Here is a 230,686-nt window from a genome sequence, read left to right on the forward strand (position 1 = left end):
TGTCCATCGGAGGAGAACCGAAAGACATTTTTTCTGGTGGCATGTGTGGTTATGTCCATCGGGGGAGAACCGAAAGACATTTTTTCTGGTGGCATGTGTGGTTTTGTCCATCGGGGGAGAACCGAAGGACGTTTCTCTATGGTCATGTGTGATTTTGTCCATTGGCACCTGTCCAAAAAGATGTATTACTTAGTTCCATATGAACTTCTCCTTTTAATGGTAAGTCATGTTGTAACCAGATTTTCTGATAAATTAATACTCTTATGAATGCAGATTTGTTATGATTTGGATATTAAGGTAAAAATCATATCATTTGAGGGGGGCGTCCGCTATGACAGGAACGATTGCAGTCATTATGGTATTTGGCATTCCGATTACAGCCATTATTACTACCCATTTTCAGAAACAGTCGAAAATCAAAGCAGGTATGCTGAAGGATGAACTCGAGCTCGAAAAACTCAAACACATAAATTATTTAGCCGAAACTGAAAAAATGAAACTAGAACTCGAGAAACTAAAGATCGGAAGCCCAAAAGACGAGATTAAGTTTTTGTAACTAAAAAAAGGGTGTCAGGCACCATGTGAAATTTTCACATGGTGCCTGACACCGAATTTTTATTGGTCGCTTTTTCTTACTCCGGCGATTCCAAGGTTGCTTTTGCTCATTTCTTCGATCATTACGTGGATGGCTTCTTTTGGTGCGCCTGTTGTTTCGCTGACTGCATCGGTTACTTTTGTAACGAGGGCACGCTTTTGATCGTCGGTACGTCCCTCAAGCATTTTTACTGTCACATATGGCATGTTTTTTTCCTCCTCCGTTATATGTATGTTTAGTCCTTAAGCCGCTAAACGATTGCTACAGCCTTTCTATGTTAGTGTTCCATAATTCGACGAAAAGTGCAATAATCGATGACACTTTTGATTTTCTTTTTCTAAACGGTTTCATGTATACTAAAAGGAATATAGATAGATAGAAAATGGAGTTTGCGCACGTAAGCGTGACATCCGTTTGAGATGGAAGGAGATATGGTGTTGGAAAATTTTAATTTTCTTGCCTATCCGTTAAGCATGATTCCCTATTTGGCAATTACCCTGATGATTGCCTTTACGTTTCATGAATTTGCCCATGCGTTTGTTGCCTATAAATTCGGTGACATGACCGCACAAAAACAAGGCCGATTGACGTTAAATCCGCTCAAACACCTTGATCCAATCGGCACGATTTTAATATTTATCGCCGGCTTCGGCTGGGCCCGTCCGGTACCGGTTAATCGCTTTTTCTTTAAAAAGCCTCGTTTAGCCGGAATTCTAGTTTCTGTTGCCGGGCCGCTCAGCAATCTGGTCTTAGCTTCACTCGGCTTTGTTGTCGCGTTCGGGTTAAACCGTTTCGGTGCAGCTCCGCCTGAAAGTATTTATGATTTTCTGGAAATCTTTATCCGACTTAATATTGTTCTCTTTATCTTTAATCTGCTGCCATTCCCGCCGCTCGATGGATACCGGATTATTGAAGACTTAGCGCCCAACCATGTGCGCGCAAAAATGACGCAGTATGAACAGTATGGCGGATTAATTTTTCTAATTTTAGTGTTCACCCCGCTCGATCGTTATACGATTGAACCCATTTTCGCGGTCATCATTCCGTGGGTATGGGATGGTTTAAGTCAATTCTTCAGTATGTTGTTTTTTTAGGAGGTTTTGAGTTTTAATGGAAGATAATAAAAAGAAACTTGGTTTTAATATCATCAAGAGTGATCCGACCGATGGTCATAAAGGTTATGGAAAAGGTGCTTTGAGCCTTGATAATGTGTCACCTGTCATCATTGATGTTGACGCTGGCGAAGCGGAGATTGATGTCGGCGCCATGCATGCCCGCAGCGTTGTGGAAAAGGGCATTAAATTTTTGAAAAATCAAGAAGAAGTTCCGAACGGAAAACCGTATTGGCTTGTGTGGGTAACGATTGACCGCAACCTAGAAGGCCCATACTACGCGGGTGTGACGGCCTGCTTCATGACCGTTGACCGCGAAATCCGCCGCGGCTACAAATCCTTGCCTGAGCACGTAAACCGCATGGATAAGTCGCTGAAGCGTCATATCATTGTCGACGATATGGATGCGAATTCGAAAAAGGTATTAGCGGAATTCTTACGTAATCATAATGAAGTTTTATGGAACAACTCAACGGATGAACTCAAACAGGGTTTATTGGCAGAATAGGAAATTAATGCTTGTAATTTTTTTGAAAATTATAGTATCATATTGAGTGTAAAAACAATGTAATACTAGGACAAGAAAAGCTCCGGAATTTTCCGGAGCTTTTCTATTTCAGTTAAGTCCACGGCATAATTCTCTTATACCAAGGAACTTTCTTCGTGCTCTTATGTTTCTCAGGCATTGGCTCATGGTTGTCTAGATGTTCGGTGCAATATTCCGTTGGTTCGGTGCCGCTAACGAAATAGGTGAAGCGGCGCACCGGGCAATCCTTGGTCGCCAATTTGCCATTCTCGGGGTTGACATAGACCCCTATGACACCTTCCTTCGGTGCCTTAAATGCCTTGACGGGCTTGCCTTTTAAGGCTTCTTCCATAAAATTAGCCCAAATATTTTTCGCATACGTCTTTTCAGCAACCAGCTCAATCGGTTTTCCCATATCATAGCCAGCCCAGACGGCCGTCACGAGCTGCGGAGAGTAGCCAATCATCCAGCTGTCGGTTTCAGTTGAGCCCGATTTTCCTGCATAAGGACGGGTAATATCATTGATGACCGTGCTGCCGGTGACCTTCGCATATCCGTTCAGCTTTGGATCGAAAATCCCCGTCAACATTTGCGTCATCACATACGCCTTAGCGGGGTCTAACACCTTTTCTGTTTCCTCTTCTTTTTCATAAATCACGTTGCCATTATAGTCTTCCACTCTCGTAATCAGGGTTGGATTAACCTTTTTTCCACCATTAGCAAACAAACTATAGGCATTCGCCATTTCGATGACGCGGACACCTGAAGTCCCCAATGCCAGGGACGGTACATGCGCCATTTTTGAAGAAAGGCCGAATTTTTTCGCCGTGTCGATTAAGGTCTCTTCTCCCAAAAATAAATGCGTTTTGACGGCAAAAATATTATCGGAGACAGCAAGCGCCTGGGCAAGGGTGATTTCCCCGTTAGCATATTTATTGTTAAAGTTGTGCGGTGTATAGTCAGGCTGGCCATCATCAAAATGGAAGGTCGTAAACTCACTGCGCATCGTCGAAGATGGCGTAAAGCCTTGCTCAAGGGCCGCGTAGTATAAAAGCGGTTTAATCGTTGAACCAGGTTGCCTGATGGCCTGAACGGCACGGTTAAAGGAACTTTTTTCATAGTCCCTGCCGCCGACCATCGCTTTGACATAGCCGTTTTTAGGATCCATTGCAACGAGACCGACTTGAATTTCTGATAGATTCGCTACATATTTATGAACTTGACTTTCCGCGGCTTCCTGCTGCTTGCGGTTAAGCGTGGTATAGACCTTTAACCCGCCCAGGGCGATCGTGCGGTCATCTAAATGCAATTGATTTTTCAAGGCATTTCTGACGGCATCCTGAAAATAAGGGGCGACTTTCACTTTTTGCGTATTGTGAGTACCCTCGATGGTCACAGGCTGCTTAGCCGCATTGATGGCATCCTTTTTATTGATGTAATGATTGGTCACCATGCTTTTTAAAATAATGGCTTGGCGGCTTTTCGCATGTTCCATCGAGGCCAGCGGAGAGTAGATGCCCGGGCCCTTTGGAATTCCCGCCAGCATACTTGCTTCGGCAAGCGTTAAGTCAGCTGCTTTTTTTCCAAAATAATATTGGCTGGCTGCCTCCACCCCATAGGCACCGTTGCCATAGTAAATCGTATTTAAATAGCCTTCAAGAATTTCTTTTTTGGAATAATTCATCTCGATGCGGATGGTATAAAAAGCCTCGTGCAGCTTCCGCGTCCATGTTTTGTCGTGTTCGAGAAATAGATTTCGCGCGTACTGCTGGGTGATCGTGCTTGCGCCCTGTACCTTTGCGAAGGCTTGCACATCGGCTAACACCGCACCTGCGATACGCTTAAAATCAAAGCCATGGTGCTCGTAGAAATTTTTATCTTCAATGGAGATGGTCGCATCAACCAAATCCGGTGAAATATCCTTTAAATTGGTCCAATACCGTTTTTGACCGCTGTTACTCTCGCCAATCAATGTCCCGTCATCTGCAAAGAGTAAGGTTGATTGCGGAACGGCGAGCGGTGGTGCCCCTAAAATTTTTGCATAGGCAAGAATCCCGAGGAAGAGAATAAGCATACAAACCATGCCTATCAAACTGATGATAATAACTGCGCGCAAATATTTAATTGTCTTTCGAAACCCTTGATCCGTCATGATTTCCATGATGTTCACCACCCCTTTTTAAAAAAATAGATAGTAATAGTATTGAAAAAATAGAGTCTTTTTAAACATTTATTGGTTTATTTATTTAAATTTTGCTAGACTTTTTCTTGTGTTTGTAATTCAATGGTTTGGGTACTATAAAATTGAATGATTACTTGGTATGTATAAAACTGAGATCCATTGAAAGGAAGCGGTAAGCATGTCAATTTGGTTTACAGAAAAGCAAACCGAACATTTTGGAATCACGATGAGAGTAAATAAAACCTTACATACAGAACAAACTGAGTTTCAAAAGCTGGATATGATTGAAACAGAAGAGTGGGGCAACATGCTTCTTTTAGATGATATGGTGATGACATCGGTCCGCGATGAGTTTGTATACCATGAAATGGTGGCGCACGTTCCGTTATTTACGCACCCGAATCCGGAGAATGTCCTGGTTGTCGGCGGCGGTGACGGCGGTGTCATTCGTGAAGTGTTAAAGCACCCAAGCGTGAAAAAAGCGACGCTTGTTGATATTGATGGCAAAGTCATTGAGTACTCAAAGAAATTTTTGCCGGAGATTGCCGGTATGCTCGATGACCCGCGTGTCGATGTCCAAGTGGACGACGGTTTTATGCACATTGCGAACAGCGATAATCAGTATGATGTGATTATGGTGGATTCTACCGAGCCAGTCGGTCCAGCTGTGAACCTATTTACTAAAGGTTTCTATGCAGGGATCTCGAAGGCGTTGAAGGAAGACGGTATCTTTGTGGCACAGTCGGATAATCCATGGTTCAAAGCGGATTTGATCCGTAACGTTCAACGCGATGTTCGCGAAATCTTCCCGATTACACGTTTGTATGTCGCAAATATCCCAACGTACCCAAGCGGCTTGTGGGCATTCACGATCGGTTCAAAGAAATATGATCCATTAGAAGTGGCTGAAGACCGCTTCCATGAGATCGAAACCAAGTACTATACCAAAGAACTGCACAAAGCCGCATTCGTGTTGCCGAAGTTTGTTGGGGATTTGGTGAAGTAATAGGTGGTCTTGACGACCGAACTTGAGAAAAAAGAGGCCCCCAGGTCACGTAGAGAGGTTCTACATGCCCGAAATCGATGAAAATAGGCTTCCCGGGTCACGTAGAGAGGTTCTACGTGCGCGAAGTCGATGGAAAAGAGGCCTTCAGGTCACGTAGAGAGGTTCTACGTGCCCGAAACTGATGAAAAAGAAAGCTTTCGGTCACATAGAAAGCCTTTCAATACCCAAAGAGTTGTTACATAGAGAGTGAGGGATACATAGATGCGTTTTGATGAGGCGTATTCAGGGAATGTGTTTATTAAGAGTCATCCGAATTTTGAGGAGAGTCAGGTTGTATTATACGGGATGCCGATGGATTGGACGGTTAGTTACCGCCCGGGTTCACGGTTTGGTCCGGCCCGCATCCGCGAGGTATCAATCGGTTTAGAGGAGTACAGTGCCTATCTTGACCGCGAGCTGGAAGAGGTAAAATACTATGATGCCGGCGATATTCCGCTTCCATTCGGAAACCCGCAAAAGAGCATTGACATGATTGAAGACTTTGTCGACCAAGTCCTTGCTGCCGGCAAGTTCCCGCTGGGCATGGGCGGTGAGCATCTTGTTTCATGGCCAGTGATGAAAGCTATGTATAAAAAGTATCCGGATTTAGCAATTATCCATTTTGATGCTCATACGGATCTGCGTGAGCACTATGAAGGCGAACCGTTATCGCACTCGACCCCAATCCGTAAGATTGCGGAACACATTGGACCGAGCAACGTCTATTCTTTTGGGATTCGTTCCGGGATGAAGGAAGAGTTCGTGTGGGCGAAGGAAAACGGGATGCATATTTCCAAGTTTGAAGTGCTCGAGCCGTTAAAAGAAATCCTGCCGACTCTTGCTGGCCGTCCGGTCTATGTGACAATCGATATCGATGTTCTTGATCCAGCGCATGCGCCAGGCACAGGTACGGTGGATTGCGGCGGCATCACTTCGAAAGAACTGCTTGCTTCTATTCATGCGATTGCCCGTTCCGAGGTGAACGTGGTCGGCGGTGACCTAGTCGAGGTGGCACCGATTTATGATCCATCAGAGCAAACAGCGAATACTGCAAGTAAGTTAATCCGTGAAATGCTGCTTGGCTGGGTGAAATAGGAAATTGGTGCCTGACACCATTTAAGAGGTGGTGCCTGTCCCGATAGAGGGGCGGGCATCTTTTTGATTTGTACGGTTACAATGTTTATAATAGAAAAAGTATGCATTAGAGCAGATACGTCAATTACTAGGACTAGAATCATTCCAAAGAATGAAACTGAGTTCCTTTTTAAGAAAAGCGCAAGCGCCCTGGTCAGCGGCGTATGGCCTGGAGCGCTCCAACCGAGATAAAGGAAACACGAAGAGCGATAGCGATTCGATGTTGACTTATCGTAGGGCGGAGAGCGAAGGACACTAGCCGCTAGGGCGCTGGAGCTAGACAGTAATCAAGTTCAAAAACTTATACTTTCTTATCAAAGAAAAAAGGGAAGTGCCATTAGGTTTGTCTACGATTGAAATTCCGATGAAAATTAATGTGAAAACGACGATTCATCAGCTTGGCGGCAAGGAAGTGTATGAGCTGGCGGTGTTTGGCCGCTATCTTGAAAAAGATGGTGCCTCGTTTCTTAAGTATGAAGAGGTGCAGGATGAGGGCACCGTTCGAACGATTGTCAAAGTGGCTGGTGAAGAGGCGCTGATTTTGCGCGGTGGTGCGGTGAAGATGCGCTTGCCGTTTCGGTTGCACAAGAAGCTGCGCGGCAGTTATGAAATGCCGTTTGGGTCCTTTGAGACGATTACTCTAGCCAAACGGATCGAGCATGCTGATGGTCTGATTGACATTCTTTATGATTTTTCGATGCAGGGTAAGCCTGCTGGTACATACCATTTGGAAATTACCTTTCAGGAGGATAACAATGAACATAGTTGAACAAGTGCAAAGTAAGTTGAAAGAAGAGATTCGGGCAGCAGTGCTGAAGGCGGAACTGGCGACGGAGGAACAGATTCCGGCTGTGATTCTGGAAACACCGAAGGAGAAGGCGCACGGCGACTATTCGACGAATATGGCGATGCAGCTGGCTCGCGTTGCGAAGAAGGCGCCGCGTGTGATTGCGGAGGCCCTGCTTGCGAACATCGACCGTTCGAAGGCTTCGATTGAAAAAATTGAGATTGCTGGTCCAGGATTTATTAATTTTTATATGAATAATAGTTATTTAACCGAGCTGATTCCGACGGTGCTGAATGCTGGGGAGAAGTACGGGGAGACCACAGTTGGCGGCGGCCAGAAGATTCAAGTCGAGTTTGTATCGGCGAATCCGACGGGTGACTTGCACCTTGGACATGCGCGCGGTGCGGCGGTGGGTGACTCGCTTTGTAACATTCTAGCGAAAGCAGGCTATGATGTTTCGCGTGAGTACTATATTAATGATGCGGGTAACCAGATTAATAATCTCGCTTTATCGGTGGAGGCACGTTATTTCCAGGCACTTGGTTTGGAAAAAGAAATGCCGGAGGGCGGCTACCATGGTGCTGATATTATTGGCATTGGTAAAAAGTTAGCTGAGGAGTTTGGCGACAAGTATGTACATATTTCTGAAGACGAGCGCCAAGAGTTTTTCCGTGAGTACGGTTTGAAGTATGAAATGGCGAAGCTGAAGCAGGATCTTGAGGATTTCCGTGTTGGATTTGATGTTTGGTATTCGGAGACTTCGCTTTATAAGAATGGAAAAATTGATGAGGCTTTGGCGGCGCTGCGTGCGAGCGGTTATGTGTATGAGGAAGACGGTGCGACGTGGCTGCGCTCAACGGACTTCGGTGATGATAAGAACCGGGTGCTGATTAAGCAGGATGGTTCGTATACGTATTTGACGCCGGATATTGCTTATCATAAGGACAAGTTCGGCCGCGGCTTTGAGAAGTTGATTAATATTTGGGGAGCGGACCACCACGGTTATATTCCGCGTATGAAGGCGGCGATGCAGGCACTTGGCTATGACCGCGAGGCGCTAGAGGTGGAGATTATTCAGTTGGTTCACCTTTATAAAAATGGCGAGAAGATGAAGATGAGTAAGCGGACCGGTAAAGCGGTGACAATGCGTGATTTGGTCGATGAGGTCGGCCTCGATGCGACGCGTTATTTCTTTGCGATGCGCAGTTCAGATACGCATATGGATTTTGATTTGGATTTAGCGGTGTCGGAATCAAATGAAAATCCGGTGTATTATGCTCACTATGCTCATGCGCGGATTTCTAGTATCCTTCGTTCTGGTGAGGAGCAGGGTGTTCAAGTGACGGCGGATGCGGATATTTCGTTGGTAACGTCGGAGAAGGAAATGGATCTATTGAAGAAGGTTGGAGAGTTCCCGGCAGCTGTAGGAGAGGCCGCAATAAAGCGCGTCCCACACCGGATTACGAATTATATCGTAGAATTGGCGTCGACGTTCCACAGTTTTTATAATGCAGAAAAGGTGCTTGACCTTGATAATATCGAGCGCACTAAGGCGCGCCTCGCGTTGGTGCGGGCGGTGCAAATTACACTCCGCAATGCGCTGGCGTTGATTGGGGTTTCAGCTCCGGAAAAAATGTAATGGTTGATGGCTCTCTTACTTCGGTAAGGGGGCTATTTTTTTATGGGATTGTCCATAAAAATGAATAGTAACTAATTGATGGCAAATACTAGTAGGGACATTAAAGCTAGGAGTGGATGAAACCAATGAATGTGGGACGAGCCAAGGAAATTGTCGAATCTGCCGATATGATTCATGTAACCTACGAGGGGACGCCAGTAATTATTCAACATGTGGATGAGGCGTCAAAAGTTGCGAGAATTTATTCAAGGAATGACCCGGACAATGAGCGTGACGTTCCTGTTTTGAACTTAATTGAGGAATAAAAAAGAGTCTTCGAGCGTGTTCGAAGACTCTTTCTATATAGCCTTTTTATTTGACCTCCACCGCACCGCCGCTTATCCGCTTAAACCCGCGTAGCTTGCTTAGATCTTCAATTAATTTCAGCGCCGCTTGATCCTTTGCTTTGGCCTCAATCATGAAATCAACATCAGCCCCAAATTCGCGCACCATTTTCAAAAAAGGCATGATAAATTCCGGATCCACGAAATCAGCATGGGAACGGAACTCCTTCTCGTTTTTTGGAGAGGAAATATGAACCTTCGGGATGCGATGCGGCCCATGCTCATGTTCCCAAGTTCGGAAAATCCGCGGCAGCAGTTCCTCGAGTGCAGTCTCGGACAAGTTGGCCATATGGTGGTGATAGTCAAACACAAACCGGATGGATTCCTTTTCACAGGCTGCTAACGTTTCATCGGCGTTGTACGTTTTATCGTCATTTTCTAATGTCATCACCTGTTTAATGGGCGCGGGCAGTGTCGTTAAATTTTGATGAAAGCGCGGTAGAGTTTTTTGTTTATCACCATAGGCACCACCAATATGGATATTAATCAGCCCGTCCTGCTCAAGGCCCATCGCTTCAAACATACGATAATGGTAACGCATATCGACCACCGCGTTTTCGGTAATCTTCGTTTGCGGTGAGGTGAACAAGGTGAACTGATTCGGATGGAAACTGACCCTTAATTTCTTTTTTTTAACCAGTTCGCCAATCTCTAGCCATTCTGTGCGAAAAGGAGTCACAAAGTCCCAGTTCACGTCCGGATGGGTCGCAAGCGGGACAATCGAACTAGACATCCTATACAGTTCAAGCTCATGAGCAAGATTGTAGTAGAGCATGCGCAGGGTATGATTCAAATTCTGCTTCGTCACCTCAAGCAGCTTTTCCATGCGCTCTTCAGGGCTTAACTGCTGATACCGAGTAAACGTCAGCGTCTTCGCTGGGGAAGCATCCCACAAACTAATCGCATGAGAAACATAACCAAACCGAATCTTCATAAAAATAACTCCTTTAATAAAAGGCTTTGTAAAAGTTAATTTCGGCACCATGTTGATGGTGCCTTTGACGGTGCATGACACCATTCGTGCACACTAGTCCGAATACGGTGGACAATGCTGGTTTATAAAAAATAGGAGATTGCAGCTGCGATGCCCGCGGAAAGCGAAGTGCCTGAAGCGGAAATCAACATGCATGTTTAAGCGATTTATAGAAAATAAGAAACGAGTGCTGCGATGCCTTCTTTGAAGGTACGGATTGGGTTCGGTTTGTTAAGGACAGCTAATGTCAGCGGCACAGAGTCCTCAATATCCATTTTTAAAATCTCCATCAAACGTTGAATAAAGGCCGGGTCATAAATATAACAATTGATTTCCTTGTTTAAATACATACTTCTTTTATCAAAATTAGCCGTGCCGATATCGCAAATTTTGTCATCTATCACGAGTGTCTTTGCATGGTAAAAACCTTTTTTATATTGAAAAACATCCGCACCTGCTCGAATCAGTTTACGCAAATAGCGGAACGAGCCCTCTTGGACCAGTGGATGGTCTGCTGCATAAGGGACGATCACCGAGAGATGAACCCCCCGTTTTAAGGCAGCTAGTAACGCCGCTAAGATTTTTTGACAGGGGATAAAATAGGGCGAACCAATAATGATGGAGTTGTCGGCTTGGTGAATGAGCGTAAGATAATTCTGTTCTAACTGCTGAGCCTCTGTCGGAACAAATCGGTGCCGGACCTGACCATCAGTCATGACTGGGAAATAGGCCGAATGACCCATGATATCCTCGCCGGCGTATTCATGCCAATCGATCAAAAACTCCGTTTGCAAAAAATTAACGCTCCGGCCGGTTATTTTCAAATGGTAATCACGCCAAATCCCCAAGGAAGGCTCTTCATCGATATATTCCTTGCCGATATTAAAGCCGCCAAGATAGCCAATTTTCCCGTCTATAATCGTAATCTTGCGGTGATTCCTTACCTGAGAAGAATAAAACAGAAAGGGAAGCTTAATATGATTGCTAAAAGCAAAGCGAACACCCGCCTCCCGGAGCGACTGAATCACCATTTTCTTCACCTTCCAGCTGCCGAGCCGGTCGATGAGCAGCCGAACTTCCACCCCGGCACGGGCTTTTTCTTTTAAAATAGAGAAAAATTCCTGACTGATCGCATCGTCTTTGACAATATAAAAGAGCACATGAATATGCTTTTTCGCGTTCCGTAGTTCATGAAAATAGTCTGCGAACAGCTTCTTTCCGTGTGTGAAAATATCCAAATCACCATGAATAATGGCTGTTTCCCTTCTACTGACAATGGAAAGATGCTTCTTTCTACCTAAATGAAAATCCAAAACGAGCCATATAATGATGAGAAAAAGGAGTACGCTCAACATGAGTGCCACATTCATCAGGGTTCTTTCCTCCAATCAGTTTTGTTAGTTTTTCCTTAAGTACCCTTAAATATAAGTAAACTCAACTTTTCAAAAATTCATTTGACTGAATGCTCATTCATAATATAATAGAGTTAAGTATAGATTCTGAAAATTGATTATTTTCGAAGTTGTTTTAGTGGATAACAAGGAAAGGGGCATAACTATGAATGGATTACTTTGGGTTAACTTGATTGCATTTCTTCTTGTAACCGCTTACGCAATCAGCCTATTCGTGTATGTGGTCAAGACCCGGATCGAATTTATTAAACTTGGGAAAAAGGTTGAGTTCGATGACAATGTCAAAGAGCGACTTCACAAAATTTGGGTCAATGTGTTCGGCCAAAAGAAATTGCTCAAGGACAAAAAAAGCGGGATCATGCACGTCATGTTCTTCTATGGCTTTATCCTCGTCCAATTTGGCGCCATCGATTTTATTATTAAAGGGATTAAACCGGGGGCACATCTTCCGCTTGGACCGCTTTATACAGGGTTTACTTTTTTCCAAGAGCTCGTCACACTGATGATTTTAGTGGCAGTCATCTGGGCTTTTTACCGCCGGTATGTCGAAAAATTAGTCCGCTTGAAGCGCAACTTTAAATCAGGTCTGGTTCTTATTTTCATCGGCGGCTTGATGCTTTCTGTGTTACTAGGCAATGGAATGAGCATCATCTGGCATGGTGAAGAGACCTCATGGACTGAACCTGTCGCTTCGCTGATTTCAGTTATTTTTTCAGGGATTGGTGAAACCGCCTCTATTGTGATTTTCTACATTGCCTGGTGGGCGCACTTATTATTCTTGTTAACCTTCTTAGTGTACGTACCGCAATCCAAGCATGCCCACTTAATTGCGGGACCTGCGAATGTGTACTTTAACCGTTTAGATAAACCAGGAAAATTGAAAAAGGTTGATTTTGAAGATGAAACCCAGGAGTCGTTTGGGGTTGGAAAATTAGAAGATTTCACGCAGCACCAAATGATTGATTTTTATGCCTGCGTGGAATGCGGACGCTGTACGAATATGTGTCCGGCTACGGGAACAGGGAAAATGCTGTCACCAATGGACTTGATCGTTAAACTGCGTGATCATTTAACCAATCATGGCGCCGTTGTTACCTCGAAACAGCCATGGGTGCCAACCTTTGCATTTGGGAATACGACGGGGAATCAGCTGGCCCTTGCGTCAGCAGGCCAAGGTGCACAAGAATCCGCGGCCACTGCAGTCTACAGTCCGAGCTTGATTGGCGATGTGATTACGGAAGAAGAAATTTGGGCTTGTACGACCTGCCGAAATTGTGAGGATCAATGCCCAGTCATGAACGAGCATGTTGATAAAATTATTGATTTGCGCCGTTATTTAGTGTTAACCGAAGGGAAACTAGACGCCGATGCGCAGCGTGCGATGACCAACATAGAGCGCCAAGGCAATCCGTGGGGCTTGAACAGAAAAGAACGTGAAACCTGGCGTGAAGCCCGTGAGGATGTTCATGTACCAACCGTGAAAGAAATGAAAAAAGCAGGCGAGGAATTTGAATACCTCTTCTGGGTAGGGGCGATGGGTTCTTATGATAACCGCAGCCAAAAGATTGCCTTATCATTTGCGAAACTGCTCAATGAAGCTGGCATTAAATTTGCCATCCTGGGAAATAAAGAAAAGAACTCTGGCGATACACCGCGCCGCCTCGGGAATGAATTCTTATTCCAAGAGCTGGCAACGAAAAATATCGAGGAATTTGAAAAAGCGGAAGTCAAGAAAATCGTCACGATTGACCCACATGCTTATAATATTTTCAAAAATGAATACCCTGATTTCGGCTTAACGGATGTCGAGGTGTTCCATCATACCGAGGTCCTTTATGAGCTGGTTCGTGATGGGAAGCTCGTACCGAAACATGCGGTAAATGAGACGATTACTTTCCATGATTCCTGTTATTTAGGGCGCTACAATGATGTCTATGATGCACCGCGCGAGATTCTAAAATCGATTCCAGGCGTGAAACTTCTTGAAATAGAGCGGAACAGAGAGAAAGCGATGTGCTGTGGTGCAGGCGGCGGCTTGATGTGGATGGAAGAAGAAACTGGACACCGCATTAACGTGGCTCGAACCGAGCAGGCACTTGCTGTGAATCCGTCGGTTATCAGTTCCGGCTGTCCGTACTGTTTAACAATGCTCTCGGACGGAACGAAGGCGAAAGAGGTCGAAGAAAAGGTATCAACATACGATGTAGCTGAACTGCTTGAAAAGGCGGTTTGTGGAGAAGTCGCTTAGATTTTGATGGAGTGTAGAAGTTGATTTGTTTATTTAATTCGTAAAATTTTTAAAATTTTGTGTAAAACATTTCAACTTCTACGCTTTTTTATGTAAAATATAATTATATATAAAACGCTTACATTATCATTTTAAAAAGCAGAAGACTGCGTTTCTTTTTTGGTTTGTGTCCGAGCGAGCGTTCAGTCACCGTATCTATTTTTTATGAAAGTTTATCTGAATATGTTGAATAGGAGAGTGTGTGCGAGATGGGAAAAACAGTTATTTTAAGCGGAGTTAGAACGCCTTTTGGAAAATTAGGAGGAGGTTTAAGCAGCTTTACTGCTTCACAGTTAGGCGGAATCGCGGTAAAAGAGGCATTAGTTCGTGCGGGCGTGAAGCCAGAAGAGGTAGAGGAAGTCATTCTTGGAACGGTATTACAGGGCGGACAGGGGCAGATTCCATCACGCCAGGCGGCGCAGCATGCGGGACTGCCATGGGAAGTGAAAACAGAAACGATTAATAAAGTATGTGCGTCAGGGATGCGGAGTGTCACGTTGGCTGATCAAATCATCCGCGCCGGCGATGAGGAAGTGATTGTTGCAGGCGGGATGGAATCGATGAGCAACGCACCATATGTACTTCCAAAAGCACGCTGGGGCTTCCGCATGGGAGACGCACAGGTGAAGGATTTAATGATTCATGACGGTTTAACTTGCAGTTTCACTGGCGTTCACATGGGGACTTACGGAAATGAAGCGGCTAGGGATATGGAAATCAGCCGCGAGGCACAGGATGAGTGGGCATTAAGGAGTCATGTGCGCGCGATTGAAGCGATTGAGAGCGGGAAGTTGGCGGAAGAAATTGTCGCGGTAGAGGTTCCACAGCGCAAAGGAGCTCCGGTCGTTGTGGCGACAGATGAAGCACCGCGAAAAGATACGTCGTTAGAGCGTTTGGCTAAGTTAGCACCAGTATTTAATTCAACAGGAACGATTACTGCTGGGAATGCACCAGGAGTTAATGACGGTGCGGCAGCCCTCGTGTTAATGAGTGAAGAACGTGCGGCTCGCGAAGGCCGTGTTGCTGAAGCAGTGATTGTTGGTCATGCAGCGGTTGCTGTAGAAGCAAAGGATTTCCCGAAAACTCCTGGAATTGTCATTAATGAGCTATTACGAAAAACTGGCAAAACGGTGGACGAAGTCGATTTATTTGAAATTAATGAAGCTTTTGCGGCAGTGGCATTAGTCAGCGGAAAAATCGCCGGCTTGGATCCAGAAAAGGTCAATGTCAATGGCGGTGCGGTCGCCTATGGTCACCCGATTGGGGCGAGCGGGGCACGGATTATTCTCACATTAATGCATGAATTAAAGCGCCGCGGCGGCGGAATTGGAATTGCCGCGATTTGCAGTGGAGGCGGCCAGGGCGATGCGGTGATGATTGAGGTTCCGCGCGGGTAGTAGTTTTATAGAAATGGATCTAATTTCCATATTTTGTCTAATTGTACAAAAGACGTTGATTTTTGCACAAAACCGGCTGAAAAATGAACAAAACCCATAGGAAAATGAACAAAACAGGGTAAATTTGCACAAAACAGCTTGGAAATTGCACAAAAGTTATTTTTACCCAAGAGTTTTTTAAAATAACAAATAAAAAAACTAGGTCGGACCAGTTCCGGCCTTCTTGGAGGGGATCGAATGAAGATTTCAAAGCTTATGGTCATTGGTGCAGGACAAATGGGCTCCGGGATTGCTCAAGTTTGCGCTCAGGCGGGGTACACGGTCGTACTTAATGATTTAAAACAGGAGTTTGTGGAACGCGGCCTAGCCGGAATCAATAAAATACTTACACGGAACGTTGACAAAGGACGCCTCACTGAAGAGCAAAAACAAGAAATTCTCGGCAACATTACCGTGTCCACCGATTTAAACGATGCCCGTGACGTCGACCTCGTCATCGAAGCCGCCGTTGAAAATATGAACATCAAAACCAACATCTTTGCCCAACTTGATGAAATTACCCCAGCACACGCAATCCTTGCGAGTAATACCTCATCCTTGCCTATCACGGAAATTGCTGCGGCTACCAAGCGTCCGGAAAAAGTGATCGGAATGCACTTCATGAACCCGGTTCCGGTCATGAAGCTCGTTGAAATCATTCGCGGCCTTGCAACATCCGATGAAGTCTACCAAGTGATTGAAGATATGACAAAGACCTTGAGCAAGGTGCCGGTTGAAGTGAACGACTTCCCAGGGTTTGTTTCCAATCGCATTCTGATGCCAATGATTAACGAAGCGATTTATACGCTTTATGAGGGTGTGGCTACAAAAGAAGCCATTGATGAAGTCATGAAACTTGGCATGAACCACCCGATGGGACCGTTAACCTTGGCTGATTTTATCGGCTTGGATACGTGCCTGTATATTATGGAAACGCTCCACCAAGGCTTTGGCGATGACAAATACCGTCCTTGTCCGCTCCTTCGCAAATATGTGAAAGCAGGCTGGCTTGGCAAGAAATCAGGGCGCGGTTTTTATACGTACGAATAAACACAGCATTTCTTCGAAAAAGGGGTCGTGATAATGATGAGTACCACGATAGTACATTCTTCCAAAGGGGAGACCACCATGAATCTTACATTCACCGAAGAACAAGAAATGATGCGAAAAATGGTACGTGATTTTGCGAACAGCGAAATTGTTCCATTTATTGAAAAGATGGAAAGAGGGGAATTTCCGCGCGAAATCCTCCGAAAAATGGGAGCCCTAGGCTTAATGGGGATTCCTGTCCCTGAGAAATACGGCGGTGCGGCGATGGACTTCACCTCCTATATCCTAGCAATCCATGAACTTTCCAAAGTAAGCGCTACCATTGGGGTGATTCTTTCTGTCCATACCTCGGTCTGCACAAACCCGATCCTTTATTTTGGAACGGAGCAACAGAAAGAGAAATACGTGCCGAAGCTGGCTTCAGGGGAGTACCTCGGTGCATTTTGCTTAACGGAGCCAAGTTCTGGTTCGGATGCCGCTAGCTTAAAGTCCCGTGCCGTCAAGAAGGGCGATCATTACGTCATCAACGGCTCGAAGGTGTTCATTACGAACGGCGGCGAGGCCGATGTTTATATCGTTTTTGCGAAAACAAATCCGGAACTAGGCAGCAAAGGGATTTCGGCGTTTATTGTTGAAAAAAATACTCCTGGCTTTATCGTCGGCAAAGATGAGAAGAAAATGGGATTGCATGGCTCGAGGACGGTCCAACTCACGTTCGAAGATATGCATGTTCCAGCTGAAAATCTGCTTGGTGCCGAGGGCGAAGGCTTTAAGATTGCGATGGCCAACCTGGATGTCGGCCGCATCGGGATTGCGACCCAGGCACTTGGGATTGCTGAGGCCGCACTGTCAGCCGCAACCACCTATGCTGGGGACCGCCACCAATTCGGCAAGCCGATTGCCGCTCAACAAGGGATTGGCTTTAAGTTAGCTGACATGGCGACCAGTGTGGAAGCAGCGAAACTATTAGTCTATCGCGCGGCGTATTTACGGACCCACGGCAAAAAATGTACGTTGGAAGCGTCAATGGCGAAATTGTTCGCGACCAAAACAGCAGTTGAAGTCACTACCGAGGCCATTCAAGTATTCGGCGGCTACGGCTACACCGAAGATTATCCGGTCGAGCGCTATTTCCGTGATGCAAAAATTACCGAAATCTATGAAGGCACGAGCGAAATACAACGAATTGTGATTAGTAAGCATCTGTAATTATGGCTCTTTATGTGAAAACAGCCTTAAACATATCCACTAGGAGGACTCGAAATGAACTTTAAACTCTCTGAAGAACATGAAATGATTCGGAAAATGGTTCGTGATTTTGCCCGGAATGAAGTGGCCCCGACGGCAGCGGAGCGCGATGAGGAAGAACGCTTTGACCGCGAGATTTTTGACAAAATGGCGGAGCTAGGTTTAACCGGGATTCCGTGGCCGGAAGAGTACGGCGGCATTGGCAGTGATTATCTGGCTTATTGTATTGCAGTGGAAGAGCTTTCCCGCGTTGACGCATCTACAGGCGTGATGCTCTCAGCCCATACTTCTTTAGCGGGCTGGCCGATTTATAAATTTGGCAGTGAGGAGCAAAAGCAAACCTACCTGCGCCCAATGGCAGAAGGGACGAAAATTGGCGCATACGGCTTAACAGAGCCTGGCAGCGGTTCAGATGCTGGCGGAATGAGAACGACTGCCCGTCGCGAAGGCGATCATTATGTCCTTAATGGCTCGAAGATTTTCATTACGAATGGCGGAGTAGCGGACATCTATGTCGTGTTTGCTTTAACCGATCCTTCGAATAAACAACGTGGAACAACCGCATTTATTATCGAGAGTGACTTCCCAGGCTTCTCGGTTGGGAAAAAAGAAAAGAAACTCGGGATTCGTTCCTCACCGACCACTGAAATTATTTTTGAAGATTGTATGGTACCGGTTGCTAACAGACTCGGAGAAGAAGGCGAAGGCTTTAAAATTGCCATGATGACTCTCGATGGCGGCCGCAACGGTATTGCCGCTCAAGCTGTGGGGATTGCTCAAGGTGCGCTTGATGCAGCAGCGGACTATGCCAAGGAACGTCATCAATTCGGTAAACCAATCGTCGCAAATCAAGGGATTGCCTTTAAACTTGCAGATATGGCCACAGGGATTGAGGCCTCTCGACTATTAACGTATCAAGCGGCATGGCTCGAGTCGCAAGGTCTGCCGTACGGCAAGGAGTCGGCGATGTCGAAGTTATTTGCTGGCGATACGGCGATGAAAGTTACAACTGAGGCTGTTCAGATTTTTGGCGGCTATGGCTATACAAAGGATTACCCAGTTGAGCGCTTCATGCGTGATGCGAAAATTACCCAAATCTATGAAGGCACACAAGAAATTCAACGACTTGTGATCTCGCGGATGATCACGAAGTAAGGCGGGTTAGAACATGATGAAAAAACGGGAAGTACTGGCTTCTGTAAAGGATGAACGTCTTGTTCAGAAACGGCGGGACCAAATGATTAAAGGGGCCGTCAGCCTTTTTAAGGAAAAGGGCTTTCACCGGACGACGACGAGGGAAATCGCCAAAGCTGCAGGATTCAGTATTGGGACCCTTTACGAATACATCCGCTCAAAGGAAGATGTCCTGTATCTCGTCTGTGACAGCATTTATGAACATGTGAGCGAGCGCCTCGAGCAGGACCTTGAGCAGAAAAAAGGCACCCTTTCAAGTCTGAAGCTAGGGGTTGGGCATTATTTCCGGGTTATGGATGAGATGCAGGATGAAGTGCTGGTCATGTATCAAGAAGCCAAATCGCTGACAAAGGATGCCCTTCCCTATGTGCTGAAAAAAGAAATTGAAATGGCGGCAATGTTTGAGAGCCTGATTGTCCGCTGTGTCGAAAACGGCGAACTGCAGTTATCGGAAAAACAGATTGAACTGATTTCCCATAACATTATTGTTGAGGGACAAATGTGGGCGTTCCGGCGCTGGGCGCTGCAAAAATTATATACACTAGATGAATATATTGAACTGCAAACGGAGCAATTATTTCATGGGATTCATTCGTCAACACAAGCTAGGACGTAATGCTGAACAGGTGGCGAGCCGTGAATGGAGTTCATTTTTACAAAAGGGTCTGAATACGAACAATGCATTAGGTTCATTTCTATAAAAAAAGGGGGAGAACGATGGGGAATTATCAGCCGAAGCATCATATTCGCTTTGTCACAGCTTCGAGTTTGTTTGACGGGCATGATGCTTCTATCAATATTATGAGGCGGATTCTGCAGGCGAGCGGGGCGGAGGTCATCCATCTCGGCCATAATCGCTCGGTTGAGGAGGTTGTGAACGCGGCGATTCAGGAGGATGTGCAGGGAATTGCGATTTCTTCGTATCAAGGCGGGCATGTCGAGTATTTCAAATATATGTACGATTTGTTGAAAGAAAAGGGTGCGCCGAATATTCGTATTTTTGGCGGCGGGGGCGGTGTGATTATCCCGCGCGAAATCGATGAGCTCCACGAGTACGGGATTTCGTGGATTTTCTCCCCTGAGGATGGCCGCAGGATGGGGCTGCAGGGCATGATTGACCGGATGATCGAGGAGTGCGATTTTGCGACGGTCCCGCAAGATGTAGCCAATCAAATCGAGAAGCTGCCAAGCGGAGATGTCAATGCGGTGGCAAAGCTGATCACGATTGCGGAGCTCCATGTGGATGGGACGAATGAAGCGGCGGCAACGGCTGAGCGAGTGCTCGATCAAGTGAAGTCACTCGAGAAAGAGATTCCGGTCGTTGGGATCACGGGGACGGGCGGTGCTGGAAAAAGTTCATTGACCGATGAATTGATTCGCCGCTTTATTAATGAACTGCCGGATAAAAAGGTAGCGATTCTGTCGGTTGACCCGACAAAGCAAAAGACGGGCGGTGCCTTGCTCGGGGACCGAATCCGCATGAATGCAATTTTTTCACCAAATGTGTATATGCGCTCGCTGGCCACAAGGAGTTCAAAAAGTGAACTTTCTCTGGCGATTAAGGATGCGGTTGCCGTTACGAAGGCTGCTGGCTTTGATCTCGTCATCGTTGAGACGAGCGGAATTGGCCAGGGAGATGCGGGAATCACGGAGATTTGCGATGTTTCTTTGTATGTGATGACGAGTGAGTTTGGGGCGCCGTCACAGCTCGAGAAGATTGATATGATTGATTTTGCTGACCTGATTGTCATTAATAAGTTTGAGCGCAAGGGCTCGGAGGATGCGAAGCGCCAGGTGCAAAAGCAGTACCAGCGCAGCCATATGCTTTTTGAAAAAGACATTGATGATATGCCGGTATATGGAACGATTGCGAGCCAGTTTAATGACCCAGGTACAAATGGATTGTTTGCGGCGTTGATTGAAAAAATGAACGACAAAATGGGCACAGGCTGGGTCACTTCTTTTACTAAAGATGCCCTGGTTGAAAAACAGAATGTGATTATCCCAACCGACCGCCGTTATTATTTACGGGAAATTTCCGAAACGGTGCGCGGTTATCACCGGAAAGCGGAAGAACAGGCTGGGATTGCCCGGAAGTTATTCCAGTTAGAAGGGGCGATGGAAGCGGTCAGCGATGCGGCAGTGATTGCAGCGTTAGAAGCGGTCAAGCAAGAGACGGAAGCGAAGCTGACACCTGAATCCCGGAAAATTCTTGAGGGCTGGGCAAAAACACGGGAAGCATATTCCGGCGACAAGTTTGTGACGAGAATCCGTGATAAAGAGATTATCACGGTGTTAAAATCGAAAAGCTTATCAGGGATCGATATTCCGAAAGTGGTACTGCCGAAGTATAAGGATTACGGGGAAATCCTGCGCTGGGTTTACCAGGAAAACGTTCCAGGTGCGTTCCCGTATACGGCTGGGGTATTTCCGTTCAAACGCGAAGGCGAGGATCCGAAACGCCAGTTTGCAGGGGAAGGGACGCCGGAACGCACGAACCGCCGCTTCCACTATTTATCGAAGGATGATGATGCGAAGCGTTTAAGTACGGCGTTTGACTCGGTGACGCTGTATGGTGAAGACCCGGATCACCGCCCGGATATTTTCGGGAAGGTCGGCGAAAGCGGCGTCAGTGTTTGTACATTAGATGATATGAAAAAGTTGTATAACGGCTTTGATTTATGTCATCCGTCAACATCGGTATCCATGACGATTAACGGTCCAGCTCCGATTATTCTAGCGATGTTTATGAATACAGCGGTTGATCAGCAGGTGCAGCGGAAGGAAGCAGAGCTTGGCAGGGTGTTAACGGTGGAGGAATTCGCGGAGGTTCGTGCCTATACACTGCGTACGGTGCGCGGTACGGTGCAGGCTGATATTTTAAAAGAAGACCAAGGTCAAAATACATGTATTTTTTCAACGGAGTTTGCGCTGCGGATGATGGGCGATATTCAGCAATATTTCATTGATCATCAAGTGCGCAACTACTATTCGGTCTCCATTTCGGGCTATCATATTGCCGAAGCAGGTGCCAATCCGATTTCGCAGTTAGCCTTTACCTTGTCGAATGGTTTTACCTATGTTGAGTATTATTTGAGCCGCGGCATGAAGATTGATGACTTTGCGCCGAACTTGTCCTTCTTCTTCTCGAATGGATTGGATCCGGAGTATACCGTGATTGGCCGTGTGGCCCGCCGCATTTGGTCGACGGTGATGCGTGATAAATATGGTGCCAACGAACGGAGCCAAAAATTGAAATACCATGTTCAGACGTCGGGTCGCTCGCTGCATGCGCAGGAAATTGACTTTAATGATATCCGGACGACACTGCAGGCGTTAATGGCCTTGCAGGATAACTGTAATTCCCTTCATACGAATGCTTATGATGAGGCGATTACGACGCCAACTGAGGAGTCGGTGCGCCGCGCGATGGCGATTCAGATGATTATTACGAAAGAGCATGGCTTATCCAAAAATGAAAATCCACTCCAAGGATCATTTATTGTGGAGGAGTTAACGGATCTAGTTGAGGAAGCGGTCTTGCAAGAGTTTGAACGCTTGAATGACCGCGGCGGTGTGCTTGGGTCGATGGAAACCCAGTACCAGCGTGGCAAAATTCAGGATGAATCGATGTATTATGAAATGAAAAAGCACACTGGTGAATTACCGATTATTGGTGTGAATACGTATTTGAATCCAAATCCTCCGTCAGAAGAAGACGTCAATAATATGGAATTAGCGCGGGCATCCTACGAAGAGAAAGAATTGCAGATTCAAAATCTGCGTGCCTTCCAGGAAAGCCATGCAGCGGTGGCGGGAGAAGCATTGCAACGTTTGAAAGAAGCTGCCGTCAAAAATGGCAACATCTTTGCCGAGTTGATGGAAACCGTCCAAGTCGCCAGCCTCGGCCAAATCACCCGAGCCCTCTACGAAGTAGGCGGGCAATATCGACGAAATATGTAAGAAATGCGCAAGTGCCCTGTTCAGCGGCGTATGGCCTGGAGCGCTCCAACCGAGATAAAGGAAACACGAAGAGCCGGAGGCGATTCGATGTTGACTTATCGTAGGGCGGAGAGCGAAGGACACTAGCCGCTAGGGCACTGGAGCTGGACATTTTCAAAGTTGTATCTTATAGGGTGTCAGGCACCATGTGAAGTATTCACATGGTGCCTGACACCAATTTTTGTAAAAAAACTTCATTTATGAGATATTATTATTTGCGGTTATCTTATATAATGATTTAGCGTACATACTTCGGAGGATTTGGGCAGGTGGAGCAAATGAGGTTTAGTTATATTTTTATCATTTTAGTTGTGTTTGCCTGGCCGCTAAATTATCTCTATCAACGTCAGTTGGGCGCAGTCTCGTTCTTTTTGCTAGCAATCTTCTTTCTAGTGATATCGCTGAAAGAGATGAAAAAGCAGAAGCAAGCAAAGAAAAATGATGGGAAAAAACCTCGTCCGTAAAAATTCAGGTGAAACAACTCACTAGCACTAGCATAAACCGGAAGAATTTGTTTATAATGAAGAATATGCTTATTTTGGGCAGAAGCTAGATTAGACAGTTCATATCAATTTATTGATAGTCCGTTATTCACTCATTTAAGAGTGTTAAATAGAGAAAGGAAGTGCCGATATTGAGTTTAGCACAATACTCAAAAGAGGAATTACAAGAATTTTCCCTTATGGAAATGGCTTATGAATACTTGAAAAATAGTAAACAGCCGATTGCCTTTAATGAACTAGTAGAAGAAATTAAACAAGCATCAGGGATTTCTGATGATGAAGTTCGTTCCCGACTTGCTCAATTTTACACCGACATCAACGTGGATGGCCGTTTCCTTTCATTAGGAAGTAACCGCTGGGGACTTCGTGTCTGGTATCCAGTCGATACAGCTGAAGAAGAAGTGGTTGCAGTCGTGAAACCGAAGAAGAAGAAGGCGAAGAAGGTTGTCGATGAAGACGATCTCGAAGATTTCGATGAAGTTGATGAGATTGAAGATGACTTTGATGACTTTGACGATGAAGATGATCTTCTTGATGATGAAGACGATCTTGATATTGATGAAGATGAGGATCTTGATCTTGACGATGATGACGATGCCATTGAAGATGATCTCGACATTGAATTGGATGAAGAAGACGAACTTGACGATGAACTTGAGGATGAAGAAGAAGAATTTGATGATGAGGAAGAAGTCGAAAAAGATTAATCCACTTGACTTTTTTTCCATGCCCTTGTATTATCTTTTTTGGGCTCCTTAAAAAGAGGACGATACATTAGTTACTTATAATACGCTCCCTACCACAAGTAGGCGAGCGTTTTTTATTGTTCAAAAAACTCATGTTTCACGGAGTTTTTTCATTTTTTTCGGGCGTAAGGAAAATATTTTTTTACAAAAACCCTTAAACAAACTGAATAATGTACAAACTGTATAAGAGGGGGAAATATTGATGACAAAATATATTTTTGTAACTGGTGGTGTAGTTTCATCACTAGGAAAAGGAATTACGGCAGCTTCATTAGGCCGTTTATTGAAAAATCGGGGCATAAGCGTGACCATTCAAAAGTTCGACCCATACATTAACGTCGACCCGGGAACGATGAGTCCTTACCAGCACGGTGAAGTGTTCGTAACAGGAGATGGCGCTGAAACGGATTTGGACTTAGGCCACTATGAGCGTTTTATCGACATCAACTTAAACAAGTATTCAAACGTAACAACCGGAAAAATTTATTCAACGGTTTTACGTAAAGAGCGCCGCGGTGATTATTTGGGGGCAACGGTTCAGGTTATTCCACATATCACTAATGAAATTAAGGAACGCTGCTTCCGTGCCGGGAAAGAAACAAATGCTGATGTCGTAATCACGGAAATCGGCGGAACGGTAGGGGACATTGAATCCCTCCCATTCCTTGAAGCGATTCGCCAAATCAAGAGCGATATCGGCTCCGAAAATGTGATGTACATTCACTGTACGTTAATTCCGTACATCAAGGCAGCGGGCGAAATGAAAACAAAGCCGACTCAGCACAGCGTCAAAGAACTGCGCAGTCTTGGTATTCAGCCAAATATTATTGTTGTACGTACGGAAATGCCGGTTTCACAGGACATGAAGGATAAAATTGCCTTGTTCTGTGACATTGACTCAAAAGCGGTTATTGAATGTATGGACGCAGATACACTTTATTCGATTCCACTTGCCCTTCAAGAGCAAAACATGGATCAAATCGTGTGTGACCATTTGAAATTATCGGCAAAAGAAGCGGATATGACCGAGTGGAAAGCACTCGTAGACCGCGTAACCCATCTTTCCAGCAAGACACGCATTGGTCTTGTCGGAAAATATGTGGAACTTCAAGATGCCTATATTTCTGTGGTTGAGGCAATGAAACATGCAGGCTATGCGTTTGATGCCGATGTGGAAATCAAATGGATTAATTCAGAAGATGTGACCCGTGAAAATGTAGCGGAACTTTTGGATGATGTGGATGGAGTTCTTGTTCCAGGCGGCTTTGGTGACCGCGGGATTGAAGGGAAAATTGAAGCGACTCGTTATGCTCGTGAGCAGAAGAAGCCGTTCCTTGGTATTTGTTTAGGAATGCAGCTGGCAACGATTGAGTTTGCCCGTAATGTGCTTGGATTGGAAGGGGCGCATTCCGCTGAGTTTGTACCGGAAACAGCGTATCCAATCATTGATTTACTCCCTGAGCAGAAGGATGTTGAGGATTTAGGCGGAACATTGCGTCTAGGTCTATATCCAGCTCGTATTGTTGAGGGTACGAAGGCGTTCGAAGCATATGAGGATGAAGTGGTTTATGAGCGTCATCGTCATCGCTATGAATTTAACAATCACTTCCGTAAAGACATGGAAGCAGCAGGCTTTGTTTTCTCAGGTACGAGCCCAGACGGCCGCTTAGTGGAAATTGTTGAGTTGAAGGACCATCCGTGGTTCGTGGCATCACAGTTCCATCCGGAGTTTGTCTCAAGACCAAATCGTCCACAGCCATTGTTCCGTGACTTTATTAAAGCATCTTTGCAAAAATAAGTTTTTCGATCAGGACCAGTATCTGGTCCTGATTTTTTTATTGGTGTCAGGCACTCGTATTTTCCATAAATTGTATAATTGTACTAAACCACTCGAAAAATGAACATAAGTATTTAATATTTGTACATAACCCTGCGAAAAATCCACAAAAGGGTCCCCGAGTGGCACAAAAATCCTTAAAAGTCAAACAAACCCAAGTTTACCCCCCGGGAAATAATCGAGGGCAATAAAAAAAACGGGTCCCAAACCCGCTTTTACTCCTCATATTCTGCCAAAATCTCTTCAATAGTAAATTTCAAGCCATAATAAACGAACAATGCTGCCATCGAAGAGGGATATCCATACCGGTTTCCTTCATCATCCGGGAGCAACGCTTTGGTCAGCCGCAAATCAATCAGGAGATCCGCTAATTCCTGCAAGTGTTCACCATCCGGAACAGCCGTTGCCACCGCGACAAATGGAATTCCTTTTTCGCGAAGCTGTTCGGCCACTTCAAGCGCCGCGCCATCATTGGAATAACGCGTGAACATCAACACACGATCGGAATCCGTTAATTCCTCAACGCTGTCAAAAATCTTGGCACTCTTAAACGGTTCTGCCCCATCTAAAGCCTCGAACTCGACCGCTTTCATTTCCTTCGTAGTAAAAATATATATAGACCCATCACCAACTGGTGCCTGGGCAAGCAAGCGTGCTCCGTCTTCAAACGAATATTCTTCTTTTTCCTCAAGCCGCTTAAACAAGCCGGTTAATTGGGTAGTAAACATTTTTAACATAAAAACCCTCCTTTTCACCCTTTTATTATAAGCGTTTTTTCGATATTGCAAAAATATTAACAAAATCCGAGAAAATTTGCAGGAGATTATTTTCCTAATAGAGAAATATAACAAGTGATAGGTAGTGGGATAATAAAAAAGCATCGAGTAAACAAGGAAGAGGTGGAGTTATGAAAGAGAAAATTTTAATCGTTGATGATCAGTTTGGCATTAGAATTTTACTAAATGAAGTGTTTCAAAAAGAGGGGTATCAAACATATCAGGCAGCCAATGGCATTCAGGCCCTTGAAATTGTGACCAAACATGACCCCGACCTTGTCCTATTGGATATGAAAATCCCTGGAATGGATGGAATTGAAATTCTAAAAAGAATGAAGGTAATTGACCCAGATATCCGCGTCATTATTATGACAGCTTATGGTGAACTGGATATGATTCAAGAAGCCAAGGATCTTGGTGCCATTACTCATTTTGCCAAGCCGTTTGATATTGATGATATTCGAGCTGCTGTCAGGAAACACATTCCCCAAAAAATGAATTAAATTTCGTTTTTTGGCTTTAAAATATAAAGAAAGTGCTTACAGTGAAAATGGGCGCGCTTTCATTATGACAGTTTAGAAAACTGCGTTTATTTAATGGCATTTCGACCCCTGGTTTGATATGATACATATGAACTTTTTACTGGTTGGTTATCTTTTTCAAGAATACATAATCCGTAAAATTGAGGGAAAACCTTAATATGGAAGACCAAACTTGAAAAGATATCTGCCTAATTTAAGGAGGAATAGAAATGCCATTAGTTTCCATGAAAGAAATGCTCATTAAAGCCAAAGCTGAAGGCTATGCGGTTGGGCAATTTAACTTAAATAACTTAGAATTTACACAAGCGATTCTTCAAGCAGCACAAGCGGAGAATTCACCTGTAATTCTTGGTGTTTCTGAAGGGGCAGCTCGTTATATGTCCGGCTTCAAAACAGTTGTAAAAATGGTTGAAGGCTTAATGGAAGATTTGAAAATTACCGTTCCTGTAGCAATTCACCTTGACCACGGTTCAAGCTTTGATAAGTGTAAAGAAGCGATTGATGCAGGTTTCACATCTGTTATGATCGATGCTTCCCACCACCCATTTGAAGAAAATATTGAAATTACTTCAAAAGTAGTTGATTATGCACATTCAAAAAATGTGTCTGTTGAAGCGGAATTAGGAACTGTTGGCGGCCAGGAAGACGACGTTGTTGCTGATGGCGTTATCTACGCAGATCCTAAAGAATGTGAAGAGTTAGTAAAACGCACAGGTATCGACTGTCTTGCACCTGCTTTAGGTTCTGTTCATGGTCCTTACAAAGGTGAACCAAACCTTGGTTTTGCTGAAATGGAAGAAATCGGCAACATTACAGGCCTTCCATTAGTCCTTCACGGCGGAACTGGTATCCCATTAAAGGATATCCAAAGATCTGTTTCCCTTGGAACAGCGAAAATCAACGTGAATACAGAAAACCAAATTGCTTCTGCTAAAGCGGTTCGTGAAACATTAGCTGCATTAACGGAAGAATACGATCCACGTAAATATTTAGGACCAGCACGCGAAGCGATCAAAACAACCGTTATTGGCAAAATTCGTGAATTTGGTTCTTCAGGTAAAGCTTAATCGAACAATGGCAAATGTCTAACCACATTTCATATTTGTTCTGAAATATGATAAAATGGAAACCGTCCTCGTACTTTTAGGACGGTTTTAGTCTGTAAAAAGAAATTTGAATATTTAGTCGAAAAAATGGAGGAGATTAATTATGAAATTTTTTATTGATACAGCAAATTTAGATGAAATCCGCGAAGCCCATGAACTTGGATTACTAGCAGGTGTAACTACTAATCCATCATTAGTTGCTAGAGAAAAAGGTGTTTCTTTTCACGACCGCTTAAGAGAAATTACTGCGCTTGTCCCTGGTTCTGTTAGTGCAGAAGTTATTGCTCTTGATGCAGAAGGCATGATTAGAGAAGGTAGAGAGCTTGCAGCGATCGCTCCAAATATTACCGTAAAAGTTCCGATGACTCCAGATGGGTTAAAAGCGACTCATGCTTTTGCGAAAGATGGAATCAAAACCAATGTAACCCTCATTTTTAGTGCGAACCAAGCCTTACTTGCGGCAAGAGCTGGCGCGACCTATGTTTCTCCATTCCTGGGCAGATTAGATGATATCGGTCAAAACGGTTTAGACCTAATTTCAACGATTTCAGACATCTTCAACGTGCATGGCATTGAATCAGAAATCATTGCAGCATCCATTCGTAATCCAATTCACGTCACAGAAGCAGCGTTACGAGGCGCTCATATTGCAACCATTCCATACAAAGTATTAATGGGATTATTCCATCATCCATTAACAGATAAAGGGATTGAAGGCTTCTTAAAAGATTGGAATTCCCGTACATAAGCATAAATATTCCCATTTTGTGTAAAAAATTTTAATTGCCATACATGAAAATAAAAATTTGGTGTAAACTAAAGGATAGACAAGTTGTCGGATTTTGACTTTTGATGATGGAAAAATATACCTAGAGCCTCATTTCGTAATAAGCGGATTGTACCGATTGACTTACAGGGCTTAGAAGGGAGTCGAATATGGAAAAACTTAAAATTGCGGGTGGCTATCCGTTAAAGGGAACGGTTCGAATCAGCGGGGCGAAAAATAGTGCCGTTGCGTTAATTCCTGCAACCATTTTAGCGGAATCACCAGTGACAATTGAGGGATTGCCGGACATTTCAGACGTTGAAATCTTGAAGGACCTCCTTGAAGAAATCGGCGGTAACGTTCAGCTTTCTGATAACGAGATGACGGTTGACCCATCGACCATGATTTCCATGCCCCTGCCAAACGGGAAAGTAAAAAAGCTCCGTGCTTCTTATTACTTAATGGGTGCTATGCTAGGCCGTTTTAAAAAGGCGGTCATTGGCCTTCCTGGCGGATGCTATTTAGGTCCAAGACCGATTGATCAGCATATAAAAGGCTTCGAAGCGCTTGGGGCACAAATTACCAATGAACAAGGTGCTATTTATTTACGGGCGGACGAGCTTCGAGGTGCCCGAATTTACCTTGATGTGGTCAGTGTGGGTGCAACGATTAATATCATGCTGGCAGCGGTTCGCGCTAAAGGGCGGACGGTCATTGAAAATGCGGCGAAAGAGCCGGAAATCATTGATGTAGCGACATTGTTAACGAGTATGGGTGCGAAGATTAAAGGGGCTGGAACGGATGTCATTCGGATCGATGGAGTGGAAGCGCTTCATGGCTGCCGCCACACGATTATTCCAGACCGGATTGAAGCTGGCACATATATGATCTTAGGTGCCGCTGTTGGCGAAGGCGTGTTAATCGACAACGTCATCCCGCAGCATTTAGAATCATTGATTGCTAAATTGCGTGAAATGGGTGTCCGTGTTGAATCTGGCGATGACCAAGTGTTTGTTGATGGGTCGTCAAAGTTGAAGGCCGTCGATATCAAGACGCTCGTCTATCCAGGATTTCCGACAGACCTCCAGCAGCCATTTACCACCCTTTTGACTAGAGCGACCGGCTCAAGTGTCGTAACAGACACGATTTACGGTGCCCGTTTTAAACATATTGATGAACTGCGAAGAATGAACGCCAACATTAAAGTCGAAGGTCGTTCCGCCATCATCAATGGTCCAGTGCAATTACAGGGGGCGAAAGTGAAGGCGAGTGACCTCAGGGCAGGAGCCGCACTCTTCATCGCCGGCCTGATGGCAGAAGGAATTACCGAAGTAACCGGGCTCGAGCACATTGACCGCGGCTACAGCGACCTCGTCGGAAAACTGAACGGACTCGGTGCCACGGTTTGGCGGGAAGCGTTAACGAAGGAAGAAGTCGAACAGATGAAAAATAATTGATTTTTATCATATAGATAAAGCTTTGGCGTTGACCATAAGCTACTGAAGTTGAAGAGACAGCTAAAGAGACTTAAGGGAGATGGAGACGATGGAAAGAAGTTTAACGATGGAGCTTGTCCGTGTCACAGAAGCCGCCGCACTTGCTTCAGCCCGCTGGATGGGCCGTGGGAAAAAAGATGAGGCAGACGGTGCAGCTACCTCGGCAATGCGTGACGTGTTTGACACCGTGCCAATGAAGGGAACTGTAGTAATCGGTGAAGGAGAAATGGATGAAGCACCGATGCTTTATATTGGCGAAAAACTGGGGACAGGCTATGGTCCGCGCGTTGACGTTGCGGTTGACCCTCTTGAAGGCACCAATATTTTAGCATCAGGCGGCTGGAATGCCTTAGCGGTTCTGGCGGTTGCCGACCATGGAAATCTTCTCCATGCTCCCGATATGTATATGGAAAAAATCGCAGTTGGCCCCGAAGCAGTCGGCCATATTGATATCAATGCGTCTGTTCTTGATAACTTAAAAGCTGTTGCCAAAGCGAAAAATAAAGATATCGAGGATGTTGTGGCGACGGTCCTAAATCGTCCACGTCACGAACATATTATTGCCCAGCTTCGTGAGGCTGGCGCACGGATCAAATTGATTAATGATGGTGACGTCGCAGGTGCGATTAATACCGCCTTTGACAATACCGGCGTCGATATTCTCTTTGGTTCTGGCGGTGCCCCTGAAGGCGTTCTTTCAGCGGTGGCGTTAAAATGCCTTGGCGGCGAAATCATCGGGAAATTGCTGCCGCAAAGTGATGCGGAACTAGAGCGCTGCATCAAAATGGGACTCGATGTTAATCGTGTTCTCCGGATGGAAGACCTGGTAAAAGGTGATGACGCCATTTTTGCAGCAACCGGGGTCACAGACGGCGAATTACTGCGCGGTGTTCAATTCAAAGGCTCATACGGCTCAACACACTCAATCGTCATGCGTGCCAAATCAGGCACCGTCCGCTTCGTCGAAGGCCGTCACAGCCTAAAGAAAAAACCAAACCTAGTGATTAAATAAACGGTGACGAATGAAGGGTGCCTGACACCAATTTGGTGTCAGGCACCCTTCATGGCATCATCTTTTAATTAAATGACTCCTATTACACTCCATTAGGGATTATCCTACAAGAAGAAATTCCCAATGAACGAAAATAGAAAAATAAGTTGATTAATTTTTTGCATAGAGGGTAAAATAGTAATTGTTTTATTATGCATTATATCTGCAATTCTATTCATTTCATTTCTACTTCTATCATTATTCCTCAACTCTCTTAATAACATCTGATTGAAAAAAATAAAAGTGTGGTGCACAAATGGAATTAACAATTTCAAGTTTAGAAAATATGAAGCTGAAGGAACTTTATGAGCTGGCACGCGAATATAAAGTGACCTACTACAGCAAATTAACGAAAAAAGAATTAATTTTTGCCATCCTGAAATCCCGAGCGGAACAGCAAGGATACTTTTTCATGGAAGGCGTCTTAGAAATTATCCAGTCAGAAGGATTTGGATTCCTACGACCAATCAATTACTCGCCAAGCTCAGAAGATATCTACATTTCTGCTTCGCAAATCCGCCGCTTCGACCTTCGTAATGGGGATAAAGTTTCCGGTAAGGTACGACCTCCTAAAGAAAATGAGCGTTATTATGGACTATTGCACGTAGAAGCGGTTAACGGGGAAGATCCGGAATCGGCGAAGGAACGGGTATATTTCCCAGGCCTGACACCGCTTTATCCTAACCGCCAGATGAAATTGGAGACCACTCCAAAATATCTTTCGACAAGGATTATGGATGTCATCGCACCGGTTGGTTTTGGGCAGCGTGGGTTGATTGTTGCCCCTCCTAAGGCTGGTAAAACGATGCTATTAAAAGAAATCGCCAACAGCATTACCACGAACCATCCGGAAGTGGAATTAATTATGCTGTTGATTGACGAACGTCCGGAGGAAGTAACCGACATTGAGCGTTCGGTTGCAGGTGACGTGGTTAGTTCGACGTTTGATGAAGTGCCGGAAAACCATATTAAAGTGGCAGAACTTGTGCTCGACCGCGCGATGCGTTTAGTCGAACATAAGCGTGATGTGGTTATTCTGATGGATAGTATTACGCGTCTTGCGCGTGCCTATAACTTAGTGATTCCGCCAAGCGGCCGGACACTTTCTGGGGGGATCGACCCCGCAGCTTTCCACCGTCCAAAGCGTTTCTTTGGGGCAGCTCGTAATATCGAAGAGGGCGGCAGCTTAACGATTCTGGCGACCGCGCTTGTTGATACTGGCTCACGGATGGATGACGTGATTTATGAGGAATTTAAAGGGACAGGTAATATGGAACTGCATCTCGATCGTTCGCTTGCAGAGCGCCGTATTTTCCCTGCGCTTGATATCCGTCGTTCAGGAACACGTAAGGAAGAATTATTGATTCCGAAGGATCATTTGGATAAATTATGGGCGATCCGAAAATCGATGTCCGATTCACCCGATTTTGCAGAGCGTTTCTTGAAAAAATTACGCCAGACCAAGTCGAATGAGGAGTTCTTTGCCCAATTAGGGGAAGAGCTGAAAACAAGACGGTCGTAGCCTACTTGAGGTAGAGCTGGAAACAAGCCGGACCTGGTTAAATTAGTACGGGACAAGCCTGGTAGAGGGGCTTGGATGGGTTCCTTTTTAAAAAAAGAACCAACAAATCCCAACTTGCAAAAATAGGTTGCCCTTGTTATAATGGGTGCAGTGTGTTTTTAGTATTTCAGTGCTTGTTTTTGGACAGGTGCTTTATATAACTCTGTTTCGAAAGATTCAGGGCGGAAGGAGATGAAAAGAATGAAAGCAGGAATTCATCCAAATTATAAAACAGTAACGGTGTCATGTGCATGTGGTAATACATTTGAAACTGGTTCTGTTAAAAATGAAATTCGTGTTGAAACATGTTCAGAATGTCATCCATTCTACACTGGTCGTCAAAAATTCGCTGAAGCTGGCGGACGTGTTGACCGTTTCAACAAGAAATATGGCATTAAAACTCAACAGCAACAATAATTGTAAAAAAGTACAGGCAAGAAGCAACACTTACTTGCCTGTTTTTTATTTAAATAAATTCACTTTTTGAAATAGATTTTATGGATTTGCTAGGAAGGAGACGCCGTTTTTATGTATTTAATGAAGCAAAGCGGATGGGTTGAGGTTATCTGTGGCAGTATGTTTTCTGGAAAATCAGAGGAATTGATTCGCCGTGTGAGACGGGCTCAGTTCGCTAAACAAAAGATTGCTGTGTTTAAGCCGAAAATTGATAATCGCTATCACGATCAACAGGTTGTGTCCCATAATGGTTCTTCTTTTCATGCGAAGCCGATTGCTCATTCGATGGAGATTCTCCACCATGTGGAAGCAGATATCGATATTATTGCGATTGATGAGGTTCAGTTTTTTGATGAAGGAATTGTTCGGATTGTGCAGCAGCTGGCTGACAGCGGCCATCGTGTGGTTTGTGCGGGTCTGGATATGGATTTCCGCGGCGAGCCGTTTGGTCAGATGCCAGCATTGATGGCGATTGCTGAATCGGTGACGAAGCTGCAGGCGGTCTGTTCGGTGTGCGGTTCACCATCAAGCCGGACGCAGCGCTTGATTGACGGCCATCCAGCCTCCTACCATGACCCAGTCATCTTAGTAGGTGCCTCCGAAGCGTACGAGCCACGCTGCCGCCACCACCACGAAGTCCCAAAAACTGTCGTCTCCCGGACAAGCATCGAGCAAGAAGCAACAAACTAATATCAAGGTGTCGTCAGTTTACATAATTAGTGCCTGACACCGTAAATGAGTTTAACACTATGATTAACTACAACTGTCTGAGAAGGGGATTCTCGGGCAGTTTTTTTGTTTGGTTGGAAAGATTTCACTCGCTCTGTTCTTGCAGACTCCGGGCATGATAGTAATGGGAGGTGTAAGATGCAAAAGTTTATGCTGTTTCTCTCATTATGTATGATGTTTTTAGTCAGCGGCTGTAATGGGAATGAAGGTGGGAATCATGGGAATGAACAGGCTTATGATCTTAAGAATGACCGTTCGGCACCGAATTATATGTCCAATCGCGGTGAAAATAAGCAGCGGATGGTTGAAGATGATATTACCAACCAAAATCCTAATTTTCTCAACCTGAGTAGGACGGGAAGCGGCTCTGAAACGGGCGGCGGAAAAGACACAGGCGAAGATATCAACAAGGCAAAACAAGTGATTGCTGATACAAATGAATTTACAGTCGATTCGGTCTGGATAAATGGTGACCGGATGTGGGTATCTGTTTATAAAAAAGGCATGCAGTCTGAGCAGGGCAAAGTTAAGGCGGAAGCCCGGCTTCACCGCAAACTAATTCAGGCTTTGCCGCGCTATAAAATGGAGGTACGCGTAAAAGAAGATCGTAGGTAGCATGCTCTGAATTTCAGGGCATGTTTTTTAGTGATATGACGCACTGTCACTTTTTTATTGACGTATGACACGGTGTCATATATAATTAATTTATGACAAGATGTCACATGTGGATAGGAGAGAAATAATGCCAAAACAAACCTATTTTCACTTACCAAAAGATAAGCAGGACAAATTAATTGAAGCTGCTAAAAGGGAATTTTCGAGAGTCCCATTACATGAAGCATCCATTGCAAATATTATTAAAAGTGCGGAAATTCCAAGGGGGAGCTTTTATCAATATTTTGAGGATAAAGAGGATATCTATTATTTCTTGTTAAATCAACTTGCGCAAAAAAATAATGAACGATTTATTGGTCTTCTTAAAGAAAAGAATGGGGATTTATTTGAGACATTTATTGAGTCATTTCAATATTTGATAACGTTCCACAGAAATCATGAGCACCAAAACTTTTTTAAACATGCTTTTTTAAATATGAATTATAAAGTAGAGAAAACATTCGCCAATCATGTTTATGAGCAAAATCAAAAAGCTCAGTTTTTAAATACGATTAGCCTCATAGATAGAGTAAATTTAAACATTCAAAGTGATCAAGAATTGCACCATATTTTAAAAATGATGGGTGCTGTAACCTTTCAGAATTTGATCCAAATGATTGTAAAGGATTGGACGGATGAGGAAGCGCTTATGAATTATAGAGTGCAAATCGACTTGCTAAAAAGAGGATTTTATAAAGAAGAATCTAAATAAAGGATAAGGGGATAGGATAGATGGATTCAACATTACAACAAAGAAAACCACCATATTTAATGATCGCGATTTTATTTATCGGGGCAATGGTTTCTTTTCTCAATAACTCGCTTTTAAATGTAGCGCTGCCATCGATTATGATTGACTTAAATATAAAAGATTATTCAACGGTTCAGTGGTTATCGACAGGCTATATGCTGGTCAGTGGGATATTAATTCCCGCATCAGCCTTTTTATTAACACGCTTTTCAAATCGACACTTATTTATTACATCGATGGCGATTTTTACCTTAGGGACTGCCGTTGCGGCCTTTGCTCCAAACTTTGGACTCTTACTCACAGGGCGAATGATTCAAGCAGCCGGTTCTTCGGTCATGGGTCCTTTATTAATGAATATTATGTTAGTAAGTTTTCCTCGTGAACAACGTGGGACGGCAATGGGTATTTTTGGATTAGTTATGATTACAGCCCCAGCAATTGGCCCTACATTATCAGGTTACATTGTAGAGTACTATGACTGGCGCGTACTTTTCGAAATGATTTTACCGTTAGCGGTTATTAGTTTATTATTAGCTGTTTGGAAACTTGAAAATGTAATGGAACAAAACAAAAGTGCAAAACTTGATTATTTTTCTGTTGTATTATCTAGTATTGGCTTTGGTGGATTGCTATACGGCTTTAGTTCGGCGAGTGCAGATGGATGGACAGATACAATCGTCTTAACAACATTAATCGTGGGTGGAATCGCGCTCATTGCCTTCATTGTTCGTCAATTAAAAATGAAAGAACCTTTATTGGACTTACGTGTTTACAAGTACCCAATGTTTGCGCTTGGATCAATTATTGCAATTGTGAATGCAGTTGCCATGTTCTCCGGTATGATTTTAACGCCAGCTTATGTTCAGAATGTACGGGGGATTTCACCACTTGATTCAGGGTTAATGATGCTGCCTGGTGCGATTGTGATGGGGATTATGATGCCGATTACCGGAAAATTATTTGATAAGTTTGGTCCTCGTATTCTAGCGGTGGTCGGACTTGTGGTTACAGCGATTTCAACTTACATGCTTGCAAACTTACAAATCGATTCTAGTTACACCTATATTGTTCTTGTTTACACATTAAGGATGTTTGGGATGTCAATGGTGATGATGCCAATCATGACAAACGGGCTAAATCAATTACCAACGCGCTTAAATCCACACGGTACAGCTATCAACAATACAGCGCAGCAAGTGTCTGGTTCGATTGGTACCGCTATTCTGATTACGATCATGAATTCTGTGACAAAAACAGAAGCTACAAGCCTAATGGCCGGGGTCGATCCGACAACGCTGACAGAAGCTTCTACTGCTCTATTAACCAAGCAAGCTTTATTAGCAGGTATTCAATATTCATTTTATGTTACACTTGCCATTAATATTGTCGCACTTGTATTAGCATTATTCGTTAAACGTGTGGATACAAGTGAAGTAGTGGTTAGACAGTTAGACCAGCAAGGAAACAAACAAATGAAGCCTGCAGCTATTCAATAAATATTGATTTTTTAGGCTGGCTTATCGTGATGACGGTAAGCCAGCCCTTTATGTTTAAAGTGAAAAATCAGTTACGAAAAAATATCCCCCTAGAATTTGGTTTTGACGGTTGTTTTCACCTATACTATAATTAGAATGTTATGGACAAAAAATTGAGGTGAATAGACTGTGTTTGATCGTCTTCAATCGGTGGAAGATCGCTATGATAAGTTGAATGAACTTTTGAGCGACCCAGAGATTATTAATGATACAAAAAAACTACGTGATTATTCAAAAGAACAATCTGATATACAAGAAACAGTACAAACGTATCGTGAGTATAAAGAGGCGCGCGCGCAGCTTCAGGATGCGAAAGTGATGTTAGATGAGAAACTGGATGCTGAGATGCGTGAAATGGTGAAGGAAGAAGTTAACGAACTGGAAGCGCAAATCGTGGAATTAGAAGCAAAGATGAAGATTCTCTTGATTCCGAAGGATCCGAACGATGATAAGAACGTTATCTTTGAAATCCGCGGGGCAGCGGGTGGAGATGAAGCGGCCTTGTTTGCGGGGAATCTGTACCGCATGTACAGCCGTTTTGCGGAAGCGCAAGGCTGGAAGATTGATGTTCTAGATGCGAGCCCGACTGGTCTTGGCGGGTACAAGGAAATCAGCTTTATGATTAACGGTCAGGGTGCTTATTCGAAATTGAAGTTTGAAAACGGAGCACACCGTGTGCAGCGTGTTCCGGAGACGGAATCAAGCGGCCGGATTCATACGTCGACGGCGACGGTTGTGTGTTTGCCGGAAGCAGAAGAATTAGACGTAGAAATCAACGATAAAGATATCCGTTTTGATGCGTTTGCATCCAGCGGCGCCGGCGGGCAGTCCGTTAATACGACGATGTCAGCGGTTCGTTTAACGCATATTCCCACGGGGATTGTCGTTTCGATTCAGGATGAGAAATCGCAGCATAAGAACAAAGATAAAGCGATGAAGGTATTGCGTGCCCGCATTTATGATAAGTACCAGCAGGAAGCACAGGCGGAGTATGATTCTGTACGAAAATCGGCGGTTGGTACCGGGGACCGTTCGGAACGGATTCGTACGTATAACTTCCCGCAAAACCGGGTGACGGACCACCGTATCGGCTTAACGATTCAAAAGCTTGATCAAATTTTGGAAGGCAAGCTCGATGATATCATCGATGCGCTGATTATGGATGATCAAGCGCGCAGGCTGGAAGATGCCTCAAATGAGTAAAAAAGTTTTCGAAGCTCTTCAATGGGCTTCTTCTTTTTTAGGTCCAGCCAATCGTGATGCCAATGCGGGTGAGCTTTTGCTGCGCCATTTTACCGGGATGAGCCGGGCGCAGTTGTTTGCGAATATGCGCGATGAGTTAGCTCCAGGTGTGTGGGAGGACTTTGAACAAGCAGTCTTTGACCATGTGAAGGGTGTACCTGTGCAGTATATTATTGGTTCGGAGGAGTTTTACGGGCGGCCGTTTCTCGTCAATGAAGAGGTGTTGATTCCGAGACCGGAAACGGAAGAACTCGTCTACGGCGCCCTCCAACGGATCAAGCGGCTATTTGGTGGCACGAAACAAGTCATCAAGCTGGCGGATATCGGAACCGGCAGCGGCGCCATCGCCATCACCATGAAGCTGGAAGAAGCGGAACTTAGGATGGTGTCAGGCACCAATTCTCCTATGAAGCCAGTGTTAATGGTGTCAGGCACCGATATTGCTGAGGCGTCTTTGGCTGTGGCGCGGGAGAATGCGGCGCGGCTTGAAGCTGAGGTGGAGTTTTTGCAGGGGGATTTGCTGGGACCGTTTTTGGAGAGCGGGGCTCGGTTTGATGTGATTCTCTCAAATCCGCCTTATATTCCACTCGGGGATATCACGACGATGTCGGAGGTTGTGACGGAGCATGAGCCGCACAGGGCGTTGTTTGCGGGTACAGACGGCTTGGATTTCTACCGCCGTTTTATGGTTGAGCTGCCGCAGGTGTTAGAGACGCGCGCGCTGGTTGGATTCGAGATTGGGGCTGGTCAGGGCGAAGCGGTAGCGGAGCTTTTGCGAAAGGCTTTTGAAGGCTCCAAAGTGGAGATTGTGAATGATATTAATGGCAGGGACCGGATGGTGTTTGCTGAAATCGGCTTCGGAGACTAGGTCCCGAGGCCTTTTTTTTTAGGTCACCATGTAAATTGCCGCCGTGAATATTGCCAACATGAATCTCTGAAATATATCAAAATTTAATAGTTTAAGATTCTGGCATTTTGTCCAAAATGAAGATATCGAAGGGACGGTGCTAGAATTGAAAAGTAAAATGATTGTTTGGGGATATCTTATCGTTTTATCATTAGGGACGATGTTGAATTTATATATGCCGAAGACGGAAGCAGCACAGAAGGAATCGATTGTGATTCCTGGGGAAGCGATACGGCTCAGGATTCTTGCCAATAGTGATTTTGAAAAGGATCAAGCGATTAAACGGAAGGTGCGCGATGCGGTTAATGCGCAGATTACACTGTGGGTCCAGGATTTAACGTCGATGGAAGAGGCAAGAAAGGTCATCAATGCGAAGCTTCCTGAGATTCAAGCAATTTCGGAAAAGGTGGTTCGTGATCAAGGGTCGACACAATCGGTAAAGGTCGAATTTGGCAAGGTTCAGTTTCCAACGAAATTATATGGTCAATTTTTATACCCAGCAGGAGAATATCAAGCGATTTTAATTACATTAGGTGAAGGTGAAGGCGCGAACTGGTGGTGTGTGCTTTATCCGCCATTATGCTTCCTTGATTTTTCAAATGGAGTGGCTGTAAGTGATGGGTTTGAAGAAAAGAAAGCGAAAGCAAAAACACTAAAAGCAAAAACAGTGAAAGCGGAAAAGCCGCAGGCAAAGGTGGAAAAGAAAAAAGAAGAGGCAAACGAGACGAGTGATGAAGAAAAAGAAGTCAAGGTTAAGGATGAGTCTGAGAGTAAAGTGGCAAGGGTGAACGAGGAAACCGTGGTGAAGGAAGAAAACGTGGCTGTGAAGCACGAACCCGTTGCAGCGAAGAAAGAAAGAGTTGTTGAGAAAAAAGATCGAGTCGTGAAAAAGCCGGAAAGGCTGATTGAAAAAGAGAAGCCTGTGTTCAATGAGATTATGATCGAGGACGAGGGAGTGTCAGTAGAAGTGGCTAAGAAGGAAGCGCCTGTGTATACTTCCGAAGATGAAAAGCCGGTAGAAGTGAAGTTTTTCGTGGTAGAGATGTGGGAGAAGATGTTTAACTAGACCAGTTCCAATCGAGGGGCTGGTTTTTTCGTGTAATGAATAATTTTACTAGATTCCTGAATCTAGCGGTTCTATTTGTCCTATTTCATCCATATTCATAGAGTAGAATCTGAAAAAGAGGTGGATGATAGGATGCAGGCATTGATTCGCAGGGCTAAAAAAGAGGACTTGGACAGTTTACGAGCGTTTTTATCGAGGGCGGGGCTGGGGACGGATGGATTAAATGAGGACTCGATTGACTATTTTTTGTTGTTAGAAAATGGAGACGGGACATTGAAGGGCTCGCTGGGGATGGAGGCGTTCACGAATTTTGGGCTATTACGTTCCCTCGTGGTTTCACCTGGACAAGCTGAGAAGGAAATCTTCGTCCTATTTGATCAAATGGTGCAATTGGCGAAAGAAAAAGGGATGAAAGGTTTGTTTTTGGCAACAAATAAGAGCGTGGCCTTACCGTTTTTTGAGTTAATGGGCTTTCAGAGAGTTGAACGGGAGGAATTACCCAGCGAATTTTATCACTCAGAACATATTCGACACGTTTTAAATGTGGATAACTCATTATTTTTAAAATTTTCATTATAATTGTGGATATATCCACAAAGTTATCCACTATTTCACGGAAGTTGTGCACAATTTGTGGATAAGACTTGTATTTATGCACACCTTCTTTTATACTTTCAAACGTATTAAGTGAAAAATATGAGTCTAGGTGACTAAATTCGCCAAATTTCGCTAGTAGACTCATTTGAGATAAAGGTGGATAACTATGAATACGAAAGTCTGGAAAGTGGATAAGTATGTGGATAAACTTGAAAATAATCCACAAGTTGTGGATGCAGCGAACTTATTACGGGATAACGAAGTGGTTGCCTTGCCGACGGAGACAGTTTATGGCCTGGGTGGGAATGCGAAAAGTGATGTGGCTGTGGAAAAAATCTTTGCCGCGAAAGGCAGGCCGAGTGATAATCCACTGATTATCCACATTGCGGAAAAAAATCAGTTGAATGCATTTGTGGCTGATGTTCCGGAGAAAGCGGAACGATTAATAGAAGCTTTTTGGCCGGGCCCGCTGACGATTATTTTTAAAAGGAAAGAAGGGGTTCTCTCAGAAACAGCAACAGCAGGCTTAGCGACGGTTGCGGTCAGGATGCCGGACCACCCTGTTGCGCTGGCGCTGTTGAAAAGTTGTGGATTGCCGATTGCGGCGCCGAGTGCGAACAGTTCGGGCAAACCGAGTCCAACGACTGCCAATCATGTCTTGGATGACTTAAATGGAAAAATTGCGGGTGTGATTGACGGCGGTGCGACAGGAATTGGCGTGGAATCAACGGTGGTTGATTGCACGGAGGCAATACCGGTGATTTTGCGGCCTGGCGGGGTAACGAAAGAACAGCTCGAATCCGTTGTGGGAGAGGTTCATATGGATTCCGCGTTAACTGATGAGGCGGCGCGGCCGAAAGCCCCGGGCATGAAATACCGCCACTACGCCCCGAATGCCCCGCTTTTTATGGTGTCAGGCACCACAAAATTTCTTCAAGGATTGGTAGAAGAGAAGCGGCGGGAAGGGTTGCGGGTCGGAGTGCTGACGACGGAAGAGAATGCCCAGTTGTTCGAGGCCGATGTGGTGCTTACGTGCGGGAAACGGGCAGAACTTGAGACGGTGGCAGCCGCGCTCTATGACACGTTACGAAGATTTAATCTGGAAATGGTCGATGTCATTTATAGTGAAGTCTTTCCGAATACAGGTGTCGGGCATGCCATCATGAACCGCCTTCAGAAGGCTGCGGGAAATAAATTAATTACTGAATAACACAGCCACCAGGTTCTCCCTTAAAAAAGAGGGGGGACTGGTGTTTTTTTGTGGTGTCAGGCACCAATAATCATACGGAGACGATGGAAAGGGTGTCAGGCACCAATGGTAAAGGCGCCTATAATAGATGTAACCGATGTAGATTCCGGTTCTCCAACATGACTTCTAAAATAGTTTGGACGTGCATATGCTTAGGTTAGTTAGTCCAAGGGGGCGGAGTCCGGATGTCTGAAATGATTAGTGAATTAATAACTTTGATGTTAATGGCGTTTGCGCTAGGGATGGATGCATTTTCAGTCGGGCTTGGCATGGGAATGTACAAACTTCGGCTTAAGAAAATATTCAATATCGGCATAACAATCGGCCTATTCCACGTCTGGATGCCGCTTTTGGGTTTGCTTGCAGGGAAATTTTTATCGGATAAGTTTGGTGCGTTTGCAACTTTTATCGGCGGTTTTCTGCTGATTTTGCTCGGTATACAAATGGTCTGGTCGACCCTTAAAAAAGGGGACGAGAAGGTTATTTCCCCGGTTGGATTTGGCTTGTTGATCTTTGCCTTGAGCGTAAGCCTGGATAGTTTTTCTGTTGGACTTACCTTAGGCATTTATGGTGCAAAAACAATCATGGTTATTTTCTGTTTTGGTTTCATGGCAACCGTGCAAACGTGGTTAGGATTACTGCTTGGCCGAAAGATGCAGGGCTGGGTAGGGGCGTATAGTGAAGCGCTTGGAGGCGCGATTCTCCTTGCGTTTGGGTTAAAGCTGCTCGCCCCGTTCTTGTAAGGAAGAAATCCTCGGCCTACCTATGGTAAAATCATTTACATAAGAATCTAGCAAAAAGGAGGCACACACATTGCAGCGCATTTTATTTGTATGCACAGGAAATACCTGCAGAAGTCCGATGGCTGAAGCAATTTTGAAAAATAAAGCGGTCGCTGAGACCGAAGTGAGGTCCGCAGGAATCTATGCAGCGAACGGTAGTGAGGCATCCACACATGCGAAAAAGGTGCTCGAGGACAATGGGATTGCGCATAATCACCGTTCCACCTTGTTAACCCGTGTCGAGGTCGATTGGGCCGACCTCATCCTCACCATGACGTCTTCACACAAGATGGCGATTCTCCAACAATACCCAGGAGCGGGTACTAAGGTCTTTACCTTAAAGGAATACAGCGGGGAAAGCTTCAATCCAGATGTAGTCGATCCTTATGGCGGCTCTCTGGCGATGTATGATCAAACCTTTCGTGAACTAGATGAATTAATTAACAAGGCGATTGGAAAACTAAAGTAATACTTGATGGAATGCTCTCTTTCTTTAGAAGGGGGCTTTTATTTTTGAACAGGAACTTTCTATTTCGGCGAGGGTATGTCAAAATAAATCAGGAGAGCGGATGTGTCCATTTGTTGTGGGCGCTGCGCTAGGGCATACATAGTAGCAAAATGAAAAACAGGAGGGATTTTATCATGAAAGTAGCTTTAGCATCAGATCATGGCGGGGTTAATCTTCGCAAAGAAATCGCCAACCTACTCGTAGAGCTTGGCATAGAATACCAAGATTTTGGCTGTGAGTGCGAAACCTCGGTCGATTATCCAGATTACGCACTGCCGGTCGCTGAAAAAGTGGCGAAGGGCGAATTTGACCGCGGCATTCTGATTTGTGGGACGGGCATTGGCATGAGCATTGCGGCCAACAAGGTGAAAGGGATCCGCTGTGCATTGGTTCATGATACATTTAGTGCCAAAGCAACGCGCGCCCATAATGATTCCAATATCTTAGCGATGGGCGAACGCGTCATTGGCCCTGGCTTGGCCCGTGATATTGCCCAGGTCTGGCTGACGGGTGAATTCGAAGGCGGCCGCCATGCAGGCCGGGTTGGTAAAATTGGCGAATACGAAGAAAAGCACCTTTAATTCATTAAGATCAAGAGTCGAACGCGAAATCTGTTAGGGGAGGGTAAGGCTTATGATTCAAGAAAGTGAAAAAGAGCTGGAAGCAATTTTAACAGAATTCAAAGAACAGGCCGATTTGAGACCGGGACAGCTGCTCGTGGTCGGCTGCAGCACCAGTGAAGTGATTGGGGAGCGAATCGGAACCTCTGGGACAGTCGAAGTAGCCGAAATGATTTTTCGCGGCTTAAAAAAACTTCAATCTGACACCGGTATTGATCTGGCGTTCCAATGCTGTGAGCATTTAAATCGAGCCTTGGTCATCGAACGTGCGGTGACAGATGAAAAGCGCTTCGACGAGGTTTCGGTTGTCCCTGTCCGAAAGGCAGGAGGGGCAATGGCAACCTATGCCTTTGGGGCGCTGGAGGATGCGGTCGTGGTGGAGTTCGTTAAGGCAGATGCCGGAATCGACATTGGAAATACCTTGATTGGCATGCACCTAAAACATGTTGCCGTCCCTGTCCGCGTGACCCAAAAAAAAATCGGACAAGCCCACGTAACGCTCGCCAAAGTACGTCCGAAACTGATTGGCGGGGCGCGGGCTGTCTATGAGCGGAATCAAGAAAACTCGAGCTGCTCTTAAAAGACATGGGTGTCAGGCACCATCATTAAAGTTTTATATAAGATGGTAAATTATGATAAAACAATTGATGTCTTGGTGAAAACACGAACATTATTGTTATTTTAAATATTTTCATTCGGAAAATAAAGTTAAGACACATGAAAACGCTCGCTTTAAGTGGAAAAAATAATTAAAATCCGAAAAATGTTTCTCTTTCAATTTAAGAGTGTTTCATGCTAAAATAAAAAAGAATTTTCGAAATTGTTAATAGTAGTCACTTATATACAAGGGGGATTTTTTGTCATGAAGCATTTGCCTCAAGCGGATGAACAGGTTTTTCAAGCGATTCAAAAAGAATTAGGTCGTCAGCGCTCTAAGATTGAATTAATTGCCTCAGAAAACTTTGTTAGCGAAGCAGTCATGGAAGCACAAGGTTCTGTTTTAACGAACAAATATGCAGAAGGTTATCCAAACCGACGCTATTATGGCGGCTGTGAATATGTTGATATCGTCGAAGACTTAGCCCGCAACCGCGCGAAGGAAATTTTCGGTGCGGAATATGTGAACGTGCAGCCGCATTCAGGTGCACAAGCCAATATGGCAGTATACTTCACGGTTCTTGAGCAAGGCGACACGGTGCTTGGGATGAACTTATCCCACGGCGGCCACTTAACACACGGCAGTCCGGTTAACTTCAGTGGTGTTCAATATAACTTTGTCGAGTATGGTGTAGACGAAACGACTCACCGCATCAACTATGACGATGTCCGTGCCAAAGCACTTGAGCACAAGCCAAAGATGATTGTTGCTGGGGCTAGTGCTTACCCACGTGCGATCGACTTTGCAAAGTTCCGCGAGATTGCTGATGAAGTCGGCGCGTACTTAATGGTTGATATGGCGCACATCGCCGGTCTTGTTGCGGCTGGTTTGCACCAAAACCCAGTTCCATATGCAGATTTCGTGACTACAACAACGCATAAAACATTGCGCGGCCCACGCGGCGGAATGATTCTTTGCAAAGAGGAATTTGGCAAGAAAATTGATAAATCTATCTTCCCTGGGATTCAAGGCGGTCCACTGATGCATGTTATCGCTGCTAAAGCTGTTGCTTTTGGCGAAGCATTGCAGGGCAGCTTTAAAGAATATGCAGGTCAAATCATAGCCAATGCCCAGCGCCTAGCTGATAGTCTTCAAAAGGAAGGCTTGCAGTTAGTATCCGGCGGTACGGACAACCACCTCTTGTTAGTGGATGTTACGACGCTTGGATTAACTGGCAAGGTTGCTGAAAAAGTCCTTGATGAAGTGGGAATCACAGTTAATAAAAACACGATTCCATTTGATCAACAAAGCCCGTTTGTGACAAGCGGTATCCGTATCGGTACAGCAGCTGTCACTAGCCGTGGTTTTGCTGAAGCAGATATGGACGAGATCGCTTCAATTATCGCATTTACTTTGAAAAATCATGAAGATGAAGCGAAGCTTGAGGAAGCGGCAGGACGTGTGGAAGCTTTAACAAGCAAATTTACCCTTTATCCAGAATATTAAACATCTAAGAATCGGCCTCTAGTAGGCCGATTTTTTTTGAAAAATCTAACTAATAATTCTAATTTGCTCATTGGATAGTTTTTCTGTAAAATGAGACGAAGTGTTTGTTTAATTTAAAAAAAGGGGCGATAATTGTGGCCAAGGTTTTCGTTTTCGACCATCCATTAATTCAGCATAAGCTAACTTACATACGTGATAAAAACACAGGAACAAAGGAATTCCGTGAACTTGTGGACGAAGTTGCCACGCTAATGGCATTTGAAATCACAAGAGATATGTCGCTTGAGGATATTGATATCGAAACACCTGTCTGTCCAGCGAAATCAAAGGTATTATCGGGTAAAAAAATGGGTATCGTGCCGATTTTACGTGCAGGAATCGGAATGGTTGATGGTATTTTAAAATTAATCCCAGCTGCAAAAGTGGGTCATATCGGTCTATACCGCGATCCAGAAACATTGATGCCGGTCGAATATTACATTAAGCTGCCAAGCGATGTGGAAGAGCGCGATTTCATCGTGGTCGATCCAATGCTGGCAACAGGCGGTTCAGCTGTTGAAGCAATTCGCTCCTTGAAAAAGCGCGGCGCAAAACATATTAAATTTATGTGTCTAATTGCGGCACCAGAAGGCGTAGAGGCAGTCAAGGAAGCCCACCCTGATGTGGATATTTATATCGCGGCATTAGATGAGAAATTAAACGACCACGGCTACATCGTCCCAGGTTTAGGTGACGCTGGAGATCGGTTGTTTGGTACGAAATAAGATTCTTCCTGAAAAAAGTCGAGAAATTACTCGGCTTTTTTTGTTGGGGTTTTATTATAAAAAGTAATTAAGAGGTTTTTGGAACCTGGTTTATTTTTCAAAAATTAGGTTGTTTTCTGGTAGAAAATGTCTAATTGTACATAATACCTTAAAAATTGCACTAAACCTCTTAAAATTTGTACCAAACTTTTGATATTTGTACAAAACCTATCCAAAATGGCACATAACCATTAGTTTTTTGCACAAAACTTTAACAAGAGCAAAAACATATTTAATAATGAACAATAAAACTCAAAATTCAAAATATGTTCTTATTTTTTAAGCAGGAAATCATAACAGTTAAGAGAAATTACCATTGAAACTAAAATTTGAGGTGAAATACATGGTCGTATTAGAGTTACAATTACCAATTCAAGCTTACCAATGTATGGCGCTGCTGCGCAGGATACAGAAAAATCATCCAATTAGGCCGACAATCGAACGCGATTTAAAATCTTGGCTGAAGGGATACTACGGCGAGAAGGAATGCAGCTACTATCTTTCGTTTCTGCCTGAAAATCAATATTACATTTTTCATGGCCTGCGGTTAATCGATAAGAAACCCTTCCAAATCGATTTAGTGATCCTTTCATCGCGGTTTATCTTTATGGGTGAAGTGAAAAATCTATCGAAGAAGTTAATTTTTCACAAGGAGTCCAATCATGTCATAAAAGAATTCAATAATGAAGAGGAGGGCATTTCGAATCCAATCCTTCAGGTCAAAAGGCAGCAAATTCAGTTCGTCAATTGGCTGAGAAAAATGCAGATGCTCGGGCTGCCAATCGAAAGAGTGGTCATTATCAGTAAGTCAACCACTAAAATCGAAACAACGCCAGACAATCAACAAATTTTTAATGAGTTAATTTACGCGGAATCACTCTTGGATAAAATCGAAGAAATGGAATGCAAGCACCAAAAACCTGCCTTTAGTAAAAGGAAACTCACGCAGTTAGTCCACCTCCTTTTAGCCCACCATCAAACTCCTATTACTGATATTCTCCAAACCTACAGATTATCCAAAGATGATATTATTACAGGGGTGTTATGCCCTAAGTGCCCAACAGGAACGATGGCATTTTACTCAGCAAAGTGGCATTGCCCCAATTGCGGCCATTCCTCTAAAACTGCCTTTTTTCAGACGGTCGATGATTATTTCCTCTTGTTAGGACCGACGATTACCAGGAAACAGTTCGCTGAATTTTTGCGGATTGACTCCCCCTTCAGTGCAGGGCATCAACTGCGGTCACTCAACCTCCCATCGTCCGGATCAAAAAGAGGGGCAAAATACACCCTTCCGAAAAATCAACTCTTGTGCCCGCTGGATGAAAAGGGAATCAATGAATATACGATTCCAACAAAATGACACGCATACTTTCCCCTCTCAATGAAAACGATATGGAGAAAGGGGAAATCTGCTGATGAAACTTCTACTTGCATTACTGCTAGCTTTTCAAACTCCTAAAATACTCATTCATCCTTCCATTACTAAAAGCACGCAGGAAACCACCGCGATTATTATTCTGGACAAACCGTACACCGACCAGGAAATCCAACAGCTCCTACAACCATACAAAGATATAAAGCTGCGCCGAATTTTCCGCGAGGCACTGGATGGTTTCTCTGTCCAAGGCAGCGCCGCCTCACTCACCAAACTCGCAGCGACCAGCCAGAAACAAATCACCAATGTCTCACCGGTCATTCAGTACCAGGCTGAAACCGAGGAGAGTGTGGAAATTATCGGCGGGGAGAAAGTCCGCAGCCTTTTCGATAAAAAAAATCAACGACTTACCGGTAAAGGGGTCACGGTTGGTGTGATTGATACCGGCGTTGACTATACGCATCCGGACCTCAAGCGCAACTATGCCGGTGGCCGTGATCTGGTCGACAATGACCGCGATCCGATGGAGACGCTTGCCCTCGGTAAGGCGACCATCCACGGAACCCATGTCGCAGGCATCATTGCGGCTAATGGAAAAATAAAAGGCGTCGCCCCGGAGGCAAAAATTGTGGCGTACCGGGCGCTCGGACCGGGCGGGGGCGGAACGACTGAACAGGTACTGGCCGCGATTGACCAGGCGATCAAGGATAAAGTTGACATTGTCAATCTTTCCCTAGGAAATGATATCAACGGGCCTGACCTGCCAATCAGCCTTGCTCTTAACCGTGCGGTCGACCGCGGCATCGTGGCGGTGGCGGCCTCCGGGAATTCCGGGCCAAATGTGTGGAGCGTCGGTTCACCAGGGACGGCCTCGAAAGCAATCTCGGTGGGGGCATCGACGCCTACCCTCGAGACTCCATATATATCTATAGTAGGAAGTCGGGAACAATTCCAAATTGAGCCGATGGAAGGCTCGGCCACGTGGAACCTCGACCGTTCCATAGACTTAGCAGATGGAGGTCTCGGCCGACCTAACGAACTGAAACAGGTCCAAGGGAAAATTGCCCTCATCCAACGGGGCATCCTAACTTTTACACAAAAAGCGGAAAATGCCCAAAAAGCGGGGGCAAAAGCGGTGCTGATCTACAATAATATCAGCGGGGGCCGCTTCAGGGGAAACCTGGACTCTCAGCTGACCATCCCTGTCGGAGCACTTGCGAAGGGTGACGGAGTTATTTTACAAAGAGCAATAAAAAAACAATTGACCGCTGCAAGAGTCGTGGTTAGCGAAGAACGGGATCAGCTCGCCGACTTCAGCTCGCGCGGCCCTGTGACAGGAACATGGGAAATCAAGCCGGATATTGTTGCGCCCGGGGTGGCAATTAATTCAACGATTCCGGGCGGATACCTGTCGTTGCAGGGGACGAGTATGGCCGCACCGCATGTCGCGGGGGCCTGTGCATTAATCAAGCAGGCCCACCCGGATTGGACCCCGGAGCAGATTAAAGCGGCTCTGATGAATACGGCGATACCACTGGCTAAATCGAGCACAGCAGCTAATCCCGGGCAGAGCTATTACCGCACCTTTGAACAGGGCGCCGGCCGTATTCAAGTGGATGAGGCAATCAAAGCGGGCACACTCGTATCGCCGAGCAGTATCCGCTTTGGAAAATTTACCGAGCAGAGTGATGCCCAGAAAGTCTACCTCTCTGTGGAAAATACGGGTTCACGCGCCCAGCGCTATTCCTTCGATATCCCGCCGCACGTCGATGGGCTCCACTGGCGGCTGCCGTTATCGTTTACGCTCGAACCGAAACAAACGAAAGACATCACCGTGGAGTTAACGGTTGACCCGAACGTGTTTAAAGGGAAAATTCATGACGGCTATCTCAAGCTCCGGGCAGGTGCGGCATCCGTTCGAATTCCTTATCTCTATGTGTTGGAGGAGCCGAACTACCCGCGCGTGATGGGCTTTGATTTTACGAATGGCGACAAACCAGGGCAGTACCGTTATGAGGTTTATTTGCCGGGTGGGGCAGAGGAATTTGGAATTGCGTTGTTTAATCCAGAGGATTACCGTTTTGTCGGCTTTTTAGATACGATTACCAATGTGAAAAAAGGACTAATTCGCAGGGATATTCCGAAGGAACAACTTCCACGGGACGGATCCTATCTAGTGAAGGTTTTTGCTAAAAAAGCGAATAAAGAAGATTTTCTCGAACGGATGATTACAATTGAGAAAATACAAGACTAACAGCCATGCCCTTTTTGGGCATGGTTCACTAAATTTATAAACCAGAATAAAAGTTCATAAAATTGTACCTTTAGTATAATTCTAAACGTTCACAAAATAGACACAAAATGGGCAAATTTCATTCACATTTTACAATACAATAGGGATGTTGGATAAAGTTCTGAAATGGAAAAAAATTCGGCGAATACATTGTGGTATAATTCACGTAAATTCATTGACATTGACAGGGCGCTATTGTATGCTAACAAAGGGTGTAAATGATAGGGTTTTCATGTAAAAATATCTATCTGAAGATAGTATTTGGCTATGAATTTTTACCATTGCCCGCTTGGCATTCTCTCAGAGTGAGGATGTGTTTATATGCGTAAAAACAACCGCAACCCATTACAAGCTATGGCTTTAATGTCCGCAATTGTCTCCCAATTAGTTGGTTCCATTCTAATAGGTATTTTCTCAGGCAGATGGCTGGATCGTCATTGGGGCACCGAGCCAATTTTCTTAATAATCGGACTGCTCATCGGTCTTGCAGCGGGCACCTATTCCATGCTTCTTTCAATCCGCCATTTCTATTCAGGAGAAAAATAACTATGCCAGATTTCAGAGTTATGTACAACAGGCAGCGCAAATGGATTTTTTACTTGTTGTCCATTTATGTTCTAGGCTGGGGCTTCACTTCTTTTCAAACCATATTTTTAGGACTGATTCTTGGGACTTGCTTCAGTTATCTGAACCTATGGATTTTGGTTAGAAAGACGGAGAGTTTTGATAAAAAAGTAACAGAGGGCAAAAAGCCTAAATCCTTAGGGTCGCTATCGAGAATGGCGATGGCTGGAATTGCCGCGTTAATCGCCTTAAGATATCCAGAGCAATTCAATATGATTTCCTTAGTGGTAGGATTGATGACATCCTATATTGTCATTATGATAGATTATTTTTACCATGCTTTGCATGTACATAAATGAAGCGGAAGCGAGGTGAGTTTACATGCATCATGAGGCTCCAGAATTTGAATTTATGGGTCTTTGGTTTAATGGCGCAAATATGCTGATGATTTCGGTTGCTAGTTTAATCGTTTTCCTAATAGCGGTCCTTTCAACACGGAAGTTGGCAATGAAACCTACAGGGATGCAAAACTTCTTTGAATGGGTGATGGACTTTGTGAAAGGGATCATCAACAGTACAATGGACTGGAAAGAAGGCGGAAGATTCCACATCCTTGGAATTACATTAATTATGTATATTTTTGTATCCAATATGTTAGGTCTTCCATTTGCAATCGTGATTGATGAAAAGCTTTGGTGGAAATCACCAACAGCCGACCCAATCATTACTTTAACACTTGCAGTTATGGTGTTGGGACTATCCCACTATTATGGCGTCAAGTTAAAAGGTGCAAAGGGATATGGAGAAGGATTCTTCGCTCCGATGAAATTCTTATTCCCTTTGAAAATTATTGAGGAATTTGCCAATACGCTGACTCTTGGTCTGCGTCTATATGGTAACATTTACGCTGGTGAGTTGCTTTTATCCCTATTAGCAGCAGGATTAGCACATCAAGGTATTGCCGGTACGATCGCAGCGATTCCGCTGACAATGGTATGGCAAGGGTTCTCTATTTTCGTTGGTACCATCCAAGCTTATATTTTCACCATGTTAACAATGGTTTACTTGGCTCATAAAGTGAGTCACGACCATTAATAATACACCGTTCATTTTTATGAACAATATAAAAAAATTATAGATGTTTCATACATTTAAGGAGGAAAAAAAGTAATGACAGGATCAATTGGTGTTTTAGCAGCAGCAATCGCAATCGGTTTAGCAGCAGTAGGAGCAGGTATTGGTAACGGTCTTATCGTAGGACGTACAGTAGAAGGTATCGCTCGTCAACCAGAACATCGTGGTTTACTACAAACAACAATGTTTATCGGGGTTGCGTTAGTAGAAGCATTACCGATTATCGGTGTAGTTATCGCGTTCATGGTATTAAACAAATAATTTTAGGCAATTCACATTGGCGATGATCAACAAATCCTCGCCATTCATTTATGTGTTTTTTCTATCGTTAAGCAACTCTTGAAAGGAGTGAACCCAGGGTGTTAACAAACAGTTTTGTTTTAGCGACTGCTGCTGAAGGCGGCGGCCACATTAATACTGGAGATATCTTCTTCCAGCTCATCGTTTTTATTGTTTTGTTAGCCTTGCTCAAGAAGTTTGCATGGGGTCCATTAATGGGCATCATGAAACAACGTGAAGAGCATATTGGTAATGAAATTAGCGCGGCAGAAAACAGCCGTTTAGAAGCACAAAAGATTTTACAAGAACAACGCGATCTTTTAAAAGAAGCGCGTAATGATGCTCAAAACCTAATTGAAGGTGCGAAAAAGCAAGGCGATATTCAGCGTGAAGAAATTATCGCAGCGGCTCGCACTGAAGCTGACCGCTTGAAAGAAAGTGCTAAGCTTGAAATTGAGCAGCAAAAAGAAAAAGCAGTTGCCGCGATTCGTGAGCAAGTTGCGTCCCTGTCTGTATTGATTGCTTCTAAAGTTATTGAGAAAGAAATCACTGCAGCAGATCAGGACCAACTGATTAACGAATATATTAAAGAGGCAGGAGAAGAGCGATGAGCAACTCTATGGTAGCTAAGCGCTACGCGTTGGCTCTTCTAAATATTGCAAAAGAGACGAATTCGCTCGGAGTTATTGAAGAAGAACTTCGTGTAGTGAAGGAAGTTGTACAATACAATCCTGAATTAAAAGCCATCTTAAATTCTTCTAAGCTTTCACTTGCAAAGAAAAAAGAGATTATTAAGACTGCTTTCGCATCAGTTAATGTAAATGTACTCAATACATTGTTGATCTTAATCGACCGCCACCGTGAAGACCAAATCATTGATTTGGCAAATGAATTTTTAGAGCTAGCAAACGAAGAGATGGGCGTTGCCGAAGCTGAAGTTTACAGCACACGTGCGTTAACGGATGCAGAACGCGAAGCCATTTCATCAGTTTTTGCTGCTAAAATTGGCAAAAAGTCACTAAAAATCGAAAATATCGTTGATTCCAACCTGCTTGGAGGCATCCGCCTTCGCATTGGAAATCGTATATATGACGGGTCATTAAGAGGTAAACTCGATCGTTTAGAACGTAAATTGTTAAGCTAGATTCGAAAGATTAGGGGTGAAACTCATGAGCATCAAAGCTGAAGAAATTAGTTCCCTGATAAAAAAGCAAATTGAAAATTATCAGGCGGAAATTCAAGTGACTGATGTTGGTACAGTTATCTCAATCGGTGACGGTATCGCACGTGTTCATGGTCTTGACAATGTCATGGCTGGAGAACTTGTTGAATTTTCAAACGGCGTTATGGGTATGGCACAAAACCTAGAAGCTAATAACGTTGGTATTATCATTCTCGGACCTTTCACTGAAATCAAAGAAGGTGACGAGGTTCGCCGTACAGGACGCATCATGGAGGTTCCGGTTGGTGAGGAACTTATTGGACGCGTTGTTAACTCCCTTGGACAACCAGTTGATGGTATGGGTCCAATCAACACTACAAAAACACGCCCAGTGGAAGCAGTAGCTCCAGGCGTTATGGCTCGTAAATCCGTTCATGAGCCATTACAAACAGGTATCAAAGCGATTGACGCTCTTGTGCCAATCGGACGTGGTCAACGTGAGTTAGTCATCGGTGACCGTCAAACAGGTAAAACATCTGTTGCTATCGATACAATCTTGAACCAAAAAGGTCAAAACATGATCTGTATCTATGTTGCGATCGGTCAGAAAGAATCTACAGTTCGTAACGCCGTTGAAACACTACGTAAATACGGCGCATTAGAATACTCAATCGTTGTTACTGCATCTGCATCACAACCTGCTCCATTGCTTTATTTAGCTCCATATACAGGAGTTTCAATGGCTGAAGAGTTTATGTATGCTGGCAAACACGTATTGATCGTATATGATGATCTTTCTAAACAAGCAGCTGCATACCGTGAGCTTTCCTTGCTGCTTCGTCGTCCTCCAGGTCGTGAAGCATATCCAGGGGATGTATTCTACTTGCACAGCCGCTTATTAGAGCGTGCTGCGAAAATTAACGATACACTTGGTGCTGGTTCAATCACTGCGCTTCCGTTCATTGAAACACAAGCGGGTGACGTTTCAGCTTATATCCCAACAAACGTTATTTCAATCACTGATGGACAAATTTTCTTACAATCTGACTTATTCTTCTCCGGTGTACGTCCGGCAATCAACGCTGGTTTATCCGTATCACGTGTAGGTGGATCTGCACAAATCAAGGCGATGAAAAAGGTATCTGGTACTTTACGTCTTGACCTTGCATCATACCGCGAATTAGAAGCATTTGCTCAGTTTGGATCAGACTTAGATAAAGCAACGCAAGCGAAATTGAATCGTGGGGCGCGTACGGTTGAAGTTCTTAAACAAGACCTGCACAAGCCGCTTTCAGTTGAAAAGCAAGTTGCAATCCTTTATGCATTAACACGCGGCTTCCTTGATGATATTCCATTAGAGGACGTACGTCGCTTTGAATCAGAATACCTTAATTGGTTAGACCACAACCGCAAAGAGTTGTTAGACCATATTACAAAAACGAAGGACCTTCCTTCTGATGACGATATGGCTTCTGCAATCAACGCCTTCAAAAAGACGTTTGCAGTTTCCGAACAATAGGGTCTGACATTTAGAACGGTGAGGTGAGCGGCACTGTGTGAAAACTTCACATGGTGCCTGACACACCATACCAGACATTCTTTGAAAAAGGGTGGTGAGAACCTATGGCTTCATTACGTGAGATAAAAACTCGTATTAATTCAACAAAAAAGACGAGTCAAATAACGAAAGCAATGGAAATGACCTCTGCTGCAAAGTGGAATCGTGCTGTCGTGAATGCAAAAGCATTTGTTCCTTATATGGAAAAAATCCAGGAAGTAACGGCATCGATTGCAATTGGCTCAGGCGGAGTAAATCATCCCATGCTTACATCTCGACCTGTTAAGAAAACCGGTTATGTTGTGATGACCTCCGACAGCGGACTTGCTGGTGCATTTAACAGCAACGTGTTGCGTCGCGTCAGTCAAACAATCAAAGACCGTCATAAATCGAATGATGAATTCGCGATCATTGCTATCGGACGTGTGGCACGTGACTTTTTTGTCAAGCGTGGCATGAATGTAGTCCTTGAAACGACCGGAATCCCAGCTCAGCCTAACTTTGCTGACATTCAAGACATTACGCGGGCAACCGTTGGAATGTTTGCCGATGGCACATTCGATGAACTATATATCTATTACAGCCATTATCTAAGTGCTATTTCACAGGAAGTCCTTGAGAAGAAGCTCCTTCCACTAACGGATTTAACGACTACTCAAAAGACGATTTCCTATACATTTGAGCCGTCTGCAGAAGAAATATTAGAAGTTCTCCTGCCTCAATATGCTGAGAGTTTGATTTTTGGCGCTCTACTAGACAGCAAAGCGAGTGAGCATGCCGCTCGGATGACTGCAATGAGAAATGCAACCGATAATGCGAAAGAACTAATCAATCACTATACACTAGTCTACAACCGTGCCCGTCAAGCATCGATTACCCAAGAAATCACAGAAATCGTCGGCGGTGCGGCCGCGTTAGAGTAGGAAAAGTGACTGCTTTAGAATGATTCTAATCTGGTGCCTGACACCAGTATAACCATTTAGATTCGAGCAGGGAACGATTATACCGTTCCCGACTCATTTTGTTCAGCATAGAACAATGCGCGAGGGCCACACTGAGTTCATTTTTTCGAAAATGCTTGTGGGTGGTTTTTCGCGAAAGAGTAAGTTAGGAGGGAAAACGATGAGCAAAGGACGCGTTCTTCAGATTATGGGTCCGGTAGTTGACGTTAAGTTCGAAAGCGGTCATCTGCCTGCGATTTATAATGCGTTGAGAATTTCAAGTAAAGCGAGTAATGCTTCCGAAGTTGATATCAACATTACCCTTGAAGTAGCTCTTCATTTAGGTGATGATACAGTTCGTACGATTGCGATGTCAACGACTGATGGTTTAACTCGTGGAATAGAAGTTGAAGATACTGGTGCACCAATTTCTGTACCAGTTGGTGATGTTACTCTTGGCCGTGTATTTAACGTATTAGGAGAAACAATTGACCTTGATGCTGCAATTCCAGCAAGTGAGCGCCGTGATTCCATTCACCGCGAAGCACCAACATTTGAAAACCTTTCTACTCAGGTAGAAATTCTTGAAACTGGTATTAAAGTAGTAGACTTACTTGCTCCTTATATTAAGGGTGGTAAGATCGGTCTATTCGGTGGTGCTGGTGTAGGTAAAACGGTATTAATCCAGGAATTAATCAACAACATCGCACAAGAGCACGGTGGTATTTCCGTATTCGCTGGTGTTGGTGAGCGTACACGTGAAGGTAATGACCTTTACCACGAAATGACGGATTCTGGCGTTATCAAGAAAACAGCGATGGTATTCGGACAAATGAATGAGCCGCCTGGCGCACGTATGCGTGTAGCTTTAACTGGTTTGACAATGTCTGAGTATTTCCGTGATGAGCAAGGACAAGACGTGTTGTTCTTCATGGATAACATCTTCCGTTTCACGCAAGCAGGTTCTGAGGTTTCCGCGCTACTTGGCCGTATGCCATCAGCGGTAGGTTACCAGCCAACTCTTGCAACTGAGATGGGTAAATTACAAGAACGTATTACGTCTACAAACTTAGGATCAGTTACATCGATCCAAGCGATTTATGTACCAGCCGATGACTATACGGATCCGGCTCCGGCTACAACATTCGCTCACTTAGATGCAACAACAAACCTTGAGCGTAAGCTTTCTGAGATGGGTATTTACCCAGCGGTGGATCCTTTGGCTTCAACATCTCGTGCCTTGTCACCTGATATTGTTGGCGAAGAGCACTACAATGTAGCTCGCCAAGTTCAATCAACATTACAACGTTATAAAGAGTTACAAGATATCATCGCGATCCTTGGTATGGATGAACTTAGTGATGATGATAAGTTAACGGTACAACGTGCGCGTCGTATCCAAGTATTCTTATCTCAAAACTTCCACGTTGCTGAGCAGTTTACTGGCCAGCCGGGTTCTTATGTACCTGTAAAAGAAACGGTTCGTGGTTTCAAAGAGATTCTTGAAGGTAAGTATGACCACCTTCCAGAAGATGCGTTCCGTTTGGTTGGACGTATTGAAGATGTGCTTGAGAATGCAAAACGCATGGGCGTTGAGGTCTAAACTGAGCCTGGAGGGTAAAAAATGAAGACGATTAAAGTCAGTATTGTTACTCCCGATGGCCCGGTGTATGAATCAGATGTAGAAATGGTAAGTACCAAGGCAACAAGTGGTGATTTAGGGATTTCCCCTGGTCACATGCCTTTGGTTGCCCCGCTGGAGATTACTTCTGTTCGTCTTAAAAAAGGCGGTAAAACGGATTATGTTGCGGTCAGTGGTGGATTTTTAGAGGTCCGTCCTGATCAAGTGACGATTTTAGCTCAATCAGCGGAACTTGCTTCTGAAATTGATGTGGAACGTGCCGTAAAAGCGAAGGAACGTGCAGAACAGCGTATGAGAGATCATCAGGCTGAGCATACCGATTTCAGACGTGCGGAGCTTGCTTTACAGCGTGCCATCAATCGCCTCGCCGTATCGGAAAGAAGATAAGATAATGAAAACCCGTGAGATATGCGTCTCGCGGGTTTTTTTAGTTTCAAAAAATATCTTAGTCCATGCCGAATGATACACTAAAAAAAGTATAATATTTCAACTATTAAGTTTATTGATTTTATGGTATTTTAACTGTTATATAAACTTTTGTAATATATCAAATTCTGAGTGGTGCAAATAAACAATAATTATTAGAAAATTCCCCTTATTTCGATATTGACTTCAAACGTTATATTATGTAGTATAATCTTATAATACAATATATCGTTAATGTATCGAGAGGGGGGAATTGTTCCAAGGTAGGTTCGATTAGGTTATTGAATTTGAAAGCGTTTTAATTTGGCTGTATTAGAAAAAAATATTTGGGGGTATGTATGTGAAACGTTGGTTTACTGTAGCACTCAGTATATTCATGGTGATCTCATTATTAATTGGATGTTCCTCAAAGAGCAGCACTACTTCTAAGTCCAAAGATGGAAAAACGACCATCACATTTTTCTACCGTTGGCCAAATGAGCCATATAAATCTTATTTTAATAGTGTTATAAAAGAGTTTGAAAAGCAAAATCCTAACGTGAAAGTGGAACAGGTTACAGCATTAAACGAAGATTACAAACAAAAGGCGAATGTCCTTCTTGGAAGCAAAAATCCACCAGATATTTTCTTCACTTGGGCTGGGGAATATGGTCAGAAGTTTATAAGAGATGGAGTGGCTTTGGACCTTAACAAGTATTATGAAGAAGACAGTGAGTGGTCTGGCCAGCTAATCGGTTCACAGGTGAAGTTTTTCCAAAAGGATGACAAAACCTATGGTGTTCCATTATTTACTGACAGTAAGTTGTTTTTCTACAACAAAGATTTGTTCGACAAATTGGGTTTAAAAGCTCCAACTACATGGGATGAGTTTATAACTGTTCTAAATGAGATTAAAAAGAGTGGAACAACTCCTATCATGCTAGGAAATAAAGCACCATGGGCAGCTGCTCACTATGTGACAGCGTTGAATCAGAGAATTGTGCCTGCTGATGTGTTGGCTAAAGATTTGAGCTTCAATGGAGCAGAGTTCACAGATCCTAGTTATGTGGAGGCATTGAAGAAGCTTGATGAATTAAGACCTTTCTTTAACGAAAATCCAAATGCGACTGCGCATGATGAAGGAAGAAACTTATTCCTTGGCGGAAAAGCAGCGATCATGTTCCTTGAAACAATGGAAACTACGTTTATGAAAGATGCTACATTCAAATGGGATACGTTCAAAGTACCGACTATTGATGGCGTTAAAGGGGACCAGGGCGGTCTAATCGGTGCTCCAGAAGGCTTCATGGTCCACAGCAAATCAGCTCACCCGAAAGAAGCAGTAGCGTTCTTGAAATTCTTGACTTCAAAAGCCAATGGAGAAAAGCTGATTAAAGATACTGGCATGCCAAGTACTGTTGATGGTGCGATGAATGCAAATACCGCGTCTGAGCAAGAAGTAAAGCAGATGGATTTAATTAAAGAGCAGCCAAGCATGCTGATTTGGACAGACAGTGCGTTAGACACGCGCATCTTCAAGCCTTATGGCGATGGAGTACAAGCTATGCTAGGCGGTAACAAAACACCTGAACAAATTATTAAGGATGTTCAAGAAGCAGCAAAACAAGTGAAAAAATAATGTAAGATGAAATCTATGAAAGTGCCGGTTTGTAGGAAATCAAGCAACCTATTAAACCGGCATTTTATAGATGGTGATGGGAGGGGTATAGATGCGTAGAACAAGAATAGTCCCGATTATGTACATGGCACCTGCCTTAATAATGCTAGCCCTATTCGTGTACTATCCTTTAGTACGGAATGTTATTAATGGATTTTATGAATGGAATCCGTTTACTATGGAAAAAAGCTTTGTATCGATTGAAAATTATACACGCCTATTTAAAGATCCTATATTCTTCACGGTACTGAAGAATAATCTCCTTTACGCCGTTATCTCCGTTATCCTCCAGGTTGGGCTTGGATTAGTGATTGCAGCGATTTTAGAAGATAAGATATTCAGGAGATTTTCCACTTTCTTCCGGACCACCTTTTTTATCCCTGTACTCATTTCCATGACTGTAGTTGGGATCCTCTTTAGTTTTATTTACAATCCAGAGGTAGGCTTATTAAATAGCTTTTTAAGACTAATCGGTTTGGAGGAATGGACAAGAGGCTGGCTGGGTGATCCTAATACCGCCATCTATGCAACCATTATGGTTTCCCAATGGCAAAGTATTGGTTATACCGTCATGCTATATGTGCTTGCTGTTCAAAAAGTACCTGGGGAATTATATGAGGCTGCTACGATCGATGGAGCAGGGAAAATCCGGACATTCTTCAGCATTACCGTTCCTCAGGTAAAAGAAATGACGTTTGTTCTATTAATCTATACGGTTACAGGTTCCTTCTTGGTGTTTAGCGAAGTTTACGTATTAACAGGCGGCGGTCCAAGCAACTCATCACAAGTCTTTAGTACGTACTTATACCAGAAGGCGTTTGTTGACAATGAACCAGGATTTGCCTCTTCGATTGCAAACGTAATTCTGGGCATAACGCTAATTTTTTATTTCTTGCAAAATAAGTTCTTAAAAACAGGGGAGGAGTAAAAATGAAGCCGATTGAATCACAGGGAGATTCAGGAATGGTGAGTCCGAACAAAAAAATCGCCAAGTCTTCAAAGATAGGTTTGAATTTCAGAAGTGAAAAGCCAGGCGTATCAATCACTGTTGGATTAATCTTTCTTTTCTTACTCCTTTACTTTGTTGCGATTGCCTATCCTTTGTTTTGGATGGTTGTCAATTCGTTTAAAAATACGGTACAAATTTTTAATGATAGCTGGGGACTTCCGAAAGAATGGCTGTTTTCCAACTACACAACAGCATGGGAGCAAGGGGTTTCAAGCTACTTCGTCAATAGCTTGATCATCACGGCGGGTACGTGTTTGTTGACGGTATTGATTAGTGCTTTATGTGCTTATGGTTTGACGCGCTTTCAGGTCAAAGGCGGAAAATTCCTGCTCCTGTTTGTCTCGGCGGGTCTGATGTTTTCCCCTCAAAGCAGTCTTATTCCACTTTATGAATTAGTCCAAAACATGGGACTTTTCGACACGTATTGGGCTCTGATTTTAACATTTACGGCTTACCGCATTCCATTGACTGTCCTGTTGATTCGCTCCTTCTTCTTATCCATTCCGAAAGAGCTGGAAGAATCGGCCTTTCTGGACGGGGCAACAAGCTTAGATGTATTTGGAAGAATATTCTTGCCGATGAGTAAACCCATTTTATTCACAGGTATCATTTTAACCGCTTATTATGCGTGGAATGAGTTTTTATTTTCCATCCTCTTCATTCAAACCGAAGAGTTAAAGCCGATTACTTCAGGTCTCTTAGTGTTTAAAGATGCGTTAAATACGAACTGGGGTGTGTTAATGGCCGGTTTGGTTATTTCTGCCCTTCCGCTTATTATCATCTTTATTTTCATGCAGAAATATTTTGTCCGAGGTCTGGCTGATGGAAGCGTAAAGGGGTAACCGTGTTGAATCAGTATTGGGGGAATTGTTCCCCCTTTTAGATTTCCTGTTATTGACGAATTAGGGATAAATATCCTATAATTAATATAACGTATTATAACATCTTATAATATATGAGATGAAAGAAAAGGGAGTGGAAGCGATGTTGAATTTTAGCAAGGAAAAGTATTTGCAGGTAACCGGCGGTGCTGTGGGGCTCAGAGAAGAAATCGAGAAGGTTGTCGATAAGGTTTATGAGAAAGGCTTCAAAAATATTTTCTTAATTGGTTCAGGCGGGGCAGTTGCAACTTTTTATCCATTCGAATATATGATCAATTCAACATCGACGATTCCTGCTTATGCGGAAATCGCAGCGGAGTTTGTGCTGCAGAATCATAAACAATTTACAGAAGAATCACTTGTGATTCTATCTTCTTTATCCGGTACAACAGAGGAGACAGTAGCTGCAGCTAAATACTGTAAAGATCGTGGAGCCACTCTGATTGGGCTCACAGGAGAGTACAATAAGCCGCTTGCCGAAACGGTAGATTTTCCTTTAGTTAACTTTGCGGAAAATGATTTCGCCAGTGATTCAAACCAGTTAATTCTCTATTTGTTGATTTTCAAACTAATGAATAAAAATGGAGATTTCCCTAACTATGAAGCCTTTGCGGCACAGTTGGAAGTTCTTCCTGAAAAGCTGATCGAGGTAAAAGAACAGTTTGAAGCAAAGGCAGAGGCGTTTGCGAATGCTTATAAGGATGAGAAATATCATATGGTGGTTGGTTCCGGAACTACTTGGGGCCGTGCCTACTCCTATGCAATGTGTGTATTGGAGGAAATGCAATGGATCAAAACAAAATCCATCCATGCCGCCGAATTCTTCCATGGCACATTGGAGCTGGTCGATGAAGATACAAGCATGATTCTTCTAACAGGTGAAGATGAAACACGCCCGCTGATGGAACGTGTTGAGCGTTTTGCGGAAAAATATACAAAGAAATTAACCATTCTTGATACAAAGGATTTCGAGTTAGACGGGATCAGTGAAGAGTTTAGAAAATATCTAACACCGATTGTGACGTCTACACAACTTCAAAGACTAAGTGTACATTTAGAAGACAAACGCAACCATTCCTTAGAAATCAGAAGATATTATCGTACAGTGACATATTAATAGAATTTATACGGTGTCTGATCTCACTTAGTGTGGGGTCAGACGCCTTTGCTTATATCAACTAGTGGGAGGCTTATATATGAGATTAATAGCAGTAGGAGATAATGTAGTAGACTTTTATGATGATCGCCAAGAAATGTTCCCAGGCGGAAATGCGGTGAATGTAGCGGTATTTTGGAAACGTTATGGGGCAGAAGAGGTTGCCTATATCGGAATTGTCGGGAATGATGAAGAAGGAGAGCATATCGTCCATTCGATAAAGGAGGAAAACATTGATGTCTCAAGGGTTCGCAAAGTATTTGGACCATCTGGTGAGGCAGTTGTCACTTTGGACGAACATGGGGACCGTAAGTTTGTAGGGTCGAACAAGGGTGGAGTTCAAAAGCAGGTGAAATTGAATTTTACCGAAGAAGAACTGGCGTATATCAGCTCATTTGAGTTGCTGCATACAAGTGTGTACAGTCATTTGGAAACAGAACTGCCTCTATTAAGCAAACACATTGATATTTCTTTCGATTTTTCAACAAAGTATGATGATGACTATTTAGAACTGGTTTGTCCTTATGTGAAATATGCGATTTTCTCGGGCGGAGACTTAACGGAAGCCGAATGTGAAGCGTTGATGGTGAAGGTCCATACGGCTGGAACACCGAATGTAATCGTAACCAGGGGTTCGGAAGGATCGTTATTCTCTGATTCACAGCAGGTTTATGAGCATGGAATCGTCGATACCGAGGTGGTTGATACACTGGGTGCAGGCGATACGTTCGTGGCTGTGTTCTTAAAGGAATATGTTCAGCATTCCAATGCCAGGGAAGCGATGGAGAAGGGTGCTGCGGCTGCAGCGGAAACCTGCCAGCGCTTCGGGGCATTCGGCCATGGCAAGAAGCGAGAGAAGAAGATTGTGATTGGGTAAGTCCTATATTCCTGAAGTAACCTGTTCTGTTAAAGAACAGGTTACTCTTTTGAAAAAGGCAGTGTTAAAGCATATTGTTGATTTTGGCACCCTGTTGATTGGAGTGGAAGGCGCGAAGACTCCTGCGGGAGGACGGGGCAGGGGAGACCCCGCAGGAGCGCAGCGACGAGGAGGCTCCCCGGACCGCCCGCGGAAAGCGAAGCGCCTGGAGCGGAAATCAACAGGCAAGTTTACAGAGCGTTGAAAAAAGGGCTAATTCGAGGGAAAATCTTCCTTGTAAGATTCCGGTAAAATAAAAACCCCTCGAGCCATTCTCGAGGAGCTTCTTAATATTAGTATTCCACTTGCCACATATAACGTCTTTTTGATAGTGGGTGGTTGCGGGCTTCTGCCAATTGTTCAGCATAGCGGCGAAGAACATGATTTAGGACAAGTGGTGCGATATATCCTTTAAGTTCTTCATCAATGCCAGTTAAATCTAGATCCTTAGCATCTAGAACAACTAATTTTTCTCCGTATTTCTTAGAGAAATCAAGTGCTCTTTCATCTAAAGGACGAGTCTCATCCAAGCCAAGCAAGATGATGAATGGTACATCTTTATCGATAATCTCGAATGGACCGTGGAAGTATTCACCTGAGTGAACAGCATTGGAGTGGATCCATTGCATTTCCATTAGGATACAAATCGCATAGGAATAAGCAATACCATAGTTGGCGCCGCTTGCCATTGTATAAATGACTTTTTCATCCTTGTATTGTTGGCCGAATTGTTGTGCTTGGCTCGTATATTGCTGAGCTGCTTTTTCAAACACAGCTTGAAGGTTGTTTAAGCTATTGATCATTTTGTCAAACTTATCATTTCCTTCAACTACGTTTAAAACACCAGCTGTTAACTGATAAAGAAGGCCTAAGTTCGTATTGAAAGCAATGGAATCAGTGCCCCACTCGTATTTCACGACAAATTCGCTTTCCTGTGCAAGAGGAGAAGTCGGCTCATTAGTAAAACCAACCGTTAAGGCACCTTTTTCGCGGGCAAATGTTGCTGCCTTCACTGTTTCAGGTGTTGTACCAGACATGGAGCATAGGACAACTAGAGAATTTTCTCCAAGTTTACGAGGGTTGCGGTGAATGAACTCATTAGAGCTGTAAACATCGGAAGTAAGATTGATAGCTTCACGGTCCATTATGTACTTATTTGGATACATAATAGCAGAAGAGCCTCCGCATGCAACAAAATAAACGTGATTGATGGTGCGGCCTTTCAGAGCATCTAATACATTTTGAACCTGTTGATCGACAACTACTTGTGAATTAACCATTTCTTGTTCCTCCTTAAAATCAGTTGTTTAAAAGATGATAATACATTATATAACATTATATTATCTTCCTTTCGTTGAATTGTCAATCTTTTTTGAACATTAAATTTATTAATTCCTTAATAGTTATATCACGTTGATTCATAACGTAATATAATGTTATAATTAAAAAAATACCTTAGTAAAACGAAACAAATTTGATAGCAAGAATGGAAATCTATATACTTAATAGTATCTATGAATAGAAGTTCAGCTATGAAATTCGGAAACCTATAATCCGTTAAAAAAGGCAGGTGAGTCAGATGTTAAAGCAGGATGACCAAATTCCTTTGTATATCCAATTAAAAGAGTCAATACGAAGTTCGATCACAAACGGTCATTTAAAATTCGGAGACAAGATACCGACTGAATTAGAGTTGAGTGAAGAATATAAAATTAGCAGAATCACAGTAAGAAAAGCCATCCTTGAATTGGTGGAAGAAGGCTACCTTGTTAAAAGGCAGGGGAAGGGCACGTTTGTCAACAAAAGGAAAATTGAAAGAAAAATTGTCCATTTTATAAGCTTTAGTGATGCCTGTAAGGCGAATGGCCTGACAGCGAGCAGTAAAGTGATTAAAAAGGAAATTATTCAGCCTACATCCGTGGATAAAAAGATGCTTCAGCTCGACGATGGGGATGCGCTGTTATACATTCAGAGAGTAAGATTTGCCGGTGATTCGCCGATTATGCTGGAGAACAACTATTTTTCCTATAAAGATTATCATTCTTTATTAAATGAAAATTTAGATGGGTCTCTCTATAAAATATTAGAGGAAAAACTGGGTGTGAAACCAGCTGGTTCAAGTGAGCTATCTTTGGAGATAGTCAGGGCCGGAGATGAAGAAATGCAGCTGCTTAATACCTCAAGCGGGGAACCTCTCTGGTACATGGAAACTACGGTCATTGATGAAAACGACCGGCCCGTGCATAGAGGAAAACAGTATATTCTAGGTGATAGTTATAAATTTATCTTGAAGAAATAGCTATTTAGAAAGAAACGATGAAAGCGTTTCGATAAAAAAGCCGAGGATTCTCTTAATGGGAACCTCGGCTTTTTAAATTAAAGATGTTTGATTGGAGCTGGACAGGCTCCCGGGCCGCCCGCGGAAAGCGAACGCCTGGATCGGAAATCAACAAGAAAGTCTATCCTTATACTTCTTCAATTTATAGATAATAGTAGGCTGGCTGATTCCTAAATATTCAGCCATATCGTACGTTGTTTTGCAATCCTTATATGCTCTTGATAATAGCTGGATCTCTACATCTTCCAGCACTTCTTTTAAATTTGTCTTCCTGATATTTTCCATCACAAGGCCCCACGAGGAATCCTTCCTATTTTTCTTTACTTCAAAAGGAAGATGCCCGGGCAAAATCATTTCATCCTCAATGGTCAAGATCAACCGTTCCAACAAATTTTCCATTTCCCGGACATTTCCCGGCCACTCATAGTCTATTAATAGATCATAGGTAGAGGCATGCAATTTTTTCGATTCATGGTATTTGGCATTCAGCAATTGCAGGTAATGCTTTAATAGGATCGTGATGTCATCTTTCCTTTCTTGTAAGGAAGGAATGTGAATCGGAATGACATTTAATCGATAATATAGGTCCAGCCTGAACTTTCCTTCATCCACCATTCGTTTCAAGTCTTGGTTCGTGGCGGTAATAAGCCTGAAATTGACATGACGCTCTTTTTTTCCACCTATTCGCATCAGCTTTCGTTCTTGAATGACCTTTAGCAATTTTACCTGCATGGACAGAGGGAGTTCGCCGATTTCGTCTAAAAATAGTGTCCCTTGGTCAGCTTGTTCAATTAATCCTTGTTTTCCGCTTTTTTGAGCCCCAGTAAACGCACCTGGCTCATATCCGAACATCTCGGATTCAAAAAGCGTTTCGGGTATCGTGCTGCAGTTTACCTCGATGAAAGGCTCCTTATGACGCTCGCTGTGATCATGAATAAATCGGGTAAGTGTACTTTTCCCCACACCGGATTCCCCTAAGAATAAAATCGTGGCATCGGTTGGCGCTACCCGTTGAAGCGTCTTAAAAATTTGCTGCATGCTTGTGCTTCTGAAGAGAATAGGGTGGTCGTTCGCCTCTTTTTCGCGCAGCTCCTCTACTTCTGTTTGGAACCCGGCAATTTTTGCCTGCAGCTGAGTGTATTGCTCCTGCAATTTCACTATCTCTGTTTGGTCCTGGCTGTAGCTGATAACACGGATCAACCGTCCTTCCCTATTAAAAACAGGATAACCGGTCGACATGACCACCTTTCCTGATTTGGTATGCTGCATAATGCGGACAATTTTTTTCTCTTTTATGACGAGCGCATTAATAGAAGGGGAGAGAACTCCTTCTTTTTCCAAATCAAAGACGGACCTTCCAATATACGTGCCGGGATCTAACCCATACATGACCCAATGATCTGGATTGGACCGCAAAATGATGCCATTTTCATCTGTGACAGTAATGTTGTTGTTTGAGGTTTCAATGATTTTATCAAGTTCAAGCAGGAACGTATCGTCCAATCAAAGCCCACCTTCCATCATTGTTGATTAAATTTTCAATTAAATTCGGAGATTAATCAAGAATTAAATTAAAAATGATTAAAAATTAAATTAAATCCACTGGAAAACGTTGATGCTTCTGGCTGAAAAAGTTGGCATGTTTTTTGCATTAATAATGGTAAAGAACGTATTTTTGAAAGGAAGTTAATAAAATGGAAAATTACATTCGCGAGCTAGAAGAATTAGATAAAAAGCATTTTCTACACCCGACTTCACCGATCCAGCAGCAACAGGCAGATGGGCCTGGCTTTATTTTTACAAAGGGTGAAGGAGTATTTTTGGAGGACATTAAAGGAAACCGGGTAATAGATGGAATGTCGTCTTTATGGAATGTGAACATCGGCCATGGCCGTGAGGAAATCGGAAAAGTGGCGATGGAACAAATGTCCCAATTAGCCTTTAATTCTTGTTTTTCCACTTATAGCAATGAACCGGCTATCCGTTTGGCGGCAAAACTCGCTGAAATTGCACCCGGGCATTTATCCGCTGTGTTTTTTACTTCCGGAGGTTCGGAGTCGAATGATACGGCATATAAGCTCGCAAGGCATTACTGGATATTGAAAGGAAAGCCAAGCAAGAAGAAAATCATCACAAGGACAAAATCCTACCATGGCGTGGCGATGGGGGCAACAAGCGCAACAGGATTAAAGCCGTTTCGTGATTTTACCAATTCTTTAGCTCCTGACTTTGACTACGTCGATCATTTTTCGTCATCCGCTTTACGGGAGTTAGTCGAAAAAGAAGGGGCTGAAAATATTGCCGCGTTTGTAGCCGAACCAGTCCAAGGGGCCGGCGGCGTCCATATCGCGCCTGAGAATTATTTCAAAGACATCCGGGAAATTTGCGACGAGCATCAAATTCTGTTTATTACCGATGAGGTCATTACAGGTTTTGGGCGCACAGGTACTTATTTTGGGATTGAGCATTATGGCGTTGTGCCTGATATGATGTGCTTTGCAAAAGGCGTGACAAGCGGGTATGCCCAGCTTGGCGGTGTCATGATATCGGAAAAAATGCATCAGGATTATAAAGAGCTGTCAACGGGAACCTTATTACATGGTTACACGTACAGCGGCCATGCGATGGCTTGCCGTGTCGCTTTGAAAAATCTTGAAATCATCGAGCGGGAAAATCTAATTGAAAATGCCAAACAAATGGGAGCGGAAATGTTAGGAGGGTTTAAACAGCTGCAAAGCAAACATGGGATCATCGGGGAAGTAAGAGCCCTTGGTCTGATGGGGGCGATTGAAGTGGTGAAGGATCAGAAGACGAATGAACGCTTCTCCACTCCATTGGCACCATTGATTGTTTCCGAAGCGGCGAAAAGAGGAGTGGTTGTCCGGGCCGTTGTTTTTGATGGACAGGATACAATCGTTTTTGCTCCGCCATTGATCATCAACCAAGAAGAAATAAGACAAATGATGAACATTTTGTCAGAGTCCTTTTCGGCGGTAGAAAACGCTCAAAATATAACGGTATAAAGTAGGGGATAAGGAAATGAAAAAGGATTTATATATTAATGGGAATTGGGTAGAAGCAAAAAAATATACGTCACTTCTGTCGCCCTATAGCGGCGAAGAAATTGCATGTGTGGCGGCAGCAGAGGAAGATGAGACCAATCTGGCCATCGAAGCAGCTTATCAAGCAAGAAGAACGATGGCGAAAATGCCGAGCCATCAGCGGGCTTTGATTTTAGAAAAGGCGGCCAGACTGCTGGATGAACGGGCTAAGGAAGCGGCAGAGTTGATTGCATTAGAAGCGGCTAAGCCGGTCACCATTGCGATGGGGGAAGTGCAGCGGACCGTTCAGACATATAAGTTTGCCGCTGAAGAAGCGAAACGGATTCATGGTGAGACGCTGCCGCTCGATGCCGCGCCAGGCGGGGAAGGCCGTGTGGCTTATACGGTCCAAGAGCCAATCGGTGTGATTGGAGCGATTACCCCGTTCAACTTTCCGATGAATCTGGTCGCACATAAAGTGGGACCTGCGCTTGCCGCCGGAAATACTGTTGTCCTGAAGCCGGCCAATCAAACGCCGCTGTCAGCCTTTTTTATCGCTCAAATTTTCACGGAAGCCGGATTGCCTGCAGGTGCTCTTAATGTGGTAACGGGCAGTGGTTCCTTGATCGGTGAAATGATTGTAAAAGATGACCGAGTCAGTAAAGTTTCTTTTACGGGAAGCCCGGCAGTAGGGATTGGCATTCGCAACAAAGCAGGGCTAAAGCGAGTTACATTAGAGTTAGGGTCTAACGCCGCAGTCATTATCGACAAAGGCGTGAATCTCGATAAAATTATTGCTCGATGTGTAATGGGCGCCTTTTCTTTCCAAGGGCAGGTGTGTATTTCCTTGCAACGTATTTATGTGGTCGAGGAGCTTTATGAAGCATTTGCGGAAAAATTTGTGGAAAGCACGAAGAGGTTGAAGATTGGCAGTCCGTTGGATCCTTCCACTGATATATCTGCCTTAATCAGCCCAAGGGATGTAGAACGAACCCTTTCCTGGATCGAAGAAGCCAAACAACATGGGGCGAAAATCGCGGTGGGGGGCACAGCCGAAGGCAATGTCTTGCTGCCTACTGTTCTATTAGAGGTTGATTCCTCGCAAAAGGTGTCTTGCCAGGAAGTATTTGCGCCAATTGTGCTGATTACTAAAGTGCAGGATGTGAATGAGGCCATCCAATTCGTCAATGATTCCCGCTATGGATTACAAGCAGGCATTTATACGGAGAGTATCCATACTGCTTTGGATGCGGCAGAAAACCTTCATGTTGGCGGCGTATTAATTAATGATATCCCGACCTTCCGTGTCGATAATATGCCGTATGGCGGCGTAAAAGAAAGCGGAATGGGCCGGGAAGGCGTGAAGTATGCCATTGAAGAAATGATGGAAAAGAAACTGGTTATTTTTAATCGGAATTAATAGACCTTTCTTATTGGTGTAAAAGATACTAATTTCAGCCAGGCACGAAGCCTGGCTTTTTGGCTGTTTTTGGGGTTGATTTTATAAAATGGAAAGTAATTAATTGAATGATTTTTGTGGCATCGCCTAGATGGATCTATTTAAATAATGGGAAAAACAATTACTTGGCCAGTCTTGCGACTGGCTTGTTAGCTGTTGTTTGCTTTGAATCTCGGAATTTTGCATGAATTATACTTATGTGAATATGATTGTAGAGGGACATGTTGAAATAATGTGATATAGGGCTAGGTGAATTACTTTTTTAGAAGAATATAAGGTTGATTTGAAAAATAGATATTTGATGAACTTTTAATGACAAAACTCACTGACATTGTTTACATTTTGTTGTTAAATAGGGGTTGTTGTCGAATTTATTGGGTGTTTGGCGGTTCTTGCGAACCTCATCTAGGGCACGTCATCTTCCGCTACGCTCCAGATCACGTGCATCAAAAGCCTCCCACATAATAGAGTTTGTCAGGTTCGCTCTTGCGTCATCTCTGATGTTATTCAAGGATACTTAATCAGTGAGATCACGCAAACGCTCAGGGGGTGGGACCCGTGTCGACAAGACGAGTTCGGGTGTAAATTGAAATTCTACCCGCCGGATGCTAACGCATCCTGCGCTTCAGCTTTCGCTGAAGCTGGCAAAATTCCCGGTTGAAAGTCTCTTCTGAGAGCGAGCTCTCAAGAGCCTTTCAACCGGGAATTTCGCGGCAGATAGAATTCCAATTTTTATGAAGTAGGCTTGTCGACATGGGTTTGTAACAATGCTATAATGAATTCGGTTACAATATTCATTAGTTTGAAAATTTACAACATTGGAGGGGATGGGCATGGAACTTCTAAATGTATATCAGAATAATTATCTGATTGTTTTTGCGTTTCTATGTCTTGGGGTGCTGCTGCCTGTGGTAGCGTTATTTTTAGGTAAGCTTCTGCGTCCGCATAAACCGAGTGAAGCGAAGTATACCACATACGAGAGCGGTATTGAGCCATTTCACGATTCCCGTGTACAGTTCAATGTACGCTATTATATTTTTGCCCTAATGTTTGTTATTTTTGATGTAGAAACTGTGTTTTTATATCCATGGGCGGTGGCCTATGATAAATTAGGGATTTTTGCGCTAATCGAGATGTTGATTTTTGTTATTATGTTATTAATTGGCCTTGTGTATGCCTGGAAAAAGAAGGTGCTACGATGGAATTAAAACTAGATGGCCTTTCACAACAAGAAATGGCAGAGTTACAGCGAAATGTATTTATGACTACGCTAGAGCAAATTAAAGCTTGGGCCCGAAGCAGTTCGATCTACCCAGTGACATTTGGTCTGGCTTGTTGTGCGATTGAAATGATGGGTGTGGGCGGAGCGAATTATGATTTGGACCGTTCGGGTTCGTTTTTCCGGACGTCGCCGCGTCAGTCGGACTGTATGATTGTGTCTGGAACCGTGACGAAGAAAATGGCACCAATTTTACGAAGATTATATGACCAGATGCCTGAGCCGAAATGGGTCATTGCGATGGGTTCTTGTGCGACAGCAGGTGGGCCGTATGTGAAATCTTATTCAGTCGTTAAGGGAGTCGATCAAATCGTTCCTGTCGATGTATACATACCTGGATGCCCTCCCAACCCAGCCGCTTTAATTTATGGAATCAATAAATTAAAGGAAAAGATTCGCTATGAAGCGAAGACTGGGAAGAAGGTGATCTAACCGATGAGTGGGGAAAAAGATCTTGAACAGTTAAAGAAGGAAGCGGTTGCGAAAGCAAAGGCTGCGGCGGCGGCGAAACGAGCGGCGAAGGCTGCAGGGGAAGCGGCACCAACTTCGATTCAGGAAGAAACGCCGGCCGAGCCAGTTAAAGCCGAAGCATCAGCACCTGCGCCAGCAAATGACGCAGATGATCTAGCGAAAAGAAAGGCCGAGGCAGTCGCGAAGGCAAAGGCGGCAGCCGCAGCGAAACGTAAAGCGATGGAACAAGGCGGCACATCAGTTCCAGCGGAAGATACCGCGCCTGAAGAACCGTCTGCCCCAGCAGACGACAGCGACGATCTCGCGAAGAAAAAGGCGGCGGCGGTGGCGAAAGCAAAAGCAGCAGCCGCAGCGAAGCGTAAAGCGATGGAGCTTGCGGGCGGAGAAGCCCCAGCCGAAGAAACGGCGTCAGCGGAACCAGCAGCAGACGTCGAAGACGATCTCGCGAAGAAAAAAGCAGCAGCGGTAGCGAAAGCGAAAGCCGCAGCAGCAGCAAAGAAGAAAGCAATGGAACTCGCAGGCGGAGAAGCCCCAGCGGAGGACGCTACAGCCGGGGACGATGCGAAGGCAAAAGCAGCTGCAGCGGCTAAGGCGAAGGCAGCGGCGGCAGCCAAAGCAAAGGCAGCAGCAGCGGCAAAAGCCAAAGCAGGCGGAGCCGGAGCAGATGCAGCGGTTGGCGATGACGAGAAAGCAAAAGCGATTGCGGCCGCAAAAGCGAAGGCGAAAGCAGCGGCAGCAGCCAAAGCAAAAGCCGCAGCAGCCGGAAAAGCAGATGACACGGCAGCACCAGCAGAAATGCCATCACCAAATCAGCCATACCTAGACAAATATGTGAAGGTCATAACCGAGCATCTAGGGGCAGATGTTTTAGAAGAATCTTATATTAATAAACTTTCTAAGGATGTTCCAACCCTTGTGGTGAAGCCTGATACATATTTCAAAGTAGCTCAATTTTTAAAATACAATGAGCTGTTAGGGTTTGATTATTTATCCGAACTTCATGGGACAGACTTTGTGACACATATGGAAGTATATGTTCACTTATACTCATACAAAAACCGTCAATCGGTTGCTTTTAAAGTGAAGATTGACCGCAGCGAACCAACAATCGAGTCCTTGCAACCGCTTTGGGCAGGGGCAGAATGGCCTGAGTGCGAAGCATATGATTTACTGGGAATCAAGTTTCCAGGACATCCGGACTTACGACGTATCCTGCTTGGCGAAGATTGGGTTGGCCATCCACTGCGCAAAGATTATGAGCCGTACGACGTGGAGGTGTAACCAATGATCAGAACAGAAGAAATGATATTAAACGTCGGTCCTCAGCATCCAAGTACGCACGGAGTGTTCCGTCTCGTCGTTAAAATTGATGGGGAAATAATTACCGAAGCAACGCCTGTCATCGGTTACTTACACCGTGGGACAGAAAAATTAGCCGAAGACCTGCAATATACGCAGATTATTCCATACACAGACCGGATGGACTATTTGTCCTCCATGACCAATAACTATGTCATTTGCCATGCCGTTGAAACGATGATGGGGATTGAAGTGCCTGAACGAGCTGATTTCTTACGCGTGATTGCGATGGAATTAAACCGGATTGCCAGCCACTTGGTCGCATGGGGTACCTATATCCTTGACCTTGGTGCAACCAGTCCGTTCATTTATGCCTTCCGTGACCGGGAAATGATTATCAATATGCTGAACGAATTATCAGGGGCACGCTTGACCTTCAATTATATGCGCGTTGGCGGTGTGAAGTGGGATGCACCTGAAGGCTGGATTGAAAAAGTAGGCAGCTTTGTTCCTTACTTGCGCGGCCAGCTGAAAGGCTATCACGATTTGGTTTCCGGAAATGAAATCTTCCTTGACCGGGTAAAAGGCATTGGGAAGTATACGAAAGAAGAGGCGATCCAGTATTCACTTAGCGGCCCGAATCTTCGTAGTACCGGCGTGAAATGGGATCTCCGTAAAGATGAACCATATTCTGTCTATAATCGTTTTGAATTTGATGTGCCAACTTCAGAAGAAGGCGATTGCTTGGCCCGCTACCATTTGCGCCTGGCTGAGATTGAACAATCCTTGAATATCCTTGAACAAGCCGTGGAACAATTCCCAGCCGAAGGCCCGATTTTAGCGAAAGTGCCGAAGATTATAAAGGCACCTAAGGGAGAGGCCTTTGTTCGAATTGAATCACCGCGCGGAGAGATTGGCTGCTATATTTATAGCGACGGCAAAAAAGAACCGTACCGCTTAAAGTTTAGAAGACCGTCCTTCTATAACCTGCAAATTCTCCCGAAACTTTTAAAGGGTGAAAATATTGCAAACATGATCGCTATTTTAGGGGCAGTGGATATTGTCCTTGGGGAGGTTGACGGCTAATGATAGAAGAATTGCTCCAGTCAAGTCCGAGTTGGGCTAACTTTGGAATTTTCTTTTTACTCGGCGCTGTCTTGCTTTTAATTGTATTAGGATTCGTTACCTACGGAATTTTAGCAGAGCGGAAAGTCTTAGGTTACATGCAGCTTCGTCATGGTCCAAACCAGGTCGGCGGTAAATGGGGACTATTGCAAACCGTCGCTGACGTTCTCAAGCTGTTACTAAAAGAGGACATCATTCCAAAAGCAGCTGATAAACCATTATTTATCATTGCACCAGTCATTGCCTTCGCACCGTCGTTTATGGTGTTGGCAACCATGCCGTTCACGGATGCCTTTCAGTTCGCTGATATCGGTGTTGGATTACTTTACTACATCGCGGTGAGCGGATTAACCACCTTCGGCATGCTGCTTGGCGGCTGGGCATCGAATAACAAGTACGCCCTCTTAGGAGGTATGCGTGCATCAGCCCAGATGATTTCCTACGAAATCCCGTTAGTTATGTCGGTACTAGGTGTCATTCTTTTAACAGGAAGCTTAAATCTAAATGATATGGTCGAAGCACAAAAGCATGGCTGGTTCATACTCTTACAGCCAATCGGCTTTATTATCTTTTTCATAGCATCGATTGCCGAATTAAACCGGACACCATTTGACTTGCCGGAATCGGAAAACGAGCTAGTTGCTGGATACCACGTTGAATATACTGGATTCCGCTGGGCCTTCTTTATGCTCGCAGAATATGTGTATTTATTCGCAATGTCCGCCCTAATAACCGTTGTTTTCCTTGGCGGATGGCTGGCACCAATCAGCTTCCTAAGCTTTATCCCAGGTGCGGTCTGGTTCGCGGTTAAATTTAGCGTTGTTGTCTTTGTTTATATCTGGCTGCGGGCAACCTTACCGCGTTTCCGCGCCGACAAACTCATGGAATTTGGTTGGAAAGTCCTCCTGCCAATCGCACTAGCGAACATATTCTTAACGGCATTAATTAAGTCACTATTCTTTTAATGGTGCCTTTAACGGTGCCTGACACCAAGCAAGGTGTAGACAGTAGAAATGGTGCCTGACACCAATAACAATCTTTAAAATGTAAAAGGGGTGAAAAACGTGCTTGGATTAGCAAAAGGCTTGAAATATACCCTTAAGAACTTGACTCGCGAAAAGGTTACTTATGATTATCCGAATAAGCCGCTCCCACTTCCAGACCGGTTCCGCGGGATTCAAAAGTTTTATCCAGAGAAGTGTATTGTATGTAATCAGTGCATGAACATCTGCCCGACGGATTGTATTAATTTAACGGGTAAAAAGCATCCGGACCCTGCGAAAAAAGGGAAAATCATTGATACCTATGATATCAACTTTGAAATTTGCATCCTTTGTGACCTATGTACGGAGGTATGCCCGACAGAAGCAATCATCATGACCAATAACTTCGAGCTCGCTGAATACAGCCGTGACATGTTATTTAAAAACCTAGAATGGTTAGATGAAAACGACGAAAACATACGGCAGGTGAATAAACCATGACCTTTTCGGGGGAATTCCTCGCATTTATGGGGCTCGCACTCGTCGCCATTATCGGCGGTGTGCTGCTTTTAAACCTTACCAAGGTTGTTCATATGGTCGTTTCACTGATCTTCACCTTTGTAGCAATCGCTGGTATTTACGTAGTGCTGTCCGCCGAATTTGTGGCCGCAGTGCAAATCTTAATTTATTCCGGTGCCATTACAATCATTATGCTATTTGGAATCATGTTAACGAAGCATAATGATGAACATGAACCGAAAACAGGCAAATGGCGAAAAATCCTTGTCTTCCTAGGAATTGTCGGCTTTGCATTTGCCGTGTATCTTGGGATTTACGATTTCAATATCGAACAGGTACCGACCACCTTGCATGAGAATAACACGATGCAAATTGGTAAAGCACTTTACTCAAAATACATCATTCCATTTGAGTTAACTTCTGTTTTACTATTAGTTGCCCTTGTTGGTTCGATTATCCTGGCGAAAAACGAGAAGAAGGAGGCGGATGATAAATGAGTTCCGTTCCCGCTTCAGCCTTCCTGGCACTTGCACTCATCTTGTTTTGCATCGGTTTATACGGTGCACTGACAAAAAGAAATACCGTAATCGTCCTGATCTCGATTGAATTGATGCTGAACGCCGTGAATATTAATCTCGTCACCTTCAGCAAATATGGAATGGCGCCGTCTATTACAGGTCAAATCTTCGCTCTGTTCGCAATCAGCGTGGCAGCAGCTGAAGCAGCCGTTGGTTTAGCGATCTTAATTTCGCTCTACCGCGCAAGAAAAACCGTCAACATCGACGAAATGGATACGATGAAAAACTAGAAAAACAGATTTTATATTTTTGACTTTCAACAAAATTCGAATGGTGATGTTTGTATCATTCGAAAGGGGATAGTGATAATGATGGAGAATGCATGGCTCATACCGCTTTTCCCGCTATTATCGTTTTTGATCCTTCTTCTTTTCGGGAAGCGACTGAAGGAAGCAAGTGCCTATGTGGGGATTCTCCTCACGCTGGCATCACTTGTCTACTCGATTTTGGTTTTATTCGAGCGCTTCAAAGAGCCGACCTATGTCACGAAATTTGACTGGCTCACGATAGGAGATATGCATCTAACAGCGGGATTTGAAGTGAATCAATTAAATGCATTAATGCTGTTTATCGTATCGCTCGTAAGTTTCTTAGTACATACCTACTCCAAAGGTTATATGCAAGGAGACGAGCGGTTTCCGGTATTCTATGCCTATTTAGGATTATTTACGTTTGCGATGCTCGGGCTGGTCATTTCGCCAAACTTGCTGCAAACCTATATTTTCTGGGAACTTGTCGGTGTCGGTTCCTTCCTATTAATCGGTTTTTATTTTTACAAAGACGAAGCAAAAGCTGCTGCTAAAAAAGCATTCATCATGACCCGTATCGGGGATGTAGGCTTATTTATCGGCATGATTCTGCTATTCTGGGAAACCAAAAGCTTTGAATATAGTGAAATTTTCGCGGCGGTTGACGCCGGCGCGGTGTCAGGCACCATGATCACCTTGACCGCGATCCTGATTTTCATCGGAGCGGTTGGTAAGTCGGGTCAGTTCCCACTCCACACGTGGCTTCCGGATGCGATGGAAGGTCCGACGCCTGTATCGGCGTTAATCCACGCGGCGACGATGGTTGCGGCCGGGGTTTACTTGGTTGCGGCACTATTTCCATTGTTTGAGGCGAGCCATACGGCGCTCCTTACGATCGCTGTGATTGGCGCATTTACGGCGATTTTCGCCGCAAGCATTGGTATTGTGCAAACGGATATCAAACGCGTACTCGCGTATTCGACTGTTTCACAGCTTGGCTACATGATGCTGGCCTTAGGGTCTGCAGGCTATGTGGCGGGGGTATTCCACCTAATGACACACGCATTCTTCAAGGCGCTTCTGTTCTTGGCAGCGGGGTCCGTTATTCACGCGGTACATACACAAAACATCGAAGAAATGGGCGGACTTTGGAAAAAGCTCAAGCTTACCGGACCGTTATTCTTAATCGGTACACTCGCAATCAGCGGTGTCCCAGGACTATCCGGATTCTTTTCAAAAGATGAAATTTTAGTAGCGGCATGGGAAGGCGGACATCCTGTTCTCTTTTTCTTAGCCCTTGCGGCTGCCTTCATGACAGCATTCTATATGTTCCGTTTGTTCTTCCTGGTCTTTACCGGTGAGGCGCGCGGCAACCAAAAGCATGTCCATGAATCGCCATCCAATATGACATTACCAATGGTCGTCCTTGGCGTTCTCGCTGTCATTGCTGGTTATGTTAATACACCGTGGTTCGGTACGTTCCTTGGCGATTGGCTCGTCGATGGCAACGAAGCGTTGGCACACCAAGGCCATGTTGAAGGACCGGCTTGGATCATGATCGCGGCAACGATCGTTTCCTTAGCAGGAATTTTCCTTGCCTACTTGATGTATAACAAGCGTTCCATCGCACGCAACTGGTTAAGCGGTACAGGCGATACGCTGCACACGATATTATTGAACAAATATTACGTTGACGAGTTTTATCAATTGACGGTTGTAGCCTTCACAAAAGGGGTCAGCTATTTCTTACGATTCATTGATGTGTTCCTTGTCGAAGGACTCGTCAAAGGCGTGGTCGGAATCGTTCATGGACTTGGGGCCGCAGGGTCGAAACTGCAATCCGGACAGGTTCAAACGTACGGTGCGGTGGCCTTTATCGGACTCGCGGTTCTCGTCGTCATTTTTGCATTAACAGGGGGGTACTTACGATGAATTTAACATCCGTTCTTTCACTCCTAGTATTCTCCCCTTTACTAGGTATCGTCCTTTTAGCATTTATGCCGAAAACGGCGGAAAAATCAATCAAAACGGTCGGCTTTCTAGCGACCTTGCCGGCCTTGCTGCTGGCCCTGGCTGCTTACCTTCATTTTCAATTTGGTAAGGATCTAGCCGATTTTACGGTCTCAGCCAAGTGGATTCAATTCCATGGGATCAACGCTCCTGAACCATATTTTTCAGTTTACTATGAACTTGGCTTAAGCGGATTTCAGCTTCTGCTCGTTGTCCTGACAGCGGTAGTTGCGACGCTATCGGCAATTGCCGCAGCAAAGTTTGTGAAAAAAGAGTGGAAAGGCTATTTCATGCTGTTTCTGCTCTTAGAGTTAGGAATGCTCGGCGTGTTTACGGCGGAAAACTTAATTCTGTTCTTCATCTTCTTTGAAATCACGCTTATTCCGACCTTCTTCTTAATCGGAAAATGGGGTTATTTTGAAAAAGAAAAAGCAGCCTACAGTTTCTTAATTTATAACGGACTAGGTTCTGCGATTCTATTAATTGTTATTATGATTCTTTTTGCAAAAACAGGATCGACCAATATTAACTATTTAACAGAATTGATGGCGAATCCAAAGGCACCGCTTTCTAGCGATTTGAAAATGGGCTTATTCATTGGCTTTTTGCTAGCGTTTGGTGTGAAACTACCGATTTTCCCATTACACAGCTGGATGTTAAAAGTCCACGTTCAAGCACCGCCATCGGTTGTTATGATCCACTCAGGGATTCTTCTGAAAATAGGTGCGTACGGATTAATTCGTTTTGGAATGGGCATTTTTCCCGAGCAATTCGGGACTCTTGCGACGCTGATTGCTGTCCTTGGAGTGATTAACCTCCTCTACGGGGCGTATCTAGCGTTCATTCAAACAGATTTTAAAATGGTTTTAGCTTATTCATCGATTTCTCATATGGGAATTGTGTTAATCGGACTGGCTGCTATGAATGAGGCTGGGATTCAAGGGGCGATTTTCCAAGTGATTTCGCACGGATTGATTTCCGCGCTGTTGTTCTTCTTGGTCGGCGTCCTGTACGAACGCACCGATACATCACTCATCGAGAATCTCGGCGGAATGGCGAAGGGCATGCCGATTGCAGCTGGTTTCTTGTTGGCTGGCGGGATGGCATCGCTTGGCTTGCCAGGGATGTCTGGATTTGTCAGTGAGTTTATGGCCTTCCTTGGACTTTTCAAAGAAATGCCAGTCATCGCTGCGGTAGGTACGCTCGGTATTATTATGACGGCGGCTTACTTGCTTCGTGCGGTTTTAGGAATCACGTACGGCAAGGCGCATCGTGAATTTACGGGCATCCTTGATTTAAAGGGCGCTGAATTCGTGCCTGTGCTCGTACTTATGCTGTTAATCGTATTAATTGGTGTTTACCCAAGTGTCCTAAGCGCGCCATTAAAAACTACACTTGAAACCATCATGCTAGGGATAGGAGGGTGATGAAGGATGAGTCTTGATACCTTGCAGCAATTTCATTGGAGTGCCATGACACCAGAGTTCATCATCCTTGGTGTATCCGCACTTCTTACACTTTTAGATTTATTTATGCCGAAAAATCAAGATCGAAGAATTCTCGGCTGGATTGGAATTGTCGCGATTATCGCTGCAACCGTGTCCGTACTTAGTTTAGTAGGCGGACCTGTGAGATCGATTTTGGACGATTCGTTCCGCTTAGATAGTTTTGCGATGGGCTTTAAATTATTGCTGTTAGTAGGGGCTGGTCTGGTTATGCTTTTGGCCGTCAGCTACCCAGCGAAGGATGGTTTAGAGGAATATCGCGGCGAGTTTTATTATTTGTTCTTATCTGCCTTGCTCGGCGGCATGATTATGACATCGAGCGGCGATTTAATTACGCTGTTCATCGGCTTGGAATTGTTAACTGTTTCTTCCTATATTTTAGCGGGAATCCGCAAGTATCATTTAGAGTCGAACGAATCTGCAATGAAATACGTCATCAATGGCGGAATTTCCACAGCGATCACGTTGTTTGGGATGAGCTATATCTATGGATTAACCGGCTCAACCAACTTAGTGAAGATTGCGACTACCTTGACACAGGTGGCAGATGGCCAACAGGCTTACCTGTTAACATTGGCATTTTTAATGGTATTTGTGGGGTTAGCATTTAAATTGGGGGCAGCTCCATTCCATATGTGGGCACCTGACGTCTACCAAGGCGCGCCAACTCCGGTTACTGCTTTTCTAAGTGTCGTTTCGAAAACAGCGGGTTTTGTGATTGTGCTTCGAATTTTGTTAACGGTCTTTCTGGCAGCTACTTCGGTCGATGATCCACAAAAGCCAATCCTGCTCCAAATGCAGGATTACCTGGCATTTATCGCCGGAGTAACGATGATTATCGGGAACGTGGTAGCGTTGAAGCAGTCGAACATTAAACGGATGTTTGCTTATTCCAGTATCGCTCATGCGGGGTATATCCTCGTAGCGTTGACAGCGCTGAATTCAAACATCTTTTACTCGATTTGGTTCTACCTGTTGGCGTACTTGCTCATGAACATGGGTGCGTTCGCCATCATTCAGGTCGTTACTGAAAAATCAGGTTCAGCGAAGATTGCTGATTTTGCTGGCTTGTATCGCCGTTCACCTGTGCTTGCGGTCGTTATGGGCATCTTGCTTGTGTCACTGGCAGGTTTCCCGGGCACAGCCGGGTTCATTGGAAAATTAAACATTTTTATCGGCACATTTTCTGGTCCGACACCACATTATGTGCTCGCTTCATTAATGATTGCGACGACGGTGGTTTCATACTTCTATTACTTTGGTGTGATGACACAAATGTTCTTCCGCCCGGCATGTGACGACAGCAAGTTCAAGATTCCAGCTGGCATTTTGATTGTGTTGGTTGTGACGGTCGTCGGTTCGATACTGTTCGGCGTGATGCCGAACTTCGCGTTAGATTTTATGCAAAATAACCTGAACAACCTATCGGACTTTTTCAGTTAGGTTAGGTTGGAGAATTAGGATGCTTTGGGGGAAGCAGCCTGTCAAATTAAAGGGGTATTCATACAGGAAGAAGGAGAGGTTGGGGAGCCTCTTCTTTTTTGCGTTGTGAAAGTGTATTGATGGGCCCTAGACCAAAAAGCTACAACAACGTAACCGTTGCTGCAGCTTTTTTACATCTTTTATTAGAATTTGGTATTCAAGGCTGGATTTCGATCTCTAATGGTCTGGTAACGGTCTTCTACGTTATCAGGGGTTGGTTCCACGTCTATCGGAGCCTCTTGCCCCATATCCTTATCAGAGTGGTCTCTTTTATTGACTAGGACGAGAATCTTACCCTCCTCAACGGACTCTTGATAATATTTGGCGTCATCGTCTGGAATTCCAAGTCCGATCAGTGCACCGGCTAATCCGCCTACACCTACACCTGTCAAAGCACCCACTATGCTTGCCGCGACGGGACCTGCGGCGACAACCGCGCCTATACCTGGGATGGCAAGAGCGCCAAGTCCTGCTAATAATCCGGTTGCACCACCAATGGCTCCACCTGTAAGTGCACCAGTGGCAGCGGTGTCTTCAACGGCAGTGCCTGTTTCTTCTGTGATGGTATCCAAATGATTATGATCCTTACCGATTACACTAATTTCTGATTTATCGTATCCCCATTTTATCAGATCTTCAATAGCGGCAATCGCCTCTTGTTCCGATTGATACACACCTACAATGTTTTTCCCGTGCTTGTCCATTTTTTCTCCTCCTCAAATATTTGTGGATTAAAAAATGCTATTTTGATAGTTTATCCTTCACTTCGCCTACGCCTTCTTTTACTTTACCTTTGGCTTTATCCATTTTTCCTTCCACTACCTTTGAGTCATCATCTGTTAAGCGACCCCATTGCTCTTTCGCTTCACCTTTCACCTGATCAACATTTCCTGACAATTTATCTTTATTCATATTGTTTAGCCTCCTAGTATTAGTTATCTAATTCGTCTTTTTTTTCGCCATCGCTCACACCATTATCTTGATCTACTCCATCACCAACACCGTCCTCTTTTAATTTTTTCTCCACATTATTCACTGCCTCTTCCATGTTCTGCTTCGCATCGTCCATTGTTGCGTTAGCTTCCTTTTTTGTATCATTGTCTACTGCATCTTTTTGTTGTCCATCACTAATCCCGTTATCCTGGTCGACTCCATCTCCACATCCAGCTAATCCACCGAATGTGAGGGACACAGCCAATCCGCCGACTAATAACAGTTTCTTCCTACCGATATTCATTGGTACCTCCTCCTTCTAATGGAATATCTTTTAGAAGTGCAAGTCTGCCTTGCATATTGGTTATATTCCCGCTGATAAGGACTTGAAACCTCATTTTTTCCTAAGAGGGCCTTCCACTGGGTTCCGAATGATATTCCTTCTATTAAATGGCCTTTTTTGAAAAAATATAATTGATAAAAAATAGGTTTTGATTCAAAAATACAGGTTATATATCCTATAGAAAACTTACTTACGTAAATAAGTTGAAACAGAATATCAGGAAAAGGAGTTTGATAGGATGGAGATGGATCGAATGATGACTGGATGGTACTCATATTTTCAGCAGCTTCCAACCTTGCTGTTTGCTCTATTGGTATTATTGGTTGGCTGGCTAATCGCTAAGTTTATTGGAAAAGGTGTAGAAGCACTTTTAAAGAAAACGAGCTTTGATGACCGGCTGTTTTCCAATCTAGGAAAAAGGAAATACTCATCTGAAGTGATTATTGGAAAAATAGTTTATTATATTTTACTAGTGTTTGTGTGGATTATCTTTTTCAATATGCTTAACTTAAGCTTCATTGCCACACCGCTTGTTGGAATGTTATCAACGATTACAGCGGCCGTTCCTAACGTTTTAAAAGCTGCACTTATTTTGTTGCTAGCATGGGGAGTTGCCTCGCTGCTGCGCATCGTATTTAAAAAGGGTACAGCCATGATTCATGGAGAACGTCTTTTAGTAAAATGGAAGATGGCAAATAATGAAGCGGAGGCAGTAAGAAAGGTTGACAGTATTGGTAAGGTTCTTTTCTACTTTGTTTTCTTGCTATTTTTACCAGGGGTATTGGATGCATTGCAAATGGAAGGCGTATCAGAACCTTTCGCCAACACCCTGTCAACATTGCTAGCTTTTATCCCTAAGTTATTTGCTGCTGCACTGATTGTTTTTGTCGGCTGGCTGATTGCAAAAATAGTCCGCGATATTCTAACAAACTTTTTAAGCAGCGTCGGTACGGAGAGGCTTGGTCAACGTTTCGGTCTAAACCCTTCAGGAGATGGAACCAGTCTTTCAGGTATGATCGGAAATATTGCGTTTATCTTAATCTTAATTCCTACGATTATAACAGCACTAGAAAAGCTTGATCTAAAAGGAATTTCTGACCCGGCCATTACGATGCTTCATCGTGTGCTTTCGCTCATTCCAAACATCGCTGTCGCGGTCATCTTAATCTTAGCGGGCTTATGGCTTGGAAAATGGGTTGAAAAAATGGTTTCGCAAATGCTGTGGCGTTTACGATTTAACAATATCTTTCACCATATGGGGATTGGTTCGTTAAATCCAGAGCAATCCAAATATAATCTTTCGCAAATCGTTGGGTTGATTGCAAAAATTGTGATTGTCTTATTATTTACAGTGGAAGCATTACAAATTGTTCACTTAGAGTTCTTAGTCACTCTAGCAACGGGCGTGCTTGCCTATTTACCGATGTTACTGGCTGCACTAGTGATCTTAGGAATTGGCTTATATTTAGGTCATTTAGTTGAGCGTATTTTACAAAACGTTTTAAGGAATAGTTATTCCCGGACACTCGCCGCTGTAGGGAAATATGCAATCTTCGCGATTACAGTTTTTATGGCATTAGACCAGCTTGGAGTTGCACATTCGATCGTAAATGCTGCCTTTATTCTCGTCTTAGGCGGAGTAGCGCTAGCATTTGGACTGGCATTCGGCCTAGGAGGAAGGGAATTCGCTACCCAATATCTAGATAAGCTAGATAATAAGATAGAAAAGAAAATAATCGAATAACAGAAGGATAACAATCCGAAACTCACATGACTTCGGATTGTTATTTTTTTAAAAGGAGAGGGAGTGAAGCTTCTCTTGACTATAATAAATTTACTGTTAATTGCAGCATTAATCGCACTAACCGGATTTTTTGTCGCGGTCGAATTTGCGATGGTAAAAGTACGTCCATCGAGGATAGATCAGTTAATTGCGGAAGGGAAGAAGGGGGCTGTTTCAGCAAAAAGGGTCGTCACCCATCTGGATGAATATCTATCGGCCTGTCAACTAGGGATAACCGTGACCGCGCTAGGATTGGGGTGGTTGGGGGAACCGACCGTAGAAAAACTATTGCACCCATTCTTAACCGCACTAGACCTCAATCAATCCGTGACACATATTTTATCGGTTAGTTTGGCCTTTGCGTTAGTCACCTTTTTCCATGTAGTAGCAGGGGAATTAGCACCGAAAACGGTAGCGATTCAAAAAGCAGAGGCGATCACGCTTTTCTTCGCTGTACCTATTATTTGGTTTAACAAAATCATGTTTCCCTTTATTTGGCTCTTAAATGGTTCTGCGCGGATGCTAACTGGTCTTTTCGGCTTAAAGCATTCATCTAAACACGATGGAGCTCATTCTGAAGAAGAGCTGCGAATTCTCTTGTCAGAAAGCTATAAAAGTGGTGAGATTAATCAGAATGAATTGCGTTATGTAAACAATATTTTTGAATTTGATGAGAGAGTGGCAAAGGAAATCATGGTGCCACGGCCCGAGATAAGCAGCATACCAATGGATGCGACGGTGAATGAGGTCTTAAAAAGGGTGAATGATGAAAATTATACCCGCTATCCAGTCATGGACGGGGATAAAGATAACATGGTCGGCATTATTAACGTGAAGGCACTTTTAACGGCTGTCATAATGAATAAGCACAATAGGGAGGATTTGCAGGTAAGTTCCTTTATCAAACCCGTGATTCATGTGATGGAAACCACGCCCATTCATGATTTATTAGTGAAAATGCAAATCGAACGGACACATATGGCCATTCTCATTGATGAATACGGCGGGACTTCGGGTTTGGTTACGGTGGAAGATATTATTGAGGAAATCGTTGGCGAAGTGAGAGATGAATTCGATGCCGATGAAGTGGCCGAGATTCAAATGATCAAGGAGAACCATTATGTTGTCGATGGAAAGTTATTACTTGAGGACGTGAACGATTTACTAGGGATAAACATAGCCGACCCAGGTATTGATACCATCGGCGGCTGGTATCTGACGCAAAACTCTGATGCGCCAATAGGCAGTAAAGTGGAATCGGAAGGGTACGTGTTCCAGGCCATTGCTAGTAAGGGTTATCATATTTTGAATGTGGAAGTGAGAAAGATTTAAACGAGAAAAGGCGTCGAAAATCGAGGCTTTTTTGGGCGATTCTTGGCTATCCGCCAGTAAAAAGTGCTTATGCATCAGTAACCGGGTGCCATGCGCCAGTAACTGGGTGCCATGCGCCACTAAATGGCGGCTACCCGCCAGTAACCGCAGTCCGATGCTGATTCTTCAATTTTTTCTCCATAATCTTAATATCATGTTGAAAGAGCGTAGTTATGATCTCTTTATCTCCATATAAAAGCAGCTGATCCCCTTCCTGTATTTTTTCGGTGTAGATATTTCCCCTTATCTTCAATTGACCCCTTTTGATAAAAAGCACAACAAACTCTAGCCGCTCATGATCATTAAACAGTTGGTTCATTGTTTTATAGACAAGCGAAGAGTGGGTATAGATATGCAGATTGAGCAGATAATCTTTCTTTTCCGTTAAAAACACGTCTCGAATGGGCAAATCGCCGAGTTCAACATGCTGCTTCATCTCTCTATGAAATAATTTCGATAATAGGGTCTGAATGCTGGCAAGTTTTAATACCCCAAAGATAAGCAGGACGCCTCCTGCAATGTAAAAAATATGAATCATCCTTAGGTCGTCCGAAAGGAAATTACTGATCGTTGAAATAATGACCGCAAGGGAGAAGGCCCCAAATAGGATAAGGAATGTAGCGAGTTTCCGGCGAATCGGATGACCTAAAATAAGCTCAGACTCCTCCGTCGTAAAGCCTGTTCCGGTCATCAACGAAATGACCTGAAATCTTGACACCTTTAAATTGAGTCCTGTTAAACGAAATAAAACGACATAAATTTCGATAACCGCTGTAATGATGATGAAATAAACGAGTAAAAAAATTAAATTCATCTTACCAGCCACCTCAAAAAATTAGTTGGGGTAGTCACCTACCCCAACTGTTTTATCACTGCATCTTCTCATTAAAAAACTGAACAGAGTACATCGCCCCTTCACTAACCATATTATTATCTTCTAGATCACGAGGATGCGGGTTTCCCCCTTTTTCAATCGGGAGTTCTTCACTTTTATGGAAAGGAGTAGGTTTAATCTTACGTTTCCAGTCTCTCAGTACACTTTCCGCTTTTAGTCGGTTCGGTTTAGATGAGAGCCACATCGCCGCCGAAGCTCCCATACCAGCAGCGACAATAATCGATGTAACAGGTACCATTCGTTTCATATTAAAACCTCCTATTAGATTCTCTTAAAATAGGACTTTTTTAAAAAAAGTTCTATTTCTAGTAGTAATACCCGCTTCCGCTTCACTCAAACCTTATTCTTGAAGTTTCATTGATTCAAGATTAGGGGATATAGAAATAAAAAACATGGCGAAAGGAGATACGATGGAGAAAACTAACAATTGGAAGTGGTACCAGGTTAAGAAAGATGAGGATGAGCGTATCCAACCAATTTTCGAACAAAATCGGACCGGATGCAACGAATGGCTGAATCAAGTGCGAAAAAATAAAACCAATTCCTTAAGGATAAAGCTTCTTGATTCAGGGGAAAAAGTGGTGACGGGTTCGCTTATTTATAAGCAAAATTTTGAAGAGGAAGGGGACTACAAAATTTTTCATTATTATGTAACGGAGGATCAACTGATTACCGTCGATCTTAATTTTTCCAACTTAAAACATATCCAACCCGAACCGCTTCTTAAGCAAATAAAGAAAGCCGAAAACGCAGTTGATGGATTTTTTATGCTCCTTGGAGAACTGATGAATGAAATGTTATATGAAATCGATCAATTTGAAGAGGCGCTGAAAACACTGATCTGGAGTATCCGAAAGAGGAATGGAACGAGTATTCTTGAAGAAATTTATATGCGCAGGCATGAGCTTTTGGTCTGGAAGAGTCTATTGATTCCGATTAACGAGTTAATCATGGGGATTGAGGAAGTGAAACTGAATGAAGTCGGCAGGGAGGAGATTTTTATGCTTCTTGTTAAACGGATTGAACGAATGACCGTACTGCTCAACGAGTATGAGCATGAGTTGGATTCGATTATTAATTTAGAAGAGGTCATTTCCTCCCACCGCGGCAACGAAATTATGAAAACCTTAACGGTAATCACGATTCTTTTTACCCCGATTATGGCATTTGGGGCCTTATGGGGAATGAATTTCAAGCAGATGCCTGAACTCGAATGGCGGTACGGCTATCTTCTTTCGGCTATTTTTATCGTGATCTCGACACTCCTGCTCTATGGCTATTTAAAATTTAAGGGCTGGACAGGCGATCTCTTAAAAGGAAAAAAGAAAGATTCCTATTTTAACTAATGATTCGGCTTGCCCAAGGGCGGCCGGTTCTTTTCATAAGAATAACGACCCTGTGGAAGGGCCGTTATGTTGGTTAGGCTGCTATTGCTGTGGATCGGGTGTTTGCTTTTCTTCCTTCTTCAGCTCGGGACCGGTTTTCTCCTCTTCCATTTCCTTGCCCAGCTTCTTTATTTCCTCTAGATTCTGTGCCATCGAACTATTGTTTTCTCTCTTTACCTTCTCATGTAACTCTCTTTTTTTAGTATCCATTTGAACACCTCTCCTTTGTAATCTTGTCATACCCCGTTTTTTTTTAATGAAACCTAACAGGTAGATAGGTAGGCTCGATAAATTTTTGAATATTTTGGTATAATTATGGGACTAGAAGTGGTGTCAGGCACCATGTGAATAATTCACATGGTGCCTGACACCACACCACAACACAACACAATTGAATTTTTTTTAAAAGAAAGGTTTAGACTTTGAAAATAGGGGTACATACACTATAAATCTTTCAGGGGTGATGATGAGAATGAATATAACCATAGATAAAAAACAACGAGATGAGGAAATCATGGTGCTTGTGGCGGGGGAAATTGATGCGTACACGGCACCAAAGCTTAGAGAGGAATTATTGTCGCTGGCAGAAGCGGGAAATAAGTCAATTACCGTCAATCTACAGGATGTGTCCTATTTAGATAGTACCGGTCTTGGTGTGTTTGTAGGATTGTTCAAACAGCTAAAGGAAAAGGGCGGCGAATTAAAGCTGATTCAATTATCGGATCGAATAAAACGGCTGTTTGAAATTACCGGTTTAAGTAATGTCATGAACATTTCTTCAACGACTGAGGAGGGGAGACGATGAGCCAAGTGATGGATTATATCGAAATGAAGATTCCAGCCAAGCCGGAGTATGTGGGCGTGATTCGATTGACATTATCGGGAATTGCCAGCCGGATGGGTTTTACATATGAGGAAATTGAGGATATTAAAATCGCGGTAAGTGAAGCTTGTACAAACGCTGTCCATCACGCCTATCCCAACGACGAAGTCGGAGAGGTAATTGTCGGGTTTGGAATTTATGAGGACAAGTTAGAAACGATGGTATCTGATAGTGGAAAGAGCTTTAATTTTACCCAGAAGAAAAATGAATTAGGCCCCTACACTGAAGATAGTACAGTGGAGCAACTGGCAGAGGGAGGGTTAGGGCTATATTTAATTGAAACGCTTATGGATGAAGTGAGTGTTGCGAATCATTCTGGGGTAACGGTCTTCATGGTGAAGTATCTAAGTGGGGAGCGTGAAAATCATGACACAACCATCTCAACCCAAGAAACGAACTAGGGAAGAGATTGATGCCCTAATCATAGAGTTTCAGCAGAACGAGAGCCCACTTGCACAAACCATCTTAGTCGAACATTACACCGCCCTGGTCGCAAGTCTTGCGCGAAAATACTCAAAAGGGAAACCGTTTCATGAGGACATTGTACAAGTAGGGATGATTGGGTTATTGGCTGCCATAAGAAGATTTGACACAGGCATTGGAAATCCATTCGAGTCGTATTTAATTCCAACTGTTATTGGGGAAATTAAACGGTTCCTCAGGGATAAAACATGGAGCGTCCATGTACCGAGACGGATTAAAGATTTATGGCCAAAGATTAAAACGGTGGTGGACGAGCTGACCAATCAATATCAGCGCTCACCGAAAGTCAAGGAAATCGCGGATTATTTAGAGATCTCCGAAGAAGAAGTATTAGAAGCGATGGAAATGGGAAAAAGTTATCAAACAGCGTCTGTGGATCAAACGATTGAAACAGGTTCGGATGGGAGCACGTCGACGACCTTAGACATTGTCGGATCCGACGATGAGGGCTTCGAAAAAGTCGACCAAAAGCTCCTGCTCGAGAGTGCAATGCATGTTCTATCAGAACGAGAAAAGGAAATCATCCACTTCACGTTTGTCGAAAATAAAAGTCAAAGGGAAACCGGAGAGCTTTTGGGGATTTCGCAGATGCATGTGTCCCGTCTTCAAAAAAAGGCGATTGAGAAGTTACGAAAGGCACTCGCTTATGATGCTTATCAAGGGGTCAACGATGCTTGAATGGATAAAAGGTGCCTGACACTGGAATGTAGATAACTGGTGTCAGGCACCATTTAAACGGAAATACGCTTAGGAAAGGGGGGAACGCTATGGCCATGAAAATTGCGGTGGTTGACGATAATCGGACCAATCTAATGATTATCGAGAAAATTCTGCGTAAGGCTGGCTATAATAGGCTGGTTCTGCTGACATCTGCCAAGGAATTATATCAATGTTTGCAACTAGATTCGGTAAATGGCGAGGAAGTTCCGTTCGATTTAATCCTAATGGACCTGATGATGCCGGAAATTGACGGAATGGAAGCGTGTAGAACGGTTCTTGCGGATGAGAGGTATTCGGACCTGCCCATCATCTTCGTTACAGCCATGGGAGATTCCAATAAAATGGCCGAGGCGATGGATGCAGGGGCCCTCGATTATGTCCTCAAACCCATTAATAAAGTGGAGCTGCTGGCGCGGATGCGTTCCATCCTTCGATTAAAGCAAGAGAAGGACTTACGGAAGGAAAGAGATATACGGCTGCAATATGAGTTGGACCTAGCTAAGCAGGTGCAAGGAAGCATCCTTAGTGATCCGATTGAAGAAGAGGATGTTTCGATTTCGGCTATCTATAAGCCTTCCTTTGAGCTGGCTGGAGACTTGTATGCCTGGTATCCAATCAGCGAACATCGGTATGGCGTGATTTTGCTTGATATGATGGGGCATGGAATTTCATCCTCACTCGTATGTATGTACATATATTCGGCATTGAAGGATACGATTACAGGGATGTGTGATCCGGAGCGGGTCATGAGAGAACTGAATCGGCGCATGTATCAGCTGAAGATGCCCGATCATTTGATTAACTATTATTTCACCGCAATTTACCTGGTGCTCGATACAGAAAAGCAAACCATCGAGTATGTCAATGCTGGTCATCCAGCGGGAATCGCCATCGTCGATGATGAAGTGAAGCTTCTGACGGAAGGGTGCTGTGCTCTTGGATTTTTTGAAGATATCGATGTAACCAAAGGCGTTATTCCTTACAAGCAGGGAGCGCGGACGCTGCTTTTTACCGATGGGCTGTCAGAATGGCTGGAGGAGGATTATGAGGATGCGATAGCTAAGCTCATCAGCACCATACAAGCGAAAGACATAGACAATCCTGATTCGTTCCTTCATCAGCTGCAGCCAAGTCTGGAGCCGCACAATGCCCCAAAGGACGACCTTTGCTTGGTCATGATTTCGACGAATGCTTAAAAAATACAAGGGTGTCAGCGGGAAAGCTGACACCCTGTTTACTAATTGGTAGGGGTTGCTGGAAAAACTGGTGGTTGCGGAGGGGGGATTAATTGTGCCTGCCCGCCTGCTTTTTGGAGGAGCCGGGAACAAATAGGTGCTAATTGTGCCCGCTCACCTGCTTTTTTGGAGGAGCCGGGAACAATTCCCCGCCAACCAGTTCTAATTCTACTCGGCCAAATAGGCCTCAAGCATCCATCTGTGTTTTTCCAAGGATGTGCGAACGGCTATGAACAGATCCGCTGTCGGTTGATCCTCGTTGTCCTCGGCTAGGCTGATTCCCTCTGTCAGTTCGGTGCAGACAGTATTAAAATCATCAGCGAGGCTCTTGATCATTCCCTCAGCATTTTCGTCGCCCTCGCCTTCCTTGATGGAAGAGATTTGTAATTGTTCCTTTAAGGTCGCCGTTGGCAAAGCTCCTAGCGACAGCATTCGTTCAGCGATGGTATCAAGATGCAGCGCCGCTTCCTTATACAATTCTTCAAATTTTGGGTGCAGTGTAAAGAAATTTTCTCCTTTAACATACCAGTGGTAGTGGTGCAGCTTCATATAAAGCACGGAAAAATTTGCGACCTGTGTGTTAAGAGTCTCTGTTACTAAGTTGTTCTTTTCTTTTACTTTTGCCATGTTCATTACCTCCGTTTGTTGGAATAGTGTTGATATCTATTCCTTACCCTGGACGTCATCAGTTGAAACCTTGAAAAAAATTTTTTCCTAGGAGGTTTCAAGAATAATAGATTCGGGTAATAAGAAATGTTTAGGTGGTAATTCCCAATTTTAAATTGGGTGATACGGATATAGAGGTATGGTAGAATAAGGATATTTTAATAGACCCTTTTACAAGGAGGCGGTTACAATAAAAGGCTTCAACTACAACATTCGTGCGAAAATCATTACCGGGTACTTTACCATCTTAATTTGTTTGGTGATATCCTTGCTCATCGTGATTGATAGAATGGCAGATTTACAGAAAGAGGTGGACTTCATATCCGGACACGATATAGAGGTACACGATTTGACGAACCAGATTCAAAAAAATGTTCTCGACATGGAAACCGGGATGAGAGGGTATGCGATCACTGGAAATGAGGAGTATCTGGAGCCGTATAATCTTGGGAGTCGGAACTGGCTGAATAACTACAATAAACTTCATTCCTTGTTAGAGGATAACAGCAGGCAGCAGCGTAGTTTAGAGGAAATTAAACCGCTGATTATGAGCTGGATGACTAATTCTGGGGAATATGTCATCAATGCTAAAAAAGCCAATAATCAAACGGCCTTGGACCAGCATTTTAAGAAAAATACAGGAAAAAGAATGACCGACCAGCTCCGCACGCAGTTTGATTCGTTTCTGGCCAGTGAAAAGAAAGTGATGGCAGGACGAATCAGTCAACTCAAACAAAACAATCAAAATTTAAAAGTGACGTTGTATACGCTGATTGGTTTGGTAACACTCATCACCATCGCGGCGGCAATATTACAGTCTAATTCAATTGTTCGAACCATCAATCAGGTGGTAAAAACGATTAAAGGGATCACCGATTCCGATTCAGATATCGACCTGACGACACGGTTGAAAGTGAATACTCATGACGAAACCCAGGAGCTTGCAGAGGCCATGAACAATCTGCTCAGCAATCTGGAGAAACATAATTGGATTCAGAAAAGTATGGCGGACATTTCAACATTGTATCAAGGGATTACGGATATTAGGGACTTGACGCAGTCGTTTATTTCAAGACTGGCTCCATTACTTCAAGCTTCTTTTGGTGTGGTATATCTTCGCAAAAATGAAGGGGGCGAAGTCTATTATGTCAAAGCGGCAGGCTATGCGGTTGCAGATGAGGAAGCAGCAGCGGCGAGTTTCCGATTGGGAGAAGGACTGATTGGCCAAGCTGCCGTCGATAAACGAATCTTTCTGATTGACCAGCTGCCGGAGGAACATATCAAAGTAACCTCTGGCTTAGGGGCTTCCTCACCAAGAAATCTATTAATTGCTCCAATTTTAGTAGATGGTAAGGTAGAGGCCGTGATTGAGCTTGCTGCGCTTCAGCCGTTTCTCTCACAGCACCTTACCTTAGTTGATATGCTACAAGACAAATTCGGTTCGGCGATTACCAATGTAACGGGAAGAATGGAAGTGGAAAGGTTGCTAGGGGAATCCCAAGTTTTAACAGAAGAACTCCAGGCGCAATCCGAAGAACTCCAAGCACAATCGGAAGAATTGCAAATGCAGCAAGATCAACTGCAAATGGCCAATGGATATTTGGAGCAGGAGAAGCAATATGCCATCCAACGAGCCCTGGAACTCAAAAAAGCGAAGGATGAATTGGAAGACTATTCACGAAAACTCCAGATGAGTTCACAATACAAGACGGATTTTCTTGCCAATATGTCGCATGAGCTGCGCACGCCATTGAATAGTATTCTTATTCTGTCGCAAATGCTGATGGAGAATAATAATGAGTTAAGCATGTCAGAAGTAGAAGAATACGCGGGTGTTGTTCATACGGCCGGCGGAGATTTGCTGAGGCTGATTGATGATATTCTCGATTTATCGAAAATTGAAGCAGGAAAAATTGAAATTTTGACGGACGAAGTGAACGTAACAGAAATTCCACAGACGCTCAGGAATCTGTTCGACCCCGTTGCGCGAAAAAAGAATTTGACCTTTGACGTGGTCACACATCCAGATGTTCCCCCTGTCATTTCAACGGATGGACAAAGATTGCAGCAAATTTTGAAAAATTTATTATCCAATGCCTTCAAATTTACGGAGCAGGGCGGCGTCACGGTACGAATTGAATTTGCTCCGCTTGAAAAAGTCGAGGAATTGCCTGACCTGCAAGAGGAAGCCGTCGTGCTGGCAATCGCTATCACCGATACTGGAATCGGCATTCCACTTGATAAGCAGCAAATTATTTTCAATGCCTTCCAACAGGTCGACGGTACCACGAACAGGCAATATGGCGGGACGGGACTTGGGTTATCGATTTGCCGGGAATTTACGCGTTTGCTTGGCGGGCTGCTTGAAGTCGAAAGTGAGCAAGATAAGGGAAGTACGTTCACCTTATATATACCGAGCCGGCTTGCGCCTGTCAGCCATGATTTGTTCGAAGTCTTGGCGCTGGAGGAAGTGGCGGCAAGTGCTAGTGAGATGACCGAGGAACAGGAATATATAGAAGAAACAGAATCGCCGTCCGTTGATCGAACGGAGGCTGAAACTTCAGATGAACGGTTGTTTAAAGGAAAGAAAGTGCTTCTTGTTGAGGATGATGGACGGAATGTATATGCGCTTGTGACGGCACTTGAGAAAAAAGGAGTGGTGGTTCAAGTGGCTGAGAACGGGAAGCGGGCCATCGGAATTTTACAAGAACAAGCCGACTTTGACCTGGTTTTCATGGATATCATGATGCCGGTGATGGGAGGCTATGAGGCAATGAAGGTGATACGTCACGACCTGCAGATGGAAAGTCTGCCCATTATTGCGCTGACCGCTAAAGCCATGAAAGGAGAACGTGATAAGTGTATGGAGGCAGGTGCGTCTGATTATATTATGAAGCCATTAAAAATCGACCAACTATTCTCATTGATGCGGGTGTGGCTGACAGAGCAGGTGAATCAAGATTGACGAACATGAAAAACCCGGTGAACCTGACAAACCCAGTAAACCCAGTAAACCCAGTAAACCCAGTAAACCCAGTAAACCCAGTAAACCCAGTAAACCCAGTAAACCCAGTAAACCCAGTAAACCCAGTAAACCCAGTAAACCCAGTAAACCCAGTGAACCTGACCAACCCGGTAAAACCGGTAACCCCGGTAACCCCGGCAGATTCCAATGTATTCACAGAAACAATAGTGCCTACTGAGTTGCAGAATATCGAAATCAATTTGCTGCTTGAGGGTCTTTATCAAATGTACGGATATGACTTCAGGGGATATGTCCGTGCATCCTTAACTAGAAGGGTATTGAATCGCATGAAGGCGGAGCGGCTTCCGTCGATCACGGCTTTATTGGAAAAAGTACTTCACGACCAAGCGTATTTGGAGCGATTATTGAATGATCTCTCGATTCGGATGACGGAAATGTACAGAGATCCTAGTTTCTTCGCCGCCTTTCGTAACCAGGTCGTACCGTTATTGCGCGAGCTTCCTGAGATTCGGATTTGGCATGCTGGCTGCGCAACGGGGGAAGAGGTCTATTCGATGGCCATTTTGATGCTGGAGGAAGGTCTGGCGAAAAAGACCACCATCTATGCAACCGATATAAATGAAAAAGCCCTTGCCGCTGCTCAAAAAGGAGCATTTCCTCTAAAGAAAATGCAGCAATATACGAAAAACTATTTAAAGTCAGGGGGAAAAAAGGCTTTTTCCGAGTACTATACAACTGACCATCAGTTTGCTTATTTTTCTCCTAAATTGGAAGAGAACCTTACCTTTGCTCAGCATAATCTGGTGGCCGACAGTTCGTTTAATGAGTTTCATGTGATTTTATGCCGAAATGTCATGATCTATTTTGATAACGACTTGCAGCAGAAAGTCCATGGCCTATTTTACGACAGTCTTGCTGAAGGTGGATTCATCGGCCTCGGCAGTAAAGAATCGATCCTGTTTATGCCAAAGGGTAAGCAATACGTGGAATTTAATCCACATGAACGAATATACAGAAAAGCGTAGGTGCCGACGCCCACATTGGGTGTCAGGCACCTTTTTTTATCATTATCAGTATGATTAATATCCGGATAAATCGGGTATTACCCCATAAGGGTATCTAGATAAATTTTGGGGGAGAACGATGTGATGAAAAAACGGAGGATGGAATTTGTTTTTATCATTTTAATGGTTGCGCTAGCCTATTTAGTGTTTTTTACCGACGTTCCGTTCCTGTCGAAAGTGATTTCCATCGCGATCTATGGGGGAATGATCTTCATCACGGTATTTTCGTTAATGCTGGAAAATCGGACCGCACAAAACACGCTTTTATGGATTTATATTTTAGTGTTCTTGCCCATCCTTGGCTATATCATTTATGTCTATTCAGGCCAATTATTATTAAAGGGCTATCTTTTTAAAAGTAAGCGCATCAAGGACCGTGAAGTGTTTGATAGAATGAGCCAAAAAACGGAGAAGGTCGATTTTTCCCAGTTAAATTATCATCAGCACCATTTTACTCACTATTTAGACCGGGCAACTTCCACACCTACGAATTCCAATACTCACACCAAAATTTTAAAAAATGGCGAGGAAACGTTCAGAGAAATCAAAAAAGCACTCCACGATGCTAAGGACTTTATCCATCTGGAATATTACATCTTCCGAGATGACCGGTTAGGGAATGAAATCATCGACATCTTAATCGATAGGGTGCAAGAAGGGGTAGAAGTACGTTTGATGTACGATGCGGTAGGAAGTATCACCCTTTCAAGCACTGCGATTAAAAGAATGAAGGATGCAGGAATCAGGGTCCAGCCTTTTTTACCAATAAAAAGCGGCCTGATTAATCAAAAGTTTAACTTTCGGAATCATCGTAAAATTATTGTCATTGACGGGAAGGTAGGATTTGTCGGTGGACTGAATATTGGGGTCGAATATCTTGGGGAAGATGAGAATTTTGGATTCTGGTGTGATACCCATGTCTTTCTTGAAGGGGAAGCGGTCCAAACCCTGCATGCCGTGTTTTTATTAGATTGGCGGTATGTGAGCGGGGAAATGCTGGTGACGGATGAACGCTATATGAAACCAAAACCTGCTCTCGGCGACGGTCTCGTGCATGTCGTCGCCACCGGCCCGGAAACCAAACGGATGAGTGACCATTATTATGCGATGATCTCCTGTGCAACAAAATCAATTTGGATAGCGTCGCCGTACTTCGTCCCCAATCCAGCCATTCGAACGGCACTACGGATTGCCGCACATAAAGGGATTCAAATTCGAATCATGGTGCCTGACACCAATGACGGTTTTCTCACCCAATATGCGACGCGTTCCTATTTACCGGAATTGTTGCGTGCCGGAGTCGAAATTTATTCGTACCAAAAGGGGTTCCTTCATAAGAAAGTGATGATTGTGGATGGGGATCTCGCCACGATTGGCACAGCAAATATGGATATGCGCAGCTTTCGTCTCAACTTTGAGGTGAATTTATTTTTAATAGGGACTGAATCCATCCAAGACCTTGTGGCTCATTATGAGGAAGACTTGGAGGATTGCTTGAGAATCCGCCCAGTGGAATTTTACAAAAGACGGTTTACTGAAAAGGTAAAGGAATCCTTTGCTCGTCTATTTTCGGGCGTTTTATAAAAATTGCCAAGAAAAAGGGGAAATAACGATGAAACGAAACCATACGATGATGCAATTTTTTGAGTGGCATATTGAAGCAGATGGTACCCATTGGAACCGACTGCAAGAGATCGCGCCGGAACTGAAACTGAAAGGAATCAATTCGGTGTGGATTCCACCCGTAACGAAAGGTCAATCGGCAGAAGATACGGGCTATGGAGTATACGATCTTTATGATTTGGGTGAATTCAATCAAAAAGGGACGGTCCGCACGAAATATGGAACGAAGCAAGAATTACTAGACGCGATTGCCGCATTGTCTACTCATGGAATTCATGTCTATGTAGATGTGGTCATGAATCATAAAGGTGGGGCAGATGAAACCGAGCGATTTCAAGTCATTGAAGTGAGCCAGGACGACCGAACAGATGAGATTTCTGAGCCGTTTGAAATAGAGGGGTATACGAAATTCACCTTCCCGAATCGAAAGGATAAGTACTCAGCGTTCAAATGGGGAGTTGAACATTTTAATGGTATCGACTACGACGCAAAAACAGAGAAAACCGGAATTTTTCGGATGGTCGGCGATGATAAAAAGTGGAATGACCATGTTGATGATGAATTTGGTAATTACGACTATTTAATGTTTGCAAATATTGACTACCATCATCCAGATGTACAAGAGGAAATGATTCAGTGGGGAAACTGGCTTGCTGATACATTACAATGCAGCGGTTACCGCTTAGACGCGATTAAACATATTGATTTTAATTTTATTAAAAAATTTGTAGATGAAGTCAGGAAGCAGCGAGGAAAAGACTTTTATTTTCTAGGTGAATTTTGGGTCCCAGAGCTTTCTGCATGCCAATCGTTTTTGGAGAATGTGGAGTACAAGCTCCAGTTATTCGACGTTCCCCTTCATTATAAATTCCACGAAGCAGCAATGGCCGGGTCCGATTTTGATCTGACAACCATTTTCGATGATACTTTGGTTCAAACAAATCCCGAACATGCGGTCACTTTTGTGGATAATCATGACACCCAGCCAAACGAAGCCCTTGAATCATGGGTGGAGGATTGGTTTAAGCAGCCTGCTTATGCGCTTATTCTGCTTCGCAAGGATGGTTATCCAAGTATATTTTATGGAGATTATTTTGGCATTGGAGGAGAAGATCCAATTGAAGGAAAGAGGGGAGCAATTGATCCGCTCCTGTTTGCTCGTGATAAAAAAGCCTATGGTGAACAGGAAGATTATTTCGATGATCCTCATTTGATTGGCTGGGTCCGTCGTGGCTTGGAGGAACTGGAGCGTTCAGGCTGTGCTGTCCTCATTTCTAATCAGGACGATGGTGAAAAAAGAATGTTCGTCGGTGAAGACCGGGCAGGAGAAATATGGGTGGACCTTACAGGAACACGCGACGAGCAGATTCAAATTGAAGAAGATGGATTTGCCACTTTCCTTGTTAACAGCGGCAGTGTGTCAGTGTGGGCACAACCTGAAGAATAGCTATTTTAAAATAGAGTCAAACCAGAAGCACCTTGTTTATCGAGGTGTTTTTTCTATGTGAAAAACATAAAAAGAGACTGCGTGATGGGCAGTCTCCTGAGTGAACATATTAATTAAGCTTCCCGCCTCATACTTTTCATAAGGAAGCCGACGATTAATGTGAGAAGAATCGCACCTATGATGGCTGGGATTAGATAAAATCCTCCGACTTCAGGACCCCAATCGCCTAATATCACTGATCCGAGAAAGGCACCAATAAATCCGGCAATGATATTTCCAATGACACCTCCTGGAATATCACGTCCAATGACGAGACCTCCTAACCACCCGATGATTCCTCCGATTATTAAAGACCAAATAAATCCCATGAAAATTCATCCCTTTCTATAAGTAATGTGGAACTTAGTCATGTAATACCCGGTCCTTCAATGGCCAAACATTTTTTGATAAAAAAATCATTTTTTCAACATAAAGGTTTCAATTTTTTTAAAAGGGTTATACACCTAATTAACACCACGTAGCATTTCAACTTACTAACGAAATCAAAAAATTTAGGAGGTAGTTTAAATGAGACAGGTCAAACTAGTGGAAAATGGTCTTCAAGCCAAACAAGAAATTGAACAATTATTAAATCAAGGGTTCACCAAAGATGAGGTTTACTTATTGGCCCACGGCAAAGAACGTTCAGAGGATTTGACGGAGTCGCTGGATACCAATGAGATAGGAGTAAACGAACAAGGATTCTTTGATTCCATCGCAAATGTTTTTCGTTCCCGCGGGGACGAGCTGCGGTCAAAAATGGAATCTTTAGGAATAACGGATACAGAGGCACAACACTTTGAGAAGGAATTGGATCGAGGAAGAGTCATGGTTGTGGCAGCAAAATAAAATTCAAGCGGGGAACAAGAGGGTTTCCTTTTGTTCCCTAACACAAAGAAAGGGGTAAAGGTGATGAAAATTTCAAAAGTGAACTTGGCTGATTTTTTTGGAGGAAACGTTCGAGCACGACGTAAAATGCGAAGGGAACATTGTCAAGATGCTAACTTTCAAAACCCAATCATTCACAAGCAAATAAACGGTGAGAAAGTATATGTTCCATTAAATCTTGGCAGGGTTTGGAATCAGGTAAATTGAATCTCCGCGTGGAATTAAATCACGGGGTCGTGTCAGCAGACCCAAATGTACGATAAATTCGCCTTCTAAGAATGTAGTGGAGGGCGAATTTTTTATTAAAAAGGAATTTTTTAAAAAATGGATAGAAAAGGAAACTATTAAGGCGAAGTTTGTGATAGAATAAACATTGTGTGAAAAAAGGAGGTTGTAGGGTGATAAATGATTTTGGACAAATGGCATTGTTAAGTATTGTGTCACATTTAATTTTTATAGCGATTTCCTGGTGGGCCCTGCAAGCGATTCGTTTGGATCAATTGCTGAAAGCGGGCCATGTATTTCAGGCGCGGTTACTTTACATATTATTAGCCATCATCATTGGTTCATCTGTTAGTAACTTTTTCCTTGATTATCTCCAATGGTCGAGACAGCTGCCTTTGATCATGCAAAATAGCTAATTGGAAAAAATTTAGGTCTTCATACATGTTTCTATTTGTTCAGAAATTGAGTACAATCGTCTTTGTGTGGAAAAATAACATCAATAGATCATGGAACTTTGTCTAAAAGTGACGACATTTCCCAAGTATGCTACTCCTCTACCTGGTAACAATGGTAGTAAGGGGGAGTAGAGATGAAGAGAAAGAGTCAAATCCTTTTGAGCGTAGTTATCATAATTAGTGTAATCTTGGTTGTAATTGGGAACCAAACAAGTGAAGCAAATGGCGGCGGAGCTAGTTCTTTTTTTGAAAAAGAAATGGACTTAATAAAAATTGGCTCGATGTTACAATCCGAAAATATTTTGCTCGATGAATGGACTTTTTATGCAAGAGAGCATTTGGATGGCATGAAAAGTGAGCAGGAAGTGAAGGACTACGCTAAAGAGCTTCAAGCTAAGTTTCCTGATTGGGAATGGTCTGTTAAAAATACCAGCCAAAAATGGGAAGTAACAGCAGTATCTCCAACATCTAAACACCACAACGAAATGCTTCAAATTATGGCAACCCACACAAAACAACCTGTTAATGCGTATATAGTATATAGTATCTCTGGTAAGGAGTGGAATTCGGCGACAAAGGCCTTTTTCACCACTAATCAATTTAAAACTAGGCTAACTGACATATTTCGAGGAAAACCAACAGTTTTCTCTTGTATGAAAGGTACAGTCGGTGATAAGATGGATAAGTCTTTACCTAAGACTATGAATCAAATGATGTCAAGATTTAAAGCAAAAGAAATCGAAGCGTTAAAAGAGGAGACTTTCATGTCTGTTTCGGCCAATTCGCCGATGTTTACAGGCTCCATAGAGAATCAACGAGAGAACATGAATTTACAAGTTGGCATACGCTCCGAAGGATTGGGCGGTAAGACTACCATCGTAGTTGGCACACCAATCATTACGATTGAATATTAATATAGAGAAAATGGACGCGGAGGGGAATACTCTTGGAAAAGATTATCGTCCGCGGCGGAAAAAGGCTTGATGGAACGGTTAAAGTTGAAGGCGCAAAAAATGCCGTTCTGCCTGTACTCGCTGCAACATTATTAGCAAGTGACGGAAAAAGTGTATTACGTGATGTACCTACACTCTCCGATGTATACACAATTAATGAAGTTTTACGCAATCTAAATGCTGAAGTGTCGTTTGAAAACAATACAGTCGTAGTAGATGCATCCACAGCGTTAAAAGATGAGGCGCCATTCGAATACGTTCGAAAAATGCGCGCATCTGTGCTTGTCATGGGATCATTACTCGCTCGTAATGGCCGTGCACGTGTGGCTTTACCGGGTGGCTGTGCTATTGGATCCCGTCCTATCGATCAGCATCTCAAAGGCTTTGAAGCCATGGGAGCTACAGTCAAGGTAGGAAACGGTTTTATTGAAGCGGAAGTTAAAGGCCGCTTACAAGGTGCGAAGATTTATTTAGACTTCCCAAGTGTTGGGGCCACTGAAAATATTATGATGGCTGCCACTCTTGCGGTTGGTACAACAATTATTGAGAACGTGGCAAAAGAACCAGAAATCGTCGACCTTGCCAACTTCTTGAACAAAATGGGCGCTAAAGTTCGCGGTGCCGGCACTGGAACTCTTCGTATTGAAGGGGTAAACGTGTTATTTGGTGCAGACCACAATATTATTCCTGACCGAATCGAAGCTGGTACCTTCATGGTGGCTGCAGCGATTACGGGCGGTAATGTATTGGTAAAAGGCGCTGTTCCTGAACATTTATCATCTTTGATTGCAAAAATGGTAGAAATGGGCATCACGATTCGTGAGGAAGAAGATGGCGTCCGTGTCATCGGAACCGATCGTCTGAAGGCTGTCGACATCAAGACGATGCCGCATCCTGGTTTCCCTACAGATATGCAATCACAAATGATGGCATTGCTGCTTCGTGCTAATGGAACTTCGATGATTACCGAAACGGTATTCGAAAACCGTTTTATGCATGTCGAGGAATTCCGCCGTATGAACGCAGACATCAAGATTGAAGGCCGTTCCGTTATTTTAAATGGTTCTTCAAATTTACAAGGTGCAGAAGTATCAGCGACAGATCTTCGTGCCGCTGCTGCATTGATTTTAACTGGTTTAGTATCTGAAGGCATGACACGCGTGACTGAGTTGAAACACTTAGACCGCGGTTATGTTGACTTCCACGGTAAACTAGCAAGACTAGGCGCCGACATCGAACGGATCAACGAAGCAAACGAAACGTTCACAGAAGTCCAAAACCTTGTATCGGATATGAATGCGTAAGTGGTTTCGGATCTAATCTAATCTGTAAGAGGATTAGGTAAGCCTGAAATCCAGTAACAACAAGCAATCGCAAAACAACGGGCCCTGATGTAGAATCGGGCCTTTTTTGTGTTTAGCTTGGATGGTGTCAGGCACCACAAAAAGACATTTGTCCACGAGTTGTCCACGAGCGGTGCCTGACACCACGTTTTGACACCATGTTCAGTTTTATGAAAAAATCCGTAATAAATGCTTGTCCGCCTCCATATGTATTAATTGAGACGCATCCCGCCTTTGGTATGTTTTGGTGTGGTTGTGAATTTGCAAACTGGAGGCACTCTCATGATAAAAATCAAACCATTCGTCGTAGTAGCAGCAGTCCTTATTGCCTTGACACTGATTATTCCCGCAGTCCTTGTTTTACCATTTTCTGATGAACATCACGCGAGCGGAAAGTTAGGGGAGGATTTAACTAAGACCCCCGCAAAAGAAGCAAAAGCAGTGCCGGCTTCTTCCGACCCTGCCGTTGATGTCGCCGTATTCCGGACTGCAAAATCAACCATTGAAAGTGTCCAATTAGAAGATTACCTCGTTGGCGTAGTGGCAGCTGAAATGCCCGTAGATTTCAAAGATGAAGCTCTCAAGGCCCAGGCATTAACAGCGAGAACGTATATCGTTAACCGATTAATTAATAAAGATACGCTGGGCGTTCCAAAAGGTGCTCAGGTGACTGACACCGTGATCCACCAGGTTTATATGAATGATGCGGAACAGAGGAGGGATTGGGGCGCAAATTATGATTGGAAAAAGAAGAAGATCGTAGATGCTGTACGCTCAACAGCCGGACAAATTTTGACCTATGACGGCAAGCCAATCGATGCCTTGTTTTTCTCGACAGGCAATGGCTATACGGAAAACTCAGAAGACGTTTGGGAAGGGAAATTCCCTTATTTGAGAAGTGTATCCAGTCCATGGGATATAAAGTCCCCAAAATATAACAGTCAAAAGGTGATGTCCGTTCATGAGTTTGAAACACGGCTTGGTGTGAACCTTGGTTCTGGATCAACAATTGGCAAGATTGTGGACCGGACGGCGGGCAAACGTGTGGGTAAGGTCGATTTCAATGGGAAAGTCCTATCAGGGATAGAAATCCGCGAAAAACTGGAGCTACGCTCGTCTGACTTCTCGTGGAAGCGCAAGGGCGACAATATTGTGATCACGACGAAGGGATTTGGCCATGGCGTCGGGATGAGCCAATACGGGGCAAACGGGATGGCTAAGGAAGGCAAGAACTATCAGGAGATCGTGAAGCATTACTACAAGGGCGTGGAGATTACAGCAGCGGATCATATGCTTGATACGGTTACTGCGAAGAAATAGATTTGTTTGGTGAGCCAGGCTGGGGTGGGAAGATGCCTGGCTTTTTTTGTGTGGTGGGAAAAATGGATCTGCCCGAATTGCAAGTGCAAATCTAAAACAGATCATATCCAAGCTATCAACGATTACTTTCTTTTAATTAAAACCTCGATTACAAACTCTGAATTGAGATGTTATCTGCATATTGACTCTCCTAAAAGTGCTAATAAAATCCTTAAATCTATGAACTTAGCCTTTACAGGGACCTTAAATTAAAGGGCAGAATTTATTTTCCTAAAACTACACACGGCTTAGTGCTTTACCAAACCCCTTAAATTTCCCTTTAAACAATGCCCCTCTAATAAAATAAAAACAAACCAAGATGCCGGTGAAGTCTTTGACTAGGTCGAACCAAGACGCGGAGCGGTAGGCGTAGAAGGATTGGTGGATTTCGTCGCTGATTCCATAGAGGCCAGCGATTACAGCGCAGGCTATGTTTAAGGCCGGCGTGAACGCTCCTCGGCGGGTTAACATCGCTAACACTAGCAAAACGTACAAAATCGCGAACTCTATTAAATGCAATGATTCCTTAATGGTGTGGTCGACTTGGGAATCCGGCAGCTTAACGAAATGGTCGGCTGGCAGGCTCGAAATAATAAAAATGGCCGCCATATAGGCAAACGGGAGCACCCGCAATACCCACTTAAAGATTTTCATAAAATTTCCTCCTATAATGGTACATTCTCCTCGAAAAATAATTTTTCTAACTTCATGCATAAAAATTTAATCACTGTCGAAAAATAAGTTCAAAAAAATTTTTTTCACTAGTGTATATAATTCTACTTATCTGTTCAGAATGATTGCTGAGGTGATGAAAATGAGAGAGGAAGAAAACAAACGATCTTCTCAAAGTTCCAGCGTAAAACGCTTTTTCAAAAAGCGTTGGGTATTTCCAGCCATCTATATTGCAAGTGCAGCAATCATTTTGACCGCGGTACTATGGTATCAAACAAGCAACAACGCGTCAGACAAATACGATTACAAATCCACGGATATTGCTGGTAAAAAGAATCAAGAGCCAGCTGTTGAAGTTAGCAAGACATTTGAAGACTTCAAAATGCCTGTGGAAAATGCGGATGCGGCTGTCGTAAAAACGAAATTCTATGATTTCAACGGAAAAACGGAAGACCAGGAAGCGGCTTTGGTATTCTATAATAATACCTACCAACCAAATACTGGTATCGATGTAACCGTGAAAGACGGCGAATCGTTTGATGTTGTTGCATCACTAAGTGGTACTGTCACACGTGTTGAAGAAGATGCAGTCCTTGGGAATGTCATTGAACTAGAACACGACAAAGGTATTGTAACACAATATCAATCCGTTAAAGACATAAAGATCAAGGTTGGCGAAGAAGTAAAACAGGGACAAGTGATTGCCAAGGCTGGACAAAGCTTGTTCAATGAAAAAGCTGGAACACATGTACATTTTGAAATTCGTAAAGATGGAATTGCTGTAAATCCAAGTGACTATTTTGAAAAATCGCTAAGCACTTTACAGGAAGCAAAACTTTCGAATGAAAATGCAAGCGAATCAGTAGAAACTCCACAAATGAAGGAAAAAGAGCAAATGATTGAGGATCCAGACAATTCTCTTGACCAAGAAAACTCTTCTGACCAAGATAAAAACGTGGACGACAATTCTACTAACTCAACAGAAAAAACAAACTCATAATCATAACGTAACAAAGGGGAAGGGGAATTCTTTCCTCTTTTTTTTGCACTTATTTCACACTCTTCCCCACAATTTCACACTTTATCTTACTCATAATAAATGGACAAAACACCATTTTTTGTATATTCACGGTATAATAATAATTATGGGTGCCTGACACCAGGAGTAGATAAAAGTGTCTGCCGCTGGTGCACAAAATGGAGAAAGTGTCTTTTTGTGGTGCCTGACACCGAACACCGAAAATTACTTTTTAAGGGAGGGATTTTGTTGAGGAAGTTTGTAGGGGCCATGCTGGTGGTGCTGCTGATGATGGCGGTTCTGGCTGGCTGTAGTAAGGAGCCGACGCCGCAGGATCGTTTTGCGAAGTACATAGCGTTATGGAATGGGCAGAAGTTTGATCAGATGTATGATTATCTTTCTAATGATGCGAAGAAGAAAATCACCAAAGAGGAATTTACAAACCGCTATCAAAAAATCTACAAAGATCTTCAGATAACAGACCTCAAGGTTGCCTTTAAAAAACCAAAAGAAGATAAACAGGCAGAAAAAGAACAAGTCCAATATTCGTTTTCCGCAAGCATGAATAGCGTGGCGGGACCGATTCAATTCACCCGAAAAGCTCAATTGAAAAAAGAAGAGCGAGCTGACAAGAAGAATTGGTATGTAAACTGGAATACAGGGTTCATTTTTCCGAAATTGCAAGAAGGGGATAAGATTGGCATTAATACGACTGCGCCAAAAAGAGGAGAAATCCTCGACCGCAATGAAATCGGGCTGGCTGTAAATGGCCAAGTGTATGAGGTCGGTGTGGTGGCAGGGAAGGTGACGGACCAGGTGCTAGAGCCACTGTCCTCGCTGTTAAAAATGAGTCCTGAGCAGATTAAGAAGGCGATTAGTGCTAGTTGGGTGAAGCCGGAACTGTTTGTGCCATTGAAGCGGGTGTCGATGCAGGATGAGGCACGGATTGCCCAGCTGATTGCGCTCGAGCCGGTGCAAACGCGAAAGGTGGAAGCACGAATCTATCCGTATGGCAAAGCGGCGGCACAACTTATTGGATATGTTGGAGCAATCACGGCGGATGAGTTGGAGAAACTCAAAGAGAAAGGCTACACAAGCAGTGATATGATTGGAAAAAGAGGGCTTGAGCAAGTGTACGACGAGCAGTTAAGGGGCAAGCCTGGGGTGACGATTACCATTAACAAGAAGAATGGCGGCAAGGAGGTGCTCGCTGAAAAGCCGGTTGAGGATGGAAAAGCGGTGAAGCTGACGATTGATGTGGATGTTCAGACAGCAATCTATGACCAACTTGGCAAGGAAGCGGGCACGGGAGCCGCTATGAACCCAGTAACGGGGGAAACGCTGGCGCTTGTCAGCACGCCTTCATTTGACCCGAATCAAGCGATGCTTGGCTTCTCGGCGGCTGAATGGAAGGCACTGCAGGAAAACAAGCAACAGCCGCTCGCTACGCGCTTTAGACAGACCTTCGCGCCGGGGTCTGTCATGAAGGCCATTACGGCTGGTGTGGCATTGGAGAACGGAGCGATCACGCCGGAGCAAGCGGTACCGATATTAGGGAAGAAGTGGCAAAAGGATAAGTCTTGGGGCGGCTATTTTGTAACGCGGGTCCACGCTGGATCAGCTCCGGTTAATCTGGAAAAGGCGTTTGTATTTAGTGATAATATTTATTTTGCCCAAGCGGCGTTAAAAATGGGTAAAGCTGCGTTCGCGGATGGGCTGAAGAAATTTGGCTTTGAGGAAGAGCTGGCGTTCCCATTCCCGCTCGAGAAATCAACGATTGGCGCGCTGGACCGAGATATATCGCTTGCCGATTCGGGCTATGGGCAAGGGCAGATTCAAATGAGTATCGTTCATCTGTTGTCGGCGTATACACCATTTATCAATAATGGAAATATGATTAAGCCGATTCTTTTGGCGGATGAGCAGCAGGGCCAAGTGTGGAAGGAGGCCGTGGTCTCAGCGGAACATGCCGGGGTAATTGCGGCAGATTTGCGGAAGGTGGTTGGCGATGCCGCCGGAACAGCACATGCGGCCGATATGAAGGGTTATCCGCTGGCCGGCAAGACAGGGACAGCAGAGATAAAACAGAAGCAAGGTGAAACGGGTACGGAAAATGGCTGGTTCATTGGATATAACACAAATTCACCAAATTTGATGGTCGGGATGATGGTCGAGAATGTCCAGAAGCGGGGCGGCTCACAGATACCGGTGAAGAAAGTGAAGAAGGTCTTTGAATTGGTACGGTAGATGGGTACTGGTACTGTGTGGTGTCAGGCACCACAATGGGACGTTAGCTAATACGATTGGAGATGAAACACCTAGGGGCTAGGTGTTTTTTCTTTGTTTTGTGGTCCTTTTTTAATTGGGATGATGGGGGAATTCCTATTTATTGTTGGGTTAGGGTTTTACGATCCAGTTTTGGCTATTTACTGTCGGGATCGGGGGATTTACTGCCCACTTTCATTCTTTTACTGTCCTGCTCCCGGGTTTGTTGGTTTTACCATGAAGAAAGTGGAAAAAGGATATTGTAATATCGGATACCACCCATGATAATGAATATTATAAAACTATTAATGGAGAACAATCGGATGATATTTTACAAGAAATTTCTGCAAATCTTTCTTTCCACCCTTTTATTACTTACCCTATTTCCCATGGAGAACCACGCGGAAACTACTACAAGCGGTAGCACGATATCCGGCGTAATTAGTGAAGATAGGGTGTTAACTAAAGAAGGCTCGCCCTATTATCAATCGGGTATGATAGAAATCAATTCAGGAGTCACCCTTACGATTGAACCAGGGGTAGAGTTGATTGGGCAAAATGGATCATGGATTACTGTGCGCGGCCAATTGAAGGCGGTTGGGACCGAGCAAGAACGCATCCGTTTGCAGGATGTGTACGTACAGGGAACTACGTTTAATGGAAGTTTGATTCAAATTGAATATGCGGACCATTATCGTCAACCAAAGTACAATGGCGGGTTTCTTGTGACGACGATTGGCAAAAATGCAATCCTCCGCCATAACCAATACAAAAATGGCTCGATTTCTATCTCTTCATCGAAGTTGAACTCATCTATTGAACATAACTTTTTTAGCGAAAAAGCGGACTTAAGTGTTGCGAATGGCCCAGGGGAAATTTTTGTTAAAAATAATACCTTTATAAATCCAATCGACTCTTATAATGATCTGACTGTAAGAGGTGACTATGGGGACGGCGGGATTCCCAATATCCACATTAACCAGAATAATTTCTTTGGATGGCCACACACGAAAGTGATTGTGCAGGTCTCAGGATATAATCGTTTGCCCTTTGATGCGAATGATAATTATTGGGGCGTAACCGACCCCCTTCGAATCGAGCGTGGAATTACGGACGGGAACGATTATAGTAACTCTTGGGGAAAGTTAGACATTGTCACAGTTGCTTATAAACCGTTTGAAAACGGTTATCCACTTGGAACGCTAGAAAAGCCGTTGGTTGAAAAAATAAGTGACCGGGATACATTGGTGAGTGGGATCACCGACCGGGATAGTCAGGTGGAGGTATACCGGGGAGCCGAGAAAATTGGTGAAGGCACATCGAGCGAAGCAGGAAGATTTCAGATTCCAATTCCTCCGCAAAAAAGTGGAGTGGAGCTGACAATCAAGGCGACGGATAGCTACAGCCGGATAAGTCCAGAGACCGTTGTCACGGTTGTGGATGAAACCCCGCCTGAAGAGCCTGTTGTCGATGCAGTGACCGAGCATTCTGAAGTTATCACCGGTATTGCCGAACCATTTTCCACGGTTGAGGCCAAAGCAGCCGTTTCCCTCGGAAAAATCGCGGCAGATGAACAGGGCCATTTTTCGATCGAGATTGAAAAACAGACTGCAGGCACGGTGATTCAGATCACCGCCACGGATGTAGTGGGAAACATCAGTCCAGATGCGACAGTCATAGTGGCGGACACAACAGCACCCGCCGCACCGCAGTTAAATCAAGATTCGATTACAGACCAGATGGATTCCATTAGTGGATACGCAGAAAAAGGGGCGCTCATTCGCGTGATGGCAGGACAAACAATCCTCGGTTCATGCTATGTGTCTTCCGATTATTTTTGGATTATTTTTGAGAGGCAAACTGCAGGAACGGAAATCGAAGTTAGGATAGAAGATGCTTCCAAGAATCAAGGTGAATCGACTTTCTTTACTGTAAAAGATGTAACTCCTCCATCGCTGAAACTTTCGTTGGACACGCCAAATCAGGTGACAACGGAGGAATTAACCGGCGTGGCAGAAGCTGGTGCTCATATTTCGATTTTTAATGGGAGCGTCTTGATTGCCGAGGGCGATGCCAACTCAGTGGATGGTCAATTTACGATTCCGATAGGCAAGCAAGTGTCAGGCACTTACCTGCGCGTGATCGCTGCGGATGCTGCGAAAAATGTCAGCACACCTGTAGATGTTCAATTCATTGACAAAACCCCGCCGCCAATTAAGATAAATACAGTGACGAATCGAACAACCCAAATTATTGGTGTAACCGAAGCCGGCGCCTCTGTGATGATTGCCATGGTTGGCCATACTTATTTCGGTTATGCGGATTCTGCCGGGAAATTTTCCTTTCAGATTACACCACCAACACCTGGTTCCACTTTTTACGTGACGATAGTGGATGGCGCGTCAAATCGAAGTTTACAAAAGTTCGTGGTCGGAAAAGTGCCGCCCGATAGTCCGACGGTGAACCCTGTTACCAATAAAGCCACTACCGTGACTGGTGTAACGGTAAAATCCGCTGTGGTTACGGTAAAAGCAGGTGCATCCTACTATAAAGGCAATGCCGATGCCAATGGAAAGTTTACGGTGACTATTCCCACCCAAAACAGCGGCACGCTCTTAAGCGTGACTGCGACGGATGCAGGGGGAACGAGCGTACCAAAGACAATACAGGTGACGAGAATGGCCCCTAACATCCCAGTGGTCAACGCCGTTAACAACAAATCAGCGTTGGTAACAGGCAAGTCTGAAAAGTATGCGGTTATTACTGTTCAAATTGGAAGTAAGTACTATATTGGGAAAGCCGATAGCCTTGGTAATTTCAAGGTGACGATACCGATTCAAAACAGCGGGACATCGCTCAAGATTACAGCAAAAGATGCAAATGGGAAGATTAGCAATCCAAAATCACTCACGGTCGCACGTGTGGCCCCTAATCTGCCTGTTGTGAATACAGTCAGGTATACGGCAACCTCAGTAACTGGAAAAACAGAAAAGCTGGCTGTCGTGAAGGTGAAGATTGGTACGAGAACCTATTCGACAAAGGCAAATAGTTATGGGAGCTATAAAGTAAGCATCCCGAGGCAAAAACGTGGAATGAAGATATCTGTAACGGCAACGGATGCTAAAGGATTCATCAGTGCCGCCAGAACGGTAAAAGTTTATTAAACTTTGGGCCTGTTAACCTTGCCTGTTGATTTCCTCTCTAAGCTCGGGCTGTCCGGTGAGCGTCCTCGTCGCTGGCCGCCTGGAACGTAGATCAACAGGGTGTCATAAACAACAATAAGCTTTAAAATAGTCAAACTTTATGGTAGGAAAGTGGGAAAGGGGCTGATCGCCCCTTTCTTTTTTGTGTTTTACTTCAGGTTCAGGTTGAGGGAAGACTTCCACTGATACCTCTCCAAATCAATAACCCCATTCAAGCCGATCTCGACGCCTTCCGCCTCCAACGACAACCGTTGCTCATTATAGGACTCGTCATCCTGGAGGGCGATTTGCCCCTTAGCATTGATGACGCGGTGCCAGGGAAGGCGATACTTCTTGCTCATGGAGTGTAGGGCGCGGACGACTTGGCGGGCAGCACGCGGGCTTCCAGCGAGCCGAGCGATTTGACCATACGTCGCCACCTTGCCTTCGGGGATGCTGCGAATAATTTCCACCACATTTTCAGTAAAAGGTGTCATAGGTACCTTCCTTTCAAAAAACACATACCAAAAAGGTATCAAAGATATAATAATTTTAACAATACTTTTAGAAAAAACTGCCTCAAATTATGCAAAGTACTGGCCTCCAAACCATTTTTTACCCTCCATTCCAATCATAATCGCCATTTTTGAATAATTTTTTTATCGACAAATTTCTTGGGAAATAAAACTAAGCTACGGATATTTCCAATCCAAAACCGCGCAACGAAGCGATTCTGGACCGCTTCGAATGATTGTCGAAAATAAGTAAGAAGTCCAATTATCAAAAAACTTTGAATAACACCTTGTCCCGATTGAGTATTTATAGCATATTCCCGTATCCAAGCTAATAAAATGGTTACAAACCTTTACAAAGAGAGTGTTTGAGGTGAAGAGTCGTTTGAAGTTAGCGGACATTCAGTCGGGGACATGATTATTCATCGTATAGACAGAAGGTAACTTACTTTCTGCCGTTTGGTGCCTGACACCATCAAGAAAAGTGTCCTCCACTAATGGACAAATGTCTTTTAGTGGTGCCTGACACCAAGCAGACACCAAAACGGAAGCAGAATTCGTCGAAGTGATAAGCGGGTCTCATTTCACACTTCTCACATCCAATTTAGGGAGGGCGAGAGTGTGCACGATTACATCAAAGAGAGAACTATCAAGATTGGAAAGTATATCGTGGAGACGAGGAAAACGGTTCGCGTGATTGCGAAGGAGTTTGGCGTATCCAAAAGTACAGTCCATAAGGATCTTACAGAGAGACTTCCTGAGATTAATCCAGAGCTAGCAAACGAGGTTAAAGGTATTTTAGACTATCATAAATCAATCCGTCATCTCCGAGGGGGAGAGGCAACAAAAATGAAATATCAGAAAGAGGAAAAGGAAGGTGAAGCTGTAAAATAAATCGTCATGACTTGGCTGAAAAAAGAATAGGTTTTAAGGCATTCTCTAGGAATCCTCCAATTCGACATCCATCTGCAAGATTTTACAACTTTTCTATGCTAAAAGTATGGAAATCTTAATGAGTGTGGTACAATATACAATTAGGAAAAGTATGTGGATTCCGTTTTAAGGAGGAAAGAAAAGAGAATGTTTGCAAGAGATATTGGGATAGACCTAGGAACGGCTAACGTGCTAATTCACGTAAAAGGCCGTGGAATCGTATTAAATGAGCCGTCCGTAGTTGCAATTGACAAAAATACAAATCGCGTACTTGCTGTTGGTGAAGAAGCTCGCCGCATGGTTGGTCGGACACCTGGGAACATCGTCGCGATCCGCCCGCTAAAAGATGGCGTGATCGCTGACTTTGATGTAACCGAAGCAATGTTAAAGCATTTTATTAATAAGTTAAACGTTAAAGGCTTTTTATCGAAGCCGCGCATTCTGATTTGCTGCCCAACGAATATTACAAGTGTGGAGCAGAAGGCAATCAAAGAAGCTGCTGAAAAGAGCGGCGGGAAAAAGATTTACTTAGAAGAAGAACCAAAGGTTGCCGCGATTGGTGCGGGAATGGACATTTTCCAACCGAGCGGAAACATGGTAGTGGACATCGGAGGAGGAACGACGGATGTAGCTGTTCTTTCAATGGGCGATATCGTGACTTCTTCCTCCATCAAAATGGCCGGTGACAAGTTCGACATGGAAATTCTCAACTACATTAAGCGCGAATACAAGCTCTTGATCGGTGAACGCACAGCTGAAAATATTAAAATCAACATCGGGACTGTATTCCCAGGTTCACGCTCGGAAGAAATGGAAATCCGTGGACGTGACATGGTAAGCGGTCTGCCGCGTACCATCTCAGTTCGTTCCGAAGAAATCGAAGGTTCATTACGTGAATCGGTTGCTGTAATCGTACAGGCTGCAAAAAGCGTGCTGGAACGCACTCCGCCAGAACTATCAGCTGACATCATCGACCGCGGCGTTATTTTAACAGGCGGCGGTGCATTGCTGCACGGTATCGACATGCTGCTCGCGGACGAATTAAAAGTTCCTGTCCTTGTGGCCGAAAATCCAATGGATTGTGTCGCGATTGGAACAGGAATTATGCTTGACAATATCGACAAGATTCCAAGTCGGAAGTTTGGATGATCCTTTCTGAAAAATTGTCCCTGCAAGTGGAATTAAGTTGACAATGATCTTTAGCAGCCCTTTTAGGTCTGGTGTTGTAAGACATCATACTTCAAAAGAGCAGGATACAAAAAGTCTAATGAAGCAGGCAGGACAAGCCTCAGTCATTGGGCTTTTTTCTTTGGACTTCGATAGAATTTTCCTAAAAAACCACAGAATATAGTAAATTCTACCTTTATAGACTATTTCCTGTTAAAATTGATGAGTATTTTGAATTTATTTTTTATAATAGAATAATGAATGACGTATTGTAAAAATAAATCCAAATATCCAGTTACAAGAGTTGAACAGAAAAATTGGATATAATATGTATAATTCACTGAGTCCGGGGTCTACCATGCAGATAAACATAAATGGACGGACGTCAGTTAAAGGGGAATTAACAAATGTCTGTAAATAATCCAAACCAAGAATATAGAACTAGAGAAGAATATAAACGGGCCAAGGCCGAAGCACAGAAACAATCCAAGGACGCAGCGGACCAATCCCAGAACGAAGCTCACAAAGCACAGGACGCAGCGAACCAATCCAGGGACGAGGTTCACAGAGCACAGAACGCAGTGAAAGGTGCCAACGGAGAGGTACGACAAACAAAGGATACTCCTGCGATACAAGCCAAGGAAGTTGTTCGAGTAACAAAAAACGCGGCAAAACCTGCGGTATCAATCGCAAAGGGTGCGGTAAAAGCGGTGTCAGCAGTCACGAAGACCGCAGCGAAACCGGCAAAAGCAGCCGTACAAGGCACGAGGGATGCTGCGAAACAATCGAAAGCCGAGAGACGTGAAAAAGAGGAAAAAAAACGGGAGACATCAAAAGCGAGGAAACAAAGCCGTGAGGCGAAAAAGTCGAAAGATGCCTTCACGAGAGACAAAGAAAAGAATGTCTCTGATAAACATAAACGAGTCAGAATTCGCCTCATTCCAATTTGGCTGCGATTGATTCTTTTAGTGGTCTTTGGTTTCGTAAGCATATCATTGGGTGCTATGGTTGGATACGGAGTCCTTGGCGGCGGGAATGTAAAAGATGTATTCAAGGAATCCACATGGACGCATATTGTGGATTTAGTTGAAAAAGGAAAAAGAAAAGTGGAGGAAGGGAGGTAAATCCCTTCCTTTTTGTATACCTTAAGTAGTAGAATAGGAAATAAATACTTGTTACTAGTAGGAGGTACTAACCTATGTTAGATATCGAACAAATCAAAGAAATCATCCCACATCGCTACCCCTTCCTTTTGGTGGATCGAATTTTAGAAGTAGAGGATGGAAAGAGCGCAGTCGGGATTAAAAACGTTAGTGCCAATGAAGAGTTCTTTAATGGACATTTTCCTGATTACCCAGTCATGCCTGGTGTATTAATCGTCGAAGCCCTTGCACAGGTTGGGGCTGTCGCTATGTTGAAAAAAGAAGAAAATCGCGGCCGCTTAGCCTTTTTTGCTGGAATTGATGGCTGCCGTTTTAAAAAGCAAGTCAAACCAGGTGACCAGCTTCGTCTGGAAGTAGAAATCATCCGTCTGCGCGGACCAATCGGCAAAGGAAAAGCTGTGGCAACCGTTGACGGCGAAGTGGCCTGTGAAGCCGAAATCACTTTTGCCTTAGGGGAGAAAAAAGAATAAACCAAACGAATCGGCCGGAAAGAAATTTCTGGTCGATTTTTTTATGTAAAAAAATGCTAGCAATCATTCGATAGACATTGGACAACCTAAAATTAGACCCATAGGTAGGTCAAAACTTGTTTTGGAAGGGGTTTATGATCTTGAAGAAAAAGTTATTTCTTTTGCTCGCAGGTTCGATTTTATCAGTCGGAATGCTAACAGCGTGTAATAATGATAACGATGACCAAAATCCGCCGCCACCAGCCGTCGATAACAATTTAAATGACAACGATTTAAATGACAACAATTTCAACCGTAACAATCTAAACCGTAACAATTTAAATACTCCTATCAAGTATGATGATGACAACCTTGATTTAGACAACCGAAACAATCATTATCCAAACACAGAGGACAAAAATACTGATACCGACAAAGACCCAATAAAGGATAGCAACACCAAAAAAGAAGAGATCATTGAGGATGATATTGACAGAAGAGACGCGGACAATAAAGACGAGTAATTCACAGCAATAAAAAAGGGGACCGGCGCTCAGCCTGTCCCTTCACTCATGATTTATTTATTCGACTTCACTTTTAACTTTGGTTTGCTTTTTATTTTTTCTCTAAATTCGTTGAGCAGCGCGGGGCCTTCCAACCCTTTTTGAAGAAGACTTTCGAGCAATAGCTCAGAATAGTCGCTTTTATTACGGCGGATTTTTCCCTCGAACAAAACGCTAATATGCTTTTCAAATTTAGTTAACGAGACAATTTTTGTTTGAAAATAAGCAGGCGCGTTTTCCTTCTTGGTAATCACAGCCTCAACAATAATGTCGCGATTTTGCTCAGAAATTTTTTGGAAATAATCATAGAGGGACAAATCTGTATACGCCTCAAGCAGCCATGTGGAGCGCTCGTCTTCCTTATTGAGAATTAAGCCATCTACTAACGGAACTTCAATCGAAGCATCATCTTCCACTACATCTAATGAGTACAACTTAAAAGATTTCATCATAACCTCCTGATTGCCTTTTCCAAAATTATAACATATGTTCACTTAAAGCAAATGTCGAAAAGTTTTTGTCGAAATTTAGAAGATAAGTTTTTTTCGAAAATCTACTCGTCTTTTTTGACAAAAACCCCTTTGAAAAACCGTTTATCTCCTAAAAAACGGACGAATAATGGTCTTTTCCCTGTTTTACAACAAGGACACCAAAAGGCTATGCTAGTACCGTCAAACAAAGAAGGAGATGAAGGTATGATCAATCAAGTCACACTTGTTGGCAGATTGACACGGGACCCGGAATTAAAACAGACGACAGAAGGGACGGCCGTGGCCCAAGTCACCCTGGCGGTGTCGCGTCACTTTCGCAACCAAAACGGCGAAATTGAGGCCGATTTTATCCAATGTACCCTTTGGCGGAAAGCAGCCGAAAATACGTGTCAATATTGCCGGAAAGGTGCAGTAATCGGAATTACGGGGCGTTTGCAGACTCGGAACTATGATAACAAAGAGGGAAAAAGGGTGTATGTCACAGAAGTAGTCGCGGAAACGGTCCAGTTCCTAAGCGCCAAGCCGCAGCCACATGAAGTGGAAGCTCCGCCCAAAAAGGAGGAAGTGACGGTTGGTGTCTAACGATGAAATGACCAGAAACCTCGAACAATTACTGGAAAGTTTAATCAAAATGGTTGGTAATTCAAATAAAAATTTCGACAGCCTCCAAAAACGCGTCAGCCAGCTGGAATGGATCATTAAGGAACAACAGCATGAAATCAAGGAAAGAGACAACCTCATCAGAATTTACTCCTCCCATCCGCACGAACCTTCATCAACTATTCCATTTCGTTTATAGGATTTTCAATAATTATCCCCGCAACTGACTTTTTGATAAAAAATCAATGCCATCTCCGACATGATCTCCATTTATCCGGCAGTTACTTGCCGGAATTTTTTTTATGATTGACACGTATAAAAATATTCCAACGGGGTAAACTAATTGAAAAACCCCCCCTGTTTTTTTAAAAAGAAGCCGCTGAACTCATCAGCGGCTTCTTTGATTTAAAGCAAAAAGAAATCCCTCGTGATGAAGCCTGACTCCTCGTGATTGAGCCTATCTGCCGAATACTCCTATCATTTATGTAAAAATCGTGAACGTTCCAGAAAAATATGAGATGAGATAAAATCACCTAAGAGGAATTTGTAAGTTATCGTCGAATAATGTTAGGTGATGTAAATTATTGTATTTTATGGAAGTAGGTATCTTTGTGGAGAAAAACTCAATAATATTCATTGTCAATCCTTCAAGCAGGAGGAAAAAGAAAATCAACAGCAAACCAAGCTTTTTTGATGCAATACAACTCTCAACTCGGTCGCCCCTAACAAATGTGGATACTCCTTATCAATCAATTCCATTTAATAAAAGAGCAATTATTCCCATCCATAGCTTTAATTCCGGCATTCATATTACGTACGATCAGCATTCCTTACAAATCTATAAAGAAAACAATGATTTAACCGAAAAAGAAGTCTTTGGGTTCCTCACCCACTTTGCCATTAAAGAAGGGAACAGGGTGTCCTTTTTAGCGGACTTTCCGAATGGCAAAAAAAGACGAGCGAAGTCCAAGCCAAGAGGTAAACTGGCGGAAAGTAGGAAAATGGAGGAGAAATGTGACGCTCAACCCCAAAAATGTTAACACTGTTATGACACAGAAATGACACTAATATGTGTAATATGACAAAAAGTGATGTACTTTTAATCTTTTTGTAACATTACTGGTACATTCTTCTGGTATAACTAGAGTACTAAGGAAAGGAGAAAGTGTATGCAAACGACAAGAAAGCGTATCATTCTCATGTTACTTACAATCATATTATCAATATCAGGGTCTATGGTTACATATGCACAAACAAGCACGGAAGCCCTACATAATGCTAAAGAAGAGCTAGCGGAAAAACAAAGAATAGTAGAGCAAAAAGCGCAAGAAAAGCAGACTGTTAATCAAGAAATCGTAAAAATTCAGCAAGAATTAAACGCCCTGTACAGTGATATTACAAAAAACAAAGAAGAAATGGCCAAAACGCAACAAAAAATAGATGCAACAGCCCAACTCATTGAAAAAAAGAAACAAGAAATCGTCGTCCTCGAGGACAAAATCCTTGCCCGCACAGGGATTATGAAGCAGAGGGCTGTCTCACTTCAACAAACAGATAATATCAATGTCATTATCAACTTATTCTTCGAATCTGATAGTATCACAGACTTTATCCAACGTGCGAGCGCCGTTTCGACCTTGATGGATGCGGATAAAGATATCTTGGGTTCCCAGAAGGAAGACCTGCTGCAGATTGAAGAAGACAAAAAAGAGATTGATAGACAAGAACAATTTTTACTAGAAGATCAAAATGAACTTGCGAAGCAGCAGCAAACACTTGATCAAAACAGACAAAAAAGTCAACAAACCTTAACCGTAATGCAACAAAAATATAGTCAAATCCTTAAACAAATGGCGCTTGCTGAGCAGGAAAAGGCAGGCATTGAATCACAATTGAATGATATTCAAGCCAAAATCAAAAGTGAACAAGAAGAGGCGAAGACACGTCCGGTTTCAAAAGCCAAACCGGCGCCATCTTCAAACAACAAAACAACTGCGGCTATAAATGGGAAGGAAATGTATGTGAGTGCGACTGCATACAGCCCGGAAGAATCCTTCCACATTACGGCAGCTGGCTACAACATTAGGAAACATCCAAATATGAAATTGATTGCCGTCGACCCAAGAGTCATTCCACTTGGAAAAAAAGTCTGGGTTGAAGGCTATGGCATTGCTGTTGCTGGCGACACAGGCGGCGCAATTAAAGGTCATAAAATTGACGTATTACTGCCAACCACATCCCAATGCATCCAATGGGGCAGAAAAACCGTAAAAATCATCGTACTAGACTAACATTAATACCTAACAGGAAACTGTTAGGTCTTTTTTTATCGGTGCGGTAGGGTGAGGCCAAAGCAATATTGCCAATGGACTTATAGAGGAGAGGATTTGGTGCCTGACACCGAAAGCACTATAGCCACAGGTCTCATACAGCAAATGGTGCCTGACACCCAAATTTCTACCCCTGACACGTTGCTGATTTTGTTATTATGAAATAAAATAAATTCATATTTTAACAAATTGGTAGTATGAGAGAGGGATCAGTTTAGTGATTGAGTTAAAACTGCGTTCGATTTTAAAGCAGGTAAAAAGTGAGAACCCACAAAAGAGATTTGAAGCGCTTGACCAGCTTTTTCAATATAAGCTGGAAGAAGGACTCGAGATTCAAATCGATGTGTTAAAGGATATGATCAAAACGGCGGCATCCAGATTCCCAGAGCCTGTCGACCGTTGGGACAACCCCTCCTTTTATCTTATTGACTTTGTCTGTGATTTTCCGATGCCGGAAGTGGTGGAAGGACTCCTCAAGCATTTTGATGGTCTTGACTTGCAGGCAAAAGAGCGGGCAATTGAAATGCTGCTCACGACAGAAGACGAGGATATTTTTTTTGTGCTCGAGGAAAAAATCGTCGAGTTAATCGAGACTGAAGAATTTCATATTCCAGTCAATGAACTGGACCCTTATCCGATGCTGATTAAGGGAATCCTTGATAAAACGCTCGCCAAGCTCAATACAGAGCATTATAAATTGTTGCTTTATAGTTTAGTATTATCGCTGAACGACTCCAGTTTAGAAAAAGGCTATAGGAAGGACGTCATCCTCCCGTCATTGCTCAACGATTATCACGTAGAGAAACAGGAGTATCTGAAATTTGACTCCGATTTTTCAAGCAAATACGTTTATACGGCTTGGAAGGATAGCTATTTTGCCGTTCGAACAAAAATGAAATTATTTATTAGCTTAATGGAATATTATTTTTCAGCTGACATCGGTGCTGAGCTGGAGCAGGCGATGACCTTCCGCGATCCGTTGATAAAAACGCAGGCGCTGTTGGTATGTGTGGGCAAAAACCTTTCGTATCAACAGAACACGCTCGTAGAAGCAGCTGAGCATATTGAGAGTGCAGAAATGGTTTATTGGGAGTTAAAGGAAAAGAATCTAGAGCATCTGTATCCCATTGCGGAAGGAAAGCAGCCACATTTGGCGAAGACGAGACTCTTTTCGACGATTATCAACCTGCCAGAGGAAGAAGAGGGAGTCATCCGCTTTCCGGAGGACATTCAAATCATCGATAAAGTCGAAACCGAAAACACATATCGCCAGCCGATACGCTATTATTTGCTGAGTTTCGTGCATATCGGGACCCGATACGTGGGTTGGGCAGGCGGCTATGCGCTTGAGGACGGAGACGATACGGCCGAATTATGGGACGGCAGCTATACTGATTTTGTCGAATGGGATTCGGCCAGCATCGAAGAACATAAAGCCGCTTTTTTCAAAAAGAGAGCAGAGGAAAAGGAAGAACATGAGTCCAGTATTTACTTTGAAAGCTCGCCGCGGCTAAGTCGAGGTGCTTGGTTCTTCCTCAGCCTTGCGGTGGTTCACTGGATTAAAGAGGCGGTAACAGGGTTTCCGAAAGATGGGATTCCTTTCTTAGTTGCACTAACCGTTATCAGCGGTGCGATGTGTCTTTATGAACTTACCAAAAATAAAAAAAGAAAAATCCAGGTCGTTGGTCAGCAGCTTGTGATGGAAAACGGGTCGAAGCAGCACACCATCGGCTTGCATGAAATCAAAAAAGTAGAGCATAACAAAAAACGCGTTCTCATCTATAACAAGAAAAACGAAGTCGCGATTTCATTCCCGCTCCGCTGGGTCCGTTACGAAATCTTTTACATGCACATGCTGGAGCACACCGACCATCTAAAAGATCGACCATATATACAAGCATAAAAAATACGCCAAAGGCCGCAAAATTGCGGCCTTTGGCGTGCATATGAGTGCTGTGGTCAATAGTTAATGGTGCCTGACACCAAAAACACTATTGCCACCATCTATTTAAGATGATCATTCAAAACATTTTCCTCTAATACAGAAAACTTATCCCCATAAACCCTCTCAATATGATTTTCACCCCATGTACAGAGCGAATTCAGAATCCCCTCTAGACTCTGACCGTACTCACTCAACTCATACTCAACCTTCGGGGGAATCTGATTATAAATAATCCGATTAATGACGCCATCGTCCTCCAGCTCCCGCAATTGCTGCGTCAACATTTTCTGCGTAATACTCGGCATCAGTCGCTTCAATTCACTCGTCCGTTTTTTCCCATGCGTCAAATGGCAGAGAATCACACACTTCCACTTCCCACCGATTACCTCAAGCGTCGCCTCAACCGATATATTATATTTCTTCTTCTCCATCTTCATCTTCCTCCTCATTTCACTGACAATCGAACAGACAGGTAGGCAGGTACCAAAAAGTACCTATGGCACTGCTGGGTACCTATATCACTTTAAAGTGCGTACTTCCGATAAACTTACATATCCTCCATAATAACATTTGCCGGATGAAAACAATCATACCTTTTTATATAAACCTACACAAACGAGGAGGAAAATTTATGCCTTTAAATAAACAGCAAAGCACATTCGCACTACTGGCCTTAGCCGTCAGCGCCTTCGCGATTGGTACCACCGAATTTATCAGCGTCGGGCTGCTGCCGCTTATCGCTCAAGATTTGCACATACCCGTCACCACCGCGGGGCTGACCGTCTCGCTATACGCTCTTGGGGTCACATTCGGAGCGCCAGTGCTGACATCCATGACATCGCGCATGTCACGGAAAACCCTTTTACTATGGATTATGATCGTCTTCATCATCGGTAACGGAATTGCCGCGAGCGCGACAACCATCAGCGTCTTGCTGGCAGCGCGCGTGATTTCAGCTTTATCACATGGCGTCTTCATGTCGATTGGCTCCACCATCGCCGCCGACCTCGTCCCGGCCAACCGCCGCGCGAGCGCCATTTCAATCATGTTCTCCGGCCTCACCGTCGCAACCGTCACCGGCGTGCCATTCGGAACATTTATCGGCCAACAATACGGCTGGAGGCTTGCCTTCATCCTTATCGTCATCGTTGGTATCATTGGCTTCATCGCCAACTGGATTCTCATACCTTCTTTTTTAAAAAAAGGAACACAGACCAGCGTTCGGGACCAGGTTAAGCTCCTAACCAATGGCCGCCTCCTACTTTTATTCGTCATCACGGCACTTGGGTATGGCGGCACATTTGTTGTCTTTACTTATTTGTCACCATTACTACAGGAAATAACCGGATTTAAGGAGAGTTCGATTGCGATTATTTTACTGGCGTACGGATTGGCAATCGCCATTGGCAACATGATGGGCGGCAAGCTCTCGAACCGCAATCCAATTGGCTCTCTATTCTATATGTTTATTGTTCAAGCTGTTGTCCTGTTTGTCCTAATGTTCACCGCGCCGTTCAAAATCGCGGGATTAATCACAATTATTTTTATGGGATTGCTTGCCTTTATGAACGTACCGGGTCTGCAAGTATACGTGGTCATCCTCGCAGAACGATACGTCCCAAGCGCCGTTGATGTAGCATCTGCTATCAACATCGCCGCCTTCAACGCAGGAATCGCCATCGGCTCCTACCTAGGCGGCACCATCACTGACTCAATCGGACTCATCCACACCACATGGATCGGAGCATTAATGGTACTCGCAGCGGCCATCCTAACAGGGGTGAGCCGAGCATTAGAAAAGAAAGACTTGGAATCAATGGAGTCAATGGTGTCAGGCACCACAAAAGCACAACTGTCCCCGTGAGGAGGACAGTTGGAGTGATTTTACTAAATACAATTGGAGGTATTAAAAATGATAAACAATTTACAAAGTACAACAACATTAAATAACGGGGTAAAAATGCCATGGTTTGGCTTGGGTGTCTTTAAGGTAGAGGAAGGACCGGAGTTAGTGAACGCGGTGAAAACGGCAATTCAACATGGTTACCGGAGCATTGACACGGCAGCCATCTATGGAAACGAAGAGGGAGTAGGACAAGGGATTAAGGAATCGGGCATCGCTAGAGAGGATTTATTCGTCACATCAAAGGTCTGGAATGCTGACCTTGGCTACGAATCGACCTTAGCAGCGTATCAAACAAGTCTAGATAAACTAGGTGTAGATTACTTAGATCTCTACCTCATTCACTGGCCGGTAGCTGGCAAATACAAGGAAGCGTGGAGAGCATTGGAGACCCTTTACAAAGAAGGACGGGTGCGAGCGATTGGAGTCAGCAATTTCCAAGTTCACCACCTGGAAGACCTATTGAAGGATGCTGAGATTAAGCCAATGATCAACCAAGTTGAATATCATCCACGCTTAACCCAAAATGAAGTCCAAGCATTCTGCCGCGAGAACGGGATCCAGATGGAAGCCTGGTCACCATTAATGCAAGGTCAATTATTAGACAATGAAGTATTGGTGGAACTTGCTTCTAAATACAATAAATCAGTGGCCCAAATCATCTTGCGTTGGGATCTGCAAAACGGCGTCATCACCATCCCAAAATCAACAAAAGAACATCGAATCATCGAAAACTCACAAGTATTCGACTTTGAACTCACGCAAGAGGACATGCACCAAATAAACGAACTAAACCAAAACCACCGCGTCGGCCCAGACCCCGACAACTTTGATTTTTAATTAAAGTGGATTACTACCATTCGACCAATTTTCATGCGAAGATTGGTCTTTTTTTATTCCTTCAGTTACTGTTCACAGCACAGCCTGGGTGTCAGGCACCACTCGTGGACACTTGTCCGCCACGCAGAGACGTGGAATTGGTCATTTTTCCCATAACTTTGCTATAATAAGTAAAATAGTGAAAGTAAGGGGTGGGGAAGGTTGTCCAATAGAGTAACGAAAGATAACTGGAATGCTAGTTTATATGATCAGGAGCATTCGTTTGTCTCAGGTTTTGGCGGGGCTTTGCTCCAATGGCTTGCACCGCAGCCGGGTGAAAAAGTTCTCGACCTTGGCTGCGGAACAGGGGATTTGGCCAACCAAATGAATCAACTGGGCGTTTCTATAATTGGGATAGATAAATCAGAAAACATGGTCCAGCAGGCACAAAAAAAGTATCCAGGTCTAACCTTTAGGGTCCAGGACGCCACTACCATGAATGACAGGAACGAATTCGATGCCGTTTTTTCTAATGCCACACTACATTGGGTGAAAACGCCGAAACAGGCCCTGCAATCCATTTACCAGGCCCTAAAACCTGGCGGCCGATTTGTCGCAGAATTCGGCGGGAAAGGCAACGTCCAAAAAATCACCGACGAACTTATTCATCAATTAGGAACCAGCTTTCAAACGGAGCAATTTCCTTGGTATTACCCTAGCATCGGTGAATACACCTCCCTAATGGAGCAAGTAGGATTTCGGGTCACTCACGCCCAACATTTCGACCGGCCAACTCCACTAAACGGAGAAAATGGATTGCGTAACTGGATTGAGATGTTCGCCGCGAGTATGCTGGATGGCCTCGCACCCGAATCCAAAGAGAGCATCATATCAGAATCCACCAAAAATTTAAGAGATGTCTTATACCAGAACGGTACATGGATCGCGGATTATAAGCGGATTCGTGTGCTAGGACTAAAAGAGTGAGCAGAGGGACCATATTGATCCTTTTTTGTGGTAAGTCTGGTTATAAGGGTCTCGACCTCGGCTGCAACGATTATGTTAAAGAGAAGGAAGGAACTAATAGGAAGAAAAAACATAAATTGGAACCTTTTCGTGGAAAATACGTATGTACAGAAAACTAGTTTAAAAAGGGGGAGATAAGAAATAATGAAAAAATTAATTACAATCTTTATTACCTTATTAGTTTTAACAGGTTTGAGTTATGGCATAACGTATTATACCCATTCAAAATTCATTGATTATTCATTCTTTATTGGATTAGCAGTCACGGTAATTATCTGGTTCTTTACTTCAAAAGGGGGTTACACTTCAAGAAATTTAGATGTGTCAGTTCAAGGAACCACTGGGATTAAAGTTGATCAGCAAAAGTATGAGTTTTCACCCAATTTTGCTTTCCTCACCTCCTTGGTTTATACCATTATTAACCTTGGAGCAATGTTATTTCATTATAGAAGTTATTTTTGATTATTTTTCACTATTTTAGAAACATTACAATCTCAATAATTGGATATTTATGTTAAAATTACAGTATCAACGTAATTATTCAGGAGGTAGCAATGATATCTCTTTCGAAAAATAAGTGGCTTTGGTTCACTGTCATCCTCTCCTTAGTAATCGGCTCAAATCTATTAATCTACCGTCTTGAAAGTTTAGGACCTCTCCCAACAGGAATGGCCATAGGTTCCTTACTTGATTTCATCATCACCATACCGTTACTCGTGTACTTCTTCATCATCAGAAAACACTACTCCCTAAAATATATACTCCCAGTGATGATTGCCGGATACGGCGTTGCGGTCCTAGTGATTCCGCATCACCTCCTATCATCCTATTCCTTTGTAAAATATATCTTACTAGCAGTCGAGGCAGCCTTTTTCCTGCTCGAGCTTTACGTCGTCATTCAATTGCTGGCAAAAATACCTGCAATCGTCAAAAGTTACCGTAAGTCTGAAATCGAAATTCCCACTTTTTCGTATCGAATGGAACAAGCATGGGATCAGCACCTTAAATCATCTAGGGTCCAAGAGATCTTTTTCTCTGATGTGAAGATGTATTATTACAGCTTATTTTCTTGGCGTAGAAAACCAACCATACTCGATGAACGCATGTACACCTACCATAAAAAAACCGGCACAATCACGCTATACGTTATGCTGATCCATGCACTGGTCTTGGAATCTGTCGGTTTTCATTTTCTCCTTCATTCGTGGAGTCCCTTGGTTGCCATCATCGCGCTCGTATTAAATGTGTATACCTTGTTATTTTTTCTAGCAGAAATCCAAGCGATTCGGCATTGCCCAATCATGATTACGGACCGGCATCTGTATCTGCAGGTTGGAATCATAAAACAGTTAATCGTACCGCTACAGGAAATTAAAGATATTTATCCTTATGATGGACCTGAAACAGTAACAAAAGAGGAGTCAAAACAAATTTTCGACGCAGTCCTGGCTGATTTTTTCAAAGAAAAACCCCAGTTTGAAGTAGAGTTCTTTCATCCTGTCGAAGCGAGGTTCATTTATGGATTTAAGAAAAAAGTAACCAAAGCCCATCTCCGTCTTGATGAACCACAGAAATTCTTTCAAGTACTAAAATCAAAGATTAGATAAACAAACAAGAGATTGGAGCATCCAATCTCTTGTTTTGTACTAACGCTTATTTCCAACTTTGCCCTTGAGCAATTATAAAGATTAGTATTTTTTCATTAAAAAAAAGCCCTCTATATTTAGAAGGCCTGTAATCGTAAAGTGAATTAATGGACACGGATAATCTCGTAAATATTTTCATCATGATGAACCCTGGTATGTTTTGACTCAAGTCGTTCAAATTCCTCGACTTCATCAAATGACTCGCCAAACCACCAGTTTTTAAGTTCAAACAAAAAGTCTGTAAGCATCACAAATTCCTCCTTATAGTGGGTTAATGGATTCTTATATCCTTATTATACTTGTGTATCCGTTCACATAAAAGCGGTTACAAAATACGCGGAATAGCAAAATTATACAGAAAAATGAGAGAGTTAAGGCAAATATCTTACCACCATTACAAGCTTAAATACCAACAAAAAAAGGATAAAACCATTGCGGTTTTATCCTCTTTATAACATTGCGGTGCCTGACACCACACCATTGACACCACACCATGAACATCACCCCAGATACACCAAGTCCTTAAGTTCATCTGTCGATAACTCGGTGATCCAGTTTTCGCTTTGGATGATCTGGTCATTCAGGAATTGCTTTTTCTCCAGCATTGCGTCGATCTTTTCCTCAAGTGTTCCGGTGCAAATCATCTTATGCACGTGGACGAAACGAGATTGCCCGATACGGTAGGCGCGGTCTGTAGCTTGATTCTCAACTGCCGGATTCCACCAGCGATCATAGTGGATGACGTGATTGGCCGCCGTCAAATTCAGCCCGGTTCCGCCTGCTTTCAGTGACAGTAAGAACACCGGGAACTCCTGGTTCTGGAACTGCTCAATCATCTCGTCACGCTTTACTTTCGGCACACTTCCGTTCAAAAACGGCACTTCGATGCCAAATTTCTTCTTCAATGTACTTCGAATCATTTCACCCATTTCGATATATTGGGTGAAAATCAGACAGCTTTCGCCCTGTTCTAAAACCGCATCAATCAGTTCGACAAGCTTCTCCAACTTATTCGAACGCTCAAGAAGTTCGCGCCCAGCTGACTTTTCCTTCAGATAGAGGGCAGGGTGGTTGCACAACTGCTTCAACCGACTTAGCATTTGTAAAATTAACCCTTTACGCTCAAAGCCAGACAGTTTTTCAATTTCTGCGAACGTATCATGGATGAGCTGCTCGTATAACGACGCCTGTTCAGCCGTAAGCGGACAATATTCCTTTTGCTCCAGCTTGTCAGGGAGATTCAACGCAACTTCCTCATCCTTTTTGGTGCGGCGCAGTAAGAACGGCCGTATCAACGATTGCAGCTGCTGCACCTTTTCCTTCTTCTCATCTTTTTCAATCGGAATCACGAACTTTTTCTGAAACTGCCCCAAACTGCCAAGGTAGCCATGATTGGTAAAATCAAAGATCGACCACAGTTCGGATAAACGGTTTTCCATCGGTGTCCCAGTCAGGGCAATGTGATGGCGTCCGCGCAGCCTGCGTACTGCCTTCGACTGCTTGGTCTGGGCATTCTTAATGTTCTGTGCTTCATCGATTGAAATCGTGCTCCATATCAGCGATTCAAACTCCACCAAATCGATATGACTAAGCCCGTAGGAAGTCAAAACGATATCCGCATCTTTCGCCTTCTCGACAAAAGCTTCCTCTTTCAGACGATTCGACCCGTAATGCAGATACACCTTCATCTCCGGCGCAAACCGCTCAATTTCCTTCTGCCAGTTTCCAAGCACAGAAGTTGGGCAAATAATCAGCGCAGCCTTGGTAGGAACCTTCGCCGCAGCAGGCTCGGCGGCCGCATCTTCATCCTTCTTGCGGCGCTTTTTCACCTCTTTTACGGTGTCAGGCACCAAAGTCAACTCATCCCCGACCACTTCTTTCACCTTCAATAAGTAGGAGAGGAGCTGGACGGTTTTCCCGAGTCCCATGTCGTCTGCAAGGGTGGCGCCGAATCCATATTGGCGCAGGAACCAGAGCCAGCTCATGCCGAGCTGCTGGTACGGACGTAGTTCCCCCTGCAATCCAGACGGTACCTCCTCCATTGGAATTTCGTTCACTTCCGCCAGCTGTTTGATCATCTGCTTCCATTGGCGGTTCAACTCAATTTGAATTTTGGCAAATGCCTTTGGATTTTCGAGCTCATCTTCGGTTGCTTCTGACTCCATCAATTCCTGCTCCAGCAAATCGCGGACATGCAAGCCTTCTTTTTCGGCCCGTTTCATCATATCCTGAATTTGTCGAATAAACTGCGGGTCCAGCTTGACCCAGCGGCCGCGAATAAAGACAAGCCGTCTTTTTTCCTCGACAAGTTTCCCAAACTCATCTTCGGACAAGTCGACACCATTCATCGAAAAGCGCCAGTTAAAATCAAGCATGGCTTGGAGCCCAACAAAGGATGGCCGGTGGCTCGAGGTACCTTTCAGCGATGCTTTCACCTTCAAGTTAGCATTTTTCATCGCCTGCCACCAAGAAGGGAGGAGAATTTCAACATCCAAGGCTACCAACGTCTCACTCGCCTCAGTCAAAAACATCCACGCTTCTTCCTCACTCAGATGCGTTTTGAAAAAGCCGTCTTCGCCTAACCACGGAATCAAACGGACCCAGCGTTCCCGCTCACGGTCGACTTTTTCCAAAAATGGCCGCCACTTCGCCGGGATCTTCGCGGAACCCTCAACGTCATAAACATCATCGACATTTTTCTTTCCTCGTAAAAATAAATCCAGGCTCCACGCGCCTTCACCATCCAGCGGCTCATCAAGGCGAAGCCCAATTGTAAACGGCGTGTCGCTTTCCTTAATCCCGACCCATTCCAGCCAGCTTTCTTCATCAAAATAACGAGCGAGTTCGCTGCCGGAAATATTTTGCTTCCGGAGTAAATCAAGCTTTGGTCCAAATAGCTCCTTCATCGCGGCATTCCGCGTCAAGTAGCCATCAAGGGCGTCATTGTACAAGTCGGAAATGTAGTTTTTCGTTGTTCCAAGAGGGGAACCGGCGATCCCAAGGTTGAGGTCCGTCGAATCATCATCGATACCGGGTTCTTCAATCATTTGCTCCCAAAACGATGGGTCGAACTCATCCTTGACGCGCTCAGGAAGTTTCCAGCGGAAATCGCCATGCTCCCAGACCGAAAAGTCCGGCAGCCAATCTTTTTCGAGGATTCCTTCATAAAGCGCAAGGCCAGCCGCAAGACAAATCTCGGATTGCTCATTCCAATCCCATTCGATAAATCGATTAAATGACTCTTTGGCAAAAAGCGAGACCAAATGCCAACTGCTCACAACAATACCTTCGACACCGTCCATGGTCTCCGACTCAAGGAGCGTTCCAAAGAAGCTTTCCTCATGATTGCTGAAAACGAGATTCTTCCACCTAAACGGGCTCATCACACGCCCTTGTTCATCTTCAGCAGTAAGAAGAAAACGACCTTCCCCGATTTTAGTTGTCAGCAATTTCATAAACCTTGTTTTAAGCATCAATACAAAACTCCTTTTAGTGGGGGAGAGAACATCATAATAGGCTATTTTACTAGCTGTTGGTTTCCAAATAATGTCTAATTGTACAAAACCCCTTGAAAATCGTACAAAACATATAAAAAATTGCACAAAAGCTCCTAAATTTCGTACAAAACCATAATAAAATTGCACTAAATCCAACGGAAATTGCACAAAACAAAAATAATATATAAATCAATATCCATATACCTAAATAAAATCCATACAAAACAAGAAAATGTCCGTGACAAATGGACAGAATTTCAAAAAGTGTCCACGGGCGGTGCCTGACACCAAAAATGACACCAAAAATGACACCAAAAATGACACCAAGGGTCACCAATAATTTTCACAGAAAAATCCATATTCCTTTATTATACCCAAAAATGTGTGGTTAGAGGAGGGCGATGCCTGAATTATCTTGCAAGCGGGATGTCCAGGATTAAAATAGATCACTTTAAAGTGATACCGAACCCTATTTAAAGTATAAAAATAGTCAAAATGGCACCAATGAACCAGCTCCAGCAAATAAAAACGAAAAAAAGCCCGCAGCACATTGGCGAGCTTCATATATGCATCAAGGTATGGCGACTTTACAAATCCAGTACCGGTTGTAATTTTAGCCCCTGAATGATAACCCATTTTCCTTCAAAGCTAATCTAAGTTTAGGTAAAGAAGCAGGTCCCATACCGTGAAATTGCAAAACCTCTTTTTCAGTAAACGTTGATAATTGCTGCAAAGTCGTTATCCCATTGTTTTCTAATGCCCGTCTTGCTGGTGCTGAGAGTACGGAAAGAAATCCATCGGCAGGTTTGCGTTCTTTCTCACATGTTGGACAGGTCGGACAGTCGCTGCTTTTATAAAATTTGTGTCCTTGATCGCAAGTCCTTAAACTTTTTTCGGAAGTGGCCATTGTAAAATGTCTCCTTTTTCATGATATATCGGTTGGTTTTTCAAATCATGCGAACCCGCTAGGACTAAGCAAAAAGCCAAAAACAAAAGGTGCCAGCAGGAATCGGCACCTTCTTACTGCTAACCCTCAATCAACTTACTCCGTTTACACTCCTCATGAAACGCCCGCAGCCGCTTCGTCCGCTCCAGTAACGTTTCCAAGAAATACTCCCAATCATCGACCCGTTTCAACTTCTTATAAAGCGTCCGCAGTTTCTTCAAGTGCCGAACCGCCAAGCGGTAACTGGCCCGGTTCTTCTGATCAATCTCCTTCTGCGCCGTCTGATGCAGCATCCCCAGCAGCACCTCAGGCTGCTCCTTCTCAATCAGTTTCAACCGGTCCTTCGGCAACTCATAATAATCCAAACCAATAAACGCCTGCAGCTCACCCCAGCGGTCATACTGCTTCCGCTCAAACAACACCAATTCATAATCGCCAAAACTGTACGGGAGCATTGCCAGCATGGCTCGCTCATACAAATCGACCCTATCACTTTCGGCACAATAAGGCGCCACCGCTCGCAGCGCATTTCGCACAAACGTCGCGCAACTATGATAACCGCCGAGCCACTCCAAATAACCCTTCACTTTTTGCAAAAATAACTCAACCACCGCACCGACACGCTTCCACGCCTTCAGCCCCGATAAATACTCAATCCAAAACACCAGATATGGCGCAATCTCGGCATCACTAAATGGCCGGACCAACTTCAGGGCCGCCTCATCATCCCCAAGCAAGAAATTCAAATGAATCCCAGCAAGCATCAATGGTGCCGGACTTTCCCAATCCTGGAGCTCCTTCACCCGTGTCTGAATCTTCACCAACTCTTCTTCACGCCACGCCTTCTTTTTGAAAAAATGAATCCACAACAGCCGGTACAAGAAAATCCGCTCATACTCTAAGCCCTGTGTACAGGTCAGCAGCTCAAACGTGTCCGCGCGCAACTTATCAACAAATTCATCAAAATCAAACGGCAGCGACTGCGTGCCAATCTTAATCGATAGCTCCTCGGCATCATCCATCAAATTATGGAACAAATGCAAATAAGCCCGCCTCACCGTATCATCATCATGACCCAGCTGATCACTCAGCCGAGCCAACTTCCGAAACGATACGACAATCCCGACCAACTCATATAGCAAGCGCCATTCCTGCTCCACCGGCGCACTCGCATGAATCCGGCGCTCATAAATTCCAAACAACTCCGGAATCACATACGCACTCGTGTACTTCTTCGTCGCCAGCAACGTGTCAAAACTGACCTCAAACGAATGAACCCAGCGCCCATAATCTGGCTTTGACGACCCATTCGCCTTAATCAAATCCTTCGCCGTCTGCAAACCCCAGCTCGAAATTGACTTCGACTCCTGCATCGGCTCGCGCCACTCGGCTGCCCAATCAGTCACACTACCGGCCCGAGCATACGCACCAAAAAACACCGCCATCTGATGCCGGCAAAAGCCCTCCGCTGGACACGAACACTCACTCTGCGACAAAAACTCAAAATTCAACTTCACATAACACGGCGTCACATCCTGAACCGTCGCCGTAATCTGCTTATCCCATATCTGTAACTGCTTCACCAGCCCTTGCCGGTACAGCATCAAACCTTTCTGAACCAGCCGAGCATCCTCCGTCACCGTTGGGTGCAGCAATTCCCGTACCTGATCCCCAAAAAGCTCAATCTTCTCACTTGCAGGTGTCGACTCCAAAGCCACAACCCCCTTTACCAAATCCAGTCAATTTTAAATAAAAAACCATATTCCACTATTATACCCAAAAAATCGGTGTCAGGCACCATGTGAAGAATTCACATGGTGCCTGACACCAAAAGAACTCAAAAAATAGAGATGGATAAATTTAGAAATAAAATGCTATAATTTGGATGAAAAGGAGGATGCATATGAAAAGTCATTTAAAAGTTTGGCTCGTTGCTATGATTCTATTTAGCTTGCTCATGGGTACAGCACAATCACCTACATATGCTGCAAGCAGTAAGAAGGTTCTGGGCACTGAATTTATCAATGGTCTCGTCTTATTTAAGCAAAATGGTAAATATGGAATGTTGAATAAAAAAGGGAAGATAGCGATTAAACCGCTATATGACCAGATCAATCAAACCAAGCGGACCAATTTGTTGCGCGTGAAAAAGGGGACGAAATACGGGTTTATTAATCAAAAGGGAAAAGTGATTGTCAAACCGCAGTATGAGTATGCGGAAAGTGGCGCAACCAATCCAATCATAGTTAAAAAGAATAGTAAATATGGATTGATCTCAACTAGCGGTAAGACCATTGTGAAACCCAAATATGAAAGCATTGGCGATTTTGACAATGGGGTTGCCTATTACAAAAGCAATGGTAAATATGGAATCATCGACACCAAAGGAAAGGTTGTCTTATCGCCAACATACGATGAGATTACAGATAACACCAATGGCGTATTTACCTTCTCCCAAGAGAATAAGTTAGGCTTAATCAATAAGCAGGGAAAAATCATCGTAACACCAGCTTATTCATCCATAAATCCTTTTACAAATGGGTTATTTAAAGTTAAAAGTAATGGGAAATCTGGGATCATTAACACAAGTGGTCAAATCATCGTTACACCTAAATATGATGGAATATCTGAAATTTTTAATGGGTTTGCTCAAACCAGATTAAATGGAAAATGGGGCTTCATTAGCAGAAAGGGGAAAATGATTGCTGAACCGGTTTATGATTCGGTTAGTGTGTTTAGAAGGGGTCTGGCACCGGTAATAACAGATGGGAAGTTGGGCTATCTCGATACAAATGGAAAAATGATCATTCCACAACAGTATGAGGAAGCCTACGATGGTGATGGAAGTTCGCTCTATGAATTTTGGCAGAATGCAGCCGTGGTCGTGAAAAACGGGAAATATGGCGTCATTAATAAAACGGGTCAAGTCATTCTCGATTTCAACTATGACTCGATTAGTTTGTTTAATAAAAAAGGCTTAGCGATTATTAGGCAAGAGAATAAGTATGGTTTTATTAATGATAAGGGCAAGGTTATTGTCAAGCCAACCTATGACTCTATGAGACTCGCAACTTATCGTGATGGTGAGTTTACGGGTGATTTTATTATTTTTAAAGAAAATAACAAAGAGGGCGCGCTGAATAGCACAGGAAAAGTCATCGTGAAGCCGAAGTATGATCGCTTAGATCCATTGGAACACAAAGGTTTGATTCGAGTGAAGCAAGCATTTAAATATGGCATCCTGACTTCTTCAGGTAAAGTCCTAGTCAAGCCAAAATACAGCGAAATGGAGCCTTTTTACAAAAGCGGTTATTACTTAGTTCTAGTTTCCTATAAAGGCAAATATGGATTTATCAATGATAAGGGGAAAGTCGTTATCACTCCTCAGTATCAGGAAGTAGGGAATTTCAAAGAGGGTCTGGTTTACGTGAAGAAAAACGGAAAAGCGGGCTTTGTTGATAAGAAAGGAAAAGTAGTCATTAAATTGATCTACTATTAATAACATTCACCGGCTTAGGCATCTCCGAGTTAAACAAGAACAAAAAAGAGCCAGCCCCTCAATCAATCACGGGGTTGGCTCGATCTTTGCAGCTTCAGTTTTTGATAGACTAGAAAAATATTCAAATAAGTGCGTTAAATAGCTGTTAAGCTCAAAACCTTCTTCATTCACATACTCAGACAATAACAATGTATTCTCCTTCATCCTCGTTACCCCCTCGATTTTGAAACTATCATCATTATGGCCAAACTATCATTCTCTTATACCTGTAAAAATACAGAAAATGACAATGGTGAAATTTGGGTTGGCATTGCTATCAATAGTATTCTACAATGTAATGAAGGAGTGGTTACATTGAAAGACATCATTCTCATGCTTACGGAGCTTTTAAATAATATCCATGATTTTATTCAACTATATACAAATGATTATTTAAATCTTGGTTTAAACGATAAAGACTTACATTTTTGGATTATGGGTATTATCGGCATTTTTGTCTTTGTGGTTGTCCTTATTTTTTCTAAAATTGTCTCTAAAATGCCTTATGGAATCACAATCCTATCATTCCTGTATACTTTTACATTTATGGTAGTTTTAGTTTTTGCGATAGAGATACAACAAGCGATCACGAATAGAGGGCACATGGAATTTCAAGATGCGATTGTGGGATTGTGGGGATACGTAGTATTTTTCATAGCGTTCGCAGCAATTTCTTGGGTTTTCCTACTAGCGAAAAGATTTTTAAATAAACTTTTAAAAAAATGATTCAGTTTTTCAGTAGGATTCTCTAAAAACCCAGGCTGGATCACCTGGATTTTTAGAGTCCACCACTAATAGTAAGGATAACCATAACCATAATAAGGGTAACCATAACCATATGAATAGGGGCTGCCATACCATCCCCCTAAGTAAGGGGCACCGAAAAAGGGTCCCCCAAAGTGGAAATGATGGTAACCAAAAACATGAGGCCGTAAAAATATCCGTCTTACATCATTTTCTTTGAATAACGATTGATCCATTTATAACCATTTCCTTTTTCAATGTAGTTTAAAGCTAAATCTCTTTAGGGGATAAACTCTTCCTCTTCCACTTCTTTTTTCTTTTTTTCCTCAAGAATAATTTGTGTACCTGCGTTTGCTTCCAAAGTAGTCCCTAGAGATTGCAGCCAATCCCCGATATTGGTGATTCGTTGGGCTTCCAACGTCAAACTTTCTTCGTCCGATAAAGTTTGTTGAGTCGTACCAATACCTTCTAAAAATTGCCCCGCGGTTTGAATCCATGCTCCCAGTAATATTTGTCTCTCATTGGCATCCTCTCTGATTTCCTCGCTAACCAACATAATCTTAGATAAATAATATGCCTCCATGATTTGACCAATAAATTGAATCCAGACGGCAACGGTCACTTGCTTTTCAAGCTGTGCAATCAATTCTTCATTTTCAGAAGGACTATTTTCCTTGGCTGCCTTTGAATTTTCTGTTTGAGAATGATTATTTTCCTTGGCTGCCTTTGTCTTTTCTGTTTGAGCATTCACTGTATTTCACTCCATTCACTATATCCATATGCAAATAAATGGGGGAATGCCTTTAAAAAATCACCATTTTTGCTTGCAAGCATGCAAAAAAAGCAGTATGGGAAACACACACTGCCTCAGCTTACCTGATCACAATAAACGGCCGCATCATTTCATAATCCTCATGCTCCAGCATATGACAATGCCAGACATATAATCCTGTAAAAGGACCAAACTTCATCATAATCCGCGTGACCTGTTTCGGGTCGGCGCGAACAGTATCCTTCCAGCCTCGTTCATGGGGTTCGGGCGGAATCTCTGGACCCGTATAATGGATTGTTTTATTCTTGTTAAACCAATCTACATCAACCCCCCGCCGATCTAGGACCTGAAACTCAATTAAATGAATGTGAATCGGGTGGGAATCCGGAGATAAGTTAATCAGATACCAGATTTCGGTGGAGCCCAACTTTGGATTTTCGGAAATCGGGTCATCCCACTGTTTATTATCCAATAACATCAATGGACGACCGTACTTATCCATACTGTCATTTAAAGTTAAGTATCGTGACTTGGAAGCGGACTGCTCATTCATCAACCGATAAGGCACCATATAAGCCGGAATCATACTCGTATCAACACTGGACAAAGGGAGTGTCACTTGAAACTGCATCACGCTCCCCGTTTGCTCATCCACTGGATTTCCACTTGGAAAGGGGGCAGGCGCATCGTTAGTCAGGATAATCTTCCTACCCTCCAGGTTGGTAAAATCAATAATCACCTCAGCCCGTTCGGCCGGTGATAACAGGAGTTCTTTGACCCCCATCGGCTGCTGCATCAAACCTCGTTCGGTTGCAATCAGATACATCTGCTGGCCCGAATCCAGCTTCATCCGAAAGAAGCGGCTGTTAGAGGCGTTGAGGAGCCGAAAGCGATATTTACGCGGTTCTACTTTTAAAAAGGGAGATACTTTGCCATTCACCAAAAGGGTATCGCCAAAAAATTCAGGAACGACCGATGTGTCTAATCCCGGGACAGGTTTTTCCGGCTGCTTCGGGTAAAAAAGAGAACCATCTTGATGGAAAGTTTTGTCCTGAATAACAAGCGGAACATCATATGGCATGCTTGGTAAATTCAAAGACCGCTCCCGTTGGCTCCTGACCAGGTAGAATCCCGCCAATCCAGCATACACATTAAGCCTCGTAATCCCGAGGGCATGGTCGTGATACCAAAGAGTGCTGGCATGATCACAATTAGTATAGTGATAGACTTGCTTTTTAAAATAAGGCCCCACTTTTTCGAATCCCCTCGTAAACCAAGCTTCCGGGTAGCCATCGCTTTCCCATTCCACACAAGCTCCGTGAACGTGCACAACTGTCCGGACATCCGGCACATCCTTATGGGCGCCGTGAACCGTATAGTCGATCGGCAAGAGATGCTTATCTGGAAGATCGTTGATCCATTTGATATACACATTTTCGCCGCTTTCCACCTCAATCGTCGGCCCCGGATAACTGCCTTCGTAGCCCCAAACGGTTGTATCATTCAACTCACGATGGAGTGATTGCTTAAATTCCGTCATCTTCACTTCATAATAAGTATAAGATTGGTCTTTCCATCGGGGTCTTAAAATAGGAGGAATCGGGAGTTCATCTATAAATTTAGAGAGATTTTTCAAATGATACACTCCCTTCGATTGATCAGGTTGTCATCACAGTACTTTATGACGCAGATTTTGAGAATATATCAAATTCGGTAGAAATGGCCTAACCCACGTAGAAAAAAGCGTAACACTAACAATTTGTATGACACGTGTGTGTCACATGTGGTACTCCGCTCATATACTAGGTTTGAAATTAGGTTAGATGTGACATATAGGTATAATCACAATATTGTTCAAAGGGGTAGGGAAAATGGATCTCAAATGGATTTTAGCGATCGATGCAGGCGCCTACGAGGTGAAAGGAAGAACGAGGGACCAGGTGTTTAAGTTTAGGTCAACCATTGGACCTTACCGCCATCTTCATTTGGTGAATGCTGAAGGCGACCAAATGGAAGCCGGGGACTTCATCGTCGAGTATGAAGACGAGAAGCTGTTCTTGGGGAATATTGCCTGGCGGGAATGCCATGCAATAAGAGAGCCGCGAGATATTTCGAAAGCGCATGAAGAAACAAAGATCAGAGTACTAGTGGCCGTTCATCAGTATGGCAAAATAAGAGGGAATTGTGTAGTGATTGGGCAGCCAATCCGAGGCATGGTGGATAAAGACAGGGAAATGATTGAGAAGATGCTGAAAGGGTCACACACAATCACGGTAAATAATATAAAGAAAACATTTACCATCGATGACGTGAAGGTCGCACCTGAAGGGTCGGGTGCATACTTCAGCATGGAGGATAGGCCGGATGACATTGCGAACATCATCGACGCTGGAAGTAGTACCTTCAACTATTTAAGAGTGGAAGATGGCTATTTTATTGACAGGAAAAGCGGGACCCTTGCTTTCGGGGCTGAAACGCACATAGACATAACAGAAAAACAAATGGCAGAGGCTATCCTGGCGGAGCTTCGAGGCAAATGGGACTTGGTCGACCCGACATATCTTTGCGGGGGAATTGCTGAATATCTTTATCCATATATTAAAAGGCATTTTAAAAATATCCAGCTAATCAAACCCGTGCTCTACCGGGCGAGCGGACCCAGAGTATACAGTCCCCAATATGCCAACGCTTTCGGATATTATTCTATGGGGAAAGCGGTCTTTGCCGATGAATGAACTGAATCGTAAGGTCAAGTCGGTCCCTTTCAACCTGGATGACCCCTATGAAAGAGAGCTTCTCGAACATTGTAACCAGTATATTCAGTTTGCCACATATATCAAACGCCTGATCCAACGAGATATGGAACAAGGTGTTGGAATCATTCGTAAAGAACATGAAAAGGGAATGAAACAGGAAAAACCGATCGACAAGTCGAAGTTGAAAAGCTTTGGTTTATGAACCCCAATCTGGGGTCTTTTTTTTGGAATCGATTATCTGTGTTAAGCATTCTTCATAATAATGGTTTCCAACGAATTAGCGACCGCTTTACAGCTGTTAGCAATTTCCTCTAGACCTTCATAGATTTGGTTGTGTTTAATAATTCGGATAGGGTCTTTCTCGGAGGTAAACAAATGTCTAATGGCATCCCGCAAAATGTGGTCGCAATCAGACTCCATTTCTTTAATTTTAATGGTGTGTTCTCTTAAATGTAGCATTTTCTTTGCTGATAGGAGTTCAATAGCTGCATCAATTTCGGTTACACAATTTTTGATCGAATCCACAAATGTAAGCATATAATCGTCCATTTCTACCATAGAGTACATTTCAAATAGAGCAGCTGTATGGTATAAACCGTCCAAAATATCATCCATGGTTATGGAAAGAGCCAAAATATCTTCACGCTCAATGGGAGTGATGAAAGCATTATTCAGTTCGCTGATGAGATCATGTACCATGGTATCTCCGTAAATCTCAAATTCTTTCATCTTCTCAGAAAAAATGACAAGATCACTAACAGTTTTTAATTTATAGTCAGCAAAGTAGTGCGCACTTGCTTTTAAATTTAAAGACATTCTAAGTAAATATTTAAAGAACCTGTCTTTCTTTTTTGCCATCAATTTACCACCCCGAATTATCCAATTAATAGTTATAAAACCCTTTGACAAAGCGATTTCAAATGCAATTACTATATTAAATGCAGCAATTGGACAACTTGTAACGGCTTACGTCCTATAGTTGCTCGACAATAAAGATTGCCGAATGGATTTTCAATAAGTTATTTCTGAAAAAACAGTAAAGTTGCGACAGAAAAATGCGGATATTATCAAGGCGTCAATTATTTTGATATTCGGCATGTATTAGATGTCAAAGGATTCCTAAAAGACATTCGGACTAATTGGAATACATATGTGTCACAAGTTAACCAATGGATTCAACATAGCGCAGTAAAAAAACTTGTCGTGACGGGCATTTTTACCGTCGTACTCAGCTTTTTTGCCAGCTCCACCAATACTGCATTTATTCAGGAATATACATATCAGGTGAAAAGTGGCGAAAAAATTGAAAATATCGCCTCAGAACATTGAATAACAGCACAAGAAATATTAGAAGCGAACGGGATCACGGGGGTCAACAAATGACATTACTTTCCCTTTAATAAATCGTACCAAAAAAAATAGCCTCCAGTGTGAGGCTTTTTTTATTGGATAGTTCTAGCTTTAGAAGAGATGGTGTAACTTAAAAGGGGTCTGGCGGAAAAGCAGGTAAAGTTGGCACAATTACATCCCAGATTGGCGGAATCCGCATCAAATTGGGCGGAATCACTCCACAGTTTGGCGGAATTCATGTCCAAATCGGCGGAATCGCTACTTCATAAAAGCCAAACAAACAGGAAGGCCAACAGTTTTCGCATTAATGGTTGTTTTTCGGATAAGAAAAAATCCCCCCTAAAGGGGAGGTTAAATGCGACTAGAATCCAAATGGCCCTGGAGGACAACAAGGATTATGTGGCATACCGCACATCGTATGTGTTTCACAGCATTCATTTACAACTGATTCGGTATGTGGAAAATAGTGTTGATGATTAATCATTTGCTTGTTGACTGTAGTCGTGTGAGAAGGATGTAGATGCGTTACTACTTTATTAAATATATTTGTCTTAACATATTGTATGGATTAGTTTGGTACCTATTTTTTCCAATAGGACCTGTCGTTTTTAGTCCGATTAATCTCCATTTACCTAAACAATGACACATCCAGGATCTCATTCGGAGGAAACTTCCTCTATAAAACTGCTTCTTTTCGACTGAAAGGCAAGATAGTTGAAGTACAAGTTTAGATATAAATGAAAAATGACCTTTTCCCGTTATCGAGAAAAGGTCATCCCTTTTTCTTATTAATGCCCTGCCATCATGGCGACTTTCGCATCATTTGAATCATCATCTGATGCAGGGTCCGGCTGTTGTTTTGGTCTACTAAGGATGGTTCCTAAAAGTGCACCAGCTAACGCAATCCCTGCAGCTAGAAGGAACGTGTCACCATAGGCAGCAACAGCTGCTTCAATGGGGCTAGTTGTTGCTGTCATATGATCAGTAATTCTTGATGTTAGGAACCCAGTCATACCTGCTACTGCAAATGAAACCATGACTTGTTGAGCTGCTGTCGTTAATGGTGTGACACGACCAACAAGATGTCTTGGAGCGGATTGAAGAACATGGGTATTAATCGCCATCATGGATAGTCCCATACCTGCTCCCATCATCACTAAACATGTAATGATAAATCCAGTAGTGGTATCCATAGAAATTCGTGAAAGCATAAATAGCGCTGCAGTAATAATAGACAAGCCTGTTATGGCTAAAGGACGAGCACCGATTTTATCATATAAACGCCCTCCGATTGGCATCATAACACCTGATGCAAGAGCTTGTGGAAGTAGAATTAATCCAGTATCTAAAGCACCGTAACCTCTAACGGTTTGCAAAAATAACGGGACAATAATCATAACCCCAAATAATGCAATTTGGGAAATCCATGTGATCACAATACCTTTTCTAAAGTCAGGTGATCCAAAAACTCTCAGCTCTAATAAAGGCTGCTTTTGACGAAGTTCGACGAAGATGAAAATGAGGAGAGCCGCTCCACCTACAATTAATCCAGTCAGAGTTTCCGATGAAGTCCAACTCTTACCCCCTTCACTTACTCCATAGGCAAGCATGGAGAAGGCAATAGGTGCTAAAAGGATTCCTAAAAAATCAAGTGTTGGAACTGTCTTACGCTCAACATTCGGTAAAAATTTTATTCCAACCAGAATGGCAATAATACCGATTGGCAAGTTTATAAGGAAAATCCAGTGCCAAGTAACGTATTCTACAAGATATCCTGCTAAAACAGGTCCTAGTGCCGGTGCTAATAGCATCGGAATCCCAAGTGTTCCCATGACGGCCCCCATTTTTTCTGGAGGAGCTAGTCGGAAAATCATGGCCATTCCTATTGGGGCAACCATTCCTCCACCCAGACCTTGAATCACCCGATAGAGGATTAGCTGTTCAGGGGTTTGGGCTATAGAACATAGTACGGAACCGAGCGTAAACAAGGCAATCGTAATTAAAAATATCTTTTTTGCCCCAAATCGGTCTGTCATCCAGCCAGCTAAAGGAATGACAGCTGATAATGCAAGGGTATAACCTGTTATGGACCATTGCATGGTCGAAACATCAGATTTAAAATCTTTTACTATTCCAGGAAGCGCAACATTCATCGCCGTACTATCAAGAATAACCATTATCATACCCACAATGACAGCTAGCATTGGTCCTATGATGGTTTTAATAGAAAAGGCCTCATTATTATTTTCTATTTTTGTTGACATACGAAATTCATCTCCTTTTCTAAAAACGTAATCTTCAATCTAAGCTATTAATTAAACAGCGTTTTAAACAATGTTTAAACAAAAATTTATCTCTTTTCCACCGATCTGTCAAGAAAAAATTTATTCATGGGAGGTCCAAATGGTAAAATAATAAAATGGAACCTTGACACAGAAAGACCATGAGTATTAGTGTAAAATTAAACAAAGTTTAAATTTACGTTTTTAACAAATAAATTTCCAAAACAAGTGTATTAGGGGAGTTATAAGATGACCAAAAGCTCCGAAAAAGATAGGACTACAAAGGAAAATATACTGAATTCAACACTGGAACTAATTAAGACAGAAGGTCTTGAATATGTAACCCTGCGCAAAATCGCAGCAGCAGCGGAAGTTAATCTTGCTCTAATAAATTATTATTTTGGGTCAAAGGATAAATTGATTAATGAAGCTTTGAAAGTGTTACTGGCTTCCTTTCGAGAAGCTTTTCTCATTTTAGATGATCATTCTATTCTTCCAAAGGAAAGATTAAAAACCTTCATGGTTCAATTTGCAAATTCAATTATAAAGTATCCTGAACTCGTCCGGGAAATTCTCGGGAAGGGCAATATTTCATTTGAGTCGCAATTTGAATACAAAGATTATATGCAAACAATGGGATTCACCAAAATTATTGCTACGTTACAAGAAATTACGGGAGAGAAAGATCAGGATGTTCTTGTCATGATGATGAGGCAAATCCATGCTGCCATCTTTTTTCCGACCCTGATGGCTTGCAAAAAAAACGTGCCCATAGATTGGAACCCAATTCCCATTGGCGATCAAATTGAATATTTTTTTCAACATTATTTTTCTAAGTATTTCTAAGCAACAGGAATTGAACAGGGCTAATTTTATATTCCTTTTGGGAGTTATTGCACGAAGGGGACAGGTTTGTGGAAGAAGGGGAGGGGAAATCTGGAATATAAAAAGAAGAAGGATTCCCTTCCTCTTTCATCAAAATACTGGGGTAAACTTAAGCGAAACACATAAAGTTTCTTATCTGTGAATATCTGTAACTTACTTTGTGGCGTCGTCCTAATCTCCAGGTATATCCGGATACTCCATTTTTTCTAATCTCCGTTGGATAAAACCAAAAATCTCTTCCAAAAGGACCTGGCATTCTTAGCCCGATTAATCCCCATTTACCTAAACATTGACACATCCAGGATCTCATTTGACCAGTTTGTGCAGTTCCAGAAAACGTTGCTGGTACTGTTGGCATTTGTACAGGTGGTGGTGTGGTTGGAGCATCCTCAGCATCGTCAGGTCGATACACTTCTTCATCAACATCTCTTGTTTCATCAATAGATCCATAACCAGAATTTTGTAAATGATTATAAGGTTGCAGATTATAATTGATATATGGAAAGTACGGCGGCTGATTATTCATTTAAAAGATCCCTCCTTATTTACTAAAATAAGCACCTAAGGTATGTGTATGTTACACCGTCAGTATGTGAAGCTTATTCACAGCCCAAAAATACAGAGTGGAAAAGTAACTATTCCACTCTGTAAATGATTTATCTTTTTATCGGGCGTTCAAGTGTTAAGATTTAATCGTCTAGTTGATCAAAGGTTCCGCTAAAACCTTGCTTCATTGATTCATACTCTTCCACAAACCTCTTACGTTCTTCCTCTTCGCCCCCGCCATGGAATTAAACGATTCGTATTTTTATTGAAATATTATTAAATACAAAACCCGTAAATGGAATATCCGTTTACGGGTTCGTTTTTGATTAAGGCTATTTTCGCATAAATTGTTGTTTTTCGTATAATTTCATCAACCCGTGTAACTAGAAGCTTCGTGGCATCTTTTCGTAAGAACGTTTGCGAAAATTGCCTTGAAACTAAGTAAATGACCCTTATTAAGCTCCAAAAGCAACAAAGTTTACGAAAAGAGCCTTGATTAAAGATCCCATTCATTTCTGCCACGCCAATTAAAAAATTTGTTCATCATTCTTAATTTTTAGATAGCGACATACTTATAAATTAAAAAGACAGGACAAGGTGATGGTTATTTTTCAGAGATTAATGGCTACTATTATTGGCAGCTTGCTCTTAGGAATTGGGGTAAATGGGTTTTTGGTGCCTAATCATTTAATTGACGGTGGAATCCTTGGAATTGCATTAATCCTACATTACTTTTTTGATTTTCAGACAGGGATTACAATGGTCGCTTTGAGCCTCCCAATCTGTATATACGCGTCAATGAATAAAAGGGGGTATTTTTTTAGTAGTTTACAAGGATTGTTGGTTTCTTCTTTGTTCATTGATTTGCTTGCTCCACTTCGATCTCAAATTTACCTTTCCCACCTTTTAAGTGCACTAATAGGAGGAGCAATCATTGGAACGGGGGTTGGTTTAATGCTCCGATATCAGACAAGCACTGGAGGGACGGACTTACTTGCGAAAATCATTTCTAGAACTTTTACCGTAAATATAGCCATTGTCATTATAGCCATTGATGGTCTCATTGTTTTGGCAAGTTTGACTTTACTCCCTTTAGACTCAGTCATTTATTCATGCGTGGCTATTACCACCGTTGGTCTAACAACTTCCTTGATTGGAGGAAAGTGATCTTTAATTTCATGTTTATTCATGTTGTTTTCTACATATGGGTAAATGTCTAATCCTAGGACAGTCGTGGAACATAGGATAAATTTGTAGTCATGAAAAATCAAGATAGAAAAATATGAATAACTGATGTGAGGGGTAAGTGCCGAAATGGAAGATCGAAAACAATACCGTGATGAATTGTTGGAATGGTGTAATAACCTTAATTCTTATTGGAATAGTATGAAGCCAGAAGTTTCAAACCGCTTGGATACGGAGAGTTTAGAGGCGTGGGAAGGGGCTTGCCTTCAATTACAAGAGAAATTAGAGGCAGATGAAACCGTGGAATTCGAGGACTATCTGACGGCCAAAGGTCTTTATGAACAGTGGGAACAACTAGTTAAAGGTACGGATGCCCATCCAGAAGTGATGGAGGTGGATTCCGAGTATCGTTTGGAACTGGAAGAGGACACACAAATCCACGAAGTATTATTTGACTTGGACGCTACTCAAGAAGAGCTTGAAGTCGTTTCTGACCATCGCATGGAAATAGGGGAGCAAACGGAAATCCACAATGAACTATGGGAATCGGATGCTACTCAAGAAGAGCTTGTAGCTGGTTCTGACCACCGTTTGGTATTGGAGGAGCAACCACAAATCCATGATGAATTATTGGCAACGAATGCTTCTCAAGAGGTATTTGGGCTTGAAAAAACTAAAGGGTTGGAGTTGGAGGAACAGCTATACTATCGTGAAGATTTGTTGGAAAGGTGTAATCACATTTATTCCAATTGGGAAAGTATGAAACCGAGTTTTTCAAAACTTTTTGAAAGTTTAGTGGAGTGGGAGGTATCATACCGCCATTTTAAAGAGAAATTACAGGCAGATATAAAAGCGGACTTCGATGATTATCAGAAAGCTAAAAGTCTACTAGATAGTGGAAATGGTATGCTTATGGGGAAGAAATAGAGATGTAACCCCTTGTAAAAGGTTGGATTCCAACCATCTGAAGGTGTGCTGAGAATACAGTTTTATGTAAGAAAAGAAGGACAGATTACTCCAATCTGTCCTTCTATCCTTCAATCAAGTGGCATGTTAGATTAGCACATAAAAATAGCTCCTACAATGATCAACAAGATGAAAAGTACAACGATTAAAACAAAGGTGCTGCCGCCGCCATAACCGCTACCACCACCATAACAGAAGAAACAAAGTTTATGAAAAGAGCTTTAACTAATAAGAGAAAAAGGTAAAAATGGGGATGCCTCGGCAATCCCTTTTCTTGTTGTGCTACAAAGCTGAAGAGCGTAACATATTATGATTACTTAGATTTTGAACAGCTTATGGAAACCTACGGTACCTGAGTTAATACATCTAAACAATTAAAACCATTCATTAAATTCTCTTTTTTTCACGTTTTAGTAAAAAATTCAAATCCAACTAAAATGCCTTAGCTCTTCAGTAACTTAAATATAGTGAATGGTAGCCTTATTATTTGGGCTTTGGCCATGTCGGAAATTAATTCCGAAATTTTGAAGTTTCCACTAATCCCCCATTACACTTGTCCATTACGAAATTTATGTCAATACATATAATGGCGTATGGCCATAAGTAAATGGGGGTGAAAAAATGTCAATTGAACATTTTCATGGACTGTGTAACAGACATATGGGTAGAGCTGTTGAAATCAGAACCCATGACGGGAGAATTCATAGGGGAATCATTCATCGAGTTTCCAACGACAGAGTTTTTCTTCAGCCAATTGGACGACCTAGAAACCTAGGCGGTTTTGGTTATGGAGGTTGGGGTTGGGGTTGGGGCGCTGGAATTGCGCTAGGTTTTATTGCTTCATTAGCTGTAATTTCTCTATTCTTTTGGTAGTTCATTAAATTAGATTCCGATATACTAAAATTCCATGTGATCAACAAAGGATTATTTGATCGATACTTCCGCAATAAAAAACGGACGAGAACTTTTTTCGTCTGTTTTTTTCCAGTTTTATCATACTTTCACTTTATTTGAGCAAAATGATCTGTTTTGATAGTTAGTAGATCCTTACTTGTTTTGTTAGTTGCATCAATATAATTCATAACCAGGTAATGCCCAACACAGTAGCCTAACATTTTCGGATAGAAACGTGATCCATATAATATGTTTTGATGTTTAAGGTCACTCTTTGGAACATCTTTATTAGGGAGCACTAAGTTTTCCCACATTTTCTTTAGCTCTTCATTGGTATAATACGATGTCCAAGTGGCTAAGAATTCTTCACCCAATCTTTCACGTACTGAATTTTCAGCTAATCCTTCTAAAATGATTGTGTCCAGCAATACATAATCCTCTTCGTTTTTTTGAAACTTGGATAACCGACAAACATGGTTATACTCATGTGTAAACAATGCCCTTATTTCCTTTTCTATGTTATCTTCTGAAATAAATAAAAGTAGTTTATCCTTGAAGGCCAAACCTGATTTTCCGTTAAAGTCCTGTTGTAACTTTCGGTTGTTCTTATCTGATGGAAAAATAAAGATAGGGATATTTGGTCCTTCCCACACTTTTTGAAGTCGTAGACTTTCCTCTTGTACAATTTCCCATACTTTATTTTTTTGTAATTTTTCCACTACCTCGTTTCCGTTCCCAATAGGATGATACATTCCATGTAGATTTAAGTAATCATAGATTTCGGAAGCTAGAGCACCCTCAAAGTGACCTGTTAACCTTTCACATATTTCAATTGGTTTATGATATGAATCGTGCAACCACTTATCCGTTCTAATCACGCCCATATCAGCCCTCCTAACTACACATTTAGTATAAAATACATTATGCACGTATCAAATAATCGTTCCGAAACCTATTTCCTTACCTTCCTGACGTCTATAATAGGTCATTAGTGTTTAAAAGAGTATCGTGAACAAATTTATCCCATTATCATAAAATAATGTACAATTTCAAAAAAGGATGGGATTGAATTTGAATTACACGTATCTTGATTGTTTAGCAATATTTGGAGTTGGAGGTGCCCATCCTGGAGGTCTTCAACTAACAAAAGAGCTCTTATCAAGGGAAAAAATTGATGAAACAAAGTCGATTCTTGATGCTGGGTGTGGAACAGGGCAAACCTCTGCATTTATTGCAGAACAGTACCAATGTCATGTTACTTCCTTAGATTGTAATAAAATCATGTTGGAAAAGGCTAGAAAAAGATTTTCATCTTTACATTTGCCTATTGGTGTTAAGCAAGGGAGCACTGAAAATCTTCCTTTCGATGAGGGTTTATTTGATATTGTTCTCTCAGAATCAGTCATAGCCTTTACAGATGTCTCCTTAACAATTCCTGAATTTAAAAGAGTATTAAAGCCAAATGGTGTTTTGCTTGCAATTGAAATGGTACTTGAAAAATCACTTTCTGAAGATGAACGGAAACCTATCGTTGATTTTTATGGTGTTTCTCAATTACTAACTGAAAATGAATGGTATGACTTTTTCAAAAGAGCCAGTTTTAAACAAGTTAGCGTAGAGAAGTTTAAACTTGAGTTTGATGAAAATGATGTGCTAAATGTTCCTGATTTTTCACTTTCGGAGAATATTGATGATAAATTCTTTGAAATTCTTGAAAAGCACTTGTACTTCACAAAAGTATATAAGGGTATACTAGGTTTTCGACTGTTCAGATGTTGTATTTGAACGATTCACGTCATACATTTCCTGCTCTTTTCAAGGCTTTAATAGAGATTAACTGTTAAACCTTGAATTCTGTGGTTAAAAAACGGTATGCTAAATAATATGACAAAGGGACAGATTGCACTCAACCTGCCCTTTTTTCATACAATTTAGAAGCCGCCCATAAAAGATGTTCCGACAATGATCAGTAGAACGAATATACCACGACTAACGCAGAACGTGTCTTGAACCATCCACGTAGAACACCTCCAACAAGGCTTATTAAAAAAGACTTTACTCAAAGAACAAAATCATACTGAATGGTTGATTAGCATACTGAAAGTACGATAATTAATAGAATGAACAATACTACGATTAATACAAAAGTGCTGCCGCCGCCATAACCACCGCTGTATCCATAACCGCTGTCGTAGCCACCGCCGTATCCACATAATCCCCACATATTTTTCACCACCTATTGGATTATTCATAGGAAAAACATTCCTACTATGTATATATATTTTCTTAAGACAAGGATTGATTGGACAAACAACATCGTGTTAGGACAAAATTAGCAATTTGCTTAAAAAATTTCTAAAAATGAAAAGAAGCGACTGCAATACATGCAAACGCTTCTTCGGAGGTATTCATATATGCTGGATGTTGCTGGCGGTGGTAGTAATAATATATGCACTCAGAATAAAGATGAATGGGACAAGTGCTGATTATAAGTAAATTAAGCAGGAAATGTAAAAATAGGAACCCTTCTTGAAAATGCCTACATTTGAAATATTATTAAAAACAAAACCCGTAATGGAATCTCCTTTTACGGGTAGTTTGTAATTAAAACTTTATCTAGTAGACCAATTTGCTTCCGCTTTTTGCCTACGACCAGGAAGAACCTGCCATAAAAGCTTAGCAACGGGATTTGAAAATTGATACGTTTTTCCTTGTTGAACAACAAAGTGTTTTCCGCTACACATTACGTCTTTCTTACCTAAACTTACGGCAAATGCGCACTGGCATTTGAACTCTGCCTTAGATGACCCATAATAAAAAGAAGAACCTTTTATAGGCTCTTCCTTCCTTCAAAAAAGTGACATTTCACCTTTTTGACTAGCAGCTTCCTATAATGGAAGCTCCTATATTGAAAATTACTCTTTAAAACTCAAAGGGAACAAAATTAAGTTACAGCAAGAACGATAATTAATAGAATGAACAATACTACGATTAATACAAAAGTGCTGCCGCCGCCAAAACCACCGCCATAACCCATGCCGCCGCCGTAACCACCATCGTATCCACAACTCATATCTCTTCACCACCTATTTAGTATTTGAGGATGTTATTTACCATCCACAAGATTATTATATTTTTTACAAGAGGAGGTGATTGGACATGTTCCCCTTGTTCGAAGAAATCCACAATTGTACCCTATTTTTTCTAAACGGATGAAAACAAAAAGAAGCGAATGTAATCATACATTCGCTTCTTCTGGAGGTGTATGTCTGTGCTTGGCGGCTGCAGAGAGATTCCTGTCTCTCACTTATAATCTATTCAAAAAGAATAAAGAGGACTGGACAAGCGTGGAGAAAGGATTAAATTTTTTTGGAACATGTGCTTTTTGCAGAATAAACATCATGAAAGAAAGAGCACAAAATAGGCTCTTCCTTTCATGATGTTTATTCATATATCAGTCGTTTTTTTAGAAAATGCGACGTCTTCTGGAGAAGATAGCAAAGATTAAAAAGAAGGGGATAAATCGTCTTCTTCTAAAGCCATCCCGAATAAACACGCCTCTTCCGGGAGGGTCAAACCCATCCATGAATCCGCGGTGAACTCTACCAAAACGATCTCTAATTTCAATAGGCTGACCCCTGAATCTCATAAGGGAATTCAATTTTTTTCCTCCTTTCTTTAAGCAGTATGTGCTTTTATGTTTGGAAAAAGGACAGGTAATTCCAACCTGTCCCTCGCCCCTTTAAAAAAGGGACATGGCACTTTTCTAATTTAGTAGCCAGTCATGAAAGAAGTGCCTACAATGATAAGCAATACGAAAAGTACAATGACTAAAGCCATTGAGCTTCTATGTCCACCACTCATGTTTCTCACCCCATTTTAAAATTATTCTTTAAATCTCATATGAACCAAAACTAAGTTACCGCAAGGACGATAATTAATAGAATGAACAATACTACGATTAATACAAAAGTGCTGCCGCCGCCAAAACTCATGCCGCCGCCGTAACCACCATCGTATCCACAACTCATATCTCTTCACCCCCTAATAAATATTGGAAGATGATCATTACCATCCTCACAATTAATATATTTCTTAAAAAAGAACGTGATTGGACGAGTTAACATTTGTTCGAAAAATCCGCAATCGTACCCTATTTTTTCTTATCTGATGAAAAACAAGAAGAAGCGTATGCATGAATACATTCGCTTCTTCCAGAGGTGTATAATGTCTGTGCTTGGCGGCTACAGAGAGATTCCTGTCTCTCACTTATAATCTATGCAAAAAGAATAAAGAGGACTGGACAAGCGTGGAGAAAGGATTAATATTTTTTGGAATATATGCTTTTCGCAGAATAAACATCATGAAAGAAAGAGCCCAAAATAGGCTCTTCCTTTCATGATGTTTATTCATATATCAGTCGTTTTTTTAGAAAATGCGACGTCTTTTTTTTGGAATATATGCTTTTCGCAGAATAAACATCATGAAAGAAAGAGCCCAAAATAGGCTCTTCCTTTCATGATGTTTATTCATATATCAGTCGTTTTTTTAGAAAATGCGACGTCTTCTGGAGAAGATAGCAAAGATTAAAAAGAAGGGGATAAATCTTCTTCTTCTAAAGCCATCCCGAATAAACACGCCTCTTCTTGGAGGGTCAAACCCATCCATGAATCCGCGGTGAACTCTACCAAAATGATCTCTAACTTCAATAGGCTGGCCCATGAATCTCATAAGGGAATTCAATTTTTTTCCTCCTTTCTTTAAGCAGCTTGTGCTCAGAATAAGAGGTATTCTAATTATTTACGTTTGGAAAAAGGACAGGTAACTCCGACCTGTCCCTCGCTCCTTCAAAAAAGTGATATGTCACTTTTCTAATTAGTAGCCTCCTCCCATAATAAAAGAAGTGCCTACAATGATAAGCAATACGAAAAGTACAATGACTAAAGCCATTGAGCTTCTATGTCCATCACTCATGTATCTCACCCCCAATTTGAAAATTACTCTTTAAAACTCAAAGGTAACAAAACTAAGTTACAGCAAGGACAATAATTAATAGAATGAACAATACTACGATTAATACAAAAGTGCTGCCTCCGCCAAAGCCACCGCCGTAGCCACCGCCGTAGCCACCATCGTATCCACAACCCATATCTTTTCACCACCTAAATCGTATTTAAGGAGGTTTTTTCCATCCTCACCATTAGTATATTTTTTACAAAAGAAGGTGATTGGACATGTTCCCGTTGTTCGAAAAAATCCGCAGTTGTACTCTATTTTTTCTTAACTGGTGAAAAACAAGAAGAAGCGAATGTATGAAAACATTCGCTTCTTCCAGAGGTGTATAATGTCTGTGCTTGGCGGCTACAGAGAGATTCCTGTCTCTCACTTATAATCTTGCAAAAAGAAAAAAGAGGACTGGACAAGCGTGGAGAAAGGATTAATATTTTTTGGAAATGAATATTCCTAATCCAAATTCTGGAGTCATTTGACTGCTTTTTTTGTAGTTATATTTAAATAAAAAAACACCCTGGAAGGATGCTTTAAACTCGGATATTCAGGTTGTCAAAAAAATATCTACCCTAGTCACTACGGCTAGTTGTGCCACTATATTTATGTGAATGAGGATGATCCCCGTTAACAGTCGTTACTCCTTGAAATTTATGATAATGTCCACCTCCAGGCAAGGAAATAGCAGGACCCGTCACGCCTCGAATTTCATGTTTATGTCCATCTTCCATCGAAGTAACTGTAAAGTATTTATGGGAATGTTGTACTCCAGTAGGAGCAGGTTCCGTTGTCCCTGCATACCTATGGTCATGTCCGTTAATAATAGAAGTCACTCCCGAAAAATGATGTCTATGAATGGGTGCGCCGTTCCAAGACGTCAGATATAAGTGGTGAGAATGCTCAGAACTATTTGAATCGGTTGAATGAATGATAAACCCAGTAATCGGAATTTCCATGTGTTGTCCCCCTTTATTAATCGCTCCTACAATTTATGAAACAACTAAATCATTTATGTGCCTTTCACAGAATAAACATAAAGAAGTAAGAACCCATAATAGGAACTTCCTTTCATTATGTTCTTTCTCAAGCAGGTGGCTCAGAATACAAGCTTATGCTAAGAAAAAGGACAGATTATCCCAACCTGTCCTTAGCTCCTTCAAAAAAATGACATGTCACTTTTCTAATCTAGTAGCCAGTCATGAAAGAAGTGCCAACAATGATAAGCAATACGAAAAGTACAATGACTAACGCCATTGAGCTCATGTTTCTCACCCCATTTTGAAAGGTACTCTTTAAAACTTAAAGGTTACAAGACTAAGTTACTGCAAGGACGATAATTAATAGAATGAATAATACTACGATTAATACAAAAGTGCTGCCGCCGCCAAAACTCATGCCGCCGCCGTAACCACCATCGTATCCACAGCCCATATCTTTTCACCACCTATTAATTTTTGGGGCGGTAATAACCATCCCTTAGTATATTTTTTACAAAAGAAAATGATTGGACAAGATCTCGTTTTTTACAAAAAAAAGCAAACGTACTGAATTTTTCTTAGCTGGGGGTCAGCAAGTAGAACTTGGATTTTTCCAAAATGCTAGCTGATTGTCTTGAGTTACTATTTATTAACTAGGGGACAGGTATCCACACTTTGATACATATCGCATCATAGCTTATTTAAGGGAGTATAAGAGAGGAGGAAAGTTATTGGAGGATAATGATCATCGCCGAAAGCAGAATAAAGAAATCGACCTTTTTTCAAGAGTAATGTTTGGAAAACGTCAATCTAAAGACATAGATCATTCACAAGAAAGCTCGGATACCAGAGCAAAGCATAACCTTGATTGGTTGGGGCGTAGAAGAAAAGAAGCCGTAACAAGTAAAAAAGACCATCAGACTCAAACCACTCAGAATAAAGTGGAAAACTTTATGAACAATCTGGATATAGAATTGCTTTTTGAAACCTATGACACCATCAAAACAACAACAGAACAATATAAACCTTTAATTAAAGGAATGGCCCCATTCTTTAGTAAAATCACTGGTAAATTTAAAAAGTAGTAGCGAAGAGAAGGGAATACCTACATTTGCGGTGTAGGTATTTTCTACCTGATCCAGGCCTGAGTGCCTGGATCAGGTAGTTTTATCTAAATAAAGCTAATCGTGCCACAAATAAAAAAGACTCCCTCTTGAGGCTGTTGACAAATCCTTGTCAACAGCTTGCCTGGGAATACGTTTTTTTAAGCTTTTATTGTAGTATGAATTACCTACTTGATTATGATATAAAATACATAATTTTTACAAAAAATTGGATTTTTTGAGCCTTTTTGTAAAATGCGGTCAGGGTAAAACCTGGTGAACAGAAGATATGGGGCTATGGGATAATGGACAGTTATTTATTGGTAAAAAAGTAAATTCAAGTATTATAATACTATCAAAAGAGGGCGTTCTTATTAAAAGGGGGAATCTACATTGCAATTTTATTTTTATAATGAGAGCTTCAAAGATGCAATCGACCAGTATCAATTAGACGAGGAACAACTTCGCTTTACTGGCGAGCCCAAGGATTGTATTAAACTATCAAACGAAGATTCCGAGCGTTCTTCCATCTTAGCCATGGAAAACGATGAACTCGTCACTTTTTTCGTTTTACATATTAATGAGGGGGTCAAACCCTATTCGGACAATGAACAAGCCATTTTGTTAAGAGCTTTTTCAACCGATTTCCGTCACCAAGGCAAGGGCTTTGCGAAAAAGACATTAACGCAGTTACCTGCTTTTGTAAAAGAAAATTATCGTGAAATCAATGAAATGGTCTTAGCGGTTAACGTGGGAAACGAAGCAGCACAAGCATTATATGAAAAGTGCGGGTTTATAGACGAGGGGGAACGGCGAATGGGGCCAAAAGGTGAGCTGATTGTCATGAATTACTATTTATAAACCATCGGACAAGTATCCACACTTCGATTCATAACGTATCATAGCTTATCTAAGGTAGTGTAAGAGAGGAGGGAAATTATTGGAGGATAAGGAACATCAGCGAAAGTCGAAAAGAGAAATGGACCATTTTTCAAGAGTAATGTTTGGCAATCGTCAGCAAAGAGACAAATCCCATTCTAAAGACAGCTCGGAACCCAAAACAAATCGTAATGATGATTGGTTTTTTGGGCGCAGAAAAAAGCAGGATGAACACAAGCAGCAGGAACAGGAACAGTCTATTCAGGATAAAGTGGAAAACATCATGAACAATGTGGATATAGAATTGTTATTTGATACCTATGACACCATTGTAACAACAACCGAACAATATAAACCATTATTTAAAGGAATGGCTCCTTTCTTTAGTAAAATTACTGACGTATTTAAAAAGTAGTGGCGAAACGAGCAGCAAATAAAATGTTTAATTTATTGTCGTGGAATGTTAAGAATTAATTAAGAATAATGAACTATGATTAAGACAATCTTTTTCAAGAAAGACCCCCTTTGATATATTACTTGATGCCCTCGTGGATTGTTTTCGAACAGTCTGGAGGGCTATTTTTTTGGAAATCTCTGCATCCTTGCAATCCTTTTTTTACTTGCAGCTATAAGATGGGGAGATTGGAGAAATTGGAAGAGGTATTACCCTACCATTCTATTTTTTATCGGTGGCGACCTTTTGAAGAACACGATACTCCATGACCATCGTATGTGGAAATATCAAGAAACACTATTTTTAGAAGAGATATTTTACGGCCATTTAGTCATCAATCTCCTTGTCATGGCGGTCATTTATCCCTCTACAATCTTGATTTATCTTGGGAGGATGCCACTTGAAAAGGGAAAGCGAATCTTCTGGATTTTATTTTGGGTGTTCATTTATATAACCATAGAGTCCATTAATCTTCACTATGATGTGATCAATCATTACCATGGATGGAATATGTGGTGGTCGTTAATTTTTGATATCGTTATGTTTGTTATCTTTTGGATTCATCATAATAAACCACTGTTGGCTTGGGCATTTTCCATTACGTGGCTCATTATTTTGTGGAATATGTTTAATTTATCCCATAACTTGTTGAAATAAGGGGAGTTTATGAGTATATCCATCATATCATCCATCACTTTATTAATTCTCATTTCTTTTTGTGTTACACCCAAAAAAATGCACATATTTGAAATCATTTTTAATTGGCTGCTTGCCTGGCTTCTCATACACCCGTTATCTTGGATTATATATGTTAATTTAAAATGGATAACAGTATCGAAGAAATTAGTGGATTTTTGGACGTATGCTTGTGATCGATTGATTCTTATTCCGCTTCTGATAGTAATCTTTTTTGAGGTTTCATTGAGGTTCAATCGAAAAGCAGCAAAATGCATCACTCTAACCGTGGCGATTTTTATTTTAATGATAGATGAATACGTTTTGATTCAAGTGGGGGTTCTTCATAATGTGAAGTGGAATATTGTCTATTCTTTTATTGAAAAGGCCTTCATTCTTCTTGTTTCTTATTTTTTATGGATGAGATTTAGAAGGAAATTTTTTTAAGAGGAGTTTAGGTATCATGTTTTTATATTTACCAAAACACTTTGATGAAAATGAATGGTTCATAATCATTGCCCTGGTTTTGAGTATTTTCTTGGTGAGGTTGCCAAAAAAAATGCCTACTGAAGTTTCTTACCTAATCGTCCTATTAAGTCTCGCCATTCCTAATATCATCGACCATAGCATTGCTGCCATATCCCCTTTTGATGCATATCAAATCAATGATTCGGAGAAGTATGAAGTATTTGATGTTCTATTAAGCGGCGTGTATATTCCATTTGGGTATCTTTGTGTGTATTTTTATGAATGGCTTAGACCGAAGAAACTGAAGATTGTATTTTATATTCTTAGCTGGGCCCTCTTTGCTATCTGTACTGAGTTTGTTCTAGTAAAATTGAATGTCTTTACTTACCGTGGTTGGAAATTGATCTATTCGTTTCCTACCTATTTGCTGGTCATTTCTCTATTTTTAATTTATTATGAGTTCCTTCTATTTCATCATAAGAAAAAGGTGAAAAGAGAAAAAATTTCAATGACCTAATCCAGGCTCAACCGCCTGGATTTTTAGTTTGTGGAGGTTGGAAAGGGGCTCGATTACAACCCAACCCCAAACAACCTCAACTCCTCCGCATCATGCGGCAGCTTAATCATTCCTTCAAACGTCATCCCAATCTTCTCAAGAACACGAGCGGACCCAACATTGTCCTCAGAGGTGATTGCTACAATCCGCTTCAGACCCAGTCCATCTCTTGCGTACGCTAGCGTGGCCGCAGCCGCCTCAAAGCCATACCCCTTTCCTTGAAACCTGGTTAAAAAAGCAAAGCCAAGATCAACATCATCTAAACCATCTCGTTTAATCAATCCGCAAATCCCAATCGGGGTCCTGCTTTCATCCTTTAATTCCGTCAAAAATAGACCAAAGCCCAGTCGGGAGTACATCTCCATTGGTCCCGTTACAATATAGTTTCGAGCGTCATCTAACGTCCGCACCCCGCGATCACCGATGAAACGCACCCATGAAGGGTCATTCAGCAATTCGAGAATAAACGCGGTATCATCTGGTGTTAACCAACGAAGGATTAACTGATCCGTTTCCATCACCTTCAATAAAACACACCTCATTTCATAAAAAATGAATATCTACATCACACTATATCATGTCAAATTATCGTTTTGAAAATTTTTATAAACGGTTCAAATAGCATAGACGCTTATACCTAATAATTGTAAAATGAAAAATATGTCTAATGAAATAAGGAGTTTGATATGAAGGGGAATAAGAGTTTTATATATCTTTTAGTTATCTGTATGATCATGCCATTCTTTAATCCTTACTTACATGTAAAGGCCGAAACGGATTTAACAACAACAGAAAAGTTTTATATCGGAGATGAATATATTTCTGGCCACACATATATTAAAAATGCGAGAATTAAGGTTATGTCTGATAGTGGATTTCCTTTCATTTTCGGAGCGAAAACAAACGAAGATGGAGATTTTAAGCTGGTTTATAAATCTTATTATCGTAGTGTAGGAAGTGATATAAAGCTTGGAGTATATGATGAAAAAGGAACTCTAGTTGATACTGAAATAGTGACAATGCGGAGCGAAAGGCCCTTTCAAGTTTCACCTGTCAGCTCCGACACTGAAAGTATTACATTTTCTGGGAATGGTTTTTCGAGAGTTGATTTAGTTGCTAATGACAAAGTTTTAGCAACTTCCTCACAGCGGACTATGAAAGCTCCCAAATTGAATCCTGGAGAGTTTCTTACTTTTAATTTTCATTTATCAACAGGCGATATTGTGACCATCAAAAAGATCGTTTCTCTCTCTAATAAGGATATCTTTATTTATCCGATGTCTGATTCCTCTGAAAGAACAAAAGGGACTGTATCCATTCCTAATGCCCATTTGCTTTATTATGTTGATGATTTAGGATCTGCATATGAACAAAATAGATTAATAGAATTCTATGCTGACGAAAATGGGGATTTTAGTAAAGATAAAGGAGCGGGTGGAGTTGTTCCTTATTTTTATGTGTGTGTATTTGATCCGATTTTTGACAATTTTATTGGAAAGGGAGAACCCGAATATTTGCCAGCATTGCAAATTAATCCAATAACCAATCTTTCAACAGAGATTAGTGGCCGAGCAACCCCGAATCAAGGTATTGAGATAACTAATATAGACACGAATGAACAATTAGGGGTAACGACTACAGATGATTTTGGGTTCTATAAATTAGCAGTAAGCAATTTAGTTGCAGATGATTTTATTTCTGTAAAAGCTTATTCAAATGAAACAGGCAAATCAATTTCTCGTAAAACAGATGTCCAGAAGGTTTACATTAATGATATTAATGATGCATCCGAAATGATCACAGGCAATAGTTCATTTGGTACTAGTGTAACTGTCGAGGTTACTCCACCATCCATTCAACAGTTATCATTAAATGCATCAGCGTCAAAATCTAAGATCTATGGCCCATATCCCATTACGGAAGGAAGAGATTTTTCTTTGAAAACCGGAAGACTTGCTTCAGGTTCAAAAGTCTCTTTAACTTTCAAAAAGAATAGTGAAAACGTGACGATGCCAACCATGACAGTGAAAAAAGTGTTAACACCTGCACCGTCAAAATCAAACGTTGTAATTGTAAATAATAAAGGAAAAGCAGACATAGTCAAATTTAAAAACATGCCAGCAGGAGCAACAATAAAGGCCTATACGACAAAAACAGGCGGATTACCAGTTCGTTCACTAAAATTAACCACTACGTCGGCAGAACTTGTTTTTTCTCAATTAGGAAAAGTAAATGGAAGTTTATATGTTACCGTAACAAACCCTGGATTAAAAGAGAGTGATCGTGTAGCCATTAGTTACTTAGGTGAACAATCTGATACCATCTCTTCAAAGCAAGTGAAAACGACAAATAATAGAGGAAAGAGTGATATTGTTTCTGTTAGTAATATTGCTGTTTCTGACGTAATTAAAATATATTCTCGAACCAACCAATTACTAGCTTCTAAAAAAGTAATGAGCGGCAAATCTATCTCGCTTAGCTTAAGGCAGTTAGGTACTAAGGCTAGTTTTATGTACGTAACGATCACTAAAAACGGTATGCTAGAAAGTAAAAAAACGGCTATTTCATATAAGGGTGAAGTGACACAGGCTTTAAACAGCAAGAAAGTGAAAATTACCAATCACAAGAAAAAGAGTGATGTAATTACCGTTACTAACTTAAAGAAAAATGATCTGATTTACGTTTACAATTCAAAAAAGAAAAAATCGCTTCAAAGAAAGCAGCATCCTCATCCGTTTCAATTCGTATAAAGCAGATTGGGGTAAAAAAGGGATATGTATACTTAACAGTAAAAAGTGACGGTATGCTCGAAAGTTCAAAGGTAAAAGTAAACTTTAAAGGTGAATAGACGGAACCGGATAATTTTTAAAGATGTACTATTTGGTACATCTTTTTTGTTATGGGGTGCTTGTTAGAGGATTGAGGGTGAAAAAGCAAGTGGCAGATTAAAAATTTTCAGCCTACACAAGATGACAAGGTTTTTATAAAAAAAGGTAACTTAAGAGGAATAACTCGGGGTATTAATAATGGAGTAAAAACAATTAACATAGGAAGTGAATAACCATTGCAACCGCAAAAGAAATTATTACTTTTGTCAATAATAAGCAGCGTTTTAGTCATTTTAAATGGCTTTTTTCAATGGAATATCGTGGACATAATAACCCCATTTTTAATGTTACCATTGTGGCTAGTGTTGTTCGGATTTTTTATTGTTGTGACAGTGCTAGCCATTGTTCAATTGTTCAAATATAAAAATTGGCAGCCACTAGCTATCCAGATATTCACGATCCTATTTTTGTTCTACTTTCCTTTTACAGAAACGATGTTAGATTTAGATTTTAAAATGCACAAAGCGGATAGAGAAGAAGTAGTGAACATGGTGGAAAGTGGGGAGATAAAGTATAATGTCCCGGACAGTCCTTCACTCATTCGCCTGCCGAAACAATACGACCATCTTTCTAAGGGAGGTGGAGAGGTGATTGCGGTTCGAACCGGTGAGCACTTCACCATTCTTTTCTTTACTTTTCGAGGGCTTTTAGATAATTTCTCAGGATTTGTATACTCCCCCAACGGCAAAAAAGCGATAGAAAAGGATCTTGAAGAGGACTTTTTGGAAATAAAAAAGTATGCTAAAAATTGGTATTGGGTCAGTTCTTCTTAAAGCTCGACCGATGAAACCATTATCATAAAGGGGAGAGCATGATGACAACAACTTTTATAAAATTAAAAGAACCCACCTCAAGCATTGTCGAGGTGTTTAATCGCTGGGAAAACGACCCAGCATTAATTCCGTTAACACGCCCGAACCAGAACCAATCCGAATTGGATCGTCGTGAAAATATGACCCTCGAGGACTTAACCAAACGGATGGAAGACCACCACATCTATCTAATCTACCTGGATGACGAGTTGATCGGAGAAATGAATTATGTGGTTGATCCGCCGTATATGTTCAAAAAAGAGCCGGGTACTGCCTGGCTGGGTATCACGATTGGTGAATCCGCAGGGAGGGGCAAAGGGATTGGATACGCAGCCATTGAATATTTGGAGAAACAGGTTAAAAAACAGGGGCTGAAGCGAATTGAATTAGGCGTGTTTGAATTTAACGAACAGGCACAGAAACTCTATCAAAAACTGGGTTACACAGAAATCGGCCGGATCGACAATTTCACCTATTGGCAAGGGAAAATGTGGACGGATATTCGTATGGAGAAGTATCTATGAAATTCAACTCCGTATTAATCAGAAAAGAGGGCACCAGATATGGGTGCCCCAGGAGGATAGTAATAAGGTGGGACTTTGATCCAACCTCTTTTTCTCATTAAATCCTTTAAAGAGGCACCAAACTTCATTTGCTCTAACATAGCGTGAGTAAACATTGAAGCTACATCATTTCTTATCGATTGTGCTGCACTTGTAGCACAATGGACAATAGCGGCAACGGTTTTAATACTTAACCTATTCATGATTTCATCGTCGGTTAGTTTTGTTCCTAAAGGAACGCCGTCTGGATTGGATAAAGGCCGCTCTTCACTCGTTGGCGGTAAGTGAATGCCTTCTTTCATCATAAATTTCTTAAACCTCTGACCTTGTGTTTGGCATTGTTTTAAACTTTCATTTAAGCACCTGACGACATCATCATCTTTAGAAGTGTTTAATCCAATTTGGAGAAAAACACTAGACTCGTCCATAATGGTTTGATATGTCCAGCAAGCCATAACTTCACCTACGTGAAGTGGATTTTTCGGTTCACCATCTAGGCTCATTTGTAAGAAGTCTTTTAGTGATTCATATATAGAAGTCATGATTAGAACCTCCTTTCAAATTGGAGGAAATCGAACCTAGTTTAAATAGTTTAGGTATTTATAGGCTTACCCAGAGATTTAATTACTATGTATTGAAAGGGAGTAAAAAATGATTGATTAGATATTATGGAATTTTAATTTTGTCTACTTTATTATTAGTTTCCTCGATAGGTTACCTTGGTTTTACTTGTATCGAAAAATAGGGAAAAGTGAATATATCATTAATAATTTACCCAATAAAAAAAGAGCTTAATAGCTCTTACTTTAGTCCGTATCCGCCCCACCTACGCTAAATACGATGATGTCCACTATTACCATCCAACCCAGTATAATTATACAATAAAACGTTTACATATTCAATATATATACATATACTAATATATTCCAATTTATGTTCATTCTGAAATCAGCCTAGTTTTTTGTTATTAGAGAATAATTTCATTAGTAAAAAAGAACTCTAAAATTGGCTGCTAAAATTTAAGCTTTTTTAGTAAGTAACCAGCCATCATATTAATTTTGAACCTGCAAATCACAAAGGAGGAAATTTCATGACAAACCGTAATGACAACCGAAAACAGCCCCACACTGGAGGTAGTAAGGCCGCTGATACAGAATTTGGCGCAGAGTTGACACAAAGTAAAAAAGCAAGGAAAAAAGCAGCGCGAGAAAGTAAACAATAGGGGGAAATTCACAGGGACGGTTTTTGGGCTTTATTTACGGAGTTACTTAAGGCTACTAGGACCGTCCCTGTGGTCCAATCCAAGGTCCAAGTGTCCTCCCCCTTCATCAAATGCGTGCTTAAAGTCAAACGCAAAAGGAGTTGGTCCATGCTGAAGATAATAGTTGTACCTCTTGAAAGCCTCTTCCCAGGATACATCCTTCATCTTCTCCGTCCACCAGACCACATATGTAGGTTGCTTCTCTTGTTGAGATTCAATCCACTTGTTCCTGTCTCGTAAGGCTTGCTTATGTCGCCCTGAATAGGTAAAACGATATAAAGATTGAAGGCTTTTCCAGACGGTTAGTGTAAGAATAGGTAAACCATCTCCTTTAATCGTTTCCTCAGGGAATGGCACTCCATGAGAAGAAAACTCCTCTATAAGTTGCCCTGATCTAGAAGCCTGTCGCATGACTTCGTATCCCACTTCAAAAAACTCACGAGAAGCAGGATGTTCATACGGATGTTTTAGCCTGCCAACGGTATAAATCGCAACAAAAGACATAATAATCTCCTCATTTCCACTTTTAACCTACATATATTCAAGAAAGACTGGACTAATTCCAGTGCAGGGAATGGAAGAAGGATATTCTTCTATTTTATCGAATTATTGATAAACCAAAATAAAAGGGTGATAGGAATAGAAAAAATAGTAGACAACGATACGGTAACATCTATTGTCCATAAGCTTCGGAGCGCAGGTTGTGTTTTTGCTGAAGATGAGACGCAGTTACTTGTTTCAGAGGCACAATCTTTAGAAGACCTCATAAATAAGGTGGAAATGCGAGCCGATGGTTTACCAATTGAATACGTAATTGGATGGGCACAGTTCTGTGGTCTTCGGATTGAAGTGGAACGAGGAGTTTTTGTTCCTCGGCAGCGTACAAAATTTCTTGTAGGGCAGGCAAAAGAACTTGCTTGTTCTGGCGATATCGTCGTTGACCTCTGTTGTGGTTCAGGGGCTATAGGTGCGGCGCTGGCAGCTGCTATGGGAGATATTATGTTGTATGGCTCTGACATCGACCCTATTGCCATACGATGTGCAAGAAGAAACGTCACTAAATTCGGTGGTCGAATTTTTGAAGGTGACTTGTATAAAGCTTTACCACAATGGATGAAAGGTCATATAAATATACTTGTCGCTAACGTACCTTACGTTCCCACTAAAGCAATCGAACTGCTTCCGCTGGAAGCTCGTCTTTATGAACCAAATTTGGCTCTGGACGGAGGAGAGGATGGCCTAAATATTTTACGAAAATTGGTAAAAGAGGCTCCTTATTGGCTTGCTCCCGGAGGACACCTATTAATAGAGACGAGCGGAATACAGGCACCACAAACTTATGAGATTTTTACTAATACCGGATTGGCCGCTAAAGTAGTTAGAGACGTAGAACTAGACGCTACTGTTGTAATTGGAACCAATAAGTAAACGCCATGGGGACGGTTCTCATGGCTTTTTTCCGTCGTTAATTGTGGCCACCAGAACCGTCCCCATGGTCCACTGTCCTGCCGCAAAACAAAAACCGCCCATTATAAGGCGGTTTAGTTTTTCTGTCTAGAACGTTGTTTAGGATCTGTCCATATCTTATTAGTAAAATCGTTTAAAGCTCTCAAAATGGTCTATATAATACGGGCTTTGTAGATTGGAAATCATTACTCCATCATCGTTGGCGTGGATGAATTGGTTGTTGCCGAGGTATATTCCCAGATGGGAAATTCCTTTTTTATATGTATTTTCGAAAAAGACGATGTCGCCGACTTTCGGTGTGTCAACATAATAGGTGCGGTCATAGAAACCTTCCGCTGAATAACGGCCAATTTCCATTCCAGCTTGATTGGCCACATAATAGACGAACCCGCTGCAGTCAAAGCCAGAAGGCGTACTGCCGCCCCAGACATAAGGAGTACCCATAAGTTTCTTGGCACTTTCGATCATCTTTGTGGCAAGAGCAGTATTAACGGTAGGTTCTGTCTTTGTCCCAGGAACCTTTAGCTTTTGGCCGACAAAGATCCTATCGGAAGCTAATGTATTAAGTGCCTTCAATTCGCTAATTGTCAGCTTATATTTGCTCGCGATTTTTCCAAGGGTGTCGCCACTATGAACAATGTAATCCGTGGTTTCCTTAACAGCAGGAGTCGTTGGTGTTTTCGGCGGTGTGGTTGTCACTGGTTTTGTTGTCACTGGCTTCGCTGGAGTCGTAGTCGCTTTTTGGGCCGGAACCTTAAGCTTTTGGCCAGCATAAATCATATCGGATTTAAGTTTGTTCAGTGCCTTCAAGTTCGTCACAGAGGTTGAATGTTTCCCGGCAATCTTGCCAAGATAATCGCCTTTTTGGACAGTATACACACTAGTTGCTGTCGCTGTCGTTGTCGTCTGCGGCTTGGCTGACGTCGTCGTTACCGGTGTGGTTATTGTCGTCGTGGTTTGTTTCGGTGCTGAAACCTTTAACACCTGTCCGACATGGATAATCGTATTACTCAGTTTGTTCCACTGTTTTAGTTCAGCCAGGGTCACATGATACCGGTTGGCAATCTTAATCAAGGCATCACCTTTTACAACGGTGTAAGTGGTGGGCTGTGATGCTTGGGCCATTTTGCTCGCTACCGTGATCTTGAGCATTTGGTTAACTGAGATAAAATCGGACTTCAACCCATTTGCTGTTTTGATTTCTTTGATACTGGTATGATATTTACTCGCGATTTTCGATAAGGTATCGCCTTTTTGAACCTTGTATGTATCGGCCAGGGCCGTGCCTGTAAATACGGTCGAAAGCAGGGCAGCTGTCGATAAGGCACGAACAATAGTCTTCTTCACTAGCAAATCACCTCTTTTTTTTCACAGTTTTATTAATTTTACCATAGTTTGCTAGTGTTTCGGAGAAAAAGATGTAAATATTTCCTGAATTGTTAGTAAAAAAGGGTTTATTTGCTGAATTATCAAAATAATTTAGGTGCAAACCCTGTCAAAAGAACATGTGGAAATCGTTTCCTCACTAACCAGAACAAATTCTTACAAAATTCACTAAATTACAACAAAATTCTATGGAAATACATTTACATCTTTCTTGTAATCTAGTAAAATTGTCAATTAGTAAACTAAAGGAGGAAAAGAAAGGTGGATCGGTCGATAGAAGAAAGCTCCAAAGTAGATAATTTCTCAGAAATCGTGAGAAAAGCTTACGAAACGGGCGTTAACGAGCATGAAATCACCCTAGAAAAACTAATCGCAGACCTAAAAGCAGATTTGAAAAACTTAATGGTCGGTTAAATATATATATAAATATAAGATTGATATAGGCCACCGAGGTTATCTCGGTGGCTATTTGTGTGTTTTAGGGAATTGTCGGCGTGTATGATGCCTGAAGAGTTAAGAAATTTGATTGAATGGTAACCATAGGAAGCGACTAATGCCCGTGAAGGCAAAAAAATGGCTTCAACAGTAACTAGTCCAAGCGACTAATGCCCGTGAAGGCCAAAAAAAGACTTCAGCGGTAACTAGTCCAAGCGACTAATGCCCGTGAAGGTGAAAAAATGGCTTCAATGGTAACTAGTCCAAAAGCCACTGATACCCAATAAGGGAAAAGAGAAGAACAATTTTCGGGGATGAACCTTTGGTATAAACTATGAAATTATTGTCTATCCTTAAACTATAAAACTAGTTTGTAGGGGTGGTTATCGATGAGCAAAGAGGAATTAAATAAAATTATTGCTGTAAAAAAGATGGATTTAGAGGAGTGTGAACAAGAACTGAACAATCGTTACTATCCTTCTATAGTAAGAATGGCAATGACGAATTACATATTAATCTTACAAGAACAATTAGAAAAGTATAACAACGATCGTATTAATTTATAGTAAGGCATATTATCTTTTTTGCTTTTGTGGGACTTGGTTTATTCAGGATGTATGGAAATATGAATGATTTTCATCAGATAGGATCGCCGCGGCGGTCTTTTTCTATAACCAAAAGGATTCAGGACAATACTTGGAAATAATCACCATAAATTTGGAGATAGTAAATATGAGGTGATTTGTGTGAGTTCGGTGATAAAGAATTTTGATTTACATGCGCAAGGGAATTGGCTGCCGATCAGTGTATCGTTGCTTTTGCTTTTAATTGCCCTTTTTATGCCCAAAAAAGAAATCGGTTGGAGAGAGTGGTATATTACATTTGGAGTGATTGGTTATTTTGCCTGGATTGGTGATTCCTTGATTGGAAGAATGTTTGATCTAGTTGATTTTGGCCACCCGAATGTTACGGGAATAGGTGAGTTTTTAAGTTACAGTATCATTCCTTCGGCGCTGTCTGTTATGTATTTAAACTATTTTAAGAAAACAAATAAATGGACTCTAGTTATTATTTTTACCATCATTGCTACACTAATTGAATGGGGAATGAGGAAAGTGGGGTATATAAAGCCTCATGGCTGGAGTTTCTTCATTTCAATACCGTTGTATTTTGTGGTATTTAGCTTTTTCCTTCCTTTACACAGGAAAATAATAAGATGCAAATCCTCGTAATGCATCAAAATGAGGTTCTCTTGGAACTCACTCCTTTTTAAAAAAGTGTCTTGTCCTTAATCGAGTAACAAGCAAAAGTAAATTAAGCGGAGATTTTTCGGTTAAATGCAGAATGGAGCTCGTTTCGGGATAAATAAGGGGAGATTTTCCGTTTATGCAAAGCAAAATCTCCCATTTTCGAATTTTTCGAGTCAATAGGCGGAATTTCTCCGTCTATGTATCAGCTTGGGTGCTTAACCTGATCCCCCAACCGATAAGTGCGGATGCGGGAATCAGCAGTCCCCTTATTAATATGTTTCATAAATCACTTTCCCTGTCTGGGATGTATCATAGTCGCCTAAAGAGTTAACTTCAGACTGAAAATGGCTCGATGATAAAATTTCCTTGACGGTGTTTATTAGTCGTTCCGTTTTGTGGGTTTTTATAATAACCAGGTCATACTGTTCTGTTATTAATGGAACAAAATCAACTCCCACTATTTTCGCGGCTTTTTCAATTCCCACACCTATATCAGCTATTCCAGTCGAGACAGGGGAAGCCACACTTAAATGGTTGCTCTCTTCGTGGTCATAACCCTTTATGTTCCTAGAAGGAATCTCGTTGATTCTGAGTTGTTCATCAAGAAGGATTCGTGCTCCTGATCCTTTTTCTCGATTAATAATTTTCACATCTTCTCGTTTTAAATCAGTCCAAGAGGTGAGGTTTAATGGGTTGCCCTTTTTAACGTAAAAACCTGCTTTTCTCGAGAGGAGGTTGATTAAAATAAAAGGAAATCCCACTAATATTTTTTTTATATAGGGTAGATTATACTCGCCTGTATCCCCATCAAACAGATGTAAGCTAACGATGTCACCATCTCCATTGTACATGGAGATTAGGCTGTTTAAACTTCCCGTAAAAGATCTTAATGGTTTATAGGCTGAGTTTTTCTCGATGTGTTTACCTAATATATCTAAAACTAGGTCCTGTCCGCTAATGACAATGTTAAGGGATTCCTTTGTTTCGTTCCTGTGAGAATCGGCAACAGAGGGTGGGAATGTAGTATTCTGATTCGTTTTATGATTTTTTATATAATTGTCCAAGTCTTTTGAATCAATTCTCATTTGTCTACCTACACGGAATACAGGTAGTTGCCCTTTTTTAACAAGGTCATAAAGGGTTAATTTCGATACCTTTAATAGCTGCGACACCTCTTCGATCGTATAGGAAAGTTCCTTTGACATTTACATCCCTCCAACTTTTATTTTACTTAATAGCTGTTAAAAAGTATATTCCAGATAAAAAAATGAGAAATGTGATTTTTCTTCTATTCATTTTAGTTATAACTAATTACAATAAGTTATAACTAGTTATAATTAGTTAGTAGGGGAGAGTGGGATAATGAAAAAACGAAATCTTTTAATTTACTCAATGATGCTATTATTACTGGTTTTATGTGGGTGTTCAGCTAATGAACAAACGAAAAAGCCTGAGGAACAGAATCAAAAAGTTTCTGAAAAGAAAGTGGAGTTGACGATTTCAGCAGCTGCTAGTTTACAAGAAGCCTTAAATGAGATTAAAACAACCTTTGAGAAGGAACATTCTAATGTGAAAGTAAACTATAACTTTGGAGCTTCAGGAGCGCTTCAACAACAAATTTCTCAAGGAGCACCTGTCGATCTTTTCTTCTCAGCCGCGGAGGATAAATTCGATAAACTGGTGCAAGACGGACTAATCGACAAGTCAAAAGGTATAGATCTAGTTGGAAATGAACTAGTATTAGTCGTACCAAACGATTCAAAGAAAGAGATTAAAGGATTCGAGGACCTTTCCAAAACCGATAAAATTTCCATTGGTACCCCAGAAGCAGTGCCTGCAGGACAATATGCGAAGGAAACATTAGAAAAATTAAATGTTTGGAAAGCAATTGAAGGAAAAGTGGTTTATGCAAAGGATGTTAGACAGGTGCTTACATATGTAGAGACGAACAATGTGGACGCAGGAATTGTATATAAAACAGATGCTATGGTTTCTCAAAAAGCAAAAGTTGTTGCTACAGCAGCAGAAGATACGCACGCCCCTATTATTTATCCATTAGGTGTGATTAAGAAAAGCAGCCATCCTAAAGAAGCCCAACTATTCTATGATTATCTTCAAAATGAAACATCAATGAAAACGTTTGAGAAGTATGGTTTTAAAGGAATAAACTAATAGACAATGACAACTGAGTTTTGGTCACCAGTCAGACTATCCATCGAGATAGCAGCAGTCTCTGGTGTATGGGTTTTAATTTTAGGATTATTTTTTGGGAAGGTGATGGCTAATACGAAATTTAAAGGGAAGACCTTAGTTGAAACAGTTTTCCTTTTACCGCTGGTATTGCCGCCTTCTGTCGTAGGTTTCTTGTTAATTGTTATATTTGGAAGGAATAGTCCCATCGGACAAATGTTAGAAGAATTGTTTAAACAACCTGTTATGTTTACGTGGTGGGCAGCTGTAATTGCTTCTTCTGTTGTCGCTTTCCCTCTTATGTATCAATCTGCTAAGACAGGGTTTGAAGCTATTGATGGAGAAATTGAGCATGCAGCTCGTGTGGACGGGGCAAATGAGTTCAAATTATTTATGTTTATTTCCATGCCACTTGCACGTAAAGCGATCATTTCGGGTGCAATATTGAGTTTTGCGAGAGCGTTGGGGGAGTTTGGAGCGACTTTAATGTTTGCTGGAAACATCCCAGGAAAAACCCAAACCATTCCAACTGCTATTTATGTAGCTATTGATTCCGGCAATATGGAATTGGCTTGGTTATGGGTATCGAGTATGATCGGTATTTCATTTTTAATGTTGCTATTCGTGCACAATATGAAATCCTGAAGATATATATAGTAAAAAAAGAAGGTTGCTGAATTCAGCACCTTCTTTTTGTGTGACTAATTACTGCATTGAAATCCAGACACTCTTAACTTCTGTATAGTTATTAAGGGCATAGGATCCCATTTCACGTCCAATACCAGATTGCTTATATCCGCCAAATGGTGATGCAGCATCAAATGCATTGTAGCAGTTTACCCAAACAGTTCCAGCACGGAGCTTGTTTGCGATATAATGTGCATTAGCAACATCGCGTGTCCACACGCCAGCAGCCAGTCCATATTCGCTATTGTTCGCACGATTAATTAATTCATCCAAATCGTCATAAGGCATGGCAGAAATAACAGGTCCAAAGATTTCCTCCTTGGCAATCGTCATTTCATCGCGTACATCGGCAAAAATAGTAGGGGAGACAAAGTAACCCTGCTCCTGAGGACGGTCACCGCCCACTACAAGCTGTGCGCCTTCGTTTAGTCCCTTCTCAATATAACTTAGTACACGGTTTTGCTGCTCGACTGAAACAAGAGGTCCAATTTCTGTATCAGCATGGATTCCGGCACCTTGTCTAATCGTTTTCGCATGTGAAGCCATATCAGCAACCACATTATCAAAGTGTTTCTTTTGAATGAACACGCGGGAACCTGCACAGCAAACCTGACCTTGGTTGAACATAACACCATTAAGAGCACCTGGAATTGCCTTGGATAAATCAGCATCTGGAAGGATGATGTTTGGCGATTTTCCTCCAAGCTCAAGTGTCACTCGCTTCAATGTTTTAGAGGCATTTGACATGATCATTTTTCCGACTTCAGTGGAACCGGTGAAAGCAATTTTATCAACTAAAGGATGGTCAACAAGCGGTTGACCTGCAGTTTCTCCAAAACCAGGAACGATGTTGACCACACCTGCTGGGAACCCGGCTTCTTGAATTAATTCAGCCAAATAGAGCGCTGATAGCGGCGTTTGCTCAGCTGGCTTTAGAACAATGGTACAGCCAGTTGCAAGAGCAGCCCCGAGCTTCCACATGGCCATTAAGAGAGGGAAATTCCAAGGAATAATTTGCCCAACTACGCCCACAGCCTCATGACGTGTATAGTTTAAGAATGGTCCATTAACAGGAATGGTTTGTCCAACAATCTTCGTAGACCAGCCTGCATAATATCGCATATGCTCGACTGCCAAAGGAATATCTGCATTAGTTGTTTCTCGAATGGGCTTGCCGTTATCCAAGGTCTCTAACTGCGCTAGTTCCTCACTGTTTTCCTCCATCAAATCGGCAAGCTTGTACATAAGCCGGCTTCGATTAGAAGCACTCATTTTCGACCATGGACCTTCATCAAATGCTTTACGTGCAGCTTTAACAGCAAGGTCAATATCTTCTACACCTGCTTCATAAACACATGCTAATACCTCACCGGTTGCCGGGTTATATGTATCGAAGGTTTTTTGCGATTTGCTCTCAACAAATTCACCATTAATAAATAATTTTTTCTTCCCACGCAGGAACTTTTCTACCTTTTCTTTTAGAGCGACTGTTAATTGAGTCATATAATTCCTCCTAAAATATTAGTTTTTCTTTCCATTAGTGAATGGACTGGGAAGTGTTTCCATCGAAAATGATAACACTATGAAAATATGAAAACAACAATTAATTATATAAATATTCTGATAATTTTTGATAAAAACAGTCAATTGGGCATGATTTAACCTCCAAAACCTTCCATATACAGATAAATATCAACAAAACTTAACGAAACCAAACAAAACTCAACAAGATTTAACAAAACTTAATGAAACTTAACAAAAGTCATTGTGGTTTACAACATCATAGATTACAATTTTTTTCAATACATGATTAATTTGGGTGATCCTTTCTAAAATGTAAATCAACGAATGAGGCGTGAGAAAACATGTCGATTAATGTGGAAATACAGGAACAGCGTGTTTTGCAACTATATTTAAGTATCGCTTTAGGTGGAAATTCATATTTACATCCTTACATAGATGACTGCTATCGAAAAAAGGAATGGGATTATTATGAAGCGTATCAAAGTAGTGGATTGAAAGAAGAACCACTTTTCTCCATGTACTGTACAAGAAACGAGGAGAAAATCAGGCAAGTAGCCGGTATCATAGAGTGGAGCCGTATAAACCAAGAGTTTTCTCAGATTGATTACCTTATTAAAAAAGGCTATAAATTTGTCTATCAATATTTACAACAGCATCAACAAATCGATTTTGAACATTTTACGAGAAGTTATGCAAAAAGGCATAAGAGCAAAGTTATAAAGGAAATAGAGTTAATTTACCAAAATATTATTCTCTGGTACCTATGTGAACGCGAAAATAAACCTTGAATGAGTATATACGTTCTAGGAAAATAATTATTATTGGCGGCTCCCTCAATTGGCAGCAGAAATTAAAAGAGACTTTCCCAACCATTGAATTTTTTGAAGTTGATGAAAAGAACAGAGATATTTCAAAGATTAAAAGAGTCGATGCAGTTTTTATTAATACAACGATATTTGCCCATTCATTTTACAAAAAAATTATGAAGGAATTGAGTAAAAAGGAAACACCACTGTTTTATTTAAGCGGGCAAAATAATATCGAGAAAACCACTTTAGAAATTTATCAATGGTTAACAGAATAAACAGCGACAAGGGAAATAAACCTTGTCGCTGTTTCTATTGCAGATGATGATTGTCTTTTAATAGTAGAGCAATGTTAGTTTTCGTTCCCTGGTTTATAAGTAGTAATACTCTCATCATGGTCTGTTTTAATATCAAACTCAACGTCACCTTTTTGATTATAGGTAGCTAATGTGATTTTATGTAGATCTTCTTCCTTGAGTTGATGATTCATCATTTGGGAATACAGCCAATCCAAATTTTTATGAACGAACTTTAAATTTTGCTGGACGATATCCCCGTCCATAATTAAGGGGATGGAAATAAAGGTAGGACTAGGTTGAAGATTTAGGTCGCTGGGTTGTAATGGTCTTTTATCAGATTTGGGGATGATACTTACCTGCCCAGACTCCTCCATAACCGCCATTTCCACATCTAATATATTTGTATATCCCTTTGTTCGCAGGATACCTTGAAGTTCTTCAACCGTTAAGCGAACTCTTGCTAACCCTTTTTCGTCGATGTCCCCTCCCCGAATTAAACAAGTAGGGCTGTGAGAGATCCAATACTTCAACTTGTTGACCAATGCCAGTCTCGATAAAATGATATATAAAAGAGCAATTGCAAAAGAATACCAAGCAGCTGACCAGTTGTTTTTTGAAACAATGGGTTCAGTTATGGCCGTTCCCATAATCTGTATAAACATCAAGTCGAAGGCCGTCATTTGCGCGACTGATCTCTTTCCAGCAAACTTAACCAATAAAAACCCTAAAGAAAACACCATAAAAGGTGTCCATAAATAATCATTTAAGAACGTCACTTTTCAATATTAGCCTCCTTAAAACCCTCCTTACCATTATTCCTAGTCTAAGCAGGAATAAACTTAGAAATTATATAAGGGAGGGTTCCCACCGTTTACTGCTAGGGGAAAAATTAAAGCCAAAGGGCTCTTTTTAGTATCGAAATTGTTCAATTATCGTGGTATGAAGGATTCGCTGATAGAATGCTAGATTCGCTGATAAAAGTGCGTTATTCGCTGATAAAATGGCCATATTCGCTGATAAACTTCAATTATTCGCTGATAGACTGCTGAGGTGACCAAGTTATCCTCGATTTTAGCCTGCATATTCGTAAAATGAGAAAGTTTATTTGCGAATCTTTACTATTTATTCGCAAATCCTTAAAAAATTAATAGTTTAGTAGGTCTTTGGCCAAAAAAGCTCAAAATACCACAGTGACTATTCTTTCAAAAAAACAAAAAAAGGATAGCCCTGTTAAGGCTATCCAGTACATTTGATTAAGCTTCGATTGCTCTAGGCTGTTGGTAGACTTCTTTTTCTAATTCGCCCGTGATTTTACCAGTTAACACGCCGGCGGTCATGCTTCCGCTGACATTCAAGGCGGTACGGCCCATATCGATTAAAGGCTCAACTGAGATGAGCAGTCCAACAATGGCGATTGGCAGGTTTAATACGGATAGAACGATTAATGCGGCAAATGTGGCTCCGCCGCCAACACCTGCAACCCCAAATGAACTAATTGCCACTACTAGAATAAGCGTAATGATAAACGATGGGCTTAACGGATTGATGCCTGCGGACGGCGCAACCATGACGGCTAGCATCGCTGGGTAAATACCAGCACATCCGTTTTGGCCGATGGAAAGTCCGAACGATGCGGCAAAGTTAGCAATCCCTTCCGATACACCAAAGTCTTTTGTTTGTGTTTTGATATTTAAAGGTAATGTTCCCGCACTCGTACGAGAAGTAAAGGCAAACGTTAGGGCAGGCAATGCTTTTTGCACATAGTTTACAGGACTTAATTTTGCAAGTAATAGGAGCAGCAAATGTACGATAAACATCGCAATTAATGCCACATAAGATGCAATCACAAACTTCCCTAATTTCGCGATCGCTGCATAATCACTCATCGCCATCACTTTCGTAATTAACGCAAGTACCCCATATGGAGTAAGACGAAGAATAAGTGTGACGACCCGCATGATAATCGCATAAAACGTATCAATGATTTTAGCGAAAAATTCTCCGTGTTCTGGATCTTTTTTCTTTACTCCAAGGTAAGCCATACCCACAATCGCGGCAAAAATAACGACGGCGATGGTAGAGGTTGGGCGGGCCCCCGTTAGATCCGCAAATGGATTACTTGGAAACAATTCGATGATTTGCTGCGGAATCGTCATGTCTTGAACGCCAACCACTTTTTGTTCCAATTCAGCATTTCGAGTTGCCTCAGCATCACCTTGATTTAATTGAATTCCGTCCAGGCCAAATCCTAACGCTGAACCAATTCCAATCGCTGCAGAAATAGCGGTCGTTCCAAGAAGAATGGCAATTACAAGGAAACTAATTTTCCCGATATTTTTAGTCAACTTTAATTTCGTAAACGCTCCAACGATCGAAATAAACACAAGCGGCATGACAACCATTTGCAATAGTTTTACATACCCCGTTCCAACGATTGCAAACCAATCGATGGACTTTACCGTAATGTTGGACGTTGTCCCATAAATCAAATGAATGATAAATCCAAAAACAATACCCAACCCCAATGCAGTAAAAACACGCTTAGAAAAAGACACATGCTTTTTCTGCATCGCGAACAATCCAAGGACAAGCAGTAGGAAAACGGCAATATTAATAATAATCAAAATAGTATCCATCTTTAATCCCCCTATAACTATTATGTATATTTAAAAAATACTATAATACGATTATTCCAATAGGTCAAGTCGGAATTATAAAAAAATAGAAGAACCATAGAATAACGGGTTCCGTTTCCTATTGCAAAACCCGAAAATGCAATTAAAAATATAATAAATTTTGTACCGCTGTTTGTATCTGTTTTTGTAATCAAAATAAAATGGCTCAGTTCGCTAAACTGAGCCATTCCTTCCGATAGCGTCTTGAACTAACGCCCCCGTTACTTTAAGTAAAATTCTTCACAATCTGCATCGTTATTCCAACTAAGAAAATTCCATGCCTACTTAAACCCATAAGCAGAAAGTTAAAAATAAGGATAAACCATAACGGGCGACGCTTACTTAGCATCGCTTTTTATTTTTGCCATTAGAAACTACTTCAATTTAATAATAAGGGTTAATTCTTGTAATTAGGTATGTTCTTCTATCTTGACATGTGTAATTTCTTGAATCATTGTTTTTTAGACTCTAGTTGATTTTTTGGAAAAACGGGTACAAACCCAAAGCCTGTCTTATTCTTGATACATATAAATACAGTACAAACTCACAAGAGGGATAGATGGAAGGGGGGGACAAGAGTGGACTAACTTAATGAGGGGTTAGGTCGTCTCATGGAAACATCATGAAAAACTAGCTAGATGAAAGGAGAAAAAATATGAGTCATTTAACCGTTTGGATAACCATCATCACTTTTTTGGTTACCCTCGGATTTATTCTTTGGAGACCTAGAAACATTAATGAAGCCATACCTGCTGCAATAGGTGCGGTCATTGTCGTACTTAGTGGAAGTGTTTCATTAACAGACCTAGGTATAATTACAAACACCATAAGTGGTGCAGCCATTACTATTATGGCAACGATTGTCATGGCGATTGTCTTAGAGAGTTTTGGGTTCTTTAACTGGATGGCAGAAAAACTGGCTGCCATGGCAAAGGGGTCAGGAATTCGTTTATTCTGGTACGTCAATCTTTTATGTTTTCTCATGACACTCTTTTTCAATAACGATGGAAGTATCTTAATCACAACCCCAATTCTAGTCATGTTATTAAACAACATGGGCTTAAAAAACCATCAAAAAATTCCGTATTTACTGTCTGGAGCCTTAATTGCGACTGCTTCGAGTGCTCCAATTGGTGTAAGTAACATTGTAAATTTGATTGCTCTAAAAATTGTGCATATGAGTTTGTATTTGCATACGGCGATGATGTTTGTTCCAGCAACTCTTGGTTTACTTTTGCTAGTTGTTCTCTTGTTCCTACGATTTAGAAGAATCTTGCCGAAAACCGTTCCTACTAATGTTTCGGGTCTGACAAGTTCTTCTTACCACCCACTTAAATCAAATATAGGAATGCAGCATGCTTCGGAAAAAGCTCGTTCAAGGTTTATGAGGAATGTCCTGCTATTCGTATTTGCGGTCCGTGTCAGCCTCTTTGTTGCTTCGTTTGTGAATATTCCAGTCTCTCTTATGGCTGTTATCGGCTCGCTTGTCCTTTTAGGGTGGAGATGGGCTTATTTAAAAATATCCCCTGCCGATATGTTCAAAAAAACGCCGTGGTATATTATCGTTTTCGCCTTTTGTATGTATACCATCATTTACGGTCTCAATAACATTGGTTTAACGGACTGGTTGATTGGATTCATGAAACCAATCGTTTCTGGAAGCCTGCTGCATGCGAGTGTCATGATGGGTGTACTTCTATCTGTTCTCTCCAATCTTTTTAATAATCACCCAGCACTCATGGTTGGAACACTCACGTTAACGCATATGAATCTAAGTTTACTCGAATTGAAAATTGCCTATTTAGCAAACGTAATTGGCAGTGACATGGGATCATTATTACTTCCAATGGGAACCCTTGCTACGCTGATGTGGATGCATATCGTAAGGAAAGGGAAAGTAATGATCAGTTGGTGGCAATATATTAAAATCACAGTTGTCGTTATTCCCCCTGCGACATTGTTTACCTTAGTTGTCTTGTATTATTGGGTTTCTTGGCTCTTTAGTGGAACACTTCAACGATAATTTGAGAAAAAAGGAGAATTGAGATGCTTATTGATTTTGTAGATTCAATAGGAATATTTATTGAGGTTGAAATTTCAGGAGACGTGATTCACAAGGGAATCCTAATAGATGCTGGGTTGGACATCATTGTTTTATACGATGGCAGGACCGATTCATACCTCTACATTCCATTTGTTCATGTTCAAAGATTGAAAGAAACCAGTTTAGAAGAAGAATATACCTCTTATAACCCTCCTTCAGAAAAACCAATTGAATCGGATGTCATATCGTTTCGTAAATCATTAACTATTGCTAAAGGTTTGTTTGTCAAGATTTATGTCACAGGGAATAAATCCATTCATGGTTATATAATCAGCATTATGAACGACTATTTTGTTTTTCACTCCCCTGTGTACAAAACAATGTTTATTTCGATGAATCATGTTAAATGGCTAATTCCGTATCCCCCTAATACTATACCGTATTCCTTAAACAAGGAGAATCTACCCCTGGTGCCTATATCGACTCCTTTAGCTAGATCTTTTGATGAACAGTTGAAAAGATTAGAAAATCAACTAGTTATTATAGATGGTGGAGAAGATACTGAAAAAATAGGCTTACTCCAAAAGGTTCGTAATAACAAATTGATTCTTATAACAGCTGAAGGGGAAACGGTTTGTCGGAATTTAGAGCATATCAAAACAATACAATTACCGTAAATACCTTATGTACTAGAAACTTAATAAACTTATTTTAACCAAAATAAATATGTAGGTGAGGTCACTTGAGCAAACAAAATAAACAAAAAGAATAATCCATCTGTGTTTGCCGACGAGGATGGATTACTCAATCACTACTAAAGTTTTTTGTTAGACCGTGTCTTTTGAGCCATGGTCTTCTTTATGGTGTACCACATATTGTTAGTATATGTTGTTTGGTTTAATTTTGTTTATGTAGAAAAAATATTGCAGTTCTATCCTCCTGTATTATCTCCCCTAAATTAATTAAGTCCCTCTTAATTCGCACACCCATAAATTAATATTTGAAAATCACTCGTATTTAAATATTTATGCATTTCTTCTTCAATTCCCTCAGTTTGATACGAATATCTCTTGAATGCTCACTTATTCGCAGGATTTCATAACCCTTATAAATAGAATGACGGGTAATTGGAATTAATCCAGATCATTTGGCGTCGTGAAGGCATAGTTAAAAAATAGCAGCTGGATCTTCAACTCTTGCCCCCGTTTGTTGAACAAATATATGAAAGGTTCTCCTAATGGAAGAACCTCTTTTTGAAAGGATAATACAATTAGTAAAGAACTTTTTATATACGTAAAATTATAAAGATAATAATCCAGAAATTTTTGAATACCGCTGATAAATCAACCTTATTAGCTTCTCATTCTTACTGCATAAGGATAAATTGGATCTTTTAATTGAAATTCATAAGTAAGACCATCTACAATTCCAACTATTTTTTCGCTATCGTAAAGATCAAGCATAAATCCTGCCATTTCTTTGGCTGTATGGTATTTAGGAAGAAGTCCTTCAAACTTAACATTTTCTTCTAAATCATTCGATACTTTTGCAAATTCAGTTTCAGTTGCAGCAGGAGCTAATACTTTTGCTTGCATGCTTGCACCTTTTTCTTTTAATTCATGTGCAAGCCCTTCAGTAAAGGCACTTACATAGAATTTAGAAGCACAGTATGTGATTGCATTTCCAATAATCGTATAACCCCCACCTGATGAAACGTTAATTAATTGTGTTCCTTCGACTGTTGAATAGTCACGCACATAAAGAGAAGTTAAAATAGTTAAAGCCTCGATATTTAAATTAAGCATTCTCTCAATTTTAGTTAAATCTTGATCTCCAACTGATGCAAAATTACCAAATCCTGCGTTATTAATCCACGTTTCAATTTCATATTCCTTTAAATCTTCATATAATGTATAAGCATTTTTCATATTTGATAAATCAACTGTTTTTATAACGACATCTAATTCTGCATTTACTTTCACGATCTCTGATTTTAGTTTTTCAAGCTCCTCAGTTCTACGTGCCACAATGACTAAATTTTTACCACGAGCAGCAAAAGCAAGAGCTGTTTCATATCCAATACCAGAACTTGCACCTGTAATAACTGTATATTTTTTCATGTTATTGCCTCCTAATATTTTGTTATACTAACAAAAATTGATTGTTAACTTTTACGGATTTATTATAGTGGTTAGAGTAAACTCTAAGTCAAACCTATTTTTTACACTTGATTAGCATTGGTTAAAAATGGAGGGTTTTATGTATACAATTGGCGAAGTGGCACAACTAGTAGGAGTTAGCACACATACATTACGTTACTATGAAAAAGAGAATATCATTCTTCCAGATCGTAATGAACATGGAGAAAGAAAATATACTGAATCGCATCTTCAATGGCTAAAATTTGTTTTAAAATTAAAAGAGACGCAAATGCCGATCACAAAAATCAAAGAGTATGCCTTCTTGTATACTCAAGGAGAACATACAGCAATTAATCGATTAAAACTATTAGAAGATCATAAAAGTTCCATAGAAAACCAGTTAAAGACACTGAAAGAAACGAATAAAATGTTAGAACATAAAATTACTTCATATAAAGAAATGATTTTGAAAAGTAATGAAGTAGATACAAATGCATAATATTATAATATTCTTTAGTATTATTATATTTAGGGTAAATAACGTAAACACATAAAAAAAGGAAGGCACAAATTAGATTTGTATAATATGTGCGTTCCTTAATTAATTGTTATTGAACTAACTCACCCGTTTCTATGTAGAAAAAAACTTTAATCCAGTTTGCTTGACGACTTCAGGCCAGCTTAACTTTAACCTGCGACAAATGGTTGTACTATAAACTTGTCCTTTCCTCTTCAACAAATCATAATCCCTTTGGTTAGTTGAACCAATCCGTAGCAATTCTGTTTTCAACTCTCCAAGTATCTCTTGTCTTGTCTTCAATCTACTCACCTCTTATTGATTTACAAAAAATCGAGCCAGAAAGATTGATAATGCATGTCCCCGCTTTAAAATGTTTTTTAGGAGCGGATTAAATTTGTTATACAAAATATTGAGATGTCTAACCATTTTCATCTATATAATCAATTACCGGCTTATTCCTTTTAAGATCAATGAATAAAGTACTTTAAGGGGTAAATCAATTTTCTGAATACTAAGCCCTGCTTTCTGTAACGCTACTTGACTGGCAGGTACCGACCCCATTCCGATGATAAACACTCTTTTGCGTTTTTTAGTTCCCTTAACCTTTCTTTGATAAACTCAATTTGTTCCTCGGTAATAATAAAATCCTTAAGACGATCCTCAAAATGAGCAATTCGTCTTTCTAATTCCTCTATAGTAAGGCTATTAGTATTCTTCATAAATCTTCCAACTCCTTTTATTTGGTGGAACCCCTGGAATTTCTGATGCCAATGCAACGTATATTGCTTTTAAAGCTTCCAAGGGAAATTAACAAAGAAGGGCCAACAAGGCCCCCTCTATTAGGAATTAAAGTTACAATTTTACAACTTTAGATTAATAAGTAAGATTTAATACAGTTACTTTTTCACGCGTCATCGATTCAATGCTCTTGCGGATACCTTGCGCACCCATTCCAGATCCTTTTACACCGATAAATGGGAAATGATCCGGGCCGCGTTCGGTACGTCCGTTTATTTGAACTGAGCCTGTTTCAATTTTATTCGCAATCGCAAATGCTTTATTAATATCTTTGGTAAAGACACTTGCCTGTAAGCCAAATTCAGATTCATTCGCAATATTGATCGCTTCTTCATCAGAGGATACACGGATTATTGGAAGCACAGGTCCGAACGGTTCCTCCCAAGCTACGGTCATGTCTTCTGTCACATGATCAAGAAGAGTAGGGTAAATTAAATTGTGTTCACGCTTATTTCCTGTTACAAGGGTTGCGCCTTTTTCAATGGCATCCTCAATTAATCCTTGAACAAAGTCAGCAGACTGATTATCAATTAACGGGACAACCGTGCTGCCGTCTTCCGGGGAACCTACCACCAGTTTTTCAATTTCTTCTTTTAAAATCGAAGCAAGCTCGTCCGCAACACTGTCATGAACTAATACGCGTTTAATCGCTGTGCAACGCTGACCGGAATAAGAAAATGCACCGCTGATAATATGTTTCGCCGCTTCATTTAAATCAGCATCTTCCCGCACAATACCAGGATCTTTCCCACCAAGCTCAAGTACAAGTGGAATCATGCCCGCCTTTTTCGCTAAGCGAGTTCCGGTATTTGTTCCGCCTGTAAAGGAAATCATATTAATTCCTTTATGCTCCACCAAGTAATCACCAATAACTGAACCACGACCTGTCACGATATTGACAAGACCTTTTGGAAAGTTTGCTTTGTGAAGAGCCTCAATCATTTTTATCCCGCTGATCGCGCCTTGTGTAGCAGGTTTAAAGATGACTGCATTCCCGGAAATAAGTGCAGGTGCCAGTTTAGCAGCAGCTAAATTGACCGGATAGTTAAATGGAGGAATGGCTAGGACTATTCCAAGTGGAACACGATCAACAATCGCAATCTTAGACTTAGAACCGCCCGGGAAGCTATCTCCCTTTAAACTCTCTCCTTTCATATGCATCGCTTCTTCTACCGTGTATCGAATGAAACCGGCAGTACGTACGACTTCACTCTTTGCATCATTAAAACTTTTCCCAACTTCTTTCATAATGATTTCAGCAATTTCCTCTTGCATGTTTTCTAATTCATCTGCCCATTGATACAAAAATTTTGCCCGTTCTTGAAGTGAAGTATCTGCCCAATTTTTTTGGGCTATATTAGCATAATAAATTGCCTCATCTACCTCTTCAGTTGTAATCGCCTGTACTTCTCCAAGCACTTCATAAAGATAAGGTGACGTGATTTTAATTGTTTCACCAGACTTACTTTCTCTCCATTCCCCATTTATATAGAAAGGATAAGCTGTTAAGGATAATACGTTTGTTGGCATAATAAATCCTCCTTGAATTTTTTAATATATTTTGAATATATTGAAAAAAATAGATTGGGACATAATTTGTCCTACATAGACATAAAATGTCCCGTTTTGTGTAAAAAAAATGATTCTTGCAAGATTAGTCATTCCTTCATTGGGACCACTTTAGATTATATTTTTTTAACTTTTCAATTTTCCCATTTCCATAAAAGATTGGAATCTTACCAAAAATATTATGGATTATATTTAGAAAAATAAAAATAGTTTCTACAAAAGATATCAAAACATTACAAAAATAGACAAAATTCAATCATTATAGATCCTAACTATCCATAGATCAAAAATTCTAAGAAAACTAATAATATGCCCTTCAAATTCATATTCAAATTGATAGCCACTTTATATTACATTTTCGATGTTTTATATAAAGAATGGATTTAAGAAAGAATTGTCGGTTTTTTTATTTTTTAGTCCAAAATTTTCATATATCACTAAATTATGGACAGAAAATGATGGATATTGTCGAATCTTACAGAGGGGGGTAAAAGGTCATAGGTCACATTCAGTGTCATTCATGATCATCCCGTTAAGACATCGACAGAGGGAATAGGAGAAGTAGTGAATATGACGAACAAATTATTTGTGAATGGTGAATTAGCTATTATCAGAAAAGAAACTCATGGAAAAAGCAAGCAAACAAAAAGTGCACCAGAGTTCACTTCGAGGATGGAAAAACGCCAATATGATCAAAGATTCAATTATTTTGATATTCGTAATGTATTAGATATCAAAGGAATCCTAAAAGATATTCGTGCCAATTGGAATTCATATGTGTCACAGGTTAACCAAATGATTCAAAAAAGCCCTGTAAAAAATCTAGTCGTGACTGGGATATTTACTATTGTCCTTAGCTTTTTTGCAAGCACAGCCAATGCGGCCTTTATTGAGGAATATACCTATCAGGTAAAAAGTGGTGAAAAAATCGAAGCGATTGCGGCGGCACATGGGGTAACCCCACAAGAAATTTTAGAGGCCAATGGGCTGACTTCCATCAACGGGAAAAAAATCCTTTTACCAAAAGTACATAATCGAACGGTGAATGCCACAACGCTAAATGTTCGGACACATCCGACGACAGAAAGCAGTATCATAGGAACCTATAAAAAAGGGGAAGTTGTGAAGGTTTCATTCGTAGAAAACGGTTGGGCACGCATTCTGATCAAAGGAAGAGTTTGTTTTGTGAATGCTAATTATCTTACTACACCAGGGGAAACGACTAAGCCAGCTATAACTCAAGCCAAAACGATGTATGTAAATGCGACAACATTAAGAGTGAGAGAAGCTACCTCTACGAGTGGTACGGTAATAGGTATGTTAAAGTTAAACGATCGTGTGTCGGTGAGATCCTCTAATAAAGGGTGGGCTCAAATTGATTTCAACGGTAAAACGGCGTTTGTCAGTGAAACCTACTTAACTATGAACAAACCAGCAACAACAAAACCAAGTTCATCTATGTATGTGATTAAGCCTGGTGATACGTTTGTAAAAATCAGTAAAGCCTTAAATATCTCAGTCACATCCATTCAAGAACTAAATCCAACCGTTGACCCAGTAAAGTTGAAAATTGGGCAAAAAATTAACATCCCTGCCAATATAGCAACTGTCACTACTAATCAAATAAAAGTATCAGCGCAACTTCAAGCCGTAGACCCTAATGGAACGTTTCGTTTTATTACGGCTAATGGAAACACGTATGCTGCCAAAGCATCAGGAGAGTTGATAAAGGAATTAGTAGAACATATTGGGCAAAAAGTATCCCTAACCCTTGAAGGGAAACGGGGTCAACAAATGACTTTACTTTCTGTTCAATAAATAAAGTTAGCCTCAGGTATTTGGCTTTCTCTAATGGATTGTTGCTTTCTTAGATTCGCTGATTAAACTCAAAAATTCGCTGATTGAGCTAAGAAATTCGCTGATTTGGCTAAGAAATTCGCTGATAGAATCCGAAAATTCGCTCGTTAAGCACCATAATTCGCCCATAGACTGGTTAGGTTGTTAAAAAAATAATGGGATTTAGTGTTTAAGAGGTAGATTTACACAGAAAAGAAGCTTTGATGGGAATGACTTTAATTTAAAACCCTGAATTATGTCATAAATCTCTTAAAATATGTTATAAATATCTCTAGCTTGAGGTGATTTCAAATTAATCTCCAGTAAATGTCTTAAATTTTTATAATACGAAAAATAAAAAAGGCTATCGAATTTTTCCGATAGCCTGAAGACTGCTATATAGCAGTCTTTCGGCGATTCACTATGCTTGTAATTTCTCCATTCTGTTAAATGCTTGTTCCCAATCATCAACAGGACTGGACCCTTTATCGGGTGTTGAATGATCTCGTGGCACAGCTGATTCCTTGTTCGAATGGACTCTACCACCCATCCAGTATTTTTTCCCCATCCAATAAACAATCGATCCAGCAATCATCACAGGTAAGAGGGGAAGAAAGCCAATGAAGCTAAGAATATAGCCTAACCATTTATTCTTGCCAAACTTGCGTAGGTACCAGCCTGTTAGTAAAGCAGCGAAAGTTATAGCGAAAAATAAAATATTGAATAAAATGAACTCATCAGCACTTATCCCTAATGTTGCGCTCAAAGGTGAAACCATTGTCTCTACACTGCTTGGTACGTAGGCTTGTCCCAGCTCTATTATGGTTGTTTTCAGATTGGTCCCCAAGTTTTTCATGAAATCTGTGCCTTGGTTGATTATGCCTTGAATAAAGGTTTGGGTTACTCCACCTGGCTTGGCATATTGCTGGCCAAGAAATAATACAACAACGCTTAAAACAAAAGCTCCGAGCAGCCAGCGCCAACCTTTCCTCTGCTTTTTCGATTCCTTCATAAGCCTACTTACTTTCCTTTAGCTGTGCCAATTCACGTTCTACCGCTTCCTGTATTTCCAAGTTTACAGGAGGGGCAGATGGGGTAAAGTAGGAAGCGGCCAACGCCTGTGCCTCTAGTTGTTGAACATAATCTTCCACTCGATTGAACCCTTTCAAGGCATTGTCCGTATTGAAGGAAGCGATCGCTGCTTGCAACTGCTCTTGCGCTTTTGCGGCATGTGCACGTGAGAGGAGCACTAGGCGCCTGTTTGCTAATTCGTTGTATTTTTCAAGTAATACATCAATTTGATCACGGAGTGCCGACGTCTGTTGTTTTATTGCCGCATACTGCTCTGCATAGAGCTTCAGCTTGGCTTCCTCTTTCAATTTTTCTTGAAGAGCAATCCTTGCGAGGGTGTCCTCACCGTTTGCGACAGCAAGCTCTGCTTGGCGAGTTCGTTTCGCAACCAAAACTTGTGCCTCTGCCACCAGCAGCCCCTGACGTTTTTCTAAGTACAGCTGCTGCCCTAATGCATCCTTTGCCTTATCCACCTGCTCGTCCAATTCACGCATATATTGATTCATTAAACTGATTGGATCTTCCACCTTATCCAGAACTTCATGTATATCTGCCATCACCATTGTTTTTACTCGATTAAAAATACCCATTTTACATTTCCTCCTTAGAAAGATTCTTTTCCCATGTATCCAAAATGTGTGAGTTGTTGTTTACCACTGGTGTCGTGTAGCCGATGGGGCTGAACTCTTTTGATTTAGAGGAGCCCACTTTCTTAAACAACCAGTAAGCGCCCGCACCAATGGCTAGAACCGGAAGGGCTGCCTTTAAAGCTGTGACAAGACCAACACCGATTAATCCGTAACCAGCCCACTTTTTCCAAACCTTATCTTCTGCATGTTTGCGAAGGGAGACACCAAAGAGTGCAATCCCGGCACCGACAAGGGCTCTTGTCCAACCAAAGTCAAATCCAGGCCTGCCTCCATGTCCCATCATGCCAGGACCTCGACCGCCTTGCATCATCCCTTGGCCAGAACCTGCCTGCATCATGTCATGACCGCCGAAGTGGCCAAAGTGCCCAAACCCCGGAAGTAGATGTGAACCGGCCCAAATTGTAGCTGCTCCAACTGGAAGCCAAAATAACCATTTTTTCTTCATTCTAAAATTCCTCCTAAAATGTAATTTATTTGATTTTTGTTGTTTTCTTGTTTACAAGAATGATTATGCCCAACGACTCTTAACTTTTTCTTAAGAACCATAGGGACGGTTCTCATGTCTTTTTTTGAGATGAAAGTGTGACCACATGAACCGTCCGAAGGTCTCCTGGTGGTCTTCCGCTGATATAATGCTAGTTTCGCTGATAAAAGTGTATTTCCGCTGATAAAATGGTCCAATTCGCTGATATCCTTCGATTTATCGCTGATAAGTTGCTCGGTTGAACTAATAACAAAGCTTAAAGCACCCTTAGGCTCTGATATTCGTTGAGAGAGGGAGTTTATTTGCGCAAATTTGGATTTTATTTGAGGATTTGCGTCTTCTATTTGAGGATTTGCATCTTCAATTTGCAGATTGATAGAAATTTATAGGTTAGAACATTTTTGTCCGATATCTTTTGCGGGATCTCCCATATAGTGACCACCAGAACCGTCCCCATGGTTTATATTCCCGTACTTAAGACTCTATTTTTTCCTTCATTTTTCCTCTAAAATAGATAGTTGGAACGCTTTTTTTCTGTTTTTTTAAAAGATAAAGGGGGAAATAAAAAAGTGAAGAAATTTCAAAAGATTTTATTGGCAGTCGTCCTTCTGTTTGGATGTTTTCCGGCTGTTGGCAATGCAATGACACAAAGTGAGCTAACTGCATTTTTAAACGAAAATAATTGGACAGAAGAAGATCTAGACTCCTATCTGGAATATTTCTATGATTTGAGTTTGAAAGATTTTTCTAGTATTGATGAACTAAAAGAGACACTTGGTGAGCCTATTACTGAAGAAAACCTACAGAAATTAATAGAAGATTACGAGTTTGAAAATGAAGAAGACCTTGTTGCTTTCCTAATTGAAAACGGAGAAATGGAAGAAGGTGACAATATTTCGGATGCCTTTCGATATATGAATGCCCTTGATTCTACTATTTCTTTTTATACAGAAGAAGGCGGCAATCCGATTACAGATGAAAACCTCAACGAACTACTTGAAGATTATGATATGACATTACAAGAATTGAAGGATTTATTGAAAAAAAATGACGATTCACTGGACAATTATGAAACTATTGAAGATCTAGATATGGCAGTAGCCTTGTATATTGGCGGAAATGAAATAGAGGATATTGTTTCCGAAATAGGCATTACAGAAAGCGAAATCATGGCAATGATGTCCCATTTTGAAAGCCTTAATCTAGATGAAGCTACGGTTCAAGAAAAAATGACATCGATTGAAAAACGCCTTGAACCATTCATTTATTTAGAAGATACAAGCGAGCTTACAACTGGACAAGCTGCCGAGTTGGTCAGTATTGCGGAAGAAATCTTTAACATAGTTGAATTAGAGCCGAAGTTTTATCTGGTAAAGGGCGGTAAAAAGAAACCTGTTACCATGAATGAGCTTGTCAAGATGAAAGATGCTCAAGGTTATGGCTTGTTAATCGAGCTTTATAATAAAAAGGGTGAGCTTCTCGCAGATGCTTTATTCCCTGCAGACATGCTAAACTCCGAATTAATTGACGAAACAGTTAATGATATGAAAAAGGTTGAAAAGACTGTAAAGAAAATTGAAACTGCTGTAAAAAGGACAAAGGATAAGCAGCCGCATACTATTAAAGGTGGCAAACTTCCAAATACAGCAGGCCATTATATGGAGTGGGTACTGGTTGGAGCATTTTTGATTCTTGCAGGTATCATTTTTAACCGCAAGAGGAAAGAGCAAGCCTAATGAAGAGGAAAATCCCAGCTCGAAGGTGGATTAGCATTTTCCTAGTTCTTGCAGGATTATGGATTGTGGTATCAAACATCAAACCTATTTTTCAACAATCAAATGCGGATCAATTCCAAAATAAACAGGAAAAAATGGCACCCAAAGCAGCAAAAGAAAAAATTGGTTCGAAGTCTCTTTATCCAGTCCGTTTCAAAATAGGAGAACGGATGGGAGAGCTGGACATTCCGAAGCTTTCTAAGACCTTGCCGATTTTTCATGGGGCAAATGAAGATGAACTGGAAAAAGGAGTCGGCCACTTTGCAGGTAGCGTGCTGCCTGGCGAAAAGGATAATTCAGTTCTCTCAGGACACAGGGATACAGTGTTTAGGCAACTTGGAAAAGTCGGAAAAGGTGATTTATTAATTGTGAGGACATCTGCGGGCAAGTTTACTTATAAAGTAAGAAGAACACGGATTGTTGATGCCGATGACCGGACCGTGATTGTCCCTAAACCGAGGGCTACTCTGACGGTTACGACGTGTTATCCATTTTCATACATTGGTAACGCACCGCAGCGCTATATTTTAATAGCAGATTTAATTAGCTCGACTTAATCGCCAGTTATCATATAGTTACCTCTATTTTTACATTTCCCTCTTAACCAAAGGTTAAGAGGGATTATTTGTAATATGAAGGAATGAGAGGGCAATCGACCCGTTGAGACATGGGAGGGAAAGCCTCCAGGGGCGGCGTGGAGATGTACATTATATGGTAAAATATGGAGTAGTAGCTAACTCCTCTTTGATCACTTGTATCATAATTTTGGTGACGTAATGTTCCTTATGATTCATTACAACTGTATCATAGACATACTCTTCAAAAACATAATCACCTAAGGCTAAATTTAAACGTTCCATCTCTGAAAAAAGTCGCTTATATGTTTTATGTAATGTTTTCTCATCCCCAATATGATATCCAATGAGAAAATCACCTTTCACAGCCTGAAAATACGGATATCCCACCTTTGGATGTGGCTGCTCAATATATAAAAAGCTATAATTAGAGAATTCTCCCTTCATTACGTGCTCCCGTTTCGTAATACTACCTATTGGATATCCTGAATCCAGATGAGATATGTTCAACTCATTAATGAAATCTGAAATAACCTCTACAAATTCTTCATCCGTTATATTTTCAATGTTTCTACTTAAATAAAGTGTTGCTTCCGGTAATGGTTTAATCGTAATTTGTTGAAAATCAAGGTGTGATGCTTCTTCCATTAAGGCTATTTTTGCATCAATCATTCTTTCCTTCATTTCCATCTCCTTACGCTTTTTCACAATCTCTTCTTTTTTTTGATGCATTAATGATAAAAAACTTTCAGGTGATTTATTTTGTGTATATTCTTGAATATCGTTCAGCGACATACCAAGATCCTTTAATAAATCAATAACAAAGAATAGCTCTATTTGGTGAATTGAATAATAACGATAACCTTTTTCATTTTTCCATAGGGGAGACAAAAGTCCAATTTGATCATAATAAAAGAGTGTCTGTTTGTTTACCTTACAAAGCTTCGCAAATTCCCCAGTAGTTAAATACTTGCCATTTTTTTTATCCATTTTTTACAGCACCACCCTTGACTATATAGTTACTATATACACTAGGATGGAAATTGTAAACAATTGAAAAATATACAAATTAGTTTAAGTAATTTGTTTTGTTAAGGAGAATGTAAAAGATGAAGACTCAAAAAGTCACCTTAGGATTATTATTAATGAATTTATTTATAGCCTTTTTGGGAATTGGTCTTGTCATTCCAGTCTTACCTACGCTGATGAATGAATTGGGGATAACCGGGAAAACAGTGGGGTATTTAACGGCAGCTTTTGCCATTGCTCAATTGATTGTTTCACCATTTGCAGGGAAAGCGGCAGATCAATTCGGCAGGAAAATTATGATTGTTATTGGCTTATTTATTTTTGGCCTTTCGGAATTATTATTTGGGATCGGAAAAGGTATCGAAATGCTATTTCTTTCCCGCGTTTTAGGTGGAATTAGTGCTGCGTTCATTATGCCAGCAGTAACAGCTTTTATAGCTGATATTACAGATTTGGATACTCGCCCGAAAGCACTCGGGTATATGTCAGCTGCTATTAGTACAGGATTTATTATTGGTCCAGGTATTGGTGGATTCTTAGCGGAATTTGGAACACGTATACCATTCTTCTTTGCTGGAGCACTTGGTACCATTGCGGCTATACTTTCTATTATTTTATTATCTGAGCCGAATCGTAGAGAAGATAATCATGAACAAGTCTCCGATGGTAAGATTGGTTTCAAACGTATTATTGCCCCAAAATATTTCCTTGCGTTTATTTTAATTTTTATTGCCTCATTTGGTTTAGCAGCTTTTGAATCGTTCTTTAGTCTATTTGTGGACCATAAATTTCAATTTAAACCATCCGATATTGCCATTGTTATCACAGGTGGTGCCATTTTTGGTGCAGTTTCACAAGTCATATTATTTGATCGGCTTACAAAAATTTGGGGTGAAATTAGACTGATTCGATATAGCTTACTCTTATCAGCTGTACTTGTCTTTTTAATGACTGTTGTTCATTCCTATTTTTCTATTTTACTTGTTACATTTATTGTTTTTGTAGGATTCGATATATTCCGACCGGCAGTTACTTCATACCTTTCAAATATCGCCGGGAACGAACAAGGTTTCGTTGGTGGAATGAACTCTATGTTTACAAGTTTAGCGAACATTAGTGGACCAATTCTAGGGGGTATATTATTTGATATTGATATTAACTACCCTTACTACTTTGCGACTGTGATACTATTTCTGGGAATAGTTATTACATTGTTCTGGAAGAAGCAAGCAAGTGATTCTTCAAACGAAGTGAAGGCTAGTGTAGCTAATTGATCAAATTGAAATAAAGACAAAAATTGTGAATCAAGATACTTAAACTATATGGTGCCTTTCTTTAATAAGAAGGAACGCTTTTTTCGTATGACGGGAACAATTTTTTTTAGATATGATTTTATAGGAAAATTAGTTGTTCAGTAGTTTGTCCAATATATCAATTTCCAAAGGGATGGGTATATTAGTCTTTATAAAGGTAAATTCTGAGCCACCAGAATGGCCCCCATGGTCTTCCCTAGGAGGTAAGCAAAATGAAGGTATCTTATATTCTTGATGTTATCATAGCGATTACAAGCCCATTGTATGAATGGAGAAGTATTGATACAAGAAGAATTGATTCCCATATCCATCAATTGAATAAACAGCCGTGGTTTCAAGAATTATACCAGGATGAAAAGTATCGAAAATTGTTCGTGATGAACTATAGAACACGACGATATTTAGATAGTCCGTTTCGGGTAAAGAGATTAATGAATAGTCCAAAAGCTCAGTTATATTTTCTCAAATTGCTTAACAAACAATTAGAGAGGAAGGAGATCAATCACGAAAAACCCTTGTGGTGAGACTCTGGCTTGGTCCTTTTGGATTTGGTTGTACAAAGGTATGTATCATAAGTTGGCTGGTGTATTCTTTTATACTCCCGAAGGATTAAAACGTATTTAAACAAATCACACACCATATGCTTAATTAGGATGAAAAATCTTGAAGGGAGTTACACCTCTCATGCATTGGATAAAATTCATGATCAAACAATTCCTAACTGAGCCTTTGTGGTTTAAACTACTAATCTCTACAACTCTGCTTATATCAATTCTTTTTAGCAGTTCATATTTCTCCAATCATGCTTATTTTCAAAGCGGTTCCAAATTAGCTGCGGCTATTTTTTTAATGCTTACGGTATTAAGTTGAGGAGGAATCGTGTAACTTCTATCATTTTATTTCCGCTGCTGTATGTATCTTTCTATCCATCCAGGCAATAAAATAACTCCTGAAGTTGGCGACAAACGCCACATTTTAGCGAAATCCCAGTCTAATTTGGCGAAATCCATCCTCAGCGGTGTGCCACCAAAACCGTCTCCCTGGTCTTTAAGACCGTATGTTAAAAAAATTTGAAAATTATTTGTAACATACGGACAAAAAATGCAAAGAACCTTTCGTATTGTTTATTAGCTTTTTTCTTTATTTCGGCCATTCTCCCTTCAAATGAGATTGACCCTTTTTTTTATCCAAAATCCAGAAACACCACTCAAATGAGTCGGTGTATTTTTTATGCACTTTAAAGGTGATATTATGACAAAAAGCTTCAGAGGATTTGCTTTAAACAGAAGTATTTGGAGAATGAGTTTTACCGCCACAATTTAAAAGAAAATCAGATAAAAAAATACCGGGCGAGACGGCAGAGTGACCACCAGAATCGTCCCCCTGGCACCACGAATAACCGAGTTTCTTCTATTATATATGCCAAAATATTGTTAACGTTTTCAACTGACAAACCAAATTCCACTAATTAGCCTATATATCAATATTTTAAACAGGATTCGACTGGGTTATTTTCCTCTCCATAGGGGAAGATATAATCGGCACTTCAATAAGCAATCCATTGATCATCTCACCAATTCATTGATCATCTCACCAATTCATTGGAGGGGAGCTATGCACGTACTGTTAACGGTAATTCTAATTGGTCTGGCGTTTTGGAAGGGTGATTGGCGCCATTGGCAGAAATACATTCGCACCATTTATTACGTAATCATTTGTAACCTGCTATACAATGTGTTGTGCAAGGATCATATGCTTTGGAAACAGAACCCGGATCTACTTCTGAAATCACATACGCTTGTTGATTTAATATATACCTTTATCAACCTCCCGGCAATCACCCTGCTATTCTTAAGCCATTATCCATTTTCAAAGCCAAAAGGTAAGCAAGTTCGTTATATTCTCTACTGGATAGTTGGCTCACTCATCGTCGAATATCCTCTTTATAAAATGAATCGGCTGATTCTCAATAATGGCTATGAGTATTGGATGGAGCCGTTTTTTTATATGATCATGTACTCGATGATTCGCCTTCATTACTCACGACCGTTCCTAACGTACGGTCTCTCGATTGTCGTGATTGTGTTTCTGCTACGTTACTTTCACATTTCCATTAAGTAATAGCCAGCTCCCATTGAAGAATTGAACAAGCTGCAACTACGAAAAGAGAGGTCATAAGGGATGTCAGTCGATTACGTCATTATTATTCTTATGTGGGTCATTGGTATAATCGCCTATATTTTCTTTACTCCGAAAAAACGGTACAGAAAAGTGTTGGTTACCCTCCTGATCTGTCAGGCGCTTTTATGGGTGAATTCACTGTTCCATGTAGAATTCAATCTGCTTGCCTTTCCGGTTCGTGAATTTCCGAAAGCAACAGACCTACTAATCACGACGGAGTATTTCTTTTATCCGCTCCTTTCTGGGTTATATATCGCCTATGAGCCAAAAAGAAGTTCTTATTTGATTCGTCTGATCTACTTGTCCGTTTGGAGTTCGGTTATCGCCATTTATGATCAAATGTTGGTGAATTATACAAACTTGGTCGAATACGTCCACTATGCCTGGTATTTTACCTGGCTGGATTTCTTTTGTATCTATGCCGCGACCAACGTGATTTATCAATGGTTTTTTAAAGACAAGGAGTATTTTCGCCAGGATCAGGAGGCTGCTAAATGAAACTAGAATGGTGGATTTTACTTGCCGTTTGGGTATTGACTTTGGGGCTGCTGTTAATCATTCCAAAAAATAAAATCCGTTTAGCCGTAACCGCCTTTTTATTCACTCAGGCCATCACCTGGATTCTTGGTTTAATAGTCGTTGAATATGGGCTGATTACCTATCCTGTCAGGTTATTTGCTGATGTCAACCGTGCTAGTTTTACCTATGAGTTTTTTGTCTATCCAGCTGTTGCTGGCATCTTTAATGTATTTTATCCGTACACCCAAAGCAAGTTCATAAAGTTCCTGTACTATGCTGCCTACTGTACCGCCCTGACTGTTCCCGAAATATTTATCGAAAAATATACAGGCTTAATTGAGTATCACCACTGGACATGGTATTGTACATGGATTTCTCTGTTTTTGACCTTTATGGTGACCCGCAGGTTTAGTGTGTGGTTTTACAGGGGGATCTTAAAGGACATGGATTAAAAAATTATGGTATTGCGTTTGAGTGTGCGATATCATACACCAATAGCATCCTTATCAAAATCAAAAAAATAGGGAACTTCGTATGAAGTTCCCTTATTTATGTCACTCTGCTCTTCTGTTAAAGCACCGGCCTAGGATTTTTTCTTGAGTCATTCTTTACCCTTTATTTTGTTAGGTAATGTAACGACAAATGTAGTCATATTATTTGCACTGGTAACATGAGTCCGCCCCTTATGCAACTCCACGAATCTCTTGACAACAGCTAAGCCCAATCCCGTGCCAACATAATCTTTTTGTACAGCTTTTGCTCGATAAGAATGTTCAAAGATCTTTTCCATTTCATCCTCTGGTATTTCCACACCTCTATTTCTTACAGTAATTTGAATACTTGTTTCATCTGCAGACAATCCAGTATAAATCTTTTTTGGTTCAAACGAATATTTCACCGCATTTTCCATTAGGGAATCCAATATTTGCAGGATGTGCTCATACGGAATAAATGTGAAGATACCCTCTTGTATGTTCCGCTCATAGGTGATTTTATCGACATCCGTCTTTTTCCTAGCAAGATAATGATTGATATGACGTGACAAATTATATTGATTCCCATTTTCAGTTTCTATTTCTTGTAAGTTTGACAACGTAATAATCTTATCTGTCATAGAAGAAATGCGTTCAACCTGTGATGCGATAATATCGAGCCGTTCTTCTACTTTTTTTTCATTTTTAAATCCGAACATGCGAAAATAATCAACGGAATGCAAAATAGATGTTAGTGGTGTTCGTATTTGATGGGTGATTTCACGAGCACTTTGCTGCTGTGACAAGACGGCTTTCTCCGCTCGTTCTAAAATGATATTTATTTGCTGACTTATGTCTGCAACATAATCATTTTTGCCACCCGCTATTGGAATTCGCTCACTCAACATTCCTTTGTTTACATCAATCAGCTTCTTTAATGCACGGTCCAAAGGAACAAACACACCCCTCATCGCATAAAAAGCAGCTACGAATAAAACAATATAAAAAACTATTAAAGATACAGAAAATGCTCCCAAGGTATAGTGAAATAGATCTTGAAATCCATGTGGGATATTTGTATAATATCCTGCTTGTCCTCTAAAGTCATAGGGATCGGCGACAGTATCTTGGAGTGTAAAAACATAATAATCGGACCCGATTTTCTTAACAAGTATATAATCAGGCAGTGTAATAATTCCTTTCTTTACTAAATAGATATTCGCAGCCATAACGCGGTTAATAGCGGTTCGATAAATCCGATTCACTTTAATTTCGTTTACTCTAAGGAATGCTACTTCAGGAGTATGAGCCTCATCTTTTTTTATGAGCGGGTTAAAGGCACGTACCTTATCAGTTTCAAAGTTATGAAGATAAACAACAGAGTTTTTTAATGCTAATTTAGAAAGGTATATGTTTTTCCCTTCATTAGATATTACTGGTTCAGGTATGTTCAATGTCCTAACGATTTTTTTCGTTCGCTGCAAGTTTCTTTCACCCTCGATAATAATGTAGGTATGCAATCCGTACATTAGTACAATAGGGGCGATAACACAAATTGTGATAGAAAGTAGAACAGAAACAAGTGTAAGGATCCGGATAGTGACTTTTAAAGTTGGAATTTTTTTAGTCTTCAATGATGTATCCTACCCCGCGTATCGTTTGTATATAATCAGATGGTATCGTCTCACGTAATCGCTTAATCGCTACATCAATTTTATTTTTGTCAGAATCGGATATTTCATCATTGTATCCCCATACTTCTTTTGCTAATTCCTCGCGTGAAACCGTATGGTTTTTGTTTTTAAGTAAATATACAAGGATGTCATACAGCATAGGGCTTAGATGAACCAATTGTTTCCCTACCGTTACTCTACGACTGATTAAGGATATTGACAGGTCTTTGTAAGGCAATAAGCCGATATCAGGCTTAGAAGATTTTTGTAATCTTCGTATCACTGTTTGAATTTTTGCAATCAATACAGGTATATTATAAGGCTTTGTAATGTAATCTTCCGCCCCCGAATACAGCCCTTGTGTAATATCTGTAGGATCCGCTCTAGCAGTTACGTACATATATGGAATAGTCTTTTTTTCATTTACCATTCTGGCTATGTCAAAACCAGAGCACAATAAGCCATGTTGGGCATGAGTATCCAGCGTTATATCTAAAAGCATTAAGTCATATTCGTTCTTTAGTGCGGCATTGTATGTGTCTTTAGCATTATCAAAGTAATCCACCTCAAAGGATGCTTCTTGTAACATCTCCTGCAAAAAAGACCCAATCTCAGTATCGTCATCCAAAATTAATAATCGCATATTCTCCACCTCTCTAATAATTTTCTACAATGAAGCGAAAAATATTAAAGTTCCCGTATACTGATTTGTTGCTACCTATATACAAATACATTAGTCATCCCTTTTTGAGACTATATAACAAAACACCTACATTTTTATTGCAAGTTTTTGCACTTTTACAAGGTGAAAATCTTTATATACACCATTTTAAATGTTTTATGACGATATAATTCTGACAATCCTGTCAGAAAACAATCACTAAACGGTAAGTGGTGACTTTCTGCGTATTATGGTTTAATAAATATTGTTACAAATATTTACAACGAATAAGGGAGATATACAATACAATAACTTCCTTGAAAAATTGGAAGTAATCTTCCATTTGGATTTCTTGCAAAAAATTGTTTATTAGATAATTTTTTACAAAATCTTTATGATCAAAACTTCACAAATAATGTATAATTGTTTTTGTTGTAAACATTAATATTATGACAAAATTTTTACAAATAATATAAAGATGTTACAAATTATGATATAATAGACAATGTTTTGTATCGAAATTATAGGAGGACGAAATGGAAGAGACTATTAGTTTAAAAGAGCTGCTCGAGACATTGAAAAAACGATTAGTACTAATCGTGTCGATAACAGTAATTGCCGCCATCATTAGTGGAGTGGTGAGTTATTATTTCTTAACCCCGATTTACCAGGCTTCTACCCAAATTCTTGTGAACCAAAAGAAAAGTGAACAATCCTTGTATCAAACGAATGAAGTTCAAACCAACCTTCAATTAATTAATACCTATAACGTAATCATTACTAGTCCAAGAATATTAGATATTGTTTCTAAACAACTTAATTTAAATATGACAGCTGCTCAGTTAAAGGGAAAGATTACTGTGGGAAGCGAAAAGGATTCTCAAGTTGTTAACTTATCAGTTCAAGATCCTGATGCGACAGTAGCGGCACAAATTGCGAATAAAACTGCGCAAGTGTTTAGTAAAGAGATTAGCAGCATAATGAATGTCAATAATGTCACAATCCTATCAGAAGCCGCTGTGGCTGAAAATCCATCACCAATCAAACCAAGACCATTATTAAACGTGGCTATCGCACTTGTTGTTGGTTTAATGGCCGGTGTCGGTCTTGCCTTCTTACTTGAGTACTTTAATAACACAATTAAAAACGAACAAGATGTAGATAAAATCTTAGGTCTTCCAATCCTAGGTGTCATTGCAACGATTGATGATCAAAAGATGGAAGATGCAGCAGCACGCCGTGCAGCAAAGAAATCTAAGGGAAGAGGTGAGGATATTGGCGCTTAAGAAGAAGAAACTGAACAGTAAAGACGCAAGCCGTAAGTTGGTCACAGCACTCGATCCGAAGTCACCGATTTCTGAGCAATACCGGACAATTCGAACAAATATCCAATATTCTTCTGTAGATGAAGAGTTGAAAGCAATCATGGTTACTTCTTCAGGACCTGCAGAAGGTAAGTCGACAACAGCGTCGAACCTTGCTGTTTCATTCGCACAGTTAGGTAAAAAGGTATTATTAGTCGACGCTGACTTACGTAAACCAACCGTTCATCATACATTTGGGATGAATAACTTATTTGGATTTACGACGGTATTAACAAAGCAAAGAGAACTTGAAAAAACAGTACTAGAAACTAATGAACAGGATTTATATATCCTAACGAGTGGACCGATTCCACCGAATCCTGCTGAGCTATTAAGCTCGAAATCTATGGAACAATTTATTGAAGACGCAAAGTCTCAGTTTGAATATATTATCTTTGATACTCCCCCATTGTTAGCGGTAGCTGACCCGCAAATTCTTGCAAATCAGGTGGATGCTTCAATTATGGTGGTATTTAGTGAGAAAACAGAGATCGACCAAGCGAAAAAAGGTAAAGAATTACTTGAACATGCTCAAAGTAAATTACTTGGTGTCGTCTTGAACCATAAAGAAGTCCAAAATGGAGATTATTATTATTATTATGGTTCTAGGTGACAAATTTCGACAAATCCTAACCCCGATACGTGTTACTATGATAATTGTCGTTGAAAAATAACAGTTAATTGGAAAGCGTGTGTGACCAATGGTTGATTTGCATAGTCATATATTACCTGGCGTAGATGATGGGGCAAGAAATTTGTCGGATAGTGTTAATATGGCCAAGATGGCTGTCGAACAAGGAATTCATACGATTGTCGCCACACCGCATCATTTGAACAATCGTTACGAAAACCCCAAACAAACCATTATTGATAGAGTTAGAGAATTGAACAAGGCCTTACTAGAAGAAAAGATAGATTTAAAGGTTCTGCCAGGTCAAGAAACACGGATCTATGGTGAAATGGTTGAGGGATATGAGGTAGGTGAAATTCTACCAATCGATCATACACAATATGTATTGGTAGAATTTTCGTCTGGCCATGTCCCAAGATACACGGAGAAGTTGTTTTATGATTTGCAGACAAAGGGACTCATTCCGGTGATTGTTCATCCGGAACGGAATCAAGAAATTATCGAGCGCCCAGAAATCCTATATCGCCTTGTGGAAAAGGGAGCATTAACACAAGTTACTGCTGCAAGTATCTGCGGGGACTTTGGAAAAAAGATTAAAAGTTTTTCCCTCCAATTAATCGATGCAAACCTTACTCATTTCATTGCCTCGGATGCACATAATACGAGCAACCGGACGTTTAAAATGGGAGAAGCTTTCGATATTGTACAAGTTAAGTACGGGATTGACATGGTTTATTTATTCCAAGAGAATGCTGAATTAGTGATTGAGGGCAGTCATGTTTATAAAGAAGTGCCTGAACGGATTAAAAAGAAGAGGTTTTTTAACATCTTTTAACCGACTAAGCCGATAAGTGTTAGCAGATTATCAATTTACACCTTTATCAGGCTAAGTCGCCTGATCGGCGACGCCTCCTATCCGTTATCGATGGGGGCACTCGATTGTGCTGTGGGTACTTTTACGGAGGGACCTTAGACGCATGTCGTCAAGAGCATGATGTGAGGCTGGGTTAAATGCCCAATTATTAATAAAACAATAAATATCTAATGAAAGAATAAGTGTGAAAGCACTTGCAATTCCATTAGATATTTATTTTTTTGCCCCTTTGCTTTAGTAAAGGAAAGAGTTCAGTAGATAAACAAAAGAATAATAGTGGGGGAATTAACAGTGAAAAGAGTAAGAAAAGCCATTATTCCAGCTGCAGGGCTGGGGACAAGATTTTTGCCAGCAACAAAAGCAATGCCGAAAGAAATGCTTCCAATTGTCGATAAGCCGACCATTCAGTACATAGTAGAAGAGGCTGTGGCATCTGGTATTGAAGATATTATCATTGTAACTGGTAAAGGAAAACGAGCGATTGAAGATCATTTCGACAATGCTGTGGAGTTGGAACAGAATTTAATAGAGAAAGAAAAGTATGATATTTTGGAACGAGTTCAGTATGCTACAAATCTAGCGGATATCCATTACATTCGCCAAAAAGAGCCAAAGGGTCTTGGACATGCGGTTTGGTCTGCGCGAAACTTTATTGGGAATGAACCATTCGCGGTCCTTTTAGGAGACGATATTGTTCAAAGCGAGACTCCTTGCCTAAAACAGTTAATAAATCAATATGAAGAAACTTTTTCTTCAGTAATTGGAGTGCAGAAAGTACCTGAAAATGAAACTAACCGCTATGGAATAATTGATCCTTCCACTCAGAATGGAAGACGATATCAAGTTAATAACTTTGTTGAAAAACCAAAACTAGGTACAGCACCTTCTAATTTAGCTATCATGGGTCGCTATATCCTAACCCCAGAAATCTTTATGTTCCTTGACCGTCAGGAAAAAGGTGCGGGTGGAGAGATTCAACTTACAGATGCGATTCAACGCTTAAATGAAATCCAACGAGTATTTGCTTATGACTTTGAAGGCAAACGCTATGACGTCGGTGAAAAATTCGGCTTTGTTAAGACTACGATTGAATTTGCTTTGCAGCATGATGACCTCCATGACGATATGCTGGATTACCTAAAAAATCTAGTTTCTTCATTAGATAAAGAAAAAGTAATGTTATAGAGAGAAGGAAGGGGTCACGGTTGTCTAATCTTGCAAATCAAGAAGTATCTTATTTAGAAAACCAGAAATCACTTGTTAATGACGGAAAAGCATACGTATTCATCAAAAGATTAATAGATATTATTGGTTCTTCATTTGGGATTATTCTTTTAGGTTTCCTTTTTATTATTATTGCTATTTTAATTAAAATCGAAGATCCAAAGGGAGCAATTCTGTTTTCACAGAAAAGAGTTGGACTGAATGGAAAAGAGTTTAAAATGTATAAATTCCGTTCGATGATATCCAATGCGGAGGAAAAGTTACAAGAGCTGTTAAAGCATAATGAGGTATCTGGTGCCATGTTTAAAATGAAGGATGACCCAAGGATCACTAAAATTGGTAAGTTTATCAGGAAAACGAGTATTGATGAATTGCCCCAACTATTTAATGTTTTAAAAGGGGATATGAGTTTGGTTGGTCCCCGTCCACCGCTTCCTAGAGAAGTGGCTGTTTATTCTGAGTATGACAAGCAACGTTTATTAGTCACACCAGGCTGTACAGGACTCTGGCAAGTAAGTGGGAGAAACAGTGTAGGGTTTGAAGAAATGGTGGAATTGGATCTTCAATATATCCGAGAACGTTCCTTCTTATATGATATAAAGATCATTTTAAAAACGGTCCTAGTATTATTTGGATCGAAAGATGCATTCTAGAAAAGAGGTAATGAAAAGATGATGAATAATGAATCTAAAATATATGTAGCTGGACATCGTGGCCTTGTGGGTTCAGCAATCGTAAGAAAACTTGAGGAAAAAGGTTACATTAATTTAGTATATCGAAATAGTAAGGAACTAGATTTACGAGATAAAAATGCAGTCGACAACTTTTTTGTTGAAGAAAAACCGGAATTTGTTTTCCTAGCAGCTGCTAAAGTTGGTGGAATCGTGGCCAACAACGAATACCCTGCTGATTTTATTCGTGACAACCTGTTAATTCAAACAAATATCATTGATGCGGCCTATCGCAACAATGTAGAGAAGCTTTTATTCCTTGGAAGTACTTGTATATATCCAAAGATGGCGCCACAACCATTAAAAGAAGAGTACCTCTTAACCGGTGTGCTTGAGCCAACAAATGAACCATATGCGATTGCAAAAATTGCCGGAATTAAAATGTGTGAATCCTATAATCGCCAATACGGTACACAATACATTTCAGTTATGCCAACCAATTTATATGGTGAAAATGATAACTTTGACTTGCATACTTCTCATGTTCTTCCTGCGTTGATTCGTAAGTTTCATGAAGCAAAGGAAAGCAATGCTTCATTCGTAGAAGTATGGGGAACAGGAACACCAAAACGAGAATTCTTGTATTCCGATGATCTTGCTGATGCAAGCATCTTTCTAATGAACAATTATTCTGGTAATGAAATTGTGAATATTGGTGTAGGTGATGACCTACCAATTAAAGAATTGGCAGAAATGATTAAAGAAACTGTTGGTTTCACTGGTGAGATTCAATTTGATACATCAAAACCAGACGGAACACCAAGAAAATTAGTGGATGTAACTAAGCTTAATTCTTTGGGATGGAAAGCCACTACTTCATTAGAAGAAGGATTAAAGAAAGCTTACCAATGGTTTTTAGATAATCAACTAACAAAAGTAAACTAACGAATATTCGGAGGTCAACATGAAAAAAGCATTAATTACAGGTGTAACAGGACAAGATGGTTCCTATTTAGCAGAGTTTTTATTAGAAAAGGGATATGAAGTGCACGGTATGATTCGACGCAGCTCTTCTTATAACCAAGAACGCTTAGAAGATCTTTTAACAGAAGAAGAAGCAAACGCATTATTAAATAATACAAACTTTCAGCTTCATTATGGAGATGTTACTGATGCATTGAATGTAACACGTATCATTGGTGAAATTAAACCAGACGAAATTTACAATCTAGCTGCACAATCACATGTTCGAGTTTCGTTTGATATGCCTGGTTATACATTAGATGTAGATGCTAAAGGTACATTAAACATCCTTGAGGCAGTACGAATTTTAGGATTAACAGAGAAAACTCGTGTATACCAAGCATCAACATCTGAGTTATTTGGTAAAGTTCAAGAGGTTCCACAAAAGGAAACTACGCCTTTTTATCCACGTTCTCCATACGGTGTGGCAAAAATTTATGGTTTCTGGATTACAAAGAACTATCGTGAATCATACAACATGTTTGCTGTTAATGGGATATTATTTAACCATGAATCTGAACGTCGTGGTGAAACATTCGTAACTCGTAAAATTTCATTAGCAGCTGCTCGTATCGCTCAAGGTAAACAAAAGAAATTAACATTGGGTAACTTGGATTCTTTACGAGACTGGGGTTATGCCAAGGATTATGTTGAGTGTATGTGGTTAATCCTTCAACACGATAAGCCAGAAGATTTCGTAATTGCAACTGGAGAAATGCATACTGTGCGTGAATTCGTAGAGTTATCTTTTAAACATGTGGGTGTGGAAATCGAATGGACTGGTCATGGAGTAGAAGAGAAAGGTGTTAATAAAGCAACTGGAGAAGTAATAGTTGAAGTAGATCCTAAGTTCTTCCGTCCAGCTGAAGTAGATCAATTACTAGGGGACCCAACAAAATCAAGAGAATTATTAGGTTGGAATCCTACTAAAACATCGTTCGAAGAATTAGTTCGTATTATGGTTACAACTGACATGAAAAAGGTTGAAAAAGAAGTTAAAATTAAGAAGATGTTTGATTAATTTTTTATCTATATGATGAGACTGGAAAGAGTTCCTCTTTCCTTTTTTGTTGCTTGTAATTAGTGAAGAGTTGCATAAATGATATATATAGTTAAATGAATTTATGCTGGAGGATAAAAGACATAATGGAAGAAAAAATAAAAACTTATAGTAATGATCCCGATAAATTAAAGTCTTTCAAACGTAAAGTAGACAAATCAAAAATTCCTACTTGTAATATCCTCGGTGTGGAAATAGCTGCAATAAATATGGATTGGTTACTGAATTTTCTAAGAGCAAATGTTAAAAGTAAAAATGGCAATCTTTTGGCCGGTGATTACATTTGTGTTTCGAATGTTCATACAACTGTAACTTCTTATGAAGATAAGGTATACTGTGACATTCAGAATGGTGGACTTATGGCTATTCCAGATGGTGGGCCTCTTAGTACAGTCGGACGCAGGCGTGGAAATAAAAACATGAGTAGAACCACAGGTCCTAATTTGATGAGAGAGTTATTTAATGATTCTGATAATAATGGCTATCGTCATTATTTTTATGGGTCCACAGAAGAAACGCTTGAGAAACTTTATAACAAGTTAATTGTTGAATATCCGGGTATTCAAATTGCTGGAATGTATAGTCCCCCATTCCGTCCGTTAGATGCTCATGAAGATGAGGAATTTGTAAAAAAAATCACCCAAACCAAGCCTGATATTGTGTGGGTCGGTTTGGGTGCACCCAAGCAGGAAGTATGGATGGCAGAACACCAAGGAAAAGTGGATGGCGTGATGATCGGTGTAGGTGCTGGATTTGATTACTTTGCTGGCAATATTAATAGAGCTCCAGAGTGGATGCAGAAGAGTAACTTAGAGTGGGTTTATCGTTTGATTCAAGAGCCCAAGAGACTATTTAAGAGATACTTGCACACTAACACTAAGTTCATCTGGTTGGTTATGGTGGGGGGGAAATGAGAATGGCGAAAACATTTTCAAAACCCAAAATTTTAATTGTCCACAATTATTATCAAATCCCTGGTGGAGAGGATACTGTTGTGGCAAACGAAAAGAGATTACTTGAAAATCAAGGGCATGAGGTAGTTCTTTATAGCCGTAACAATTCTGAACTAAAAAAAATGAGTAATTTTCAAAAACTATGTTTACCTTTTACAACTGTCTTCTCTCTGAGAACATACAAGGAAATCAAAAAAAAAATAAAACAGCACAGCATAGATATCGTTCATGTCCATAACACTTTAAATCTGATTTCACCGTCAGTGTACTATGCAGCTTTCTCTTGTAATGTTCCGGTTGTTCAGACCATTCATAATTTTAGATTCCTATGTCCAGCAGCAACCTTTTATCGAAACGGTAAAATCTGTGAGGATTGCACCAGCAAAGGTCTGAAGTGTGCGATTAAGTATTCTTGTTATAGAGGAAGCAAGTTACAGACGATGGCATCTGTTTTTACACTTAAAGTACATCGTTACTTGGGAACTTACAAGAAGTTAAATTATATCTGTTTAACAGAGTTTAACAAAGAGAAGCTGTTACAGCTGAATAAGGGAAAAAAACAAATTATTGATCCAAATAATGTTCATATTAAGCCGAATTTTGTTGACTCAGAAACTGATTGTATTCCTTATGAACAACGTAAAAATCAATTTGTTTTTGCTGGACGCATCGACAAGTTGAAGGGCATTAGAATTTTATTAGAAACTTGGAAAGATATCAAGGATTATGAATTGATAATTTGTGGGACAGGTCCTGAAGAAGATTGGTGTAAAAAATATATTGAGGAAAACAAAATGGTAAATGTAAAGATGCTAGGATATGTTCGAAATGAGGATGTAAAAAAAATCATAGGTGAATCTAAAGCACTAATTCTTCCAACACAATGGTATGAAGGATTTCCAATGAGTATTGTGGAGAGCTTGTCTAGTGGGACTCCGATTATCGGTAGTAATATTGGTAACGTTGGAAGTCTAATAGAAACTGGTGTTACAGGTTTTAAATTTAAGTTTGATTCGTCAAGTGAGTTAAAAAATGCAGTAAATCAGCTCGTTGATATGACAAGTAGCTCTACAAATTATTATAGAAATTATCTTTCTGAAAAAAGGAACTATATGATATTGTCTGCAATTTACAAAAATGTGATAAATTAAGTAATCTTCCATATTATAAAAATTGACAACCACTCAACAATTTATTAAAGGAAGGTAAAAGATGAAATTAGCAATGGTAAGACTTTATTGTGGAGAGTCAGGACAAAAAGGCTTTTACAATTTGCAAGAATTAGGATTAGCTAAAGCTTTAAATAAGATGGACATTGATGTATATATTATTACTCTATCAAAAAAAGTCAAAAAAGTAATACAAGAAAAAGATGAATCTGGAGTAATTTTATTAACTGTCCCAGCAAGAGGTATGGCTAATCATGGATATTTCAACTGTTCTATCCTATCAGATTTGGAAATAGATGTAGTTCATTTACAAAGCGATAATCAAATTTTTGCCCCATACGTAATGCGTTATTGTTATAAGAATGGAATTAATTGCTACAACTATGTGGGTACATTGTTTAGTGATAGTAATAATTTACTAAAGAGTTTAATTATGAGTATATTTTCAAAATGGAATATAAAATGCTATAAAAATGGTTTAGTCTTTGCAAAAACACCAAATGTGCAAAAGCAATTAATAGATGCAGGTGTCAGAAACGTTAAAATTGCTCCTGTAGGGTTGGATACTGAAATAATTCCTCAAATAGAGGAACCGAAAAATAAGTTACGAAAAAAATTGGGTATTCCTCAGGATAAAAAAGTTTTAATATTTGTAGGAAGACTTGAGGAATACAAAAAGCCACTCGAGGCAATAGATTTGATTAACGAATTAGATAATGATCACTATTTGTTGCTTATTGGTAAGGGAACATTAAAGGAAGATATGCTATCAAAAATAACGACATTAGAATTAGACAAAAAAATTAGATATATCGAAGCTGTACCAAATAAAGAAATTCATGAATATTACAAAGCAAGCGATTATTTTATTAATTTGAATAATAAAGAAATTTTTGGAATGAGTATACTTGAAGCGATGTACCAAGGTTGTACAGTGGTGGCAGTTAAATCGCCTGGACCTAGTTATATTATTGAAGATGGTGTTTCAGGTTATTTGGTTTCAAATGAGAAGGAAATGATAGATGCAATTTATAAACGGCATACTATCCACCCATTGGCTTCTCATAAGAGAATTGTTGAATGTTTTACATGGGAAAAAACCGCAGAGATAGTTTACTCAGTACTTTGAATTAAGCAGTAGATATAATAAATGATAAATAATAACGGGGGAAGAAAATGGAAGTGAAATTTAAGGGTAATCTTTTAAAGTCGCTTGTTTGTAGTATATCACCGGAGTTTCTCACTAGAATACTTTATTATAAGAATTTCAAGAAATCATTGAACTTAAAAAATCCAAATTTGCTTAATGAAAAGTTACAGTATCTAAAATTGAAAATGTATACTGATAATCCGATAATTACACAGTGTGTTGATAAGTACCGAGTAAGAGAATATCTTAAGAAATATAATTTAGAAATACTATGTCCGGAATTATATGGTGTGTATGATACACCTGATGAAATAGATTGGAACAAGCTCCCCAAGGGATTTGTTATTAAGTGCAATCACGGAAGTGGTATGAATATCATATGTAACGACAAAGATACTTTAGACATCGAAAAGGCTAAAGAATCTTTAAGTAAATGGATGAGAACAGACTTTTGGAAAATTTATGGGGAAACACAATATAAAAATGTTCAAAAAAAAATTATTATTGAAGAACTTCTTGATCCTAATATATTGACTTATAAATTTTATTGTTTTAATGGCCAAATTAGAGTAGCATATGTATCTTTAAATGGTGAAAATGGGGAAAAGGAGAAATATATGGATTATTTTGATCCTGATTGGAATTGGATTCCAGTCAAGTTGTGGCCGCATGAGAATGCTGCAGTTCATCCCCAAAAGCCTAAAGGTTATGAAGAAATGTGTAATTTAGCGAGAATACTCTCCCGAGATTTCCCATTTGTAAGGGTGGATTTATATAATGTTAATGGAACTATATATTTTTCCGAATTAACATTTGTACCAACTGGTGGAATGATGAGATTAACTCCAGCAAATCTTAATGAAGAATGGGGAAAGTGGCTTAAATTATAATGTATTGCATATAACTGAATGAAAATTTTCAGATGTATGAAATAAGGAGAGAATTGTAATGAATTTAATTTCAATAATTACACCATGTTTTAATAGTGAGAATACTATTAGACAGACGTTAGAAAGTGTGCTAAATCAATCCTACCAAAATTTTGAATATATTATTATTGATGGTGCATCTACTGATGATACGTTAAACATAATAAATGAATATAAGATTCTATTTGGAGAAAAACTTCGGATTTTTTCCGAACCAGATGATGGTATCTATGATGCAATGAACAAAGGTATATCAAAGGCAAAAGGCAGTATTGTTGGTATTATTAATAGTGACGATTGGTATGAGTTAAATACATTAGAACTAATTAATCAAAACTATACTGGTGCAAAATATGAAATTCTTTATGGGATGCAGAAAAACTGGGAAAATGAAAAAGAAAAAATTGTGTTTATAAAGAGCCATGAATTTATTGATACACAAATGTTAACTCATCCAACATGTTTTGTAACTAAAAGCACCTATTCAGATTTAGGGTGTTTTGATTTGTCTTACAAATCATCAGCCGATTATGAACTTATGATTCGTATGGTCAAGTCTGGGAAAGTACATTTTACACCCATTCATCAAATTATGGCGAATTTTAGAATGGGTGGTATGTCAAGTGGGCAAATTGGAGTAAGAGAAGATGCAAATATAAGGTATCATTACGGCATAATTAGTAAAAAGAAGATGATATTTACTATTTTTAAGAGCCTAGCTTATGAGATCATGAGTAAGCGAAAGTTAGTGTAGGTTACAGAGGTGGAGAAATTTTTATGATTAGTTATATTTATAAAATACTTGGGCTTTTCCATAGTAAATCTATATTTTTGGAAAAAATTTTCACTAAAATTTTTAAGATTTTTTTAAATGTATTTTACCCTCTATATTATAAGATTTCTGGAATTAATAAGGGATTGGGAATTAATACGAATGAAGTAAGAAAAGAAAGAATTATTATTTCTTTAACTTCCTTTCCTAATCGAATAGGAAAAGTATGGATTTGTTTGGAGTCATTACTGCGACAAAGTAAAAAGCCAGATATGATTATACTTTGGTTGGCAAAGCCACAATTTCCAAATGAGGAAAAAGACCTACCGAAACAATTACTACAATTGAAAAAGAGAGGTTTGGATATCCGCTTTACAACAGATGATATGCGTTCTCATAAAAAATATTATTATGTCATGAAAGAGTATATCGATGATATGATAATTACTGTGGACGATGATACATTTTATCCAGAAAATCTCCTTCAGAATCTACTAAAGAAACACTATGAAAACCCAAATTGTATAATTGCAAATAGAGCGTGGCCAATGGCATTTAAAGAAAATAGTGAATTATATCCTTGTAGCGAATGGAGAAAACATGCCGTCATTAACGGTCCCCTAAATAATCATTTTGTTCAAGTTGGGGTTGATGGAGTTTTGTATCCTCCCAACTCCCTTAAAAGGGAGTTAGCTTTTAATAAGGGCATGATAAAAAAAGTGTGTCCTTTAGCAGACGATTTATGGTTAAACGCTATGGTTACATTAAATGGGAGAAAAGTTGTTGAAGGTGTACCATTTAACAAATCAATTATTTTTCTTGAGATATTTGGAACTGCACAATTTGGATTGACGAAAGTTAATGTTGGGAAGAATAAGAATCAAGAGCAACTTGAAAATTTGATATTAAACTATCCGGAATATTTAGAAATGATAAAGAAAGAAGTCTACAGGTAGCTGAAATATATATATAATTATATGCAAAAAGGAAATCAATAGTGTTTCTGCAGGAGGAAGTTATGAATTTACCTAGATCAATCACCAAAATTAAAATAAATTATAATACTATTCTTCTTACAATGCTATTTTTTTTCATGCACAATTGTTTTTACTTGGTAAATTCAAATTCAAAAATATTGGGGATTATTAGTTATCCTGACTTTTTATTTTTATATTGTCTATTTTTATTCCTGTTTTATTTTAAAATGTTTCCAAAAGGATATTTTGGAGGGTACTTTGCTAAAGTGATACTTTCCATTCCGATTTTAATTATTTTATCAAGTTTTATGGCATCTATTAATTATGGACAGGGTATTCTTTCTGGCATATTGACTCAGAGAGCTTGGCTAATAACCATGTTTTTGTATTTTCCATTAATGGCATTGGTGCGTAATGGCAAGCTAAATATTGAATCGTTTCTATCAATTTTATACACTATTGTTTTTATAGAACTGTTCTTGTATTTCGTTCAGTTTTATGTTGGAGAATCCTATATGTTCCTTCACGTATTATACAATTATAGGTATGGATCAATCAGACTTTATACTGATACTGCATATATGTCTTTATTACTGTCACTTGCAACAGTAAAGTTTATGAATAAAGAAAAAATACTTAAGAACGCTTTTTTCATAGCAGCTATATTGGCATACATTTTTATTGTCATTAAGGGCAGAGGTGCAAGCATATTTTTCCTTCTTACTTTTGTTCTAATTATAGTTTTGAGCAAGTCGAAACTGATTTACAAAATTTGTATAATGGTTATTATGTTCCTTTTAGGATTTTATATTTTTTTACAAGCACAAACGGTTCAAGAACTAATATCAATTATTTTCCAAAACGCTGATGATCCCACCTTTAATGTAAGGATTTTTAGCCAACAATTCTATTTGTCTAAATTATCTTCAACAGCGGGAGCTTGGGCATTTGGGTACGGTTATCCTAATTCCACTATACCAAATTCAATGGCGGCAACGGGTAATGATTTAGGCTATTTGCTTGCGGATAATGGTATTTATGGTTTTGTTTTTTGCTATGGGTTTTTAGGAGTTGTTTGGTTTTTTTACAGTTCGATAGTACAAATAAAATATTCAGCAATTCTGTTTTTTAAGTATAAGGATAGTGCTTTAATAGTCTCCATTGTATTAGGATTGGCAACTTTAGTTACAAATATTGTGTTTTTTTATAGCTTTTATTCATTTTCTAGTGTATTAGTGTTTATCACTATTGAGTTATTACTACGGAAATATCGAGATAATAATAAAGTAAGGTTAAGGGGTTAAGGATGAATTTTATTAAGGCTTTTTTTGCGAGTATTCATTATAAAATAAAATATCGAAACTGTAATATACGAAAACATGCACGTATAGTTAATGCAAAATTAGAAGGTAGAAATACAATAGGTCAGCATTCGGATATTAGAAATTCGGCGATTGGGTACGGCACATATGTCCAACCTTATGCAAAAATATTTCAAACAAAAATAGGTAGGTTTTGTTCAATTGGGCAAAACTTTTCAGTAATTGTTGGGAATCATCCTGTTGAGAGTTTCGTATCAACTCATCCCTCGTTTTTTTCAATCCGCTGTCAAGCGGGCTTTACTTTTGTGGATAGAAATCTTTTCGATGAGTTTAAATATACTGACAATGGTTATATTTGTGAGATAGCAAATGATGTTTGGATTGGAGATAATGTTAGTATAATGAATGGCGTAAAGGTAGAAAATGGAGCAATTATTGCAGCAGGAGCTGTTGTGACAAAAGATGTTCCACCTTTTGCAATAGTAGGAGGAGTACCTGCCAAGATAATTAGATATAGGTTCGGAAATTCTGAAATTGAATTTTTAAATAAACTTCAATGGTGGAATAAAAGTATTAATTGGATTAGTGAAAATTCCAAGTTTTTTAACTCCCTTGATTTATTACGTAAGGTATTAAAGGATTAATAACTGAAAGTTACTTAGTATAAATTTGTTCTAATCGACTAAAAATAATGAGGGTTTATAATGACATCGTTAATACCAGCTAACAATAAATTAGTTAGTCACATTTATAACAATAAAGATAATTATTTAATACAATATACAAATTGTAAAAGTAATATATGTGCAATTTATTTTTCAAGTAACGCAATATATTACCCTAATACAGAAGAAGAATTTTCTAATGTTATTATAAAAAAAGATAGGTTTGAATGGTATAGTACTAAAATAAATAAGGCTAAAAAACACATATTTATAAGAGATGTATATAAACAATGGTATATAGAAGGAATAAGTAGTAAATATGATAATACTGAAAAGTTATTAGATTTTTTAAAAGAACAAACCAGAGGTTATGAAATAATAACTGTGGGAAGTTCAGCTGGTGGATACGCAGCTATTTTATTTGGAGAAATGTTAAAAGCTTCATATATACTAGCATTTTCTCCTCAATTTTCTTTGAATTATTATATTGAAAATGGAGAGTTTGAAGATAATCCTTTGATATTTAAATATTTGGATGATAAATCTAAAAATAAATACTATGACCTTACAAATAAAATAAAAAATAGTAATATACCTATTTTTTATTTTATTCCAATAGAGAGTGAAGCTGATATCTATCAGTTTAATCTTGTAAAAGATTATTCAAATGTATTTTGTTTTAAATTTATGTCAAAAATTCATGGACAAACAATGCATTCTTTTAACTTACCATATATTCTAAATAAAGATTGTCATGAGTTAGTAAAGATATATAAAAGGTATTCTAGTGATAATATTAGTCAATTGAAATTCGCAATAGATACTTGTGGACTTTTTAATGTTATTTTGGATTTCTCTAAAAAAATTGTAAAGCAGTATTTTAAGAAGGCTTTTAAACGAACTTAGTATTGGCAAATCAGGTATATCTCTTTATTTCGTCACTTAGTAGTAACATCGAGCCCTGAGGAGGCTCTTTTTTATTTAAGGTGTAATGTTTTTGGAGTTTCAATATTTTATAAGTGAAAAAAAGATATCCATGTAGCATAAAACAAGGAAATGGATAAAGTAACTCAGATGTACATGACATAATCTATGTAATAGCCAATAAACCCAGTCAATATTCAGAACCAAGGTGAAATGGGAAGAGCCAATAACAATATGAGTTCCACTAATCAGCCGGTGTTGCAACTTGTCACTTTACTCGGAGCCTTTGCAAACGTGAAATCTAGTGCTTTTATTTAACGTGAATGTTTCTGAATTTTGCAGAGAAGATTCTATTGAATGTCATATGAAGCGAAACCGAAAACTATAGTATTAATCCTGAGAGGTAATAGACTATGAAGAAGTCAAGTGAATTTTTGCTAAGTGTGGTAATACCAAATTATAATAATGCAAAATATATTAAAAAATGTATTGAAAGTATATTTGAACAGTCATATTCAGGAGTTTTTCAAGTAATCATAGTGGATGATTGTTCAACTGATAACTCAATCCAAGTAATAGAAGAATTGATAAAAATTTATCCGAGAATCAGTCTGGTAGCATTGAAGGAAAATGCGGGTGTTAGTAATGCCAGAAATATGGGGTTAAGTTGTGTGCAAACAAAGTATGTGACTTTTATTGATCCTGATGATTATTATTTTAATAAAGACAAATTAAATAATGAAATGCAACTTATTATTAAATATAAAGAACAGTTTGGGAAAGATATTTTGTCATACTCACCTGTCATAAATGTACAAAATGATTTATCCCAGTTTTTTTATCCTCCTTCAGATCAGAAAGCATATTTACAAGGGAATGTTAGAATAGATTTGCTTAAAGGGAGGAATTTTAAAACAATCATGAGAGATTATTGTATTTCTACTCAAGTATTGCGAAATGTTGGTGGATACAATATCGAGCGTAATTTATACGAGGATTGGGAGCTCTTGCTAAAATTATCTCGACAAGTAGAGTTTTATTGTACGTTTGAATACGGAACAGCTTATCGCTTTTCAATAAACGGCTTGTCCAAACGTCCTATAAATTATCTTAATGAAAAGAAAAACGAAATTTTTTACGAACAGATACATGATATTAGCGGGGCGTTAAAGAATGAAATATATTTAGTAAAAAAAGTAATAGATACCAAGGCATCAATTAGGAGAAAATATTATCAAACGAAAAGGATAATAAAAAGAATTTTGATAAAGATAGGTATATATGACAGTATTGTAAATAATAAGTGAATTTAAAATATTAATATGGATTTTACAAATAATTTTTAGGGAATCACTTCATACAAAATCGCAACAGATTATTAATGTTTGGCTTTGATAACCATTACCCCTTCACGCGGGAGACCTTTATATCGATATAAAAGCTATGGTGATATGAAAATATTGATATTTTAATAATGGAATAACATATGTTATTTCTAAAATATGCATTAAATTATGGAGGAGCTTAATTTGTTAGCGAAACGAAGTTTTTACAATTTAACCTTTGGAATGGTAGGTCAACTTATTACTATTTCACTTGGACTACTTATACCTCGCATTTTTTTAGTTCATTATGGTTCAGAGGTATACGGTTTTATTTCATCAATTGGACAAATTATTGTTTATATGTCCTTATTAGAGGCAGGAGTCGGTGCAGCTACTTTACAAGCATTATACAAACATGTAGCAAAAGTGGATCAACAAAATATCAACTCAATTTTGGCAGCGACCTCCAACTTTTATAAAAAAACAGGAATGTACTATCTTATTAGTGTAATATTACTTTCTATTATATATCCTTTTATTGTTGATTCTACTCTAGATAAAACCACAATAATAATTGTAGTTTTATTCACTGGATTGGGAGGAGCATTAAATTATTACTTTCAAGGGACATATACAATTTTTTTAATTGCTGAAGGAAAAGGATATATAAATACCTCAATAACAACTATTATAAATATTTTAGTAAGTAGTATAAAGATTATATTAATTTTAAAAGGGTTCAATATAATTATTATCCAGGGATCTTATTTTTTTATGTCAATTATTCAGATTTTTATTTATAAAGTATATATTAATAAAAACTATAAATGGATTGATTTGAAAGTAAACCCTAATTTCGAGTCAATCGCACAAAAAAATTCAGTTATAGTTCATCAAATTTCTGGAATGATTTTTAGAAATACAGATGTTCTTGTATTGACAATTTTTACAAATTTGAAAATTGTGAGTGTTTATGTACTTTATAATTTACTTTTTAGTGTAATTGATAACATCATAAATACAGTAAATAATAGTATAATATTTGCTCTTGGAAGAACTTTCCATCAAAGTAGAGATATTTTTATAAAATTGTATGATGCTTATGAAGTCTACTTTATGGCACTTGTTTTTTCATTATTTACTATTGCATATATATTTATTTTGCCCTTTATGAAAATATATACATCTGGTATAGAAGACATAAATTATATTGATTTTTGGCTCCCAATACTTTTCGTACTCCTTAAGCTGTTAAGTAATGCCAGAGCATCTTCTAATAGTTTAATAGAAATAGCTGGTCACTTTAGTAAGACAAAATATCGTTCAATAATAGAATCCCTAATAAATTTAGTTTCATCAATTATTTTTGTACAATTTTTTGGTATTTATGGAGTGTTACTAGGAACAATTATGGCATTATTATATCGTTCTGTTGATATAATAATCTATGCTAACAAAAGAATATTGAAAAGAAGCTCTTGGATAACTATTAAAAGATGGATTATTAATTTTGGAATTATTTTAGTAATAGTATTTACCACTGACCATATTAATATTAACTTGACATCATATATAAGCGTTGTTAGTTGGGCAGCAATGTTTACTGTAATAATTCTTCTGATCTTTTTTACAGTCTCCTCTCTATTTGAAAAAGAAATCTTTGTATACACTTTTAAATATCTAGTTAGATTAAAAAAAGGGAAAATTAAACGGAGTTAATAAAAAAATTAGTAAGGAGTAGGAAAATGCCTAGAAGTTCCAATATTCATATTTTATCTGCCAGTGATAATAGTTTTGCCCAACATCTGGGTGTTACTATCGCATCTCTTTTGGAGAATTCTAACCATCCACAAAATATTGTGTACAGTGTAATTGATGGTGGTATTTCGGATACTAATAAAAAAAAATTAGTTTCACTTTTCAATAAATATGGAGCTAAAGTGAAATTCCTTAAGGTGGATAAAAAGATATTTGAAAAATACCCTACAACAGATTATTGGCCTACTGCTATTTACTATAGACTTCTGATACCTCAACTGCTTGATAGCTCTATTAAAAAGGTAATTTATCTTGATTGTGACTTAGTTATAAAAGATGATATTAATAACCTTTGGAATGTAGACATAAAAGATTACCCAATGGCAGCTGTTGCAGATAACGAAGGTAAACTTAGATTTGCTGATTTGAATCTACCAGAGGATTCCATTTATTTTAATTCGGGAGTAATGGTTTTGAATTTGGAATTTTGGCGGGAAAATAATATAGGGGAAAAGATTATAGATTATATAGATAAAAATACAACTAAGCTTTTGTGGCCAGACCAGGATGCTCTAAATGTTATCTTATATAATAATTGGAAACCACTGCATCCAAAATGGAACTTCCAAAGGAATATACTCTATTTATTGCCCCAAGAACAAATCTTTGATATTACCACGATAAATAGAGTGTTAAAGGAACCAAGTATTATTCATTTTACAACATCGTCTAAACCATGGTTTTATAATGATGAACATCCTTTTAAAAATGAATATTATTATTATCTTTCATTCACAGAGTGGAGGAACTTTAAACAAGTTGATAAAACTCTAATTAACGTTTTCAAGAAATCATTTAAAGTTATTCTACCTAAACCATTATTTAATATCCTAAAGAAAATGAATGAAATGATAAAAGTTTTATATAAGTTAAATTAAAAAACCACGGGTGCCTGTCACAACCCGGTTTTTATCGATAATTTTAGAATAATAAGATGTATGTTAGGGAAAGGCATGAAGCTGTGTATAGAGAGAAGAGAGTTACCCGGTTTTGCATGTCATATTGGGATTATTAGTAATGTAAAAAACTGGTATAATTAATGATATTGTGATTAACATGCTCATTATGTATCAAGATATATTAATTAAGAATTTGTAAATATATTGAAGGTGGGACAAAAATGAAAATTGCAGTAGCTGGAACTGGGTATGTTGGCTTAGTAACCGGGGTCTGTCTTGCGGAACATAATCATTCTGTTACTTGTGTAGATATAGATGATAAAAAAGTAGCCCTAATGAAGTCGGGGATTTCCCCTATTTATGAACCTGGCCTTGAAGAATTACTGATTAATAATATGGATCGATTGAATTTTACAACCGAGTATAAAGAAGCATATAAAGATGCAGATGTTATTTTCATAGGTGTTGGAACTCCAGAAAAACATGATGGTTCGGCTAATTTAAGTTATGTATATGGAGTAGCTGAACAAATTGCTAGAAGTATTGAGAAAGATTGTGTAGTAGTAGTTAAATCAACCGTACCGATAGGTACAAATGATAAGATAGAAGAATTGATTAAATCCAATTTGGCACATGATGTAAATGTATATGTAGCTTCTAATCCTGAGTTTTTGGCACAAGGGACTGCAGTAAGGGATACACTTCATTCTTCAAGGATTGTAATAGGTGTCGAAGAACCCTATGCAGGTGATGTTTTAAAAGAGGTTTATAAGGATTTTGATGCACCGATTGTGGTTACAAATAGAAAAAGTGCCGAGATGATCAAGTATGCATCCAATGATTTTCTTGCACTGAAAATCTCTTTTATTAATGAAATAGCAAACCTTTGTGAAATTATTGGAGCAGATATAGAAGATGTCACTCTCGGTATGGGATTTGATAAACGGATTGGAGATCGCTTCTTAAATGCAGGAATTGGTTACGGCGGCTCTTGTTTTCCTAAGGATACAAAAGCGCTGCACTGGCTGGCAAATTTCCATGACAACGAGTTAAAGACGGTTAAAGCAGCTATTGATGTGAACGAAAATCAAAAGCTAAAATTAATAAAGAAATCTCGCAAGTATTTTGATAGTTTCAATGGGTTGAATGTAGCTGTACTAGGGTTAACCTTCAAGCCAGGGACAGATGATTTAAGAGAAGCTCCTACTCTTGTGAATATCCCCATTATGCTGGAAGATGGAGCAAACGTAAAAGCATGGGATCCTGTTGGAGTAGAGAATTTCAAGAAAAAGTACCCCGATGCAATTACTTTTTGTAATACCATTGAAGACACCATTAAGGATGCGGATGTATGTTTTATCTTTACCGAATGGGATGAAGTTAGAGACTTTGATCTATCAAAATATAGTAAACTAATGAAAAGCCCAATCGTGCTTGATGGAAGAAACTGCTATGATTTGACAAGTGCGAGAAAAGCTAATATCATTTATGATTCAATTGGAAGAGAAACCATAAATAGTTTGGAAGTTTCGCTAGTTTAATTATCTTAAATAGGAGACAGATTCTTTATCACTTCGGTTAGGGTCTGTCTTTTTCTCTGTGTTAATTTGAGTACCAATCAAATGGCAGAAAAATAGTTAAAAATCTTCAAGCAGCAGTAGTTTTCATATAAATCAGATCAGGTCCCAGGGGATCATTTTTTGTGCGGAGGGAAATTATGAAGCTCGTATTACTTTCAGGCGGATCAGGAAAGCGCCTATGGCCATTATCAAACGATACAAGATCAAAACAATTTTTAAAAGTATTAGAATGTAGTAATGAAGAAAAGCAATCAATGGTACAGCGTGTCTGGGGGCAGTTGAAAACAGTTGGTCTTGAGGATTCATCTGTCATTGCTACTTCTAAAATGCAAAGAGATATGATTCATAGCCAAATTGGGATGGAAGTACCTCTTATAATAGAGCCTGAACGTCGTGATACATTCCCAGCGATTGCTTTAGCTGCTTCTTATCTATTTTCTATACAAAATGTTTCTGAAGATGAAGTGGTTGTAGTATTGCCGGTTGATCCATACGTAGATGATAGCTTTTTTGAGAAGGTAAAAGAATTAGAGAATGTTTTACTAGATTCAAATGCTGATTTGGCTCTAGTAGGTGTTAAACCTACTTATCCTTCATCTAAATATGGCTATATTGTTCCAAAAGAAGCAGTCGATGGTGACGGACATTTTACTGTCAATCATTTTACGGAAAAACCAAGTGAAGAAAAGGCTCAGACTCTTATCGATATGAATGCTTTATGGAACTGTGGAGTATTTGCTTTTAAACTAAAATATATTATTGATATATTAGTAAAAAAGGGCTTACCTCTTCATTATGATAAACTATCACTTCAGTATAAGGATCTTCCAAAGATTAGTTTTGATTATGAAGTAGTCGAGAAGGCAAATCATATTGTCGCGCTTCCTTATGATGGGTATTGGAAGGATCTTGGGACATGGAATACCTTAACGGAAGAAATGGCTACATCGCAAATTGGTAAAGGCGTATTAAGTAATGATTCAGTAAATACTCACTTAATCAATGAACTTGATATCCCTGTTACCATTATTGGGTTAAATGATGTAGTCGTAGCTGCAAGTCCTGATGGAATTTTAGTTTCAGACAAAGCATCAAGTCCAAAAATTAAGGAACTAATTAGTGGATTTGAACAGCCGCCAATGTATGAAGAACGCATTTGGGGATGGTCGCGTGTCCTAGATTATGCTAAGTATGAAGATGGAAACGAAATGGTCACCAAACGAATTTGTATCCACGCAAAAAAGAATTCAAGCTATCACTACCATAACCTACGAGACGAAGTTTGGACCATTGTCCGCGGTGAAGGTGAATTAGCGTTGGATGATTATATTACTCGTGTTAAGGCAGGGGATATCATCCACCTTCCGGCAGGAAAGAAGCATGGAATAAAAGCGTTCACCGAACTTGAATTTGTTGAAGTTCAAACAGGGATTGGTATAAGTGACGAAGACTTTACTCGTTTGTATTTTGAATGGGAGGATGTCATTAACCATTTCCAAAAATCAAAGGCAAAAGTAATCTTATAATTATTAGGGAGAGGGCCTTTGCCCTTTCCCTTCTTTTTTATTGTCGAGGTGAATCATATTGAAAACCATTGCCTATTATATTTCTGATTACGGGTATGGACATGCTTCAAGAAGTATTGCGGTGATACGAAAACTTCTAAAAGACCAAGAAGTGAAAATTATTGTTTGCCATTCCTTTGCTCTATCTTTTTTAAAAGAGTCCCTTCAATCTAATCGTGTGAGTTTTAGAACTATAAAGACAGATGTGGGTTACTTTCTGGAAAAGGATTCGATACATCCTGATAAAGTGCGATTATTTAAGGAATTTAAAAACTTCGTAGCAGACTGGGATTTCAAGGTTGTGCAGGAGCAAGAGTTTCTAGAGTTAAATTATATTGACTTAGTTATTTCAGATATTTCTCCACTTGCATTTGAAGCAGCTCAAAGATTATATGTTCCTTCTATTGGTCTTTCTAACTTTACTTGGTATACGGCCTACCATGATTTAATAGATGATGGAGAATTAAAACCATATAAATTAGCTTATCAAAATATGACGCACCTCTATTCTTTGGCAGGAAGCAATGAAAATTGGAATGTCCCAACCAATCATTATGGATTTTTTTCTAGAGAAGTAGATTTATTAGAGGTTCAAAGAATTAGACATTTAATTAATCCAAATGAGACCCAGAATGTCATTTTTTTAGGACTTGGAATGAAAATCGACGTGGGTTCACTTGAGCAACTTCCGATTTGGGACAGCCCGAACTGCGTATTTTTAGTCTCCTCAAATGTTCAAGTCAATCGTCCGAATGTCTTTCAAATTCCAAGTGATTATTTGGAATCCCAAAACTATATTGCTGCATCAGACCTAGTGATTTCCAAAGCAGGATGGGGAATGATTGGGGAGGCAATGAGTGCGAATGTGCCGCTATTAATCCTAAATCGAGCATCCATGAAAGAGGATCAAAATACTATCAATTATCTAAATAAACATCATCTGTGTCATACGATTGAATGGGATGATTTTAAAACCTATATGGTTGACAATTCAACCATTAAGGGTGTGAATAGAGAGTTGAGAGAGAGTAGCCCTTCTAATAATAATGAAGCAGATAAGATAGCAAATGACATACTGAAAATATTGAAATAATCCTAGTCATATATATTAGATTCTGGAAATATCCAATTCTCGTAAATAATAGAGTTAAAAGGATTATAGCTTAATTAACGACTACACCCTTGCCTTCTTAAATAGGCAGGCAAGGGTGTGATTTTTAAATTTTATTAATATAAAAAGGGATGACACTTTTGAATAAGAGGAAATGGTGGACACTAGCTTTGATCGTTTGGATGGTCTCTATCTTTTGCTTTACACAACTACCTTACTTTACGGGGAAAAACACCTCAGATGCGATCCAAAAAGTAGTAGTAACAGAACATAATGCCATTAATACACCAAATGCTGATAGTGTTGATATCAATGTGTTAAATCTGATTGTAAGAAAAGCAACGCACGTTATGGTATTCGGGTTCCTTGCCGTACTTTTATTCCAATTCTTAAAAAGGTATCGATATGCCTATCCTATCGCATGGTTCATTACCTTTCTCTACGCCATTACAGATGAATATCATCAATCGTTTATGCCAGGGAGAGTTTCATCTTTTAAGGATGTCTTGTTTGATTCCTTTGGGGCATTACTTGGGTTAACATTAATGTTTTTTATCAATAGAAAGAGAAAGCTAATTCATACAACTTAGATTAACGATTAGTACGAGTAATACTGGAGGAATTGATTTTGCAACCGTTATTTTTAAAACCTGTTTTTAAAGAGAGAATTTGGGGTGGTACCACGCTGCAGAAGGAATTTGGATATGATATTCCAACAGTGAATACAGGTGAGTGTTGGGCTATCTCTGCACATCCCAATGGTCCTTCTATTATTGAAAATGGTCCATATAAAGGGCTAACCTTGGACAATCTCTGGAGAGAGCATCCTGAACTTTTCGGCCACCCGAAAGAGAAGGTATTTCCACTTTTAACAAAAATACTTGATGCCAACATTGATCTATCGGTCCAAGTACATCCAAATGATTCTTATGCTATGGTTCATGAAAATGGCGAACTGGGAAAAACAGAATGCTGGTATATCATTGATTGCAAAGAAGATGCGGACATGATCTTTGGACATAATGCTACATCAGAGCAAGAATTAATCGAGCAAATCAATAAAGGTGAATGGAACAATTTATTGCGTCGAGTGAAGATTAAGCCAGGTGACTTTTTCTATGTACCGAGCGGAACGATTCACGCTTTATGTGAAGGCACCTTAGTATTGGAGACCCAGCAAAGCTCTGACACCACCTACCGTGTGTACGATTATGACCGCAGGGATGCAGATGGGAATTTGCGGGAACTTCATTTAGAAAAAGCGATCGAAGTTACCACTGTTCCGTATCATGATTCAGTAAGTGAGTCTTCTGTGGAAGAGAAGGGGAATGTAAGAATTACTACCTTTGTGGAATCAGAGTTTTTCTCGGTTTATAAATGGGATGTTCATGGGAAAGGTTTCTTTTCTTTGAGTGATCAATATTTGCTTCTTAGTGTGATTAATGGAGAAGGATCATTAGTTCATAATGGAGAGCAATATGGATTGAAGAAGGGGACTCATCTGATTATTCCTGTTGGTTTTGAAGAGTTTGAATTAGACGGGGAATGTGAGATCATCGTTTCTCATACCTAATATGAAATCTAAATCCTCCGACTTATGATAGATATTCGAAAATCCATCATAAGTTGGGAGTCTAGATTTGAAATCTAGTGTTCAAATTTATCAGGCGTAAACTGTTCATTATCCTATTCTATTGATATTTACAATACTAATGAATCATTTGAATAACTAATTTAATCCAACCGAAAAACGCAAACCATAATGGAACACTTAAAGACGTCCCCCACAATAATCCTAATAAAAGATTCCCTTGCTTGTCCATGAAATCCACTCCTATTGTTAGTTGTAGATAAATCTGGTAATGCACGGTTCTGTTTTTTAGTATATGTAAACGCTTTCAGTTTCTTTTTTATATAATACCCAAATAAGGATGGAGAATAAAGTAGAAAAATGTGAATAATATACGAAAAATTTCGACAAATTTACTTATTAGACTTTTTATACCAAAGGGAGGGTCCAATCTATTATTTAATATTTTTCATTAAGAACGAAATTGCCTCTCCTCAGTGGAAAATTTTACGTAATATTAAATAGATGATTACCCATAAAGGAATTGATAAAAGGATCCCCCAAAGGCAGCCCCTACCGAAATTTCTCCCATCTTCTTTTTCTGCCATATTGATCACTCCACTTCCAAAACAGGTTGCTTATCACTATTTAACCATGTATGGATGAACTGTTATCATTAAATCGTTCGATGAATAGTTACAAATTATCTTGGTAATGTCGAACAGAATCATTAATTAACAGGGTTGCTATTGCCACATTATTAACATATAAATGGGTTAATAGAGCTATTTATTACTAGAAACAATTGGTATACTATCAATATAAGCACATAGTTCGTACGAAAGGGCAAACCCATTGAAAAATGGAGGCGCAAAACTACAGGGGCTAAGGTTCTCAAAACTATGCCAGCCAGTTGCCGAATATGATCACCTTACTACGGATTATGAATATACTCTGGGAGGTTACACTATGGTTATCTTTATTGCAGGCTTATTTGTTGGATCTTTCTCTATGCTTACAGTAATGAGTCTTATGGTTGCAGCTAAAAGGGGAGACCGACTCCTTGAATCACAACAATAATTGAAAGCGTTTACCAAACAACCTCAACTTAGGGTAGCGAAATCTCTAATTTAGATGTATTAACATATGTCGGTCAGTTAAAGTTATAATTTTGTTACAATAACAGCTTCTAAATACTGAACTATTACACATTAAATTAAAAGGAAAAAACGAAGGAGAACTGATATCAGTTCTCCTTCGTTTTTTCCTTTATAGCTTTTGTAAAATTTTTAAATAGTATATTAAAAATGAGTGGATATTAGATCTTTTATTTTATCCTGATCAATAACCAGTTGATAGTTATTAGCCTTTAAGATGTCATCATACATTCTTTTTCCAACACCAGGAATCTGATGATATTCCAATTGAGTATTCGGTTCAAAGTTTTTTGCTGCGAGTCCAAGACTTAACATATCGGAATTTGACATATTGCTTGCTATCACAAAATCAGGAATGGATTTTACAAGTGACGGCAAATTATTGATATTACTTGGACTAAGAGCCTTCTTAGCAATCCCTTTTAATGCTTCCTCTTGGAGTTTTTGACGACCGTATTCTCCGTTTTTTAGAGAGTAGCGTTCGTGGACAACCTCAGCGACCATTTTTCCATCTAAAGCATGTGTACCTGTACTTATTACTTTATTTTTATTTTCACTATACCAAGGATGGGTTAATTTAACATCAAATGGGACATTCATATCAATCCCACCAACGGCATCAACCATCGCTTGAAAGCCGCCATAATTGGTTTCTACGTAATAATTGATCGGAACACCGGTTAATTCTCCAACTGCTTTGACAGCAGCTTCTACCCCTTTTTTGGCCCCTTTTGTTGCCTGCATAATATATTGGACACTCGTAATTTTAGTATATCCATAGCTATCTAAATGAACACGGGTATCACGTGGAATGCTTATTGCATCATATTCATGCTTAGTTAAATCAACATGGACAAGCATCATTGAATCAGAATGCCCTATATTTTGACCTTTTCTTTCATCGGAACCAATTAATAACAAGTTAAATACAGGTTCTTTTATATCAACACTTTTATTTACCTGCTGTTCATTGTTCCCAGAACTTACAACCGGAACTGATGTAAAATGATTACCTGGTTGTAATTGATAATATCCGTACCCTACGCCTGCGATAACGAGTAAAAGGATACCCAAAAAGCTAAGGCCTACGATTTTCCATTTATTTTTACCTTTTTTTTTCATATTTCCTCCGATATTGGTAGAGAGTTTCCTCTAAATTAACTAGGTTTATAGTCATGAAAATATTTTACTGTTTTTGGATATTGGATTCAATATAAATTATTGGAAGGAACACGTTTGTATTTGTCAATATTCATTTGAGCTAGAGCGATTACTAAAAATTGAGCCACTTCATTCCTCCTTTTGAAAAATCATGCTTGTGGACCGCTAACCATATCTTAATATGTGGAATCAATTCCTTAAGCGAAGAAAATTGCGAAGACTGCTCAAATCCTTCAATCTTGCCTAATTTTAACCCTGCAATTTCATAACACCCTTCCACCGCTCTGATACGTGCCTTTCAAACGTTAAGTTAACACTTCCGCACCTCAACTATATCGGGTCTAGCAGTGTAAATCGAACGACCAAAATTCACATTTGGAGAACGGGGGGACGGTTTTGGTGGCTCATGGCCATTGGGTGGGTTTTTGTGGTTGGCACTAGACCGGGGGTGGCTGTATCTTCGATACTTGCTAGAACTAGTTGAGTGGTTTGGTACCTAAAAAGAGAGATTTTAATAGAATAAGGGTAGTTCGATAGTAATTTAGTTCATTTTTTAGGGAAGTAGGATATTTTATGAGGAGTTTTTAAAAGCGGTTCGACAATCTTCTTTCTTCTTTTGGTGGGGAATTGCATATCATTCAGTACTTGCAGATGTTTCAACTAAACCTTTGGTTAGTTTGACCTAAATAGAGTTTAGTTTGATGTACCTATTATCATTGTAGAAGTAGGTCATTTGTTGCGAATTAGTTGTTCCATATAATAATAGATTGAATTATACTAATAATATAATTTACATATTTTAGTTGGTGTGACTTTGCTTTTTCAACTACTGGTTGGGACAGATAAATGAGAGGTAGTTTGAAAGCCAAGTTTCACTTTTACTCAACTTTGAATTTACATTATCAATGACAAGTACAATGGGGGAGAAAAATGAATGTTGCATTATTAAATGATTATAAGATAGACATTGAGAGTTTAAGTATTGAATTAGAAGAGCAGGGCTATGAACGAAAAGAAGTGAAGGAACAGTTAAATGAACGCTTTCGAAGATTCTCCCAAAAAGGTGATTTTCGATGTATTTGTTGTGATGAGCGGGTGGAAATGGTATTAGCCCTTGATAAAATTTTTCATTTCAGGCATTTTGACAAGGAGCACTGTTCTTATAGTGAAAATCACAGAACTTATACACGGCAAAAGGAAAACTTAGAAGATGTTCCTAGACATCGAGCAGGTAAAGCAATACTACGAACTTACCTTGAAGGAACCTGTAAAACTCATGGAATCCGATTGTCTGACGGATATCATTGTAAGAGTACTCTTTCTTTTGTTCCGGACTTTATTTTAGAGTTTCCGAATGGCCATATTTGGGCGATAGATTATATAACAGGGTTAAAAAGTGATATAAAATATGCAAATGGCTTAATTAAGCGCAGAAATACATACATTCAGCATCAATTCACCCCGATTTTTTTAATAGACAGTTATTGGTTAGCATATGAGTCTGAAATTAATCATGTATCTTTAGTAGACGGAGAATTATTGTGTGTTAGGGAAACAACACAAGATGATTTATGGACCGATTTTATAAAAGGATTGGGCCTCAATCTGCAAAATACTCTACTCAATAATCGTCCCTATAGTCTTCAAGTAAAAAGTATGGCTTATGTTTCCCCTTATGAACGTGAAATAAATATCATCCGATTCTTACAAGAAACTCACAACCCCAAGAAGACCAGGACAGTATATAAGCCAATAAAAATCCCACTAGACCAAGCATTATTGATCAACCATGAGCAATCGGATTTCACTTATACAAGAGACAATGAAGATGAATACAGAGAAGAACTTAAAAGGCAACTTATAACAATATATCAAGAACAAGAAGATCTTAGGGAGCAACAAGAAATTGAAAGTGTCAGAAAAGCAGAAGAGGAACGTAAACTTAGAGAATTCGCTAGGGCCCGTGAAGCTCAAAAGCAAAAAGAAGCTCAAAGAACAAGGGAATATTATGAATCTAAAGGTGTTCCTTTTTCAGGTCGTAGTCAGCTGCAAATGGATGCCGACATAGAAAGGGATGCCGAATATTTACAAAGGAAAAATTCACCATTGGAACCATATTGGTATAAACAAGTAGTAAAGCATATGTCAAAATTTTACGGTATAGATAGTGAAGCTGAAGAGCATGCTCAGGCAACAATAGACGAAACATCATCCAAAAAAGTAGTCGTTGGTCCTAATAGAATCTTAAGAAATACTCAAGAAACAGTTATTGACGTGGCTTCCAAACTTCCAGGTTGGAAAGTTGAGGAAATATTAAATCACTATGTAAATGGAGAAGCATATTTTACTGGTAACTCAAGAAAATGGAAGGAAATAGTTTTAGATTCTTTCATGGACATTTATTTTAATAAAATATCAGTACCTCAATTACTACAGAAAATAAAAGATAATGGAATTAAGTTTGATCAGCCTGAAAAAATTATGTCCTTCCCAATAAATGAATATATACAGTATGTAGGGAAAAAAATAAAAAAAGACGTACGTTTTTAATGCTGTTAATGCTTCAGAAGTTAGAACCGTTCCTGTGGGGTCACGTCTCCACTAGGAGCCACATTAAATCTGGTGCATGACATGACTCGGACTTTGTCAAAGATTGAAAGGATAAAAGATAATAAATTTAAGATGAGATTAATGCTGAGTTAATGGAGGAAATAGATTGTTTAGAAGAGGCGTTAAATAGAACTAGATGATATTCCGGTGTGACAGTAGGAGTTTCTACTCAGGAATTAAACAAAGTCAGCACCTATAAAGAGCCTTTTGATGATCACGTCGAGGTGACGATTGAACCCGACCATTTACACTAATTAAATTTAGTATTGCTGCCCTCGATTTAGTAGAAGGCAGCAAACTTTAGAATGGCTCTTTTGGTAATATTGAAGGCAAAGTAGTAAAACAGATTGCAAATTTGAGATAATGGGGGACTTCCTGAAATGTATATCAGCCAATTATTGAAGGATTGTGGATTAGATATAACGAAAAAAATCAAGATTGTCCGACATAAAGATGGAAGGGGTGTCGATATTCAACAGCTACACCAATCAGGACAACTGGCATTGTATCAAAGTTATCAGGAGCTTGATGTATTCAGGAAGTGTGATTACATCGTCTCATTAATAGGATTAGATAATACCAAAGCTTTGTTGGTGGGAGTTTATGAAGTCAAATCTTCCAATAAAGTAAAGGGGTTTCCAGAGGGAATTGATGTCCCATACCGAGGTGTAGCTAAGACTAACTGTAAATATCATTATGATTTAGTGCCTATGCCTAGGTTTGAAAATCTGATTGACCGAGTGATTGTTGAATGGGGGGACCTAGCGATTGTTTGGCATCAATGGCTTCATACAGGGGACAAAGAAGTGGTACAAGTATTACCGAAGGGGCATGTGGAGGAATTTCCGGGTTACCTTGAATTTGTACTGGATTATTCTCAGCTGACTAAACTCTATGAATATCCCGATTCCAATCAAGTCTGGAAAAGGATGTTATCTACTGTGGCAGGTATTTATTTAATCGTCGATAAAAAGACAGGGATGCAGTATATTGGTTCAGCCAGTGGTAAGGAAGGGATATACGGCCGCTGGAAGGACTACGCCAAAACGGGTCACGGAGGCAATAAAACCCTATTGGCACTTCTAGAAGGAAATCCAAGATATGTACATAATTTTCAATATACAATTCTCCATACCCTAGCTAAGACACTAACCAAAAATGAGGTATTACAGTTCGAGAAAAAGTATAAAGAGAAACTTGGGACCAAGGCAAATGGATTGAATTTGAATTAACGCGTGACAAGGGGGCGGTTCTCTTGCTTCGTTTAATTATTAGTGAAGCATAAGAACCTTCCCTTTGCTTCCTTTCAAGCTTTGGGTACTGTTCTTGGTAAGACCATAGAAAGACCATAAGGACGGTTCCGTTGGTCTGTATACTTACTTCATTTGAGCCATGAGAACCGTCCCTGTGGTCCTTTACATCGGTCGGAAATTGTTCACTTTAATGATTCAAGTTATTGTTGAAACATCGAGAAATAATTTTAAATAAGAAAGTGTTCAATATTTATAAGCAATATTGTTCAAATGTACTTGATGCTTACAGCTACCTCACTCCAAAAGAATTTGGAATGGTTTGAGCAGCCAAATGCGGTGTTTTTATATAATTTCGCGAGGAAAGTTCAGTTCCAGTATTTTTTTATTTTTTTTGTCTATGCCTTAT

General features: G+C 40.7%; 236 protein-coding genes, 1 pseudogene and 1 riboswitch (1 of these 238 cut by a window edge). Of the genes and pseudogenes, 173 read left to right on the forward strand and 64 right to left on the reverse strand.

Features of this window, described 5'->3' with window-relative positions:
- The coding region (locus BR30_RS38260) for a hypothetical protein (protein ID WP_231507854.1) at window positions 1-267 on the forward strand (267 nt) is incomplete at its 5' end.
- 64 nt (window positions 268-331) lie between these two features.
- Window positions 332-556: a hypothetical protein gene (locus tag BR30_RS0129450; protein ID WP_026568171.1), complete on the forward strand. Its 225-nt coding sequence runs from the start codon at window positions 332-334 to the stop codon at window positions 554-556.
- Window positions 557-615: 59 nt separating this feature from the next.
- Here BR30_RS0129450 and BR30_RS0129455 read toward each other — a convergent pair whose 3' ends face one another.
- A complete protein-coding gene (locus tag BR30_RS0129455) occupies window positions 616-801 on the reverse strand; it encodes a 2-hydroxymuconate tautomerase (RefSeq protein WP_026568172.1) in 186 nt (61 codons plus the stop codon).
- Window positions 802-1,068: 267 nt separating this feature from the next.
- Here BR30_RS0129455 and BR30_RS0129460 point away from each other — a divergent pair, with 267 nt between their 5' ends.
- Both BR30_RS0129460 and BR30_RS0129465 read left to right on the forward strand, forming a co-directional pair.
- Window positions 1,069-1,689, forward strand: coding sequence for a site-2 protease family protein (locus BR30_RS0129460; RefSeq protein WP_231507869.1), 621 nt, complete (start codon window positions 1,069-1,071; stop codon window positions 1,687-1,689).
- A gap of 16 nt (window positions 1,690-1,705) precedes the next feature.
- Entirely contained in the window at window positions 1,706-2,215 is a 510-nt protein-coding gene (locus BR30_RS0129465; RefSeq protein ID WP_026568174.1) for a YwhD family protein, read from the forward strand.
- Window positions 2,216-2,327: 112 nt separating this feature from the next.
- On the opposite strand, the gene BR30_RS0129470 is transcribed toward BR30_RS0129465, so the two are convergent.
- A complete protein-coding gene (locus BR30_RS0129470) occupies window positions 2,328-4,394 on the reverse strand; it encodes a transglycosylase domain-containing protein (protein ID WP_026568175.1) in 2,067 nt (688 codons plus the stop codon).
- A 199-nt stretch (window positions 4,395-4,593) separates the two neighbouring features.
- Here BR30_RS0129470 and speE point away from each other — a divergent pair, with 199 nt between their 5' ends.
- The 5 genes from speE to BR30_RS0129495 all read left to right on the forward strand — a co-directional run bounded on the left by speE (window position 4,594) and on the right by BR30_RS0129495 (window position 9,325).
- Window positions 4,594-5,421 (forward strand): spermidine synthase, encoded by an 828-nt coding sequence (speE, locus tag BR30_RS0129475; RefSeq protein ID WP_026568176.1) that lies wholly within the window; start codon window positions 4,594-4,596, stop codon window positions 5,419-5,421.
- 261 nt (window positions 5,422-5,682) lie between these two features.
- Window positions 5,683-6,555: an agmatinase gene (gene speB, locus BR30_RS0129480; RefSeq protein ID WP_026568177.1), complete on the forward strand. Its 873-nt coding sequence runs from the start codon at window positions 5,683-5,685 to the stop codon at window positions 6,553-6,555.
- A 370-nt stretch (window positions 6,556-6,925) separates the two neighbouring features.
- Window positions 6,926-7,363, forward strand: a complete 438-nt coding sequence (locus BR30_RS0129485; protein WP_231507855.1) for a YwiB family protein — start codon at window positions 6,926-6,928, stop codon at window positions 7,361-7,363.
- Window positions 7,350-9,020 carry an arginine--tRNA ligase gene (gene argS, locus BR30_RS0129490; protein WP_026568179.1) on the forward strand — a complete coding sequence of 557 codons (1,671 nt, stop codon included), beginning with the start codon at window positions 7,350-7,352 and terminating at the stop codon, window positions 9,018-9,020. The genes BR30_RS0129485 and argS overlap by 14 nt, the downstream gene beginning before the upstream one ends.
- Before the next feature lie 125 nt (window positions 9,021-9,145).
- Window positions 9,146-9,325, forward strand: coding sequence for an H-type small acid-soluble spore protein (locus tag BR30_RS0129495; protein ID WP_026568180.1), 180 nt, complete (start codon window positions 9,146-9,148; stop codon window positions 9,323-9,325).
- Between the two features lie 46 nt (window positions 9,326-9,371).
- Here BR30_RS0129495 and uvsE read toward each other — a convergent pair whose 3' ends face one another.
- Together uvsE and cls (BR30_RS0129505) are read right to left on the reverse strand one after the other, a co-directional pair.
- On the reverse strand, window positions 9,372-10,337 hold the full coding sequence (gene uvsE, locus BR30_RS0129500) for a UV DNA damage repair endonuclease UvsE (protein ID WP_026568181.1): 966 nt from the start codon (window positions 10,335-10,337) through the stop codon (window positions 9,372-9,374).
- A 206-nt stretch (window positions 10,338-10,543) separates the two neighbouring features.
- Complete coding sequence (gene cls / locus BR30_RS0129505; protein WP_026568182.1) at window positions 10,544-11,746, reverse strand: cardiolipin synthase; 1,203 nt, start codon at window positions 11,744-11,746, stop codon at window positions 10,544-10,546.
- Between the two features lie 187 nt (window positions 11,747-11,933).
- Here cls (BR30_RS0129505) and BR30_RS0129510 point away from each other — a divergent pair, with 187 nt between their 5' ends.
- The 10 genes from BR30_RS0129510 (at window position 11,934) to BR30_RS0129555 (ending at window position 26,052) form a co-directional block, all read left to right on the forward strand.
- Window positions 11,934-14,036: a (Fe-S)-binding protein gene (locus BR30_RS0129510; protein WP_026568183.1), complete on the forward strand. Its 2,103-nt coding sequence runs from the start codon at window positions 11,934-11,936 to the stop codon at window positions 14,034-14,036.
- Window positions 14,037-14,284: 248 nt separating this feature from the next.
- Complete coding sequence (locus BR30_RS0129515; RefSeq protein ID WP_026568184.1) at window positions 14,285-15,472, forward strand: acetyl-CoA C-acetyltransferase; 1,188 nt, start codon at window positions 14,285-14,287, stop codon at window positions 15,470-15,472.
- Between the two features lie 237 nt (window positions 15,473-15,709).
- Complete coding sequence (locus BR30_RS0129520) at window positions 15,710-16,561, forward strand: 3-hydroxybutyryl-CoA dehydrogenase (RefSeq protein WP_026568185.1); 852 nt, start codon at window positions 15,710-15,712, stop codon at window positions 16,559-16,561.
- Window positions 16,562-16,639: 78 nt separating this feature from the next.
- Window positions 16,640-17,770 carry an acyl-CoA dehydrogenase gene (locus tag BR30_RS0129525; RefSeq protein WP_026568186.1) on the forward strand — a complete coding sequence of 377 codons (1,131 nt, stop codon included), beginning with the start codon at window positions 16,640-16,642 and terminating at the stop codon, window positions 17,768-17,770.
- A 54-nt stretch (window positions 17,771-17,824) separates the two neighbouring features.
- The gene (locus BR30_RS0129530; protein ID WP_026568187.1) at window positions 17,825-18,964 is read left to right on the forward strand and encodes an acyl-CoA dehydrogenase; all 1,140 of its coding nucleotides are present in this window, start codon (window positions 17,825-17,827) and stop codon (window positions 18,962-18,964) included.
- Between the two features lie 16 nt (window positions 18,965-18,980).
- On the forward strand, window positions 18,981-19,619 hold the full coding sequence (locus BR30_RS0129535; RefSeq protein WP_026568188.1) for a TetR/AcrR family transcriptional regulator: 639 nt from the start codon (window positions 18,981-18,983) through the stop codon (window positions 19,617-19,619).
- Window positions 19,620-19,720: 101 nt separating this feature from the next.
- A complete protein-coding gene (icmF, locus tag BR30_RS0129540) occupies window positions 19,721-22,966 on the forward strand; it encodes a fused isobutyryl-CoA mutase/GTPase IcmF (RefSeq protein ID WP_026568189.1) in 3,246 nt (1,081 codons plus the stop codon).
- Window positions 22,967-23,283: 317 nt separating this feature from the next.
- Entirely contained in the window at window positions 23,284-23,469 is a 186-nt protein-coding gene (locus BR30_RS34845; RefSeq protein ID WP_035446362.1) for a hypothetical protein, read from the forward strand.
- 170 nt (window positions 23,470-23,639) lie between these two features.
- Window positions 23,640-24,215 (forward strand): DNA-directed RNA polymerase subunit delta, encoded by a 576-nt coding sequence (gene rpoE / locus BR30_RS0129550; protein ID WP_026568190.1) that lies wholly within the window; start codon window positions 23,640-23,642, stop codon window positions 24,213-24,215.
- 241 nt (window positions 24,216-24,456) lie between these two features.
- Window positions 24,457-26,052, forward strand: coding sequence for a CTP synthase (locus tag BR30_RS0129555; protein WP_026568191.1), 1,596 nt, complete (start codon window positions 24,457-24,459; stop codon window positions 26,050-26,052).
- A gap of 254 nt (window positions 26,053-26,306) precedes the next feature.
- Here the strand turns inward: BR30_RS0129555 and BR30_RS0129560 are convergent, their stop codons facing one another.
- Window positions 26,307-26,828, reverse strand: coding sequence for a DUF2529 domain-containing protein (locus BR30_RS0129560; RefSeq protein WP_026568192.1), 522 nt, complete (start codon window positions 26,826-26,828; stop codon window positions 26,307-26,309).
- Window positions 26,829-26,998: 170 nt separating this feature from the next.
- Between BR30_RS0129560 and BR30_RS0129565 the strand changes: the two genes are divergently transcribed.
- The 40 genes from BR30_RS0129565 (at window position 26,999) to BR30_RS37080 (ending at window position 64,593) form a co-directional block, all read left to right on the forward strand.
- Window positions 26,999-27,370: a response regulator gene (locus tag BR30_RS0129565; RefSeq protein WP_026568193.1), complete on the forward strand. Its 372-nt coding sequence runs from the start codon at window positions 26,999-27,001 to the stop codon at window positions 27,368-27,370.
- Window positions 27,371-27,618: 248 nt separating this feature from the next.
- Window positions 27,619-28,476 (forward strand): class II fructose-bisphosphate aldolase, encoded by an 858-nt coding sequence (locus BR30_RS0129570; protein WP_026568194.1) that lies wholly within the window; start codon window positions 27,619-27,621, stop codon window positions 28,474-28,476.
- 142 nt (window positions 28,477-28,618) lie between these two features.
- Entirely contained in the window at window positions 28,619-29,263 is a 645-nt protein-coding gene (fsa, locus tag BR30_RS0129575; RefSeq protein WP_026568195.1) for a fructose-6-phosphate aldolase, read from the forward strand.
- A gap of 188 nt (window positions 29,264-29,451) precedes the next feature.
- Window positions 29,452-30,738, forward strand: coding sequence for a UDP-N-acetylglucosamine 1-carboxyvinyltransferase (locus tag BR30_RS0129580; protein ID WP_026568196.1), 1,287 nt, complete (start codon window positions 29,452-29,454; stop codon window positions 30,736-30,738).
- A gap of 88 nt (window positions 30,739-30,826) precedes the next feature.
- On the forward strand, window positions 30,827-31,789 hold the full coding sequence (gene glpX, locus BR30_RS0129585) for a class II fructose-bisphosphatase (RefSeq protein ID WP_026568197.1): 963 nt from the start codon (window positions 30,827-30,829) through the stop codon (window positions 31,787-31,789).
- 295 nt (window positions 31,790-32,084) lie between these two features.
- Window positions 32,085-33,350 (forward strand): transcription termination factor Rho, encoded by a 1,266-nt coding sequence (rho, locus tag BR30_RS0129590; protein ID WP_026568198.1) that lies wholly within the window; start codon window positions 32,085-32,087, stop codon window positions 33,348-33,350.
- Between the two features lie 240 nt (window positions 33,351-33,590).
- Window positions 33,591-33,806, forward strand: a complete 216-nt coding sequence (gene rpmE / locus BR30_RS0129595) for a 50S ribosomal protein L31 (RefSeq protein ID WP_026568199.1) — start codon at window positions 33,591-33,593, stop codon at window positions 33,804-33,806.
- A 111-nt stretch (window positions 33,807-33,917) separates the two neighbouring features.
- Window positions 33,918-34,535, forward strand: coding sequence for a thymidine kinase (locus BR30_RS0129600; RefSeq protein ID WP_026568200.1), 618 nt, complete (start codon window positions 33,918-33,920; stop codon window positions 34,533-34,535).
- A gap of 177 nt (window positions 34,536-34,712) precedes the next feature.
- Window positions 34,713-35,189 (forward strand): hypothetical protein, encoded by a 477-nt coding sequence (locus BR30_RS0129605; protein ID WP_026568201.1) that lies wholly within the window; start codon window positions 34,713-34,715, stop codon window positions 35,187-35,189.
- Between the two features lie 127 nt (window positions 35,190-35,316).
- On the forward strand, window positions 35,317-35,940 hold the full coding sequence (locus BR30_RS0129610; protein ID WP_026568202.1) for a TetR/AcrR family transcriptional regulator: 624 nt from the start codon (window positions 35,317-35,319) through the stop codon (window positions 35,938-35,940).
- A 20-nt stretch (window positions 35,941-35,960) separates the two neighbouring features.
- On the forward strand, window positions 35,961-37,475 hold the full coding sequence (locus BR30_RS34850) for a DHA2 family efflux MFS transporter permease subunit (RefSeq protein WP_051633843.1): 1,515 nt from the start codon (window positions 35,961-35,963) through the stop codon (window positions 37,473-37,475).
- 168 nt (window positions 37,476-37,643) lie between these two features.
- Complete coding sequence (gene prfA / locus BR30_RS0129620) at window positions 37,644-38,717, forward strand: peptide chain release factor 1 (protein ID WP_026568203.1); 1,074 nt, start codon at window positions 37,644-37,646, stop codon at window positions 38,715-38,717.
- Window positions 38,677-39,624 carry a peptide chain release factor N(5)-glutamine methyltransferase gene (gene prmC / locus BR30_RS0129625; RefSeq protein WP_269320662.1) on the forward strand — a complete coding sequence of 316 codons (948 nt, stop codon included), beginning with the start codon at window positions 38,677-38,679 and terminating at the stop codon, window positions 39,622-39,624. The genes prfA and prmC overlap by 41 nt, the downstream gene beginning before the upstream one ends.
- Before the next feature lie 157 nt (window positions 39,625-39,781).
- Window positions 39,782-40,729, forward strand: coding sequence for a stage II sporulation protein R (gene spoIIR, locus BR30_RS0129630; RefSeq protein ID WP_035446414.1), 948 nt, complete (start codon window positions 39,782-39,784; stop codon window positions 40,727-40,729).
- A gap of 132 nt (window positions 40,730-40,861) precedes the next feature.
- Entirely contained in the window at window positions 40,862-41,308 is a 447-nt protein-coding gene (locus BR30_RS0129635) for a GNAT family N-acetyltransferase (RefSeq protein WP_026568206.1), read from the forward strand.
- Between the two features lie 184 nt (window positions 41,309-41,492).
- Window positions 41,493-42,536, forward strand: a complete 1,044-nt coding sequence (locus BR30_RS0129640) for an L-threonylcarbamoyladenylate synthase (protein ID WP_026568207.1) — start codon at window positions 41,493-41,495, stop codon at window positions 42,534-42,536.
- A 224-nt stretch (window positions 42,537-42,760) separates the two neighbouring features.
- Window positions 42,761-43,318, forward strand: a complete 558-nt coding sequence (locus BR30_RS0129645) for a manganese efflux pump MntP (protein ID WP_026568208.1) — start codon at window positions 42,761-42,763, stop codon at window positions 43,316-43,318.
- A 70-nt stretch (window positions 43,319-43,388) separates the two neighbouring features.
- Window positions 43,389-43,826 (forward strand): low molecular weight protein arginine phosphatase, encoded by a 438-nt coding sequence (locus tag BR30_RS0129650; RefSeq protein WP_026568209.1) that lies wholly within the window; start codon window positions 43,389-43,391, stop codon window positions 43,824-43,826.
- A gap of 173 nt (window positions 43,827-43,999) precedes the next feature.
- Complete coding sequence (rpiB, locus tag BR30_RS0129655; RefSeq protein ID WP_026568210.1) at window positions 44,000-44,446, forward strand: ribose 5-phosphate isomerase B; 447 nt, start codon at window positions 44,000-44,002, stop codon at window positions 44,444-44,446.
- Between the two features lie 52 nt (window positions 44,447-44,498).
- Window positions 44,499-45,065 (forward strand): TIGR01440 family protein, encoded by a 567-nt coding sequence (locus BR30_RS0129660; protein WP_026568211.1) that lies wholly within the window; start codon window positions 44,499-44,501, stop codon window positions 45,063-45,065.
- 282 nt (window positions 45,066-45,347) lie between these two features.
- Window positions 45,348-46,589 (forward strand): serine hydroxymethyltransferase, encoded by a 1,242-nt coding sequence (gene glyA / locus BR30_RS0129665; RefSeq protein WP_026568212.1) that lies wholly within the window; start codon window positions 45,348-45,350, stop codon window positions 46,587-46,589.
- Between the two features lie 134 nt (window positions 46,590-46,723).
- On the forward strand, window positions 46,724-47,353 hold the full coding sequence (gene upp / locus BR30_RS0129670) for a uracil phosphoribosyltransferase (protein ID WP_026568213.1): 630 nt from the start codon (window positions 46,724-46,726) through the stop codon (window positions 47,351-47,353).
- Between the two features lie 355 nt (window positions 47,354-47,708).
- The gene (locus tag BR30_RS34855; RefSeq protein WP_155928935.1) at window positions 47,709-48,755 is read left to right on the forward strand and encodes an NERD domain-containing protein; all 1,047 of its coding nucleotides are present in this window, start codon (window positions 47,709-47,711) and stop codon (window positions 48,753-48,755) included.
- 55 nt (window positions 48,756-48,810) lie between these two features.
- Window positions 48,811-51,024 (forward strand): S8 family serine peptidase, encoded by a 2,214-nt coding sequence (locus BR30_RS0129680; RefSeq protein WP_026568214.1) that lies wholly within the window; start codon window positions 48,811-48,813, stop codon window positions 51,022-51,024.
- Window positions 51,025-51,384: 360 nt separating this feature from the next.
- On the forward strand, window positions 51,385-51,609 hold the full coding sequence (locus BR30_RS0129685; protein WP_026568215.1) for an AtpZ/AtpI family protein: 225 nt from the start codon (window positions 51,385-51,387) through the stop codon (window positions 51,607-51,609).
- A gap of 2 nt (window positions 51,610-51,611) precedes the next feature.
- The gene (locus tag BR30_RS0129690) at window positions 51,612-51,986 is read left to right on the forward strand and encodes an ATP synthase subunit I (protein WP_026568216.1); all 375 of its coding nucleotides are present in this window, start codon (window positions 51,612-51,614) and stop codon (window positions 51,984-51,986) included.
- A gap of 22 nt (window positions 51,987-52,008) precedes the next feature.
- Window positions 52,009-52,722 carry a F0F1 ATP synthase subunit A gene (atpB, locus tag BR30_RS0129695; RefSeq protein ID WP_026568217.1) on the forward strand — a complete coding sequence of 238 codons (714 nt, stop codon included), beginning with the start codon at window positions 52,009-52,011 and terminating at the stop codon, window positions 52,720-52,722.
- Between the two features lie 87 nt (window positions 52,723-52,809).
- Window positions 52,810-53,022 (forward strand): F0F1 ATP synthase subunit C, encoded by a 213-nt coding sequence (atpE, locus tag BR30_RS0129700; protein ID WP_373561650.1) that lies wholly within the window; start codon window positions 52,810-52,812, stop codon window positions 53,020-53,022.
- A gap of 98 nt (window positions 53,023-53,120) precedes the next feature.
- A complete protein-coding gene (locus BR30_RS0129705) occupies window positions 53,121-53,651 on the forward strand; it encodes a F0F1 ATP synthase subunit B (protein WP_026568219.1) in 531 nt (176 codons plus the stop codon).
- Complete coding sequence (locus BR30_RS0129710; protein WP_026568220.1) at window positions 53,648-54,184, forward strand: F0F1 ATP synthase subunit delta; 537 nt, start codon at window positions 53,648-53,650, stop codon at window positions 54,182-54,184. The genes BR30_RS0129705 and BR30_RS0129710 overlap by 4 nt, the downstream gene beginning before the upstream one ends.
- 25 nt (window positions 54,185-54,209) lie before the next feature.
- Window positions 54,210-55,721, forward strand: coding sequence for a F0F1 ATP synthase subunit alpha (gene atpA, locus BR30_RS0129715; protein ID WP_026568221.1), 1,512 nt, complete (start codon window positions 54,210-54,212; stop codon window positions 55,719-55,721).
- A 104-nt stretch (window positions 55,722-55,825) separates the two neighbouring features.
- The gene (atpG, locus tag BR30_RS0129720; RefSeq protein ID WP_026568222.1) at window positions 55,826-56,683 is read left to right on the forward strand and encodes an ATP synthase F1 subunit gamma; all 858 of its coding nucleotides are present in this window, start codon (window positions 55,826-55,828) and stop codon (window positions 56,681-56,683) included.
- Window positions 56,684-56,882: 199 nt separating this feature from the next.
- Window positions 56,883-58,304, forward strand: coding sequence for a F0F1 ATP synthase subunit beta (gene atpD / locus BR30_RS0129725; RefSeq protein WP_026568223.1), 1,422 nt, complete (start codon window positions 56,883-56,885; stop codon window positions 58,302-58,304).
- A 21-nt stretch (window positions 58,305-58,325) separates the two neighbouring features.
- Window positions 58,326-58,730: a F0F1 ATP synthase subunit epsilon gene (locus BR30_RS0129730; RefSeq protein ID WP_026568224.1), complete on the forward strand. Its 405-nt coding sequence runs from the start codon at window positions 58,326-58,328 to the stop codon at window positions 58,728-58,730.
- A 373-nt stretch (window positions 58,731-59,103) separates the two neighbouring features.
- The gene (locus tag BR30_RS0129735) at window positions 59,104-60,387 is read left to right on the forward strand and encodes an ABC transporter substrate-binding protein (protein ID WP_035446367.1); all 1,284 of its coding nucleotides are present in this window, start codon (window positions 59,104-59,106) and stop codon (window positions 60,385-60,387) included.
- Between the two features lie 91 nt (window positions 60,388-60,478).
- Entirely contained in the window at window positions 60,479-61,354 is an 876-nt protein-coding gene (locus BR30_RS0129740) for a carbohydrate ABC transporter permease (RefSeq protein ID WP_026568226.1), read from the forward strand.
- 2 nt (window positions 61,355-61,356) lie between these two features.
- Window positions 61,357-62,277 (forward strand): carbohydrate ABC transporter permease, encoded by a 921-nt coding sequence (locus BR30_RS0129745; RefSeq protein ID WP_026568227.1) that lies wholly within the window; start codon window positions 61,357-61,359, stop codon window positions 62,275-62,277.
- 142 nt (window positions 62,278-62,419) lie between these two features.
- Window positions 62,420-63,433, forward strand: coding sequence for an SIS domain-containing protein (locus tag BR30_RS0129750; protein WP_026568228.1), 1,014 nt, complete (start codon window positions 62,420-62,422; stop codon window positions 63,431-63,433).
- A gap of 79 nt (window positions 63,434-63,512) precedes the next feature.
- The gene (locus BR30_RS0129755; protein WP_026568229.1) at window positions 63,513-64,349 is read left to right on the forward strand and encodes a PfkB family carbohydrate kinase; all 837 of its coding nucleotides are present in this window, start codon (window positions 63,513-63,515) and stop codon (window positions 64,347-64,349) included.
- Window positions 64,342-64,593 (forward strand): hypothetical protein, encoded by a 252-nt coding sequence (locus tag BR30_RS37080; protein WP_026568230.1) that lies wholly within the window; start codon window positions 64,342-64,344, stop codon window positions 64,591-64,593. The genes BR30_RS0129755 and BR30_RS37080 overlap by 8 nt, the downstream gene beginning before the upstream one ends.
- Before the next feature lie 88 nt (window positions 64,594-64,681).
- On the opposite strand, the gene BR30_RS0129765 is transcribed toward BR30_RS37080, so the two are convergent.
- Window positions 64,682-65,668, reverse strand: a complete 987-nt coding sequence (locus BR30_RS0129765) for an SIS domain-containing protein (protein WP_026568231.1) — start codon at window positions 65,666-65,668, stop codon at window positions 64,682-64,684.
- A gap of 299 nt (window positions 65,669-65,967) precedes the next feature.
- On the opposite strand from BR30_RS0129765, the gene BR30_RS0129770 reads away from it, so the two are divergent.
- Window positions 65,968-66,687, forward strand: coding sequence for a GntR family transcriptional regulator (locus BR30_RS0129770; protein ID WP_035446368.1), 720 nt, complete (start codon window positions 65,968-65,970; stop codon window positions 66,685-66,687).
- A gap of 147 nt (window positions 66,688-66,834) precedes the next feature.
- Here BR30_RS0129770 and BR30_RS0129775 read toward each other — a convergent pair whose 3' ends face one another.
- Window positions 66,835-68,229, reverse strand: coding sequence for a sigma-54 interaction domain-containing protein (locus BR30_RS0129775; RefSeq protein ID WP_026568233.1), 1,395 nt, complete (start codon window positions 68,227-68,229; stop codon window positions 66,835-66,837).
- A gap of 191 nt (window positions 68,230-68,420) precedes the next feature.
- On the opposite strand from BR30_RS0129775, the gene BR30_RS0129780 reads away from it, so the two are divergent.
- From BR30_RS0129780 to nuoN, 13 genes are all read left to right on the forward strand, one after another.
- Window positions 68,421-69,749 (forward strand): aminotransferase family protein, encoded by a 1,329-nt coding sequence (locus BR30_RS0129780; RefSeq protein WP_026568234.1) that lies wholly within the window; start codon window positions 68,421-68,423, stop codon window positions 69,747-69,749.
- Window positions 69,750-69,765: 16 nt separating this feature from the next.
- Window positions 69,766-71,187, forward strand: a complete 1,422-nt coding sequence (locus tag BR30_RS0129785; protein WP_026568235.1) for an aldehyde dehydrogenase family protein — start codon at window positions 69,766-69,768, stop codon at window positions 71,185-71,187.
- Window positions 71,188-72,059: 872 nt separating this feature from the next.
- A complete protein-coding gene (locus BR30_RS0129790) occupies window positions 72,060-72,434 on the forward strand; it encodes an NADH-quinone oxidoreductase subunit A (RefSeq protein WP_026568236.1) in 375 nt (124 codons plus the stop codon).
- Window positions 72,425-72,937: a NuoB/complex I 20 kDa subunit family protein gene (locus BR30_RS0129795; RefSeq protein WP_026568237.1), complete on the forward strand. Its 513-nt coding sequence runs from the start codon at window positions 72,425-72,427 to the stop codon at window positions 72,935-72,937. The genes BR30_RS0129790 and BR30_RS0129795 overlap by 10 nt, the downstream gene beginning before the upstream one ends.
- Window positions 72,938-72,940: 3 nt before the next feature.
- Window positions 72,941-74,257: an NADH-quinone oxidoreductase subunit C gene (locus BR30_RS0129800; protein WP_026568238.1), complete on the forward strand. Its 1,317-nt coding sequence runs from the start codon at window positions 72,941-72,943 to the stop codon at window positions 74,255-74,257.
- A gap of 3 nt (window positions 74,258-74,260) precedes the next feature.
- Window positions 74,261-75,361, forward strand: a complete 1,101-nt coding sequence (locus tag BR30_RS0129805; protein WP_026568239.1) for an NADH-quinone oxidoreductase subunit D — start codon at window positions 74,261-74,263, stop codon at window positions 75,359-75,361.
- Entirely contained in the window at window positions 75,361-76,365 is a 1,005-nt protein-coding gene (gene nuoH, locus BR30_RS0129810) for an NADH-quinone oxidoreductase subunit NuoH (RefSeq protein WP_026568240.1), read from the forward strand. The genes BR30_RS0129805 and nuoH overlap by 1 nt, the downstream gene beginning before the upstream one ends.
- Before the next feature lie 99 nt (window positions 76,366-76,464).
- Complete coding sequence (gene nuoI / locus BR30_RS0129815; protein ID WP_026568241.1) at window positions 76,465-76,884, forward strand: NADH-quinone oxidoreductase subunit NuoI; 420 nt, start codon at window positions 76,465-76,467, stop codon at window positions 76,882-76,884.
- Complete coding sequence (locus BR30_RS0129820) at window positions 76,881-77,399, forward strand: NADH-quinone oxidoreductase subunit J (RefSeq protein WP_026568242.1); 519 nt, start codon at window positions 76,881-76,883, stop codon at window positions 77,397-77,399. The genes nuoI and BR30_RS0129820 overlap by 4 nt, the downstream gene beginning before the upstream one ends.
- Window positions 77,396-77,710, forward strand: a complete 315-nt coding sequence (nuoK, locus tag BR30_RS0129825; RefSeq protein ID WP_026568243.1) for an NADH-quinone oxidoreductase subunit NuoK — start codon at window positions 77,396-77,398, stop codon at window positions 77,708-77,710. The genes BR30_RS0129820 and nuoK overlap by 4 nt, the downstream gene beginning before the upstream one ends.
- 78 nt (window positions 77,711-77,788) lie before the next feature.
- Window positions 77,789-79,660 carry an NADH-quinone oxidoreductase subunit L gene (nuoL, locus tag BR30_RS0129830; protein ID WP_026568244.1) on the forward strand — a complete coding sequence of 624 codons (1,872 nt, stop codon included), beginning with the start codon at window positions 77,789-77,791 and terminating at the stop codon, window positions 79,658-79,660.
- On the forward strand, window positions 79,657-81,165 hold the full coding sequence (locus BR30_RS0129835) for an NADH-quinone oxidoreductase subunit M (protein WP_026568245.1): 1,509 nt from the start codon (window positions 79,657-79,659) through the stop codon (window positions 81,163-81,165). Before nuoL ends, BR30_RS0129835 begins: the two co-directional genes overlap by 4 nt.
- 6 nt (window positions 81,166-81,171) lie before the next feature.
- Window positions 81,172-82,686: an NADH-quinone oxidoreductase subunit NuoN gene (nuoN, locus tag BR30_RS0129840; protein ID WP_026568246.1), complete on the forward strand. Its 1,515-nt coding sequence runs from the start codon at window positions 81,172-81,174 to the stop codon at window positions 82,684-82,686.
- 182 nt (window positions 82,687-82,868) lie between these two features.
- Here nuoN and BR30_RS34860 read toward each other — a convergent pair whose 3' ends face one another.
- From BR30_RS34860 to BR30_RS34870, 3 genes are read right to left on the reverse strand one after another with little or no spacing between them, the layout of a single operon-like run.
- Window positions 82,869-83,429, reverse strand: coding sequence for a general stress protein (locus BR30_RS34860; protein ID WP_051633845.1), 561 nt, complete (start codon window positions 83,427-83,429; stop codon window positions 82,869-82,871).
- Window positions 83,430-83,466: 37 nt separating this feature from the next.
- On the reverse strand, window positions 83,467-83,637 hold the full coding sequence (locus BR30_RS34865) for a CsbD family protein (RefSeq protein WP_035446370.1): 171 nt from the start codon (window positions 83,635-83,637) through the stop codon (window positions 83,467-83,469).
- 19 nt (window positions 83,638-83,656) lie between these two features.
- Window positions 83,657-83,962 (reverse strand): hypothetical protein, encoded by a 306-nt coding sequence (locus tag BR30_RS34870; protein ID WP_035446372.1) that lies wholly within the window; start codon window positions 83,960-83,962, stop codon window positions 83,657-83,659.
- A 277-nt stretch (window positions 83,963-84,239) separates the two neighbouring features.
- Here BR30_RS34870 and BR30_RS0129865 point away from each other — a divergent pair, with 277 nt between their 5' ends.
- Both BR30_RS0129865 and BR30_RS0129870 read left to right on the forward strand, forming a co-directional pair.
- Complete coding sequence (locus BR30_RS0129865) at window positions 84,240-85,745, forward strand: mechanosensitive ion channel (protein WP_026568247.1); 1,506 nt, start codon at window positions 84,240-84,242, stop codon at window positions 85,743-85,745.
- Between the two features lie 75 nt (window positions 85,746-85,820).
- On the forward strand, window positions 85,821-87,116 hold the full coding sequence (locus BR30_RS0129870; RefSeq protein ID WP_026568248.1) for a hemolysin family protein: 1,296 nt from the start codon (window positions 85,821-85,823) through the stop codon (window positions 87,114-87,116).
- Between the two features lie 130 nt (window positions 87,117-87,246).
- Here the strand turns inward: BR30_RS0129870 and BR30_RS0129875 are convergent, their stop codons facing one another.
- Entirely contained in the window at window positions 87,247-87,969 is a 723-nt protein-coding gene (locus BR30_RS0129875; protein WP_026568249.1) for a hypothetical protein, read from the reverse strand.
- 55 nt (window positions 87,970-88,024) lie between these two features.
- Window positions 88,025-88,297, reverse strand: a complete 273-nt coding sequence (locus tag BR30_RS0129880; RefSeq protein ID WP_026568250.1) for a hypothetical protein — start codon at window positions 88,295-88,297, stop codon at window positions 88,025-88,027.
- A 163-nt stretch (window positions 88,298-88,460) separates the two neighbouring features.
- Here BR30_RS0129880 and BR30_RS0129885 point away from each other — a divergent pair, with 163 nt between their 5' ends.
- Window positions 88,461-89,396 (forward strand): magnesium transporter CorA family protein, encoded by a 936-nt coding sequence (locus BR30_RS0129885; RefSeq protein ID WP_026568251.1) that lies wholly within the window; start codon window positions 88,461-88,463, stop codon window positions 89,394-89,396.
- A gap of 81 nt (window positions 89,397-89,477) precedes the next feature.
- Here the strand turns inward: BR30_RS0129885 and BR30_RS37555 are convergent, their stop codons facing one another.
- Window positions 89,478-89,645, reverse strand: a complete 168-nt coding sequence (locus tag BR30_RS37555; protein WP_197032438.1) for a hypothetical protein — start codon at window positions 89,643-89,645, stop codon at window positions 89,478-89,480.
- Between the two features lie 262 nt (window positions 89,646-89,907).
- On the opposite strand from BR30_RS37555, the gene BR30_RS0129895 reads away from it, so the two are divergent.
- From BR30_RS0129895 to BR30_RS0129910, 4 genes are all read left to right on the forward strand, one after another.
- Window positions 89,908-90,240, forward strand: coding sequence for an anti-sigma factor antagonist (locus tag BR30_RS0129895; protein ID WP_026568252.1), 333 nt, complete (start codon window positions 89,908-89,910; stop codon window positions 90,238-90,240).
- Window positions 90,237-90,719, forward strand: coding sequence for an anti-sigma B factor RsbW (rsbW, locus tag BR30_RS0129900; protein WP_026568253.1), 483 nt, complete (start codon window positions 90,237-90,239; stop codon window positions 90,717-90,719). The genes BR30_RS0129895 and rsbW overlap by 4 nt, the downstream gene beginning before the upstream one ends.
- Window positions 90,685-91,479: an RNA polymerase sigma factor SigB gene (sigB, locus tag BR30_RS0129905; RefSeq protein ID WP_026568254.1), complete on the forward strand. Its 795-nt coding sequence runs from the start codon at window positions 90,685-90,687 to the stop codon at window positions 91,477-91,479. Before rsbW ends, sigB begins: the two co-directional genes overlap by 35 nt.
- A gap of 95 nt (window positions 91,480-91,574) precedes the next feature.
- On the forward strand, window positions 91,575-92,717 hold the full coding sequence (locus BR30_RS0129910) for a PP2C family protein-serine/threonine phosphatase (RefSeq protein WP_026568255.1): 1,143 nt from the start codon (window positions 91,575-91,577) through the stop codon (window positions 92,715-92,717).
- Window positions 92,718-92,924: 207 nt separating this feature from the next.
- Here BR30_RS0129910 and BR30_RS0129915 read toward each other — a convergent pair whose 3' ends face one another.
- A complete protein-coding gene (locus BR30_RS0129915; protein ID WP_026568256.1) occupies window positions 92,925-93,383 on the reverse strand; it encodes a Dps family protein in 459 nt (152 codons plus the stop codon).
- Window positions 93,384-93,681: 298 nt separating this feature from the next.
- Here BR30_RS0129915 and BR30_RS0129920 point away from each other — a divergent pair, with 298 nt between their 5' ends.
- The 4 genes from BR30_RS0129920 to BR30_RS0129935 all read left to right on the forward strand — a co-directional run bounded on the left by BR30_RS0129920 (window position 93,682) and on the right by BR30_RS0129935 (window position 100,542).
- Window positions 93,682-96,387 carry a CHASE3 domain-containing protein gene (locus BR30_RS0129920; RefSeq protein ID WP_231507870.1) on the forward strand — a complete coding sequence of 902 codons (2,706 nt, stop codon included), beginning with the start codon at window positions 93,682-93,684 and terminating at the stop codon, window positions 96,385-96,387.
- Window positions 96,384-97,433, forward strand: a complete 1,050-nt coding sequence (locus BR30_RS0129925) for a CheR family methyltransferase (RefSeq protein WP_331280819.1) — start codon at window positions 96,384-96,386, stop codon at window positions 97,431-97,433. The genes BR30_RS0129920 and BR30_RS0129925 overlap by 4 nt, the downstream gene beginning before the upstream one ends.
- 123 nt (window positions 97,434-97,556) lie before the next feature.
- A complete protein-coding gene (cls, locus tag BR30_RS0129930) occupies window positions 97,557-99,056 on the forward strand; it encodes a cardiolipin synthase (RefSeq protein ID WP_026568259.1) in 1,500 nt (499 codons plus the stop codon).
- A gap of 28 nt (window positions 99,057-99,084) precedes the next feature.
- Window positions 99,085-100,542, forward strand: a complete 1,458-nt coding sequence (locus tag BR30_RS0129935; protein WP_026568260.1) for an alpha-amylase — start codon at window positions 99,085-99,087, stop codon at window positions 100,540-100,542.
- Window positions 100,543-100,655: 113 nt separating this feature from the next.
- On the opposite strand, the gene BR30_RS0129940 is transcribed toward BR30_RS0129935, so the two are convergent.
- The gene (locus BR30_RS0129940) at window positions 100,656-100,910 is read right to left on the reverse strand and encodes a GlsB/YeaQ/YmgE family stress response membrane protein (RefSeq protein WP_026568261.1); all 255 of its coding nucleotides are present in this window, start codon (window positions 100,908-100,910) and stop codon (window positions 100,656-100,658) included.
- 199 nt (window positions 100,911-101,109) lie between these two features.
- On the opposite strand from BR30_RS0129940, the gene BR30_RS0129945 reads away from it, so the two are divergent.
- From BR30_RS0129945 to spoIID, 6 genes are all read left to right on the forward strand, one after another.
- Entirely contained in the window at window positions 101,110-101,430 is a 321-nt protein-coding gene (locus tag BR30_RS0129945; RefSeq protein ID WP_026568262.1) for a YflT domain-containing protein, read from the forward strand.
- A gap of 63 nt (window positions 101,431-101,493) precedes the next feature.
- A complete protein-coding gene (locus tag BR30_RS34875; protein WP_035446374.1) occupies window positions 101,494-101,676 on the forward strand; it encodes a hypothetical protein in 183 nt (60 codons plus the stop codon).
- Between the two features lie 191 nt (window positions 101,677-101,867).
- A complete protein-coding gene (locus tag BR30_RS0129955) occupies window positions 101,868-102,110 on the forward strand; it encodes a DUF1146 family protein (protein WP_026568263.1) in 243 nt (80 codons plus the stop codon).
- Window positions 102,111-102,283: 173 nt separating this feature from the next.
- On the forward strand, window positions 102,284-103,063 hold the full coding sequence (locus tag BR30_RS0129960; protein ID WP_026568264.1) for a YwmB family TATA-box binding protein: 780 nt from the start codon (window positions 102,284-102,286) through the stop codon (window positions 103,061-103,063).
- Window positions 103,064-103,095: 32 nt separating this feature from the next.
- Window positions 103,096-104,406, forward strand: a complete 1,311-nt coding sequence (murA, locus tag BR30_RS0129965; protein WP_026568265.1) for a UDP-N-acetylglucosamine 1-carboxyvinyltransferase — start codon at window positions 103,096-103,098, stop codon at window positions 104,404-104,406.
- Between the two features lie 321 nt (window positions 104,407-104,727).
- Complete coding sequence (gene spoIID, locus BR30_RS0129970) at window positions 104,728-105,765, forward strand: stage II sporulation protein D (RefSeq protein ID WP_026568266.1); 1,038 nt, start codon at window positions 104,728-104,730, stop codon at window positions 105,763-105,765.
- A 276-nt stretch (window positions 105,766-106,041) separates the two neighbouring features.
- On the opposite strand, the gene BR30_RS34880 is transcribed toward spoIID, so the two are convergent.
- On the reverse strand, window positions 106,042-106,518 hold the full coding sequence (locus BR30_RS34880; protein WP_231507856.1) for a VanZ family protein: 477 nt from the start codon (window positions 106,516-106,518) through the stop codon (window positions 106,042-106,044).
- Between the two features lie 100 nt (window positions 106,519-106,618).
- Between BR30_RS34880 and BR30_RS34885 the strand changes: the two genes are divergently transcribed.
- The 3 genes from BR30_RS34885 (at window position 106,619) to BR30_RS0129995 (ending at window position 112,923) form a co-directional block, all read left to right on the forward strand.
- Complete coding sequence (locus BR30_RS34885; protein WP_035446376.1) at window positions 106,619-107,476, forward strand: stage II sporulation protein SpoIIQ; 858 nt, start codon at window positions 106,619-106,621, stop codon at window positions 107,474-107,476.
- A 267-nt stretch (window positions 107,477-107,743) separates the two neighbouring features.
- Entirely contained in the window at window positions 107,744-109,741 is a 1,998-nt protein-coding gene (locus BR30_RS0129985; RefSeq protein WP_026568267.1) for a penicillin-binding transpeptidase domain-containing protein, read from the forward strand.
- A gap of 305 nt (window positions 109,742-110,046) precedes the next feature.
- The gene (locus tag BR30_RS0129995) at window positions 110,047-112,923 is read left to right on the forward strand and encodes an Ig-like domain-containing protein (RefSeq protein WP_231507857.1); all 2,877 of its coding nucleotides are present in this window, start codon (window positions 110,047-110,049) and stop codon (window positions 112,921-112,923) included.
- A gap of 188 nt (window positions 112,924-113,111) precedes the next feature.
- On the opposite strand, the gene BR30_RS0130000 is transcribed toward BR30_RS0129995, so the two are convergent.
- Entirely contained in the window at window positions 113,112-113,438 is a 327-nt protein-coding gene (locus BR30_RS0130000) for an MGMT family protein (RefSeq protein WP_026568270.1), read from the reverse strand.
- Window positions 113,439-114,074: 636 nt separating this feature from the next.
- Between BR30_RS0130000 and spoIIID the strand changes: the two genes are divergently transcribed.
- The 5 genes from spoIIID (at window position 114,075) to BR30_RS0130025 (ending at window position 117,689) form a co-directional block, all read left to right on the forward strand.
- Window positions 114,075-114,347: a sporulation transcriptional regulator SpoIIID gene (gene spoIIID / locus BR30_RS0130005; protein WP_026568271.1), complete on the forward strand. Its 273-nt coding sequence runs from the start codon at window positions 114,075-114,077 to the stop codon at window positions 114,345-114,347.
- Window positions 114,348-114,533: 186 nt separating this feature from the next.
- Window positions 114,534-115,535, forward strand: a complete 1,002-nt coding sequence (locus BR30_RS0130010) for a rod shape-determining protein (protein ID WP_026568272.1) — start codon at window positions 114,534-114,536, stop codon at window positions 115,533-115,535.
- Between the two features lie 425 nt (window positions 115,536-115,960).
- Window positions 115,961-116,677, forward strand: a complete 717-nt coding sequence (locus BR30_RS36345) for a DNA-directed RNA polymerase subunit beta (protein WP_081825627.1) — start codon at window positions 115,961-115,963, stop codon at window positions 116,675-116,677.
- A gap of 74 nt (window positions 116,678-116,751) precedes the next feature.
- Complete coding sequence (fabZ, locus tag BR30_RS0130020) at window positions 116,752-117,186, forward strand: 3-hydroxyacyl-ACP dehydratase FabZ (protein ID WP_026568273.1); 435 nt, start codon at window positions 116,752-116,754, stop codon at window positions 117,184-117,186.
- A 161-nt stretch (window positions 117,187-117,347) separates the two neighbouring features.
- A complete protein-coding gene (locus BR30_RS0130025; RefSeq protein WP_231507858.1) occupies window positions 117,348-117,689 on the forward strand; it encodes a hypothetical protein in 342 nt (113 codons plus the stop codon).
- Between the two features lie 53 nt (window positions 117,690-117,742).
- On the opposite strand, the gene BR30_RS0130030 is transcribed toward BR30_RS0130025, so the two are convergent.
- Window positions 117,743-118,177: a YwpF family protein gene (locus BR30_RS0130030; protein WP_026568275.1), complete on the reverse strand. Its 435-nt coding sequence runs from the start codon at window positions 118,175-118,177 to the stop codon at window positions 117,743-117,745.
- A gap of 246 nt (window positions 118,178-118,423) precedes the next feature.
- On the opposite strand from BR30_RS0130030, the gene ssb reads away from it, so the two are divergent.
- The 5 genes from ssb to BR30_RS0130055 all read left to right on the forward strand — a co-directional run bounded on the left by ssb (window position 118,424) and on the right by BR30_RS0130055 (window position 123,052).
- Window positions 118,424-118,801: a single-stranded DNA-binding protein gene (gene ssb, locus BR30_RS34895; RefSeq protein WP_035446378.1), complete on the forward strand. Its 378-nt coding sequence runs from the start codon at window positions 118,424-118,426 to the stop codon at window positions 118,799-118,801.
- Window positions 118,794-119,018 carry a hypothetical protein gene (locus BR30_RS34900; protein WP_155928945.1) on the forward strand — a complete coding sequence of 75 codons (225 nt, stop codon included), beginning with the start codon at window positions 118,794-118,796 and terminating at the stop codon, window positions 119,016-119,018. Before ssb ends, BR30_RS34900 begins: the two co-directional genes overlap by 8 nt.
- A gap of 385 nt (window positions 119,019-119,403) precedes the next feature.
- Window positions 119,404-119,859 carry a hypothetical protein gene (locus tag BR30_RS0130045; protein ID WP_026568276.1) on the forward strand — a complete coding sequence of 152 codons (456 nt, stop codon included), beginning with the start codon at window positions 119,404-119,406 and terminating at the stop codon, window positions 119,857-119,859.
- Window positions 119,860-119,988: 129 nt separating this feature from the next.
- Window positions 119,989-121,110 carry a 3D domain-containing protein gene (locus tag BR30_RS0130050; RefSeq protein WP_026568277.1) on the forward strand — a complete coding sequence of 374 codons (1,122 nt, stop codon included), beginning with the start codon at window positions 119,989-119,991 and terminating at the stop codon, window positions 121,108-121,110.
- Window positions 121,111-121,366: 256 nt separating this feature from the next.
- Window positions 121,367-123,052: a hypothetical protein gene (locus BR30_RS0130055; RefSeq protein ID WP_026568278.1), complete on the forward strand. Its 1,686-nt coding sequence runs from the start codon at window positions 121,367-121,369 to the stop codon at window positions 123,050-123,052.
- A gap of 101 nt (window positions 123,053-123,153) precedes the next feature.
- Here BR30_RS0130055 and BR30_RS0130060 read toward each other — a convergent pair whose 3' ends face one another.
- Window positions 123,154-123,525: a winged helix-turn-helix transcriptional regulator gene (locus tag BR30_RS0130060; RefSeq protein ID WP_026568279.1), complete on the reverse strand. Its 372-nt coding sequence runs from the start codon at window positions 123,523-123,525 to the stop codon at window positions 123,154-123,156.
- A gap of 200 nt (window positions 123,526-123,725) precedes the next feature.
- Here BR30_RS0130060 and BR30_RS0130065 point away from each other — a divergent pair, with 200 nt between their 5' ends.
- The 5 genes from BR30_RS0130065 to BR30_RS0130090 all read left to right on the forward strand — a co-directional run bounded on the left by BR30_RS0130065 (window position 123,726) and on the right by BR30_RS0130090 (window position 128,449).
- Window positions 123,726-124,958, forward strand: coding sequence for an MFS transporter (locus BR30_RS0130065; protein ID WP_026568280.1), 1,233 nt, complete (start codon window positions 123,726-123,728; stop codon window positions 124,956-124,958).
- A 48-nt stretch (window positions 124,959-125,006) separates the two neighbouring features.
- Complete coding sequence (locus BR30_RS0130070; protein WP_026568281.1) at window positions 125,007-125,837, forward strand: aldo/keto reductase; 831 nt, start codon at window positions 125,007-125,009, stop codon at window positions 125,835-125,837.
- A gap of 201 nt (window positions 125,838-126,038) precedes the next feature.
- Window positions 126,039-126,803 carry a class I SAM-dependent methyltransferase gene (locus BR30_RS0130075; protein ID WP_026568282.1) on the forward strand — a complete coding sequence of 255 codons (765 nt, stop codon included), beginning with the start codon at window positions 126,039-126,041 and terminating at the stop codon, window positions 126,801-126,803.
- A 183-nt stretch (window positions 126,804-126,986) separates the two neighbouring features.
- Complete coding sequence (locus BR30_RS0130085; RefSeq protein ID WP_026568283.1) at window positions 126,987-127,304, forward strand: hypothetical protein; 318 nt, start codon at window positions 126,987-126,989, stop codon at window positions 127,302-127,304.
- 92 nt (window positions 127,305-127,396) lie between these two features.
- Window positions 127,397-128,449, forward strand: a complete 1,053-nt coding sequence (locus BR30_RS0130090; RefSeq protein ID WP_026568284.1) for a hypothetical protein — start codon at window positions 127,397-127,399, stop codon at window positions 128,447-128,449.
- Between the two features lie 143 nt (window positions 128,450-128,592).
- Here BR30_RS0130090 and BR30_RS37090 read toward each other — a convergent pair whose 3' ends face one another.
- The 4 genes from BR30_RS37090 to BR30_RS0130110 all read right to left on the reverse strand — a co-directional run bounded on the left by BR30_RS37090 (window position 128,593) and on the right by BR30_RS0130110 (window position 134,643).
- Window positions 128,593-128,736 carry a hypothetical protein gene (locus BR30_RS37090; RefSeq protein WP_155928947.1) on the reverse strand — a complete coding sequence of 48 codons (144 nt, stop codon included), beginning with the start codon at window positions 128,734-128,736 and terminating at the stop codon, window positions 128,593-128,595.
- A gap of 252 nt (window positions 128,737-128,988) precedes the next feature.
- Window positions 128,989-131,961 (reverse strand): DEAD/DEAH box helicase, encoded by a 2,973-nt coding sequence (locus tag BR30_RS0130100; RefSeq protein ID WP_026568285.1) that lies wholly within the window; start codon window positions 131,959-131,961, stop codon window positions 128,989-128,991.
- A 637-nt stretch (window positions 131,962-132,598) separates the two neighbouring features.
- Complete coding sequence (locus BR30_RS0130105) at window positions 132,599-132,892, reverse strand: RNA polymerase alpha subunit C-terminal domain-containing protein (RefSeq protein ID WP_026568286.1); 294 nt, start codon at window positions 132,890-132,892, stop codon at window positions 132,599-132,601.
- Between the two features lie 119 nt (window positions 132,893-133,011).
- On the reverse strand, window positions 133,012-134,643 hold the full coding sequence (locus BR30_RS0130110; RefSeq protein WP_035446382.1) for a hypothetical protein: 1,632 nt from the start codon (window positions 134,641-134,643) through the stop codon (window positions 133,012-133,014).
- A gap of 191 nt (window positions 134,644-134,834) precedes the next feature.
- Here BR30_RS0130110 and BR30_RS0130115 point away from each other — a divergent pair, with 191 nt between their 5' ends.
- Window positions 134,835-136,430, forward strand: a complete 1,596-nt coding sequence (locus BR30_RS0130115) for a WG repeat-containing protein (protein WP_026568288.1) — start codon at window positions 134,835-134,837, stop codon at window positions 136,428-136,430.
- A 66-nt stretch (window positions 136,431-136,496) separates the two neighbouring features.
- Here the strand turns inward: BR30_RS0130115 and BR30_RS37565 are convergent, their stop codons facing one another.
- Complete coding sequence (locus BR30_RS37565) at window positions 136,497-136,634, reverse strand: hypothetical protein (protein ID WP_197032440.1); 138 nt, start codon at window positions 136,632-136,634, stop codon at window positions 136,497-136,499.
- A gap of 141 nt (window positions 136,635-136,775) precedes the next feature.
- Between BR30_RS37565 and BR30_RS0130125 the strand changes: the two genes are divergently transcribed.
- Complete coding sequence (locus BR30_RS0130125) at window positions 136,776-137,195, forward strand: hypothetical protein (protein ID WP_442853012.1); 420 nt, start codon at window positions 136,776-136,778, stop codon at window positions 137,193-137,195.
- Window positions 137,196-137,260: 65 nt separating this feature from the next.
- Here the strand turns inward: BR30_RS0130125 and BR30_RS37095 are convergent, their stop codons facing one another.
- The 3 genes from BR30_RS37095 to BR30_RS0130135 all read right to left on the reverse strand — a co-directional run bounded on the left by BR30_RS37095 (window position 137,261) and on the right by BR30_RS0130135 (window position 139,621).
- Entirely contained in the window at window positions 137,261-137,449 is a 189-nt protein-coding gene (locus BR30_RS37095) for a hypothetical protein (RefSeq protein ID WP_155928949.1), read from the reverse strand.
- Window positions 137,450-137,493: 44 nt separating this feature from the next.
- A complete protein-coding gene (locus tag BR30_RS0130130) occupies window positions 137,494-137,964 on the reverse strand; it encodes a hypothetical protein (protein ID WP_026568290.1) in 471 nt (156 codons plus the stop codon).
- 121 nt (window positions 137,965-138,085) lie between these two features.
- Complete coding sequence (locus BR30_RS0130135; protein WP_035446383.1) at window positions 138,086-139,621, reverse strand: multicopper oxidase family protein; 1,536 nt, start codon at window positions 139,619-139,621, stop codon at window positions 138,086-138,088.
- A 235-nt stretch (window positions 139,622-139,856) separates the two neighbouring features.
- Here BR30_RS0130135 and BR30_RS0130140 point away from each other — a divergent pair, with 235 nt between their 5' ends.
- Window positions 139,857-140,720 (forward strand): ParM/StbA family protein, encoded by an 864-nt coding sequence (locus BR30_RS0130140; protein WP_026568292.1) that lies wholly within the window; start codon window positions 139,857-139,859, stop codon window positions 140,718-140,720.
- The gene (locus tag BR30_RS34905; protein ID WP_098571463.1) at window positions 140,713-140,943 is read left to right on the forward strand and encodes a hypothetical protein; all 231 of its coding nucleotides are present in this window, start codon (window positions 140,713-140,715) and stop codon (window positions 140,941-140,943) included. Before BR30_RS0130140 ends, BR30_RS34905 begins: the two co-directional genes overlap by 8 nt.
- A gap of 41 nt (window positions 140,944-140,984) precedes the next feature.
- On the opposite strand, the gene BR30_RS0130150 is transcribed toward BR30_RS34905, so the two are convergent.
- The gene (locus BR30_RS0130150) at window positions 140,985-141,602 is read right to left on the reverse strand and encodes a DUF47 domain-containing protein (protein ID WP_026568293.1); all 618 of its coding nucleotides are present in this window, start codon (window positions 141,600-141,602) and stop codon (window positions 140,985-140,987) included.
- A gap of 291 nt (window positions 141,603-141,893) precedes the next feature.
- Between BR30_RS0130150 and BR30_RS38265 the strand changes: the two genes are divergently transcribed.
- Window positions 141,894-142,070: a hypothetical protein gene (locus tag BR30_RS38265; protein ID WP_155928953.1), complete on the forward strand. Its 177-nt coding sequence runs from the start codon at window positions 141,894-141,896 to the stop codon at window positions 142,068-142,070.
- A 382-nt stretch (window positions 142,071-142,452) separates the two neighbouring features.
- On the opposite strand, the gene BR30_RS36350 is transcribed toward BR30_RS38265, so the two are convergent.
- Window positions 142,453-142,656, reverse strand: a complete 204-nt coding sequence (locus BR30_RS36350; RefSeq protein ID WP_081825629.1) for a CotD family spore coat protein — start codon at window positions 142,654-142,656, stop codon at window positions 142,453-142,455.
- A gap of 223 nt (window positions 142,657-142,879) precedes the next feature.
- On the reverse strand, window positions 142,880-144,355 hold the full coding sequence (locus BR30_RS0130165; RefSeq protein ID WP_026568295.1) for an MDR family MFS transporter: 1,476 nt from the start codon (window positions 144,353-144,355) through the stop codon (window positions 142,880-142,882).
- Between the two features lie 267 nt (window positions 144,356-144,622).
- On the opposite strand from BR30_RS0130165, the gene BR30_RS0130170 reads away from it, so the two are divergent.
- On the forward strand, window positions 144,623-145,219 hold the full coding sequence (locus BR30_RS0130170; protein ID WP_026568296.1) for a TetR/AcrR family transcriptional regulator: 597 nt from the start codon (window positions 144,623-144,625) through the stop codon (window positions 145,217-145,219).
- A gap of 148 nt (window positions 145,220-145,367) precedes the next feature.
- On the opposite strand, the gene BR30_RS0130175 is transcribed toward BR30_RS0130170, so the two are convergent.
- A complete protein-coding gene (locus BR30_RS0130175) occupies window positions 145,368-145,784 on the reverse strand; it encodes a hypothetical protein (RefSeq protein ID WP_026568297.1) in 417 nt (138 codons plus the stop codon).
- A gap of 641 nt (window positions 145,785-146,425) precedes the next feature.
- Between BR30_RS0130175 and BR30_RS0130180 the strand changes: the two genes are divergently transcribed.
- The gene (locus BR30_RS0130180) at window positions 146,426-146,971 is read left to right on the forward strand and encodes a YitT family protein (protein ID WP_231507859.1); all 546 of its coding nucleotides are present in this window, start codon (window positions 146,426-146,428) and stop codon (window positions 146,969-146,971) included.
- 147 nt (window positions 146,972-147,118) lie between these two features.
- Window positions 147,119-147,916: a hypothetical protein gene (locus BR30_RS0130185; protein WP_026568299.1), complete on the forward strand. Its 798-nt coding sequence runs from the start codon at window positions 147,119-147,121 to the stop codon at window positions 147,914-147,916.
- A gap of 131 nt (window positions 147,917-148,047) precedes the next feature.
- Here the strand turns inward: BR30_RS0130185 and BR30_RS37105 are convergent.
- Window positions 148,048-148,143 (reverse strand): annotated as a pseudogene (locus tag BR30_RS37105) (YjcZ family sporulation protein); the annotation flags it as partial.
- A gap of 433 nt (window positions 148,144-148,576) precedes the next feature.
- On the opposite strand from BR30_RS37105, the gene BR30_RS0130190 reads away from it, so the two are divergent.
- Window positions 148,577-148,828 carry a hypothetical protein gene (locus tag BR30_RS0130190; RefSeq protein ID WP_026568300.1) on the forward strand — a complete coding sequence of 84 codons (252 nt, stop codon included), beginning with the start codon at window positions 148,577-148,579 and terminating at the stop codon, window positions 148,826-148,828.
- 128 nt (window positions 148,829-148,956) lie between these two features.
- On the opposite strand, the gene BR30_RS0130195 is transcribed toward BR30_RS0130190, so the two are convergent.
- Entirely contained in the window at window positions 148,957-149,733 is a 777-nt protein-coding gene (locus tag BR30_RS0130195; protein WP_026568301.1) for a DUF2268 domain-containing putative Zn-dependent protease, read from the reverse strand.
- 187 nt (window positions 149,734-149,920) lie between these two features.
- On the opposite strand from BR30_RS0130195, the gene BR30_RS0130200 reads away from it, so the two are divergent.
- Window positions 149,921-150,634: a class I SAM-dependent methyltransferase gene (locus BR30_RS0130200; RefSeq protein WP_155928955.1), complete on the forward strand. Its 714-nt coding sequence runs from the start codon at window positions 149,921-149,923 to the stop codon at window positions 150,632-150,634.
- 304 nt (window positions 150,635-150,938) lie between these two features.
- On the opposite strand, the gene BR30_RS36360 is transcribed toward BR30_RS0130200, so the two are convergent.
- The 11 genes from BR30_RS36360 to BR30_RS36400 all read right to left on the reverse strand — a co-directional run bounded on the left by BR30_RS36360 (window position 150,939) and on the right by BR30_RS36400 (window position 155,287).
- Window positions 150,939-151,073: a YjcZ family sporulation protein gene (locus tag BR30_RS36360; RefSeq protein WP_081825630.1), complete on the reverse strand. Its 135-nt coding sequence runs from the start codon at window positions 151,071-151,073 to the stop codon at window positions 150,939-150,941.
- A 720-nt stretch (window positions 151,074-151,793) separates the two neighbouring features.
- Window positions 151,794-151,886, reverse strand: coding sequence for a YjcZ family sporulation protein (locus BR30_RS36365; protein ID WP_269320665.1), 93 nt, complete (start codon window positions 151,884-151,886; stop codon window positions 151,794-151,796).
- A gap of 467 nt (window positions 151,887-152,353) precedes the next feature.
- Window positions 152,354-152,476, reverse strand: coding sequence for a hypothetical protein (locus tag BR30_RS38605; RefSeq protein ID WP_269320663.1), 123 nt, complete (start codon window positions 152,474-152,476; stop codon window positions 152,354-152,356).
- Between the two features lie 144 nt (window positions 152,477-152,620).
- Entirely contained in the window at window positions 152,621-152,713 is a 93-nt protein-coding gene (locus BR30_RS36375) for a YjcZ family sporulation protein (RefSeq protein WP_081825632.1), read from the reverse strand.
- Between the two features lie 50 nt (window positions 152,714-152,763).
- Window positions 152,764-152,880 carry a YjcZ family sporulation protein gene (locus BR30_RS36380; RefSeq protein WP_026568303.1) on the reverse strand — a complete coding sequence of 39 codons (117 nt, stop codon included), beginning with the start codon at window positions 152,878-152,880 and terminating at the stop codon, window positions 152,764-152,766.
- A gap of 517 nt (window positions 152,881-153,397) precedes the next feature.
- Window positions 153,398-153,592, reverse strand: a complete 195-nt coding sequence (locus tag BR30_RS0130230; RefSeq protein WP_026568304.1) for a hypothetical protein — start codon at window positions 153,590-153,592, stop codon at window positions 153,398-153,400.
- A gap of 132 nt (window positions 153,593-153,724) precedes the next feature.
- Window positions 153,725-153,823, reverse strand: coding sequence for a YjcZ family sporulation protein (locus tag BR30_RS36385; protein ID WP_081825633.1), 99 nt, complete (start codon window positions 153,821-153,823; stop codon window positions 153,725-153,727).
- Window positions 153,824-153,875: 52 nt separating this feature from the next.
- A complete protein-coding gene (gene yjcZ / locus BR30_RS36390) occupies window positions 153,876-153,998 on the reverse strand; it encodes a sporulation protein YjcZ (RefSeq protein ID WP_026568305.1) in 123 nt (40 codons plus the stop codon).
- A 430-nt stretch (window positions 153,999-154,428) separates the two neighbouring features.
- Window positions 154,429-154,812 carry a YmaF family protein gene (locus BR30_RS0130245; protein ID WP_026568306.1) on the reverse strand — a complete coding sequence of 128 codons (384 nt, stop codon included), beginning with the start codon at window positions 154,810-154,812 and terminating at the stop codon, window positions 154,429-154,431.
- A gap of 229 nt (window positions 154,813-155,041) precedes the next feature.
- Entirely contained in the window at window positions 155,042-155,119 is a 78-nt protein-coding gene (locus BR30_RS36395; RefSeq protein WP_155928981.1) for a YjcZ family sporulation protein, read from the reverse strand.
- A 51-nt stretch (window positions 155,120-155,170) separates the two neighbouring features.
- Window positions 155,171-155,287: a YjcZ family sporulation protein gene (locus tag BR30_RS36400; protein WP_081825635.1), complete on the reverse strand. Its 117-nt coding sequence runs from the start codon at window positions 155,285-155,287 to the stop codon at window positions 155,171-155,173.
- Between the two features lie 277 nt (window positions 155,288-155,564).
- On the opposite strand from BR30_RS36400, the gene BR30_RS0130255 reads away from it, so the two are divergent.
- The 6 genes from BR30_RS0130255 to BR30_RS34910 all read left to right on the forward strand — a co-directional run bounded on the left by BR30_RS0130255 (window position 155,565) and on the right by BR30_RS34910 (window position 158,929).
- The gene (locus BR30_RS0130255) at window positions 155,565-155,918 is read left to right on the forward strand and encodes a hypothetical protein (protein WP_026568307.1); all 354 of its coding nucleotides are present in this window, start codon (window positions 155,565-155,567) and stop codon (window positions 155,916-155,918) included.
- 411 nt (window positions 155,919-156,329) lie between these two features.
- Complete coding sequence (locus BR30_RS0130260) at window positions 156,330-156,797, forward strand: GNAT family N-acetyltransferase (RefSeq protein WP_026568308.1); 468 nt, start codon at window positions 156,330-156,332, stop codon at window positions 156,795-156,797.
- Window positions 156,798-156,876: 79 nt separating this feature from the next.
- The gene (locus BR30_RS0130265; RefSeq protein WP_026568309.1) at window positions 156,877-157,230 is read left to right on the forward strand and encodes a hypothetical protein; all 354 of its coding nucleotides are present in this window, start codon (window positions 156,877-156,879) and stop codon (window positions 157,228-157,230) included.
- Window positions 157,231-157,368: 138 nt separating this feature from the next.
- Window positions 157,369-157,926, forward strand: coding sequence for a CBO0543 family protein (locus tag BR30_RS0130270; protein WP_331280820.1), 558 nt, complete (start codon window positions 157,369-157,371; stop codon window positions 157,924-157,926).
- 9 nt (window positions 157,927-157,935) lie between these two features.
- Window positions 157,936-158,391 carry a hypothetical protein gene (locus BR30_RS38270; RefSeq protein ID WP_026568311.1) on the forward strand — a complete coding sequence of 152 codons (456 nt, stop codon included), beginning with the start codon at window positions 157,936-157,938 and terminating at the stop codon, window positions 158,389-158,391.
- Between the two features lie 16 nt (window positions 158,392-158,407).
- Window positions 158,408-158,929: a hypothetical protein gene (locus tag BR30_RS34910; RefSeq protein WP_051633847.1), complete on the forward strand. Its 522-nt coding sequence runs from the start codon at window positions 158,408-158,410 to the stop codon at window positions 158,927-158,929.
- A gap of 53 nt (window positions 158,930-158,982) precedes the next feature.
- Here the strand turns inward: BR30_RS34910 and BR30_RS0130285 are convergent, their stop codons facing one another.
- A complete protein-coding gene (locus BR30_RS0130285) occupies window positions 158,983-159,495 on the reverse strand; it encodes a GNAT family N-acetyltransferase (protein ID WP_026568312.1) in 513 nt (170 codons plus the stop codon).
- Window positions 159,496-159,654: 159 nt separating this feature from the next.
- Here BR30_RS0130285 and BR30_RS0130290 point away from each other — a divergent pair, with 159 nt between their 5' ends.
- The 3 genes from BR30_RS0130290 to BR30_RS0130300 all read left to right on the forward strand — a co-directional run bounded on the left by BR30_RS0130290 (window position 159,655) and on the right by BR30_RS0130300 (window position 163,192).
- On the forward strand, window positions 159,655-161,718 hold the full coding sequence (locus tag BR30_RS0130290) for a hypothetical protein (protein WP_026568313.1): 2,064 nt from the start codon (window positions 159,655-159,657) through the stop codon (window positions 161,716-161,718).
- 572 nt (window positions 161,719-162,290) lie between these two features.
- On the forward strand, window positions 162,291-162,629 hold the full coding sequence (locus BR30_RS38275) for a hypothetical protein (RefSeq protein ID WP_231507861.1): 339 nt from the start codon (window positions 162,291-162,293) through the stop codon (window positions 162,627-162,629).
- 41 nt (window positions 162,630-162,670) lie between these two features.
- Window positions 162,671-163,192 carry a GNAT family N-acetyltransferase gene (locus BR30_RS0130300; RefSeq protein WP_026568315.1) on the forward strand — a complete coding sequence of 174 codons (522 nt, stop codon included), beginning with the start codon at window positions 162,671-162,673 and terminating at the stop codon, window positions 163,190-163,192.
- A gap of 14 nt (window positions 163,193-163,206) precedes the next feature.
- Here the strand turns inward: BR30_RS0130300 and BR30_RS0130305 are convergent, their stop codons facing one another.
- Complete coding sequence (locus BR30_RS0130305; protein ID WP_026568316.1) at window positions 163,207-163,773, reverse strand: DUF3231 family protein; 567 nt, start codon at window positions 163,771-163,773, stop codon at window positions 163,207-163,209.
- Window positions 163,774-164,321: 548 nt separating this feature from the next.
- Here BR30_RS0130305 and BR30_RS38610 point away from each other — a divergent pair.
- Entirely contained in the window at window positions 164,322-164,453 is a 132-nt protein-coding gene (locus BR30_RS38610) for a hypothetical protein (protein WP_269320664.1), read from the forward strand.
- 42 nt (window positions 164,454-164,495) lie between these two features.
- Here the strand turns inward: BR30_RS38610 and BR30_RS34915 are convergent, their stop codons facing one another.
- The gene (locus BR30_RS34915; RefSeq protein WP_051633848.1) at window positions 164,496-164,996 is read right to left on the reverse strand and encodes a DUF3291 domain-containing protein; all 501 of its coding nucleotides are present in this window, start codon (window positions 164,994-164,996) and stop codon (window positions 164,496-164,498) included.
- Between the two features lie 144 nt (window positions 164,997-165,140).
- Here BR30_RS34915 and BR30_RS0130320 point away from each other — a divergent pair, with 144 nt between their 5' ends.
- The gene (locus BR30_RS0130320; protein WP_051633862.1) at window positions 165,141-165,920 is read left to right on the forward strand and encodes a putative protein N(5)-glutamine methyltransferase; all 780 of its coding nucleotides are present in this window, start codon (window positions 165,141-165,143) and stop codon (window positions 165,918-165,920) included.
- Between the two features lie 159 nt (window positions 165,921-166,079).
- On the opposite strand, the gene BR30_RS0130325 is transcribed toward BR30_RS0130320, so the two are convergent.
- Window positions 166,080-167,306 carry a C40 family peptidase gene (locus tag BR30_RS0130325; protein WP_026568318.1) on the reverse strand — a complete coding sequence of 409 codons (1,227 nt, stop codon included), beginning with the start codon at window positions 167,304-167,306 and terminating at the stop codon, window positions 166,080-166,082.
- A 300-nt stretch (window positions 167,307-167,606) separates the two neighbouring features.
- Between BR30_RS0130325 and BR30_RS37110 the strand changes: the two genes are divergently transcribed.
- The 3 genes from BR30_RS37110 (at window position 167,607) to BR30_RS0130340 (ending at window position 169,012) form a co-directional block, all read left to right on the forward strand.
- Window positions 167,607-167,759: a YwzD family small protein gene (locus BR30_RS37110; protein WP_155928959.1), complete on the forward strand. Its 153-nt coding sequence runs from the start codon at window positions 167,607-167,609 to the stop codon at window positions 167,757-167,759.
- 410 nt (window positions 167,760-168,169) lie between these two features.
- Window positions 168,170-168,346: a hypothetical protein gene (locus tag BR30_RS37115; protein WP_155928961.1), complete on the forward strand. Its 177-nt coding sequence runs from the start codon at window positions 168,170-168,172 to the stop codon at window positions 168,344-168,346.
- 180 nt (window positions 168,347-168,526) lie between these two features.
- Window positions 168,527-169,012 carry a hypothetical protein gene (locus BR30_RS0130340; RefSeq protein WP_026568319.1) on the forward strand — a complete coding sequence of 162 codons (486 nt, stop codon included), beginning with the start codon at window positions 168,527-168,529 and terminating at the stop codon, window positions 169,010-169,012.
- 287 nt (window positions 169,013-169,299) lie between these two features.
- Here BR30_RS0130340 and BR30_RS0130345 read toward each other — a convergent pair whose 3' ends face one another.
- Window positions 169,300-170,235, reverse strand: a complete 936-nt coding sequence (locus BR30_RS0130345; protein ID WP_026568320.1) for a substrate-binding domain-containing protein — start codon at window positions 170,233-170,235, stop codon at window positions 169,300-169,302.
- Between the two features lie 157 nt (window positions 170,236-170,392).
- On the opposite strand from BR30_RS0130345, the gene modA reads away from it, so the two are divergent.
- Window positions 170,393-171,202, forward strand: coding sequence for a molybdate ABC transporter substrate-binding protein (modA, locus tag BR30_RS0130350; protein WP_026568321.1), 810 nt, complete (start codon window positions 170,393-170,395; stop codon window positions 171,200-171,202).
- A 6-nt stretch (window positions 171,203-171,208) separates the two neighbouring features.
- Entirely contained in the window at window positions 171,209-171,865 is a 657-nt protein-coding gene (modB, locus tag BR30_RS0130355; protein ID WP_026568322.1) for a molybdate ABC transporter permease subunit, read from the forward strand.
- Between the two features lie 60 nt (window positions 171,866-171,925).
- Here the strand turns inward: modB and BR30_RS0130360 are convergent, their stop codons facing one another.
- Window positions 171,926-173,410, reverse strand: a complete 1,485-nt coding sequence (locus tag BR30_RS0130360) for an aldehyde dehydrogenase family protein (RefSeq protein ID WP_026568323.1) — start codon at window positions 173,408-173,410, stop codon at window positions 171,926-171,928.
- 362 nt (window positions 173,411-173,772) lie between these two features.
- On the opposite strand from BR30_RS0130360, the gene BR30_RS0130365 reads away from it, so the two are divergent.
- Complete coding sequence (locus BR30_RS0130365) at window positions 173,773-174,219, forward strand: hypothetical protein (RefSeq protein ID WP_026568324.1); 447 nt, start codon at window positions 173,773-173,775, stop codon at window positions 174,217-174,219.
- Window positions 174,216-174,515: a hypothetical protein gene (locus BR30_RS0130370; protein ID WP_026568325.1), complete on the forward strand. Its 300-nt coding sequence runs from the start codon at window positions 174,216-174,218 to the stop codon at window positions 174,513-174,515. The genes BR30_RS0130365 and BR30_RS0130370 overlap by 4 nt, the downstream gene beginning before the upstream one ends.
- A 74-nt stretch (window positions 174,516-174,589) precedes the next feature.
- Here BR30_RS0130370 and BR30_RS0130375 read toward each other — a convergent pair whose 3' ends face one another.
- Together BR30_RS0130375 and BR30_RS0130380 are read right to left on the reverse strand one after the other, a co-directional pair.
- On the reverse strand, window positions 174,590-175,312 hold the full coding sequence (locus BR30_RS0130375) for a DUF421 domain-containing protein (protein ID WP_026568326.1): 723 nt from the start codon (window positions 175,310-175,312) through the stop codon (window positions 174,590-174,592).
- A gap of 477 nt (window positions 175,313-175,789) precedes the next feature.
- Window positions 175,790-177,172: an L-cystine transporter gene (locus BR30_RS0130380; RefSeq protein ID WP_026568327.1), complete on the reverse strand. Its 1,383-nt coding sequence runs from the start codon at window positions 177,170-177,172 to the stop codon at window positions 175,790-175,792.
- A 694-nt stretch (window positions 177,173-177,866) separates the two neighbouring features.
- Here BR30_RS0130380 and BR30_RS0130390 point away from each other — a divergent pair.
- Entirely contained in the window at window positions 177,867-179,234 is a 1,368-nt protein-coding gene (locus BR30_RS0130390; RefSeq protein WP_026568329.1) for an arsenic transporter, read from the forward strand.
- Between the two features lie 23 nt (window positions 179,235-179,257).
- Window positions 179,258-179,932, forward strand: a complete 675-nt coding sequence (locus BR30_RS0130395; protein ID WP_035446389.1) for a hypothetical protein — start codon at window positions 179,258-179,260, stop codon at window positions 179,930-179,932.
- Between the two features lie 675 nt (window positions 179,933-180,607).
- Here the strand turns inward: BR30_RS0130395 and BR30_RS0130400 are convergent.
- Window positions 180,608-181,375, reverse strand: coding sequence for an SDR family NAD(P)-dependent oxidoreductase (locus BR30_RS0130400; protein WP_035446390.1), 768 nt, complete (start codon window positions 181,373-181,375; stop codon window positions 180,608-180,610).
- 139 nt (window positions 181,376-181,514) lie between these two features.
- On the opposite strand from BR30_RS0130400, the gene BR30_RS0130405 reads away from it, so the two are divergent.
- Window positions 181,515-181,895, forward strand: coding sequence for a MerR family transcriptional regulator (locus tag BR30_RS0130405; protein WP_026568332.1), 381 nt, complete (start codon window positions 181,515-181,517; stop codon window positions 181,893-181,895).
- Between the two features lie 132 nt (window positions 181,896-182,027).
- On the opposite strand, the gene BR30_RS0130410 is transcribed toward BR30_RS0130405, so the two are convergent.
- The 3 genes from BR30_RS0130410 to BR30_RS0130425 all read right to left on the reverse strand — a co-directional run bounded on the left by BR30_RS0130410 (window position 182,028) and on the right by BR30_RS0130425 (window position 184,244).
- A complete protein-coding gene (locus tag BR30_RS0130410) occupies window positions 182,028-182,216 on the reverse strand; it encodes a hypothetical protein (RefSeq protein WP_026568333.1) in 189 nt (62 codons plus the stop codon).
- 233 nt (window positions 182,217-182,449) lie between these two features.
- Window positions 182,450-182,635 carry a hypothetical protein gene (locus BR30_RS0130415; RefSeq protein WP_026568334.1) on the reverse strand — a complete coding sequence of 62 codons (186 nt, stop codon included), beginning with the start codon at window positions 182,633-182,635 and terminating at the stop codon, window positions 182,450-182,452.
- Between the two features lie 154 nt (window positions 182,636-182,789).
- Window positions 182,790-184,244 (reverse strand): NADP-dependent glyceraldehyde-3-phosphate dehydrogenase, encoded by a 1,455-nt coding sequence (locus BR30_RS0130425; RefSeq protein WP_026568335.1) that lies wholly within the window; start codon window positions 184,242-184,244, stop codon window positions 182,790-182,792.
- A 609-nt stretch (window positions 184,245-184,853) separates the two neighbouring features.
- Between BR30_RS0130425 and BR30_RS0130430 the strand changes: the two genes are divergently transcribed.
- Entirely contained in the window at window positions 184,854-186,101 is a 1,248-nt protein-coding gene (locus BR30_RS0130430; RefSeq protein ID WP_026568336.1) for an SH3 domain-containing protein, read from the forward strand.
- A gap of 439 nt (window positions 186,102-186,540) precedes the next feature.
- Here the strand turns inward: BR30_RS0130430 and BR30_RS0130435 are convergent, their stop codons facing one another.
- From BR30_RS0130435 to BR30_RS0130445, 3 genes are read right to left on the reverse strand one after another with little or no spacing between them, the layout of a single operon-like run.
- Window positions 186,541-187,131, reverse strand: coding sequence for a hypothetical protein (locus tag BR30_RS0130435; protein ID WP_026568337.1), 591 nt, complete (start codon window positions 187,129-187,131; stop codon window positions 186,541-186,543).
- A 4-nt stretch (window positions 187,132-187,135) separates the two neighbouring features.
- Window positions 187,136-187,780: a PspA/IM30 family protein gene (locus BR30_RS0130440; protein WP_026568338.1), complete on the reverse strand. Its 645-nt coding sequence runs from the start codon at window positions 187,778-187,780 to the stop codon at window positions 187,136-187,138.
- 1 nt (window position 187,781) lies between these two features.
- Window positions 187,782-188,285, reverse strand: a complete 504-nt coding sequence (locus BR30_RS0130445) for a hypothetical protein (RefSeq protein ID WP_026568339.1) — start codon at window positions 188,283-188,285, stop codon at window positions 187,782-187,784.
- A gap of 608 nt (window positions 188,286-188,893) precedes the next feature.
- Here BR30_RS0130445 and BR30_RS0130455 point away from each other — a divergent pair.
- Both BR30_RS0130455 and BR30_RS0130460 read left to right on the forward strand, forming a co-directional pair.
- Entirely contained in the window at window positions 188,894-190,060 is a 1,167-nt protein-coding gene (locus BR30_RS0130455) for a processed acidic surface protein (protein WP_026568341.1), read from the forward strand.
- Window positions 190,060-190,656: a class D sortase gene (locus BR30_RS0130460; RefSeq protein ID WP_026568342.1), complete on the forward strand. Its 597-nt coding sequence runs from the start codon at window positions 190,060-190,062 to the stop codon at window positions 190,654-190,656. The genes BR30_RS0130455 and BR30_RS0130460 overlap by 1 nt, the downstream gene beginning before the upstream one ends.
- Window positions 190,657-190,806: 150 nt before the next feature.
- Here BR30_RS0130460 and BR30_RS0130465 read toward each other — a convergent pair whose 3' ends face one another.
- Window positions 190,807-191,664: a MerR family transcriptional regulator gene (locus tag BR30_RS0130465; protein WP_026568343.1), complete on the reverse strand. Its 858-nt coding sequence runs from the start codon at window positions 191,662-191,664 to the stop codon at window positions 190,807-190,809.
- Between the two features lie 119 nt (window positions 191,665-191,783).
- Between BR30_RS0130465 and norA the strand changes: the two genes are divergently transcribed.
- The 5 genes from norA to BR30_RS0130495 all read left to right on the forward strand — a co-directional run bounded on the left by norA (window position 191,784) and on the right by BR30_RS0130495 (window position 196,168).
- Window positions 191,784-192,977, forward strand: coding sequence for a multidrug efflux MFS transporter NorA (gene norA / locus BR30_RS0130470; RefSeq protein WP_026568344.1), 1,194 nt, complete (start codon window positions 191,784-191,786; stop codon window positions 192,975-192,977).
- Between the two features lie 251 nt (window positions 192,978-193,228).
- Window positions 193,229-193,540 carry a hypothetical protein gene (locus tag BR30_RS0130475; protein WP_051633849.1) on the forward strand — a complete coding sequence of 104 codons (312 nt, stop codon included), beginning with the start codon at window positions 193,229-193,231 and terminating at the stop codon, window positions 193,538-193,540.
- Window positions 193,541-194,630: 1,090 nt separating this feature from the next.
- Entirely contained in the window at window positions 194,631-195,137 is a 507-nt protein-coding gene (locus tag BR30_RS0130485) for a CBO0543 family protein (RefSeq protein WP_026568347.1), read from the forward strand.
- A 60-nt stretch (window positions 195,138-195,197) separates the two neighbouring features.
- A complete protein-coding gene (locus tag BR30_RS0130490) occupies window positions 195,198-195,695 on the forward strand; it encodes a CBO0543 family protein (protein WP_026568348.1) in 498 nt (165 codons plus the stop codon).
- Window positions 195,692-196,168: a CBO0543 family protein gene (locus tag BR30_RS0130495; protein WP_026568349.1), complete on the forward strand. Its 477-nt coding sequence runs from the start codon at window positions 195,692-195,694 to the stop codon at window positions 196,166-196,168. Before BR30_RS0130490 ends, BR30_RS0130495 begins: the two co-directional genes overlap by 4 nt.
- A gap of 149 nt (window positions 196,169-196,317) precedes the next feature.
- Here the strand turns inward: BR30_RS0130495 and BR30_RS0130500 are convergent, their stop codons facing one another.
- Both BR30_RS0130500 and BR30_RS0130505 read right to left on the reverse strand, forming a co-directional pair.
- Complete coding sequence (locus BR30_RS0130500) at window positions 196,318-197,673, reverse strand: sensor histidine kinase (RefSeq protein WP_231507863.1); 1,356 nt, start codon at window positions 197,671-197,673, stop codon at window positions 196,318-196,320.
- 139 nt (window positions 197,674-197,812) lie between these two features.
- A complete protein-coding gene (locus BR30_RS0130505) occupies window positions 197,813-198,505 on the reverse strand; it encodes a response regulator transcription factor (protein ID WP_035446391.1) in 693 nt (230 codons plus the stop codon).
- 554 nt (window positions 198,506-199,059) lie between these two features.
- Between BR30_RS0130505 and BR30_RS0130510 the strand changes: the two genes are divergently transcribed.
- From BR30_RS0130510 to manA, 24 genes are all read left to right on the forward strand, one after another.
- Window positions 199,060-199,809: a YveK family protein gene (locus BR30_RS0130510; RefSeq protein ID WP_026568352.1), complete on the forward strand. Its 750-nt coding sequence runs from the start codon at window positions 199,060-199,062 to the stop codon at window positions 199,807-199,809.
- The gene (locus BR30_RS0130515) at window positions 199,748-200,500 is read left to right on the forward strand and encodes a CpsD/CapB family tyrosine-protein kinase (protein WP_155928983.1); all 753 of its coding nucleotides are present in this window, start codon (window positions 199,748-199,750) and stop codon (window positions 200,498-200,500) included. The genes BR30_RS0130510 and BR30_RS0130515 overlap by 62 nt, the downstream gene beginning before the upstream one ends.
- An 88-nt stretch (window positions 200,501-200,588) precedes the next feature.
- On the forward strand, window positions 200,589-201,353 hold the full coding sequence (locus BR30_RS0130520; RefSeq protein WP_026568354.1) for a tyrosine-protein phosphatase: 765 nt from the start codon (window positions 200,589-200,591) through the stop codon (window positions 201,351-201,353).
- 330 nt (window positions 201,354-201,683) lie between these two features.
- Entirely contained in the window at window positions 201,684-202,577 is an 894-nt protein-coding gene (gene galU, locus BR30_RS0130525; RefSeq protein WP_026568355.1) for a UTP--glucose-1-phosphate uridylyltransferase GalU, read from the forward strand.
- 20 nt (window positions 202,578-202,597) lie between these two features.
- Window positions 202,598-203,269, forward strand: a complete 672-nt coding sequence (locus BR30_RS0130530; protein WP_026568356.1) for a sugar transferase — start codon at window positions 202,598-202,600, stop codon at window positions 203,267-203,269.
- A 21-nt stretch (window positions 203,270-203,290) separates the two neighbouring features.
- The gene (gene fcl / locus BR30_RS0130535; RefSeq protein WP_026568357.1) at window positions 203,291-204,232 is read left to right on the forward strand and encodes a GDP-L-fucose synthase; all 942 of its coding nucleotides are present in this window, start codon (window positions 203,291-203,293) and stop codon (window positions 204,230-204,232) included.
- A gap of 19 nt (window positions 204,233-204,251) precedes the next feature.
- Complete coding sequence (gmd, locus tag BR30_RS0130540) at window positions 204,252-205,331, forward strand: GDP-mannose 4,6-dehydratase (protein ID WP_026568358.1); 1,080 nt, start codon at window positions 204,252-204,254, stop codon at window positions 205,329-205,331.
- Window positions 205,332-205,456: 125 nt separating this feature from the next.
- Window positions 205,457-206,284, forward strand: a complete 828-nt coding sequence (locus tag BR30_RS0130545; protein ID WP_081825636.1) for a WecB/TagA/CpsF family glycosyltransferase — start codon at window positions 205,457-205,459, stop codon at window positions 206,282-206,284.
- Window positions 206,285-206,286: 2 nt separating this feature from the next.
- The gene (locus BR30_RS0130550) at window positions 206,287-207,474 is read left to right on the forward strand and encodes a glycosyltransferase family 4 protein (protein WP_026568360.1); all 1,188 of its coding nucleotides are present in this window, start codon (window positions 206,287-206,289) and stop codon (window positions 207,472-207,474) included.
- Window positions 207,475-207,535: 61 nt separating this feature from the next.
- Window positions 207,536-208,621, forward strand: a complete 1,086-nt coding sequence (locus tag BR30_RS0130555; RefSeq protein WP_026568361.1) for a glycosyltransferase — start codon at window positions 207,536-207,538, stop codon at window positions 208,619-208,621.
- A gap of 47 nt (window positions 208,622-208,668) precedes the next feature.
- The gene (locus BR30_RS0130560) at window positions 208,669-209,532 is read left to right on the forward strand and encodes an ATP-grasp fold amidoligase family protein (RefSeq protein WP_026568362.1); all 864 of its coding nucleotides are present in this window, start codon (window positions 208,669-208,671) and stop codon (window positions 209,530-209,532) included.
- A 58-nt stretch (window positions 209,533-209,590) separates the two neighbouring features.
- The gene (locus BR30_RS0130565; RefSeq protein WP_026568363.1) at window positions 209,591-210,325 is read left to right on the forward strand and encodes a glycosyltransferase family 2 protein; all 735 of its coding nucleotides are present in this window, start codon (window positions 209,591-209,593) and stop codon (window positions 210,323-210,325) included.
- 23 nt (window positions 210,326-210,348) lie between these two features.
- Window positions 210,349-211,299 carry a hypothetical protein gene (locus BR30_RS34920; protein ID WP_051633850.1) on the forward strand — a complete coding sequence of 317 codons (951 nt, stop codon included), beginning with the start codon at window positions 210,349-210,351 and terminating at the stop codon, window positions 211,297-211,299.
- Window positions 211,300-211,361: 62 nt separating this feature from the next.
- Window positions 211,362-212,624, forward strand: a complete 1,263-nt coding sequence (locus BR30_RS0130575; RefSeq protein WP_026568364.1) for a hypothetical protein — start codon at window positions 211,362-211,364, stop codon at window positions 212,622-212,624.
- Window positions 212,625-212,626: 2 nt separating this feature from the next.
- A complete protein-coding gene (locus tag BR30_RS0130580) occupies window positions 212,627-213,286 on the forward strand; it encodes a CatB-related O-acetyltransferase (RefSeq protein WP_051633851.1) in 660 nt (219 codons plus the stop codon).
- 60 nt (window positions 213,287-213,346) lie between these two features.
- The gene (locus BR30_RS0130585; protein ID WP_035446394.1) at window positions 213,347-214,213 is read left to right on the forward strand and encodes a hypothetical protein; all 867 of its coding nucleotides are present in this window, start codon (window positions 213,347-213,349) and stop codon (window positions 214,211-214,213) included.
- A gap of 431 nt (window positions 214,214-214,644) precedes the next feature.
- Window positions 214,645-215,538 carry a glycosyltransferase family 2 protein gene (locus tag BR30_RS35505; RefSeq protein WP_051633852.1) on the forward strand — a complete coding sequence of 298 codons (894 nt, stop codon included), beginning with the start codon at window positions 214,645-214,647 and terminating at the stop codon, window positions 215,536-215,538.
- Window positions 215,539-215,760: 222 nt separating this feature from the next.
- A complete protein-coding gene (locus BR30_RS0130595) occupies window positions 215,761-217,275 on the forward strand; it encodes an MATE family efflux transporter (RefSeq protein WP_026568367.1) in 1,515 nt (504 codons plus the stop codon).
- A gap of 26 nt (window positions 217,276-217,301) precedes the next feature.
- Window positions 217,302-218,252, forward strand: coding sequence for a glycosyltransferase family 8 protein (locus BR30_RS34930; RefSeq protein ID WP_051633853.1), 951 nt, complete (start codon window positions 217,302-217,304; stop codon window positions 218,250-218,252).
- Window positions 218,253-218,494: 242 nt separating this feature from the next.
- On the forward strand, window positions 218,495-219,814 hold the full coding sequence (locus BR30_RS0130605) for a UDP-glucose dehydrogenase family protein (RefSeq protein ID WP_026568368.1): 1,320 nt from the start codon (window positions 218,495-218,497) through the stop codon (window positions 219,812-219,814).
- 176 nt (window positions 219,815-219,990) lie between these two features.
- The gene (locus BR30_RS0130610) at window positions 219,991-221,379 is read left to right on the forward strand and encodes a sugar phosphate nucleotidyltransferase (RefSeq protein ID WP_026568369.1); all 1,389 of its coding nucleotides are present in this window, start codon (window positions 219,991-219,993) and stop codon (window positions 221,377-221,379) included.
- Between the two features lie 58 nt (window positions 221,380-221,437).
- A complete protein-coding gene (locus BR30_RS0130615; RefSeq protein WP_026568370.1) occupies window positions 221,438-222,511 on the forward strand; it encodes a glycosyltransferase family protein in 1,074 nt (357 codons plus the stop codon).
- A gap of 158 nt (window positions 222,512-222,669) precedes the next feature.
- Window positions 222,670-223,119, forward strand: coding sequence for a VanZ family protein (locus BR30_RS34935; RefSeq protein ID WP_197032443.1), 450 nt, complete (start codon window positions 222,670-222,672; stop codon window positions 223,117-223,119).
- Between the two features lie 35 nt (window positions 223,120-223,154).
- Window positions 223,155-224,102 carry a mannose-6-phosphate isomerase, class I gene (gene manA / locus BR30_RS0130625; RefSeq protein WP_026568371.1) on the forward strand — a complete coding sequence of 316 codons (948 nt, stop codon included), beginning with the start codon at window positions 223,155-223,157 and terminating at the stop codon, window positions 224,100-224,102.
- Window positions 224,103-224,934: 832 nt separating this feature from the next.
- Window positions 224,935-225,020: riboswitch (cyclic di-GMP riboswitch) on the forward strand.
- A 380-nt stretch (window positions 225,021-225,400) separates the two neighbouring features.
- On the opposite strand, the gene BR30_RS0130645 is transcribed toward manA, so the two are convergent.
- A complete protein-coding gene (locus BR30_RS0130645; protein WP_051633855.1) occupies window positions 225,401-226,378 on the reverse strand; it encodes an LCP family protein in 978 nt (325 codons plus the stop codon).
- A 969-nt stretch (window positions 226,379-227,347) separates the two neighbouring features.
- Here BR30_RS0130645 and BR30_RS0130655 point away from each other — a divergent pair.
- Entirely contained in the window at window positions 227,348-228,967 is a 1,620-nt protein-coding gene (locus BR30_RS0130655; RefSeq protein ID WP_026568373.1) for a competence protein CoiA family protein, read from the forward strand.
- Window positions 228,968-229,407: 440 nt separating this feature from the next.
- Complete coding sequence (locus tag BR30_RS0130660) at window positions 229,408-230,259, forward strand: GIY-YIG nuclease family protein (protein WP_026568374.1); 852 nt, start codon at window positions 229,408-229,410, stop codon at window positions 230,257-230,259.
- 403 nt (window positions 230,260-230,662) lie between these two features.
- On the opposite strand, the gene BR30_RS0130665 is transcribed toward BR30_RS0130660, so the two are convergent.
- Window positions 230,663-230,686 carry the 3' end of a hypothetical protein gene (locus BR30_RS0130665; RefSeq protein ID WP_026568375.1) on the reverse strand. The gene runs 672 nt beyond the window's last position, so the window shows 24 of its 696 coding nt (coding positions 673-696); its start codon lies beyond the right edge, outside the window — the gene reads right to left on this strand; it ends in the stop codon at window positions 230,663-230,665.

The organism is Bacillus sp. UNC41MFS5, assembly GCF_000686805.1.

What these genes read in the sequence shown, in the direction of transcription:
- BR30_RS0129450 (WP_026568171.1), top strand. Translation starts at nt 332, where the DNA reads ATGACAGGAACGATTGCAGTCATTATGGTATTTGGCATTCCGATTACA.
- BR30_RS0129455 (WP_026568172.1), bottom strand. Translation starts at nt 801, where the DNA reads ATGCCATATGTGACAGTAAAAATGCTTGAGGGACGTACCGACGATCAA.
- BR30_RS0129460 (WP_231507869.1), top strand. Translation starts at nt 1,069, where the DNA reads ATGATTCCCTATTTGGCAATTACCCTGATGATTGCCTTTACGTTTCAT.
- BR30_RS0129465 (WP_026568174.1), top strand. Translation starts at nt 1,706, where the DNA reads ATGGAAGATAATAAAAAGAAACTTGGTTTTAATATCATCAAGAGTGAT.
- BR30_RS0129470 (WP_026568175.1), bottom strand. Translation starts at nt 4,394, where the DNA reads ATGGAAATCATGACGGATCAAGGGTTTCGAAAGACAATTAAATATTTG.
- speE (WP_026568176.1), top strand. Translation starts at nt 4,594, where the DNA reads ATGTCAATTTGGTTTACAGAAAAGCAAACCGAACATTTTGGAATCACG.
- speB (WP_026568177.1), top strand. Translation starts at nt 5,683, where the DNA reads ATGCGTTTTGATGAGGCGTATTCAGGGAATGTGTTTATTAAGAGTCAT.
- argS (WP_026568179.1), top strand. Translation starts at nt 7,350, where the DNA reads ATGAACATAGTTGAACAAGTGCAAAGTAAGTTGAAAGAAGAGATTCGG.
- BR30_RS0129495 (WP_026568180.1), top strand. Translation starts at nt 9,146, where the DNA reads ATGAATGTGGGACGAGCCAAGGAAATTGTCGAATCTGCCGATATGATT.
- uvsE (WP_026568181.1), bottom strand. Translation starts at nt 10,337, where the DNA reads ATGAAGATTCGGTTTGGTTATGTTTCTCATGCGATTAGTTTGTGGGAT.
- cls (WP_026568182.1), bottom strand. Translation starts at nt 11,746, where the DNA reads ATGAATGTGGCACTCATGTTGAGCGTACTCCTTTTTCTCATCATTATA.
- BR30_RS0129510 (WP_026568183.1), top strand. Translation starts at nt 11,934, where the DNA reads ATGAATGGATTACTTTGGGTTAACTTGATTGCATTTCTTCTTGTAACC.
- BR30_RS0129515 (WP_026568184.1), top strand. Translation starts at nt 14,285, where the DNA reads ATGGGAAAAACAGTTATTTTAAGCGGAGTTAGAACGCCTTTTGGAAAA.
- BR30_RS0129520 (WP_026568185.1), top strand. Translation starts at nt 15,710, where the DNA reads ATGAAGATTTCAAAGCTTATGGTCATTGGTGCAGGACAAATGGGCTCC.
- BR30_RS0129525 (WP_026568186.1), top strand. Translation starts at nt 16,640, where the DNA reads ATGAATCTTACATTCACCGAAGAACAAGAAATGATGCGAAAAATGGTA.
- BR30_RS0129530 (WP_026568187.1), top strand. Translation starts at nt 17,825, where the DNA reads ATGAACTTTAAACTCTCTGAAGAACATGAAATGATTCGGAAAATGGTT.
- BR30_RS0129535 (WP_026568188.1), top strand. Translation starts at nt 18,981, where the DNA reads ATGAAAAAACGGGAAGTACTGGCTTCTGTAAAGGATGAACGTCTTGTT.
- icmF (WP_026568189.1), top strand. Translation starts at nt 19,721, where the DNA reads ATGGGGAATTATCAGCCGAAGCATCATATTCGCTTTGTCACAGCTTCG.
- BR30_RS34845 (WP_035446362.1), top strand. Translation starts at nt 23,284, where the DNA reads ATGAGGTTTAGTTATATTTTTATCATTTTAGTTGTGTTTGCCTGGCCG.
- BR30_RS0129555 (WP_026568191.1), top strand. Translation starts at nt 24,457, where the DNA reads ATGACAAAATATATTTTTGTAACTGGTGGTGTAGTTTCATCACTAGGA.
- BR30_RS0129560 (WP_026568192.1), bottom strand. Translation starts at nt 26,828, where the DNA reads ATGTTAAAAATGTTTACTACCCAATTAACCGGCTTGTTTAAGCGGCTT.
- BR30_RS0129565 (WP_026568193.1), top strand. Translation starts at nt 26,999, where the DNA reads ATGAAAGAGAAAATTTTAATCGTTGATGATCAGTTTGGCATTAGAATT.
- BR30_RS0129570 (WP_026568194.1), top strand. Translation starts at nt 27,619, where the DNA reads ATGCCATTAGTTTCCATGAAAGAAATGCTCATTAAAGCCAAAGCTGAA.
- fsa (WP_026568195.1), top strand. Translation starts at nt 28,619, where the DNA reads ATGAAATTTTTTATTGATACAGCAAATTTAGATGAAATCCGCGAAGCC.
- BR30_RS0129580 (WP_026568196.1), top strand. Translation starts at nt 29,452, where the DNA reads ATGGAAAAACTTAAAATTGCGGGTGGCTATCCGTTAAAGGGAACGGTT.
- glpX (WP_026568197.1), top strand. Translation starts at nt 30,827, where the DNA reads ATGGAAAGAAGTTTAACGATGGAGCTTGTCCGTGTCACAGAAGCCGCC.
- rho (WP_026568198.1), top strand. Translation starts at nt 32,085, where the DNA reads ATGGAATTAACAATTTCAAGTTTAGAAAATATGAAGCTGAAGGAACTT.
- rpmE (WP_026568199.1), top strand. Translation starts at nt 33,591, where the DNA reads ATGAAAGCAGGAATTCATCCAAATTATAAAACAGTAACGGTGTCATGT.
- BR30_RS0129600 (WP_026568200.1), top strand. Translation starts at nt 33,918, where the DNA reads ATGTATTTAATGAAGCAAAGCGGATGGGTTGAGGTTATCTGTGGCAGT.
- BR30_RS0129605 (WP_026568201.1), top strand. Translation starts at nt 34,713, where the DNA reads ATGCAAAAGTTTATGCTGTTTCTCTCATTATGTATGATGTTTTTAGTC.
- BR30_RS0129610 (WP_026568202.1), top strand. Translation starts at nt 35,317, where the DNA reads ATGCCAAAACAAACCTATTTTCACTTACCAAAAGATAAGCAGGACAAA.
- BR30_RS34850 (WP_051633843.1), top strand. Translation starts at nt 35,961, where the DNA reads ATGGATTCAACATTACAACAAAGAAAACCACCATATTTAATGATCGCG.
- prmC (WP_269320662.1), top strand. Translation starts at nt 38,677, where the DNA reads ATGATCAAGCGCGCAGGCTGGAAGATGCCTCAAATGAGTAAAAAAGTT.
- spoIIR (WP_035446414.1), top strand. Translation starts at nt 39,782, where the DNA reads ATGATTGTTTGGGGATATCTTATCGTTTTATCATTAGGGACGATGTTG.
- BR30_RS0129635 (WP_026568206.1), top strand. Translation starts at nt 40,862, where the DNA reads ATGCAGGCATTGATTCGCAGGGCTAAAAAAGAGGACTTGGACAGTTTA.
- BR30_RS0129640 (WP_026568207.1), top strand. Translation starts at nt 41,493, where the DNA reads ATGAATACGAAAGTCTGGAAAGTGGATAAGTATGTGGATAAACTTGAA.
- BR30_RS0129645 (WP_026568208.1), top strand. Translation starts at nt 42,761, where the DNA reads ATGTCTGAAATGATTAGTGAATTAATAACTTTGATGTTAATGGCGTTT.
- rpiB (WP_026568210.1), top strand. Translation starts at nt 44,000, where the DNA reads ATGAAAGTAGCTTTAGCATCAGATCATGGCGGGGTTAATCTTCGCAAA.
- BR30_RS0129660 (WP_026568211.1), top strand. Translation starts at nt 44,499, where the DNA reads ATGATTCAAGAAAGTGAAAAAGAGCTGGAAGCAATTTTAACAGAATTC.
- glyA (WP_026568212.1), top strand. Translation starts at nt 45,348, where the DNA reads ATGAAGCATTTGCCTCAAGCGGATGAACAGGTTTTTCAAGCGATTCAA.
- BR30_RS0129680 (WP_026568214.1), top strand. Translation starts at nt 48,811, where the DNA reads ATGAAACTTCTACTTGCATTACTGCTAGCTTTTCAAACTCCTAAAATA.
- BR30_RS0129685 (WP_026568215.1), top strand. Translation starts at nt 51,385, where the DNA reads ATGCGTAAAAACAACCGCAACCCATTACAAGCTATGGCTTTAATGTCC.
- BR30_RS0129690 (WP_026568216.1), top strand. Translation starts at nt 51,612, where the DNA reads ATGCCAGATTTCAGAGTTATGTACAACAGGCAGCGCAAATGGATTTTT.
- atpB (WP_026568217.1), top strand. Translation starts at nt 52,009, where the DNA reads ATGCATCATGAGGCTCCAGAATTTGAATTTATGGGTCTTTGGTTTAAT.
- BR30_RS0129710 (WP_026568220.1), top strand. Translation starts at nt 53,648, where the DNA reads ATGAGCAACTCTATGGTAGCTAAGCGCTACGCGTTGGCTCTTCTAAAT.
- atpA (WP_026568221.1), top strand. Translation starts at nt 54,210, where the DNA reads ATGAGCATCAAAGCTGAAGAAATTAGTTCCCTGATAAAAAAGCAAATT.
- atpG (WP_026568222.1), top strand. Translation starts at nt 55,826, where the DNA reads ATGGCTTCATTACGTGAGATAAAAACTCGTATTAATTCAACAAAAAAG.
- atpD (WP_026568223.1), top strand. Translation starts at nt 56,883, where the DNA reads ATGAGCAAAGGACGCGTTCTTCAGATTATGGGTCCGGTAGTTGACGTT.
- BR30_RS0129730 (WP_026568224.1), top strand. Translation starts at nt 58,326, where the DNA reads ATGAAGACGATTAAAGTCAGTATTGTTACTCCCGATGGCCCGGTGTAT.
- BR30_RS0129735 (WP_035446367.1), top strand. Translation starts at nt 59,104, where the DNA reads ATGTATGTGAAACGTTGGTTTACTGTAGCACTCAGTATATTCATGGTG.
- BR30_RS0129740 (WP_026568226.1), top strand. Translation starts at nt 60,479, where the DNA reads ATGCGTAGAACAAGAATAGTCCCGATTATGTACATGGCACCTGCCTTA.
- BR30_RS0129745 (WP_026568227.1), top strand. Translation starts at nt 61,357, where the DNA reads ATGAAGCCGATTGAATCACAGGGAGATTCAGGAATGGTGAGTCCGAAC.
- BR30_RS0129750 (WP_026568228.1), top strand. Translation starts at nt 62,420, where the DNA reads ATGTTGAATTTTAGCAAGGAAAAGTATTTGCAGGTAACCGGCGGTGCT.
- BR30_RS0129755 (WP_026568229.1), top strand. Translation starts at nt 63,513, where the DNA reads ATGAGATTAATAGCAGTAGGAGATAATGTAGTAGACTTTTATGATGAT.
- BR30_RS0129765 (WP_026568231.1), bottom strand. Translation starts at nt 65,668, where the DNA reads ATGGTTAATTCACAAGTAGTTGTCGATCAACAGGTTCAAAATGTATTA.
- BR30_RS0129770 (WP_035446368.1), top strand. Translation starts at nt 65,968, where the DNA reads ATGTTAAAGCAGGATGACCAAATTCCTTTGTATATCCAATTAAAAGAG.
- BR30_RS0129780 (WP_026568234.1), top strand. Translation starts at nt 68,421, where the DNA reads ATGGAAAATTACATTCGCGAGCTAGAAGAATTAGATAAAAAGCATTTT.
- BR30_RS0129785 (WP_026568235.1), top strand. Translation starts at nt 69,766, where the DNA reads ATGAAAAAGGATTTATATATTAATGGGAATTGGGTAGAAGCAAAAAAA.
- BR30_RS0129790 (WP_026568236.1), top strand. Translation starts at nt 72,060, where the DNA reads ATGGAACTTCTAAATGTATATCAGAATAATTATCTGATTGTTTTTGCG.
- BR30_RS0129795 (WP_026568237.1), top strand. Translation starts at nt 72,425, where the DNA reads ATGGAATTAAAACTAGATGGCCTTTCACAACAAGAAATGGCAGAGTTA.
- BR30_RS0129800 (WP_026568238.1), top strand. Translation starts at nt 72,941, where the DNA reads ATGAGTGGGGAAAAAGATCTTGAACAGTTAAAGAAGGAAGCGGTTGCG.
- BR30_RS0129805 (WP_026568239.1), top strand. Translation starts at nt 74,261, where the DNA reads ATGATCAGAACAGAAGAAATGATATTAAACGTCGGTCCTCAGCATCCA.
- nuoH (WP_026568240.1), top strand. Translation starts at nt 75,361, where the DNA reads ATGATAGAAGAATTGCTCCAGTCAAGTCCGAGTTGGGCTAACTTTGGA.
- BR30_RS0129820 (WP_026568242.1), top strand. Translation starts at nt 76,881, where the DNA reads ATGACCTTTTCGGGGGAATTCCTCGCATTTATGGGGCTCGCACTCGTC.
- nuoK (WP_026568243.1), top strand. Translation starts at nt 77,396, where the DNA reads ATGAGTTCCGTTCCCGCTTCAGCCTTCCTGGCACTTGCACTCATCTTG.
- nuoL (WP_026568244.1), top strand. Translation starts at nt 77,789, where the DNA reads ATGATGGAGAATGCATGGCTCATACCGCTTTTCCCGCTATTATCGTTT.
- BR30_RS0129835 (WP_026568245.1), top strand. Translation starts at nt 79,657, where the DNA reads ATGAATTTAACATCCGTTCTTTCACTCCTAGTATTCTCCCCTTTACTA.
- nuoN (WP_026568246.1), top strand. Translation starts at nt 81,172, where the DNA reads ATGAGTCTTGATACCTTGCAGCAATTTCATTGGAGTGCCATGACACCA.
- BR30_RS34860 (WP_051633845.1), bottom strand. Translation starts at nt 83,429, where the DNA reads ATGGACAAGCACGGGAAAAACATTGTAGGTGTGTATCAATCGGAACAA.
- BR30_RS34865 (WP_035446370.1), bottom strand. Translation starts at nt 83,637, where the DNA reads ATGAATAAAGATAAATTGTCAGGAAATGTTGATCAGGTGAAAGGTGAA.
- BR30_RS34870 (WP_035446372.1), bottom strand. Translation starts at nt 83,962, where the DNA reads ATGAATATCGGTAGGAAGAAACTGTTATTAGTCGGCGGATTGGCTGTG.
- BR30_RS0129865 (WP_026568247.1), top strand. Translation starts at nt 84,240, where the DNA reads ATGGAGATGGATCGAATGATGACTGGATGGTACTCATATTTTCAGCAG.
- BR30_RS0129875 (WP_026568249.1), bottom strand. Translation starts at nt 87,969, where the DNA reads ATGAATTTAATTTTTTTACTCGTTTATTTCATCATCATTACAGCGGTT.
- BR30_RS0129880 (WP_026568250.1), bottom strand. Translation starts at nt 88,297, where the DNA reads ATGAAACGAATGGTACCTGTTACATCGATTATTGTCGCTGCTGGTATG.
- BR30_RS0129885 (WP_026568251.1), top strand. Translation starts at nt 88,461, where the DNA reads ATGGAGAAAACTAACAATTGGAAGTGGTACCAGGTTAAGAAAGATGAG.
- BR30_RS37555 (WP_197032438.1), bottom strand. Translation starts at nt 89,645, where the DNA reads ATGGATACTAAAAAAAGAGAGTTACATGAGAAGGTAAAGAGAGAAAAC.
- BR30_RS0129895 (WP_026568252.1), top strand. Translation starts at nt 89,908, where the DNA reads ATGAATATAACCATAGATAAAAAACAACGAGATGAGGAAATCATGGTG.
- rsbW (WP_026568253.1), top strand. Translation starts at nt 90,237, where the DNA reads ATGAGCCAAGTGATGGATTATATCGAAATGAAGATTCCAGCCAAGCCG.
- sigB (WP_026568254.1), top strand. Translation starts at nt 90,685, where the DNA reads ATGACACAACCATCTCAACCCAAGAAACGAACTAGGGAAGAGATTGAT.
- BR30_RS0129910 (WP_026568255.1), top strand. Translation starts at nt 91,575, where the DNA reads ATGAAAATTGCGGTGGTTGACGATAATCGGACCAATCTAATGATTATC.
- BR30_RS0129915 (WP_026568256.1), bottom strand. Translation starts at nt 93,383, where the DNA reads ATGGCAAAAGTAAAAGAAAAGAACAACTTAGTAACAGAGACTCTTAAC.
- cls (WP_026568259.1), top strand. Translation starts at nt 97,557, where the DNA reads ATGAAAAAACGGAGGATGGAATTTGTTTTTATCATTTTAATGGTTGCG.
- BR30_RS0129935 (WP_026568260.1), top strand. Translation starts at nt 99,085, where the DNA reads ATGAAACGAAACCATACGATGATGCAATTTTTTGAGTGGCATATTGAA.
- BR30_RS0129940 (WP_026568261.1), bottom strand. Translation starts at nt 100,910, where the DNA reads ATGGGATTTATTTGGTCTTTAATAATCGGAGGAATCATCGGGTGGTTA.
- BR30_RS0129945 (WP_026568262.1), top strand. Translation starts at nt 101,110, where the DNA reads ATGAGACAGGTCAAACTAGTGGAAAATGGTCTTCAAGCCAAACAAGAA.
- BR30_RS34875 (WP_035446374.1), top strand. Translation starts at nt 101,494, where the DNA reads ATGAAAATTTCAAAAGTGAACTTGGCTGATTTTTTTGGAGGAAACGTT.
- BR30_RS0129960 (WP_026568264.1), top strand. Translation starts at nt 102,284, where the DNA reads ATGAAGAGAAAGAGTCAAATCCTTTTGAGCGTAGTTATCATAATTAGT.
- spoIID (WP_026568266.1), top strand. Translation starts at nt 104,728, where the DNA reads ATGATAAAAATCAAACCATTCGTCGTAGTAGCAGCAGTCCTTATTGCC.
- BR30_RS34880 (WP_231507856.1), bottom strand. Translation starts at nt 106,518, where the DNA reads ATGCATGAAGTTAGAAAAATTATTTTTCGAGGAGAATGTACCATTATA.
- BR30_RS34885 (WP_035446376.1), top strand. Translation starts at nt 106,619, where the DNA reads ATGAGAGAGGAAGAAAACAAACGATCTTCTCAAAGTTCCAGCGTAAAA.
- BR30_RS0129995 (WP_231507857.1), top strand. Translation starts at nt 110,047, where the DNA reads ATGAATATTATAAAACTATTAATGGAGAACAATCGGATGATATTTTAC.
- BR30_RS0130000 (WP_026568270.1), bottom strand. Translation starts at nt 113,438, where the DNA reads ATGACACCTTTTACTGAAAATGTGGTGGAAATTATTCGCAGCATCCCC.
- BR30_RS0130010 (WP_026568272.1), top strand. Translation starts at nt 114,534, where the DNA reads ATGTTTGCAAGAGATATTGGGATAGACCTAGGAACGGCTAACGTGCTA.
- BR30_RS36345 (WP_081825627.1), top strand. Translation starts at nt 115,961, where the DNA reads ATGTCTGTAAATAATCCAAACCAAGAATATAGAACTAGAGAAGAATAT.
- fabZ (WP_026568273.1), top strand. Translation starts at nt 116,752, where the DNA reads ATGTTAGATATCGAACAAATCAAAGAAATCATCCCACATCGCTACCCC.
- BR30_RS0130030 (WP_026568275.1), bottom strand. Translation starts at nt 118,177, where the DNA reads ATGAAATCTTTTAAGTTGTACTCATTAGATGTAGTGGAAGATGATGCT.
- ssb (WP_035446378.1), top strand. Translation starts at nt 118,424, where the DNA reads ATGATCAATCAAGTCACACTTGTTGGCAGATTGACACGGGACCCGGAA.
- BR30_RS0130050 (WP_026568277.1), top strand. Translation starts at nt 119,989, where the DNA reads ATGCAAACGACAAGAAAGCGTATCATTCTCATGTTACTTACAATCATA.
- BR30_RS0130060 (WP_026568279.1), bottom strand. Translation starts at nt 123,525, where the DNA reads ATGGAGAAGAAGAAATATAATATATCGGTTGAGGCGACGCTTGAGGTA.
- BR30_RS0130065 (WP_026568280.1), top strand. Translation starts at nt 123,726, where the DNA reads ATGCCTTTAAATAAACAGCAAAGCACATTCGCACTACTGGCCTTAGCC.
- BR30_RS0130070 (WP_026568281.1), top strand. Translation starts at nt 125,007, where the DNA reads ATGATAAACAATTTACAAAGTACAACAACATTAAATAACGGGGTAAAA.
- BR30_RS0130085 (WP_026568283.1), top strand. Translation starts at nt 126,987, where the DNA reads ATGAAAAAATTAATTACAATCTTTATTACCTTATTAGTTTTAACAGGT.
- BR30_RS0130090 (WP_026568284.1), top strand. Translation starts at nt 127,397, where the DNA reads ATGATATCTCTTTCGAAAAATAAGTGGCTTTGGTTCACTGTCATCCTC.
- BR30_RS37090 (WP_155928947.1), bottom strand. Translation starts at nt 128,736, where the DNA reads ATGCTTACAGACTTTTTGTTTGAACTTAAAAACTGGTGGTTTGGCGAG.
- BR30_RS0130100 (WP_026568285.1), bottom strand. Translation starts at nt 131,961, where the DNA reads ATGCTTAAAACAAGGTTTATGAAATTGCTGACAACTAAAATCGGGGAA.
- BR30_RS0130105 (WP_026568286.1), bottom strand. Translation starts at nt 132,892, where the DNA reads ATGGCCACTTCCGAAAAAAGTTTAAGGACTTGCGATCAAGGACACAAA.
- BR30_RS0130115 (WP_026568288.1), top strand. Translation starts at nt 134,835, where the DNA reads ATGAAAAGTCATTTAAAAGTTTGGCTCGTTGCTATGATTCTATTTAGC.
- BR30_RS37565 (WP_197032440.1), bottom strand. Translation starts at nt 136,634, where the DNA reads ATGAAGGAGAATACATTGTTATTGTCTGAGTATGTGAATGAAGAAGGT.
- BR30_RS37095 (WP_155928949.1), bottom strand. Translation starts at nt 137,449, where the DNA reads ATGGATCAATCGTTATTCAAAGAAAATGATGTAAGACGGATATTTTTA.
- BR30_RS0130140 (WP_026568292.1), top strand. Translation starts at nt 139,857, where the DNA reads ATGGATCTCAAATGGATTTTAGCGATCGATGCAGGCGCCTACGAGGTG.
- BR30_RS34905 (WP_098571463.1), top strand. Translation starts at nt 140,713, where the DNA reads ATGAATGAACTGAATCGTAAGGTCAAGTCGGTCCCTTTCAACCTGGAT.
- BR30_RS0130165 (WP_026568295.1), bottom strand. Translation starts at nt 144,355, where the DNA reads ATGTCAACAAAAATAGAAAATAATAATGAGGCCTTTTCTATTAAAACC.
- BR30_RS0130170 (WP_026568296.1), top strand. Translation starts at nt 144,623, where the DNA reads ATGACCAAAAGCTCCGAAAAAGATAGGACTACAAAGGAAAATATACTG.
- BR30_RS0130175 (WP_026568297.1), bottom strand. Translation starts at nt 145,784, where the DNA reads ATGAATAATCAGCCGCCGTACTTTCCATATATCAATTATAATCTGCAA.
- BR30_RS0130180 (WP_231507859.1), top strand. Translation starts at nt 146,426, where the DNA reads ATGGCTACTATTATTGGCAGCTTGCTCTTAGGAATTGGGGTAAATGGG.
- BR30_RS0130185 (WP_026568299.1), top strand. Translation starts at nt 147,119, where the DNA reads ATGGAAGATCGAAAACAATACCGTGATGAATTGTTGGAATGGTGTAAT.
- BR30_RS0130190 (WP_026568300.1), top strand. Translation starts at nt 148,577, where the DNA reads ATGTCAATTGAACATTTTCATGGACTGTGTAACAGACATATGGGTAGA.
- BR30_RS0130195 (WP_026568301.1), bottom strand. Translation starts at nt 149,733, where the DNA reads ATGGGCGTGATTAGAACGGATAAGTGGTTGCACGATTCATATCATAAA.
- BR30_RS36360 (WP_081825630.1), bottom strand. Translation starts at nt 151,073, where the DNA reads ATGTGGGGATTATGTGGATACGGCGGTGGCTACGACAGCGGTTATGGA.
- BR30_RS36365 (WP_269320665.1), bottom strand. Translation starts at nt 151,886, where the DNA reads ATGGGTTATGGCGGTGGTTTTGGCGGCGGCAGCACTTTTGTATTAATC.
- BR30_RS36375 (WP_081825632.1), bottom strand. Translation starts at nt 152,713, where the DNA reads ATGAGTGGTGGACATAGAAGCTCAATGGCTTTAGTCATTGTACTTTTC.
- BR30_RS36380 (WP_026568303.1), bottom strand. Translation starts at nt 152,880, where the DNA reads ATGAGTTGTGGATACGATGGTGGTTACGGCGGCGGCATGAGTTTTGGC.
- BR30_RS36385 (WP_081825633.1), bottom strand. Translation starts at nt 153,823, where the DNA reads ATGAGTGATGGACATAGAAGCTCAATGGCTTTAGTCATTGTACTTTTC.
- yjcZ (WP_026568305.1), bottom strand. Translation starts at nt 153,998, where the DNA reads ATGGGTTGTGGATACGATGGTGGCTACGGCGGTGGCTACGGCGGTGGC.
- BR30_RS0130245 (WP_026568306.1), bottom strand. Translation starts at nt 154,812, where the DNA reads ATGGAAATTCCGATTACTGGGTTTATCATTCATTCAACCGATTCAAAT.
- BR30_RS36395 (WP_155928981.1), bottom strand. Translation starts at nt 155,119, where the DNA reads ATGAGCTCAATGGCGTTAGTCATTGTACTTTTCGTATTGCTTATCATT.
- BR30_RS36400 (WP_081825635.1), bottom strand. Translation starts at nt 155,287, where the DNA reads ATGGGCTGTGGATACGATGGTGGTTACGGCGGCGGCATGAGTTTTGGC.
- BR30_RS38270 (WP_026568311.1), top strand. Translation starts at nt 157,936, where the DNA reads ATGAGTATATCCATCATATCATCCATCACTTTATTAATTCTCATTTCT.
- BR30_RS34910 (WP_051633847.1), top strand. Translation starts at nt 158,408, where the DNA reads ATGTTTTTATATTTACCAAAACACTTTGATGAAAATGAATGGTTCATA.
- BR30_RS0130290 (WP_026568313.1), top strand. Translation starts at nt 159,655, where the DNA reads ATGAAGGGGAATAAGAGTTTTATATATCTTTTAGTTATCTGTATGATC.
- BR30_RS38275 (WP_231507861.1), top strand. Translation starts at nt 162,291, where the DNA reads ATGTTAGATTTAGATTTTAAAATGCACAAAGCGGATAGAGAAGAAGTA.
- BR30_RS0130300 (WP_026568315.1), top strand. Translation starts at nt 162,671, where the DNA reads ATGACAACAACTTTTATAAAATTAAAAGAACCCACCTCAAGCATTGTC.
- BR30_RS0130305 (WP_026568316.1), bottom strand. Translation starts at nt 163,773, where the DNA reads ATGACTTCTATATATGAATCACTAAAAGACTTCTTACAAATGAGCCTA.
- BR30_RS38610 (WP_269320664.1), top strand. Translation starts at nt 164,322, where the DNA reads ATGACAAACCGTAATGACAACCGAAAACAGCCCCACACTGGAGGTAGT.
- BR30_RS34915 (WP_051633848.1), bottom strand. Translation starts at nt 164,996, where the DNA reads ATGTCTTTTGTTGCGATTTATACCGTTGGCAGGCTAAAACATCCGTAT.
- BR30_RS37115 (WP_155928961.1), top strand. Translation starts at nt 168,170, where the DNA reads ATGAGCAAAGAGGAATTAAATAAAATTATTGCTGTAAAAAAGATGGAT.
- BR30_RS0130345 (WP_026568320.1), bottom strand. Translation starts at nt 170,235, where the DNA reads ATGTCAAAGGAACTTTCCTATACGATCGAAGAGGTGTCGCAGCTATTA.
- modA (WP_026568321.1), top strand. Translation starts at nt 170,393, where the DNA reads ATGAAAAAACGAAATCTTTTAATTTACTCAATGATGCTATTATTACTG.
- modB (WP_026568322.1), top strand. Translation starts at nt 171,209, where the DNA reads ATGACAACTGAGTTTTGGTCACCAGTCAGACTATCCATCGAGATAGCA.
- BR30_RS0130360 (WP_026568323.1), bottom strand. Translation starts at nt 173,410, where the DNA reads ATGACTCAATTAACAGTCGCTCTAAAAGAAAAGGTAGAAAAGTTCCTG.
- BR30_RS0130365 (WP_026568324.1), top strand. Translation starts at nt 173,773, where the DNA reads ATGTCGATTAATGTGGAAATACAGGAACAGCGTGTTTTGCAACTATAT.
- BR30_RS0130380 (WP_026568327.1), bottom strand. Translation starts at nt 177,172, where the DNA reads ATGGATACTATTTTGATTATTATTAATATTGCCGTTTTCCTACTGCTT.
- BR30_RS0130390 (WP_026568329.1), top strand. Translation starts at nt 177,867, where the DNA reads ATGAGTCATTTAACCGTTTGGATAACCATCATCACTTTTTTGGTTACC.
- BR30_RS0130395 (WP_035446389.1), top strand. Translation starts at nt 179,258, where the DNA reads ATGCTTATTGATTTTGTAGATTCAATAGGAATATTTATTGAGGTTGAA.
- BR30_RS0130400 (WP_035446390.1), bottom strand. Translation starts at nt 181,375, where the DNA reads ATGAAAAAATATACAGTTATTACAGGTGCAAGTTCTGGTATTGGATAT.
- BR30_RS0130405 (WP_026568332.1), top strand. Translation starts at nt 181,515, where the DNA reads ATGTATACAATTGGCGAAGTGGCACAACTAGTAGGAGTTAGCACACAT.
- BR30_RS0130415 (WP_026568334.1), bottom strand. Translation starts at nt 182,635, where the DNA reads ATGAAGAATACTAATAGCCTTACTATAGAGGAATTAGAAAGACGAATT.
- BR30_RS0130425 (WP_026568335.1), bottom strand. Translation starts at nt 184,244, where the DNA reads ATGCCAACAAACGTATTATCCTTAACAGCTTATCCTTTCTATATAAAT.
- BR30_RS0130430 (WP_026568336.1), top strand. Translation starts at nt 184,854, where the DNA reads ATGACGAACAAATTATTTGTGAATGGTGAATTAGCTATTATCAGAAAA.
- BR30_RS0130435 (WP_026568337.1), bottom strand. Translation starts at nt 187,131, where the DNA reads ATGAAGGAATCGAAAAAGCAGAGGAAAGGTTGGCGCTGGCTGCTCGGA.
- BR30_RS0130440 (WP_026568338.1), bottom strand. Translation starts at nt 187,780, where the DNA reads ATGGGTATTTTTAATCGAGTAAAAACAATGGTGATGGCAGATATACAT.
- BR30_RS0130445 (WP_026568339.1), bottom strand. Translation starts at nt 188,285, where the DNA reads ATGAAGAAAAAATGGTTATTTTGGCTTCCAGTTGGAGCAGCTACAATT.
- BR30_RS0130460 (WP_026568342.1), top strand. Translation starts at nt 190,060, where the DNA reads ATGAAGAGGAAAATCCCAGCTCGAAGGTGGATTAGCATTTTCCTAGTT.
- BR30_RS0130465 (WP_026568343.1), bottom strand. Translation starts at nt 191,664, where the DNA reads ATGGATAAAAAAAATGGCAAGTATTTAACTACTGGGGAATTTGCGAAG.
- norA (WP_026568344.1), top strand. Translation starts at nt 191,784, where the DNA reads ATGAAGACTCAAAAAGTCACCTTAGGATTATTATTAATGAATTTATTT.
- BR30_RS0130475 (WP_051633849.1), top strand. Translation starts at nt 193,229, where the DNA reads ATGAAGGTATCTTATATTCTTGATGTTATCATAGCGATTACAAGCCCA.
- BR30_RS0130485 (WP_026568347.1), top strand. Translation starts at nt 194,631, where the DNA reads ATGCACGTACTGTTAACGGTAATTCTAATTGGTCTGGCGTTTTGGAAG.
- BR30_RS0130490 (WP_026568348.1), top strand. Translation starts at nt 195,198, where the DNA reads ATGTCAGTCGATTACGTCATTATTATTCTTATGTGGGTCATTGGTATA.
- BR30_RS0130495 (WP_026568349.1), top strand. Translation starts at nt 195,692, where the DNA reads ATGAAACTAGAATGGTGGATTTTACTTGCCGTTTGGGTATTGACTTTG.
- BR30_RS0130505 (WP_035446391.1), bottom strand. Translation starts at nt 198,505, where the DNA reads ATGCGATTATTAATTTTGGATGACGATACTGAGATTGGGTCTTTTTTG.
- BR30_RS0130510 (WP_026568352.1), top strand. Translation starts at nt 199,060, where the DNA reads ATGGAAGAGACTATTAGTTTAAAAGAGCTGCTCGAGACATTGAAAAAA.
- BR30_RS0130515 (WP_155928983.1), top strand. Translation starts at nt 199,748, where the DNA reads ATGCAGCAGCACGCCGTGCAGCAAAGAAATCTAAGGGAAGAGGTGAGG.
- BR30_RS0130520 (WP_026568354.1), top strand. Translation starts at nt 200,589, where the DNA reads ATGGTTGATTTGCATAGTCATATATTACCTGGCGTAGATGATGGGGCA.
- fcl (WP_026568357.1), top strand. Translation starts at nt 203,291, where the DNA reads ATGAATAATGAATCTAAAATATATGTAGCTGGACATCGTGGCCTTGTG.
- gmd (WP_026568358.1), top strand. Translation starts at nt 204,252, where the DNA reads ATGAAAAAAGCATTAATTACAGGTGTAACAGGACAAGATGGTTCCTAT.
- BR30_RS0130545 (WP_081825636.1), top strand. Translation starts at nt 205,457, where the DNA reads ATGGAAGAAAAAATAAAAACTTATAGTAATGATCCCGATAAATTAAAG.
- BR30_RS0130550 (WP_026568360.1), top strand. Translation starts at nt 206,287, where the DNA reads ATGGCGAAAACATTTTCAAAACCCAAAATTTTAATTGTCCACAATTAT.
- BR30_RS0130555 (WP_026568361.1), top strand. Translation starts at nt 207,536, where the DNA reads ATGAAATTAGCAATGGTAAGACTTTATTGTGGAGAGTCAGGACAAAAA.
- BR30_RS0130560 (WP_026568362.1), top strand. Translation starts at nt 208,669, where the DNA reads ATGGAAGTGAAATTTAAGGGTAATCTTTTAAAGTCGCTTGTTTGTAGT.
- BR30_RS0130565 (WP_026568363.1), top strand. Translation starts at nt 209,591, where the DNA reads ATGAATTTAATTTCAATAATTACACCATGTTTTAATAGTGAGAATACT.
- BR30_RS34920 (WP_051633850.1), top strand. Translation starts at nt 210,349, where the DNA reads ATGATTAGTTATATTTATAAAATACTTGGGCTTTTCCATAGTAAATCT.
- BR30_RS0130575 (WP_026568364.1), top strand. Translation starts at nt 211,362, where the DNA reads ATGAATTTACCTAGATCAATCACCAAAATTAAAATAAATTATAATACT.
- BR30_RS0130580 (WP_051633851.1), top strand. Translation starts at nt 212,627, where the DNA reads ATGAATTTTATTAAGGCTTTTTTTGCGAGTATTCATTATAAAATAAAA.
- BR30_RS0130585 (WP_035446394.1), top strand. Translation starts at nt 213,347, where the DNA reads ATGACATCGTTAATACCAGCTAACAATAAATTAGTTAGTCACATTTAT.
- BR30_RS35505 (WP_051633852.1), top strand. Translation starts at nt 214,645, where the DNA reads ATGAAGAAGTCAAGTGAATTTTTGCTAAGTGTGGTAATACCAAATTAT.
- BR30_RS34930 (WP_051633853.1), top strand. Translation starts at nt 217,302, where the DNA reads ATGCCTAGAAGTTCCAATATTCATATTTTATCTGCCAGTGATAATAGT.
- BR30_RS0130605 (WP_026568368.1), top strand. Translation starts at nt 218,495, where the DNA reads ATGAAAATTGCAGTAGCTGGAACTGGGTATGTTGGCTTAGTAACCGGG.
- BR30_RS0130610 (WP_026568369.1), top strand. Translation starts at nt 219,991, where the DNA reads ATGAAGCTCGTATTACTTTCAGGCGGATCAGGAAAGCGCCTATGGCCA.
- BR30_RS0130645 (WP_051633855.1), bottom strand. Translation starts at nt 226,378, where the DNA reads ATGAAAAAAAAAGGTAAAAATAAATGGAAAATCGTAGGCCTTAGCTTT.
- BR30_RS0130655 (WP_026568373.1), top strand. Translation starts at nt 227,348, where the DNA reads ATGAATGTTGCATTATTAAATGATTATAAGATAGACATTGAGAGTTTA.
- BR30_RS0130660 (WP_026568374.1), top strand. Translation starts at nt 229,408, where the DNA reads ATGTATATCAGCCAATTATTGAAGGATTGTGGATTAGATATAACGAAA.